Origin of the sequence: Actinomadura sp. J1-007 (assembly GCF_009793335.1) — a bacterium.
In the GTDB taxonomy this organism is placed as follows: Bacteria; Actinomycetota; Actinomycetes; order Streptosporangiales; family Streptosporangiaceae; genus Spirillospora; species Spirillospora yumaensis.
This window is the reverse complement of sequence record NZ_WING01000001.1, coordinates 2,963,777-3,190,859: the sequence shown is the minus strand read 5'-3', so window position 1 is coordinate 3,190,859 and position 227,083 is coordinate 2,963,777. Positions and strand designations below refer to the sequence as shown.

Annotated in this window: 206 protein-coding genes, 4 tRNA genes and 16 pseudogenes (2 of these 226 cut by a window edge); 129 read left to right on the top strand and 97 right to left on the bottom strand. The window is 72.4% G+C overall.

Going from position 1 to position 227,083, the window contains the following annotated elements; translation table 11 throughout:
- Positions 1-687 carry the 3' portion of an elongation factor Tu gene (gene tuf / locus GEV43_RS14440; RefSeq protein ID WP_160821132.1) on the top strand. It extends 498 nt beyond the left edge of the window, so 687 of the gene's 1,185 nt are visible here — the last part of the coding sequence; its start codon lies off the left edge, out of view; it ends in the stop codon at positions 685-687.
- 620 nt (positions 688-1,307) lie between these two features.
- The gene (locus GEV43_RS14435) at positions 1,308-2,252 is read left to right on the top strand and encodes an endonuclease/exonuclease/phosphatase family protein (RefSeq protein ID WP_160821131.1); all 945 of its coding nucleotides are present in this window, start codon (positions 1,308-1,310) and stop codon (positions 2,250-2,252) included.
- Between the two features lie 251 nt (positions 2,253-2,503).
- Here GEV43_RS14435 and GEV43_RS14430 read toward each other — a convergent pair whose 3' ends face one another.
- The 3 genes from GEV43_RS14430 to GEV43_RS46830 all read right to left on the bottom strand — a co-directional run bounded on the left by GEV43_RS14430 (position 2,504) and on the right by GEV43_RS46830 (position 5,547).
- Positions 2,504-4,066, bottom strand: coding sequence for a long-chain-fatty-acid--CoA ligase (locus GEV43_RS14430; protein ID WP_160821130.1), 1,563 nt, complete (start codon positions 4,064-4,066; stop codon positions 2,504-2,506).
- Between the two features lie 87 nt (positions 4,067-4,153).
- Complete coding sequence (locus GEV43_RS46835) at positions 4,154-4,360, bottom strand: hypothetical protein (RefSeq protein WP_164717135.1); 207 nt, start codon at positions 4,358-4,360, stop codon at positions 4,154-4,156.
- Positions 4,361-4,761: 401 nt separating this feature from the next.
- The gene (locus GEV43_RS46830) at positions 4,762-5,547 is read right to left on the bottom strand and encodes a hypothetical protein (protein WP_164717134.1); all 786 of its coding nucleotides are present in this window, start codon (positions 5,545-5,547) and stop codon (positions 4,762-4,764) included.
- Between the two features lie 101 nt (positions 5,548-5,648).
- Here GEV43_RS46830 and GEV43_RS50205 point away from each other — a divergent pair.
- From GEV43_RS50205 to GEV43_RS14410, 4 genes and pseudogenes are all read left to right on the top strand, one after another.
- Positions 5,649-6,338 (top strand): annotated as a pseudogene (locus GEV43_RS50205) (response regulator); the annotation flags it as partial.
- A gap of 722 nt (positions 6,339-7,060) precedes the next feature.
- Positions 7,061-8,185 carry a sensor histidine kinase KdpD gene (locus GEV43_RS14420; protein ID WP_160821129.1) on the top strand — a complete coding sequence of 375 codons (1,125 nt, stop codon included), beginning with the start codon at positions 7,061-7,063 and terminating at the stop codon, positions 8,183-8,185.
- A 314-nt stretch (positions 8,186-8,499) separates the two neighbouring features.
- Positions 8,500-10,014, top strand: coding sequence for an FG-GAP-like repeat-containing protein (locus GEV43_RS14415; protein ID WP_309239635.1), 1,515 nt, complete (start codon positions 8,500-8,502; stop codon positions 10,012-10,014).
- A 131-nt stretch (positions 10,015-10,145) separates the two neighbouring features.
- A complete protein-coding gene (locus GEV43_RS14410; protein ID WP_160821128.1) occupies positions 10,146-11,636 on the top strand; it encodes an FG-GAP-like repeat-containing protein in 1,491 nt (496 codons plus the stop codon).
- Positions 11,637-12,431: 795 nt separating this feature from the next.
- Here the strand turns inward: GEV43_RS14410 and GEV43_RS14405 are convergent.
- Positions 12,432-12,803 carry a hypothetical protein gene (locus GEV43_RS14405; RefSeq protein ID WP_160821127.1) on the bottom strand — a complete coding sequence of 124 codons (372 nt, stop codon included), beginning with the start codon at positions 12,801-12,803 and terminating at the stop codon, positions 12,432-12,434.
- Positions 12,804-14,166: 1,363 nt separating this feature from the next.
- Here GEV43_RS14405 and GEV43_RS14400 point away from each other — a divergent pair.
- The 3 genes from GEV43_RS14400 (at position 14,167) to mptB (ending at position 16,989) form a co-directional block, all read left to right on the top strand.
- Positions 14,167-14,502 carry an STAS domain-containing protein gene (locus GEV43_RS14400; protein ID WP_160821126.1) on the top strand — a complete coding sequence of 112 codons (336 nt, stop codon included), beginning with the start codon at positions 14,167-14,169 and terminating at the stop codon, positions 14,500-14,502.
- A 205-nt stretch (positions 14,503-14,707) separates the two neighbouring features.
- A complete protein-coding gene (locus tag GEV43_RS14395; RefSeq protein ID WP_160821125.1) occupies positions 14,708-15,442 on the top strand; it encodes a glycosyltransferase family 2 protein in 735 nt (244 codons plus the stop codon).
- Complete coding sequence (mptB, locus tag GEV43_RS14390; RefSeq protein ID WP_160821124.1) at positions 15,439-16,989, top strand: polyprenol phosphomannose-dependent alpha 1,6 mannosyltransferase MptB; 1,551 nt, start codon at positions 15,439-15,441, stop codon at positions 16,987-16,989. The genes GEV43_RS14395 and mptB overlap by 4 nt, the downstream gene beginning before the upstream one ends.
- On the opposite strand, the gene GEV43_RS14385 is transcribed toward mptB, so the two are convergent.
- Genes GEV43_RS14385 through GEV43_RS14380 form a run of 3 tightly spaced genes read right to left on the bottom strand, consistent with a single transcriptional unit; the run spans position 16,871 to position 19,136 of the window.
- The gene (locus GEV43_RS14385; protein ID WP_375539093.1) at positions 16,871-18,457 is read right to left on the bottom strand and encodes a hypothetical protein; all 1,587 of its coding nucleotides are present in this window, start codon (positions 18,455-18,457) and stop codon (positions 16,871-16,873) included. The two genes, mptB and GEV43_RS14385, sit on opposite strands and share 119 nt — an antisense overlap.
- A 20-nt stretch (positions 18,458-18,477) precedes the next feature.
- Positions 18,478-18,945 carry a hypothetical protein gene (locus GEV43_RS47260; RefSeq protein WP_175250054.1) on the bottom strand — a complete coding sequence of 156 codons (468 nt, stop codon included), beginning with the start codon at positions 18,943-18,945 and terminating at the stop codon, positions 18,478-18,480.
- Positions 18,933-19,136, bottom strand: a complete 204-nt coding sequence (locus tag GEV43_RS14380; protein WP_160821123.1) for a hypothetical protein — start codon at positions 19,134-19,136, stop codon at positions 18,933-18,935. Before GEV43_RS14380 ends, GEV43_RS47260 begins: the two co-directional genes overlap by 13 nt.
- Positions 19,137-19,341: 205 nt before the next feature.
- Between GEV43_RS14380 and GEV43_RS50200 the strand changes: the two genes are divergently transcribed.
- The 8 genes from GEV43_RS50200 to GEV43_RS14345 all read left to right on the top strand — a co-directional run bounded on the left by GEV43_RS50200 (position 19,342) and on the right by GEV43_RS14345 (position 27,211).
- Positions 19,342-19,875, top strand: coding sequence for a glycosyltransferase 87 family protein (locus tag GEV43_RS50200; RefSeq protein WP_241682905.1), 534 nt, complete (start codon positions 19,342-19,344; stop codon positions 19,873-19,875).
- Entirely contained in the window at positions 19,827-20,762 is a 936-nt protein-coding gene (locus GEV43_RS50195) for a glycosyltransferase 87 family protein (protein ID WP_309239634.1), read from the top strand. The genes GEV43_RS50200 and GEV43_RS50195 overlap by 49 nt, the downstream gene beginning before the upstream one ends.
- Complete coding sequence (locus GEV43_RS14370; RefSeq protein WP_160824525.1) at positions 20,762-21,217, top strand: DUF4446 family protein; 456 nt, start codon at positions 20,762-20,764, stop codon at positions 21,215-21,217. Before GEV43_RS50195 ends, GEV43_RS14370 begins: the two co-directional genes overlap by 1 nt.
- 108 nt (positions 21,218-21,325) lie before the next feature.
- Positions 21,326-22,258, top strand: a complete 933-nt coding sequence (pheA, locus tag GEV43_RS14365) for a prephenate dehydratase (RefSeq protein ID WP_160821122.1) — start codon at positions 21,326-21,328, stop codon at positions 22,256-22,258.
- Between the two features lie 264 nt (positions 22,259-22,522).
- On the top strand, positions 22,523-24,079 hold the full coding sequence (locus tag GEV43_RS14360) for a hypothetical protein (RefSeq protein ID WP_160821121.1): 1,557 nt from the start codon (positions 22,523-22,525) through the stop codon (positions 24,077-24,079).
- Positions 24,080-24,107: 28 nt separating this feature from the next.
- A complete protein-coding gene (locus GEV43_RS14355; RefSeq protein ID WP_206681170.1) occupies positions 24,108-24,914 on the top strand; it encodes a class I SAM-dependent methyltransferase in 807 nt (268 codons plus the stop codon).
- A 53-nt stretch (positions 24,915-24,967) separates the two neighbouring features.
- Positions 24,968-26,227 carry a serine--tRNA ligase gene (gene serS, locus GEV43_RS14350; RefSeq protein ID WP_160821120.1) on the top strand — a complete coding sequence of 420 codons (1,260 nt, stop codon included), beginning with the start codon at positions 24,968-24,970 and terminating at the stop codon, positions 26,225-26,227.
- A gap of 177 nt (positions 26,228-26,404) precedes the next feature.
- A complete protein-coding gene (locus GEV43_RS14345) occupies positions 26,405-27,211 on the top strand; it encodes an HAD family hydrolase (RefSeq protein WP_160821119.1) in 807 nt (268 codons plus the stop codon).
- 113 nt (positions 27,212-27,324) lie between these two features.
- On the opposite strand, the gene GEV43_RS14340 is transcribed toward GEV43_RS14345, so the two are convergent.
- Together GEV43_RS14340 and GEV43_RS14335 are read right to left on the bottom strand one after the other, a co-directional pair.
- Positions 27,325-27,870 (bottom strand): bacterial proteasome activator family protein, encoded by a 546-nt coding sequence (locus tag GEV43_RS14340; protein WP_160821118.1) that lies wholly within the window; start codon positions 27,868-27,870, stop codon positions 27,325-27,327.
- 12 nt (positions 27,871-27,882) lie between these two features.
- A pseudogene (locus GEV43_RS14335) lies at positions 27,883-28,838 on the bottom strand (NAD(P)H-quinone oxidoreductase).
- 168 nt (positions 28,839-29,006) lie between these two features.
- Between GEV43_RS14335 and GEV43_RS50190 the strand changes: the two are divergent.
- From GEV43_RS50190 to GEV43_RS46825, 5 genes are all read left to right on the top strand, one after another.
- Positions 29,007-31,310, top strand: a complete 2,304-nt coding sequence (locus tag GEV43_RS50190) for an AAA family ATPase (protein ID WP_309239633.1) — start codon at positions 29,007-29,009, stop codon at positions 31,308-31,310.
- 28 nt (positions 31,311-31,338) lie between these two features.
- A complete protein-coding gene (locus GEV43_RS14325; protein ID WP_160821117.1) occupies positions 31,339-31,698 on the top strand; it encodes a signal peptidase I in 360 nt (119 codons plus the stop codon).
- A 106-nt stretch (positions 31,699-31,804) separates the two neighbouring features.
- A tRNA-Ser gene (locus tag GEV43_RS14320) sits at positions 31,805-31,893 on the top strand.
- A 109-nt stretch (positions 31,894-32,002) separates the two neighbouring features.
- Positions 32,003-32,872, top strand: a complete 870-nt coding sequence (locus GEV43_RS14315) for a metal-dependent hydrolase (RefSeq protein WP_160821116.1) — start codon at positions 32,003-32,005, stop codon at positions 32,870-32,872.
- Positions 32,873-32,905: 33 nt separating this feature from the next.
- Positions 32,906-33,070: a hypothetical protein gene (locus GEV43_RS46825; RefSeq protein ID WP_164717190.1), complete on the top strand. Its 165-nt coding sequence runs from the start codon at positions 32,906-32,908 to the stop codon at positions 33,068-33,070.
- A gap of 227 nt (positions 33,071-33,297) precedes the next feature.
- Here GEV43_RS46825 and GEV43_RS14310 read toward each other — a convergent pair whose 3' ends face one another.
- Positions 33,298-34,005 (bottom strand): M15 family metallopeptidase, encoded by a 708-nt coding sequence (locus GEV43_RS14310; protein WP_241682904.1) that lies wholly within the window; start codon positions 34,003-34,005, stop codon positions 33,298-33,300.
- A gap of 200 nt (positions 34,006-34,205) precedes the next feature.
- Between GEV43_RS14310 and GEV43_RS14305 the strand changes: the two genes are divergently transcribed.
- Positions 34,206-34,565: a hypothetical protein gene (locus GEV43_RS14305; protein ID WP_241682903.1), complete on the top strand. Its 360-nt coding sequence runs from the start codon at positions 34,206-34,208 to the stop codon at positions 34,563-34,565.
- A 237-nt stretch (positions 34,566-34,802) separates the two neighbouring features.
- Here GEV43_RS14305 and GEV43_RS50185 read toward each other — a convergent pair whose 3' ends face one another.
- Positions 34,803-35,063, bottom strand: a complete 261-nt coding sequence (locus GEV43_RS50185; protein ID WP_241682902.1) for a MarR family winged helix-turn-helix transcriptional regulator — start codon at positions 35,061-35,063, stop codon at positions 34,803-34,805.
- Between the two features lie 342 nt (positions 35,064-35,405).
- On the opposite strand from GEV43_RS50185, the gene GEV43_RS14295 reads away from it, so the two are divergent.
- Positions 35,406-36,416, top strand: a complete 1,011-nt coding sequence (locus GEV43_RS14295; protein WP_160821114.1) for a pirin family protein — start codon at positions 35,406-35,408, stop codon at positions 36,414-36,416.
- Positions 36,417-36,805: 389 nt separating this feature from the next.
- Entirely contained in the window at positions 36,806-38,011 is a 1,206-nt protein-coding gene (locus tag GEV43_RS14290) for an ATP-binding protein (RefSeq protein ID WP_160821113.1), read from the top strand.
- A gap of 424 nt (positions 38,012-38,435) precedes the next feature.
- On the opposite strand, the gene GEV43_RS47255 is transcribed toward GEV43_RS14290, so the two are convergent.
- The 3 genes from GEV43_RS47255 to GEV43_RS50180 all read right to left on the bottom strand — a co-directional run bounded on the left by GEV43_RS47255 (position 38,436) and on the right by GEV43_RS50180 (position 39,864).
- Positions 38,436-38,681 carry a hypothetical protein gene (locus tag GEV43_RS47255; protein ID WP_175250053.1) on the bottom strand — a complete coding sequence of 82 codons (246 nt, stop codon included), beginning with the start codon at positions 38,679-38,681 and terminating at the stop codon, positions 38,436-38,438.
- Positions 38,682-38,743: 62 nt separating this feature from the next.
- Positions 38,744-39,331 (bottom strand): MauE/DoxX family redox-associated membrane protein, encoded by a 588-nt coding sequence (locus tag GEV43_RS14285; RefSeq protein WP_175250052.1) that lies wholly within the window; start codon positions 39,329-39,331, stop codon positions 38,744-38,746.
- On the bottom strand, positions 39,328-39,864 hold the full coding sequence (locus GEV43_RS50180) for a hypothetical protein (protein ID WP_241682901.1): 537 nt from the start codon (positions 39,862-39,864) through the stop codon (positions 39,328-39,330). Before GEV43_RS50180 ends, GEV43_RS14285 begins: the two co-directional genes overlap by 4 nt.
- A 682-nt stretch (positions 39,865-40,546) precedes the next feature.
- On the opposite strand from GEV43_RS50180, the gene GEV43_RS14275 reads away from it, so the two are divergent.
- From GEV43_RS14275 to GEV43_RS14260, 4 genes are all read left to right on the top strand, one after another.
- Positions 40,547-41,107 carry a SigE family RNA polymerase sigma factor gene (locus GEV43_RS14275; RefSeq protein ID WP_160821112.1) on the top strand — a complete coding sequence of 187 codons (561 nt, stop codon included), beginning with the start codon at positions 40,547-40,549 and terminating at the stop codon, positions 41,105-41,107.
- 59 nt (positions 41,108-41,166) lie between these two features.
- Positions 41,167-42,783, top strand: a complete 1,617-nt coding sequence (locus GEV43_RS14270) for a long-chain fatty acid--CoA ligase (protein WP_160821111.1) — start codon at positions 41,167-41,169, stop codon at positions 42,781-42,783.
- 144 nt (positions 42,784-42,927) lie between these two features.
- Positions 42,928-43,689 (top strand): hypothetical protein, encoded by a 762-nt coding sequence (locus tag GEV43_RS14265; protein ID WP_160821110.1) that lies wholly within the window; start codon positions 42,928-42,930, stop codon positions 43,687-43,689.
- Positions 43,690-43,944: 255 nt separating this feature from the next.
- A complete protein-coding gene (locus GEV43_RS14260) occupies positions 43,945-45,474 on the top strand; it encodes an RNA polymerase sigma factor (protein ID WP_160821109.1) in 1,530 nt (509 codons plus the stop codon).
- Between the two features lie 52 nt (positions 45,475-45,526).
- Here the strand turns inward: GEV43_RS14260 and GEV43_RS14255 are convergent, their stop codons facing one another.
- Entirely contained in the window at positions 45,527-46,297 is a 771-nt protein-coding gene (locus tag GEV43_RS14255) for a MerR family transcriptional regulator (RefSeq protein ID WP_160821108.1), read from the bottom strand.
- A gap of 136 nt (positions 46,298-46,433) precedes the next feature.
- Between GEV43_RS14255 and GEV43_RS54850 the strand changes: the two are divergent.
- Positions 46,434-47,303: pseudogene (locus GEV43_RS54850) on the top strand (adenylate/guanylate cyclase domain-containing protein); the annotation flags it as partial.
- Positions 47,304-47,455: 152 nt separating this feature from the next.
- On the opposite strand, the gene GEV43_RS14245 reads toward GEV43_RS54850, so the two are convergent.
- Positions 47,456-47,920, bottom strand: a complete 465-nt coding sequence (locus tag GEV43_RS14245) for a MarR family winged helix-turn-helix transcriptional regulator (protein ID WP_160821107.1) — start codon at positions 47,918-47,920, stop codon at positions 47,456-47,458.
- Positions 47,921-48,030: 110 nt separating this feature from the next.
- Here GEV43_RS14245 and GEV43_RS14240 point away from each other — a divergent pair, with 110 nt between their 5' ends.
- From GEV43_RS14240 to GEV43_RS14230, 3 genes are read left to right on the top strand one after another with little or no spacing between them, the layout of a single operon-like run.
- On the top strand, positions 48,031-49,524 hold the full coding sequence (locus tag GEV43_RS14240) for an MFS transporter (RefSeq protein WP_160821106.1): 1,494 nt from the start codon (positions 48,031-48,033) through the stop codon (positions 49,522-49,524).
- On the top strand, positions 49,517-51,415 hold the full coding sequence (locus tag GEV43_RS14235; RefSeq protein WP_160821105.1) for a DEAD/DEAH box helicase: 1,899 nt from the start codon (positions 49,517-49,519) through the stop codon (positions 51,413-51,415). Before GEV43_RS14240 ends, GEV43_RS14235 begins: the two co-directional genes overlap by 8 nt.
- The gene (locus GEV43_RS14230) at positions 51,412-52,002 is read left to right on the top strand and encodes a hypothetical protein (protein ID WP_175250051.1); all 591 of its coding nucleotides are present in this window, start codon (positions 51,412-51,414) and stop codon (positions 52,000-52,002) included. Before GEV43_RS14235 ends, GEV43_RS14230 begins: the two co-directional genes overlap by 4 nt.
- A 122-nt stretch (positions 52,003-52,124) precedes the next feature.
- On the opposite strand, the gene GEV43_RS14225 is transcribed toward GEV43_RS14230, so the two are convergent.
- Positions 52,125-52,574, bottom strand: coding sequence for a MarR family winged helix-turn-helix transcriptional regulator (locus GEV43_RS14225; RefSeq protein WP_160821104.1), 450 nt, complete (start codon positions 52,572-52,574; stop codon positions 52,125-52,127).
- 79 nt (positions 52,575-52,653) lie between these two features.
- Here GEV43_RS14225 and GEV43_RS14220 point away from each other — a divergent pair, with 79 nt between their 5' ends.
- Together GEV43_RS14220 and GEV43_RS14215 are read left to right on the top strand one after the other, a co-directional pair.
- Positions 52,654-54,039, top strand: coding sequence for an amino acid permease (locus GEV43_RS14220; protein WP_309239632.1), 1,386 nt, complete (start codon positions 52,654-52,656; stop codon positions 54,037-54,039).
- Between the two features lie 54 nt (positions 54,040-54,093).
- Positions 54,094-55,461, top strand: a complete 1,368-nt coding sequence (locus GEV43_RS14215; RefSeq protein WP_160821102.1) for a glutamate decarboxylase — start codon at positions 54,094-54,096, stop codon at positions 55,459-55,461.
- A 98-nt stretch (positions 55,462-55,559) separates the two neighbouring features.
- Here GEV43_RS14215 and GEV43_RS14210 read toward each other — a convergent pair whose 3' ends face one another.
- Positions 55,560-55,844, bottom strand: coding sequence for a hypothetical protein (locus GEV43_RS14210; RefSeq protein WP_241682899.1), 285 nt, complete (start codon positions 55,842-55,844; stop codon positions 55,560-55,562).
- Positions 55,845-56,376: 532 nt separating this feature from the next.
- A complete protein-coding gene (locus GEV43_RS48055; protein ID WP_160821101.1) occupies positions 56,377-56,601 on the bottom strand; it encodes a hypothetical protein in 225 nt (74 codons plus the stop codon).
- Between the two features lie 3 nt (positions 56,602-56,604).
- Between GEV43_RS48055 and GEV43_RS14200 the strand changes: the two genes are divergently transcribed.
- The 9 genes and pseudogenes from GEV43_RS14200 to GEV43_RS56100 all read left to right on the top strand — a co-directional run.
- The gene (locus GEV43_RS14200; RefSeq protein WP_206681169.1) at positions 56,605-57,789 is read left to right on the top strand and encodes an exopolysaccharide biosynthesis polyprenyl glycosylphosphotransferase; all 1,185 of its coding nucleotides are present in this window, start codon (positions 56,605-56,607) and stop codon (positions 57,787-57,789) included.
- Positions 57,786-59,210, top strand: a complete 1,425-nt coding sequence (locus GEV43_RS54845; protein WP_309239631.1) for an O-antigen ligase family protein — start codon at positions 57,786-57,788, stop codon at positions 59,208-59,210. The genes GEV43_RS14200 and GEV43_RS54845 overlap by 4 nt, the downstream gene beginning before the upstream one ends.
- Positions 59,207-60,796, top strand: a complete 1,590-nt coding sequence (locus GEV43_RS14190) for a lipid II flippase MurJ (RefSeq protein WP_309239630.1) — start codon at positions 59,207-59,209, stop codon at positions 60,794-60,796. Before GEV43_RS54845 ends, GEV43_RS14190 begins: the two co-directional genes overlap by 4 nt.
- On the top strand, positions 60,793-61,569 hold the full coding sequence (locus tag GEV43_RS14185) for a polysaccharide deacetylase family protein (RefSeq protein WP_241682898.1): 777 nt from the start codon (positions 60,793-60,795) through the stop codon (positions 61,567-61,569). The genes GEV43_RS14190 and GEV43_RS14185 overlap by 4 nt, the downstream gene beginning before the upstream one ends.
- Positions 61,566-62,735 carry a glycosyltransferase gene (locus tag GEV43_RS14180; RefSeq protein ID WP_160821100.1) on the top strand — a complete coding sequence of 390 codons (1,170 nt, stop codon included), beginning with the start codon at positions 61,566-61,568 and terminating at the stop codon, positions 62,733-62,735. The genes GEV43_RS14185 and GEV43_RS14180 overlap by 4 nt, the downstream gene beginning before the upstream one ends.
- Positions 62,695-63,345: a lipopolysaccharide biosynthesis protein gene (locus GEV43_RS14175; protein WP_160821099.1), complete on the top strand. Its 651-nt coding sequence runs from the start codon at positions 62,695-62,697 to the stop codon at positions 63,343-63,345. Before GEV43_RS14180 ends, GEV43_RS14175 begins: the two co-directional genes overlap by 41 nt.
- Before the next feature lie 29 nt (positions 63,346-63,374).
- Positions 63,375-64,457 (top strand): GNAT family N-acetyltransferase, encoded by a 1,083-nt coding sequence (locus GEV43_RS14170; protein ID WP_160821098.1) that lies wholly within the window; start codon positions 63,375-63,377, stop codon positions 64,455-64,457.
- A 61-nt stretch (positions 64,458-64,518) separates the two neighbouring features.
- Positions 64,519-64,989: pseudogene (locus GEV43_RS56105) on the top strand (glycosyltransferase); the annotation flags it as partial.
- Positions 64,875-65,522 (top strand): annotated as a pseudogene (locus GEV43_RS56100) (glycosyltransferase family 4 protein); the annotation flags it as partial. The pseudogenes GEV43_RS56105 and GEV43_RS56100, both read left to right, overlap by 115 nt.
- A gap of 70 nt (positions 65,523-65,592) precedes the next feature.
- On the opposite strand, the gene GEV43_RS56095 reads toward GEV43_RS56100, so the two are convergent.
- On the bottom strand, positions 65,593-66,495 hold the full coding sequence (locus GEV43_RS56095; RefSeq protein WP_375539092.1) for a hypothetical protein: 903 nt from the start codon (positions 66,493-66,495) through the stop codon (positions 65,593-65,595).
- 707 nt (positions 66,496-67,202) lie between these two features.
- Here GEV43_RS56095 and GEV43_RS14150 point away from each other — a divergent pair.
- Both GEV43_RS14150 and GEV43_RS14145 read left to right on the top strand, forming a co-directional pair.
- Positions 67,203-68,336 (top strand): ATP-grasp domain-containing protein, encoded by a 1,134-nt coding sequence (locus GEV43_RS14150; RefSeq protein ID WP_160821096.1) that lies wholly within the window; start codon positions 67,203-67,205, stop codon positions 68,334-68,336.
- A 135-nt stretch (positions 68,337-68,471) separates the two neighbouring features.
- On the top strand, positions 68,472-69,683 hold the full coding sequence (locus GEV43_RS14145) for an NAD(P)-binding domain-containing protein (protein WP_241682896.1): 1,212 nt from the start codon (positions 68,472-68,474) through the stop codon (positions 69,681-69,683).
- Positions 69,684-69,809: 126 nt separating this feature from the next.
- On the opposite strand, the gene GEV43_RS14140 is transcribed toward GEV43_RS14145, so the two are convergent.
- Positions 69,810-70,055, bottom strand: a complete 246-nt coding sequence (locus GEV43_RS14140) for a hypothetical protein (protein ID WP_241682895.1) — start codon at positions 70,053-70,055, stop codon at positions 69,810-69,812.
- A 526-nt stretch (positions 70,056-70,581) separates the two neighbouring features.
- Here GEV43_RS14140 and GEV43_RS14135 point away from each other — a divergent pair.
- From GEV43_RS14135 to GEV43_RS47245, 5 genes are all read left to right on the top strand, one after another.
- Positions 70,582-70,770 carry a hypothetical protein gene (locus tag GEV43_RS14135; RefSeq protein WP_160821093.1) on the top strand — a complete coding sequence of 63 codons (189 nt, stop codon included), beginning with the start codon at positions 70,582-70,584 and terminating at the stop codon, positions 70,768-70,770.
- Between the two features lie 53 nt (positions 70,771-70,823).
- A complete protein-coding gene (locus GEV43_RS14130) occupies positions 70,824-71,615 on the top strand; it encodes a hypothetical protein (protein ID WP_160821092.1) in 792 nt (263 codons plus the stop codon).
- Between the two features lie 287 nt (positions 71,616-71,902).
- On the top strand, positions 71,903-73,354 hold the full coding sequence (locus GEV43_RS14125) for a chaplin (protein ID WP_160821091.1): 1,452 nt from the start codon (positions 71,903-71,905) through the stop codon (positions 73,352-73,354).
- A 266-nt stretch (positions 73,355-73,620) separates the two neighbouring features.
- Complete coding sequence (locus GEV43_RS47250) at positions 73,621-73,935, top strand: hypothetical protein (RefSeq protein WP_175250050.1); 315 nt, start codon at positions 73,621-73,623, stop codon at positions 73,933-73,935.
- Complete coding sequence (locus tag GEV43_RS47245) at positions 73,932-74,213, top strand: class E sortase (RefSeq protein WP_241682894.1); 282 nt, start codon at positions 73,932-73,934, stop codon at positions 74,211-74,213. The genes GEV43_RS47250 and GEV43_RS47245 overlap by 4 nt, the downstream gene beginning before the upstream one ends.
- A gap of 107 nt (positions 74,214-74,320) precedes the next feature.
- Here GEV43_RS47245 and GEV43_RS14115 read toward each other — a convergent pair whose 3' ends face one another.
- Positions 74,321-74,776, bottom strand: coding sequence for a pyridoxamine 5'-phosphate oxidase family protein (locus GEV43_RS14115; protein WP_160821090.1), 456 nt, complete (start codon positions 74,774-74,776; stop codon positions 74,321-74,323).
- Between the two features lie 234 nt (positions 74,777-75,010).
- The gene (locus GEV43_RS14110) at positions 75,011-76,105 is read right to left on the bottom strand and encodes a hypothetical protein (protein ID WP_160821089.1); all 1,095 of its coding nucleotides are present in this window, start codon (positions 76,103-76,105) and stop codon (positions 75,011-75,013) included.
- Between the two features lie 225 nt (positions 76,106-76,330).
- On the opposite strand from GEV43_RS14110, the gene GEV43_RS54840 reads away from it, so the two are divergent.
- Positions 76,331-78,082: a GMC family oxidoreductase N-terminal domain-containing protein gene (locus GEV43_RS54840; RefSeq protein WP_160821088.1), complete on the top strand. Its 1,752-nt coding sequence runs from the start codon at positions 76,331-76,333 to the stop codon at positions 78,080-78,082.
- A gap of 862 nt (positions 78,083-78,944) precedes the next feature.
- Here the strand turns inward: GEV43_RS54840 and GEV43_RS50155 are convergent.
- Complete coding sequence (locus GEV43_RS50155; RefSeq protein WP_241684128.1) at positions 78,945-79,421, bottom strand: hypothetical protein; 477 nt, start codon at positions 79,419-79,421, stop codon at positions 78,945-78,947.
- On the opposite strand from GEV43_RS50155, the pseudogene GEV43_RS56090 reads away from it, so the two are divergent.
- From GEV43_RS56090 to GEV43_RS14070, 7 genes and pseudogenes are all read left to right on the top strand, one after another.
- Positions 79,303-79,638 (top strand): annotated as a pseudogene (locus GEV43_RS56090) (ATP-binding protein); the annotation flags it as partial. The gene GEV43_RS50155 and the pseudogene GEV43_RS56090 overlap by 119 nt on opposite strands.
- Positions 79,639-80,071: 433 nt before the next feature.
- On the top strand, positions 80,072-80,512 hold the full coding sequence (locus tag GEV43_RS14095) for a roadblock/LC7 domain-containing protein (RefSeq protein ID WP_309239629.1): 441 nt from the start codon (positions 80,072-80,074) through the stop codon (positions 80,510-80,512).
- 67 nt (positions 80,513-80,579) lie between these two features.
- Positions 80,580-80,921, top strand: a complete 342-nt coding sequence (locus GEV43_RS14090) for a DUF742 domain-containing protein (RefSeq protein WP_160821087.1) — start codon at positions 80,580-80,582, stop codon at positions 80,919-80,921.
- Positions 80,899-81,615, top strand: a complete 717-nt coding sequence (locus GEV43_RS14085; protein ID WP_160821086.1) for an ATP/GTP-binding protein — start codon at positions 80,899-80,901, stop codon at positions 81,613-81,615. Before GEV43_RS14090 ends, GEV43_RS14085 begins: the two co-directional genes overlap by 23 nt.
- A gap of 43 nt (positions 81,616-81,658) precedes the next feature.
- Complete coding sequence (locus GEV43_RS14080) at positions 81,659-82,891, top strand: styrene monooxygenase/indole monooxygenase family protein (protein ID WP_160821085.1); 1,233 nt, start codon at positions 81,659-81,661, stop codon at positions 82,889-82,891.
- A 66-nt stretch (positions 82,892-82,957) separates the two neighbouring features.
- Positions 82,958-83,818, top strand: a complete 861-nt coding sequence (locus GEV43_RS14075) for a xanthine dehydrogenase family protein subunit M (RefSeq protein WP_160821084.1) — start codon at positions 82,958-82,960, stop codon at positions 83,816-83,818.
- A 1,043-nt stretch (positions 83,819-84,861) separates the two neighbouring features.
- On the top strand, positions 84,862-85,572 hold the full coding sequence (locus GEV43_RS14070; protein ID WP_160821083.1) for a hypothetical protein: 711 nt from the start codon (positions 84,862-84,864) through the stop codon (positions 85,570-85,572).
- A gap of 149 nt (positions 85,573-85,721) precedes the next feature.
- Here the strand turns inward: GEV43_RS14070 and GEV43_RS14065 are convergent, their stop codons facing one another.
- Entirely contained in the window at positions 85,722-86,324 is a 603-nt protein-coding gene (locus GEV43_RS14065; RefSeq protein ID WP_241683530.1) for a TetR/AcrR family transcriptional regulator, read from the bottom strand.
- Positions 86,325-86,486: 162 nt separating this feature from the next.
- Between GEV43_RS14065 and GEV43_RS14060 the strand changes: the two genes are divergently transcribed.
- On the top strand, positions 86,487-87,341 hold the full coding sequence (locus GEV43_RS14060; RefSeq protein ID WP_160824515.1) for an NAD(P)H-binding protein: 855 nt from the start codon (positions 86,487-86,489) through the stop codon (positions 87,339-87,341).
- 138 nt (positions 87,342-87,479) lie between these two features.
- On the opposite strand, the gene GEV43_RS14055 is transcribed toward GEV43_RS14060, so the two are convergent.
- From GEV43_RS14055 to GEV43_RS14030, 6 genes are all read right to left on the bottom strand, one after another.
- Positions 87,480-87,665, bottom strand: coding sequence for a DUF397 domain-containing protein (locus GEV43_RS14055; protein WP_160821081.1), 186 nt, complete (start codon positions 87,663-87,665; stop codon positions 87,480-87,482).
- A gap of 130 nt (positions 87,666-87,795) precedes the next feature.
- Positions 87,796-87,984: a DUF397 domain-containing protein gene (locus GEV43_RS14050; protein WP_160821080.1), complete on the bottom strand. Its 189-nt coding sequence runs from the start codon at positions 87,982-87,984 to the stop codon at positions 87,796-87,798.
- Positions 87,985-88,116: 132 nt separating this feature from the next.
- On the bottom strand, positions 88,117-88,302 hold the full coding sequence (locus GEV43_RS14045) for a DUF397 domain-containing protein (protein WP_206681167.1): 186 nt from the start codon (positions 88,300-88,302) through the stop codon (positions 88,117-88,119).
- A 150-nt stretch (positions 88,303-88,452) separates the two neighbouring features.
- Entirely contained in the window at positions 88,453-88,635 is a 183-nt protein-coding gene (locus tag GEV43_RS14040; protein WP_160821078.1) for a DUF397 domain-containing protein, read from the bottom strand.
- A gap of 132 nt (positions 88,636-88,767) precedes the next feature.
- Positions 88,768-88,950: a DUF397 domain-containing protein gene (locus GEV43_RS14035; protein WP_160821077.1), complete on the bottom strand. Its 183-nt coding sequence runs from the start codon at positions 88,948-88,950 to the stop codon at positions 88,768-88,770.
- Positions 88,947-89,699, bottom strand: coding sequence for a helix-turn-helix transcriptional regulator (locus GEV43_RS14030; protein ID WP_309239628.1), 753 nt, complete (start codon positions 89,697-89,699; stop codon positions 88,947-88,949). The genes GEV43_RS14035 and GEV43_RS14030 overlap by 4 nt, the downstream gene beginning before the upstream one ends.
- 337 nt (positions 89,700-90,036) lie before the next feature.
- Here GEV43_RS14030 and GEV43_RS14025 point away from each other — a divergent pair, with 337 nt between their 5' ends.
- From GEV43_RS14025 to GEV43_RS14015, 3 genes are all read left to right on the top strand, one after another.
- The gene (locus tag GEV43_RS14025; protein ID WP_160821075.1) at positions 90,037-90,261 is read left to right on the top strand and encodes a hypothetical protein; all 225 of its coding nucleotides are present in this window, start codon (positions 90,037-90,039) and stop codon (positions 90,259-90,261) included.
- A 44-nt stretch (positions 90,262-90,305) separates the two neighbouring features.
- Entirely contained in the window at positions 90,306-90,689 is a 384-nt protein-coding gene (locus GEV43_RS14020; RefSeq protein WP_160821074.1) for a hypothetical protein, read from the top strand.
- Between the two features lie 184 nt (positions 90,690-90,873).
- Positions 90,874-91,656, top strand: coding sequence for an SAM-dependent methyltransferase (locus tag GEV43_RS14015; RefSeq protein ID WP_160824514.1), 783 nt, complete (start codon positions 90,874-90,876; stop codon positions 91,654-91,656).
- 4 nt (positions 91,657-91,660) lie between these two features.
- Here GEV43_RS14015 and GEV43_RS14010 read toward each other — a convergent pair whose 3' ends face one another.
- A complete protein-coding gene (locus tag GEV43_RS14010; RefSeq protein ID WP_160821073.1) occupies positions 91,661-91,843 on the bottom strand; it encodes a hypothetical protein in 183 nt (60 codons plus the stop codon).
- Positions 91,844-92,048: 205 nt separating this feature from the next.
- On the opposite strand from GEV43_RS14010, the gene GEV43_RS14005 reads away from it, so the two are divergent.
- Positions 92,049-93,164 (top strand): family 2 encapsulin nanocompartment cargo protein terpene cyclase, encoded by a 1,116-nt coding sequence (locus GEV43_RS14005; protein WP_206681166.1) that lies wholly within the window; start codon positions 92,049-92,051, stop codon positions 93,162-93,164.
- Between the two features lie 21 nt (positions 93,165-93,185).
- On the opposite strand, the gene GEV43_RS14000 is transcribed toward GEV43_RS14005, so the two are convergent.
- A complete protein-coding gene (locus GEV43_RS14000; RefSeq protein ID WP_160821072.1) occupies positions 93,186-93,671 on the bottom strand; it encodes an ATP-binding protein in 486 nt (161 codons plus the stop codon).
- 132 nt (positions 93,672-93,803) lie between these two features.
- Positions 93,804-95,051: a phosphoribosylamine--glycine ligase gene (gene purD, locus GEV43_RS13995; RefSeq protein WP_160821071.1), complete on the bottom strand. Its 1,248-nt coding sequence runs from the start codon at positions 95,049-95,051 to the stop codon at positions 93,804-93,806.
- Positions 95,052-95,443: 392 nt separating this feature from the next.
- Here purD and corA point away from each other — a divergent pair, with 392 nt between their 5' ends.
- On the top strand, positions 95,444-96,544 hold the full coding sequence (gene corA, locus GEV43_RS13990; protein WP_206681165.1) for a magnesium/cobalt transporter CorA: 1,101 nt from the start codon (positions 95,444-95,446) through the stop codon (positions 96,542-96,544).
- 90 nt (positions 96,545-96,634) lie between these two features.
- Here corA and GEV43_RS13985 read toward each other — a convergent pair whose 3' ends face one another.
- The 6 genes and pseudogenes from GEV43_RS13985 to fbaA form a co-directional block, all read right to left on the bottom strand.
- A complete protein-coding gene (locus GEV43_RS13985) occupies positions 96,635-97,570 on the bottom strand; it encodes a glycerophosphodiester phosphodiesterase family protein (RefSeq protein ID WP_160821070.1) in 936 nt (311 codons plus the stop codon).
- A gap of 112 nt (positions 97,571-97,682) precedes the next feature.
- Complete coding sequence (locus GEV43_RS13980) at positions 97,683-98,966, bottom strand: adenylosuccinate synthase (RefSeq protein WP_160821069.1); 1,284 nt, start codon at positions 98,964-98,966, stop codon at positions 97,683-97,685.
- A 142-nt stretch (positions 98,967-99,108) separates the two neighbouring features.
- Positions 99,109-99,531 carry a DUF3151 domain-containing protein gene (locus GEV43_RS13975; protein WP_160821068.1) on the bottom strand — a complete coding sequence of 141 codons (423 nt, stop codon included), beginning with the start codon at positions 99,529-99,531 and terminating at the stop codon, positions 99,109-99,111.
- Between the two features lie 25 nt (positions 99,532-99,556).
- Positions 99,557-100,129, bottom strand: coding sequence for a GNAT family N-acetyltransferase (locus GEV43_RS13970; RefSeq protein ID WP_309239627.1), 573 nt, complete (start codon positions 100,127-100,129; stop codon positions 99,557-99,559).
- Between the two features lie 136 nt (positions 100,130-100,265).
- Positions 100,266-100,715, bottom strand: a complete 450-nt coding sequence (locus GEV43_RS13965) for a helix-turn-helix domain-containing protein (RefSeq protein WP_160821066.1) — start codon at positions 100,713-100,715, stop codon at positions 100,266-100,268.
- Between the two features lie 152 nt (positions 100,716-100,867).
- A pseudogene (fbaA, locus tag GEV43_RS13960) lies at positions 100,868-101,889 on the bottom strand (class II fructose-bisphosphate aldolase).
- Between the two features lie 442 nt (positions 101,890-102,331).
- Between fbaA and GEV43_RS13955 the strand changes: the two are divergent.
- Both GEV43_RS13955 and GEV43_RS13950 read left to right on the top strand, forming a co-directional pair.
- Positions 102,332-103,102, top strand: coding sequence for a DedA family protein (locus GEV43_RS13955; protein ID WP_160821065.1), 771 nt, complete (start codon positions 102,332-102,334; stop codon positions 103,100-103,102).
- 105 nt (positions 103,103-103,207) lie between these two features.
- Positions 103,208-103,570 (top strand): RodZ domain-containing protein, encoded by a 363-nt coding sequence (locus GEV43_RS13950; RefSeq protein WP_241682892.1) that lies wholly within the window; start codon positions 103,208-103,210, stop codon positions 103,568-103,570.
- A gap of 16 nt (positions 103,571-103,586) precedes the next feature.
- On the opposite strand, the gene pyrE is transcribed toward GEV43_RS13950, so the two are convergent.
- Positions 103,587-104,123, bottom strand: coding sequence for an orotate phosphoribosyltransferase (gene pyrE, locus GEV43_RS13945; RefSeq protein WP_160821063.1), 537 nt, complete (start codon positions 104,121-104,123; stop codon positions 103,587-103,589).
- A gap of 84 nt (positions 104,124-104,207) precedes the next feature.
- Between pyrE and GEV43_RS13940 the strand changes: the two genes are divergently transcribed.
- Complete coding sequence (locus GEV43_RS13940; protein ID WP_160821062.1) at positions 104,208-104,774, top strand: hypothetical protein; 567 nt, start codon at positions 104,208-104,210, stop codon at positions 104,772-104,774.
- Between the two features lie 67 nt (positions 104,775-104,841).
- Here the strand turns inward: GEV43_RS13940 and GEV43_RS13935 are convergent, their stop codons facing one another.
- From GEV43_RS13935 to GEV43_RS53785, 3 genes are all read right to left on the bottom strand, one after another.
- Positions 104,842-105,492, bottom strand: coding sequence for a tetratricopeptide repeat protein (locus GEV43_RS13935; RefSeq protein ID WP_309239626.1), 651 nt, complete (start codon positions 105,490-105,492; stop codon positions 104,842-104,844).
- Positions 105,493-105,584: 92 nt separating this feature from the next.
- On the bottom strand, positions 105,585-107,171 hold the full coding sequence (locus GEV43_RS13930; protein ID WP_160821061.1) for an NYN domain-containing protein: 1,587 nt from the start codon (positions 107,169-107,171) through the stop codon (positions 105,585-105,587).
- 367 nt (positions 107,172-107,538) lie between these two features.
- Entirely contained in the window at positions 107,539-110,466 is a 2,928-nt protein-coding gene (locus GEV43_RS53785) for a sigma-70 family RNA polymerase sigma factor (protein WP_160821060.1), read from the bottom strand.
- 212 nt (positions 110,467-110,678) lie between these two features.
- On the opposite strand from GEV43_RS53785, the gene GEV43_RS13920 reads away from it, so the two are divergent.
- Positions 110,679-111,563: a hypothetical protein gene (locus GEV43_RS13920; RefSeq protein WP_160821059.1), complete on the top strand. Its 885-nt coding sequence runs from the start codon at positions 110,679-110,681 to the stop codon at positions 111,561-111,563.
- A 168-nt stretch (positions 111,564-111,731) separates the two neighbouring features.
- Here the strand turns inward: GEV43_RS13920 and GEV43_RS13915 are convergent, their stop codons facing one another.
- Positions 111,732-113,402, bottom strand: coding sequence for an alkaline phosphatase D family protein (locus tag GEV43_RS13915; protein ID WP_160821058.1), 1,671 nt, complete (start codon positions 113,400-113,402; stop codon positions 111,732-111,734).
- A gap of 164 nt (positions 113,403-113,566) precedes the next feature.
- Here GEV43_RS13915 and GEV43_RS13910 point away from each other — a divergent pair, with 164 nt between their 5' ends.
- From GEV43_RS13910 to GEV43_RS13885, 6 genes are all read left to right on the top strand, one after another.
- Complete coding sequence (locus GEV43_RS13910; protein ID WP_160821057.1) at positions 113,567-114,331, top strand: phosphotransferase; 765 nt, start codon at positions 113,567-113,569, stop codon at positions 114,329-114,331.
- A 109-nt stretch (positions 114,332-114,440) separates the two neighbouring features.
- Entirely contained in the window at positions 114,441-115,649 is a 1,209-nt protein-coding gene (locus GEV43_RS13905; RefSeq protein ID WP_160821056.1) for a low temperature requirement protein A, read from the top strand.
- Positions 115,646-116,956, top strand: a complete 1,311-nt coding sequence (gene purB, locus GEV43_RS13900; RefSeq protein WP_160821055.1) for an adenylosuccinate lyase — start codon at positions 115,646-115,648, stop codon at positions 116,954-116,956. The genes GEV43_RS13905 and purB overlap by 4 nt, the downstream gene beginning before the upstream one ends.
- A gap of 98 nt (positions 116,957-117,054) precedes the next feature.
- Positions 117,055-117,867, top strand: a complete 813-nt coding sequence (locus GEV43_RS13895; RefSeq protein WP_160821054.1) for an MOSC N-terminal beta barrel domain-containing protein — start codon at positions 117,055-117,057, stop codon at positions 117,865-117,867.
- Between the two features lie 734 nt (positions 117,868-118,601).
- On the top strand, positions 118,602-119,888 hold the full coding sequence (gene murA / locus GEV43_RS13890; protein WP_160824511.1) for a UDP-N-acetylglucosamine 1-carboxyvinyltransferase: 1,287 nt from the start codon (positions 118,602-118,604) through the stop codon (positions 119,886-119,888).
- Positions 119,889-120,418: 530 nt separating this feature from the next.
- On the top strand, positions 120,419-121,747 hold the full coding sequence (locus tag GEV43_RS13885; protein WP_241682891.1) for a transcriptional regulator: 1,329 nt from the start codon (positions 120,419-120,421) through the stop codon (positions 121,745-121,747).
- 128 nt (positions 121,748-121,875) lie between these two features.
- On the opposite strand, the gene hisC is transcribed toward GEV43_RS13885, so the two are convergent.
- From hisC to phoA, 8 genes are all read right to left on the bottom strand, one after another.
- Positions 121,876-122,955, bottom strand: coding sequence for a histidinol-phosphate transaminase (gene hisC / locus GEV43_RS13880; protein WP_160821053.1), 1,080 nt, complete (start codon positions 122,953-122,955; stop codon positions 121,876-121,878).
- 85 nt (positions 122,956-123,040) lie between these two features.
- On the bottom strand, positions 123,041-123,310 hold the full coding sequence (locus tag GEV43_RS13875; protein WP_160821052.1) for a DUF6401 family natural product biosynthesis protein: 270 nt from the start codon (positions 123,308-123,310) through the stop codon (positions 123,041-123,043).
- 23 nt (positions 123,311-123,333) lie between these two features.
- Positions 123,334-124,038: an NUDIX domain-containing protein gene (locus GEV43_RS13870; protein WP_160821051.1), complete on the bottom strand. Its 705-nt coding sequence runs from the start codon at positions 124,036-124,038 to the stop codon at positions 123,334-123,336.
- 273 nt (positions 124,039-124,311) lie between these two features.
- Positions 124,312-125,658, bottom strand: coding sequence for a flotillin family protein (locus GEV43_RS13865; RefSeq protein ID WP_160821050.1), 1,347 nt, complete (start codon positions 125,656-125,658; stop codon positions 124,312-124,314).
- Positions 125,659-125,840: 182 nt separating this feature from the next.
- Positions 125,841-126,047, bottom strand: coding sequence for a hypothetical protein (locus tag GEV43_RS13860; RefSeq protein ID WP_309239625.1), 207 nt, complete (start codon positions 126,045-126,047; stop codon positions 125,841-125,843).
- 119 nt (positions 126,048-126,166) lie between these two features.
- A complete protein-coding gene (locus GEV43_RS13855; RefSeq protein WP_160821049.1) occupies positions 126,167-126,916 on the bottom strand; it encodes a hypothetical protein in 750 nt (249 codons plus the stop codon).
- Between the two features lie 105 nt (positions 126,917-127,021).
- Positions 127,022-127,591 (bottom strand): lysophospholipid acyltransferase family protein, encoded by a 570-nt coding sequence (locus GEV43_RS13850; RefSeq protein ID WP_309239624.1) that lies wholly within the window; start codon positions 127,589-127,591, stop codon positions 127,022-127,024.
- 455 nt (positions 127,592-128,046) lie between these two features.
- Positions 128,047-129,408 carry an alkaline phosphatase gene (gene phoA, locus GEV43_RS13845; RefSeq protein ID WP_160821048.1) on the bottom strand — a complete coding sequence of 454 codons (1,362 nt, stop codon included), beginning with the start codon at positions 129,406-129,408 and terminating at the stop codon, positions 128,047-128,049.
- A 214-nt stretch (positions 129,409-129,622) separates the two neighbouring features.
- Between phoA and GEV43_RS13840 the strand changes: the two genes are divergently transcribed.
- Positions 129,623-129,976: an STAS domain-containing protein gene (locus tag GEV43_RS13840; RefSeq protein WP_160821047.1), complete on the top strand. Its 354-nt coding sequence runs from the start codon at positions 129,623-129,625 to the stop codon at positions 129,974-129,976.
- Positions 129,977-129,998: 22 nt separating this feature from the next.
- Here GEV43_RS13840 and GEV43_RS13835 read toward each other — a convergent pair whose 3' ends face one another.
- The 7 genes from GEV43_RS13835 to GEV43_RS13805 form a co-directional block, all read right to left on the bottom strand.
- Complete coding sequence (locus GEV43_RS13835) at positions 129,999-130,970, bottom strand: glutamate ABC transporter substrate-binding protein (RefSeq protein ID WP_160821046.1); 972 nt, start codon at positions 130,968-130,970, stop codon at positions 129,999-130,001.
- 17 nt (positions 130,971-130,987) lie between these two features.
- Positions 130,988-132,547, bottom strand: coding sequence for a hypothetical protein (locus GEV43_RS13830; RefSeq protein ID WP_241682890.1), 1,560 nt, complete (start codon positions 132,545-132,547; stop codon positions 130,988-130,990).
- A complete protein-coding gene (locus GEV43_RS54835; RefSeq protein WP_309239623.1) occupies positions 132,544-132,948 on the bottom strand; it encodes an FHA domain-containing protein in 405 nt (134 codons plus the stop codon). The genes GEV43_RS13830 and GEV43_RS54835 overlap by 4 nt, the downstream gene beginning before the upstream one ends.
- Positions 132,949-134,140: 1,192 nt before the next feature.
- Positions 134,141-135,520 (bottom strand): VWA domain-containing protein, encoded by a 1,380-nt coding sequence (locus GEV43_RS13820; RefSeq protein ID WP_160821045.1) that lies wholly within the window; start codon positions 135,518-135,520, stop codon positions 134,141-134,143.
- Positions 135,517-136,569 carry a protein phosphatase 2C domain-containing protein gene (locus tag GEV43_RS13815; RefSeq protein ID WP_309239622.1) on the bottom strand — a complete coding sequence of 351 codons (1,053 nt, stop codon included), beginning with the start codon at positions 136,567-136,569 and terminating at the stop codon, positions 135,517-135,519. Before GEV43_RS13815 ends, GEV43_RS13820 begins: the two co-directional genes overlap by 4 nt.
- A gap of 386 nt (positions 136,570-136,955) precedes the next feature.
- Complete coding sequence (locus tag GEV43_RS13810; RefSeq protein WP_206681468.1) at positions 136,956-139,487, bottom strand: serine/threonine-protein kinase; 2,532 nt, start codon at positions 139,485-139,487, stop codon at positions 136,956-136,958.
- Positions 139,484-140,728: a hypothetical protein gene (locus GEV43_RS13805; RefSeq protein ID WP_164717189.1), complete on the bottom strand. Its 1,245-nt coding sequence runs from the start codon at positions 140,726-140,728 to the stop codon at positions 139,484-139,486. The genes GEV43_RS13810 and GEV43_RS13805 overlap by 4 nt, the downstream gene beginning before the upstream one ends.
- A gap of 405 nt (positions 140,729-141,133) precedes the next feature.
- Here GEV43_RS13805 and GEV43_RS13800 point away from each other — a divergent pair, with 405 nt between their 5' ends.
- The 6 genes from GEV43_RS13800 to GEV43_RS13775 all read left to right on the top strand — a co-directional run bounded on the left by GEV43_RS13800 (position 141,134) and on the right by GEV43_RS13775 (position 148,496).
- Positions 141,134-142,702, top strand: a complete 1,569-nt coding sequence (locus GEV43_RS13800; protein ID WP_160821043.1) for a CNNM domain-containing protein — start codon at positions 141,134-141,136, stop codon at positions 142,700-142,702.
- Between the two features lie 110 nt (positions 142,703-142,812).
- Positions 142,813-142,974, top strand: coding sequence for a hypothetical protein (locus GEV43_RS13795; protein ID WP_160821042.1), 162 nt, complete (start codon positions 142,813-142,815; stop codon positions 142,972-142,974).
- Positions 142,971-143,978, top strand: a complete 1,008-nt coding sequence (locus GEV43_RS13790; RefSeq protein WP_160821041.1) for a hemolysin family protein — start codon at positions 142,971-142,973, stop codon at positions 143,976-143,978. Before GEV43_RS13795 ends, GEV43_RS13790 begins: the two co-directional genes overlap by 4 nt.
- Positions 143,979-144,515: 537 nt before the next feature.
- Positions 144,516-145,466: a cation diffusion facilitator family transporter gene (locus GEV43_RS13785; protein WP_309239620.1), complete on the top strand. Its 951-nt coding sequence runs from the start codon at positions 144,516-144,518 to the stop codon at positions 145,464-145,466.
- Between the two features lie 113 nt (positions 145,467-145,579).
- Positions 145,580-146,719: a hypothetical protein gene (locus tag GEV43_RS13780; RefSeq protein WP_160821039.1), complete on the top strand. Its 1,140-nt coding sequence runs from the start codon at positions 145,580-145,582 to the stop codon at positions 146,717-146,719.
- Positions 146,720-146,855: 136 nt separating this feature from the next.
- Positions 146,856-148,496: a hypothetical protein gene (locus tag GEV43_RS13775; protein WP_160821038.1), complete on the top strand. Its 1,641-nt coding sequence runs from the start codon at positions 146,856-146,858 to the stop codon at positions 148,494-148,496.
- Between the two features lie 66 nt (positions 148,497-148,562).
- Here the strand turns inward: GEV43_RS13775 and GEV43_RS13770 are convergent, their stop codons facing one another.
- A complete protein-coding gene (locus GEV43_RS13770; protein ID WP_160821037.1) occupies positions 148,563-148,940 on the bottom strand; it encodes a phage holin family protein in 378 nt (125 codons plus the stop codon).
- 122 nt (positions 148,941-149,062) lie between these two features.
- Positions 149,063-149,503, bottom strand: a complete 441-nt coding sequence (locus GEV43_RS13765) for a helix-turn-helix domain-containing protein (protein ID WP_309239619.1) — start codon at positions 149,501-149,503, stop codon at positions 149,063-149,065.
- Between the two features lie 54 nt (positions 149,504-149,557).
- Between GEV43_RS13765 and GEV43_RS13760 the strand changes: the two genes are divergently transcribed.
- Positions 149,558-149,971, top strand: coding sequence for a DUF4440 domain-containing protein (locus GEV43_RS13760; RefSeq protein ID WP_160821036.1), 414 nt, complete (start codon positions 149,558-149,560; stop codon positions 149,969-149,971).
- Here the strand turns inward: GEV43_RS13760 and GEV43_RS13755 are convergent.
- Entirely contained in the window at positions 149,945-150,430 is a 486-nt protein-coding gene (locus GEV43_RS13755) for a hypothetical protein (RefSeq protein WP_175250047.1), read from the bottom strand. The two genes, GEV43_RS13760 and GEV43_RS13755, sit on opposite strands and share 27 nt — an antisense overlap.
- Before the next feature lie 191 nt (positions 150,431-150,621).
- On the opposite strand from GEV43_RS13755, the gene GEV43_RS13750 reads away from it, so the two are divergent.
- Positions 150,622-151,290 (top strand): HAD family phosphatase, encoded by a 669-nt coding sequence (locus GEV43_RS13750; protein WP_160821035.1) that lies wholly within the window; start codon positions 150,622-150,624, stop codon positions 151,288-151,290.
- 65 nt (positions 151,291-151,355) lie between these two features.
- The gene (gene recQ, locus GEV43_RS13745; protein ID WP_160821034.1) at positions 151,356-153,233 is read left to right on the top strand and encodes a DNA helicase RecQ; all 1,878 of its coding nucleotides are present in this window, start codon (positions 151,356-151,358) and stop codon (positions 153,231-153,233) included.
- Between the two features lie 695 nt (positions 153,234-153,928).
- Here recQ and GEV43_RS50140 read toward each other — a convergent pair.
- Together GEV43_RS50140 and GEV43_RS56085 are read right to left on the bottom strand one after the other, a co-directional pair.
- Entirely contained in the window at positions 153,929-154,735 is an 807-nt protein-coding gene (locus GEV43_RS50140; protein WP_309239618.1) for a sigma-70 family RNA polymerase sigma factor, read from the bottom strand.
- Positions 154,736-154,741: 6 nt separating this feature from the next.
- Positions 154,742-155,581 (bottom strand): annotated as a pseudogene (locus GEV43_RS56085) (sigma-70 factor domain-containing protein); the annotation flags it as partial.
- 171 nt (positions 155,582-155,752) lie between these two features.
- Here GEV43_RS56085 and GEV43_RS13735 point away from each other — a divergent pair.
- Both GEV43_RS13735 and GEV43_RS13730 read left to right on the top strand, forming a co-directional pair.
- Entirely contained in the window at positions 155,753-156,661 is a 909-nt protein-coding gene (locus GEV43_RS13735) for an NADP-dependent oxidoreductase (RefSeq protein ID WP_160821033.1), read from the top strand.
- A gap of 151 nt (positions 156,662-156,812) precedes the next feature.
- Complete coding sequence (locus tag GEV43_RS13730) at positions 156,813-157,685, top strand: PP2C family protein-serine/threonine phosphatase (protein ID WP_160821032.1); 873 nt, start codon at positions 156,813-156,815, stop codon at positions 157,683-157,685.
- A gap of 64 nt (positions 157,686-157,749) precedes the next feature.
- Here GEV43_RS13730 and GEV43_RS13725 read toward each other — a convergent pair whose 3' ends face one another.
- From GEV43_RS13725 to GEV43_RS13715, 3 genes are all read right to left on the bottom strand, one after another.
- The gene (locus tag GEV43_RS13725) at positions 157,750-159,801 is read right to left on the bottom strand and encodes a WD40 repeat domain-containing serine/threonine protein kinase (RefSeq protein WP_160821031.1); all 2,052 of its coding nucleotides are present in this window, start codon (positions 159,799-159,801) and stop codon (positions 157,750-157,752) included.
- A gap of 10 nt (positions 159,802-159,811) precedes the next feature.
- Positions 159,812-161,194, bottom strand: coding sequence for a class F sortase (locus GEV43_RS13720; RefSeq protein ID WP_241682889.1), 1,383 nt, complete (start codon positions 161,192-161,194; stop codon positions 159,812-159,814).
- 841 nt (positions 161,195-162,035) lie between these two features.
- Positions 162,036-162,111: transfer RNA gene (locus GEV43_RS13715), tRNA-Arg, on the bottom strand.
- Between the two features lie 283 nt (positions 162,112-162,394).
- Here GEV43_RS13715 and GEV43_RS13710 point away from each other — a divergent pair.
- Positions 162,395-162,850 carry a hypothetical protein gene (locus tag GEV43_RS13710; protein WP_160821029.1) on the top strand — a complete coding sequence of 152 codons (456 nt, stop codon included), beginning with the start codon at positions 162,395-162,397 and terminating at the stop codon, positions 162,848-162,850.
- A 122-nt stretch (positions 162,851-162,972) separates the two neighbouring features.
- Positions 162,973-163,065: transfer RNA gene (locus GEV43_RS13705), tRNA-Ser, on the top strand.
- Here GEV43_RS13705 and GEV43_RS13700 read toward each other — a convergent pair.
- Entirely contained in the window at positions 163,044-163,694 is a 651-nt protein-coding gene (locus GEV43_RS13700; protein WP_309240012.1) for a tyrosine-type recombinase/integrase, read from the bottom strand. The genes GEV43_RS13705 and GEV43_RS13700 overlap by 22 nt on opposite strands.
- A 397-nt stretch (positions 163,695-164,091) precedes the next feature.
- Here GEV43_RS13700 and GEV43_RS13695 point away from each other — a divergent pair, with 397 nt between their 5' ends.
- From GEV43_RS13695 to GEV43_RS13675, 5 genes are all read left to right on the top strand, one after another.
- Positions 164,092-164,868 carry a helix-turn-helix domain-containing protein gene (locus GEV43_RS13695; RefSeq protein WP_206681162.1) on the top strand — a complete coding sequence of 259 codons (777 nt, stop codon included), beginning with the start codon at positions 164,092-164,094 and terminating at the stop codon, positions 164,866-164,868.
- Between the two features lie 177 nt (positions 164,869-165,045).
- Positions 165,046-166,554, top strand: a complete 1,509-nt coding sequence (locus GEV43_RS13690; RefSeq protein ID WP_309239617.1) for an AMP-binding protein — start codon at positions 165,046-165,048, stop codon at positions 166,552-166,554.
- 45 nt (positions 166,555-166,599) lie between these two features.
- On the top strand, positions 166,600-167,484 hold the full coding sequence (locus tag GEV43_RS13685) for an amidohydrolase family protein (RefSeq protein WP_160821027.1): 885 nt from the start codon (positions 166,600-166,602) through the stop codon (positions 167,482-167,484).
- Positions 167,484-168,284, top strand: a complete 801-nt coding sequence (locus tag GEV43_RS13680) for an SDR family oxidoreductase (RefSeq protein ID WP_160821026.1) — start codon at positions 167,484-167,486, stop codon at positions 168,282-168,284. The genes GEV43_RS13685 and GEV43_RS13680 overlap by 1 nt, the downstream gene beginning before the upstream one ends.
- Before the next feature lie 22 nt (positions 168,285-168,306).
- Entirely contained in the window at positions 168,307-169,338 is a 1,032-nt protein-coding gene (locus GEV43_RS13675) for an LLM class F420-dependent oxidoreductase (RefSeq protein WP_160821025.1), read from the top strand.
- 140 nt (positions 169,339-169,478) lie between these two features.
- Here GEV43_RS13675 and GEV43_RS13670 read toward each other — a convergent pair whose 3' ends face one another.
- From GEV43_RS13670 to GEV43_RS13625, 11 genes are all read right to left on the bottom strand, one after another.
- Positions 169,479-169,898 carry a hypothetical protein gene (locus GEV43_RS13670; protein ID WP_160821024.1) on the bottom strand — a complete coding sequence of 140 codons (420 nt, stop codon included), beginning with the start codon at positions 169,896-169,898 and terminating at the stop codon, positions 169,479-169,481.
- A 363-nt stretch (positions 169,899-170,261) separates the two neighbouring features.
- The gene (locus tag GEV43_RS13665; protein WP_160821023.1) at positions 170,262-170,510 is read right to left on the bottom strand and encodes a hypothetical protein; all 249 of its coding nucleotides are present in this window, start codon (positions 170,508-170,510) and stop codon (positions 170,262-170,264) included.
- A gap of 345 nt (positions 170,511-170,855) precedes the next feature.
- Positions 170,856-171,065, bottom strand: coding sequence for a DUF397 domain-containing protein (locus GEV43_RS13660; protein ID WP_160821022.1), 210 nt, complete (start codon positions 171,063-171,065; stop codon positions 170,856-170,858).
- Between the two features lie 123 nt (positions 171,066-171,188).
- Positions 171,189-171,401 (bottom strand): Scr1 family TA system antitoxin-like transcriptional regulator, encoded by a 213-nt coding sequence (locus GEV43_RS54830; protein ID WP_164717133.1) that lies wholly within the window; start codon positions 171,399-171,401, stop codon positions 171,189-171,191.
- Positions 171,299-171,598 carry a helix-turn-helix transcriptional regulator gene (locus GEV43_RS56080; protein ID WP_160821021.1) on the bottom strand — a complete coding sequence of 100 codons (300 nt, stop codon included), beginning with the start codon at positions 171,596-171,598 and terminating at the stop codon, positions 171,299-171,301. The genes GEV43_RS54830 and GEV43_RS56080 overlap by 103 nt, the downstream gene beginning before the upstream one ends.
- 279 nt (positions 171,599-171,877) lie before the next feature.
- Positions 171,878-172,516 (bottom strand): sulfotransferase family protein, encoded by a 639-nt coding sequence (locus GEV43_RS13650; protein ID WP_160821020.1) that lies wholly within the window; start codon positions 172,514-172,516, stop codon positions 171,878-171,880.
- A 28-nt stretch (positions 172,517-172,544) separates the two neighbouring features.
- On the bottom strand, positions 172,545-173,525 hold the full coding sequence (locus GEV43_RS13645; RefSeq protein WP_160821019.1) for an L-histidine N(alpha)-methyltransferase: 981 nt from the start codon (positions 173,523-173,525) through the stop codon (positions 172,545-172,547).
- Between the two features lie 14 nt (positions 173,526-173,539).
- A complete protein-coding gene (locus tag GEV43_RS13640; RefSeq protein ID WP_160821018.1) occupies positions 173,540-174,517 on the bottom strand; it encodes an ornithine carbamoyltransferase in 978 nt (325 codons plus the stop codon).
- A gap of 295 nt (positions 174,518-174,812) precedes the next feature.
- A complete protein-coding gene (locus tag GEV43_RS13635) occupies positions 174,813-175,823 on the bottom strand; it encodes an MFS transporter (RefSeq protein ID WP_160821017.1) in 1,011 nt (336 codons plus the stop codon).
- A complete protein-coding gene (locus GEV43_RS13630; protein WP_160821016.1) occupies positions 175,790-176,341 on the bottom strand; it encodes a hypothetical protein in 552 nt (183 codons plus the stop codon). The genes GEV43_RS13635 and GEV43_RS13630 overlap by 34 nt, the downstream gene beginning before the upstream one ends.
- 409 nt (positions 176,342-176,750) lie before the next feature.
- Complete coding sequence (locus GEV43_RS13625; protein ID WP_160821015.1) at positions 176,751-177,917, bottom strand: MFS transporter; 1,167 nt, start codon at positions 177,915-177,917, stop codon at positions 176,751-176,753.
- A gap of 517 nt (positions 177,918-178,434) precedes the next feature.
- Between GEV43_RS13625 and GEV43_RS13620 the strand changes: the two are divergent.
- From GEV43_RS13620 to GEV43_RS13555, 18 genes and pseudogenes are all read left to right on the top strand, one after another.
- Positions 178,435-179,777, top strand: a pseudogene (locus GEV43_RS13620) (lysine N(6)-hydroxylase/L-ornithine N(5)-oxygenase family protein).
- Between the two features lie 4 nt (positions 179,778-179,781).
- Positions 179,782-181,119, top strand: a complete 1,338-nt coding sequence (locus GEV43_RS13615; RefSeq protein ID WP_160821014.1) for an FAD-binding oxidoreductase — start codon at positions 179,782-179,784, stop codon at positions 181,117-181,119.
- An 18-nt stretch (positions 181,120-181,137) separates the two neighbouring features.
- The gene (locus GEV43_RS48040; protein ID WP_206681160.1) at positions 181,138-181,608 is read left to right on the top strand and encodes a cupin domain-containing protein; all 471 of its coding nucleotides are present in this window, start codon (positions 181,138-181,140) and stop codon (positions 181,606-181,608) included.
- Positions 181,542-183,143, top strand: a complete 1,602-nt coding sequence (locus tag GEV43_RS13610; protein WP_206681467.1) for a class I tRNA ligase family protein — start codon at positions 181,542-181,544, stop codon at positions 183,141-183,143. The genes GEV43_RS48040 and GEV43_RS13610 overlap by 67 nt, the downstream gene beginning before the upstream one ends.
- Positions 183,143-184,327, top strand: coding sequence for an AMP-binding protein (locus GEV43_RS13605; RefSeq protein WP_206681159.1), 1,185 nt, complete (start codon positions 183,143-183,145; stop codon positions 184,325-184,327). The genes GEV43_RS13610 and GEV43_RS13605 overlap by 1 nt, the downstream gene beginning before the upstream one ends.
- Positions 184,276-184,650: a hypothetical protein gene (locus GEV43_RS48035; protein ID WP_206681158.1), complete on the top strand. Its 375-nt coding sequence runs from the start codon at positions 184,276-184,278 to the stop codon at positions 184,648-184,650. The genes GEV43_RS13605 and GEV43_RS48035 overlap by 52 nt, the downstream gene beginning before the upstream one ends.
- A complete protein-coding gene (locus GEV43_RS13600) occupies positions 184,640-184,903 on the top strand; it encodes an acyl carrier protein (RefSeq protein ID WP_160821013.1) in 264 nt (87 codons plus the stop codon). Before GEV43_RS48035 ends, GEV43_RS13600 begins: the two co-directional genes overlap by 11 nt.
- Positions 184,903-185,304, top strand: a pseudogene (locus GEV43_RS50125) (GNAT family N-acetyltransferase); the annotation flags it as partial. The gene GEV43_RS13600 and the pseudogene GEV43_RS50125, both read left to right, overlap by 1 nt.
- Positions 185,305-185,515: 211 nt before the next feature.
- Entirely contained in the window at positions 185,516-186,586 is a 1,071-nt protein-coding gene (locus tag GEV43_RS13590) for a C45 family peptidase (RefSeq protein WP_160821012.1), read from the top strand.
- 7 nt (positions 186,587-186,593) lie between these two features.
- Positions 186,594-187,676: pseudogene (locus tag GEV43_RS13585) on the top strand (acyl-CoA dehydrogenase family protein); the annotation flags it as partial.
- A 103-nt stretch (positions 187,677-187,779) separates the two neighbouring features.
- Positions 187,780-188,835: a saccharopine dehydrogenase gene (locus GEV43_RS13580; protein WP_160821011.1), complete on the top strand. Its 1,056-nt coding sequence runs from the start codon at positions 187,780-187,782 to the stop codon at positions 188,833-188,835.
- Between the two features lie 162 nt (positions 188,836-188,997).
- Complete coding sequence (locus GEV43_RS13575; protein ID WP_206681157.1) at positions 188,998-189,975, top strand: saccharopine dehydrogenase C-terminal domain-containing protein; 978 nt, start codon at positions 188,998-189,000, stop codon at positions 189,973-189,975.
- A complete protein-coding gene (locus GEV43_RS13570; protein ID WP_160821010.1) occupies positions 189,972-190,592 on the top strand; it encodes a thioesterase II family protein in 621 nt (206 codons plus the stop codon). The genes GEV43_RS13575 and GEV43_RS13570 overlap by 4 nt, the downstream gene beginning before the upstream one ends.
- 190 nt (positions 190,593-190,782) lie before the next feature.
- Positions 190,783-192,161, top strand: a pseudogene (locus GEV43_RS13565) (polyketide synthase); the annotation flags it as partial.
- A 212-nt stretch (positions 192,162-192,373) separates the two neighbouring features.
- Positions 192,374-193,240, top strand: a pseudogene (locus tag GEV43_RS56075) (acyltransferase domain-containing protein); the annotation flags it as partial.
- 119 nt (positions 193,241-193,359) lie between these two features.
- Positions 193,360-193,791, top strand: a complete 432-nt coding sequence (locus GEV43_RS56070; RefSeq protein WP_375539091.1) for an acyl carrier protein — start codon at positions 193,360-193,362, stop codon at positions 193,789-193,791.
- Positions 193,792-193,801: 10 nt separating this feature from the next.
- A complete protein-coding gene (locus tag GEV43_RS56065) occupies positions 193,802-194,758 on the top strand; it encodes a diiron oxygenase (RefSeq protein ID WP_175250517.1) in 957 nt (318 codons plus the stop codon).
- A 1-nt stretch (position 194,759) separates the two neighbouring features.
- On the top strand, positions 194,760-195,239 hold the full coding sequence (locus GEV43_RS13555; protein WP_160821007.1) for an OsmC family protein: 480 nt from the start codon (positions 194,760-194,762) through the stop codon (positions 195,237-195,239).
- 33 nt (positions 195,240-195,272) lie between these two features.
- Here the strand turns inward: GEV43_RS13555 and GEV43_RS50115 are convergent, their stop codons facing one another.
- Both GEV43_RS50115 and GEV43_RS13550 read right to left on the bottom strand, forming a co-directional pair.
- Positions 195,273-195,500 carry a zinc-binding dehydrogenase gene (locus tag GEV43_RS50115; protein WP_241682887.1) on the bottom strand — a complete coding sequence of 76 codons (228 nt, stop codon included), beginning with the start codon at positions 195,498-195,500 and terminating at the stop codon, positions 195,273-195,275.
- A complete protein-coding gene (locus GEV43_RS13550; RefSeq protein WP_309239616.1) occupies positions 195,497-196,252 on the bottom strand; it encodes a zinc-binding dehydrogenase in 756 nt (251 codons plus the stop codon). Before GEV43_RS13550 ends, GEV43_RS50115 begins: the two co-directional genes overlap by 4 nt.
- A gap of 106 nt (positions 196,253-196,358) precedes the next feature.
- Between GEV43_RS13550 and GEV43_RS13545 the strand changes: the two genes are divergently transcribed.
- Positions 196,359-197,039 carry a TetR/AcrR family transcriptional regulator gene (locus GEV43_RS13545; RefSeq protein WP_160821006.1) on the top strand — a complete coding sequence of 227 codons (681 nt, stop codon included), beginning with the start codon at positions 196,359-196,361 and terminating at the stop codon, positions 197,037-197,039.
- A 79-nt stretch (positions 197,040-197,118) separates the two neighbouring features.
- On the opposite strand, the gene GEV43_RS13540 is transcribed toward GEV43_RS13545, so the two are convergent.
- Entirely contained in the window at positions 197,119-197,586 is a 468-nt protein-coding gene (locus GEV43_RS13540; RefSeq protein ID WP_160821005.1) for a hypothetical protein, read from the bottom strand.
- 247 nt (positions 197,587-197,833) lie between these two features.
- Here GEV43_RS13540 and GEV43_RS13535 point away from each other — a divergent pair, with 247 nt between their 5' ends.
- Positions 197,834-198,160 (top strand): DUF6506 family protein, encoded by a 327-nt coding sequence (locus GEV43_RS13535; RefSeq protein WP_160821004.1) that lies wholly within the window; start codon positions 197,834-197,836, stop codon positions 198,158-198,160.
- A 188-nt stretch (positions 198,161-198,348) separates the two neighbouring features.
- Here GEV43_RS13535 and GEV43_RS13530 read toward each other — a convergent pair whose 3' ends face one another.
- Positions 198,349-198,684, bottom strand: a complete 336-nt coding sequence (locus GEV43_RS13530; protein WP_160821003.1) for a helix-turn-helix transcriptional regulator — start codon at positions 198,682-198,684, stop codon at positions 198,349-198,351.
- An 82-nt stretch (positions 198,685-198,766) separates the two neighbouring features.
- Between GEV43_RS13530 and GEV43_RS13525 the strand changes: the two genes are divergently transcribed.
- Positions 198,767-200,197, top strand: coding sequence for an MFS transporter (locus tag GEV43_RS13525; protein WP_206681156.1), 1,431 nt, complete (start codon positions 198,767-198,769; stop codon positions 200,195-200,197).
- Between the two features lie 197 nt (positions 200,198-200,394).
- On the opposite strand, the gene GEV43_RS13520 is transcribed toward GEV43_RS13525, so the two are convergent.
- The 3 genes from GEV43_RS13520 to GEV43_RS13510 form a co-directional block, all read right to left on the bottom strand.
- Positions 200,395-200,853, bottom strand: a complete 459-nt coding sequence (locus tag GEV43_RS13520) for a profilin (RefSeq protein WP_160821001.1) — start codon at positions 200,851-200,853, stop codon at positions 200,395-200,397.
- A 238-nt stretch (positions 200,854-201,091) separates the two neighbouring features.
- A complete protein-coding gene (locus GEV43_RS13515; RefSeq protein ID WP_302930782.1) occupies positions 201,092-202,417 on the bottom strand; it encodes a serine/threonine-protein kinase in 1,326 nt (441 codons plus the stop codon).
- A gap of 1,200 nt (positions 202,418-203,617) precedes the next feature.
- Entirely contained in the window at positions 203,618-204,103 is a 486-nt protein-coding gene (locus GEV43_RS13510) for an ArsI/CadI family heavy metal resistance metalloenzyme (RefSeq protein WP_160820999.1), read from the bottom strand.
- Positions 204,104-204,181: 78 nt separating this feature from the next.
- On the opposite strand from GEV43_RS13510, the pseudogene GEV43_RS13505 reads away from it, so the two are divergent.
- The 4 genes and pseudogenes from GEV43_RS13505 to GEV43_RS13490 all read left to right on the top strand — a co-directional run bounded on the left by GEV43_RS13505 (position 204,182) and on the right by GEV43_RS13490 (position 207,280).
- Positions 204,182-204,576: pseudogene (locus GEV43_RS13505) on the top strand (ArsR/SmtB family transcription factor).
- The gene (gene arsB / locus GEV43_RS13500) at positions 204,573-205,655 is read left to right on the top strand and encodes an ACR3 family arsenite efflux transporter (protein WP_309239615.1); all 1,083 of its coding nucleotides are present in this window, start codon (positions 204,573-204,575) and stop codon (positions 205,653-205,655) included. The pseudogene GEV43_RS13505 and the gene arsB overlap by 4 nt, the downstream one beginning before the upstream one ends.
- A pseudogene (locus GEV43_RS13495) lies at positions 205,645-206,084 on the top strand (arsenate reductase ArsC). The gene arsB and the pseudogene GEV43_RS13495 overlap by 11 nt, the downstream one beginning before the upstream one ends.
- A gap of 635 nt (positions 206,085-206,719) precedes the next feature.
- Entirely contained in the window at positions 206,720-207,280 is a 561-nt protein-coding gene (locus tag GEV43_RS13490) for a DinB family protein (protein ID WP_160820997.1), read from the top strand.
- A gap of 1,163 nt (positions 207,281-208,443) precedes the next feature.
- Here GEV43_RS13490 and GEV43_RS13485 read toward each other — a convergent pair.
- The gene (locus tag GEV43_RS13485) at positions 208,444-209,496 is read right to left on the bottom strand and encodes a hypothetical protein (RefSeq protein WP_160820996.1); all 1,053 of its coding nucleotides are present in this window, start codon (positions 209,494-209,496) and stop codon (positions 208,444-208,446) included.
- Positions 209,497-210,148: 652 nt separating this feature from the next.
- On the bottom strand, positions 210,149-210,415 hold the full coding sequence (locus tag GEV43_RS13480) for a hypothetical protein (protein WP_160820995.1): 267 nt from the start codon (positions 210,413-210,415) through the stop codon (positions 210,149-210,151).
- Positions 210,416-211,093: 678 nt separating this feature from the next.
- Between GEV43_RS13480 and GEV43_RS13475 the strand changes: the two genes are divergently transcribed.
- The gene (locus tag GEV43_RS13475) at positions 211,094-211,450 is read left to right on the top strand and encodes a hypothetical protein (protein WP_160820994.1); all 357 of its coding nucleotides are present in this window, start codon (positions 211,094-211,096) and stop codon (positions 211,448-211,450) included.
- Positions 211,451-211,864: 414 nt separating this feature from the next.
- Here GEV43_RS13475 and GEV43_RS13470 read toward each other — a convergent pair whose 3' ends face one another.
- Positions 211,865-212,371 (bottom strand): DinB family protein, encoded by a 507-nt coding sequence (locus GEV43_RS13470; RefSeq protein WP_160820993.1) that lies wholly within the window; start codon positions 212,369-212,371, stop codon positions 211,865-211,867.
- A gap of 516 nt (positions 212,372-212,887) precedes the next feature.
- Between GEV43_RS13470 and GEV43_RS13465 the strand changes: the two genes are divergently transcribed.
- From GEV43_RS13465 to GEV43_RS13455, 3 genes are all read left to right on the top strand, one after another.
- Positions 212,888-213,538 (top strand): DUF998 domain-containing protein, encoded by a 651-nt coding sequence (locus GEV43_RS13465; protein ID WP_160820992.1) that lies wholly within the window; start codon positions 212,888-212,890, stop codon positions 213,536-213,538.
- Positions 213,539-213,741: 203 nt separating this feature from the next.
- Positions 213,742-214,506, top strand: coding sequence for an N-terminal phage integrase SAM-like domain-containing protein (locus tag GEV43_RS13460; protein ID WP_160824500.1), 765 nt, complete (start codon positions 213,742-213,744; stop codon positions 214,504-214,506).
- Positions 214,431-214,889, top strand: a complete 459-nt coding sequence (locus GEV43_RS13455; RefSeq protein WP_160820991.1) for a tyrosine-type recombinase/integrase — start codon at positions 214,431-214,433, stop codon at positions 214,887-214,889. Before GEV43_RS13460 ends, GEV43_RS13455 begins: the two co-directional genes overlap by 76 nt.
- Positions 214,890-214,979: 90 nt before the next feature.
- On the opposite strand, the gene GEV43_RS13450 is transcribed toward GEV43_RS13455, so the two are convergent.
- Positions 214,980-215,050 (bottom strand) — tRNA-Gly (locus tag GEV43_RS13450).
- Between the two features lie 110 nt (positions 215,051-215,160).
- Here GEV43_RS13450 and dcd point away from each other — a divergent pair.
- The 5 genes from dcd (at position 215,161) to GEV43_RS13425 (ending at position 220,288) form a co-directional block, all read left to right on the top strand.
- A complete protein-coding gene (dcd, locus tag GEV43_RS13445) occupies positions 215,161-215,736 on the top strand; it encodes a dCTP deaminase (protein WP_160820990.1) in 576 nt (191 codons plus the stop codon).
- A 200-nt stretch (positions 215,737-215,936) separates the two neighbouring features.
- A complete protein-coding gene (locus GEV43_RS13440) occupies positions 215,937-217,205 on the top strand; it encodes a glycine betaine/L-proline ABC transporter ATP-binding protein (RefSeq protein ID WP_160820989.1) in 1,269 nt (422 codons plus the stop codon).
- Positions 217,195-218,154: an ABC transporter permease subunit gene (locus GEV43_RS13435; RefSeq protein ID WP_160820988.1), complete on the top strand. Its 960-nt coding sequence runs from the start codon at positions 217,195-217,197 to the stop codon at positions 218,152-218,154. Before GEV43_RS13440 ends, GEV43_RS13435 begins: the two co-directional genes overlap by 11 nt.
- A 216-nt stretch (positions 218,155-218,370) precedes the next feature.
- Positions 218,371-219,255, top strand: coding sequence for a glycine betaine ABC transporter substrate-binding protein (locus tag GEV43_RS13430; protein ID WP_160820987.1), 885 nt, complete (start codon positions 218,371-218,373; stop codon positions 219,253-219,255).
- Between the two features lie 223 nt (positions 219,256-219,478).
- Positions 219,479-220,288 (top strand): SAM-dependent methyltransferase, encoded by an 810-nt coding sequence (locus GEV43_RS13425; RefSeq protein ID WP_160820986.1) that lies wholly within the window; start codon positions 219,479-219,481, stop codon positions 220,286-220,288.
- A gap of 45 nt (positions 220,289-220,333) precedes the next feature.
- Here GEV43_RS13425 and GEV43_RS56060 read toward each other — a convergent pair whose 3' ends face one another.
- The 6 genes and pseudogenes from GEV43_RS56060 to GEV43_RS13400 all read right to left on the bottom strand — a co-directional run bounded on the left by GEV43_RS56060 (position 220,334) and on the right by GEV43_RS13400 (position 226,047).
- On the bottom strand, positions 220,334-220,756 hold the full coding sequence (locus tag GEV43_RS56060) for a ZIP family metal transporter (protein ID WP_375539090.1): 423 nt from the start codon (positions 220,754-220,756) through the stop codon (positions 220,334-220,336).
- Positions 220,757-220,858: 102 nt separating this feature from the next.
- Positions 220,859-221,058: pseudogene (locus GEV43_RS56055) on the bottom strand (permease); the annotation flags it as partial.
- Positions 221,059-221,499: 441 nt separating this feature from the next.
- Positions 221,500-223,653, bottom strand: coding sequence for a (Fe-S)-binding protein (locus tag GEV43_RS13415; RefSeq protein ID WP_160820985.1), 2,154 nt, complete (start codon positions 223,651-223,653; stop codon positions 221,500-221,502).
- A gap of 249 nt (positions 223,654-223,902) precedes the next feature.
- Entirely contained in the window at positions 223,903-224,208 is a 306-nt protein-coding gene (locus GEV43_RS13410; protein ID WP_160820984.1) for a hypothetical protein, read from the bottom strand.
- Entirely contained in the window at positions 224,205-224,768 is a 564-nt protein-coding gene (locus tag GEV43_RS13405; RefSeq protein WP_160820983.1) for a hypothetical protein, read from the bottom strand. The genes GEV43_RS13410 and GEV43_RS13405 overlap by 4 nt, the downstream gene beginning before the upstream one ends.
- 64 nt (positions 224,769-224,832) lie before the next feature.
- The gene (locus tag GEV43_RS13400) at positions 224,833-226,047 is read right to left on the bottom strand and encodes an acetyl-CoA C-acetyltransferase (RefSeq protein WP_160820982.1); all 1,215 of its coding nucleotides are present in this window, start codon (positions 226,045-226,047) and stop codon (positions 224,833-224,835) included.
- Positions 226,048-226,149: 102 nt separating this feature from the next.
- Between GEV43_RS13400 and GEV43_RS13395 the strand changes: the two genes are divergently transcribed.
- Positions 226,150-227,083: the 5' portion of a 3-hydroxyacyl-CoA dehydrogenase gene (locus GEV43_RS13395; protein ID WP_241682883.1), read on the top strand. Its footprint extends 602 nt past the window's final position; the window shows 934 of its 1,536 coding nt (coding positions 1-934); the start codon lies at positions 226,150-226,152; the stop codon falls past the right edge of the window.

Below are 227,083 nucleotides of genomic sequence, written 5' to 3'. Positions count from 1 at the left end.
GAGATACCGGTGGTCCGGGTGTCGGGGCTGCGGGCGCTGGAGGGCGACCCGTACTGGACGGCCCGGATCGGCGACCTGCTCGACGCGGTCGACGCGTACGTGCCGGTGCCGGAGCGGGCGCTCGACCGGCCGTTCCTGATGCCTGTGGAGAACGTGCTGACGATCACCGGGCGCGGCACCGTCGTGACCGGCGTCGTCGCCCAGGGCTCGGTGCGGGTCGGCGACGCGGTCGAGGTCGTCGGGCTCGGCGACTCGTTCGGGTCCGTCGCGACGGGGCTGGAGACGTTCGGCCAGACGATGGACCGCGCCGAGGCGGGCGACAACACCGCCATGCTGCTGCGCGGGGTCAAGCGCGACCAGGTGCGGCGCGGGCAGGTCGTCAGCGCGCCGGACGCGGTCCGGCCGCACGCGCGGTTCCGGGCGCGGGTGCGCGTGCTGACCGCCGCGGAGGGCGGCCGGAGCGGGCCGTTCTTCCACGGCTACCGGCCGCAGTTCCACTTCCGCACCACCGACGTGGTCGGGGGCGTGGACCTCGGCGGCGACGGCGGCATGGCGCTGCCGGGCGACACGGTCGAGATGGCCGTCGAGCTCGGCAGGCCGGTCGCCATGACCGAGGGACTCGGCTTCGCGATCCGCGAGGGCGGCCGCACGGTCGGCGCAGGCACCGTCCAAGCCCTGCTCGACTAGCACCCGACGAGAAGGAGCGCGGGTCGGGCCCGCGGAGAGTGGGCGCGGGGCGGGCCCGGCGGGGAGCGGGTGCGCGACGGGCTCGGCGGGGAGCGGGTGCGTGGCGGGCCCGCGGTGAGTGGGCGCGCGGCGGGCCCGGCGGGGAGCGGGCGCGGGTCGGGCTCGGCGGAGAGCGGGTGCGCGGCGGGCCCCGCGGGAGAGCGGGTGCGCGACGGGCCCCGCGGAGAGCGGGTGCGCGACGGGCTCGGTGGGGAGCGGGCGCGGGTCGGGCTCGGCGGAGAGCGGGTGCGCGACGGGCTCGGTGGGGAGAATGCTCCGCCGGGCCCGTTCGCCGCGTTCTCGCTCGCTTACCCGACGGGCCGACGCCTTCTGATTGGCCCGGTCGCGGAAGTATTTTCCGGCGCTTTCAGATGTCCGTTGAAGGCCGCGGTGGCGGGGCTTTCGGCGGTTCTCGCATGTCGGACGGGTTTCGGCGGTGGCCCGTCCGCCGCGCGGCGGGAAGGCTCGACCGAAACAGGTCGCCCCAGCGTGATCGGACGGTCGCGAACGGCTGGCGGAAGCGATCTTGATGTGGTGAGATTTCGGGGATCATCCCCGCTGATCCCTGTCCTGGAGAACGTGTGCGAGCCCCCCGCGCCCTGATCCCCCTGTTCGCCGTCTGCGGAGCCGCGGCGGTGGTCGCCGTCGCCGGAGCCGGAGCGGCCATCGAGGGCCTGCCCGACGTCGGTTCCGCCCACGCCGACGGCGTCCGCGCCGTCCCGGGCGCGACGATCACCGCGACGACCTGGAACGTGTGCGCGGACGCCCTCGCCGGCTGCCCGCTCGGCGCCGCCCCCGCCGAGCTCGGCAAGCGCATCCCGCAGCGGATGCGCGGCATCGAGGTCGGCGGCCGGAAGGTCGACGCGACCGCCGTGTTCCTCCAGGAGGTCTGCTCCGGACACGTGAACGTCCTCAAGAACGTCCCGTCCATGCGCGGCTGGACCTGGGCGTTCGCGCCCTCCGGCGGATCGTGCACGGACGGCCAGGGCAGGCTGGGCGTCGCGCTCGGCACGAGGGCCCCGATGACCGGCGTACGGCACGTGCGGCTCCCCGCCCCGGCCCGCCACGAGCGCGTCGCCGTCTGCGGCGACGTCGCCCGCTGGCACGCCCGCGTGTGCGCCACGCAGCTCAGCGCCCCGCGCTGGGACGACGACCCGATCGGCGACTGGCGCGCCAAGCAGGTCAAGCGCCTCACCGGCGAGCTGGCCGGAGCCGAGCGCGCCATCCTGGGCGGTGACCTGGGCGAACGCCCCGAGAGCCCGTCGCTCGACCCGCTCTACCAGGCGTACGGCGAGTGCGACCAGGGCCCGGGCCCCGCCCGCACCGGCTCGGGAACCCTCCAGAACGCCCGCGGCCAGGCCGTCGAGAAGACCGACTACCTCTTCGCGTCCAAGTCCGCGGGCGTCTCCTGCGGCGTCCCGGAACGTGCCGACACCGCGTCCGACCACCGCCCCCTCACGGCCGTCATCCGCTTCCGCCGCCCCGCCGAGCCCATCACCGACCAGCCCGCCAACCCGTCCCGCTGACCCGTCCCGCCGGGCTCGCGCCGTCCTGTCCCGCGGGCCTCGCTCGGCGACCGCGTTCCGCGGGCTCAGCCCGTTGGGCCCGCTCGCGGCGGGTCGGATCCCTGCGGGCCTCGCTCGGCGACCATGTTCCGTCGGCTCAGCCCGCTGGGCTTGCTCGCGGCGGGTCGGATCCCCGCGGGCCTCGCTCGGCGACCGCGTTCCGCTGGCTCAGCCCGCTGGTCCCGCGCGCGGCGGGGGTCGGACGGCTCGGGTCAGTGGACGGCGCGGTCCTCGCCTTGCCAGTACGGGGCGCGGAGCTCGCGTTTGAGGATCTTGCCGGTCGGGTTGCGGGGGATCGCGTCGCGGCGTTCGACGGACGTGGGGCATTTGAAGTGGGCGAGGCGTTCGCGGCAGTAGCCGATCAGGTCGGCGTCGGACACGTCCCCGGCCAGTACGACGATCGCCTTCGGGGTCTCGCCCCAGCGGTCGTCCGGGACGCCGATCACGGCGCAGTCGGTGACCGCGGGATGGTCCATCAGGACGTTCTCGACCTCGGCGGGGTAGATGTTCTCCCCACCGGAGATGATCATGTCCTTGACCCGGTCGTGGATGTAGAGGTAGCCGTCCTCGTCGAGGTAGCCGGCGTCGCCCGTACGGAACCAGCCGCCCGGCAGCAGCGCCGACGCGGTCGCGTCCGGCATCCCCCAGTAGCCCTTCATGTTCTGCGGCGTACGGCAGAGGATCTCCCCGACCTCGCCCGCGGGCAGCTCGTCCAGCGTGGCCGGGTCGGCGATCCGCAGCGCGCAGGACGGGTTGGGCAGGCCCGCGCTCCGGATCCGGTGTGCGTTCGGCCCGTCGGGGTCGTGGTCCTCGACCGGCAGCATGGTGATCGCGCCCGTCGTCTCCGTCAGCCCGTACACCTGCATGAACCCGGTGCCCGGCAGCATCTCCATCGCGCCGCGCAGCACGTCCTCGCTGATCGGCGACGCGCCGTACAGCAGCAGCCGCAGGCTCGACATGTCGGCCTCGGCGACCTCGGGGACCAGCCGCATGAACTGGAGCAGCGCCGGAACGAGGAAGGTGTGCGTGACGCGGTGCCGTTCGATCTCCCGCGCGATCGCGACCGGGTCGGGCTCGCGCGTGATCACGCCGGTGATCCCGTCGAACACCACGCAGACCGTGAGCGCGTTCCCCGCGACGTGGTACATCGGCATCGCGACCATCAGCACCGACTCGGCGGTGAGGCCCCACCGGTCGTTCGTCAGCGGCAGTACCGACGCGAAGTTGTCGTGTGTCAGCATCACGCCCTTCGGCAGCCCCGTCGTCCCGGACGAGTAGAGCTGCACGAAGACGTCCGAGGTGTCGAACGCGTCGTCGTCGAGGCGCGGCGCGCCCTCGTGCGGCGCGAGCCACTCCGCGTAGTCGCGGTACGCATGGCCCTCGCCGCCGATCACGATCAGGTGGGCGGTGTGCTCCAGCTTCCCGGCGATCGCGTCGAGCACCGGCACGAACTCGGGGCCGACCAGGAAGACCCTCGCCTGCGCGTTGTTGACGATGTAGGCGACCTCGTCGGGCGCGAGGCGGTAGTTGACGGGGACCTGGACGGCCCCGATCCGTGCGGCCCCGAAGAGCTGCTCGGCGTACTCCAGGGAGTTCTTGTCGAGGATGGCGACCCGGTCGCCGTGGCCGACGCCCGCCGCCGCGAGCGCCGCCGCGGCCTGGTCGGCGCGCCGGTCGAAGTCGCGGTAGGTGATCGCGGTGTCGCCCGCGACGAACGCGACGCGGTCCGGATGCCGCTCCGCGCGGTCGCGCAGCACCCTGGTCAGGCCCGGCACGGTTGGCCCCTTTCGCCGATGACCGCCTGCTGTCTCGGCATCATGCGGTCACCGGCGGCCCCGGGCAAGAGGCGGGGCGGGTTGGTTCTACCCCTTTTTGGCAGACTTGGAGATCAGGCTCACGACCAGCATGACCACCACCGCGATCAGGCCGATGAAGAAGAACAGCTTCAGCATCGAGAAGATCGCGCCGATGACGGTCACGACCAGCCACAGTGCGAGTACGACGCCGACGATTGTCAGGATTGTCCGTCCCATGGCCCACACGCTATGCGTTCCGCCGACGATCGTCATCACCCTGCGGGAGGACCCCGCCCCTGCCCCAGCCTCCGCCTCCGGACGGACCGAACCCTGAGGCCACCCCTGACCCCACCCCCCTCCAAGCTGCCGTTCCACGGTCCGAGGGACCGTCGGGCCGCGAGCCGTTGAGCCGCGAGCCGTCGGGCCGCGAGCCGTCGGGCCGGACGCCGTCGGGTCGGGAGTCGTTCAACGGGACGGCGTTTGACTGGCAGTCGCCGGGCGGGGAGTGGTTGGGCCGGAGGCCGTTGGGTCGCGAGTCGTTCAACCGGACGGCGGTTGAACGACTCGAAGTCGCCGGGCCGGGGGCCGTTCGATCGGAAGTCGCTGCATCAGAGGCCGTTGAGTCGGACGCCGTTGGGCTGGGAGGTGCCGGGGCGGGTGGTGTTCGGTGCGGGTCAGGCGTTGCGCTGGCCGTACGGCTGGTCGGGCGCGCCGGGCTGGCCCGGGTAGGGCTGGGGCGCTCCCGGGTACGGCTGCCCGGCCGGAGGCTGCCCCTGGCCGTACGGCTGGCCGGGCGCGCCCATGGGCGGAGGCGCGGTCTGGCCGGGGTACGGCTGCCCCGGCTGGCCTGGCCCGTACGGCTGGCCCGGCTGCGGCGCACCGTACGGCTGCGGCTGCCCCGGCTGGCCGGGCTGGCCCGCTCCGTACGGCTGCGGTGCGCCGAACGGCTGGGGCGCGCCGAACGGCTGGGGCTGTCCCGGCTGCGGGCCGCCGAACGGGGCGGCGTTCCCGCGCGGCTGCGTCGAACCGCTCGCCATCAGGGTGCGCAGGCCGAGCAGCCCGCCCGCGGCGACGGGCGCGAGGAGCATCCACCAGTCGGGACGGGCCGTCAGCACGTCGCCGACGAACCCGTCCGGCATCGTGTGGTCCATGACCACCATGTAGAGCAGGACGCCGATGCGTACGCCGACCAGCATCGCCACGTACGCCGACACCGCCGCGGCGATCGCGCCGAGCGGCCCGCGCGGACGCGTGAAGATCGCCGGCGCCGCGGTGAGCAGCCCGGCGAGCAGGCATTCGAGCACGAACAGCGCCGTCGACTGCCGGAAGTCCAGCAGCAGATCCGATTCGTAGATGCGGAAGAACGTCACGACGATCGTGGCCCCGGTGGCGAGGGCGCCGCCGAGGAGGATCAGGACGATGACCGCGCCCGGCGAGGAGGCGGTGCGAGAACGGGACATCGGTCCATTAAAGCGACCGTTCCTCCCAGGGAGAAGCCGGATCTTACGGAGTCATGACGTGTGTGCCGCCAGGTCGTCGGCGCACATAACGTGATGCCGTGATGTCACAGCCGGCGGGCCGCGTCCTCGTGGTCGACGACGATCCGACCGTCGCCGAGGTCGTCGCCCGGTACCTCGCCCGCGACGGCCACCGCGTGGAGTGCGTCGCCGACGGACGCCAGGCGCTGCGCAAGGCCCTGGACGACCCGCCCGACCTGGTCGTCCTCGACCTGATGCTGCCCGGCATGGACGGCCTGGACGTGTGCCGCAGGCTCCGCGAGTCGTCGTCCGTCCCGATCGTCATGCTGACCGCGCTCGGCGCCGAGACCGACCGGCTGATCGGGCTGGAGACCGGCGCGGACGACTACGTCACCAAGCCGTTCAGCCCGCGCGAGCTGGCACTGCGGGTGCGCTCGGTGCTGCGCCGCTCGCGCGGCGTCCCGCCACCGGTCGGGGGCCCGTTCCGCGACGGCGACCTCACCGTGGACGTCGCCGCGCACGAGGCGACCCTGCGCGGCGGGCTGCTCGCCCTTACCTCCCGCGAGTTCGACCTGCTGGCGTTCCTGCTGCGCCACCCGAGGCAGGCGTTCACGCGCGACGAGCTGCTCGAACGCGTGTGGGGCTGGACGTTCGGCGACTCGTCCACCGTGACCGTCCACGTCCGCCGCCTCCGCGAGAAGATCGAGGCCGACCCCACCACCCCCCGCCGCATCGTCACCGTCTGGGGCATCGGCTACCGCTACGAGCCCGCAACCACCCGAGCGACCGAGCCTCCATCCGCCCCGCCGACCGAGCCACCGTCCGCTCCTCCGTCCGCCCCGCCGGCCGTCCCGCCCTCTGCCCCTCCGGCCGAGCCTCCGTCCGCCCCTGCGGACGTCGCGCCTGCCGCCCCTCCGGACGTCCCGCCCGCCGCCCCTCCGGGCGTCCCGCCCGCCGCCCCTCCGGGCGTCCCGCCTGCCGCCCCTGCAGACGTCCCGCCCCCTGCCCCTGCGGACGTCGCGCCCGCCGTTCCTCCAGGCGTCCCGCCCGCCGCACCTTCCGCCGCACCTTCCGCCGCACCTTCCGCCGCACCTTCCGCCGCACCTTCCGCCGGGCCGCCCGCCGGGCCTCCGACCGCGCATTCGGCCGCGCCTCCGTCTGGGCTTCCGTCCGCCCCTCCCGTTGCGCATCCGTCCGCCGGGTCGCCTTCGGCCGCGCCTTCCGCTGCCCCGCCCGCCGTTCCTCCGGCCGGGCTTTCCGCCGGGCCCCCTCCGACCGAGCATTCCGCTGCGCCCTCCGCCAGGCGTTCGTCCGCCCCTCCCGCCGAGCCTTCCTCCGGTTCGCCCGCCGGGCCTTCGTTCGCCCTTCCGTCTGCGCCGCCCGTCGCGCCTTCGTCCGGGCTTCCGTCCGTCCCTCCCGTTGCGCCTCCGTCCGCCGGGTCGCCTTCCGCCGGGCCTCCCCTCGGCACGTTTCGTCCGGTGAACGGGGCATTGGCGTGATTCCTTTTGAGGATCTGCTCTGGGTCGGGTTCTATGCGGCGCTCGCCGCGCTGATCGTGGCCGGGGTGGCGCTCGGGCTGCTGTACGTGCTGCGCGGACGGTCGGTCGCGACGCAGCTCGTCGTCGTCGGCGCGGCGACCGTACTGGCGACGATCTCCGGGATCCTGGTGATCTCGTTCATGATGCTGCTGAACGACCACGACCGGGCGGTGGTGCTGGCCGTCGTGACCGCCGCCGGGCTCGTCGCGATGGCGGTGTCGGTGCTGCTCGGGCGCCGGCTCGTCGCCGCCAACCGGGTGCTGGTCGAGGCCGTGCGCGCCGGGCGGTTCGAGCCGCCGGAGGTACGGCTCCCGGCCGAGCTCGCCGAGCTGTCGCGCGAGCTGGATGCCGCCTACCAGCGGCTCGCCGAGGCGCACCGGCGCGAGCAGGCCCTGGAGGCGTCGCGCCGCGAGCTGGTCGCGTGGGTGAGCCACGACCTGCGCACGCCGCTCGCCGGGCTCCGCGCGATGGCCGAGGCGCTGGAGGACGAGGTGGTGGCCGACCCCGAAACCGTCCACCGCTACCACTCCCGCATCCGCGTCGAGGTCGAACGGCTCACCGAGATGGTGGACGACCTGTTCGAGCTGTCGCGCATCCACGCGGGCGCGCTGCGGCTGTCGCGGCGGCGCGTCGGCCTCGCCGACCTGGTCGCCGAGGCGGTCGCGGGCGCCGAGGCGCTGGCGCGCGCCAAGGGCGTGCGGCTGCGCGGGGACGTACGCGAGGGGCTGCCCGTCCAGGTCGACACCGCCGAGCTGGGCCGCGCTCTGCGCAACCTCGTCGTGAACGCGATCCGGCACACCCCGGCGGACGGCACTGTCGAAATCATCGGGGACGTGCGGGACGGCCGGGCGCGCGTGACGGTCGCCGACGCGTGCGGCGGGATCCCCGAGGACGACCTGCCGCGGGTCTTCGACGTGGCGTTCCGGGGCGAGACGGCCCGTACGCCCGGGGGCGGGGCCGGGCTGGGGCTCGCGATCGCGCGCGGCATCGTCGAGGCGCACGCGGGGGAGATCGGCGTGGCCAACGCGGGTCCCGGCTGCCGGTTCGAGGTCCACCTGCCGCTGCTCGCCCTGACGGCGTGAGCCCGGAGCTTGTTTGTCGACAAATCGACGTGTCGCCACGTCGGTTTGCCGATGACTCGACGTGGCTGTGACCAGCGCCTCAGCCGTGATGTGGATCATCCTGGCAGGCCGGGCCGGACGCCCCGGGGCCCGCGCGCCCGGCCCTCGTTGATCCGTTGTCACCTCGTTGACCAGGCTTTACTTCGCCCGCGCGACCGGCGTGCCGTCCCGATTGTGGGACGCATCACGGTCGATAAGAAGACGCTTACCGAGGGTAACGTGCCGTCCCGACTTATTGGACGTGGCGTGCCATAGAGGCGCGTGGAGGTGGCACTGTGCGTTCTCGGGGGACCCGGGCCGTCGCGCTCGGCGCGGGGACGGCCATGGCGCTGGCCGGGCTCTGGACCGTTCCGGCTCGCGCTGGGGCCAGGGCCGTCGCCGGGCCGTACGACTTCAACGGCGACGGGCGGCGCGACCTGGCCATCGGCAGCCCGGACGGTACGGCCGCCGGGAAGCGCGCCGCCGGTTTCGTCAGCGTCGCGTACGGGACCGGGTCCGGCTTCGGAACCAGGCAGGTCGTCAGCCAGACGTCGAAGGCCGTGCCCGGCGCGGCCGAGCCCGGCGACCGCTTCGGCTCCAGCCTCGCGTCCGCCGACTTCAACCGGGACGGGTACGCCGACCTCGCGGTGGGCGCGCCCGGCGAGGACGCGGGCGGACGGGCCGACGCGGGCGGCGTCACGATCCTGTGGGGCTCGCGCTCCGGCCTGCGCTCCGCCACCGCGTACGGCGAGTCCCGCACGCCGGGCGCCCGCCACCGCTTCGGCGAGTCCCTCACGGCAGGCGACATCGAGGGCGACGGCACGCCGGAACTCATCGTCACCACCCCCGGAACGAGCACGTTCACCTGGCTCTCCTTCCACACCGGAACCAGCTCCGGAACGCGCTCCGAAACCCGCTCCGGAACGCGCTCCGAGCCCCGCCCCGGAACCCGCTTCGGAACGCGCGCCGAGACCGGCACCAAGCCCCCCGCCACCAGCGGTGCCGGGATCCGTTCTGCGCGGGACGTCAACGAGTCCTGGGTGGCGTCCGGCGACGTGAACGGGGACGGGCGCGGTGACGTCGTCTACGGCTGGTACGACTTCGACGATCCGGAGGTCGGACATCGGCGCGGCTTCACGCTGTTCACCGGGACGGCCGGAGGGCGGTTCGCCAAGGGCCCCACCGTCTACACGACCGTCCACGCGCTCGCCGTCGGCGACTTCAACGGTGACCGCCGCGCGGACGTGGCCGTCGGCGACTCCTACGACCGTCCTTCCACCGGAGGGCGCGTCACGGTCTACCCCGGCTCGTTCCTCGGGCTCGGACGCCCGTCCACGATCGACCGGTCAACGGCGGGCGTCCCCGGCCAGGGCGTCAACGAGGACGACTTCGGAGCCGCCCTCGCCGTCGGCGACGCCAACCGCGACGGCCGCGCCGATCTCGCCGTGGGCGTTCCCAAGGCCGACGTGGGCCGCGCGCCCGACGCCGGACGCGCGTACGTCCTCTTCGGCTCCCCGGCCGGCCTCACCGGACGGGGCGCGCAGGCGATTTCCCAGAGCAGCCCCGGAATCCCCGGCGGCGCGGAGCCGTACGACCTGTTCGGCGCACAGGTCGCGCTGCTCGACCACAACGGCGACGGATACGCCGACCTCGCCGTCGGCGCGCCCGGCGAGAACCGGGACGCGGGCTCCGTCACGGTCGTACGCGGCGGACGCGGCGGCCTGTCCACACGCGGCGCCACAGGGCTGTCCCCACGCACGTTCGGCGTCCAGTCCGCAAACCCCCGGCTCGGTACCCGCCTGCCCCACTGATCTGCAAGCAGCCTGCGGAGCGGGACAAAGCAAGGTGACTAAGGTCAAGAGACGGTAAACCGCCTTTGGGTGGTGTGCGTCACTTCTGTACCGCGTGTCACTCGGACACGCTGCTTCGGAGGTTCCCCCCTTTGCGCACACGTTTCCTCCCGGCCGCCGTGGCCGCCTCGACGGTGGCCGCCCTGGGCGGCCTGGGGATGGCCGTGCTCGCCCCCGCCGCGTCCGCCGCCGCCCCCGCCAAGCCGTTCGACTTCAACGGGGACGGCTACCGCGACCTGGCCATCGGCAGCCCGAACGGCAAGGTGAGCGGCAAGAAGGCCGCCGGGTTCGTCACCGTCACGTTCGGCTCCGCGAGCGGGCTCAACACCGCCAAGAGGCAGGTCCTCCACCAGGACACCGCGGGCGTCGGCGGGGCCGCCGAGGCGAACGACCACTTCGGCTACGCCGTGTCGTCCGCCGACCTCGACCGCGACGGGTATGCCGAACTGGTCGTCGGCGTCCCCGACGAGGACGCGGACGGTAAGACCGACGTGGGCGCGTTCACCGTCTTCTGGGGAACGAAGTCGGGACTGTCCACGCAGGCCGCGACCGTCGCGCCCCAGGACGGCGCGACCGGCTCGCGCGCCGGGCTGAGCCTCGCGGGCGGCGACTTCAACCGCGGCGGCTACGGCGACTTCGCCTACACCGGCGCCACCGGCTGGGGCTGGTACTCGTACGAGCCTCCCGCCGCCCGTACGGCCCGCGCGAACGGCGCGGCGTTCGTCCAGCACGCGATGCCGGCGCCCCGCAAGCGCGCGGGCGCCCGCGCCGCCGCCGCGCCGCGTCCGGTCACCGCCAGGGTCCAGGCCGCGTACGTGACGAACTCGACCTACCCCGGCGTGCTCCTCGGCTGGAACGACCCGGGCGCGCCGGAGCCCGGCGACCGCAACGTGGTCGCGCTGTTCGAGCGCGGCGAGACCCCCGACACGCTAACGCCGACGTCGGCGTACTCGATGGAGCCCGGTTCGCTCGCGTCGGGCGACTTCAACGGCGACGGGTTCGGGGACGTCGCGATCGGGCGGCCCGCCGTGTCCGACGCGCACCCGGGCGGCGAGGTGCAGATCATCCCGGGCACGGCGCAGGGCTTCGGAACCGACGTGTCCGTGATCGACGCCGACACCCCCGGCGTGCCCGGCGGCGTCGTGTCCGGCGCCCGGTTCGGGGCCGACCTCGCGGCGGGCGACGTCAACAAGGACGGCAAGGCCGACCTCGCGATCGGCGTTCCCGGCTACAAGTCGGGCTCGGCGGCGTCCGCCGGCGGGACGTACCTGCTGTTCGGCTCGGCGACCGGAGTGACCGGCACCGGCACGCAGTGGCTGTCGCAGAGTACGGCGGGCGTGCCGGGCGGCTCGGAGGCCAACGACCGCTTCGGCACGCAGGTGACGCTGCTCGACCACACCAAGGACGGCAACGCCGACCTGGTCGTAGGGGCGCCCGGCGAGAACGGCACCGAGGGCGCGATCACGTTCGTCAAGGGCCGCGCGAACGGCGTGGTCCCCGTGACGGGCGCCGTCTCGTACGGCCCCGGCACCTTCAAGGTCGGCGGACTCAGCGCCCAACTCGGCCTCTGGATCAGCGACTGACGACAACGCCCCAGAACACCCCCTGACCGGCGGGCCGCCTCTCCCCAGGCGGCCCGCCACCCCACCCCCGCCCCAGCACGGACGACCAGCACCCCCAGCCGACCCCGCACGCCCCCCGCCCAGCGAGCCGCGCCCCCGCAGCCCGGGCCAGCACCCCCGGCCGACAGCGCCCGACGCACGGCCCGCCCCACGGTCAGTGATCGGCAACCCATGGTCAGCGCCCCTTGAGCAGCGACGCGGTCAGCGCCCTTGCCGGTGGCCCACGGAGTACGAGCCCGGCGTACGGCCCCGGCCCACGGCGTACGGCCCCGGCCCACGGTCGGTGATCGAGGGCGCATGGTCAACGGCCCTGGGCGGCGGCACGATCAGCGCCCCTGGCCGCTGGTCCACGGCGCACGGTCGCTGATCGGCGGCGCATGGTCAACGGTCCCTGGACGCCTGGCGCACGGTCGGCGGCCCCGTTCGGCGGCGCCCGGCCCACGCCCCGGCGCACGGCCCACGTTCGGCGCCGCACAGCGCACCGCCGCCGGCCCGGCCCACACCCCAAGGCCGGCGATCGGCGCTCCACGGCCTCGGCACACGACCCACAGTCAGCAGCGCACGGCGCCCCCGCCCACGGCACACGGTCAGCAGCGCACGGCCCCCGGTCGACGGCCCACGGCCAGCAACGCACGGCCCCCGGTCGACGGCGCACGGTCAGCAGTGCAGGGCCCACGTACTGACGGCGCAGGGCCCACGGTCAGCGGGCCCCAGGCCCCAGGCCCTGGTCGGCGGCGCGCGGTCGGCAATCAGCGGTCAGCGGTCGAGGGCGTCGCCGACGGCGCGGAAAGTCGGGCAGGGCCAGCGGGCCATGCAGGCGCGGCAGCGCCTGAGCGGGGTTTCCGGGTCGCTGGTGATGCCGCCGGCCTCCTGCGGCCGGTGCAGGTCGATCAGCCGCATCCCGAGGTCGGCGAACGCGAGCACCTCGTCCCTGGCGCCCGCGAGGAAGACCAGGTCCTCCCGCGAGAGCCGCGTCCTGATCGGCACGAATCCGGACCGGTTGACCAGCCTCGACAGATGCTGGGTGGACGCCCGCCACGAGCTGGACTTCTCCGAACGCGTGCGGATGGTCTCCAGCCGCTCGCGCAGCCGAGTTTCGCGCGGATCCGCGCCTCGCCGGGTCTTCACGCGCGGCACCCCCCTTGCCTCTGCCGCCTTAGCACCCGCTCAGCCTTCCTCACCGGACGGCTCCGCGCGGCGTAATCCCGCAGATCCCCGGACCGGAGACGGCCACCCCACCACCAAGCCCCCAGAGCGCCTCCGCCACCACCACGACGCCCGAAAGAGATTTCGCTGCCCCGCGCCCCGCGCCCCGCGCCCCGCGCCCCGCGCCCGCGCCCCGCGCCCCGCGCCCCGCGCCCCGCGCCCCGCGCCCCGCGCCCCGCGCCCGCGCCCCGCCGAAGCGTCCCCGCCGAAGCGTCCCCGCCGAAGCGTCCCGCCGCCGCGTCCGCCCGCCGCGTCCGCCCGCCGCGTCCGCCCGGGAGCGCCCCCGCGGTCCAGCCGTGCTGCCGCCGCGCCCGCCACCACACCGGAGTGCCCCGCCGCCGCGTCCGCCCATCGCGTTGGCGCGCCCGCCGCGCCGTCGCCCTTGCTTCGGCCGCGGCCGCGCCTCGCCTTCGCGTCCGTTGCTTCCGCCGCGGCTTCGCTTGGCCGCGCCCGCCGCCACACCCGAAGCATTCCCCCGCCGCTGCGCCCGTTCGCCGCGTCTGCCCGGGAGCGCCCCCGCGGCCGCACCCCCGCTGCCGCCGCGTCCGTCCCCGAGTGTGCCCGCTGCCTCGTCCGCCCGCCGCGTTCGTGCGCCCGTGGCCGCACCACGACCCCCGCGCCCCGCCATCGCGTCCGTCGCGTCCGTTGCCGTGCCCGCGCTGCCGTCCCGCCGTCGCACCCATCACTGCTGCTGGGAGCGCGTTCGCCGTCGCACCCCCTGCCGCCGCCGCGCCCCGCACCACGCTCTCGGGCGGCCCCGCCGCTGCGCCCGCCACCGCTTCCGCGCTGCCGCCGCCGTGCTCGCGCCTTGCCACCGCGTCCGCCGCTGCCGTGCCCGTTCACCACGCCCGGGGGCGTGCCCATCACCACGCCCACGCCTCCGCTACCGCTTCTGCGCTGCCGCCGCGCCGCGCCCCGCCATCGCGCCCGGGAGCGCCCTCCGCCCGCCGCGTCCGTCCGCTGCCACGTTCGGGAGCGCCTCTGCTGGCGCGACCGCGCTGTCACCGCGCCCGCCACCACACCCGAGTGCACCCGCTGCCGCGTGCGCCCATCGCGTCCGCGCGCAATCATCCCCGCGCTCCGCTATCGCGTTCTTTCGCGCATGTGGCGTGGCGGGGATGGTTTGTTGGGCTCATGGGTGGGGGTGCAATTGGGGTGTAACGGAATGTAGTTGGTAAAGCGTACGGGGGGATGGCGGGGGCGGCGCGCCAGGGGATCGCCTTGGTTGCAAGGGACTTGGACAACCGCCTGGCCCGGGGGCCGTTCAGCGGATAGTGTGCGGCACGTGGAGCTAAATGTCTCGACCGCGTCTCAGGGAGGTCACGCCGTCGTCACAGCGATCGGCGAGCTGGACCTGTACACCGCGCCCCGGCTACAGGCCGCGCTGGCGGGATTGCTGCGCGATCCGCTCGACCGCGTCGTGGTCGACCTCAGCGGTGTCGAGTTCTGCGACTCGACCGGCATGAACGTGCTGCTGTCCGCCATGAAACGGCTCAAGGAGCAGGGCGGGTCACTCGAACTCGCCGCGCCGCGCCCGGCCGTCAAGCGGATCCTTCAGGTCACGGGGCTCGACTCGGTCTTCACCGTGTGCGACGCCGTGCCCGCCCTGGACGCCGGCTGATCCGTCCGAGCGCGGTGCCCCGAACGGGCCGCCCTCGGATCCGAACCGATCACCGTCCGTTCACCGTCCCGTCCATCACCACCGAACAGCGCCGACGGCCCGCGGGGGCCCGCCTCCCGCGGGCCGTCGCCGTGCCCGGCCCGTCCCCGGAGCGGGCGCCCGGCGATACCGGCGGCTCCGGCGCGGGCGCACTACGATCACCGTTATGCAGGACGTAGCCGTGATCATCCCGGCCAAGAACGAAGCCGACCGCATCGCGGCCACGGTCAAGGCCGCGCTCGAACTGCCCGGCGCCGACCTGGTCGTGGTCGTCGACGACGGCTCCGCCGACGGCACCGGACGGGTCGCGCAGCAGGCCGGGGCCCGGGTCGTCCGGCACGGCCGCAACCGCGGCAAGGGCGCCGCGATGGAGAGCGGCGCCGAGGCCGTCACGATCCTCGACGGCGACCGCGAGCAGCCGCGCCACCTGCTGTTCCTCGACGCCGACCTCGCCGAGACCGCGCGCGACGCCGCGCCGCTGGCCGAGCCCGTGCGGGCCGGTGAGGCCGACATGACGATCGCGGCGTTCGCGACGACGGTGAAGCTCGGCGGGCACGGGTTCGTCGTCCGCCTGTCCCGCGACGGGATCCGGCGCGCGTCGGGGTTCCAGGCGACGCAGCCGCTGAACGGCCAGCGCTGCCTGACCCGCGAGGCGTTCGAGGCGGCCCGGCCCCTCGCCGCCGGCTTCGGTGTGGAGACCGCGCTCACGATCGACCTGGTCCGGCAGGGCTTCCGCGTGCGCGAGGTCGAGGTGCCGCTCTCGCACCGCGCGACCGGCACCGACTGGCGCGCGCAGGTGCACCGGGCCCGGCAGTTCCGCGACGTCGCCCGCGCGCTCGCCGTGCGGGAGCCGGCCGTGGCCGAACGGCTCGCCCGGTTGCGCGGCCGTCCGCGCCCGTGAAGTCCCTCCCCGCCGGACGGAGCGTCGCGGCGGACGAGCCGCCCCCGGGTCCGGCGGGACGGGTGTGGCAGGGCTCCGCCGGGCTCGCGGGCATCGCGCTCGGCGCCGGATGCTTCCTGGTCACCGCGCTGCTCGGGCCGTCGGTGTTCGAGCCGGCGCTGCCGGGACGCGCCGGGGAGCCGCCCTACGCGCTGGCCGTCCAGCCGTCCCCCTACCTGGTGGTCGCGCTCGTCGCCTTCGGGGTGCTCGCCGGGACGGCCGGGCTCGGGCTGTGCCTGTTCGCGGTACGGCGCGGCTGGCGGGTCCGGCCGCTCCCGCTGCTCGTGGCGGGGCTCGCGGTCGTGGCGGCGTTCACGTTCCTGCCGCCGATCGGGTCCTCAGACCATCTCAACTACGCCTCGTACGGGCGGATGGCCGAGACCGGGCGCGACCCGTACGTCACGCACGCGGTGGACGTGCCCGGCGACCCCGTGATCGGCGCGCCGGAGGAGTGGCGGCGCACCCCGTCGACGTACGGGCCGATCACCACGGCGGGGCAGGCGTTCGCGTCGTGGGCGGGGAACGGCTCGCTGCGGCTCACGGTGTTCGTGATGTCGCTGCTCAACTCGCTGGCGTTCGCCGCGGTCGCGCTGATCCTCTACCTGGCGTCCCGCACGGATGAGCGGCGGCTCCGCACGGCGCTGCTGTGGACGTGCAACCCGCTCGTCCTGCTGCATCTCGTCGCGGGCGCGCACAACGACACCCTCGCGATCGCGCCGATGGTCGCGGCGCTGGCGCTGTTCACGGGGAACGGCGGGAGCAGGGGGTGGCGGTCGCTCGCGACGGGCGCGCTCGTCGGCGCGGGCACCGCGATCAAGCTGCCCGCCGCGCTCGTCGGCGGCGGCCCCGCGTGGGCCCTGCTGCTGCGCGCCCGTGCGGACCGGAGCGCGATCGTACGGCTGGCCGCGCTGTTCCTCGGCTCGGGAGCGGTCGCGGCGGTCGCGTTCTGGCTCGGCGGCCCGCACGTGCTCGACCGGGTGAACGACGCGAGCAACATGGTCTCGCTCGCGACGCCCTGGCACCTGCTCGACGACGCGCTCGGCCGCGGCGCGCACCGCACGGTCGTCAAGAGCGGGTCGATGGCGCTCGCCCTGGTCCTGGTCGTGCTGCTCGCGCGGGGCCTGCCGAGCGACGGCGGCGAGGCGGGGGACAGCCGCCGGATGGCGGCGGCGCTGATGGTGGCCTGGCTGTTCGCCGCGCCGTACGAGCTGCCCTGGTACGACGGGTTCGGGTGGGCGCTGCTCGCGCTGCTCCCCTGGTCGAGGATCGACTGGATCCTGCTCGCGCACACCGCCGCGCTGAGCGCGGCCTACCTGCCCGCCCGCGCGCCCGAGCGGATCGGGATGCCGGACGACCTGTCGTGGCTGTTCACGGTCGTGCGGCCGTGGGTCATCCCGCTGACGCTGATCGGGATTCTGGCCGCTCTGACCGCTGCCTGCCTTCGTCCTGGAGGTCCATCTCCCACGACCGGACGCCCGACGCGAGCATCAGCGGGGTCGCGAGGCTGAACGACACCGACAGGATCACCACGCCGGAGTCGTTCACCAGGGTGCCGATCACGCCGACCGCGAGCGCGCAGATCAGCGCGGGCCTCATCGTGCGGCTGCGCTGGTACGCCTTGTCGAGCAGCGACGCCCGGTAGCGCGTCGGCCGCGCCAGCACGAAGAACAGGAACCCGACCGCCCCCGCGAGCGCCAGCGTGAACGGCCAGTAGCCGAGGCTGCCGACCATCGCGCTGAACTTGCGCTCCACCACGTCCCAGGCGTCCCCGCCCATCAGGTCCTGCCAGAACCGGCCGAGGTGCGTCGGGTTGGCGCTCTGCGCGTTCAGGTACGAGATGAACAGCACGAGCGCGAGCCCCGCCACGCAGAACGCGCCGAGCTTCCACAGCGAGACCTTCTTGCCCGCGACCAGCATCCCGAGCATCGCGAACGCGGGCACCATCGCGAGCACGCCGCCGAAGTCGGCGCCCCACGCGGGCAGCCCGTCCACCGCGACCGCGAACACGCCCACCACCGCGACGACGCCGACGGCGACGAACCTGCGGCCCGCCTTCAGCGGGTACTCGGCGAGCCACGCCGCGGTCAGGATCGCCGCCACCGCGAACAGGGAGAACGCCTGGTTGCCGAAGCCGTAGAACCGTCCGGCGACGAGCGCGGTGTAGCCCATCAGCGAGTTGAGCTGGAGGCTCGACCCGGACATCACGTCCAGCGCGAGCACCAGCGCCGTCACCCCGGTGATCACCAGTCCGGGCGCGACCGGCGAGCGCCGCCACGGCCCGGCGAGCCCGGCCGCCGCGAGCAGCACGCTGAACCCGAGCACGGCGCCGATCAGCACGGGCGTCGGATGCCCGGCCTTCCACCACGGCACCACCCCGGCGAGGAACGACGCGCCCGGCGCCGCTCCCCCGATGAGCGCGATCACCCGCGTGCCGCCGAGGATCCGCGCCCGCGACTGCGGCCGGTCGTTCAGCCGCCGCAGCGCCACGGCCGCGATCCCGTACAGCAGGAGCTGCGTCGCGAACAGCACCCAGTAGAACGAGCCCTGGACGGAACGGATCGCCTGCGCGGCCACGTCCTCGTCGACGAGGGAGCCGACGCGGTCCTCGGTCGTGGAGTCGCTCTGGTCGAACCGCCACTGCGAGCCCACGGCCTGCTTCGGCTCGGGCAGGCCGAGCAGCTTCAGCGCGGTGGACGTCGTGTCGGTCAGCGTGACCATGCCCGGCTGCCGTACCGCGCTGGACGACAGGTGGCCCTTGCCGTACCCGGGGCCCTTCGCGATCGCGACTCGCAGGTGCGGCGTGACGCCCGTGTCGGCGAGCCCGGCCACCAGCACGGTCGTCCCGGCGGGCAGCCCGGCGAGCACCTGCGCGACGCGCTTGTCGGCGGCGGCCGCGGCGGCGGCGCGCTTCTCGTCCTCCAGCGGGACCTGGTCGCCGTGCGGGTCGACGCCCGCGTTGAGGTAGGCGTGGAACATCTCGTCCACGTCCACCGCGGTCAGGCCGCAGCGCGACCAGTCGGCGGCCGTCGCCTTGTCGGGGACTCGACGTAGCGGTCGACGCGGCCCGCGCCGTCGGCCAGGCCGAACACCGCTCCCGGCCCGACCGCCGTCGTGCAGCCGCCCGCCTTGTGCATCGCGTCGCCGAGCAGGCCCACCTGCGCGTGGTACGAGGTGTGCGCGTTGTCGGACTTGATCGCGGGCCAGCCGGGCGCGACGGCCCCGCCCTCCGGCGGCGGTCCCGCGGGGGAGGGCTGCCCGCTCACGATCGGCGCCGAGGGCAGCGCGCAGTCGCCGTGCGCGAGCCGCGACCGCTGCCCGGCCGACAGCGTCAGCCAGCCGTCGGTGGGGCAGGTGTTGGTCTTGGTCGTCCGCACGCTGAGCCCGGCCCCGGCGCCCTGCGCCATGAGCCCCCACAGCGCCGGGGTGGTGTCGCGGGTGACGTCGCTCCACATCAGACCGGGCACGCCCACCACGGCGACCCGGCCCGGCGCTCCGCCCGCCGTGCCGTTCGGGACGGGGACGCCTGCGCGGCGGCGCTCGCGGCGGCGCTCGCGGCGGCGCTCGCGGGGGAGGCCGCCTGGGAGAGCGAGAGGGCGCCGAAGAGCGCCACGACGGCGGCCATGAACATGCCGATCCACGCCCCCCACCGCCTCATGACGTTCAGGTTACACAGGGGCCAATGGGGCTGTTGGCGATCTACCAATGCCCGGAACCTGTGGAATGCCGGGTGGTGGCGGCGCATATCCTGCTTGCCGATCGTGACCGGCAGCCCCGGATGCGCGGGGCTGAAGCCCGGGTGGGCCGGGCTGGACGAGGACCGGCCGAAGGAAACAGCGGCCCGATTGCGCCAGGATGAGGGCATGCGTGCAGGCAGTGGAGCCCCCCGGGAGCCGGACGCCCGACCGGACGCCCGGCCGGACGGGCGACCGGACGGGCGGCGGTGGGGGTCGCCGGCGGACCTGGTGATCCTGCTCGCGGGGGCCGCCATCGCGGTGGCCGCGATCGCGCCGATCGTCACCCGGTGGCTCGGCAACCCGCCCGACCAGCGGCTCGTCGACCTGGAGGTCTACCTCGACGGCGGGCGCGCGGTGCTGCGCGGGGCCCCGCTGTACGACGTGCTGACCCAGCCGCCGCAGCTCCTGCCGTTCACCTACCCGCCGTTCGCCGCGGTGCTGGCCGCGCCGCTCACCCTGCTGTCCTGGCGGGCCGCCCAGTGGGCGTGGATGGCCGCGATGTACGCCGCGCTGCTGATCATCGTGGCGTACTCGTTCCGCGACCTGATCCGGCGGACGGGGCGGTACGCGCCGATCGCCGCCGGGGCGCTCGCGGCGGGGCGGCGTGGCTGGTGCCGGCGTACGACCAGGCGCGGTTCGGGCAGGTCGGGCTGTTCCTGATGGCCCTGTGCCTGGCCGACTGCTGCACCCGCTCGGCGCGCTGGCCGCGCGGGATGCTGGTGGGCCTCGCGATCGCGATCAAGCTCGTGCCGGGCGTCTTCCTCATCTACTTCCTGCTCACCGGCCGGCGCGAGGCCGCCGTCAACGCGATGCTGACGGCCGCCGCGGCCTGGCTGGGCGCGTTCGCGCTGCTGCCGCACGACTCGGCCGACTACTGGTTCGGGGCCCTGCTGGAAGGCGGCGACCGTACCGGCGCGGTCAACGGGACGACCAACCAGGCGATCAACGGGATCGTGGCGAGGCTCACAACCGAGGGGCCGCTGCGGTCCGGGATCTGGCTCGTCCTCGCGCTCGCCATGGCGTACTACGGGTTCCGGCTGGCCCGCCGCACGACGCTGGCCGCCGACCGGCTCGCGGGCGGCGACCGCTTCGTCGGCACGGGCCGGGTGGGCGGCACCGACCACCTCGCCGCCGCCGACCGGCTCGCCGGGCCGGACGCCTACAGCCTGCTGCTCGCGGGCGTCGCGATCACCGGGCTGCTGTCGGTGCTGCTGTCCCCGGTGGGCTGGATCCACCACCTTGTCTGGATGATCGCGGTGATCGGCGCTCTGGTCGGCGATGGCCGGGACACGCGGAGATGTCTGGTCGCGGCGGGCGTCTGGGCCTACTTCCTGTTCCCCCTGCCCTGGCTGGGGACGCGGCTGCTCGGCCCCGACCACTCCCTGATCGCCGTGTTCTTCGGCCGGGTGGTCCAGGACCTGTTCGGCGCCGCCGCCATCGCGATGGTCGCCGTCCTCGGCCGGTGGCTCGTCGGACGCCTGGCGGAACGGGCGGTTCGCGAGGATCCTTCGCGCCGTGCGGCCGGGGTCGGTACGCTCGCCCCGTGATGCTTGTCGCGGTGGCCGTCGCCGGTCTGGTGGCCGGGGTGGCCGGACTGTCCATCGCGGTGGTCGCCCACAACCGGGCCAACCAGGTGGTCGAGGAGTGCGCCGACGCGCTGCGGCGCCAGTTGCAGGTCGCGAGCGGCACCGTGGACGACCGGGCCATCCGCGACCTCGCCATCGTGCACTACGACGCGCTGAAGGAGATGTCGGGGCACCGGTCGTTCTCGCTGGCCCTGCTGAACGCCACCGGCGACGGCGTCGTGGTCAGCTCGATCAACGGCCGCACCGAGACCCGCACGTACGCCAAGGTCGTCCAGCAGGGGCACGCGGTCGAGATGCTGTCCCCCGAGGAGAACCAGGCGCTGCGCGCCGCCCGCCTCGGCAAGGGGCCGGTCGTGACCATGGACGACCCGCTCGCCGACTTCGGCGGTGACCACACATCGTCGGCCCGGCTCTGAGCGGCGTAAACTCGTCTCTCACACCACATCTGTCTCGTTTTCGCAATCCGTCCCGTAACATCCGCAATCTGCCTCGACCATCCGCACCGCTACGAGCCGGGGGACCTCGTGACCGGACGCACCAGGAGCTACGCCTACCTAGGGCCGAGCGGCACGTTCACCGAGGCCGCGCTCGCGTCCCTGCCCGACTCCGAGGGCGCCGAGCACCTCCCGTACGCCACGGTCCCCGCCGTCCTCGACGCGCTGCGCCGCGGCGACGTCGACGCCGCCATCGTCGCGCTGGAGAACTCCGTCGAGGGATCGGTGCCGACGACCCTCGACGAGCTGGCGACCGGAGAGCCCCTCCAGATCGTCGCCGAGGTCGCCCTGCCCGTGTCGTTCGCCCTGCTGGTGCGTCCGGGCACGTCCATGGCCGACGTCAAGACCGTCGCCTCGCACCCGCACGCCCAGCCGCAGTGCCGCCGGTGGCTGGCCGACAACATTCCCGACGCGGAGTGGCGCGCCGCGACGTCCAACGCCGAGGCCGCCCAGCACGTCGCCGACGGCCACTACGACGCGGCCCTGGCCGGTTCGTTCGCCGCCGCCCGCTACGGCCTGGACGTCCTCGCCGAGGACATCCACGACGTCGCCGACGCGGTCACCCGCTTCGTGGCGCTGCGCCGCCCCTGCGCCCCGCCCGAGCCGACCGGTTCCGACCGCACCTCGGCCGTCGCGTTCATCGGCGAGGACCACCCGGGCGCCCTGCTGGAGATCCTCACCGAGTTCTCCGTGCGCGGCATCAACCTGACGCTGATCCAGTCCCGCCCGACGGGCGCGGGCCTCGGCTCGTACCTGTTCTGGATGGACTTCGAGGGCCACGTCTCCGACGCCCGCGTCGGCGAGGCCCTCATGGGCCTGCGCCGCGTCTGCGCCGACGTCCGCTTCGTCGGCTCGTACCCCCGCGCCGACCACGTCCGCCCCGAGATCCGCCGCGGCACCCACGACGCCGACTTCACCGAGGCCGCCGCCTGGCTGGAGTCCGTCCGCACCGGCCACCCGTAGCCGCCCCACCGCTGCGCGGGCGGCGCAGACGCCCCGGTGATCCGATCGTGATCATGAAATCGGCCGGCGCGGCCAACCCGTGATCGTGGTGGTGCGTCCTCTCCGTGCGAACGGATCTTGGAGGCGTTACGTGCGACGACGACTGGCGGTGGCCGCCCTCACGGCCGCGATCCTGCCCACCATCTCGGCTCTACCGGCCGTTGCGGACGCTCCCCGCTCCGCCGGTTCCGGGTCCGCCGGTTCCGGGTCCGCGGCGTCCCCGCGGTGACGGGCGGCCCGGTCATCAGGAGCGCGGCCGTCCTGGGCGACGGGACGGGGAAGGTCGAGGTGACGCACGAGCCGCAGGTCCGGCGGATCGAGCTCAGGGTGCGGCGGGCCGGTACCGCCGAGGTCGTCGCGGTCCTCTCCGACTTCGCGTTGGACGGCGCGCTGACCCCCGTCCTCGACCGGTGGAGGTCGGCCGGACGGGTGACCCTGCCGCCTGTGGGCGACTTCGCCGTGGACGTGTCGGTCTGGAGTGCGGACGGCGAGCGCACCGACAAGACCGACGCCAGCAGGGTGACCCGGCGGCTCAGGTCCAAGCTGTCCGACGTCCGGATCTCTCCCGAGGTGTACGACGCCGAGAGCGGCCCGCTCGACCTCACCGGGCGCCTGACCTCGTTCGACCCGGACGGCACCGAGCGGCCGCTGGCGGGCGCCCGGGTGACCTCGGGCGACGGGGTGTTCGTGACGCGCGCCGACGGGACGTTCTCCGGGAAGGCGCCTGCGGCGCGGATGGTGACGGTGACCTACGCCGGGGACGGCACGCACGGCGCGACCTGGGCCGACAGCAACACGATCGCGTTCCGCGAGTTGGAGACCCGAATCTCCATCGCCTCCACGAAAGCCCCTCTGGCCGGTGACAAGGTGACCGTCTCCGGCCTGCTGGAGCGCAGGACGGCGGCCGGCGCGTGGGGGCCGCTCCCCCGCAAGCCTCTGGCGATCACGTTCTACAACCGCGACACCAAGGCCAGGGAGAGGAGCGCCGAGACGGTCTCCGGGGCGGACGGGCGCTACAGCGTGGCCGTGCCCGTCCCGGCGAGCGGCCAGTGGCAGGCGGCGTTCGACTTGGACGGGTCCGACCGGGGCTACGGCGACTCCGCCGCGGGCACCGGGACCGTGTACGTGCACCAGCCCACGGCGGTCACGGCGACGAGTGTCGGCCCGAGCCCCGTCGCGGCGGGCGGCGCGGTGACGGTGCGCGGCCAGGTCGTCCGCCCCCGGCTGACCGGCGCCCGCGCCGTGGCCACGGACGGCTTGGTCACCCTCCAGTTCTCCGCGGACGGCAAGGACTGGCGCAACCTGAAGAACGTCCGCACCGACGGGCAGGGCCGTTTCACGGCAGCGGCGGCGGCGTCGAAGGACGGGTACTGGCGGGCCTGGTACGACGGCGGCCCGTTCGGCAACGCGTCGAGCGACACCCAGGACCAGGAGTCGTTCGGCAAGGCCGGCTACGTGGACGTCCGGTACGGGACGCGGTTCACCTCCTTCAACGCCTCGCCGGAGCCGGTGCGGAAGGGGAGGACGCTCACGGTGGCGGGCAGGCTCCAGCGCAACTCCGGGGGCTGGAAGGCGGCCGGGGCCGGTGCGGTGGTCAACGTGTACTTCCGGGCCAAGGGGACCTCGAAGTGGACGCTCGCCGGGAACGTGAAGACCGACTCCAAGGGCGCGTTCCGCAAGGGCTTCAAGGCGTCCAAGGACGGGACGTGGATGGCGTCCTACAAGGGCAGCGGGACGTACCTGGGGTCGAGCGGGCCGGGCGACTACGTCGACGTCCGGTAGGCGAGGGGCGCGGGCGTACGCTGCCGGGGTGGCGACTGATTTCGATGTGTACGAGCGGGAGTTGTGGGCGGGGCGCGCGCCCGCGTACCAGCGGGGGTTCGCGCGGCTGACGGCCTACATGGCCGGGCCGCTGCTGGACGCGGCGGGCGTCGGCGCCGGGACGCGGGTGCTGGACGTCGGGACGGGACCGGGCGTCGTGTCGGCGGAGGCGGCGCGTCGCGGCGCGGAGGTGTCCGCGATGGACGCCGACCCGCTGATGGCCGAGACGGCGCGGCGGAACGTACCCGGGCTGGACGTGACGGTCGCGGTGCTGCCCGACGTGCCGTTCGCCGACGGGACGTTCGACGCGGTCGCGGGCAACTTCGTCATCAACCACGTCGGAGACCCCGGTGTGGTGGTCAAGGAGCTGCGGCGCGTGCTGCGGCCCGGCGGGCGGCTCGCCCTGACCTGCTGGCGGATGCCCGGTTCCGGGGCGCTCGCCCTGGTGCGGGACGCGATCGAGGCGGCGGGCGTCGAGTGGCCGGACGACCTCCCGCCGACGCCGTTCATGGAGCTCGGCGAGCGCGAGGCGTTCGAACGGCTCGTGCGCGACGCGGGCTTCGACGACGCCGCCGCCGAGGACGTCCACTGGGAGCACCTCGTGGACCCGGAGGAGTGGTGGGAGACGGGCGCGCTGGCGCGGATCGGCTCGAACGGCGTGGTCGTCGGGCGGCAGGACGCGGAGACCGTCGCGCGGATCAAGGTGGAGTACGACCGGCTCGTGGCGGAGCACCGGCGCGGGGACGGCCAGGTCGCGCTGCCCGCCCACGCCCTGATCGCGCACGGGACGCGGTGACCGGTCGATAACCCGCGCGCGCCGGGGCCGTCCGCACCGGTAGCCTCGGGTCTGTGATTGACCTGCGAGCTCTTCGAGAGGATCCCGAGCGGTTGCGCGCGTCCCAGCGCGCCCGCGGCGAGGATGTGGCCGTCGTCGACACGCTGCTCGACCTGGACGAGCGGCGCCGTTCCGCGCTGACGTCGTTCGAGCGGCTGCGCGCCGAGCAGAAGAGTTTCGGCAAGTCGGTGTCCCGGGCGCAGGGCGACGAGCGGCAGGAGCTGCTCGCGCGCGCCAAGGACCTGGCGCAGCAGGTCAAGGACGCCGAGGCGGAGGCCGACCGGCTCGGCGGCGAGCTCGACGGGCTGCTGAAGGCCGTGCCCAACGTCGTCGAGGACGACGTGCCGCCCGGCGGCGAGCAGGACTACGTCGTCCTGGAGCACGTCGGCGAGCCGCCGGTGTTCGACTTCGAGCCGAAGGACCACCTGGAGCTCGGCGAGTCGCTCGGCGCGATCGACATGGAGCGCGGCGCGAAGGTGTCGGGCGCGCGGTTCTACTACCTGACGGGCGTCGGCGCGCGGTTGCAGTACGCGCTGCTCAACCTGGCGATCGAGCAGGCGGTGCAGGCGGGCTTCGTGCCGATGTACCCGCCGGTGCTCGTCAAGCCGGAGGCGATGGAGGGCACCGGGTTCCTCGGCGCGCACGCGCCGGAGGTCTACCACCTGCCGGGCGACGACCTCTACCTGGTCGGCACGTCGGAGGTGCCGCTCGCGGCGTACCACATGAACGAGATCGTCGACGGGCTGCCGCGGCGGTACGCGGCGTGGTCGTCGTGCTTCCGGCGCGAGGCCGGGTCGTACGGCAAGGACACCCGCGGCATCATCCGCGTGCACCAGTTCGACAAGGTGGAGATGTTCTCCTACTGCGACCCGGCCGACGCGCGCGACGAGCACCGGCGCCTGCTGGAGTGGGAGAAGGAGATGCTCGCCAAGGTCGAGCTGCCCTACCGGGTGATCGACGTGGCGGCGGGCGACCTCGGCGCCAGCGCGGCGCGCAAGTTCGACTGCGAGGCGTGGGTGCCGACGCAGAACACCTACCGCGAGGTGACCTCGGCGTCCAACTGCACCGAGTTCCAGGCGCGCCGGCTGTCGGTCCGCTACCGCGACCCCGACGGCAAGAACCACCCGGTCGCGACGCTGAACGGGACGCTGGCCACCACGCGCTGGATGGTCGCGATCCTGGAGAACCACCAGCAGGCCGACGGTTCGGTCCGGGTGCCGAAGGCGCTCCAGAAGTGGCTGGGCCTTGAGGTGCTGGAGCCCGTCAAGCACTGAGCGCGAGACGACGAGGGGGCGGCCCGCCGGACGGGCCGTCCCCGCTCGCATGTGGCCAATGTGGGCAATGGTGGTGATCTGTCGCCTAAGGTGTGTCTGAGCTGCACGGCAGGTCCGCGCGCCCGTCCCGCGGGCGACGCGGAGGGAGACCGGGGTGCGGCGAGACTGGAAGGTGACATGTCCGAGCCCACTGCGCCGCGCCTGATCGCCACCGACCTCGACGGCACGATCGTGCGCTCCGACGGCACCGTGTCGGACCGTACCGTCGCGGCCCTCGCCCGCGTGGAACGTGCCGGGGCGACGCTGGTCATGGTGACCGGCCGGCCGCCCCGCTGGATGCACGAGATCGCCGGCGCCGTCGGCCACAACGGGATCGCGATCTGCGCGAACGGCGCCGTGGTCTACGACCTGCACACCGAGACCGTGCTGCGCGCCCACATGATCGAGCCGGAGACCATCGCCGTGGCGGTCGAACGGCTCCGCGCCGCCGTCCCCGAGTTCCGCTTCGCGGTGGAGTACCCGACCGGGTTCGTGTTCGAGGCCCGCTACAACCTCGGCCGCTGGGACGCCGAGGCGCTCGGCGGCCGTCCCGTGGACGGCGAGACGCTGGTCAGCCGGGGCGGCACCAAGCTGCTGGCCTTCCACCCGAACGCCGACTCCGGCACCCTCGCGGACAAGGCCGAGAAGGCGGTCGGCGACCTGGTCACGGTGACGTACTCGTCCGGGCGGGGCCTGCTGGAGATGAGCGCGCAGGGCGTCACCAAGGCCAGCGCGCTCGCGGAGTTCTGCGCCGAGCAGGGCGTCCCGCCGCGCGCGGTCGTCGCGTTCGGCGACATGCCGAACGACCTGCCGATGCTGACCTGGGCGGGGATCTCCTACGGCGTCGCCAACGCCCACCCGGACGTCAAGGCGGCCGTCACGCACACCACCGGCAGCAACGACGAGGACGGCGTGGCCTGCGTCTTGGAGCGCCTCTTCCCCTGACCGTCCGTTCGTGCCGGAAAGACCGCCGAGCGGGGCGGGCCGTCGACTCCCGGCGCGGAGCGGTGCTTCGGCGCGCGCGCCGGGAGTGAACGGGCTTCGTCAGTCGTGCGGGATCACAGGTACGGGCCGGAGCTCTGCCTCGGGCCCTGCGGCGACTGCTCCTCGGCCCCGGGCGGGAGCACTCCGGGCGGCAGGGCGCGGCGCATCTGCTCAAGCTGGGCCCGCGCCGCCATCTGCTGCGCGAACAGCGTCGTCTGGATGCCGTGGAACAGCCCTTCCAGCCAGCCGACGAGCTGGGCCTGGGCGATCCGCAGCTCGGACTCGCTCGGCACCGTTCCCTCGGTGAACGGCAGCGACAGCCGTTCCAACTCCTCGACCAGTTCGGGCGCGAGACCGTCCTCCAGCTCCTTGATGGAGGAGCTGTGGATCTCGCGCAGCCGGGCGCGGCTGGCCTCGTCCAGCGGCGCGGCCTTCACCTCGTCCAGGAGCTGGCGGATCATGCCGCCGATCCGCATCACCTTCGCGGGCTGCTCGACCATCTCGGCCACGGACTTCTCGTCCTTGCCGGTGTCTGCGCCGCCCTCGATCGCGATACCGTTCGGACCGACCACGAGGACCTGCGGCTCCTGTTCGGATTCGTTCTTCGAAGGGTCGTTCATATCGTCTTATCCTCACACGGTGAGCAGGATCTTGCCGACGTGACCGCTCTCCTCCAGGAGCCGGTGCGCACGCGGGGCGTCCGCCATGGGCACCGCCTGGTCGGTCACCGTACGTACGTCCCCCGATTCCAGGAGAGGCCACACGTGCTCGCGCACCGAAGCCACGATCTCCGCCTTCTCGTCCAGCGGACGGGACCGCAGCCCGGTGGCGTGCACGGACGCGCGCTTGCTCAGGAGTTTGCCGAGATCCAGCTCGCCCTTGGCGCCGCCCTGCATTCCGATCACGACCAGCCGGCCTCCGGCGCCGAGCGCGTCGATGTTGCGCGGCAGGTATTTGGCGCCCATGTTGTCGAGAATCACGTCGTACGGCCCGTGCTCGACGAAGTCGTCGGTCTTGTAGTTGACCGCCTCGTCCGCGCCGAGCGCGACGCAGCGCTCGGCCTTCTCCGGGCTGCCGACGGTGCACAGCACCCTGGCCCCGCGCGCGTGCGCGATCTGGATCGCCATGGTGCCGATGCCGCTCCCGCCGCCGTGCACGAGGAACGTCTCCCCGGCGTCCAGCCCGGCCAGCATGAAGACGTTGGACCAGACCGTGCACACCACCTCGGGCAGCCCGGCCGCCTCCACCAGGTCCACGCCGCGCGGAACGGGCAGCACCTGCCCTGCGGGGATGGCGACCTTCTCGGCGTAGCCGCCGCCCGCGAGCAGCGCGCACACCTCGTCGCCGACGTTCCAGCCGGTGACGCCCTCGCCGATCTCGGCGATGCGGCCCGAGACCTCCAGCCCTGGGTACTCGGACGCCCCGGAGGCGGCGGATAGAACCCCATCCGCTGCATCACGTCGGCCCGGTTGACGGCGCTCGCCGCCACGTCCACGACCACCTCGCCGGAGGCCGCGACGGGGTCGGGCACCTGCTTCCATTCGAGCGCGTCCGGGTCCCCCGGCTCGCGGATCACGATCGCACGCATACCGATCACGCTACCGGGCATCCTGGGACGCCATGAGTGCCATGGTTGGGAGGGTAATGCGGGCATTACTCCGAGACGCATGGTATTGGCACACAGGTACCCTGTCCTGGGGCCAATGCCTACCTGCTCCGTAAATGATCATTTCAGACTTGCCCGAGGGGAGAAACGGTGGCAAGGAACGAGCACGACGGGCGTTCCCTGGAGGAGCGGCTGGCCTCGCTGGACGCGATGAGCGGTGAGGCGGGGCCCTCCGGCGCCGTTCCGCCCGCGTCCGAGGCCGAACCGTCCGCGCCCGCCGAGCAGGTCCCCCCGAGCCAGGCCGAGCCTCCCGCGCCGTCCGGCGGTCCCGGCGGTCCGGGCCCCGGTTCGCCCGACGAGCAGGCGACCGGGCAGCAGGCGGCCCCCGCCCCGCCCGACAACCCGTGGCTCGCGGCCCCGCCGCCGTTCCAGGGACAGCAGGAGGGGTTCGGGCCGCCGCTCCCGGGCCCGCCGCCCGAGGACTTCGGCCCGCCGCCCGTTCCGCCGCCCCCGCAGGACGCCTTCGGCCAGGCCCCTCCGCCGCAGGCCCCGCCTCCGCTGCCGCCCCAGCCGCCGCAGGCCCAGGCCCCGCAGCCACCGCAGGCTCCTCAGGAGCAGGCCCCTCAGCAGGAGACGTACGGGCAGGCGCCGCAGCCGCCCGAGGGTTTCGGTGCACCGCCGCCGCCCGCCGCGCCCGAAGGTTTCGGCGCGCCGCCCCAGCCTGAGGGTGAGGGCCCGGTGCCCCCGCCGCCCGGCTTCCCGGCGTACGGCGACCCGAGCGGCGGCGCGGGAGGTCCCGGCGTTCCTCCCGGCTACGGCACCCCGCCGCCGTTCGAGGCCGCGCAGCCGCAGCAGCCCTACGACGGCGGGCCGATGCCCCAGCCGTTCGACGGTGGCATGCTCCCGCCGCCCTACCCGGGAGGCGGCTACCAGCCGTACGACCCGTCCCAGATGCCGCCGTTCGAGGCGGCGGGCGGGCAGCAGCAGCCCTACGAGGGCGCGCAGCAGCAGCCTCCGGTGTACGACCCGGTGCAGCCGTGGGAGACCGGCCCGGCGCCGCAGCAGCCGTACGACCCGGCCAACGGGCAGGGCGCGCCGCCGCTCGACCAGCTCCCGCCGTACCCGTCGCCCGACCAGTACGGGCAGCAGGGCCAGCAGGGGCAGCAGGGCCCGCCCGCCGGGGAGGGCGCGCCGATGGGCCAGTACGCCCCGATGCCCGGCTACGGTCCCGACGGCCAGCCGCTGCCCGAGGGCTACCCGCAGCCTCCCGCCGAGGGTTACGCGCAGCCTCCCGCCGAGTACCCGCAGCCCGAGGGCTATCCGCAGCCGCCCGCCGAGGGCTACGCCCCCCAGCCGGGCGCGTACCCGCAGATGCCGCCGGGCCAGCCGCAGCAGGTCGGCCCCTACCCGGGCCAGCCGGGCCAGCCGGGGCACCCGGGCCAGCCGGGCTATCCCGGGCCGGGGTATCCGCAGCAGGGCGGCCAGCCGCAGCAGCCCGCGCCGGAGAGCTCCGAGAGCCTCAGCTCCGAGAACCTCCTCGGCGAACGCCGCATCGCCCCCTCGTCCGGGTGGCGCCGCGCCGTCTACAAGGCGTCCGGCGGCAACATCCACCCCGGCGAGTCGCAGACCGAGCTGCGCCGCAAGGACCTGATCGCCCGCGCCCGCACGACCGTCGCCGGGGGTCACCACCGCGTCGCGGTCATGTCGCTGAAGGGCGGCGTGGGCAAGACGACCACCACCACCGGCCTCGGGTCGATGCTGTCGTCCATCCGCGGCGACCGGGTGATCGCGGTGGACGCCAACCCCGACCGCGGCACGCTGTCCGACAAGGTGAAGCTGGAGACGGCCGCGACGGTCCGCGACCTGCTGAACGGACGCGACAAGATCCACCGGTACGCCGACGTCCGCGGCTTCACCTCGCAGAACGGCGCGCGCCTGGAGGTACTGGCCTCCGACCGCGACCCGGCCGTCAGCGAGGCGTTCAGCGCCGAGGACTACTCCTCCGTCGCCGTCGTGCTGGAGCAGTACTACTCGGTCTGCATCACCGACTGCGGCACGGGCCTGCTGCACTCGGCGATGGCGGGCGTGCTCAGCCTCGCCGACCAGCTCGTCCTGGTCAGCTCCCCGTCGGTGGACGGCGCCCGTTCGGCGAGCGCGACCCTCGACTGGCTGGAGGCCCACGACCACGGGCACCTGGTCCGCAACGGCGTCGTCGTCCTGTCGATGGTCCGCAACCGCACCCGCAGCCAAGTGGACCTCGACAAGCTCCAGGCGCACTTCGAGAGCCGCTGCCGCGCCGTCGTCCGCATCCCGTACGACGACCACCTGGAGGAGGGCGCCGAGGTCGAGCTGGAGCAGCTCGCCCCGGCCACCCGCGAGGCGTACCTCAACCTCGCCGCCGTGGTCGGCGACGGCTTCGCCTTCCAGCGCCCGCAGTCCCCGGCCGCCGAGTGACCCGCGCCCTCGGCTAGGGTCGCCGTTCGTGGACGGGGTTTATGTGGGCTCGGCGGAGGCCGACGCCGCCGGGGACCGTGGTTGGCTGCTGGGGCACTTCAAGCCGGAGGGCGACCTGCGCCACAGCGACGACGTCGAGATCAAGTGGGGCGTCCACCCGCGCGGCGAACGGCGCGCGCGGTGGACCGACGGCGAGAAGCGCGACGCGCTGCTCGTGCTGATCAGCGGACGGTTCCGGCTGGAGTTCCCGGAGGGGAACGTGGTGCTGGCCGAGCGGGGCGACTACGTCGTGTGGCGGCGCGGCGTCGACCACTCCTGGGAGGCCGAGGACGACTCGGTCGTCATGACCGTGCGCTGGCCGTCCATCCCCGGCTACCGCGTCCCCTGACGCGACGTCCGCCGCCCGCTCCGGGGCCGTCCCCGGGTGATCGCCGGGAGGCGGATACGCGGTCGAAGTCAGCGGCGTACGACCGCTATCGTTGGGCGTGGTCACTGGAGAGTTCGCATAGTGGACTAGTGCAGGCGCCTTGAAAGCGCCCAGGGCTGGGGACAGTCCTCGTGGGTTCGAATCCCACACTCTCCGCACGGAGCGAGGGCGGCGGCCGGTCAGAGAGGGCCGCGTCGCTGCTGGTAGCGTCAGCGAACGTGAGGGAAATCGGGGATCAACTCACGTCACGTACCCGTCCGGCGAGGTGTCCGGGCGTTCGCCGGTGCTGCTGTCCGCGCCGCTCGACGGCGGCTACGGGATCGTCACGCACGCGACGCCGTTCCACCCGCTCGACCCCTCCTGGCCCGACCAGCCCGCCGACTCCGGCCTGATCCAGGCCGAGGGCATGGAGCTGAAGGTCGCCGACTGCCTCACCGGCGCCGTCCCGCTCGACCCGGGCCCCGGCTCCGGCGTCGCGGGCGACGCCGAACGCATCCTGCTCGGCGCCGACATCCCGGTGCGGCGCGGCGAGGGCGGCTGGGCCTGGCTGGTCGTGCACGTCGTCGAACGCCACGTCCCCGAGAGCGCCGAGGCCCTCCTGTTCGTGGACCCCGTCCGCCGCCGCGCCCTGTCGGCAGGGCACACCGCCTGCCACGTGACGGCGCTCGCGCTGAACGCCGCGCTCGCGCCCCGCTGGCGCGAACCCGCCCGTACCGACGGGCTCGGCCGCCCCGACTTCGACGCGCTCGCGATCGTCTCGTCCCGGATCGTGGAACGGGGCAGCCGCGATGTCTACCGCGTCGGCCGTTCGCTGCGCCGCGCCGGCTTCACCGCCGAGGGCCTCGCGGACGATCTCCCGGGCATCACCGCGACGATGAACGGCCTGCTCGCGTCGTGGGTCGCCGCCGACGCGCCCGTACGGATCGACGCGCCCTCGCCCGAGCTGGCCGCCCGCCGGACCTGGCGCTGCGACCTGCCCGAAGGAACGGTCGAGATGCCCTGCGGAGGCACGCACCTCGACCGGCTGGGCGAGCTGGCGTCCGTCACCGCGTCGCTCGAACTCTCGCCCGAGGGCGACGAGCTGGTGGTCGAGACGCGCGCCACCGGACCGGCCCTCTCGGGCGAATGGCGATGAACACGCCCGAATCCATCCGTTACCCTCGTCCGCATGTCTCAGAACGCGAATGATCCCGCAGGCACGACCCACCAGTTCCAGCGGTTCGCCCAGCAGTCGCAGCCCGAGAAGTCGGGCCCGCCCGTCGGCATGATCGTCGGCATCGTCGCCGTCCTCGCGGTCGTCGTCATCGCGGCGCTCGCCCTCACCATGCTCTGACCAGCCCGACCCGCGGCGGGCGCTCCCCGCCGCCGCACGGCCCGTCGGACCGGGGCTCCCGACCCCGTCCGGCCGCGCCCCACCCCGCCTGTCTCCGGGCCCCGCGCCCGTCCTCAGCTTCCGTGAACGAGCCCCGCGCGCGCGTCCGCGCCGTTCCACGAACCGCGCCGCCGTCCGCCCGCCGAGCCGCCCGAACCGGGTCCGGGTCCGGGTCCGGGCCGAAGGGGCTAGCGGCCGTTGCTGCTGAAGTGCTGGAAGTCCTTCGTGCCGTCCCACTCGCCGCCCCAGCCCCAGCCGATCGAGTCGAACGCGCGGACGACGGCGTCGTTCGCGTGGATGACGCCGGGGTCGCGGTTCTCGCGGTCGGCGTACTTCACGCAGTGCTTGTGGTCGACGTGGCCGTCCGCGGTGACGTACGGGTTCTCGCACGGGTTGACGTCGACCGCGAGGCCGTAGGCGTGCTGCGACCACGAGCCCGAGCCGGTCGCGTTGCGGCAGTTGAACGCCGAGGTGTTGTCGGCCTCGATCGAGTCGTAGTCGCTGCCCTTGTAGGCGTCCACGGGCTCCATGCGCTTGATCGGGTAGCGCAGGTCGTACAGCTTCCTGAACACCTTCACCAGGTCGTCGGCGGCCTTGGCGTTGACGACGAGCCGGCCGCCGTCGTGCGGCTCGCGGTCCATCCCCCAGTACGTCATCTCGATCATCCGCAGGCCGGAGAGCGGGACGGGGCAGCCCTTGCGCCACGAGTGGTCGAGGGTCGCCGCCGAGACCTTCGTGATCCGCGACTCGAACGCCTTCGGGCCGGTCGGCGACGCGGACGGCGAGGAGCCGCTCGCCGTGGGCGGCGAGGCGGGCGACGCGGAGCCCTTCGAGCCGTCGTCGGATCCGCCGCCGCACCCGCCCGTCAGGACCGTCACCGCCGCGAACGTGGTCATGAACGCTGCGCCACGAAGTGGCCGTCTGCCTGGCATCCCAGCAGGATGGCACGTCGCGCGGACTTCGCGTGGGACCCTGGATTCGCTACGGTGCGTTGGAGAGCGTGCTCGCCGTACGGGGCCGGGGGCGGGCGCGCGCCGCGTTGACGTCCGTCCACGCCGGGCCTGCCCCGGCGCTCCTCCCGGCCCAGGGAGCCGGCATGGCGGATCCTCAGAACAAGGACTTCCCGAGCCTCGAAGACGAGATCTTCTCCGTCGCGCACACCGTGGAGGTCGAGCCCGCCTCGCGGAGCGGGCCGCGCCTGCGGTGGCGCTCGGACCGCGTCCAGGCGCTGGGCGAACGGGCCCAGGCGCTCGGCGGGCGCGACATCGGCGCGCTCGCGGCCGGGTTCGGGACGTTCGTGTTCGTCGACGTGGTGATGATGTACGCGCCGCTGATGTCGAGCCGGCGGCCGAGCCTGCTGCCGCAGTTCGTGACGCTGCTGGTGCTGGCGTTCGGGCTGGGCGGGCTGCTGGTGTGGAAGGTGGGGGCCGCTGGCGGCCGTTCGGCGCCGGGATGATGGCGGGCTGGATCGCCCTCACCCTGATCTCGGTCGGCTTCCTCACCGGCGTGTCGGTGACTCTGTAGTACCGCCCCCGCCACCCGCGTCTGCCCGTTCCGGACCGCCGCGGACCGTTCGGCCGCCGGGGCGAACGGGGCGCGTCGCGGGGCGGGCGCCGGGCCGACGGGTCCGCCCGCCCGAACGGGGCGTGCCGCGAAGATGGGCCGCGGTCGGCGGGTCAGCCGTGGATGCGCTTCATGACGGCGGTGAAGGCGCGGCCGATGGCCGCGAGGTCCGCCGGGTCGATGACGTCGATGAAGTACGCGCGGACCGTCTCGACGTGGTCGCGGGCGGCCCGTTCGAGCGCCGCGTAGCCCTCGGGGTGAGGATCGCGAAGACGCCGCGCTTGTCGCCGGGGCAGGTGTCGCGCATGACCAGGCCCTTGGACTCCAGGCGCGAGCAGGTGTGGGACAGGCGGCTGCGCGACTGGCTGGCGTTGGCGGCGAGCTCGGCCATGCGCAGCCGGTGCTCGGGGCCTCGGAGAGGCGGACGAGGATCTCGTACTCCGACACCGACAGGCCGTGCTTGGACTTCAGGTCGCGATCCATGATCTCGGTGAGCCGGACGCTGCCGTCCACGTAGGCCCGCCAATCGCGCTGCTCGGTCGCATCGAGCCATCGTGGTTCGCTCATGCCCGGAGTATAGGCCACATGTTGAACATTCAACTAATCCTCGCTACAGTCGCGCAGGGGCATCGTACGAGGGATCCCCCGTCCCGGAATAGTTTATCTTTCAACTATGTTGCGGACAGCGCCACCGTCCACCGTGCCGGCGGCCCACCGATCGAGGGGAGACCCCATGCCTGCCGTGATGGCGGACCCGCTGACCCTGCCGCGCCTGGCGCCGCTGCCGGACGGCCGGACCGACTGGCGCCGCGTCGCCAAGGTCGTCACCGCCCAGCGCCACCTGGAGGGCGAGGGCTTCCAGGTGCGGCGGCCGTTCCCGGGCGTCGACCTGGCCCTGGCCGACCCGTTCCTGCTGCTCGACCACATGGGCGCGGTGGAGTACGCGCCGGGCGAGGCCAAGGGGACGCCGTGGCATCCGCACCGCGGGTTCGAGACGGTCACCTACATCATCGACGGGGCGTTCCAGCACCGCGACACCACCGGCGGAGGCGGGCTGATCTCCGACGGCGCGACCCAGTGGATGACGGCCGCGTCCGGCATCCAGCACATCGAGCAGCCGCCGCCCGAGCTGGTCGCCAAGGGCGGGCTGTTCCACGGCGTCCAGCTCTGGGTCAACCTGCCGCGCGCCGAGAAGTGGGCCGACCCCCGCTACCAGGACATCGAGGCGCGCGACGTCAAGCTGCTCGCCGCCGCGGACGGCTCGTCCCTGGTCCGCGTGATCGCGGGCTCGGTCGGCGGGCACGACGGGCCGGGCGTCACGTACACGCCGATCAACTACCTGCACGCGACCGTCGCGCCCGGCGCCCGCCTGGCGCTGCCCTGGCCGCGCGACTTCAACGCCATGGTGTACGTCCTGTCCGGGCGCGGCACCGCGGGCGTGGAGGAGGTCGCGCTGGACGAGGGACGGCTCGCGGTGTTCGGGGGCTCGCACCACAGGGGCGAGCAGGACGGGCTGGTCGTGCGCGCCGCCGACGTGCAGCCGCAGGCGAGCGCGAACGGCTGGGAGATCCTGGTCCTCGGCGGCCTCCCGATCCGCGAGCCGGTCGCGCGGTACGGCCCGTTCGTGATGAACACCCGCGAGGAGATCGTCCAGGCGTTCGAGGACTTCCAGGCGGGGCGGATGGGGACCGTTCCGGCGGAGAAGGTCCCGCACCTGTCCAACGCCGACGAGTCCCTGTCCTGAGGGACGCGCGGCTCGCCGTACCGAGGAACGTGCGGCTGAGCTGCGGATCTGTGGTGGAACGGCCACGTGCGCACGGGACAGTGTGCGCGCGTGGCCGTTCTGCTTCGGCGGGGCGCGGCGGGTTCTCGGGAGTTCTGGGGGATCGGGTGACGGGGTCGTACGCATGCGCTACTGTGTTCGAATGAGTCGAACACAGATTCGACCAGCATGTTCCAAGGCGCGCAGGCGCGGAGGCGTTCGCCCGGGGAGGCGGCATGGTGGCGACGGTGGCCGCGGGGGGACCTGACAGTGCGGCGCGCTGCCGGCGACGGCAGCCGTACGCGACACGCCGTACGAGTTTCTACGCAAATCTACGGCCTCAGCTATATCGCCTCATAGAGTCCGAGACCGTGGACCCCGTGCGCAATCCCTATGCCCCGGGCGCCGGGCAGCGCCCTCCCGAGCTGGCCGGCCGCGACCGCGAGCTCCAGCAGTTCGAGGTCGTGCTCGAACGCGTCGCCCGCGGGCGTCCCGAGCGCAGCATGATCATCACCGGGCTGCGCGGCGTGGGCAAGACCGTGCTGCTCAACGCGTTCCGCTCGATGGCGATCCAGCGGCTGTGGGGCACCGGCAAGATCGAGGCCCGTCCCGACCAGTCGATCCGCCGGCCCGTCGCCTCGGCGCTGCACATGGCGGTGCGGGAGCTGGCGCCCCGGCACCGCGCGCCCGACCGCATCGAGGGGTTCCTCGGCGTGCTCAAGGCGTTCGCGCAGGCGGGCGAGGAGCCGGCCGGGCGCACGGCCAAGGCCCGCGCGCACCGCTGGCAGCCCGGCATCGACGTGCCCGCCGCGCGCGGTCGCGCCGACTCCGGCGACCTGGAGATCGACCTCACCGAGCTGTTCGTGGACGCGGCGTCGGTCGCGACCGACGTCGGCGCGGGCATCGCCCTGTTCGTCGACGAGATGCAGGACATCCCGGCCGACGACGTGTCCGCGCTCTGCGCCGCCTGCCACGAGCTGTCGCAGAACGGCGGCCCGCTGATCGTCGTCGGGGCCGGGCTGCCGCACCTGCCGGCCGTCCTGTCGGCGAGCAAGTCCTACTCCGAGCGGCTGTTCCGCTACGCCCGGATCGACCGGCTCGACCGCGACTCCGCCGACGTCGCGCTGCTCGCGCCCGCCGAGCGCGAGGACGTCACGTTCACCAAGGACGCCCTCGACGCGCTCTACGGCGCCGCCGACGGCTACCCCTACTTCGTGCAGGCGTACGCCAAGGTCGTCTGGGACGTCGCGCCCGACACCCCGATCACCGCCGACGACATCAAGGTCGCCGCCCCCGAGGCCGAGAGCGAGCTGGCCGTCGGGTTCTTCGGCAGCCGCTACGAGCGCGCCACGCCCGCCGAGCGCGACTACATGCGGGCGATGGCGATGCTCGGCGACGAGGGCGACACGCCGGTGTCGACCGCGTCGGTCGCCGACGAGCTCGGCCGCAAGCCGTCCAGCCTGTCGCCCGCCCGCGACGGCCTGATCAAGAAGGGCCTCATCTTCAGCGCCGAGCGCGGCCTGGTCGCGTTCACCGTGCCGCACTTCGGCAAGTTCCTCCGCTCGCAGCCCGCCTGACCCGCACCGCCTGACCCGCACCGCCTGACCCGCACCGCTCGACCCGCACAGCCTGACCCGCACAGCCTGACCCGCACCGCCGGCCCGTCCGGCCCGACCGCGGCTCCCGCCGCTCGATGTCCTTCTACACCTCTCTCGCCGTACGCCTAGAGAGCCGTATAGAGCCGAATCGCCGCTTGACCTGCGGCGATGTGACGCTATGCGAATATAAGCCTCTCTAGGGATTCTGCTAGAACGACGTAGAAGAGGCACGAGTGGCGTCCCGTCAGGTCTCTATTCGGCGTTCTAGGAATTCCTCTAGAGAGCCGTATAGCGAGCGATGGACGTCCCCGGGTCCGAACGGGCCGGGCCGGGAGGTGGTTAGACGACCCCGGAGCCGATCGTTCGCGACTCTCCGGTGTCCTCGACCTCCGCCTCGGCGGCGTCAACGTCGGCCGCATCGGCCGAGGCGCGCCCGTCCGTGTGTTCTTCCTGCGTTCTGCCGTCGGCGGGGAGGTCGGGGGCTCGGGGCGCTCGGGGCGAGGAGGACGGCCTTCACCTCGCGGTCGCGGGCGGCGGTGGAGACGGCGAAGACGGCCTCCATGGGGCGGCCGTCCACCCGGGCCGGGTAGACCACGAAGCGCCAGCAGCCCTCGCGCCACACGTCCAGGGGAACGGCGCTGGCCAGCACGTTCTCGTACGCCAGCCAGGCCGGGCTGTCGTGCAGCGTCGCGTACGTCTCGGCGAGGGGGCTCAGGCGCCTCCCGCACGGGACGGGCGGACGGGTCCGCAGGCCGCGCCGGTCGAGCGGGGCCGACAGCTCGGGGAGATCGCGGCGAACACCGCCAGCTCCAGGACGAGCACCGGCCACACCTGCGCGGCGTCGTGCCGCAGCACGGCGAGGCCCGCGTGCGGCGCGGTCAGCGACACCACGCCCGCACCGGTGAACAGCGCGGCCCGCGCCACGCTGCGGCGTCCCACCCGTTTGGCGCTCAGCCCGCCGAAGCAGCCGCATCCGGCGTCAGGACGGTGCACCCGCAGCTCGCCGACCGCCCACGTCGCCGCGGCGAACGCCACGGTCGTCGCGATCCGTACCGACAGGTGCGGCGACAGCAGCAGGGCGAGGCCGAGCGCGCCCTCGCCGACGCCGAGGCCGACGTTCAGGCCGCGGCTCGACCGCAGCGCCGTCGCGCGCCGCAGCCGGGCCGGGACCGGGACGCCGTGCACGTGGTCGGGCACGTCCGCGACCGGCGCGCGGATCGTGAGCTTGGCCAGGCAGGCGGCGAGCAGGACGGCGGCGAGCAGCAGCACCTGCGCGTTCTGGAGATCGGAGATCGTCATGGGGTGGCCGCCCCCGGCGCGCCGTGGCGGACGACGGCGTTGAAGCAGCCGGCCTCCAGATCGCCGCCGAGCCCGGCGAACGCCGCGGGGGTCAGCTCGACGATCCGGCCGCGCGGCGAGGTGCCGCACTCGACGCAGCGGTCGCAGTACCGCGCGGCCGTGCAGCCGCACTCGACCACCGGGACCGTCCCGCCGCGCCCGGTGCACTCGTTGCGGACGGCGACCTCGCTGCCGAGCGACAGGTAGGGGAGCGCGACGCAGCCCGAGGGCGCGCCGGCGCAGCCGCCCGCGCCGCCCTCCGCGTCCACCGCCGGGTACGTCGCGCCGGGGGCGTCGTCCGGGGAGCCGAACCAGGTCGCGGTGCCGTGCAGGACGTCCGGCACGGGCGCGCCGGGGCCGGGCGGCGCGAGGTCGTCGGCGCGGTTGCCGGGCTGGGAGGTGCTCGGCCGTACGGCCATCGGCCCGTCCGGCGAGCGCACGCAGATCGCGTCGAACAGGTAGCCGGGCTCCAGCCGGGGATGCCGGACGAGCACGCGGCCGAGGGCGTGCGGGGGATCACCACATGGGCGCGCCCGCGATGGGGTCCCATGTCCACCTCCACGGTGTCCCGCCCGCACGCCAGGATCGTGCCCGCGACCCGTCCGATGTCGACCCAGACCCGATCGGCGCCGAGCCCGCCGGGCGCGGACCGCACGACCGCCGAGCGGCCCGGCCGCAGGGCGGCGAGGCCCCCGCGCCCGCCGTGCCAGACGGTGGTCGCCGGCGTCATCGCCAGCCGTTCCTCGCCGCCCTCCGTCCGCAGCACCAGCAGGTGCGGGCTCGCGTCCAGCACCGTCCCGCCGAGCGCCCGGAGCGACCGCTGGTGGGCGGGCGGGGAGGCGGGGCTCCGAGGACGGCGTCGCGGCGGCGGCGGCGCGCGTGTCCACGGCGGCGGGGAAGCGGCATGGGGGCACTCCGGCATCGGTCTTCACGGCGGGTGACGGCTGTTAGGACGGCGAGTCAAGGTTCACGCCGGTCCCCTCACCTGTCGACGGATTTGTCGCGATAAGTCGTCCGGCAGTAGTAGATCTTCTCACTCTGGTTGGTATTTCTCCTCCGGTTGACCCGATTATGCCATTTTTGTTGGCCCCGAATTACGATCTTCGTGCCATCGTCGTCAGTACTGGATCTTCCCCGAACGAGGTCCCGAACGAGGTTCCGGACGGGACCCCCGGAATGGCACGGCCCGACGGCGACCCCTGGCTCGGTGGTGACTTGAACGACACGCGGCACGAGGAGTTCCGCGAGTACGTCACGGCCCGCGGCGCGGCCCTGCTCCGCGCCGCCACCCAGCTGACCAGCGACAGGGCCGAGGCGGAGGACCTGCTCCAGGCCGCCCTCGCCAAGACCTACCTGGCCTGGGACCGGATCCAGGACCGCGCCGCCGTGGACGGCTACGTCCGCCGCGCGATGGTCAACACGCAGATCTCCTGGTGGCGCCGGAAGAAATTGGACGTCTATCCGACCGACCGGCTCCCGGACCGCCCGGTGGACGACCACACCGGGCGCAGCGAGTTGCACGACGCGCTCGGCCGCGCGCTCGACCGGCTGCCCGAACGGCAGCGCCTCGCGGTGGTCCTCCGCTATTACGAGGACATGCCGGAGAACGAGATCGCCGAAGTGCTCGGAATCAGCGTCGGCACGGTCAAGAGCACGGTGTCGCGCGCGGTCGCCAAGCTCCGCGACGACGCCGGGCTCGGCGCCGACTTCCCCGGCGTGCCCCCTCAGCAGGGCTGACAACCCCGGGCATCTCCGCCAGAATCCGGTTCTGGGATCCGCTGAGCAGGAGGCGCGCCGTGTGGAGCACGATGCAGGACCACCCGCTGACCATCTCGTCGATCATGCGGTACGGCACGGAGGTCTTCGGCTCGGCCGAGATCGCGACCTGGACGGGCGCCGGCGCCCGCCGCATCCCCTACGCCCGGCTGGGTGAACGGGCCGCCCGCCTCGCCGGCGCCCTGCGCGGCCTCGGTGTGGACGCCGACCAGCGCGTCGCCACGTTCATGTGGAACAACACCGAGCACATGGAGTGCTACCTCGCCGTCCCGTCCATGGGCGCGGTGCTCCACACGCTCAACATCCGGCTGTTCCCCGACCAGCTCGTCTACATCGCCGGCCACGCCGAGGACCGGGTCGTGATCGTGGACGCCTCGCTGGTGCCGCTGCTGGCGTCCGTGCTGCCGAGGTTCACGACCGTCCGGCACGTCATCGTCGTCGGCGAGGCCGACACCGCGCCGCTCGAACCGGCCGGCAAGGAGCTGCACTCGTACGAGGAGCTGCTCGCCGCCGCTCCGGCCTCGTTCGACTGGCCCGACATCGACGAGCGCTGGGCCGCGGCCATGTGCTACACCAGCGGCACCACGGGCGACCCGAAGGGCGTCGTCTACTCGCACCGTTCCGCCTACCTGCACTCGATGGCGGTCTGCACGGGCAACGCGATGGGCCTCGCCGCCGGCGACAGGGTGCTGCCGGTCGTCCCGATGTTCCACGCGAACGCCTGGGGGCTCCCCTACGCGGCGGTGATGGCGGGCGCGTCCCTCGTCATGCCGGACCGGTTCCTCCAGGCCGAGCCGCTGATCGAGCTGATCGCGGCGGAACGCCCGACGGTCGCGGGGGCCGTTCCGACGATCTGGGGCGACGTCCTGCGGTACGCGCGCGAGCACGGCTCCGACCTCAGCTCGCTGCGGCTGGTGCCGTGCGGCGGCTCGGCCGTGCCCGAGTCGCTGATGCGCGGCTTCGACGACCTCGGCGTGCGGATCGTCCAGGCGTGGGGGATGACCGAGACGTCGCCGGTCGCGACGATGGCGCACGCGCCCGCCGCAGCCGAGGACCCGTGGCCGCACCGCGTCACGCAGGGCCGCGTGCTCGCCGGGCTGGAGATCCGGATCGTCGGCGACGGCGACGTCGTGCTGCCGAACGACGGGGAGGCGGTCGGCGAGGTCGAGATCCGCGGCCCGTGGATCACCGCCGCGTACCACCGCGGCGAGGACCCGGCCCGGTTCCACGGCGGCTGGCTGCGCACCGGCGACGTCGGCACACTGTCACCGGACGGCTATCTCGTTCTCACCGACCGGGCGAAGGACGTCATCAAGTCGGGCGGCGAGTGGATCTCCTCGGTCGAGCTGGAGAACCAGCTGATGGCGCACCCGGACGTCATCGAGGCCGCGGTCGTCGGCGTGCCCGACGACCGCTGGCAGGAGCGGCCCCTCGCCTCGGTCGTCGTCCGGGAGGGCGCCGCCGTCACCGCCGCCCAGCTCAGGACGTACCTGGGCGGCCGCGTCCCGAAGTGGCAGCTCCCGGAGCGGTGGGCGTTCGTCGAGGAGATCCCGAAGACCTCGGTCGGGAAGTTCTCGAAGAAGACGCTGCGCGAGCGGTACGCCGAAGGGGCCCTGGCGGTCGAACGCCTCGACTGAGCTCCCGCGAGTTCCCGCCGCGCCGCGCATGGCCGGACCCGGACGGTGTCCGAGCCCGGACAACGCGAGAACACCGGCGCGGCGAAGGCCGTCTGAGCACGTACTCGGGGCGTCCCGGACCCCGGTACACAACGGAGGCGGCTGGTGACCACTCCACCGCAGGCACAACAGCAGCAGCGCGTCGGGCCGGTGATGCTCGCCGTCCTCGGCGCGGTCTGCTGCTCCATCATCGGCACTCTCGTGACCACCCACTACGGCGCCTCGCCCGAGATCCGGCTGGTCGGCGCGGCGGCCGGCGCGGCGATCGGCCCGCTGATCAGCACCGCGGGCCGCTTCCACTCGCTGCGGGTGGGCGTCGGCGTGTTCGTAACGCTCGCCGCGCTGGCGATCACGTACGGCGGGTTCACGATCGTGGACGCCGCGACCGGCGGGAGCCAGACGTTCCCGGTCCCGGACGGGGGAGGCGGCGGCAACGGCGGCGGAGGAGGGAGCGGCGGCGGCAGCGGCGGCGGCGGGCCGTCCGGGTCGGGGCCCGGCATCGCGGTGAGCCCGACATCCCTCGACCTCACCTGCGCCGGGCGCGGCTGCGTGTGCAACGTCGAGGTGTCCAGCACCGGCGGCGCTCCCCTACGGATCGGCGCGATCGAGCTCATCGGCCCGGCGGCGCCCGGGATCTCCCTCGTCGACTCGGGCTGCGAGGGCAGGACCCTCACCACGTCCGGCGAACCGTGCCGGATCGCGCTGTGGCTCGTCAACGGCCAGGGCTCCGCGCGCCTGGTCATCCACCAGAACCTTCCCGGCCCGCCCACCTACGTCCGCGTGAACGGCCCGAACCCGATCGCCCCGCCGCCCACGACCGACCCGCCCACCTCAGGCCCCACGACCGAGCCGCCCGCGATCCCGTGAGCCCGGAGGCGCTTTTTGGTTCATGACGCCGAACTCGCCCGAACGGCACGAGCGGACCACGCGCGCTGATTTCCGAAGGCTCGCGAATCCGTATGTGATTTCCGATGATCACTCAGGGATGGGGTGTTCTCACCCCGCGGTCACCCTTCACCCCCATTTCGTGGGATCAAGTGGTGCAGATGGGGCGGCGGGGTGTATGCAAGGTGAGCCGATTGTCAGGACGACCTCTTCCCATGCCTGTGCCGGGAGCCGTGTATGCCCAGGTGGTCCTCCGAGGAAGTCGCGGCCGACCGCCGGTTGGTCCAGGGCCTCAACGAGGGTGACGACGTCGCCCTGGGCGAACTGTACGAGGAATACGCTCCGCACCTTTATGATTACGTTTCGTCCGTCACGGGCGATGTCAAGGTCACGGCCGACATCGTGCACGACACGTTCATCGACGCTTATCGGCGCGCGCCGAGGATGCGCGACCACGTCCATTTGAGCTCGTGGCTGTTCGGCGCGGCGCGGCGGCGCTGCGTCCAGCGCGGGCGCACCGGCGAGCTCTGGTGGGACCGCGACGCCGAGTTCGCCGGGCACGACCTGCTGCGCGCGACGCTCGCCCGGATGGAGTTCGCCGACCAGGAGGCGGCGCTGCTGGCGTTCCGGCACCGGCTCCGGCCGTCCAGGCTCGGGGCCGCGCTCGGCGTGTCGTCCCGCCGCGCCGCGCTGCGGGTGCGCAGGGCGCGGACGAGCCTGGAGGAGGCCCACCGGGCCGAGCTCGAACAGGCCGCGCGCGAGTGCGCCGGCCTCCGGGCCGCCGAGCCCGAACCCGCCGCGAAGGCGCGCTCGTTCCGTTCGGCGGCGGTCGTGATGCTCGCCGCGCGCGCCCCCGAACGCCGCGCCCCGGAGCCCGCGGCGCCGCCGATCGAGGACGAGGACGTCCGGCGGCACGTCGGCGACTGCGCCGACTGCCGCGAGCGGGCCCGTCCCGGCGCCGTCGAGCTGCTCGCGTCCGCGCCCGCGCCGGTGCTGCCCGCGGCGCTGCGGCACCGCGTCATGCACACCGCGACCGACCCCGAGCTCGCCGGGCACCGCGCCGACATCGCCGCGCGCGGCGGCGCGCTCACCCCCGAGGGGCTGCCGAGCCAGCCGGACGTGCCGTCGCCGTTCACCAAGCGGTGGCTGTTCACCGGCGGCGGCATGGCGGGCGCGCTGGTCACCGCGCTGCTCGCCACCGTGGTGATGGGCACCGGCCTCGGGCCGTCCACGCTGCGCTGGCCGCCGTTCGGGACGCGCCCGCAGCCGTCGGTGACCGACCGCTCGTCGCCCGGCGGCCCCGACCACGGCACCCGCCCGCCGCAGGCGCAGGCGCCCGGCGGGCGGCCCGGCGCGGCGGGCGCTCCCCCGGCCGTACGGCCGCAGACCGACGGGCGCGAGCCGCGGGTCCCGTCGCCGGGACCGGGACCGACGACGCCCGCGCCGACCACCCCGCCCCCGGTGCCGCCCACGGTCCCGGGCGAGCTGCTGGTGTCGCCCGGCAAGATCACCATGTACGGCACCAAGGTCGCGCACATCCGCCTCGCCGCGCAGAAGGGCCCGGTGACCTGGACCGCGATGTCGTCCACCGGCCAGATCGTCCTCGACCGCATGCAGGGCGGCATGGCCAAGGGCGCCTCCGACGAGGTGACCGTGACCCTCCGCACCGCCCTGATCGGCCTGCCCGGCGAGGGCAAGGTGACGATCACCGACTCCGAGGGCGCGGCCCACCAGATCACCATCGCCTGGGGCGTCAGCCTCCTCTAACCCCCAGCCCCCACGCTCCCGCAGGCGCAACGGGCCCCGGAGGTAATGGGGGTCAGGGGTGGTCGGTGGGGAGGGCGGTCAGGTGGTCGCGGACGGTCTCCAGGTGGGAGCCGAGTGCGGCCTCGACGCGGGTCTCCATCGCGCGGGCGATGAACGGGTCGACGACCATCTTGACCAGGGGGCGCATCCGGCGGACGACCTCGGCCACGTCGGTGATCTCCTCGGTCGTGGGGTTGGGCAGGTCCTCCAGGCGCTGGAAGATGTGCTCCTGGACCAGGTTGACGAACCGTCCGGCGATCACGTCGCAGTCGTCGCGGATCTGCCGTGCGATGTCGAGCACGGACCCGAGCGGGATGCCCGCGGCGACGAGTTCGGCGCCGACGTGCAGCAGCCGCGGGCTCGGCACCCGGTACTGGTCGCCGTCCGGCTCGATCAGGCCGAGCTCGACGGTCCGTTCGAGCAGCGCGGCGGCCTGGTCCTCGGCGAGGCCGCCGCCGAAGATCTCGAACAGCTCGGGGTACGTGGCGGTCGTCGGGATCTCGTCCGACCAGGGGTCGGTGAGCACCTTCTCCAGGCCGAGGACCTCGCCGACGTCCTTGCCGGTCTCCCACGCGGACAGCAGGTCCTTGATGATCGCGAACGTGTAGCCGCGGCCGAGCAGCTTGCCGATCAGCCGGAGCCGGGCGAGGTGGGTGTCGTCGTAGATGCCGACCCGGCCCTCCAGCCGGGGCGGCGGCAGCAGCCCCCGGTCCTGGTAGGCGCGGATGTTGCGCACCGTGCTCCCGGCCGCGTGGGCCAGATCGTCGATTCGGTACTCGGCCATGCCCCGTCCGCCGCGCTGCTCGTCACCTGCCGGACCCGGCGCGGGGGTCGCCCGCGCGCTGGATCGCTTCTTGACCCCAGCGATCTTACTCCGCCACTATTGTGACATCAGCCGATGACACATAGAGGTGGCCCCCATGGTGGACCCCCAGGTGCCGCAGGACATCGAGGAGACACTGCTCGGCGGGCCCGTGCGCTACACGCGCAAGGAGGTCGAGGCCCTCGCGGACGTCACCGAGGACCACGCGCAGCGCATCTGGCAGGCCCTCGGTTTCCCCGCCCCCGCCGACGACGAGGTCGCGTTCACCGACGGCGATGTGGCGGCGCTGCGCGAGATCAACGAGCTGCTCGGCAACGAGCTGGTCAACGAGGAGATGGTGCTCCAGCTCGTCCGGGCGGTCGGGCAGACGATGGGGCGCCTCGCGAGCTGGCTCGGCGACGTGTGGCTGCGCCGCCTCGGCGAGGAGTTCCCGCCGGACGAGCCGGTGACGCCGGAGATCGTGCACGCGGCCCTCGCGCTCACCGAGGAGCTGCGGCCCGCGTTCGAACGGCTCCTGCTGCACGGCTGGCGCCGCCAGCTCGCCGCCGCCGGGATGCGCGCCGCCGCGTCCACCGCCGCCGCCCGCGCCGACCCCGCCGCGGGCGTCGCGCACCTCGCGGTCGGCTTCGCCGACATCGTGTCGTTCACCAAGCTGAGCCGCCGGATGGACGGCGACTCCCTCGCCGAGTTCGTCGAACGGTTCGAGCGGGAGGCGACCGAGGCCGTCGTCGAGGGCGGCGGCCGGGTGATCAAGACGCTCGGCGACGAGATCCTGTTCGCCGCGGCGGAGCCGCCCGCCGCCGCCGAGATCGGCCTGCGCATCGCCGAGCGCTTCGACGCCGCGCCCGACTTCCCGCGCGTCCGCGTGGGGATGGCGTACGGCGAGGTCATCCAGCGCCTCGGCGACGTCTTCGGCGACCCGGTCAACCTCGCCGCCCGCCTCACCTCGACCGCGTACCCGGGCGCCGTCCTCGTCGACACCGGGTTCGCCTCGGTGCTGAACGGCGACCCGTCGTACGACACCTCCGCGCTCCGCCCCCGCCCCTCCAGGGCCTCGGCCGCGTCCGCCCCGTCCTCCTCCGCCGGCCCGCACGCGGCGCTTAGGAGTCCCGGGCCGGGCTACGGGGCGCCGCGGAGGCGGGCTACCTCGGCCATAGTGCTTTTGCTGGACGAGCGGACGAAGGCCAGCAGCGCGTCGAGCTGGTGCTGGTCGAACGAGGCGAGGTCCTCGCGCGTGCGGGCGGTGAGCCCGGCGTAGTACTCGGTGATGCGCTCGATGCCCTTGCCGGTCGGCTCGATGAGGGTGCGGCGGCGGTCGCCGGGGTCGGGCCTGCGGGTGACGCAGCCCGCGGCCTCCAGCCGGTCGATCATGCGCGAGACCGAGCCGGGGGTGAGGCCGACGCGCTCGGCGAGCGCGGCGGCGGTGGCGGGGGCCTCGTGCAGCGCGTGCAGGCAGTGGAAGTCGCTCGGGGTGACCTGCATCCGCTCGGCGATCAGGCCGTTGAGCAGGATCGCGGCGTTGATCAGGTCGGGCAGCGCGTCGATGATCCCGCTGATCGCGGCGGTGCTGTCCCGTTCGCTCATGTGTCCTCGCTGGTTTGACAGGGCTCGGTCGCGTCGAATAGCTTGCGCGACGCAATCATTGCGTGACACAACTAGTGTGCCACGCAATGCTATCAGCCGAGGAGGCACGGTTGCCGGACGTACCCGTTCCCCGACCGATCGCCGGGAGGGCCCGCTCGCTCGCCCTCGCCGTCGTCCTGATCGCCGCGTTCATCGACCTGATCGGCGTCACCATCCTCCAGGTCGTGCTGCCCGCCATCCGGGAGGACCTCGACGCGAGCCCCGCGCAGCTCCAGTGGATGCTCGGCGGCTACACCCTCGCTCTCGCGCTCGGCATGGTCAGCGGGGCGCGGCTCGGCGACATGCTCGGGCACAAGCGGATGTTCGTCGCGGGCATCGCGGCGTTCGTCGTGACCTCGGCGCTGTGCGCCGCCGCGCCCGGCGCGGGCCTGCTCGTCGCCGCGCGGATCCTCCAGGGCCTGTCGGCCGCCGCGATGATCCCGCAGGTCCTGTCGCAGATCCAGGTGATGTACGCGCCGCGCGAACGGGGCGGCCCGATGGCGGCGTTCTCCGCGCTGACCGGCCTCGCCGCGACGCTCGGCCCGCTCCTCGGCCCGCTGATGCTGCGCTGGGACCTCGCGGGGCAGAGCTGGCGCATGGTCTTCTGGGTGAACGTCCCGCTGGGCGCGCTCGCCTTCGTCGCGTCCCTCCGGCTGCTGCCCGACAGCCGAACGGCCGGGGCACCGCGCGTGGACGTGCCCGGCGCGGTGCTGTCGAGCCTCGGGCTGCTGCTCGTCCTCTACCCGCTGATCAACGCCGCCGACCGCGCGAGCCTGCCCGGGTGGGCGTACGTCTCGATCGCCGCGGGCGCGGCCGTGCTCGCCGCGTTCGTCGCGTACGAGCGGCGGCTCGGGTCCCGGGGCGGGGCGCCGCTGCTGGAGACGTCGCTGTTCCGGTTCCGGTCGGTGAACGGGGGCCTGCTCGTCCAGCTCCTGTTCTTCGTGCCGACCATGGGCTTCTTCATGGTGTTCATGCTGTTCCTCCAGATCGGGCTGGGCATGTCGGCGACCCGCGCGGGCCTGATGATCCTGCCGTGGTGCATCGCCGTGCCCGTCTTCGCGACGCTGTCGGCCGCCGTGCTGCTGCCCCGCATCGGGCGCGTCACCGTGCAGATCGGGCTGGTCGTCATGGCGGCGGGCTGGGCGCTGCTCGCCGTCCAGGCGGACGGCGCGACGCACGGCACGGCGTGGACGGACCTGGTCTGGGGCGTCCTCGTCGGCGGCGCCGGGATGGGCATGCTCGTCGCGCCGCTCGCCCAGCTCACCCTGGACGACGTCCCCGTCACCGACGCCGGCTCGGGCTCCGCCCTCTACAACACCGTCACGCAGCTCGCCGCGGCCGTCGGCGTCGCCGTCGTCGGCACGTACTTCTTCACCGAGGTCAGGGACACCGGCCGTACCGCGGAGGCCATGGCGGACGGGTACGGCGAGGCGTTCTCGGGCTCGCTGTGGCTCGGCATCGGCCTGCTGGCGGTCGCGCTCGCCGCCACCCCGCTCCTGCCCCGCCACCCCGGCCGGACGGCCGCGGCCGAGGCGCCCCGCCCGGAGGAACCCGCCGATGCCTGACCTCCCCGCGCCCGCCGCGGCTCCGGACGTTCACCCGGCCGACCTTCCGGGACGGCTCCAGCTCACCTTCCTTCCGGCGGAGGGAACGCTCGCCTGGTGGGGCACGGCCGACGTCGCCGCCGCGCTCCGCGCCCACGGGCTGCCGGAGGGCCGGCCCTCCTCCGCCCGGCTGGCGATCCCGGTGGACGGCGAGCTGAGGAGCGTGCTGGTCCCCGTCCGGCTCGCCGACCCGGAACGGGACGTCGATGCCCTGCTCAAGCTGGACGTCCCGACCGGCCCGTTCGGCGACTCCGTCCGGACGTGGCGCGAGGCCGCCCGCCTCCCCGGTATCGCGGACGGCTCGGTGCGCGAGGAGGTCGCCGCGCGGATGCCGCCCGCCGCGCACGCCGTGCCGAACGACGACGGGACGGCGGTCATGTCCGCGGGGGCCGCGCTCGGCGCGTTCGCCCGCACGCTGCGGACCCGTGCCGAGCTGGCCGTCGCCGCGGTCGACGCCGAGTTCAGGCCGTACCAGCTCGCCGGGGTCGCCTGGCTCCGCTCGCTGGCCGAGGACGACGGCGCGAGCGGCGGCGGCGTGCTGGCCGACGAGATGGGGCTCGGCAAGACGCTCCAGGCCATCGGCCTGCTCGCGACCCGCCGCGCCGGGCCGCACCTGGTCGTCTGCCCGACCTCCCTGGTCGCCAACTGGCGGCGCGAGCTGGCGCGCTTCGCGCCGGGCACGCCGGTGATCGTCCACCACGGGCCGCGCCGCGACCTGCCCGCCGCGCCGCCGCCCGGCGCGGTCGTCGTCACCGGCTACGGCGTCCTGCGCGCCGACGACGCCCTCCCGGCGATCGACTGGGACGTGCTGATCCTGGACGAGGCGCAGCAGATCAAGAACCCCGACGCGCTCGCGTCCCGCGCGGCGGCCCGGCTGCCCGCCAGGCTCCGGATCGCGATGACCGGCACGCCCGTCGAGAACCGCCTCGGCGAGCTGTGGGCGATCCTCAACGTGACCAACCCCGGGCTGCTCGGCCCGCGCGCGAGGTTCCGGCAGCGGTTCGCGGTGCCGATCGAACGGCGCCGCTCCCCGGCCGCCGCCGCCCGGCTGAACGCGCTCGTCGCGCCGTACCTGCTGCGCCGCACGAAGGCCGAGGTGCTCGCCGACCTGCCGCCGAAGCAGCACTCCACGATCACCTGCACCCTCACCGCCGAGCAGGAACGGCTCTACCGCGAGGCCGTGGACCGCGCGTTCGCGGACGGGCTCGGCAGCGGCATCGAGCGCAGGGGACGCGTCCTCGCCCTGCTGACCGCGCTCAAGCAGATCTGCAACCACCCCGCCCAGTACCTCGGCGCCCATGACACGGGCGAGGACCTGGCGGGCCGTTCGGGCAAGTTCGACCGCGCGACCGAGATGCTCACGGAGATCGCGGACGACCGGGTGCTCGTCTTCACCCAGTACCGCGCGATGGGCGAGCTGCTGGCGCGGCACCTCTCCGGAACCCTCGGCACGCCGGTGCCGTTCCTGCACGGCGGGCTCGGACCCGAGCGCCGCGACCGGCTGGTCCAGGCGTTCCAGAACGACCCGGACGCGCCGCCCGTCCTGCTGCTGAGCCTGCGCGCGGCGGGCTTCGGCCTCAACCTGACGCGGGCCGGCCACGTCGTCCACTACGACCGCTGGTGGAACCCCGCCGTCGAGGACCAGGCGACCGACCGCGCCCACCGCATCGGCCAGCGCCGCGCGCTCAACGTGCACACCCTGGTCACCGCGGGAACGATCGAGGAGCACGTCGCGGCCATGCACGAGTCCAAGCGCGCCCTCGCCGGCGTCGTCGCGGGGAACGCCGAAGGCGCCCTCGCCGACCTGTCCGACGCCGATCTGCGCGCCGCGCTCGAAGGGCGGACCGCATGACCGCGGAGTTCGGCGCGACCGCCTGGGGCCGGGCATGGCTGCGCACCGCCGAGCCCGTCGCCGCGCCACCCGACCGGCTCCGCCCGAAGGCGCGCAGCCTCGCCCGCAACCACGCCGTCACGTCCCTCACGATCACCGCCGGCCAGGTCGAGGCCGAGGTCGCGGGCCACCGCACGTCCCTGCGCCTCCCCCTCTGGGACGACGCCGAACGCGTCGAACGCCTGGTGGCCAAGGCCCTCGACAACGCCGGACCGCTGGCGCCGGGCGACCTCCCCGACGACCTGGCCGCCGCGTTCCGCTCCGAGGGCATCGCGATCGCCGTACCCCCGGACGCCCTGACCCCCGACTGCGCCTGTGCGGCCCGCCGCCCCCTCTGCGTCCACGCCCTGGCAACCCTCTACGCCCTGATCCAGCGCATAGACGAAACCCCGGCCCTGGCCTTGGACCTCCGCAGACAGGCACACCAGCTCCCAGACCCGCCCTCCCCCGACTGGACCCCCATGAGCACCATCAACCCAGCCCACTTCTACAAGTCCCCTGGCGAAACCAACGGCCCAACAACCTCAGCCCGCACGCGAGTGCGTTAACTGTCCGGGGGAAGCGAAGCCGAAGGCGAGCCTCCCCGGGCAGATCGCGAAGCGATGCAGCACTCGCAAAGGCACGGTCAGGGAGCGAGCCGCCAGGCGAGCGGACTGGGCCGAGCCTTCATTCAATACGCGTCCAGGCGGTCGGTGATGCGGCGGAGGATGGCGCGGAGGGCGTGCAGGTCCTCGACGTCCAGGCCGGTGATGGCGCCGATGCGGCGGGGCACCTCGGCGGCGCGGTCGCGGAGCGCGGAGCCGGCCTCGGTGAGGTGGACGGTGACGGAGCGCTCGTCGCGCCGGCCGCGGCGCCGCTCCACCAGACCGGCCGCCTCCAGCCGCTTGAGCAGCGGTGACAGGGTGCCCGAGTCGAGGCGCAGGCGTTCGCCGAGGCGTTTGACGGTGGGGCCGTCGGTCTCCCACAGGGCGAGCATCGCGAGGTACTGCGGGTAGGTGAGGCCGAGGTCCCGGAGCTCGGCGCGGTAGACCGCGTCGAACGCGCGCGAGGTGGCGTGCAGGGCGAAGCACACCTGCGCGTCGAGCCTCATCAGCTCGCTGGGGGAGGGGTCCTCGGGCATGGCCTCATCGTACGTTCGGGCGGTGCGCGGCGTGCCCCGCCGACGGGACGGGCGCGACCGTGCGTCATTATGGGTGACTGTGAGTGATCGTCGGCGGCCGGAGAAGTCGCCTGAGGGTTACAGCTACGGTCTCGGCCACTTCCAGCTCGGGATGATCGCGATCGGCGGGGCCATCGGGGTCGGGCTGTTCCTCGGGACGGGCGGCAACCTGCACCGGGTCGGCCCGTCGCTGTGGCTCGCGTACGCGCTGTGCGGCACGGCGGCGTTCTTCGTGATGCGGGCGCTCGGGGAGCTGGTGCTGTACCGGCCGTCGTCGGGCTCGTTCGTGGAGTACGCCGGGCTGTTCATCGGCCGCTGGGCGCGCTTCGCCAGCGGCTGGATGTTCTGGCTGAACTGGGCGTTCACCGGGATCGCCGAGCTGACCGCGACGGGCACCTACGTGAGCCTGTGGGCGCCGGGCTGGCCGCGGTGGCTGACCGCGCTGATCGCCCTGGCGTTCGTGCTGACGATCAACCTGGTGTCGGTGAACCTGTTCGGCGACTTCGAGTCGTGGTTCTCGATGCTGAAGGTGCTGGCCATCGTCGGGTTCCTGTGCGTCGGGCTGTACGCGGTGCTGACGGCCGCCGACATGGGGCACGGGGCGAGCGCGGGCCTCGGGAACCTGGACGGGACGGGCGGGTTCTTCCCGAAGGGGTTCGGGGCGGCGCTGCTCGGCCTCCAGTCGGTGATCTTCGCGTACGCGGCGATCGAGATGGTCGGGATCGCGGCCGGGGAGACCAGGGACGCCGACCGGGTCGTGCCGAAGGCGATCAACAGCGTGATCGTCCGCATCGCGGTCTTCTACGTGGGGTCGGTGCTGCTGCTCGCGCTGTGCCTGCCGTGGACGGCCTACAGCGGGCAGGAGTCGCCGTTCGTGACGGTGTTCGGGCGGCTCGGGATCCCGGGCGCGGCCGACGTCATGAACTTCGTGGTGATCACCGCGGCGCTGTCGTCGTCCAACTCGGGCCTGTACTCGACGGGGCGGATCCTGCGGCAGATGGCCGACGCCGGGGAGGCGCCGAAGGGGATCGCGCGGATGACGGCCAACGGCGTGCCGTACCGGGCGGTCCTGATGACGGCGGCGGTCTACCTGTTCGGCGTCGTCCTGTACTACTACGTGCCGACGCGGGCGTTCGACATCGCGACGTCCGTGGCGTCGCTGGGCGTCATCACCACCTGGATCACCATCCTGGCGTGCCAGATCGTCTACCACCGGCGGACCGAACGGGGCGAGCTGCCGCGGTCCTCGTTCCGGATGCCCGGGTCGCCGTACAGCGGGTACGCCACGATCGCGTTCCTGCTGCTGTGCGTCGTCCTCATGGCGTTCGCCGACCTGGAGCAGCGCGTGGCGTTCTGGTCGATCCCGTTCCTCGTGGTGGCGCTGGCCGTCGGCTGGAGGCTCGTCAGATCCCGCGGAACGCGGTGAAGGAATCGTTCGCGGCTCCGTGCGTCGTGCGCGGCGCCGCGTGAGGGGGGCGTCATGGCGCTGCACAGGAAAAGGGACTCGGGGCTGGACGACGTGTTCGCGACGCCGCTCAGCGAGAAACCGCTGCCGAAGTACAGGATGCCGGACGGGGAGTCGCGGCCCGAGTCCGCCTACGAGCTCGTCCGCGCCGAGCTGCTGCTCGACGGGAACTCGGCGCAGAACCTCGCGACGTTCACCACGACCTGGTCGGGGGACGAGACGCGCAGGCTGATGGCCGACAGCCTCGACAAGAACCTGGTCGACAAGGACGAGTACCCGCAGACGGCCGAGATCGAGAACCGCTGCGTGCACATCCTCGCCGACCTGTGGAACGCGCCGGACCACCGCGGCGCGATGGGCTGCTCGACCACCGGGTCGAGCGAGGCGGCGATGCTCGGCGGGCTCGCGCTCAAGTGGCGGTGGCGGCAGCGCCGCGAGCGGGAGGGCAAGCCCGCCGACCGGCCCAACCTGGTGTGCGGGCCGGTGCAGGTCTGCTGGGAGAAGTTCGCGCGCTACTTCGACGTGGAGCTGCGGCAGGTGCCGCTGGAGCCCGGCGCGACGGGGCTGCGCCCGCACCAGCTCAGCCACTACGTGGACGAGAACACGATCGGCGTCGTCGCGATCCTCGGCGTCACGTTCACCTGCGACTACGAGCCGGTCGAGAAGATCGCCAAGGCGCTGGACGCGATCCAGGCCAACACCGGGCTCGACGTCCCGATCCACGTGGACGCGGCGAGCGGCGGCTTCGTCGCGCCGTTCGTCCAGCCCGACCTGGTCTGGGACTTCCGGCTGGAACGGGTCGCCTCGATCAACGCCTCCGGCCACAAGTACGGGCTGGCGCCGCTCGGCGTCGGCTGGGCGGTGTGGCGGCAGGCGGACCTACTGCCGGACGACCTGGTGTTCCGCGTCAGCTACCTCGGCGGCGAGATGCCGACGTTCGCGCTGAACTTCTCCCGGCCGGGCGGCGAGGTCATCGCGCAGTACTACGCGTTCGTCCGGCTCGGCCGCGAGGGGTACCGGAGGATCCAGCAGGCGTGCCTGGACGCGGCGGCCGGGCTCGCCGAGCGGGTGGCGCGGATGGGGCCGTTCGAGCTGCTGTACGACGGGCGGGGCGCGCTGCCCGCCGTGTCGTTCACGCTGCGGGACGCCTCGTCGCCGTTCAGCCTGTACGACCTGTCCGACCAGCTCAGGATGCGAGGCTGGCAGGTGCCCGCCTACCCGCTGCCGCCCGGCCGCGAGGACACGGTCATCATGCGGGTGCTCGTCCGGCACGGCGTCTCGGCGGACGAGACGGCGCTGCTCGCGGACGACATCCGCGCGTCGGTGGAGCGCCTGTCGAAGGGCGCCCCGCCGGACTCCGAACGCCAGGCGTTCCACCACTGACACGCGCCCGCCCCCGCCTCTTCCAGCGGAGGCGGGGGCGGGGCACGCGAGAGGGGAGGGGGCCCCTAGAAGGCCCCCTCCCCCGTTCGGCGACTGTGTCAGTCGTCGTTACCGCTGGCGTGCGAGCCGTTGACGGCAGTGGTCTTGTCCGAAGACCCGTTGGCGCACTTGCCCTGCTCCTTCTCGGTGCCGAGGATGTTGTGCACCACCACGGCGATGACACCCACCTCGACCGAGCGGCAGGTCTGAACGCCCAGCACCTGGGTGTTGCTGCTCTTCGGGTCCTCGTGACGGTCGTTGGCCATCGCCGGGGATGCGCTCAGCATCACACCGCCGACGGTCAGGCTCAGGAAGCCGGCTGCCGCCAGTCGCTTCATCATCATGCCCCTCCTGGTTCCTGTGCTACAGACAGTGCTGTGATCCCATGCGCGGACGATGCCCGCGAGATCTTCAGCCCAGGTAACACTGCGCCGACGGCGCGCGCATGGCCCGGCGGGCCGAAGTCGGCTTAATTTGCCGTCTTATTGCAGCCGGATTACTCGGCTCAAGAAATCAATTCCCCAATGCTTGCCGCTGCAATCTTTTCTGTCGCCCGGATGATCACGTTCAAGTTTCGCACGGTGTTCGTTAAAGGGCGCAGAGCCGTTCTGTGTGTTCTGCCATGCTGGGCGCGACGCGAAATATTCGCCGGGCCGGTGTGCGCATCCCTGAAAGGATCCGAGCGATGGGAGCCCAGAGGCTGAGTGAGCCGGCCGGCTCAGCGGACTCCGCTTCGGGGGCCGGCGCGAAGGTGCCCGCGCAGGCGGCGTCCGAACCGGCCCTGGCCGGCTCCGAACCCGCGGGAGCGCACGGCGGGGCCGGCCGCCGCGGCGGGCCGTTCCGCCGCACGCCGCTCGCCCGCCTGCTCGCCGCCGCCTACCCCGCCGGGCTGGCCGGGATCGACGCCGTCGCCGCCGTGGTGGTGGTGCTCGTCGCCGCGCCGGGCGAGCCGGGGCCCGCCGCCGCCGTCACCGCCGCCGTCGCGCTGGTCTGCGTCAACGCGCAGGGCGGGCTGCTCCGGGCGCCCCGCGAGCTCTCGCTGCTCCGCGACGCGCGGCCGCTGGCCGGGCGGACGGCGCTGCTCGCGGTGGTCGCGGGCACGCTGTGCGCCGCGCCGTCCGCGCCGTCCGCGCTGTCCACCGCGTCCGGCCCGCGGTTCCCGGCCGTGCCGCCCGGCGTGCCCGGCGGCGAGGCCGTCGCGGGGACCGTCATGGGCTGGGCCGCCGCGGCGATCGCGGGGACCGCCGTCGCCCTGGCGGGACGGGCCCTCGCCCACGCGGCCGTCCGGTCGTTCCGGACGAGGCGTACGGCGGCGCGCCCGGCGCTCATCGTCGGCGGCGGGCCGCTCTCGCTCCAGATCGCCGGCATTCTCCAACGGCACGGCGAATTCGGACTTATTCCCATTGGCCGCGTCGATACCGGCATTTCCACTGCCGAACGTCCGGGGAACTCCCGGCGGAACTCCCGGTTCTCGGGGATTGCGAGGACCTCTCCCGCATCCTGTGGGACCACGGAATCGGCACGGTCGTCGTCAATGCGGAGGAGGTCGAACGGGCATGGCTCGACGTGATCGTGCGGATCTGTTTCGCGCTGCGCTGCGAAACGCTTCTCATGCTCTCCCCCATCGACGCCCTTTCCGTTGACGGCGCGCGCGTCGAGCATCTCGCCGGAATGCCGTGCGTACGGCTCCCGCGGCCCCGGCACGAGGGCCTCGCGCGGCACGTCAAGCGGGCGTTCGACGCCGCCGCGGCCCTGGCCGCCCTGCTCCTGCTGCTGCCCGTGCTCGCCGCGTGCGCCCTCGCCGTACGGCTCGACACCGGGCCCGGCGTGATCTTCCGGCAGCGGCGGGTGGGGCTGGACGGCCGCGAGTTCGTCCTGCTGAAGTTCCGGACCCTGCTGCCCGCCGACGACCACGAGGCCGACACGCGCTGGTCGGTGGACGGCGACGAGCGGCTGAAGCCGGTCGGCCGGTTCCTGCGCGACACGTGCCTGGACGAGCTGCCGCAGCTCTGGAACGTCGTCCGCGGCGACATGAGCCTCGTCGGCCCGCGGCCCGAGCGCCCCCACTTCGTCCGGCACTTCGCGGGACGCTGCCCCGGCTACACGCTCCGGCACCGGATGCGCGGCGGCATGACCGGCTGGTCCCAGGTGCACGGCCTGCGCGGCGACACCTCGATCGACCTGCGGGCCCGCTACGACAACCACTACATCGACGGCTGGTCGCTCGGGAGCGACCTCAAGATCCTGCTCAAGACGGTCCGGGTCGTGCTGCTGGGGAACCGCCGGTGACGGTGCGGCCCCCGTCCTCCCCGCCCGCCGTGCCCGACCACGGCGTGCCGCCCCCGCGCGTCCCCGCGCCCCGGCCCGCCGGAACGGCGCCCGCCGCGCGCCGCGACCGGTACCGGCCGCGGCCGAGCTGGCTCGCCGCCGCCACCGCCCTGTCGGTGTGCGTTCCGCCCGGCAGGGCCGACCTCGACGGCGGCGTCAACGTCACGGCGGGCGACGTCGTCAGCGCCGCGCTCGTGTTCGTCACCGCGCTGGCCCTCGCCGCCCGCGCCCTGTCTCCGCACGCCCGCGTCCGCGCGCTGCCCACGGGCGTGCGGGCGATGGGGCTCCCGCGCGCGGGCGCGGCGGTGTTCGGGCCCGTGCTGGTCGCGGCCGGGGCGGCGACGGTGTGCTCGCAGGACGTCGCCGCCAGCCTCCCGGGGTACGTCCGGTTCGTCCAGCTCTTCGTGCTCGTTCCGGTGGCGGTCGCGGCCTGCGTCCGGGAACGGCGCGACGCGTACCTCGTCTGCGGGGCCGTCCTCGCGGCCGGGCTGTTCGAGGGCGGGTACGGGCTGTGGCAGACCGCGACCCGCACCGGCGCGTCGTACGCCGGGCAGAGCGTGCGCGCGGTCGGCACGTTCGGTGCCGTGGACGTGATGGCGCTGTCCACCGTCGTCGGGTACGGCGCGATCGTCGCGGTGGCGTTCGCCCTCGCCGCCGCCCGCCGCCGCACCCGTGCGGCCGCGCTCGCGGCGTTCGCCGTGCAGGCGGCGGCGCTCACGGCGGCGCTGAGCCGGGGGAGCTGGCTCGCGGTCGGCGCCGCCGTGCTGCTCATGCTGCTGCTGTACGACCGGCTCCTCACCGCGCGCGTCGCGGTGTGCGCCGCCGCGGCGGCCGTCGTCCTCGTCGGCGGGCTCGGCGTCGGCTCGGCGACCCTGGCGGAACGGACCCGTTCGATCGCGCAGTCGGCCAGCTCCCCCGACCGCTCCGTCGGCGACCGCTACGACCTGTGGCGGACCGCCGCCGCGATCTGGACCGACCATCCGCTGACCGGCGTCGGCGTGAAGAACTTCGCCGCGTTCCGCGACGCGCGCGCGCCGCTCGCGCTCTCGTCCGGCAGCGAGACCGACGACGGCGTCAACGGGTACGTCCGCCAGCCGCTGCTGTCGCCGCACAACCAGTACCTGCTGGTCCTGTCCGAGCAGGGCGTCGCCGGGCTCGCCGCGTTCGGCGCGATGCTCGCCGCGCTCGCCGCCGGGCTGTGGCGGCGGCGCGCGTTCCGCGACCCCCTCTGGCTCGTCTGCGCCGGGTTCCTGACCTGGCTCGCCGCGGACTTCCTGTACGCCGACATGGGCGGCGCGACCTGCGTGCTGGTCGCCGTCCTGCTCGGCCTCGCCCTCTCCCGCGCCTACCCGGACGGCGGCGGGGAACGGGAGGCGCGGTGACGGAGGTCGCGGGCCGTACCGCCGTCGCGGAACGGCCGCCGGACGGGGGCGCGCCCACCGGGACCGGCGGCGGGTCGGTCCGGCGGGCCGCGCTGCTGTCGGGCGTGCTCGTCGCGGGCGGCACGGGCCTCGGGTTCCTGCGGGACCTGACGATGGCGCACCTGTTCGGCGCGGGCCGCGAGACCGACGCGTTCCTGGTGGGCTGGACGATCCCCGAGACGGTGTCGCCGCTGCTCATCGAGGACGCGATGGCGCTGGTGATGGTGCCGCTGATCACCCGCACGCTGGCCGGCCGGGACGGGGTCCGGCCGCTGCTGGCGCGGGTCCTGCCCCGGCTCGCGGCGGGCCTGGCGTGCGCCGTCGCGGTCATCATGGCCACCGCGCCGTGGCTGGTCGGGCTGCTCGCGCCCGGTCTGCCCGACGCGGCCGCCGCGACCCGCTGCGTACGGCTGACGGCGCTGACCGTCCTGACGTTCGGCATCGCGGGCTTCATGTGCGCGACGCTGCGCGCCCACCACCGGTTCGGGCCCCCGGCCGCGATCTACCTGGCGTACAACGCCGGGATCCTGGCCTCGCTCGCGCTGTTCGCCGGGACGCTGCACGTCACGGCGGCGGCGCTCGGCGTCGCGATCGGCGGCGCCTGCATGATCGCCGTGCAGGCCCCGGCGTTCGCGTCCTGCGTCCGCTCCGCGCCCCGGACGCTCCGAAGCCCCCGGACGCCCCGGGCGGGGAGGCCCGCCGTCGAGCTCGCCCTGATCGCGCCGATCGCCGCCTGCACGCTGCTGCGCCAGGCGCAGGTGTTCGCCGAGCGGTTCCTCGGGTCGGGCCTCGCGTCCGGGTCGATCTCCCACCTCAACTACGCGCAGAAGGTCGCGCAGGTCCCGATGGTGCTGTCGCTGCTGGTCGTGACGGTGACGTTCCCCCGGCTGGTGCGCAGCTCGGCGAGCGGCGACACCGGCCTGGTCCGGCGGCGGGTGGAGGCCGACCTCGTCGTGGTCAGCGGCGTGGTGCTGGCCGCGACCGCGTTCCTGGTGGCGTTCGCGCCGCAGATCGTGGCCGTGCTGTTCGAGCACGGGCGGTTCACGCCCGCCGACACCGAACGGACCGCGCTGATCCTGCGCGTCTACACGCTCGGACTGTGGGGGCAGTCGGTGATCGGCGTCTCGGTCCGCGCGTTCTTCGCGGGCGACCGGCCGACGTGGCGGCCCGCGCGGGCGCTCGTCACCGGGCTCGCGGTCACCGTCGCGGTCGGCGCGGGCGGGGTCGGCCTCGCCGGGACGACCGCGCTCGCGGCGGCCAACGCGACCGGCATCACCGTCGCCGCGCTGCTCCTGCTCCGCGCCGTGCGGGCCCGCGTCGCGCCGATCTCGTTCCGCACGGTCGGCGCCGGCGCGGGCAGGCTCCTGCTCGCCGCGCTGGCCGCCTGCGCCGCCGGCCTCCTGCTCGCCGATCGGCTGGACGGCCTCGTCCCGCCGGTCGCCGTCCTCGCCGCCGGCGGCGCCGTCGTCGCGGCCGTGTTCGCCGCGGTCGCCCTCGCGTTCGCCCGCACGTTCGCCCACCACCAGCCCGGGGAGCACCGTTCATGACCCATCCCGCCCATCCCGCCCCGACCGACAGCCCCGTCAGCCCCGACCGGGCCCCGGGCGGCGGCGGCCCGATCCGGCCGATGCCGCTGGTGCTGATGTACCACTCGGTGGACGAGTACGACGAGGACCCGCACCAGATCACGGTCACGCCCGCCCGGTTCGCCCGGCAGCTCGCGTGGCTCCGGTCGGCCGGGCTGCGCGGCGTCGGGATGCGCGAGCTGCTGGACGCGCACGCCGACGGCCGGGCCCGGGGCCTCGTCGGCCTCACGTTCGACGACGGCTACGCCGACTTCGCGACGCGGGTCACGCCGACGCTGCTGCGGTTCGGGTTCAGCGCGACCGTCTTCGTCGTCACCGAACGGATCGGCGGGGACAACGCCTGGGACGACGGCCCGCGCAAGCCGCTGATGACGGTCGGGCAGATCGCGTCCGTCGCGCGTTCGGGCATGGAGGTCGCCTCGCACGGCCTGCGGCACGTCCCCCTCCCGGCCGCGTCGGACGACGCCCTGGCCGCCGAGCTGGCAGGCAGCCGCGCCGCGCTGGAACGGATCGTCGGGGAGCCCGTCACCGGCTTCGCCTACCCGTACGGCCACGCGGGCGCGCGCGAGGCCGCCGCCGCCGAGGCCGCGGGCTACGACTACGCGTGCGCGATCGACCCGTACGAGCCGTCCAGGCACGCGCTCGCCCGCACCTACATCGGCGAGCGCGACCGGCGGCTGCGGCTGCGCGCCAAGGTCGTCCGCCACGAACTGCGCTGGAGGAGCCGCGTATGACGGCGCGCGTGCTGCACGTCATCACGGGCCTCGACCACGGCGGCGCCGAACGCCAGCTCCTGCTGCTGCTGCGGCACCTGCCGGCGCGGTGCGAGGTCGCCACGCTGACGTCCGGCGGCGCCCTCGCGGGCGCGGTCCTCGCCGCGGGCGTCCCGCTGCACGAGATCGCGATGCGCGGCAACCGCGACCCGCGCGCGCTGCCGCGGCTCGTCCGGCTGATGCGGCGGGGCCGGTACGACGCCGTCCACACCCACCTGTACCGCTCGTGCGTCTACGGGCGGATCGCGGCCAGGCTCGCGGGCGTGCCGCGCGTGATCGCGACCGAGCACTCGCTCGGGGACGGCCACATCGAGGGCCGCCGCACGACCGCCGGCGTGCGGCTGCTGTACCGCGCGACCGAACGGCTCGGGTCCGCCACCGTCGCGGTGTCGCCCACGGTCGCGCGCAGGCTGGGGGACTGGGGCGTCCCGGCGTCCCGCGTCGTGGTCGTGCCGAACGGCATCGACGCGGCGGCGTTCGCGTACGACCCGGGCGCGCGCGAGCGGGTGCGCGAGCGGTACGGCATCGGCCCCGGCGAGTTCGTGGCGGGCGCGGTCGGGCGGCTCGTCCCGACCAAGCGCTTCGACCTGCTGATCGAGGCGTTCGCCGAGGTCCCGGACGGCCGCCTGCTCCTCGTCGGCGACGGCCCGGAGCGGACCGCGCTCGAAGCCCTCGCCCGCGAGCGGGGCGCGCGCGTCACGTTCACCGGCGGGACCGCCGACGTGGCGGGCGCGCTGTCGGCCATGGACCTGTACGCGGCGCCGTCCACCCAGGAGACGTTCGGGCTGAGCGTGCTGGAGGCGCTCGCGTCCGGCCTGCCCGCGCTCTACACCGCGTGCCCCGCCCTCGACGACCTGCCGCCGGACCTGGCCCCGTCCGCGCACCGCCTGCCGACGCTCCTCCCCGTCTGGATCACCGCGCTCCGGCACTGGGCCGGCCGCGGCGCCGCCCGCACCGGCGCGCGCCCCGGACCGCCCCCGGCCGTGGCCCACTACGCGATCACCGCCCACGCCGCCCGCCTCGCCGACCTCTACACGGCGCGGGACGGGGACGGCGCGGGCGCCGAGCCGACCGAAAGGGACAGGGATGAACGACGAACGGCTGTCACGCAAGCACCTCGCCCGTAGGTACGGGCCGCCCGCGCTGCTCGTCCTGCTGGGGCTCCTCGCGGGCCTCGGCTTCGGGCTGCTCAGGCCGCCCGGGTACGCGGCGGTGGCGCACGTCGCCGTGGTCGCGCAGCGCCCCGACGGCCCGCAGACGGCGCAGAGCTTCGCGCAGGCGTACGGCAGGCTGGCCGCGCTCCCGGAGACGCTCGAACTGTCGCCGTCGCTGCCGCGCCCCGCCGCGCGGGCCCGCAGGCACGTGGAGGTCTCCACCTCGCCCGACACGCCGCTGATCCGCATCACCGGGACCGGGAGCAGGCCCGAGCGCGCCGCCGCGTACGCCGACGCCGCCGCCGACGCGCTCGTCCGGTACGGCGCCGTGCACGCGGCCGACACCGGCGTCCGCGTCGCGCTGATGAGCTGGGCGGACCGGCCCCTCTCGCCCAGCACGCCCAACCTTCCGCTCGCCATCGCGGTGGGCGGGGCGTCCGGGCTGCTCCTCGCGGTGCTGCTCTATGCCGCGGCCGGGCGCACGCCACGTACGGGACGCGACGCCCGGCGTCCCGCGTGCCCTGACTGCGGAGCGCGGGCGGCGGCCGGACGCGAGGCGGAACCCGCGGGGGTGGGGAATTGACTCTCCCGATCACGACGGGGCGGGGCCCCGTGTCCGTTCCCGGCTGGTCGGCCGAGGTCCGCCGGGACGACGGCGCGCTGCGCGGCCTCGCCGCCGAGTGGCGCGACCTGTACGCGCGGTCTCCGGCCGCGACGCCGTTCCAGTCCCACGCCTGGCTGGAGTCGTGGTGGACGCAGTACGGCGCGCCGGGACGGCTCCGCCTGGTCCTGGTCCGTTCCGGCGGACGGCTCGTCGCGGCGGCCCCGCTCGTACTCGGCCGCCGCTGGGGCTGCCCCGTCCTGGCCCCTCTCGCGGCGCCGCTGAGCGACTTCACCGACGTGCTGTACGACCCGTCCGCCGATCCGCGCGCCCTCGACCACCTCGCCCGCGCGCTGCTGCGCGAGCCCGGCTGGACGGCCCTCGACTTCCCCGAGGCGCGGCCCGGTTCCGCCGCGCACGCGCTGCTGCGCCGCTGGCCGCGGCAGGCGTGGCGGATGCCCGCGTCCGTCTGCCTCGACCTCCCCGCCGGCGACCTCGACACGTTCCTGGACCGGCTGCCGGGCCGCAGCGCCGGGAAGATGCGCGCGCGGCTCCGCAAGGCCGACGCCCGGCAGGTGACCGCCGCCGCCGTTCCCGCCGAACGCGCCGTCGCGGCCGTCGGCGCCCTCCTCGACCTGCACGTCCGGCAGTGGCAGGACCGGCCGATCAACCCCGAGCACACCCGCGACCGCTTCCGCCGCCACCTCGCGGGCGCCCTCGTCCCGATGATCCGCGAGGGGCAGGCGGAGCTGTTCGAGTACCGGCACGAGGGCCGTCTCGTCGCCAGCGACCTGGTGGTCGTCGGGCACGGCTTCGTCGGCGCGTACCTCTACGGCGCCGACCCGGGACTGCGCCGGATCGCCGACGTGTCGCTGCTGCTGCTCCGCGAGATCCTCGACAGCAGCGCCCGGCGCGGCATGTCGCGCGTCAGCCTGCTGCGCGGGGAGGAGCCGTACAAGATGAAGTGGCGTCCCGTCCCCGTCCCCAACGAGCGCCTGGTCCTCGCCCGCTCCAGCGGAGCCCACGTCTACGCCGCCGCGGCCCGCTCCCGAGCCTTCCTGGCCTCCATCCGCCACAACCCCGACCACCCATGACCCCCACCCCCCACACCGTCCGCGTGCTGCATGTGGCGCAGCCGACGGGGGAGGCGTCGCCCGTTATGTCGAGGAGGCCGCTGTGCGCCAGCTTCGGCTGGGCTGGGAAGTGGCCGTCGCCTGCCCTACGTCCGGCGGGCTCGCGCGGCGGCTCGCGGAGGCCGGAATTCCGCACGTTCCGTGGGAGGCCGGACGGTCCCCGGGACCGCGTGTGCCCAGGGAGACGCTCCGGCTGCGCCGCGCCGTCCGCGCGTACGGTCCGGACGTCGTCCATCTCCACTCCGCCAAGGCGGGGCTCGCGGGGCGGCTGCTGTCCCCTCCGGCGCGCCGGGACCGTCCGCGCCCGAAGGTGGTCTTCCAGCCGCACGGGTGGTCGTGGCTCGCGGCGTCCGGGGTGCAGGCGGCTGCGAGCCGGATGTGGGAGCGGGCGGCGGCGCGCCGCGCCGACCTCGTCGTGTGCGTCGGGGCGGGCGAGCTCCAGCACGGGGTCCGGGCCGCCGTCCGGGCGCGCTACAAGGTCGTCCGCAACGGCGTGGACCGGCGGCGGTTCGCCCCGGCGGGCGAGGCCGAACGGCGCGCGGCCCGCGACGTCCTGGGCCTGCCTCGGGACGCGCCCCTCGCGGTCTGCCTCGGCCGCGTCACGCGGCAGAAGGGCAGGACGTCCTCCTCGCCGCCTGGCCGTCCGTACGGGCCCGCTGCCCCGACGCCCTGCTCGCCCTCGTCGGCGAGGACGCGACCGCGGCCCTGGCCGACCCGGCGGCGGCCGGACGAGGCGAGGCGGGTCAGGTCTCGGTGCAGGGCGGGTTGCGCCTCGTTCCGCCGGTCGAGGATCCGCGCCGGTGGCTCGCGGCGGCGGACGTGGTCGTCATGCCGTCGCGCTGGGAGGGGCTGCCGCTCACCGCCCTGGAGGCGCTCGCGACGGGCCGTCCGCTGGTCGGCAGCGCGGTGCCCGGCCTGGTCGAGGCGGCCGGGCCCGGCACCGGCGCGCTCGTCCCGCCCGAGGACGTGCCGGCGCTGGCCGCCGCGGTCGCCGCCAGGCTGCTCGATCCCGCGCTGGCCGCGGCGGAGGGACGGGCCGGGACCGCCTGGGTGGAGGACTTCGACGCGGACGGCACGTTCGCGCTGCTCGCCGGGGTCACCTGGGGCCTGGTCGGCGGCGACGGCGTGGCGGGCGTCGGCGCGTGGCCGGGGCCGGGGCCGGGCCCGGCGGCCGATGGCGCGGACCCGGTCGCGGTCCTGGACGGCGAAGGAGCGGGCCCGGTCTGAGCCGGTGCGGGATCGCTCGGCGGGGGAGCGGGCTTGGGCCCGCTCGGTGAGGCGGCGGGCTCCGTCGGAGCGGGCGCGGGCGCGGGTGCGGCAGGCGACGGAGCGGGGCCCTCCGGGACCGCCGGGGAGCCGGTGGGGGCGGGCGCGGGTGCGGCAGGTGACGGCGCGGGACCGGACGGCGACGGCGGCGAAGGGGCTCCCGACGCGGCGGGCGCCGGCGCTGGTGCGGTCGTCTGAGAGGTGGTCGGAGCGGGCGCGGAGCCGGGGGTGCCCGTCGTGGCCGGGACGCCTGGAGTGCCGGACGGGGCGCCGGACGGGACGCCGGTCGGCGCGGGAGGCGTCGCGGGGGCGGCTCGGGCACGTGGACGCCGCCGAACAGCTCGCGGTAGGCCGCCGACGACCGCTCGTTCTCGTCGCAGCTCCACACGCCGTGCGGGCAGTAGTCGCTGATGCTCTGGTAGAGCACGTTGTGCGAGTGGATCCATTCGTGCATGCCCTGGACGTACGACGGGTTGTCCTCGTTGCGGAACAGGCCCCATTCCGGAAAGGAGATGGGCTTGCCGTGCTCGGCCGCGAAATCGGCCTGAGCCTGGAGCCCGTACGGTTCCCGGACGAAATCTGAGAACGTCTTTCCATAGGGTTGGTCGTACGAATCCGAGCCGATCACGTCCACCACGTCGTCACCCGGATAGCACTGCGTCCAGGGCACCGCGTCCTGCCCGCGCGTCGAGGTGAAGTCGAAGCGGAACCGGGCCCCGGGAACGCTCCGCATGGCGGCCACGATGCGCCGCCAGTACTGCTTCCACGCCTCCGGATCGGGGGCGCACCGGCCGCTGTAGGTGGTGCCGTTCATCTCCCATCCGAGGACCAGGACCGCGTCCGGCGCCCCGTACGACACGAGGCGTTCGGAGAGGGTGCGGTAATGCCGGTCGTACTCGCCGTCCGCGCCTCTGTGCAGCAGCGACGCCACGTCCTCGTCCGACATCCCGACCTCGTTGGGGGCGGCCATCGGGACGTTCACCGCGAGCATCCGGCGCGGGTCGGCGTTCTTCCAGTCGATCCACGGGCCGAGGATCTGGCCGGCGCCCTCGACGGTCTGCCACGAGTCGCCCGGAAGGTACGTGCGGCCGACCGTGACCGTCGAGTTCAGCCATTTCTCGAATTCCTTGACGCGTTCGACGCCGTTCCAGTCCGAGCCGAGGAAGGCGCCTAACGGGACCGGTTTGGCCGCCGTTCCGGATGACCGAGATGTCAGCCATGTCGCAGAGGACGTCAATGTCGCGAAAAGTGCGAGGGCGATGCCGGCGGCGAGCCAGCCCGTGCTCTTCCACGGAGATCTACGCGACTCTGGTGTGAAAGGGCGAGGGCGGAAATGGATATCGTCGGCTCCCATGCGTATCGTATGCCCGAAGATAGAGGCGTGCGAACGAATCCACCGCGCCACCGGCCGTTTTCTTTACGATTCCATGGGAGCCCCGCATGTCCGTGACCGCAGCGGCGCGCACGGCGCCCCGCCTCGACACCCGGCTTCCCGTCCTGCTGCTGCGCACCGACCACAACCCGTTCCACCACGGGACGCTCGCGGCGATCCGCTCGCTCGGCCGGGCCGGGGTCCCCGTCCACGCCGTCCTCGAAGGCCCCGGCGTGCCCGCCGCCCACTCGCGCCACCTGCACCTGCTGCAACCGTGGGGCCCGGCGCCCACCCGCCCCGACCACCTGCTCGGGCACCTGCGCGCCATCGCGGCCGGCATCGGGACGCGCGCGCTGCTCGTCCCGCTGGACGACGCGGGGGCGATCTTCATGGCCGAGCACGGCACCGCCCTGTGCGACCACTTCGTCTTCCCGCGCCAGCGGCCCGACGCGCCCCGCCTCGTCGCCGACAAGTCCGCGCTGGCCGACGCCTGCCGCGCGCACGGGATCACCAGCCCCGACAGCCGTACGCCCGCCACCGCCGCCGAGCTCCACGACGCCGTCGCCGACCTCGGCCTCCCGCTGATCGCCAAGTGGGCCCGCCCCTGGGCGCTGCCGCCGGGGCACCGCAGCACGACCGTCGTCCGCGACGCCGCCGAGGCGCACCGCCTGCTGGCCGAGTCGCGGGGCGCGACCGGCGCGGCGGCCGGCGCGCTCATCCTCCAGCGCCGCGTCGGCGCCGACGGCGGCGACTGGTTCTTCCAGGGCTATTTCGACGAGCACGCCAACTGCCTCTACGGCGGAACGGGCCGCAAGCACCTCGCCTACCCGCGCGCGCGGGCCACACGGTCCTCGGCGAGTGGGCGTTCAACCCCGACCTCGAACACCTCGCGCACAAGGTCGTGCAGATCCTCGGTGTGCGGGGCGTGGTCGACCTCGACTTCCGGTTCGACGCCGACGCCGGGACGTACCACCTGCTCGACTTCAACCCCGGCTCGGCGCGCAGTTCCAGCTCTTCCGCGACCGCCGCGGCCTCGACCTGGTCCGCGCCATGCACCTGCACCAGAGCGGGCGCGCCGTGCCCGCCCGCGCCCCCGGCACGGGCGGGCCCTGCTGGTGGAGAACCACTACCTCCAGCGCGCGCTGACCGCGCCCGCGGCCGAGTTGTTCCGCCCCGGCGGCTGCGCGGCGTCCGCGAGCTGACCTGGTTCGCGGCCGACGACCTCGCCCCTTCCGCGCGATGGCCCGCCGGGCCGCCGCCAGGATCCTCAACCGCGAGGGCACCGACCGCTGGTGAACGGACGCCGGCGGATGGAACGAATGGGAACGGAGAAGGTCATGGTTGATTCGGTCGTCGACGTCCTCGTCGTCGGGGCGGGGCCGTACGGGCTGTCGGTCGCCGCCCATCTCAAGGGCCGGGGCGTCCAGACGCGGATCATCGGCGTGCCGATGCGGTTCTGGCAGGAGAACATGCCCGAGGGCATGTTCCTGAAGTCCGAGCCGTTCGCGTCGAGTCTCGGCTCCCCGCGCCCCGGCGGCGGCTTCGACGACTACACCTCCGGTTGGCGCGCCGGGCGGCCGATCCCGCTCGGCACGTTCCTCGCCTACGGCCGCTGGTTCGCCGACCGCCTCGTTCCGGAGACCGAGCCCGACCGGGTCACCGCCGTGGAACGCTCCGGCACCGGCTACACCGTCACCCTGTCCACCGGCGAGACCGTCGCCGCGCGGGCCGTCGTCATGGCCGTCGGCGTCGGCGGTTTCGCGCACGTCCCGGACGAGTTCGCCGGGCTGCCCGCCGAGCTGGCCAGCCACCCCGTCGCCCACCGCGACCTCGGGCGGTTCGCGGGCCAGGACGTCGCCGTGGTCGGCGCGGGCCAGTCCGCCCTGGAAACGGCCGCGCTGCTGGCGGAGTCCGGCGCGTACCCGTGCGTCCTCGCCCGCACCACCCGGCTCGCCTGGAACGCCGTCCCCGACGCCTCGCTCTCGCTCGTCCGCGGCCCGCGCTCCGGCCTCGGCCGCGGCTGGCGCACCTGGCTGTGGTCCGAACGCCCCAGCACCGTGCGGTTCCTGCCCGAGCGGACGCGCCGCCGCATCGTCCGCACGACCATGCCCCCGGCGGGCGCGTGGTGGCTGCGCGAGCGCCTGGCCGACGTGCCCGTACGGCTCGGCCAGCACGTCACCGAGGTCGCCGCGCACGCCGGACGGGTCGTGATCCAGACCCGAGACCACGAGGGGCAGGTCTCCCGCGTCGAGGCCGACCACGCCATCACGGCCACCGGCTACGTCTGCGACCTCGACCGGGTCGGGGTCCTGTCGCCGGAGATCCGCCGCACGGTCCACACCCGGCACGGCTACCCGGTCCTCGACGCCGGTTTCCAGAGCTCGCTGCCGGGCCTGTACTTCGCCGGCCTCACCGCGGCCCTGTCGTTCGGCCCGGTCATGCGGTTCGTCCACGGCTCCGACTTCGCCGCGGCCCGCATCGCCACCCACATCGCCCGCACCAACCCGTCCCGCCCCATGCCCCGGGTCCCGGCCCAGGCCCGCCCCTGACGGGCGCTGAGGTGCGCTGACGTGCGCTGAGGTGCGCGGACGGCTCGCGCGGGCAGCGGGCCGGGGACGCGAGAGGGCCGTGGCGGTCGGTGGACCGCCACGGCCCTTTCCGGGTCCTCCGGGACGTCAGGGGCGCTTGTGGCCGACGTGCGAGTTGTTCACCGCGGTTCCGTTGACGGTGGAACCGTTGATGCAGTCGCCCTCCTCGTGGCTGATCCCCAGAATGTTGTGGATGGCGGCGCCGACGCCGGCGACGTCCACGCTCCGGCAGGTCTGGAGGCTGATGATCTGCATGGTGGTGGGATCGTTGCTCGCCATGGCGGGGGTGGAGGCGAAGGCGAGGAACCCAGCCGCACCGATGAGCCCGGTCATAACCGCTCGTTTGAGCATGGAATCTCCATTCGTGGTGCGCGTCCGTCGTACCGAACCCGCGGGGACGAAGGTCGTCGCCGCGGGTATCAGGCAATCGCACCCGACTGTTCAGGCCGTGACAACGTCCTGCGGTGCGTTTTCCCGAGATCTTGATCGATGCTGACCCGCTGTTGTCCGTGTCGCGGAACGCCGAGCCGGGCGAAATAGACGAACGATCCAAGTCGCTGCGGACGTGTCCGTATAAAGCCCCACCAGAACGCGGAACGGGACGTCGGCGAAGCCGGTGACCGCAAAGAACCTGCTGGTCAGCGCGTGTTTCGCGAGCCCGGGTCCACGGCGGGCAAAAAAGGCTCCACAGCGCGGCCAAGAGGCCGTGGCGTCGCTCGCGCGTCGGCTTGGATGTGACGCACCGGCGCATTTCCCGCCCGGGACACGCCGAATCGAAAACAATGACCGCGGACGTTCGATGGTGCGGTGCTAGCGTCCGGGATCTGTCGTACGAACGAGCCGCCGAGGAGTCCGGAAAATGCGGGGAACGCCGATTCGACGGGGCCCGTCCGGCCTCACCGGTCGGTCCTGTCCCGTTCCGCTCGGCGCGGTCGCGCGCGTCGCCGCCGTCGCCGGCCTGGCGCTCGCCGGATGGCTGGTCACCCTGGCGCTAGGCCACGCGGCCTCCGCCGAGGTCGGCGGGGGCACCGCGCGGAGCGGGCCCTAGCGGACGGCCTCGCGGCGAGCGCCGCCGCGGACGACCTCGACGGCCTCGACGGCATGGCCGATCTGGCTGAGCGTCCGTCGCGCCGTCCCGAGGCGCACCTGCTGGGCCTGTCCCGGAACGGGGCGAGCCGCGCCCCGGCCGACCGCCCTGAGTCGGGAGGGGCCATCTCGGCGAGCCGTGCGGCCTCGCACCTGGTGCGGGTCGCGCAGCGCCCCGTTCGCGAGATCGAACGCCGCGTCCGGGCGCCGCGGAAGGTCGCGTCCGGCCTCACCGCGTCCGTGGTGCGCGAGGTGGCGGGAGCCGGACGGGCCCCGAGCGCGCCGAAGCTGCCCGGCATCCCCGCCCTCGCCGATGGCCTGGGCAGGGGCCTGGCCGGTGTCGCCGGGCTGGGCGACCCCGTGACGGCCCCGGTCCGGCAGGCGATCCTGCCTCCGGCCGGCCTGTCCGAGGCGTCGCCGGGGCAGTACTCGCTCGTCCGGCTGCCGGAGGGGAACGTTCCGCCCGGCGCTCTGTCCGCCCGCGACCACGCCGTGGCGTCGCTGGCCCGTCCGTCCGCGCACGGTCCGCTGCCGAGCCTGGGGAACGGGTCGGCCGCGCATCCGGGCGACCGTTCGCCGGGCGCTTCGGCGCGGCACGGCCGGCACGTCCCGGAGCCGTTCCAGCCCGCGCGCCCGGACGGCGCCGACTCGGCCGTCCTCGCCGGCGCGCACCACGCCGACCCGGCCCTCGGAACGCTCTTCACGGCCGGCGCCGCGGGCGCCTCCGCGTCCCGCGTCACGCCGGGCCGCCGCGACGTTCCGCGCGAGAGGGCCGCCGCCTCGCGGCCGTCCGTCGTCCCCGACTGAGCGCCCCTTCCGGGCCGTCCGCCCCGCCGACCGGCGCGCCGGACCCGCGCCGCGCGTCCCGCCCCGGCGGCCTCGCCGAGTACCGCGACGAGCCGCCGCCCGCGCGGTCCCGGCCTCCCGGACCGGCCCCGACCGCGCCCCGCACCGGCGACCCGACCGCCCGTGCCGCGCGCACCCGATGACCTTCCTCCACAGGCGACGGCCTCCGCCGTCGCACTGGCCGGTCAACGCCGAACGAGCGGACCGGCCGTCCGATCAACCGACGCACGGAACGACAGGAGAAGCGAATGCGAATGTGGGCGAAGAAAACCGGGCGCGCGGCCCTCGTGGCCGCGGGCGTGGTCGCCGCGGGAGGGGGCGGCCTCATGGCCGTCCCGGCGGGCGCGGACGTCAGCAGCGGATCGGGCAGCGTGCTCGGCGGCAACCAGTTCAGCCTGCCGATCTCGGCTCCGATCAACGTGAGCGGCAACTCGGCTGCGGCCATCGGCACGGCCGAGGCGAAATCTCCCGGCGGAGCGCACGTTCACAACGTGAGCGGCCACGAGGACGGCCACCCGGGCATGCGGACGTCGGGGGACGGCTCCGTGCTCGGCGGGAACCAGGTCCGCGCGCCGATCAGCGTGCCGATCAACATCTGCGGCAACTCCGCCGCCGTCCTCGGCGTCGCGAAAGCATGGTGCAAGGGCGGAGCGCACGTCGAGAACCACACCGGCGGCGGCGGGGGCGGAGGGATGCACACCTCCGGGGACGGGAGCGTCGGAGGAGGCAACCAGTTCCACGTCCCGGTCAGCGTCCCGGTCAACGTCTGCGGCAACTCCGCCGCCATCCTCGGCGTCGCCAAGGCGTGGTGCAAGGGCGGAGCGCATGTCCTCAACCAGACGACCGGCACCAAGATGAAGACGTCCGGCGACCACAGCGTGCTGGGCGGCAACCAGTTCGACGTCCCGATCGGCGTGCCCGTGAACGTCTGCGCCAACAACCTCTCGCTGCTCGGGACCGTCGAGGACTTCTGCCGCGGCGCCGCCACCGTCACCAACTCCGCCATCGCCGAACTCCCGTCCACTCTGCGGGAGCCGGAGGCGGCTCCGGCGCCCGCGAAACACCACGCCGCCAAGCCGACCAAGGCCAAGCCGGCCAAGGTCAGGAAGCACAAGGCCAAGGTCCACAAGACCGTGCACAAGTCCAAGGTGCCGTTCGGCAAGGCCCTGCTCGGGAAGAGCCACAAGCTCCCGAACACCGAGCGCCTGTCCTCCGCCCGGATGCGTTCCGAGGCGCCCAACCCCGTGCTGGACGCGGTCAGCGGCCTCCTCGGCGCCATCGTTCCGAAGAACCTGAGCGAAGGGCTCAACCCGCTCCAGCCGAAGCAGAAGCCCACCAGCCCGCACCTCCAGGAGGGGCCCGGCCAGGGACGTCCCGTGACCGGCGGCCACGGCCAGGAGAGCCAGGGCCAAGGCCAGGGCTCGGCTCAGGGCCAGGAGGGTTCGGCGGCGCAGGGCCGTCCGGCTGAAAGTTCTCCGACGCGCACCAACTCCGCCCACAAGGGCCGTCCGACGCGCAACAGCTCCGCCAAGGGCCGTCCGGCGCGCAACGCCGACGAGAACCCCTCGTGGCAGAAGGTGGCCGAGTTGCTCGGGGCTCCGAAGGCCGAGCCCGGCGCCGACCCGTCCACCGCCCGTCCGGGCCTGCCGCTGGTCACGGGGGTGCCGCTGGGCATCGCCGGTTCCCAGCTCCTGCGGTGACGGGCGACGGCGGCGCGGACGGACGCCCAGCGCGCCGGCCCGCGCCGCCGTCGGCGCCGTGAACCGTCCACCACCCGCACGTCCGTCGCGGGCCAGGCCCTGAGAAGGGCCTCCGGAATCCGAGAACGGGGCGCCGTATCCATCCGATGCGGCGCCCCTTCCCTTCACCTCTTCCACGGAGGAAGCGACCGTTGCAGGAGGCAACAGTGATGTATTCGAGAACGCGCAGGTTGTCGCACGCCGCAGCCGCGGGCATGGCATTGGGCATGGCCTTCGACACCCACGCCGCCGGAGCCGCCACCGCCGCCCCGGCGAACGCACACATCCGCATCGGCTCGATGGCGCCGACCGCCGCAGCCCGTCCGGCCGAGCCGTTCCTCGACGCCGCCGCCCGCGTCGCGTCCGCTCGGCGCGCACCCCGACGCCTGGGCGTGCTCACCATGCGGACGGAGCCGAGGCGCCTGCCGATCCGCGAGGGCGTGTCACCGGACGTCCTCGCGCGCGGGGTCGGCCACTATCCCGGAACGGCTTTCCCGGGGAGGAGGGAAACGCCGTCTTCTTCGGCCACCGAACCACCATGACCAAGCCGTTCCGCCGGATCGACCGGCTCCGCGCAGGCGACCGCGTCCGCTTCCGCGTGGGCTCCCGGACGTACGTGTACCGGGTGTACGGCCGCCGCGTCATCGCGCCGACGAACCGCACCGTCCTCGCGCCGGTGCCGTTCAAGCCGTTCGCCAGGCCGGCGGGCAAGCGCGCCACGCTGATCACCTGCCATCCGAAGGGCTCGGACGCGCAACGCCTCGTGGTGCTCGCGAAACTGGACACCGGCGCACCCGAACCGCGCCCTGCCTACCACTGACCGCCCCGCGGGGCGCTCGCGGCCCGAACCGAGCTGCGCGGACCTGCTCGACTCACCCGCGAGCCCCCGCCCCGCCCCGCCCCGCCCGGCGCCAGGGCCGTGCAAGCTCAGTCGACCGGATCCGACAGCCACTCACCTTTGAGCATCACTGTCCGGTGAGGGAATTCGTGGAATCCGTTCCATACCTGGATGCGTCGAGGAAGTAGTCGGATGTAGACGTAACCCGGCATCTGCCGCGGGTCATGAGAGACGGCTGCGAAGCGGTCGGCGACGTCCGAGGCGACCTCCGGAACCGGCACAAGACCATCGAGGGCGGTATCGACCATCACCACGTCGGATGTGGTGCCCACTGCTACGCGTGCCCGCCCGGCCTCCAGGAGGTTCCGAACGGTTCTGCTGTTCTCGCCGGTTGCGGTGACGATGGCGTCGTTGTCGCCGACGAACGCCACCGGAATCAGGTGTGGCCCGGTGCTCCCACCTGTCGATAGCCACATCTGGAATTCCTGTTGAAGACGTAGACGGGCGGCGGCTACCCGTTCGCCATGAGTACGAGGCGTCGGCATTTCGGGATTCCCTTCTGCTCCGCCCGGCCACGCGCGGGCCGCGGCGGTACGAACGCCGCGCTCATGCGGTGGTCGATCCGGCGGGCGCTGTGATGCTGTGCCGAACGATGCTGGGCCGAACGGGCATGAGACCGCCCAATCGGTAAGCTGGCGCCTACCGTAAGCCGGGACGAACGGTAAGTCAAAACTAACCAACCAGGGGTCCGGACACCGCGGCATCAGGCCGAGGCGGTGTCAGGCGTTCGGGTCGCCGTAGAGCTTCATCAGCCCCTTGTAGTCGCCCAGCCCCAGCGTCGCCGCGCCGTCATCGCAGGTACGGGTGAACGGGCTCATGGTCAGCCGGGCGTGCTCGGCGCCGCCGATGTGGGCGAGTCCGAGCGCGTGCAGCGATTCGTGGGTCACCACCGCCGCGGGCTCGTACCGCCCTGTCGGGCACCCGGCCATGCGGTCGGCCGCTTCCTCGCCGTCGTCGTCCTCACCGGACGCGGCGGCCGTCCACCACTGCTTCCGGTACGTCTGGAGGAGGATGTCGCTTTCCTGGGTGACGCCGTTGTAGTGCCAGACGCACGTCGCCGCGAGGATCGACGGGCTGAGGTCGGGCAGCGCGGCCCAGCCGAGCGAGCTGACGCCGTCCTTCTCCTCGCAGCTCCCGTTGTCGTTGATCCCGGGCGGCGCCGACGTGGGCCCTTCGTACCGCTGCCCGATGTCGGGCTTCGGCCTGAACCGGCGGCCCTTGACGCAGTTGGTCGAAGCGTCGGTCGCGTGCGCGATTCCCGTGGCGACGGCCCCGAACGCCCTCTTGTCCGCGAGACCGGTCTTTTCCGCGGTGCCTTTGTAGTACCGCCATCCGATGGTCGTTCCCTTGGGCCAATGGCTCGTGCTCAAGGCATAGGCGCTGTCGCCGCACGGGTCCCTGCCCGCGCCCTCCCCGATGGGCGTCGAGTCGGGGAACGTTCGTTCCGAGACCTTCACTGTTCCGGCGGCGAGATCGACGTCCAGGCTCAGCTCGTTCGCCCCGTTCACGCGAAGGCTGTGGGCCGTGACGGAAACGCCGCCGTAGGGGACGCGGGCCGCGAGCCCGTTCGTCCCCCGGACGACGCGTCCGCGCAGATCGCACTCGGCGAACTCGACACTGCGCGGCAACGACGCCGTGGTCAGCGGCGCACTGGGCCTGCACCACGCGGGCGGCGACCACCGGCGGGAGTCCGCGGCCGCGGTGACGCCCAGCGCCGCCGCCACCACGGCCACGCCGAGCGTCCCCCCGACGAACCGGCCAAAAGAAGAATCGACCGCCACGGCTTCGCCCCCGTCCACCGGTGCCGCAATCACCCACGACATTCTGTCAGCACCGCATATCGGCCAAACCGTCAGAACGCCAAGGGCCAGGCAAATGGAAGGCCATCTATGATCCGCGTCAGGAACAGTGGGAACGGGCCGCGTCCCTCAATTTCGCCATAAACCAGAATCCGATCGACCGCCCCGGAAACCGCGAACATCCACCAGCCGGTGTCGTACGCACCGCAATGGCGCGCTCACTCGAAGTAGCCTCGTGGTGTGGTGGACGACGCCTTTGAAGGCAAGCGGAACGAGAACGGCAGGCCCCCCGTCGCGCACGCCGTCAGCCGAAGGTGTTTCGCCGGTCTCGGCGGCCTCGCGGGGGTGGCGATGGCCGCGCCCGCCCTGGTCGGCCGGGCGTGGGCGGACGGGGTGAACGGTTCGGAGCGCGAGGAGCGCCACCGGGTCGTGATCATCGGGGCCGGTGTGGGCGGCTGCGTCGCCGCGTTCCGGCTCGCCCAGGCGGGCATCGGGAACGTCGTTCTGGAACGGGGCCGCCGCTGGCCGATCACGCCGTCCGGCGGCACGTTCCCCCGCATGCTCGCCCCGGACGCGCGGACGTTCTGGCTCGACGGCCGTCCCTCCCTGCCGCTGGCGTCCGACGTGCCGGTGGTGTCGCAGGCCCTCGACGCGTTCAACTCGCTGGCGTTGCCGCGCTTCACCGGGCTCCTGGACTTCACGGTGGACGAGAACGTCATCGCGGTGTGCGGCGCCGGCGTCGGCGGCGGGACCCTCGTGTACGGCGGGGTGCTGCCGCAGCCCGCGCCCGGCCCGTTCCACCACGTCTTTCCGTCCGTGCTCGACTACGGCGAGCTGGACCGCACGTACTACCCGCGTGCCCGCCGCCGCATGGCCGCCGCGACGTTCCCGGACGACGTGCTGCGGCATCAGCGCTACCTGTCCACCCGGCTGTGGCGTTCGGCCGTGGAGAGGACCGGCCTTCCTGCGGAACGGGTCCCGGGCGGCTTCGACTACGACGTCGTCCGCGCCGAGCTGGCGGGACGGGCCCGCGCCTCCGCCTCGGTCGGGGAATGGGTCGCCACGGGCTGCGACAGCGGCGCGAAGCTGAGCGTCGATCGCACCTACCTCGCGCGGGCCGAGGCGACCGGGAACACGCAGGTCCGCCCGCTGCACCGCGTCACGAGCCTCACCCAGGACCGCGACGGCGCCTACCGCGTCGTCGCCGAACAGCTCACCGAGACCGGCGGGGTCGTACGGCGCGCCGTCCTGGTCTGCGACAAGGTCGTGGTGGCGGCCGGAGGCGTCCACACCCCGCGGCTGCTGGTCACCGCCCGCGACACCGGCGCCCTGCCCCGCCTGAACGAGTCCGTCGGGACCGGCTGGGGCACCAACGGCGACCGGCTCGTCCTGCTCAAGACGCTCCTCGCCCCGACCGGCGCTCCGCAGGGCGGCCCGGTGGCCTTCATGGTCAACGACCGCGGCGACGCCGACCGCGCCACGCTCATGCACGGCGGGCTGCCGTTCCCGGTCGAGACCGGTCTGCTCGGCTGTTTCGGCATGGGCATCCCGTCCCGTACCGGCGCCTGGGTGTACGACCACGCCACGGGCCACCCGCGCCTGGACTGGCCCCGCGACGCCGACACCGGCCCGCAGCGCGCGGTCATGGCACTGGCCCACCAGGTCGCACGGCGGCTGCCCCTGGGCGCGGTCGCGATCGACGCGTCGGCGCCGTACCCCTTGACCGTCCATCCGCTGGGCGGCGCGGTCATCGGGAAGGCGACCGACGCGTACGGGCGGCTCCACGGCTACCACGGCCTGTACTGCCTGGACGCCTCGCTCATGCCGGGGTCCACGGCGGCGGTCAACCCCGCGCTGACCATCGCCGCCGTCGTCGAACGCTGCCTGGACGACATCCTCAAGAACGACTTCGCCCGCCCTCCCCGCTCGCGTCCCAACTCTTCCGGCCGCGGTCTCATTCCGTGGGACGGCGGCCGTTCGGCCAGGCAATAGCGACAAAAGCCAAATACCGCCGTTCTGTGACGATGATGTCCATGTCGGTCCATCGGCATTGATCACCGCCCGCCACCTGTGCCACTCTTTCCGGTACTCCCTCCCGGCAGACGGCTGCCGCCCCCGCGCCCGAAAACGCGTCTCACGGCACCCCTGCCGCGTTGTCCGCTGCTGAGGATGAAGAAGGCCGTTGTGACTAGACGCCGGGTTGCTCGCGACGCGAACGGGCCCGCGACGGCCGCCGGGGCGCGCCGGTGAAGTGGTGGAAGCGCACCCCGCGCCCCCACCACACCCCAGGCCCCCCGCCCCACCCGTTCCCCCACCCCCACCCCGACTTCCCCCAGCACCCCCCGTCCCCCACCCCCTTCAACACCTCCACCCCACCCCAACCCCCCACGCCATTCGACGCGTCCGCCGTACCCGAGGCGTCCGCGCCACCTCAGGCGTCCGTGCCACCTCAGGTGTCCGTCGCACCCCAAGAGTTCAGGGAACCCCACGGGTCCGCCGCACCCCACGCGTCCGCGCTACCTCAGGGGACCGCACCATCCCAAGCGGCCGCCCCATCCCACGCGTCTGCTCCACCCCAGGCGTCCGCGCCACCCCACGGGTCCGCGCCACCCCCGGCGCCCGCAGGGCCTCACGCGCTCGCAGGGCCTCAAGCGCCCGCGCCGTTCCATGCGCCCGCATTGCCCCACGAGGCCGCGGTGCCTTACGTGCCCGCGTCACCGCAGGCGTCCAGCCCATCGCAGGCGTCCGCGCCAGCTCCAGCTTCCGCTCCACCCCAAGCGTCCGCTCCATCCCAAGCCTCCGCTCCGCCCCAACCCTCCGCTCCGCCGCAGGCGTTCGCACCACCTCATCCAGGTCAGGCTGAGGCCGACGGTTTGGCGGACGTCGCCGAGAGGGTGCACGTTCCTGAAGCTCCGGCGGCGGGGCTGCCCGTTCTCGCCTCGGCGGCGGCGGTGCGGGGTGCGGGGCCGGATCTGTGGCCTGAGGTGTGCGAACGGTTCTGCCTCCAGTTGCTCGTGCTCGCGGAGAAGATGCGCCCGGCGATGGACCTCCTCGAACGCGAGGAGGAGGACCCGGACCGGCTGGAGGCGCTGTACGAGATCGACCACGGCGTGACGAGGATGCGGCGGGCCGCCCGCGACCTGCGGATCCTCGCGGGACGCGACGATGAGGAGATCTCCGGCCCGGACACGTCCCTGCTGGACGTCGTGCGGATGGCCGAGTCGTCCATCGAGCAGTACCGGCAGGTCCAGATCCTGCGCGTGGTGGAGCTCGCGGTGCCCGCGTACGCGGCGGAGGACCTGGCGTCGCTCGTCGCCGCGCTGCTGGACAACGCGACCCGCTACTCGCCCGCGGCGGTGACCGTCAGCGCCCACCTACTCGACAACGGCGGCGTCATGCTCCGCATCGAGGACTCGGGCATCGGCATGTCGGCGACGCAGGTGGAGACGCTGAACGCGACGCTGTCCGGGCCCGTTCCGGCGATGAGCGCCGAGACGGCGCGGCAGACCGGGTTCCCGGTGGTGCACAGGCTGGCCAGGAGGCACGGCGTCGGCGTACGGCTCGCGGCGAAGACCGGCGGGACGGTCGCCATGGTGACCATTCCCGCCTCGCTGCTGTGCGAGATCCAGGCGGAGGAGGCCCGTCCCGCCGGCGCGCCTCCGGAGATGGCGCACCTGACCATGGCGCACCGGGCGGAACGGCCCGCGCCGGTGGCACCGCCCGTCCGGATCGCGCCGGACGGCGCGGAGGGCGACGCCGATCTCGGCGGCCTGCCCCGCAGGGAGCGGACGAGCCTGCGCCCCGTCGGCACGCCCCGCGCGGCGGACGGCGGGACGGCGGCCCCGCCGTCCCCGCGGATCCGTCCACAGGGAACGAGTCGTTCGCCGCCGACCTGGAGGCGTTCAAGGCCGGAACGCGCCGCCTCGACGACGAGCACGCCGACGAGGACGGGCGCGAGGACGAGCGGGAGGAAGGACGGCCGTGACCATCGCCTCCACCGGGCCCAAGGGGCCCCAGGACTTCGGGTGGCTGCTCAGGCAGTTCGCCGACTCCACCCCCGGCGTACGGTTCGCGCTGATCGTGTCGTCCGACGGGCTCGCGCTCGTGGAGTCGGGGACGATGCCGTCGGAGTTCGTGGACCCGATGGCCGCGCTCACCAGCGGGATGATCAGCGTGGGCAACAGCATCGCGCGGCACGTCGGGGAGGGCGGCTGCGACCAGATCATGCTGCGGTTCGCCGCCGGGCACCTGCTGTTCATGGGCATCGGGAGCCTCGCCGGGCTGGTCGTCCTGGTCGCCGAGGGCGCCAACCTCGGCGCCGTCGCCCACGAGATGTCCCAGTTCGTACGCGGCGCCGGGCATGTGCTGACCCCGCAGATGCGCGACGACCTGCGCCGGATGACCGAGCAGGCGATGCCATGACCACCACCAGCCCCCCACCCGAACGCGCGGTCGCGGTCGCCGTCCCGCCGGCGCCGGGAGGGGGATCATGACGGCCAATCCCTGGGTGCGGCCCTACGTGCTGACCGGCGGGCGGACCCGGGGCCGCACGCACCTGCTGGTGCACACGGTGATCTCCGGTCGCCGGTACGACGCGGCGTTCGCCGAGCGACTGCTCCCCGAGGCGAGGGCGCTGTACGAGCGGGCGCACGCCACCAGCGAGTCGGTCGCCGAACTGTCCGCCCACTGCGGCGTGTCGCTCGGGGTCACCCGCGTCCTGCTCGCCGACCTGGCCGCGGGCGACCGGATCGCGATCGCCGCGGAGGGCACCTCGCCGTACGACCGGAACGTCCTGGAGAGAGTGATCGATGGTCTACGCGAGCTCGCCTGACCCGTCCGGCCGCGGGCCGTCCCCCGGCGTCCCGGAGCGCCGTCCGGGCCGCGCCGGACCGCCCGGACCGCCCCGCGCACCCGGGCCGCGGACCTCGGTCAAGATCGTCGTCGCGGGCGGGTTCGGCGTCGGCAAGACGACGCTGGTGGAGGCGATCTCCGAGATCCCGCCGGTGAACACCGAGGCGTGGATGACGCAGGCGGCCAGGACCGTCGACCCGCTCGGCGACGCGGAGGGCAAGACCACCACGACCGTCGCGATGGACTTCGGCCGCGTCACCCTGGCGTCCGACCTGGTGCTGTACCTGTTCGGGACGCCGGGGCAGCCGCGGTTCTGGCCCATGTGGGACGACCTGTGCCGCGGGGCCAGCGGCGCGGTGATCCTGGTGGACACGCGGCGGCTGGACGTGTCGTTCGCGGCGGTCAACTACTTCGAGAACGACTCCGACGTGCCGTTCATCGTGGCGGTGAACCTGTTCGACGGGCGGCAGACGCACCGGCTCCCGCAGATCCGCGAGGCGCTCCGGCTGGACGCCGACGTGCCGCTCACCACCTGCGACGCCCGCGACCGCGGCTCGGTCGTCCAGGTCCTCACCGAGACGCTCGCCCACACCCTCGACCGCACCGCGGGCCGCGGGACCGGCCCCCTCACCGGCACCGCGGGCCGCAGGACCGACCCCCTCGCCGCCCGATGACCCGTCCAGAACCGTCCGCCGGCGCCCGGCCGAGGAGGAACCAGTGCGAAGGATCCTGATCGTCGGAGCGGGCCAGGCGGGCCTGCAACTCGCCCTGAGCCTGCGGTCCGAGGGCTACGACGTGACCGTCATGTCGGCGCGCACGCCCGACGAGATCCGGTACGGCCGGATCATGTCCACGCAGTGCATGTTCTGGCCGCAGCTCCAGATCGAACGCGACCGCGGCCTGAACCTCTGGGAGGACGTCGCGCCGGAGATCGTCGCGCAGCGCGTCACCGTCGCGGGCCCGCCGGGCACCCGCGCGTTCCAGACGCTCGGCCGCTGGGACCACTACGCGCAGTCGGTGGACCAGCGGGTCAAGATGGCCGGCTGGCTCGAACTGTTCGAGGAACGCGGCGGGAACGTCGTCTACCACAGCGTGATGACGTCCGACCTGGAGGGCCTCGCCGCGCTCTACGACCTGACGATCATCGCCGCGGGCAAGGGCGAGCTGGTCGAGCTGTTCGACCGCGACGCGAGCCGTTCGCCCTACGACCGTCCGCAGCGCCACCTGTCGTGCGTCTACCTGCACGGGATGACGCCCTGGCCCGGCCACCCCGAGCCGCATGTGCGGATCACGGCCACGCCGGGGATCGGCGAGCTGTTCTTCATGCCCGGCTACACCAACACCGGCCCCTGCGACATCCTGCTGTGGGAGGCGGTCCCGGGCGGGCCGTTCGACTGCTGGGACGACCGTCCGGACCCCGCGGGCCACCTCGCCCGCACGCTCGACCTCATGCGCGAGTACGCCCCGTGGGAGTACGAACGCACCGTCAACGCGGAGCCCACCGACGCCCGCTGTACCCTGTACGGCGGTTACGCGCCCGTCGTCCGCCACCCCGTCGGCAGGCTGTCCGCGGACGCCCTCGTCCTCGGCATGGCCGACGTGGTCGTCGCGAACGACCCGGTGACCGGCCAGGGCTCCAACAACGCCGCACGCTGCGCCGACATCTACTTCAAAGAGATCCTGCGGCACGGCGACGGCCCGTTCGACGCCGACTGGATGCGCCGGACGTTCGAGAAGTACTGGGAGTACGCCCGGTACCCCACCGCCTACACCAACATGATGCTCGGGCCCCTGCCGGAACACGTCCAGAAAGTCCTCGCGACCGCTTCCCACAATGACGCGGTCGCTTACCGCTTCGCCCACGGCTACGCCAATCCGGCCGACTTCGACGACTGGCTCCTGGACCCCGCCAAGACCGAGCGCTACCTGGCCGAGGTGGCCACTCCCTAGCGTTCTGGGCGAACCCCTGAGAAACAGGTTGCAGGCTGTTTGCCCACGCCGGGAAATGGTCGGGGAGTGGAGTTCGTACGGGCCGCCGACTGGCAGGACGCATTGGCGGCCAAGGCCGCCGGAGCCGCCGTGACGCCCATGGCCGGTGCGACCGACGTCATGGTGGAGGTCAACGCGGGCCGTTCCCGCCCGCCCGTCCTGCTCGACCTGGGCCCGGTGGCGGAACTGGCCGAGTGGGAACGCTCGGAATCGTCCATCCGCATAGGCGCGGGCGTGACGTTCGCCCGCCTCATCGATGAACTGGCCGGACACTTACCCGGACTGGCACAGGCCGCCCGAACGGTCGGCTCCCGCCAGATCCGCAACCGCGCGACGATCGGCGGCAACCTCGGCACCGCCGCCGCGAAGGGAATCAGCCATCCCCTCCTCCTGGCCTGCAACGCCCGAATCGAGGTCGCCTCAGCCGCCAGAGGAACGCGCCAAATCCCAGCCGACGACTTCTACCGACCCGGCGGAAACACGCTGAGCGCCGACGAACTGATCCACAGCGTCCACGTAAGAATCGCCTCCGGCCCGCAGTACTTCGCGAAAGTCGGCCACCGCAACGCGATGGTGACCGCCCTCTGCTCGTTCGCCATCGCCCTGCACCCGTGCCGCCACCAGGTCGGAACCGGAATAGGCGCAGCCGCCTCAACTCCCCGCCGCGCCCGAGCCGCCGAAGATTTCCTCTCCGCCGAACTGGACTGGCAAGGCCGAGAACCGGTACCCCCAGCCACCGTCGAACGATTCGCACAACTCGTCCGCGAAGCCGCCGACCCCGTAGACGACATCCGCGCCACCGCCGCCTACCGCCGCCACGCCCTGGCCATAATCGCCCGCCGAACCCTCCTCTGGTCCTGGACCCACTACACAAAAACCCCTCCCTGAAAGGGACTTCGTCCCTCCTCCGGAAGCCCGCCGACTGCTCCACCAGCGCTCTTCCAAACGAGCGGAACCTAGTGGACTAGCATGGCCCGCCATGCGGCGAAATTCCTCCATAATGGGCTGTTTGTGTGCAGCGATCCTGGTGACCTCCTGCACCGCCGACCCCACCCCGGCGACCGAACGGCGAACCAGCCCCGCCGCCCGCCCGTCCCCGCACCGTGCCTGGAACGACCCGCCGTCGAACGTCCTCCACCCGCCCGACTACGAGGGCCTAGGCCCGCCAATAAAGGATGGCGATTTCAAAGCGATAGAAGGCCAATGGGGCGTGGCAGATGATTCCTTCTCCTTCAAAGCCGACGGGAAGTTCTCGCTGTACCGGACAGGCGTCGGCTGCGAGGGCGGAACGACTCGGCACCGGAGGGGCTACCTCGTCAGCATGGGATGCGAGGACGGGACCTGGCGTTGGTGGGTCATGCCCCCTCCGCGCCCCGGCAAGGGCGGCAAAACGGCCCTCCGCGTGGCCCGATATGGACTCATTTCGACACCGCCTGAATCCTCAACAGCTGTGCCACAGGTGCAATTCAAGAACGGCGAGGACGTGTACGGCCTGACGTACCGCTATAAGCCAAAGCCTTGAGCGACGTACGCGAACGCCACAGGCCCACCGCGCTTCTAGCAACAGCCCCGACCCCACCAACGCCAAAGAAGCGCCGCGACCCCTCACCCAACCGGCTCGTCCGACGAGACGAGCCAGATGCGTTGCCCCGCAGGGATCGACCACCCCGCGGCTTCACCCACCCCATCGTTTTCCGTCGCTGCCTCCGATGCCACCAGCGCAACATCGTCAAGGACGATCACTTCTTCTGCGCCGTCTGCGAAGCCCCGGTGCCCAGCGCCTGGAACATGGACGAGCCAGGCGAGTGCTCCCGCCCGCGCGAAGCCCAATGACGGCCCGGGGCCGCCGCTGCCCCGCAAACGGGTCCTGCCCACCGTGACAGATCATGCGCTCGTTGCCGCCGTCCGCGGAATCCTGGGATCATCCCGGCGTGCTGATCACGGGCTACGAGGACGATCCGCTGAGCGACGGCTCCGATCTCCTCAACGACCCGAGCTTCTGGGCGGTGCACGCCCTGACGGTCGGGGCCACCGGACTCGATGACCTCCAGGGCGGTTTCGGTGTGGACATCGAGGACGCCGAAGTACTCAGCGAGCAATTGTTCGACCCTGATCGTTGGCCCGTCTTCAGCGTTCGGCTCCGCAGCCGAGCCACCGTCCACGTCATCTACCGCAACTTGACCGACGACATGGGCGTGGACTTCCTACTCTCACATCCGGCCTGGCCACACGCTTTCCAACTGGCCGCCATCGATGGTTGCCTCGTCGGGCCGGGACTGTCCTGGCGGGAGCTGGACGCCATCGCCCACCAGCCGCCCTCCTCGGCCCCGACCAGCATCGGCGACCCTGCCCGGCGGCTCCTCCTGCTGCTGCCCGCGCTCGGAGACGCCGACCTACCCGACGACGCGGTTTCCGTCCTCACCACAGCGTTGGGCCGCATCACCGCAAGCCCCGTTCCTCAGCACGTCGCCGAAGCCCTGCTTTTCAAGAATGCCGCCTACTGGGAACCCGCCCACTGGAGGCGACTCCCCAACAGCGCGCTGATCTGCGACGAACCCCACAGCCGCCGCTGTCCAGCACACCCCGACGCCTTCCCTCCCGATCAAGCACTCGCCATCACCCAGGCACTGACCGGAAACTGACCGAAACCGAGTTCCCCGCCCGACGCCTCCACAGACAAAGGGTCGGATCCCAAAAAGGGTGTTCTCCCGGGCGGGTAGGCGGCCCCCAGGTACCGCAACGGCACTTGAACGGTCCGGTGGCCGTTCGCCGCTTCAGGGCAGGGGCGCTGTCATCGTCCGCCAGGAGCGGGCCGGTGGCCGCGGATCCCGTCCAAAAGGTAAGTGGTGCGGCGGTCGTAGTCGTCCCGGGGAGGCCGCGTGCCGTGTTTGAGGGCGAGGGCGTTGTCGTGGACAAGTGCTTGCAGGTCGCTCGCCGTGAACTCCGGCCGCAGCGCACCGGAGTCCCGCGCCGCGGCGACGAGTTCGTCGTTGAACTCGCTTCCGACTCGGCAGATCTCCATGAGCTGCCGCGAGTGCGGATACGCCTGCAACAGGACGTCGTTGACCGCGGGCTGGCGGTACTGGAGGTCGCGGAGCGCCGTGAGGTAGTACGTGATCCGCTCGCCGACGTCATCGATCGTCCGCGTGTGATCGATGACGGCGAACAGCTCCGTGGCGACGACCTCTTCGATGACGGCCTCGATGAGGCCGACCCGGCCGCCGAACCGGTTGAAGATCGTCGCCTTGCTCACGCCGGCGGCCTTGGCGACCTCCTCCAGCGGCACCGCCAGGCCCCGTCCCTGGAACGCGCCGATCGCGGCGGACCGGATCTGCTCGGAGTTGCGCCTGGCATCGGCGCGCAGCCGTGGTCGCGATGGCGCCGTACCGGTCAAGGTCCTCACCGACTCTCCTGCCGCCCGGCATCGAAATTTGACTCCCGGGGTCAGTTTACCTACTGTCATCAACGGGCCGTAAACTGACCTACGAGGTCAACTTAGAACCTCGCCCTCTACCAGGGCGGATACGGCGTGGACGGACAGGAAGAGGCCACCAGCATGATCGTTGTCACCGGTGCCACCGGCGGGCTCGGCAGCGCCGTCGTCGCGAACCTTCTTGAGCGCGTACCCGCGGACCGGATCGGCGTCAGCGTCCGTGACGTCGCCGGGGCGCGGCATCTGGCCGATCGCGGCGTCCGTGTGCGGCAGGGCTCCTACGAGGATCCGGCCGCGCTGCGCGACTCGTTCGCCGGGGCCGAGCAGGTGCTCCTGGTGTCGGGCAACGACCCGGCGGCCGACCTGGTCGTCCTGCACCGCAACGCCATCGAGGCCGCCGTCGCCGCCGGCGCCCAGCGGATCCTCTACACGAGCCAGCAGGGCGCCGTCCGCGGCAATCCGTACGGGCCGTCGGAGGTCCACATGGCCACCGAGGCCGCCCTCGCCGAGTCCGGAGTGGCCTGGACCGCGCTGCGCAACGGCGCCTACGGCACGCTGGACCAGGTGCTCGGCCCGTGGCAGCGGACTGGGGAGATCGTCCGACCGGAAGACGGTCCCGCCCCGTACACCGACCGTGCGGACGTGGCGGAGGCCATCGCGGTCATCCTCGCCGGTGACCGCTCCTTCGACGGCCCGATCGACCTCACCGCGCCGACCGCCCTCACCTTCGACGAGATCGCCAAGATCGCCTCCGACCTGACAGGCCGCACCATCGAGCGCACCGTCCTGAACGACGAACAGTGGGTCGCCGACCAGATCAGGCTCGGAGTCCCCGAGCAGACGGCGCGGTTCCTGCTCACCTGGTACGAGGCCGCCCGCGCCGGCTACTTCGCAGAAGCCGACCCCCTGCTGGCGCGACTCCTCGGCCGCGAGCCCAACAGCGTGCCCGCCCGCCTCGCAGCCCACCTCGCCACCTGAACCCCTCGTCGTCGTTCACCCGTCCGTCGACCTGGGCGTACAAGCCGGGACACACCAGCGGATCGCCCCAAGGCCCAGCACGAAACCCCCCAGACAGCTCCACGGGAAGCATCCGGAGGCCCACAGTCGGCGGGCCCGTCAGGCTGTGGCGTCGCGCTTGAGCCGTTCAACGAGCACCCGCCAAGTGTCTGTGGGGAGCGCGAGGCGGGGGCCGTCCGGGTCTTTCGAGTCGCGAACGCCGATGTTGCGCGCGAGCGCTGCAACTTCTACGCAACTGGTGTTGTCTGACGTAGCGCTACGGCTCGACTTGCGCCACTCCGTCATTGCCGCGCCTCCCGAGTTCGTGTTCTCCGCCCCTGCCCCCGTCGCGTCCATCGTCGCCCGTCGTCCAGCGCGAAGAAACCCCCGGATGGACCCAGTAGGGAGTGTCCGGGGGTTCCGGGGGCAGGGCTTGTCAGGCTGTGTCGTCGTGCTTGAGCCGTTCAACGAGAGTTCGCCAGGCGTCCGGGGAGAGCGCGAGGCGGGGGCCGTCCGGGTCCTTCGAGTCACGAACGCCGATGTTGCGTGCCAGCGCCGCAACTTCGACGCAGTCGCTTTGGTTCCCGCTCGTCCCGCTGCGATTGGACTTGCGCCACTTCGTCATTGCCGCGCCTCCCGAGTTCGTGTTCTCCGCCTACTAACCCGGTCGCGTCCATCGTCGCCCGTCGTCCAGCGCGAAGAAACCCCCGGATGGACCCAGTAGCGAGTGGCCGGGGGTTCCAGGGGGCAGGGCCTGTCAGGCTGTGGCGTCGTACTTGAGCTGTTCAACGAGCGCCCGCCAGGCGTCCGGGGAGAGAGTGAGGCGGGGACCTTCCGGGTCCTTCGAGTCACGAACGCCGATGGTGCTCGCCATGCGTGCAACCTCTACACAGTCGCTGTTCGATGACGTAGCGCTACGGCTCGACTTGCGCCACTTCGTCATTGCCGCACCTCCATAGCTCGTGACCTCCATAGCTCGTGTTCTCCACCCCCCTGCCCCGGTCGCGTCCATCGTCGTTCGTCGTCCAGTACGAAGAAACCCCCGTACGGCCTCCAGCCGGGAGCGTTCGGGGGTTTCGGGGGTACGGGCTCGTCAGGCCGGGGCGTCGTGCTTGAGTCGTTCAACGAGAGTTCGCCAGGCGTCCGGGGAGAGCGCGAGGCGGGGGCCTTCCGGGTCCTTCGAGTCACGAACGCCGATGTTGCGTGCCAGCGCCGCAACTTCGACGCAGTCACCGCCGGAGGTCCCGCTACGGCTGGACCTGCGCCACTTCGTCATTGCCGCGCCTCCCGAGGTCGTGTTCTCCGCCTACTAACCCCGTCGCGTCCCATCGTCGCCCGTCGTCCAGTACGAAGAACCTCCCGGATAGACCCAGCAGGGAGTGTCCGGGGGTTCTGGGGGCAGGGCCTGTCAGGTTGTGTCGTCGCGCTTGAGTCGTTCAACGAGAGTCCGCCAGGCGTCCGGGGAGAGCGCGAGGCGGGGGCCTTCCGGGTCCTTCGAGTCGCGAACACCCACGTTGCCGACGAACGAAGCAACTTCCACGCACTGTCCGCCGCTCGTGTTGCTCCGGCTGGATTTGCGCCACTGGGTCATTTGTAGCTCTCCATGGCTTTTTCAAGTAGTCGCCGCGACGGTCCGACGGGGGCCGCGACGTTGGATATCCGGTCATACCGTACCCCGAAGCGTTGCACGTCCGGCGGGTCCAGCATGAGCCGTCCGCGCTCCGGGGCATCAGCGAACGCGATATCTCGATCATCGACTGTAAGCAGAGCGAAGGAGCCGTCGAGGCCGACATTCGCGCCTGCCTCCCGTTCCAACACGCGCACGCTGACGTTGGGAAGCTCTCCGATTTCGATCAAGTGTGCGAGTTGCTCCACCATGATCGCGGGAGGCCCGATCGGTTGCGCGAGCACCGCCCAGTTGATGAGCACGGAGACATGCGGGATCTTGGGCTTCCCGAACACGGCTGCTTGACGAGCCATGCGGGTCTTCAGTGCACGTTCCACGTCGTCCACGAGACCGGCATTGAGCGCGGCTCGCGCGTACCCCTCCGTCTGAAGGAGTCCGGGCACAAGTAGCGCCTCCCACATCCGGTGATGTGTCGCCACTGCCTCATGTTCCGTAAGACCCGTGAACCAATCGCCCTCGTCTGTGGCGTTCGCGAACCTAACGAGCCTGCTGAATAGACGTCCGAGATTCCACATTTCGTCCAGCTTCGCCGCGTAGTCCGCCGAGAGTCGCCGGAGCCCGTTCTCGACTCTGGAAACAGTGGACCGGTCGCACTCCAAACGGATCGCCAACTGGTTGGCGGACAAGCCGTGCTCCATGCGCTGCCTCCGCACCTCAACGGCTATGAGGTGCCACAACGAACGATCTGGATCTAGAGAGTGGCCCACTGTGATCGTCCTTTCGGCATGTTGCCACTGGTGCGGGAACGTAGCGAAGGTACCTCGGCAGGGCGCATTCTGGCAGTCCCCAGAACGATGGATCTCCCGGTAGCGCGAGGACGTGAGACATATGGGAGCACACCGAGCCGAACGCCACAGCCGATTCCGACTCTCGGCCGGTACGCGAGACAACAGCCGGTCCACATCGCCGGACGGAGTGCCCGCGCCCCCAAGCGACGCAGCTTCGGACCCGCTCCGTTCAATTCCGCACCGATGCCTTGGACGGCTCGCGGTGTCGTTGAATCGGATTCCCGGGCTGTTCTGCACGGTCGTGGAGAACGGATCGGTGCCCGCATTGCGGGTCGTTCGCCGCGAATACGACCGCCGTCCCGCCTACTTCGGGTGCTTCTATTACGGCACCGAATGGTGGATCACCTGGGCTGACGGGAAGCTGCTCGCCACCGCCGAAGCCACCGACGAGGCCGCGGCCGTGATCCGCAAAGCGATGGGGCTATGACGCGGCAGCCGCACGGGTCCGCCCTCGTACGTCCGGCCGCGCTGGTGGACCTGGCGCTCGTCGGTCTGGAGGAGGCCATGCACTCGCGCGGACACCCCAAGACGTTGATCGACCAGATCGCCGCGCAGGCACGCGACCATGCCAACGCACGGCTCGCCGACGAGCCCGCGCAAGCCGCCGAGAAGAGCATCCAGCGCGCTTACCAGGTCGTCGCCCCGTTCTTCACCTCGCTCATGCGCCGGCACGGCCTGTCGAACGAAACGCTGATCGAGGTCAATGAGGACGGTCGCAAACACGTCGCCCGCGTACGCAGGTACCGGGAGATCGAGGCCGAGCCAGCCGACCGTCACACCGAGGCGGAGCCAGCCGACCTCCCCACCAAGGCCGAGACCGATGGCTGCGACGGGACGAGGACGACGGAACGTTGACCGGCAGGGCTGCCGGAGCGCAGCGAGCCGGGGCGACCGCTAAGCGGGGCTATGCTCGCCCCGTCCCGCACAGTGCCTATGTACGGCGTGTACGGAAGGCCACCTCGTGACCGACAAATCGACGCCCCGCGAGCCGCCCCGCGAGACGCCCCGTGAGACGCCCCTCGAAACGCGGCAGGGCCCGGTGGGGGACTCCCTCGTCCCCCATACGGCCCGCGTCTGGAACTACTGGCTTGGCGGAAAGGACAACTACAGCGTCGATCGCGGACTCGGCGACCAGATCCAGGCCGTTATCCCCGATATCGTCGCCTCCGCCCGCGCCGACAGGGGATTCCTGGGGCGCGCGGTCACCTATCTGGTCCGGGAGGCCGGGATCAGGCAGTTCCTGGATCTGGGAACGGGGCTGCCGACCTCCGACAACACCCACGAGGTCGCGCAGGCCATCGCGCCCGAATGCCGCATCGTCTACGTCGACAACGATCCGTTGGTGCTCCGCCACGCCCAAGCCCTGCTGACCTCCACCCGCGAGGGCGCCACCGACTACATCGACGCCGACGTGCGCGCCCCTGAAGCGATCCTGGACCAGGCCGCGACGACGCTGGACTTCGCGCGGCCCGTCGGGATCATGATGCTCGGCATACTCAACTTCGTCACCGACGACGCTGAGGCGCAACGGATCGTGGACCGCCTCCTCGCCGCCGTCCCGTCCGGCAGCCACCTGGCGATCGCCCACCCCACGGGAGAGGTGAACGGCGAGGCCGCCCAGCAGGCCGTCGACATGAGCAACGACGCCGGAGTGGCCCCCATGTGCCTGCGCAGCCGCGCCCAGCTGGAACGCCTCTTCAACGGCCTGGAACTGCTGGAACCCGGTGTGGTCTCCTGCTCCCGCTGGCGCCCGCCCGCCACCGACATCGGCGGGCTCCCGCCGGCGGTCTACCAGTTCTGCGGCCTGGCCCGAAAGCCCTGAACGATCATGGGGCGGTGGACGTCACGCCCGAGTCGGCGGCGTGCCCGAACAGGCCATGAGGCGGCGGCAGCGTCGAGGACGTGGCCGTCACGACCGCGAGCACCCCGACGACCACGAGACGGCGGCGCAACTTGGAACGGCCCGTCCGCGGCCCCGTCGTGCGGTTCAGGTCCTGCTGCACGGCCATCGTCGTCCTCCCCGTCCGGTGGCGCGGTGGTCGCGCCGTCACTGTCGAATCTAGGCAGCGCGCGCCCGGAGCACATGGGCGCTGACACCCCAGCGGGGGTGGGGCTAGCCCCCCGGGGTCCGGGGCGGCATCCCGACCTCGCCAACCGGCCAGCCTTCCCTGCGTCCGCTTCCCCCCGGCGGTCACGGCCGTCCATCGTGGAAGCATGCCTTCCTACCGACTGCCGGAGATCCACCGCTCATACACTCCGCGTCCCGCCACCCCGGCCCCACCGGCACCGTCCGCGGCGCCGCGGCCGCCGACCGGGCCGTCCGGGGTGGGGACCTCGGCCGCAAGGCTCGCCGAACGGCTCGCGGACGACTCGCCGCGCGAATCGGCCGTGCGGGTTCCGCCGCTGTACTGCCCCGATGCCGTACGCGACGATCCGGCGCTGGGCGACGAGGTCAACCGGCGGCTCGTGGAGTGGGCCGAGGAGATCGGGATCTACGAGGGCAGGCTGGACAAGCTGGAGTCGTGCCAGTTCGGGCACCTGATGATGCTGACCCACCCCGACACCGACGACCCCGACCGGCTCCTCGCCGCGGCCCGGTGCGCGCTGTCGGAGTGGTCGGTCGACGACCACTGGGTGGACGAGGGCGAGGACGCGGCCCCCGAGCTCATCGGCCCCCGCCTCGCGCTGGCGCACGCGGTGGTCGACCCCGTCCGCCTGCCGGTCCGCTACGCGCCCGAGTTCGAACGCGTCGTCCAGAAGGAGCCGGTGCTGCGCGCGTTCCGTTCGGCGCTCGGCCACCTCTCCTTGATCGCCAGCCCGACGCAGGTGGCGCGGCTGCGGCACGAGCTGGCCGTGATGTTCGTCGGGTACGGCCAGGAGGCGGAGTGGCGCACGTCGAGCCGGGTCCCGGCGGTCTGGGAGTACCTCATGCACCGCTACGAGAACGCGTTCTTCCCCTGCATGGTCCTGCTCGACCCCATCGGCGGCTACGAACTGCCCCCGCAGGAGTTCGCCGACGCGCGGGTGCGCGGCACGTACCTCTACGCCGGTACGGCCGCCGTCCTGCTCAACGACCTGTACTCGATGGGCAAGGAGGACCCCACCGACACCAACCTGCCCAACCTGATCGCCCGCGAGGAAGGCTGCTCGCTCCAGGACGCCGTGGACCGTACGGCCGACATCCACGACGAGCTCATGCACACCGTCGAGGCCGAGGCCGCCGCCCTCGCCGCCGCCGGGTCCCCGGAGCTCGGACGGTTCATGGCCGGTCTGTGGAACTGGATGGGCGGGTCCAAGCACTGGCACGCCACCAGCCCCCGCTACAACTGACCGCGCCCGTACGGAACGCGCTCAACGCGCGGGAACCCACGCCCTGAGCGTGAACCAGACGGTCTTCCCGGCGTCCTCGGACAGGTCCACCCCGTGGTCGTCGGCGATCGTCGACACCATGAACAGGCCCCAGCCCGACTCGCCGAGCTCGTCCGGCATCGCGTTCTCGTAGGAGAACTCGCCGCTCGGGTCGCGGACCTCGACCACCGCCCGGTCGCCCTCGCGGATCAGCGCCAGGTCGAGCTCGGTGCCGGGGGACGCGCCGCCGACGTGCACCACGCCGTTGGTGACCAGCTCGGACGTGAGCAGCTCCACGTTGTCGATCGCGGACGGGTCGGCCCGGTGCAGCGCGAGCAGCTCGCGGACCTGGTGGCGCGCCGTCTCAACGGCCTCGGGCCGGGCGGGCAGGCGCACGCCCAGTAGAGGCATGCCCGCCCGCCGCGTACCGCCGTTCACCTCGTGCACCGGTCTCCCCCACGACCCGATCACCTCGTGTACGTAGGTCATTACCCGCACTGGCGCTTTTGAAGATCGCAGAACGGAACCCGCCCGCGCCGAACGCCCCGCCCATGCCGTTCGGCTGGACGGGGCGTCGGTTCGGGGCGTCGGTTCCGGGACTCGTCCGGAGCCCGGCCGGGGTCAGGCGAGCGCGGCCTTTTCGGCGATGTCGGTGCGGTGGTGGGAGCCGCGCAGGCCGATCTTCGCGACCGCCTCGTACGCCGCGGAGCGGGCCGACGCCAGGTCGGGGCCGCTGCCCACCACGTTCAGGACGCGGCCGCCGTTCGCGACCGGGCGGCCCTCGTCGTCCAGGCGGGTGCCCGCGTGCAGCACGTACGCGCCCGGCACCTGCGCGGCGTCGGCGAGGCCGGTGATCGGGTCGCCCTTGACCGGGGACGCGGGGTAGCCCTCGGCGGCCACGACGACCGTGACGGCGGCGCCGGGCTCCCACGCGGGACGGAACGCCGGGTCCAGCCCGCCGATCGCGCACGCCTGGAGCAGCGACGCGAGCGGGGTGGCCAGCCGGTCCAGGACGACCTGGGTCTCGGGGTCGCCGAAGCGGGCGTTGAACTCGACCACCCGTACGCCCCGGGACGTGAGCGCGAGCCCGGCGTACAGGACGCCGACGTACGGCGTCTCGCGGCGGCGCAGCTCGTCCACGGCGGGCTGGACGACCGTGGCCATCACCTCGTCCACCAGTTCGGACGGGGCCCACGGCAGCGGGGTGTAGGCGCCCATGCCGCCGGTGTTGGGGCCCTCGTCGCCGTCGCGGGCGCGCTTGAAGTCCTGGGCGGGGAGCAGCGGGACGGCGTGCACGCCGTCGCACAGGGCGAAGAGGGAGACCTCCGGGCCGTCCAGGTACTCCTCGATCACGACCCGGCCGCAGGCGGCGGCGTGGGCGACCGCGGCGGCGCGGTCCTCGGTGACGACGACGCCCTTGCCGGCCGCGAGGCCGTCGTCCTTCACCACGTACGGCGGGCCGAACGCGTCGAGGGCCGCCTCGGCCTCCGACTCGGACTCGCAGACGCGGGCGGCGGCCGTCGGCACTCCGGCGGCGGCCATGACCTCCTTGGCGAACGCCTTGGAACCCTCGATCCTGGCGGCCTCGCGGTCGGGGCCGAAGCAGGGGATCCCGGCGGCGCGCAGCGCGTCGCCGACCCCCGCCATGAGCACCGCCTCGGGGCCGACCACGACGAGCTCGACGCGCAGCCGGGCGGCCAGCTCCGTCACCGCCGTCGGATCCTCCGGGTCGAGCTGGTGGTTGTCCGCGATCTCCGCCGTGCCGGGGTTGCCGGGGGCGCAGTGGAGGGCGGTGACGGACGGGTCGCGGTGCAGGGCGCGGGCGAGCGCATGCTCGCGGCCACCCGATCCAAGGACGAGTACTCGCACGTGGAGCGAGCTTACCGACCCCGCCCGGCGCGCGGGCTCGGCGGGCATGAACGCCTGGTTCCAGGGCGTTGTGGTGGGGTGCGGCGGCCCGGCCGGACGCGGGGTGAGGGCGATCACAGCGGCCGTGGGTGAACCCCGGCGTTGACCGGAGCGTCTCAAATGTCGGCTGGTAAGCTGCACAGCCGTGGCCTGATGTCCGGACGCGAAAGGAGGTGGTCGGGATGATTCCTGGTGATACTTGCAGTTCGCCGGAGAACCCTCACAGTCCGAGCGGGACTGTACTTCCGTCCGCCTCTGCACGGCGTCCGGCCATAGTTCTCGCGCGCTCCCTTCGCTGAAGCCTGGGTCGAGCGCGCGATGCGCGCGTGTGGCCGGCGGGTTAGGAGCACCTCATGGCCATGACACGAGTCCGCCCGGGTCGCGCGACGATGTCGCTGTTCAAGACCCGCGGACGTCCGCACAGCCCCGCGGCGCAGGGCCGCCGCCGCGACTCCGCCGTCATCGACTGGGCCGCCTACATCGACGGCAACCGCGTCTGCACCGAGACCGTCGACGACGCGGTCCGCCTCATCCGCGACGGCCGCCTCACCCCGAACGGCGACAGCGCCGGGTTCGTCTGGGTCGGCCTGCACGAGCCGTCCGCCACCGAGCTGTCGGAGCTCGCCGAGGTCTTCGGCCTGCACCCGCTCGCGGTCGAGGACGCCATCCACGCCCACCAGCGGCCCAAGCTGGAGCGCTACGACGACGTCAACTTCTTCGTGCTGAAGACCGTCGGGTACGTCGCCCGCGACCCCGACGGCGCCGAGGTCGTCGAGACCGGCGAGATCATGATCTTCTGCGGGGCCGACTTCGTGGTGACCGTACGGCACGGGGCGCAGGGCGAGCTCGGCTCCGTACGCGAGCGCCTGGAGGGCGACGCCGCACGGCTCGCGCTCGGTCCCGCCGCGGTCCTGCACGCCGTCGCCGACCGCGTGGTGGACGGCTACGTGTCGGTCGCCGAGGCGGTCATGGAGGACATCGACGAGGTCGAGGAGGCGGTGTTCTCGCCCGAGCGCACCGACGAGTCGCGCCGCATCTACCGCCTCAAGCGCGAGGTGATCCAGCTCAAGCGGGCGGTCGGGCCGCTCGCCGGGCCGCTGCGCAGCCTCACCGGCCGCCGGTTCGTCCCGGCGGAGATCAAGGAGTACCTGCGCGACGTGGAGGACCACCTCACCCGGGTCCGCGAGCAGGTCGAGTCGTACGACGAGCTGCTCAACCCGATCCTCCAGGCGCACATGACCCAGGTGACCGTCGCCGACAACAAGGACATGCGGAAGATCTCCGCCTGGGGTGCGATCTTCATGGTGCCGACCGCGATCGCCGGGATCTACGGCATGAACTTCGACCACATGCCCGAGACCAAGTGGACCTACGGCTACCCGATGATCCTCACCGTGATCGCGGCCGCCTGTTGGGCGCTGCACCGCGGTTTCCGCCGGAACGGCTGGCTGTGAGCCCCGCGCACCCGCCGCGCGCCGTGCGCCGCCGACGGCCGTGAACGTGCGCCGGTTTCGAGGTGGGCCACACCCCCCGGGGCGGGTGGCTCAGCTCAAGACCGGCGCCGGTTCCGGAACGGGGAGCGGCAGGCCGAGGCCCGCGAGGACCCGGCGCAGCCGGTCGGGCCGGTCGGTCACGATCGCGTCCACGCCGTAGCCGGCGAACCGCGCCATCTCGGCGGGGTCGTTGACCGTCCAGACCGCGACGGGCAGCGCCAGCCGGTCCGCCTCCCCGACCAGCTCGGGCGTCGTCAGGAGATGCTCGGGCGACAGCGCCGTCGCGCCGATCTCCAGCGCCGACCCGACCGGGTCCGCCGGGTCCAGGCCCGCGAGCCAGCCCGCGCCCGGGACGAGCGTCTTGCGTTCGACGAGCGCGACGCGGCCGAGCCGCGGGTCGTACCGCCGGGCCTCCGCGAGCACCCGCCAGTCGAACGCGAGCAGCCGCCCGCGCGCCGTCAGGCCGTGCGCGGCCAGCACGTCGGCCACGGCCGCCGTGAACGCTGCGACCTCCGCGCGCGGCCACGACGGGTCGGTCTTCAGCTCCACGTGCAGCCGTACGGCCGGCGCCGTCCCGATCAGCGCGCACGCCTCGTCCAGCGTGGGCAGCGGCGTGCCGGGCAGCCGGGCCTGAGTCCGGGCGAACGGGTCGTCCGCCGGGCGCTCCGGGCGCCGCACGCCCGCGTCCACGGTCCGGATCTGCGCGAGCGTCAGGTCGCGGATCGGCGTGCCGACGTACGGGAAGGCCGGGTCGCCGGGCGTCGCCGGACGGGTGTCGGCCACGTTCAGCGGCGAGAGCGCCTGGTCGTGGTTGAGCACCGGCACGCCGTCGGCGGTACGGCCGACGTCCAGCTCGACGGCGTCCACGCCCAGCTCCAGCGCGTACGCGAAGCCGGGCAGCGTGTTCTCCGGGCGCAGGCCGCGGGCGCCCCGATGGCCGTGCACCTCGACGCCCGCCCCGGCGGCGCGCCCCCCGTTGAAATCCACCGGGAAACCGTACCGGCGGCGGCCGAACGGCGCGTGGCCGCAGCGCCATCGCCCGTGGAACCGCGGGCGATGGCGCCCCGAACACCGCCGGCCGCAACGGCGGGGCCCGGACTCAGACGAGCGGGTGCAGCGAGAGGGTCTGGTCGCGGCCGGGGCCGACGCCGATCGCCGAGATGCGCGAGCCCGCCATCTCCTCCAGCGCCCGGACGTACGCCTGGGCGTTCTTCGGCAGGTCGTCGAACGTCTTGGCGCCCGTGATGTCCTCCTGCCAGCCGTCCAGGTACTCCAGGATCGGCTTGGCGTGGTGGAACTCGGTCTGCGTGGTCGGCAGCTCGTCGACCCGCCGCCCGTCCACGTCGTAGGCGACGCAGACCGGGACGCGCTCCAGGCCGGACAGGACGTCCAGCTTGGTGAGGAAGTAGTCGGTGACGCCGTTGACGCGCGTGGCGTAGCGGGCGATCACCGCGTCGAACCAGCCGCAGCGGCGGTCGCGTCCGGTGGTCACGCCGTACTCGCCGCCGGTCTTGCGCAGGTACTCGCCCCACTCGTCCAGCAGCTCGGTCGGGAACGGCCCGGACCCGACGCGCGTCGTGTACGCCTTCAGGATCCCGATCACCCGGTCGATCCGGGTGGGGCCGATGCCCGAGCCCGCGCACGCCCCGCCCGCCGTGGGGCTGGAGGAGGTGACGAACGGGTAGGTGCCGTGGTCGATGTCGAGCAGCGTGCCCTGCGCGCCCTCCAGCAGCACGACCTTGTCGTCCTCCAGGGCCTTGTTGAGGACGAGCGTCGTGTCGGCCACGTACGGCTTGAGGCGCTCGCCGTAGGCGAGGTACTCCTGCACGATCGGGCCGGTCTCGATCCGGCGGCGGTTGTAGACCTTGGTCAGGACCTGGTTCTTCTCGCGCAGCGACAGGTCGAGCTTCTGCGTGAGGATGTTGGGGTCGAACAGGTCCTGCACCCGGATGCCCATCCGGTTGATCTTGTCGGCGTAGGCCGGGCCGATGCCGCGCCCGGTGGTGCCGATCCGCGCCTTGCCGAGGTAGCGCTCGGTGACCTTGTCGAGGGCCACGTGCTGGGGCATGATCAGGTGCGCGTCCGCCGAGATCAGCAGCCGCTCGCAGGTGATCCCGCGCTCCTTCAGGCCGTCGATCTCGTGCAGCAGGACGGCCGGGTCGATGACCACCCCGTTGCCGATCACCGGCACCACGTCCGGGGACAGCACCCCGGACGGCAGCAGGTGCAGGGCGTAGCTCTTGTCCCCGATCACCACCGTGTGCCCGGCGTTGTTGCCACCCTGGTAGCGGACGACGTAGTCGACGTCCCCGCCGAGCAGGTCGGTGGCCTTGCCCTTGCCCTCATCTCCCCATTGGGCTCCGACAAGAACGATGGCCGGCATGCCACTTTCCCTTCCCACGACGAAGGCCCCTGATCGCAAGCGCGAAGGGGCCTCTTGCGATCAAATCGTACCCGCAGCCGCGAGCCGAAGAAACCGCGCGCCGTTCCCGGGGTGCCGCGAGGGACCCGGGGGGACGATGTGGTCAGGCGGTGGCGAGCGCGTCGGCCGCCGCGGCGCTGCTGTCGCGCAGGAACGCCCGGCAGCGCTCGGCCTCCCCGTCCTCCCCGATCGCCGCCGCGGCCCGTCCCAGGGCGTGCAGGGCCCGCAGGAAGCCCCTGTTGGCCTCGTGCTCCCACGGCACCGGGCCGTGGCCCTTCCAGCCCGCGCGGCGGAGCTGGTCGAGCCCGCGGTGGTAGCCGGTGCGCGCGTAGGCGTACGACTCGATGACCGAGCCGGCGGCGAACGCCCGGTCGGCCAGCGCGGCCCACGCGGCGGGGTGCTCCGGGTGGCGCGCGGCCACCTCGACGGGATCGACACCGCTCTCCAGCGCCTCGCGGGCGGGGGCGTTGTCCGGGAGTTCGGTCGGGGGCGGTCCGCCGAGCAGGTTCTGCGTCATGCCGGTCATGGTAAGTCGGGCCGGGCGGTGCCCATCAACCTGGGACCCGCTCAGCGCCCGCCCGCGCGGGGATCGGCGCCTGCACGGGGACCGGCGTCCACGCGGGGATCGGCAGCGGCAGCCGGAACCGCGCCGAGCCGCCCGAGCCGTCCGAACGGGACGCGGGCCACCCGCTGCGGATCGCGAGCACCGCCTCCCGGTTGGTCGGGATCACGTCGGCGTCGAACTCGGTGATGCCGCGCCGTTCGGCGAGCCGGGCCAGGTAGCCGACCATGCGGCTGCCGAGGCCGCGCCGCTGCCACGGGTCGCTGATCAGCACGGCGATCTCGGCCCGGTGCGGGCGGACCGCGTCCCGGCAGTACTCGGCGACGCCGACCGCCTCGCCGTCCAGCAGCGCGACCATCGCCTCCCGGTCCCAGTGGTCGAGCCGCCGCATCGCGGCCAGGTACGGCTCGGGCAGGCGCGGCGTCCCGGAGAAGAACCGCGAGTAGAGGCTGTTCCTGGAGAGCCGCTCGGACATCCGCCGCAGCCGGTCGTCGTCGCCGACGCCGTACGGACGGATCCGCACGTCGTCCAGCGCCGGCGCGCAGGAGCCAATGTGAGCCACGCCGCGCACATTGAGTTGTTTCATGAAACTCATTGCACCGCAGTGCGTTGCGTGAAGCAACCCTTTGGCCGCAAACCGCCACCGATCGGACGGACGGACGGAGAGGCCGGACGGCGGGCCCTGGGTGGGGCGCGGGTCAGGCGCCGGGGCCGGGGACGGGCTCGACCTCGTTCGGTTCGAGCCGGGCGCCGCAGGAGTCGCAGGCCAGCCGGTCGGTCATCGTGCCGCCGCAGCCCCGGTGCTTGATCACCATCGGCGGGCCGTCGGGGGCGTAGTGCCGGTCGCCCCACGCGAGCAGCGTCATCATCGCGGGCCAGAGCTCGACGCCCTTGCGGGTCAGCCGGTACTCGTACCGCTCGGGCCGCTCCTGGTAGGGGACGCGCCGCAGCACGCCCTCCTCGCACAACCGCGCCAGCCGGTCGGTCAGCACGTTGCGCGCGACGCCGAGCGCGTCCTGGAAGTCGTCGAAGCGGCGGACGCCCTCGAAGGCGGACCGGATCACCAGCATCGTCCACCGGTCGCCCACGACCTCCAGGGAACGGGCGATCGAGCAGTTCTGCGAGTCGTAGGTGCGGGGTAGCGCCACAGCACGAGACTACCCGAGTTGTGTCATACAACGCAGGACGGACGAAGACGGAGAAAGGGCCCGGGAACGTCCGTACGGAACGTCCCCGGGCCCCTGCCCGAACGAGCCTCGGCCGCGGCCCCGAGCCCGCGGGCGCGGCTACGCCGAGGCGGCTACTTCAGCTTCCGGCCGGCGGACTGGAGGTTCTCGCTGGCCTGGACGATGCGCGCGGCCATCGCGGCCTCCGCCGCCTTGCCCACGCGCGCGGGTCGTACTGCTTCTTGTTGCCGACCTCGCCGTCGACCTTCAGCACGCCCTCGTAGTTGCGGAGCATGTGGTCGGCGACCGGCCGGGTGAACGCGTACTGCGTGTCGGTGTCGATGTTCATCTTCACCACGCCGTACGACACCGCCTCGCGGATCTCCTCCAGCGTGGAGCCCGAACCGCCGTGGAAGACCAGGTCGAACGGCTTGTCCTTGCCGTACTCGGCGCCGACCGCGTCCTGGATGTCCTTGAGCACCTCGGGGCGCAGCTTCACCGAGCCCGGCTTGTAGACGCCGTGCACGTTGCCGAACGTCGCCGCCAGGATGTAGCGGCCCTTCTCCCCGACCCCGACGGCCTGGGCGGTGGCCAGGGCGTCGCCCGGGGTCGTGTAGAGCTTCTCGTTGATCTCGTTGGCGACGCCGTCCTCCTCGCCGCCGACGACGCCGATCTCCATCTCCATGATGATCCGGGCCTTGGCGCACTCGTCCAGCAGCCCGGCGGCGATCTCCAGGTTCTCATCCAGCGGCACGGCCGAGCCGTCCCACATGTGCGACTGGAACAGCGGCTCCTCGCCGCGCGCCACCCGCTCCTGCGAGATCTTGATGAGCGGCCGCATGAAGCCGTCCAGCTTGTCCTTCGGGCAGTGGTCGGTGTGCAGCGCGATGTTGACCGGGTACTTGGCGGCCACCACCCGGGCGTACTCCGCGAGGGCGGAGGCGCCGACGACCATGTCCTTGACCGTGGAGCCCGACAGGTACTCGGCCCCGCCGGTGGACACCTGCACGATGCCGTCGCTCTCCGCCTCCGCGAAGCCGCGCAGCGCCGCGTTCAGCGTCTGGCTGGACGTCACGTTGATCGCGGGGTAGGCGAAGCCCTCCCGCTTGGCACGGTCGAGCATCTCCGCGTAGACCTCGGGGGTCGCGATGGGCATTGTCAACGTCCTTTCGTACGCAGTGGTGCCGCCGGGCGTCCGGCCGGGCGGGTGTCCCGCACCGTCGCGTCCCAGGTCAGGCCATGGGCACGAGGCAAGGGCAGGGCATGCCGTCCACGGTCAGTATCTCGTGTGAGGGCGAACCCCCACACCCCCGGGGCTCCGCCCGAGGAACGGGTTCGCTCTCGTCTCGATGCTCGCTACCCCGCAAGGAAGCGCCACATCGCAAGTATCTCGAATTTTCGACTCCGGGCCAGCCGCGAACGCCCCGGGCGCGGCGGCTTTCGGGTCCTCCGGGACGGCCGCCTGCGGGACCTGGGAGGGGCGGGTAGGGAGGGGCGGGCGCGAAGCGCGGAAAAGCCGGTGGCCACGGTGCCGGAGGGGGCCCGCGTAGGAAGCTCATTGCTCGGTAACGAACCGTCCGGACAGGTACGCTCGCGGTGTGGATCTCACGCTCATTCCCCTTGACATCACCGAGTGGCTGCACCCCACCGCTTGGTTGCAGCTGTTCGGCACGTTCGCGACGATCGGCGTGCTCGCCATCATCTTCGCGGAGACCGGACTGCTGATCGGCTGCATCCTGCCCGGCGACTCGCTGCTGTTCACGGCGGGAATCCTGACGGCGGTCTCGACCGTCAACGGGCAGGAGTTCCAGTCCCTGTCACTGCCCTGGCTGCTGATCGGCGGGCCCGTCGCGGCGATCGCCGGCGCCCAGCTCGGGCACTGGCTCGGCGCCCGCTACGGCCGCAAGCTCTTCGAACGCCCGGATTCGAAGATCTTCCGGCAGGAGTGGGTCGACAAGGCCGAGTACTACTTCAACCGGTTCGGCCCGGCCCGCGCGGTCGTGCTGGCGCGGTTCATCCCGATCGTGCGGACGTTCCTCAACCCGCTCGCCGGGATGCTCGGCATGGACAGCCGCAAGTTCTTCGTCTGGAACGTCGTCGGCGGCGTGATCTGGACCGACGCCCTGTTCCTGCTGGGCCACTTCCTCGGCTCCGAGGTCCCCGACATCGAGAAGTACATCCTGCCGGGCGTCGCGGTGATCTTGATCCTGTCGGTCATCCCGATCATCCGGGAGGTCATGAAGGGCCGCAAGGAGCCGGGCGGCAAGCACGGCCGGGGCCGCCACAGCGCGCGCGGCCAGCACAACGGTCCGAAGAAGAATGGCTCTGAAGAGTCACGTCCGTCGCTCAGCGGTGACAGTTATCGCTAACCTCCCCATGTGGGACGTCATCGGTCGGACCCTCGTGGTCTCGCGCGCATACTGATCGCGGCCTTGGCCGTGATACTCGCCTTAGCGCTCCTCGTCGTGGGCGGGATGGCGCTCGTGAACGCGCTGACCGGTGACCACGACAAGGAACCCGGGCCGGCCGGCGCGGCGCCGTCGGACAGCACGGACACCGCCAGCGTGTCTCCGCGCCGTTCGACCCAGGCGGCGTCGGCGGCCATCCCCCTGCTCGTCCGCGTGGTCGGGCCCCCCACCAACGTCGTCGTCAAGGTGTCCGACACCGGCGAGATCGCCGCCCAGGGCGTCCTCCAGACCGGCGATACGCGGACGTTCCGCGAAGCACCGCTCAACCTCGTCGTCAACAACGGGTCCTCGGTGCAGGTCACCATCTACGGCAAGCTCCAGCGAGCCCGCGGCCCGGGGCGGGCCACGTGGTTCGTCGACCAGCGGTAGCCCCGGGCGGGAGCGGTCAGTCGACGCCGAGGTCGGAGACGTCGTACGGGTGCCGGTACTCCAGGCCCTCGGCGGCGATCCGGTCGGCGGCGCCCCGTTCGATGATCGTGGCCACCGCGACGACCTCCGCCCCGGCGGCGCGCAGCGCCTCGACGGCGGTGAGCACCGAACCCCCCGTGGTCGAGGTGTCCTCGACGGCGAGCACCCGGCGCCCGGCCACGTCCGGCCCCTCGATCCGGCGCTGGAGGCCGTGCGTCTTGTCGGACTTGCGCACCACGAACGCGTCCAGAGCCCGTCCCCGCGCGGCCGAGGCGTGCAGCATCGCCGCGGCGACCGGGTCGGCGCCGAGCGTGAGACCGCCCACCGCGTCGTACTCCAGGTCGGCCGTCGCGTCGAGCATCACCCGCCCGACCAGCGGCGCGACCGCGCCGTCCAGGGTCACCCGGCGCAGGTCCACGTACCAGGACGCGCGCCTGCCGGACGACAGCACGAAGTCGCCGTGCACCACGGCCTTTTCCTTGATCTCACGCAGCAGGTCATCACGATCGCTCACGGGGAGAACCCTATTCACCCCCGTCCGGTGCTCGCGTACCCCGTGTACGGTGGCCGCAGAGGAACGGGGCCTGGAGGTGGACGATTGACGCCCGGATCCCTCGTCCTGCTGCACGCCCCCCGCGCGTCCGCCGCGTCCTGGGGCGACCTCCCCGAGATGCTCCGCTCGTACGGGCTCGACGTGATCGCCCCGGACGTCCCCGACGGCGACGGCGCCCGCTACGTCGCCCGCGCCTCCCTGATCATCGCCGCGACCGCGCCCGCCACCCCGCTGGTCCTGGTCGCGCACGGCGAGGCGGGTCCGCTGCTGCCCGCCGTCGCGCTCGCGCAGCGCGCGGCGCACCGCAAGGTCGGCGGCTACGTCTTCGTGGACGCCGTGCTGCCCCGCGTCCGCCGCGAGCACGAGCACGACCATGACCACGAGCACGACGGCGCCGGCCCCGCCCCGGCACCCGTACCGCCCGACTGGCCCGAGGCTCCCTGCGGCTACCTGCGCACGCACGCGGACCGTACGGCCGCCGACCAAGGACCGAGCGCCGCGGGCCGCGAACAGGCCGTACGGCAGGCACGCCTCCGCGGCTGGCCGGTCATCGAACACGAGCCCCCCGCGGCGGCCGCCCAACTCCTCAGCGAACTGATCACCCTGCTCTGAGTCCGGGCGTCAGGGGACGGCGTCCGGCCTTCCGGGCCGAACGCGGGGCAGGGCGGGACGGGCAGGGTCAGGCGTTCTTGAGGAGGTCGTCGAGGAGGGCGTCGTAGTCGTCCTCGTCGCGGCCGAGATCGACTCGGGCGCGGTAGCGCAGGCGCAGGAGGGCCTCCAGGCTGTCCTCGGCGAGCGCCACGTCGTCCGGGCCGGGTGTCAGCGACTCCTCGTCCTCGGTGGCGGGCGCCTCGTCGGGGCCGCCGCCGATGCCGGTGCCGACCGCGCGGTCGCGCAGCGCGAGGACGACGTCGGCGCCCGAGGTGGCCCAGTCGTGCGCCCCGGCCGGGTCGCCCTGCGCGTAGAGCACCTCGGCGACGGTGCGGTACACCTCCGGGTCGCGGGGCTGGTCGGCGCGGATCTGCTCGACGAGCGCGCGGGCCTCGTCGGCGCGGCTCAGCTCGAACAGCGCGTCGGCGAGGTAGGCGCGCGGGTCCCCGTAGGTCTCGCCGCCGTCCTCCAGCGCTCGGCGGTACAGCTCGGCGGCCTTGGCGTGGTCGCCGGCGTGCTGCCACTGCTCACCCGCGCGCAACAGCACGTTGGCGCGCGACACCCCGCCGGACACGGACTCGGCCAGCTCCGAGAGCCGCAGTGCCGCCGAGATGTGATCGCCGGTGCGCAGGGTGTCGAACTCCAGGTCGTCGAGATCGTCTTCCGTCACATGCGTCACGCTTCAACGCTACCCGCCGCTCGACGGCCGAAGCGGGCGAATCGAGGATGATCGTGAATTACCTACGCGTTTACCCCCGGCGGGTACAGGTATCACCTGCGGGAACGTTCGAGCGCGTCCCAGAATCCGCGGCGCAGCGCGTGCCGCACCTCGTCGTGGAGCAGGAAGTCGATCGGGAGCGAGGAGCCCTGGAGGAGCCTGGCCTCCAGGTCGGACGGCATCCGCGGCTTGCGGGCGAGCACGGCCTCCAGCCAGAGGGCGGGGGCGTCGCGGGCGACGGACTCGCCGAAGTCCTGGCCCTCCTGGTGCGCGGCCTTCACGGCGTCCGCGAGGGTCGGCGCGTTCTGCTGGACGGGCAGCGGCGCGATCTGCTGCGGCCCGGTGTAGGGGCCGTGCGACTGGGGCGGCACGGACGGCGCGGGCGGGACCGGGCTCGGCGACGGCGCCGCGATCGGCGGGATGTACTGCGGGCCCGTGCTCTGCGGCGCGGGCGCGGTGGTCTGCGGCGAGGGCGGCGGAACGGACGTCGGAGCGGAGTGAATCGGCGCCGAACTCGACGGCAGACCCGACCCCATCGCCGATCCGGACCCCATCCCGGAGCCGGACCCCATGCCCGAGCCCATCCCAGACCCCATCCCGGACCCCGAGCCCATGCCCGAGCCGGAGTTCATGCCTGAGCTTGAGCCCATGCCCGAGCTTGAATTCATGCCCGAGCTTGAGCCCATGCCGGAGTTGGAGCCCATGCCTGAGCCTGAGCCCATGCCTGAGCTTGAGCCGGAGGTCGTGCTCGTTCCGGAGCCCGATCCGAGGCCGCCGGTTCCCGAGCCCGTGCCCGTGCCCAGGCCCAGGGCGGACGGGGAGATGGGGCCCGTGTTCGTTCCGGAGCCGTAGCTGGTGCCCGAGCCGAGGCCCGACGCCGAGCCGTAGCCGCCGGTGCCGCCGCCCGAGCCGATGCCGCCGGAACCCGCGCCGATCCCGGAGGACGGCGACGTGGCGGACGGCGGCTGGGAGGTGATCGGCGACGCGGGCGGCGGGCTGTTGTGCGAGGTGGCCTGCAACGATCCGATGGACGGGCCGGTGCCGTTGCCGTGCCCGTTCGACAGCGGGCCGGGGAGGGCGGACGGCCCGGTCGCGCTCTCCATTCCGGCGAGCAGGTTGACGTAGGGGCGCAGGTGGCCGGAGCCGATCTCGATGAGGTCGTCGCACTCCTGCCGGAGCACCCGCGAGATCGTCCAGTTGCCGTCGACGGCGACGTGCACGACGGTGACGCGGACGCCGAGGTCCTGGGCGTCGGCGACGACCTGCGCGAGGTCCTCGTCGCCGCTGACCACGACGGCGTCGGCGAGCGCGCCGTTGCGGGCGAGCGTCATCAGGTCGCGGTGGATCTCGGTGTCGACGCCCTCGCGGCGGCCCGGACGGATCCGGCCGAGCCGCAGCTTCAGGCCGGGCAGGTCGGCGAGCGCCTCGTGCTCGGGGGCGCGGCGGCCCTCGATGGTCGCCTCGTACCAGTAGCAGCGCAGCAGCGGCATCCCGGTGCGCTCGCGGGAGAGGTTGCCGAGCAGTTGCAGCAGGCCGCCGAAGTCCCACGAGACGGTGTCGCGATGGCGGGTGCCGTGCACCGCCATGGCCCCGTCGGCCAGCAGATAGCCGGCGTCTACGAACAGCGCGCAGCGATCCATGCGACACCGCCTTTCCTCAACACGGGACCTCACCACGTGCCCACCCCACGGTCAGGCTGTCGAAGGTGACCATCTTCGTGGCCTGCCCTTCCTGCTCTCGGGACGCGGGCCGGCGAATGACCCCGGGCCTCTATAGCGTAGTGAAGCCCGTTAGTCCCGTAGGCCAATACGGCGATTCGCCACTCTTTCATGACGATCGCGCATCCGCGACTCCCCGGCTCCGTCCCCGCGCCGATCGTCCCGGCGCGCGTTGACGGAACGCGTCCGTCCGGATCCTCATGCCTTCACTCTTTGAGGGATCAACGCGGCGGACGCTACCAGCCGTTCCGGTCCACCCCTAATGCTTCCTCATGATCTTTGCCGTACTTCACCCGCGCATGGGAGCGGTGACCGTGACGACGCCCGCGAGAAGCGCGTCCTGGCCCGTGACGAGGGAAAGTGTCCTCCCGCTGTCGAGCACGGTCATGAAGTGATCGACGTCCACCCCGAACGGCTGCCTGCGGCCGATCGCGCCGCTGGCCGAGCCGTCGGACACGTTGTCCGGCGACCGCCCGCCCGTCGCGGGCGCGAGCGCCCGGCCGTCGAGCAGCACCCGGTCGCCGGGCAGTCCGGCGTCGCCCTCCCAGGTCACCACGCCGATGCGGGCCGGACGCGCGGACGCGACGAGGCCGTTCACCGGCACGTCCAGGCGCGCGGCCGACGGAGCGCCGAGCGCCCGCACGCCGTCGAGCACCATCGCCTGCTGGTGCGGCGCGGCGGGGTCCCGGACGACCGTGACGAGGCTCCATCCCGCGTAGCGCGCGACGCCCTCGCGGGTGGGGACGTCGGCGGCCCACCACGTGCCCGCGCCGTGCCGCGCGACGAGGCCGGTCACGTCGGCGAACGCCTGGTACGCCGGGTCCCCGGGCAGCCGGTCGCGCCCGACGCGGGACGCGGTCAGCGTCCGGTACGTCCCGCCCGGCCCGCGCAGCCTGGCGGTGACGGGGCCGTCCGCGGGCGACACGCCGGACCAGTACAGCCCGGCCCACAGCACCTTCGCCCTCGCGGGCAACGCCAGGCGCGCCGCGCTCGAACTCCGCGTCGTCCTGTCGTGGTCGTCGTCGACCAGGCACATCCGCCAGAAGTCGTTGTCGCGGCGTCCGTCCTTGCGGCCGGGCGCGCCGCGGCACTCGGGCGAACGCTCGTCGCAGGACAGCAGCGCGTTGCCGGTCTCCACCGTGCGCACGTTCCCGTCCGCGGCGAACCGCGCGGGCAGTCCGGCGGATGCCACGCCCTCCGGGGCCTTGGCCGTCACGGCCGCGCCGCCGGCACGCAGCGTCACCTGCGGGGGCGTGTCGTACGGCGCTGTCGGCCCCACGTTGACGTGGAGGTACGCGGTCGTGGAGGCGGACGGTTTCATCGGCGCGTGCGTGCACCGCACGCGGTTGGCCCGTGTCGTTCCTTTACCCAGGTCAGCGGGGTCCGCGCCGTTCGGGTGACTCTTCGGGTCGGTGCCGCTTGCGGGGTTATCGGGGTTCGCGGTGTTACCGCCGTTCGCGGGGTTATCGGTGTTAGCGGAAGTTCCCGGCTTTGCGGATGTGGCGGGGTTTACAGGAGGTGCGTGCGTGCTGTTGCCTTGAGGATTTCCGTGGCTTTTCACGTTCTCGGGGTTGTCGGGCGACGCGTGGTCCTTTGGAATGGCGCGGTTCGCAGGATTGTCGCCGTTTCCATGGGTGTCGGGGGAGCCGTGGCGGGGATCGCCGTCGTAGGGGCGTTTGGGATGGCGCGGGGATTTGCCATGCGTTCCCGGGCCGGGCTTTTTCGCAGGTGAAGCGCCCGACGCGTCGTACGGGTCGTTGCCGTGGGGAGGGGGCGCGGGCGCGCGGACGGCGGTCGGACGGCACGTCCAGCCGTCGCCGGGGGCGTGGTCGGGAGTGAACAGCGCCGCGTTGCGTCCGGTCGGCGCGCCCGCGTAGGTGACGTCGGGCGGGAGGTCGATATCGGCCACGACGTCGTCGGACCGTCCGGCGCCGCCGTTACGGACGGCCATCGCGACGATGCCGGGCTGGTTGCGCAGCAACGTCCCGACGGGACCGATGCGGGCCGTCATGCGCGCGGGCGTGGCGGGCGGCGGGGGAACGGGTGCCGGAGGCTTGGCTTTGGGCTCGTTCGGCGTGGGTTTCTGGGGTTGGGACTTCGGCACGGGCTTCGGTGCGGGCTTCGGCGCGGGTGCCGGTGGCGGTGCCGCAGGCGGCGCGGGAGCCGCCGGGGGATTCGGTGCCGGCCTCGCGGGCTCAGCCGGCGCGCGTGCGATCGGTGACCTGCCGACCGGTTTGATCGGTTCCTCGCCGGAGACCAGGACGAGCCCGAGCACCGCGAGGGCCGCAGCGGCCACGGTCGCGCCCGCGAGCCCCTGCTGCTGCCGCTTCGGGAGGCGCCGGAACCAGCCGAGGATGCCTCCGGCTCCAGTGCCGCCCTGGCCCGCGGCGACCGCGGCCAGGTAGGCGGTGGCGGCGGAGCCGAGGACCGCGGGGCCGAGGACCTCGCGGAGCGTGGAGTTGACGTCGGCGAGCTCGGTGTAGATGCCCTTGCAGCGCGAGCAGCCGTCCAGATGCGCCTCGACCGCGCGCGCGTCGCGCTTGGCGAGACCTCCGCGCACGTACGAGCCGAGCTTGTCGAGGGCCGGACGGCAGCGTTCGTCGACGGCGGCGACGGTCGCGCCCGCGGCGGTTCCGGTGCCGGGAGGTTCTGACAGGTGCATCTGGAGGTACGCCTGGCGCAGCCCTTCGCGGGCCCGGTAGGCGAGGGCCGCGGTGCCGTTGGCGGTGAGGCCGAGCAGCGGCGCGACGTCGGCGGGCTTGGCCCCCTCGATCTCGGTGTGCCACAGCACGGCCTGCCAGCGTTCGGGCAGCGACCGGAACGCGCGGACGATCATCGACCGCTCCAGCCCCTCCACCGCCGGGTCCTCGAACGGCGCGCCCGCGTCGTACAGCTCGATCTGGTCGGTGCTCCGCACCCGCTTCTCCGCGCGGTAACGGTCGTAGACCGTCCGGCGGACGGAGGTGAGCAGGTACGGGCGGAACCCCGAGTCGGGCCCGCCGCCCCGCCGCAGCACGTCGAGGATCTTGGCGAAGGTCTCCTGCACGGCGTCCTCGGCGGCGTCGCCCTCGACCAGGTGCCGGGCGAGGCCGCGCGCCGCGCCGAGGTGCCGCTCGTAGAGCGCGCCGTACGCGGACACGTCGCCGTCGCGGATCCGCGAGATGAGCACCGCGTCGCTGGTCTCGGGCGGAGCCAGGTGGGACGCGGTCTCGTTCACGGGGCCTCCTCGCCTCGGGCTTGCCGGTGTCATGCCGAACGCCGCTCGACATTGCCAACTCATTGTGACGCCTTGACCACCGAATGTCGCGGCAGATGGTTCGGCGAATCGCGTCATGACCGGACCGCTCGTCCGTTGGAGGGCCGCAGAACGCACTCCGGGCCGGTCCCGCGGGTGCCCGAACCGACGGATGAGCAGGGGGCGGAGGCGCGATGGCGTACCTCTGGAGCGGCGGACGCGCGGGAAGCGGTTCCCGTCGGAGCACGGAGGAGTTGCGGGAACGGTGGCGCTCTCGCAGCGTCACGTCCTGCTGGAACCTGCCGGGCGACTGGTGGGCCCCGGCGGTGGAGGCCGTGGTCGAGGCGGTGTGCGACGGCCGCGGGATGGCCCGCGCCTGCGCGCGGCTCGGGCAGGCGCGCGGGCGCGCGGGAGTGGGCATCGGCGAGGCGCTGGACGACCTCGGCGCGCTGTTCTCCGTGCTGGACTGGCCGGACCCGCCGTTGCCGCTCGTCCGGTGCACGGCGCAGGGGTGGGTCGACGCGGGCATGATGGCGCTCGCCGCCGAGAACTGCGAAGACCCGCTCACGGGCCTGACGACCGTCGCGTACCTGCGAGGCCGCCTGGCGGAGCTCTACCGCGCCATCCGGATATCGCCGCCACCCGCGCCGCTTCCGCCGGACGCGCCGCTTCGGCCGCGCCCGCCAACGGACGCGGATGCCGTGCTCAGCGGGCACTGCCTGGTGATGGTGGATCTGTCGGACGGGTCGGAGCCGTGGCGGCGGCTCGCGAGGTCGGTCGTGGTGGCACAGGACCTGCGGGCGGTCTTTCCGGACGGGGAGACGCTCACGATGGTTGGGACCGGCAGGGCCGCGGCGCTCGTTCCCCTGGAACCGGACCTGGAGCAGCGGGTCGAGCGCCTGCGCAACCTACTCGCGTTGACGCTCGCGTCCGAACGGTCGTTCCTCGACAGCGTCCATCCGCCGGGACGGTCGCCGGACGACGGCAGGCCGGGAGGCGAGTCGTTCCTCGTCTGGATCGAACGGCTTCCCGCGTCCCTGCCCCGGGCCCTGGACCTGCTGGAGGCGCTGGCGCGTTAAGCGCGTTAGACGCGTTAGACGCGATGGGCACAGCGTCGATGGCCTGCCCGGGGCGCGTCGGGGGTGCGCCCGCTCCGGCGAGGGGCGGAGCGGGCGCACCACCGCGCCGGTTCGCGGCGCGCCGCCGTTCCCTGGCCGTCGGGGGCCGGGGCGGCGGCGCGCCGGGAGTCAGCAGACGGTGGCGCGGCCCATCTCGGTGAGGGACGTCGGCGTGCCGGGCGTCTGCCAGCGGACGCGGCAGTCGCGGTCCCACAGCTCGACGGTGGCGATGGCGTTGTCGAACCACGGGCCCTCGGTCATGCGCCAGCGCAGCGGCGGCGGGGCGACCTTGGACAGCTTGGCCAGCAGGCGGAACGGCGCGCCGGTCGCCCTCGCGGTGGCGACCCTGTTGGCCAGGCGGAACCTCCCGACGAGCGGGTTGCGCAGCGGCGAGCACACGACCTGCGAGACGGTCGAGGTGGTGCTCGGCTCGGTGACCCTGGCCAGGTACGAGTAGTGGATGTCACCCGACAGAAACGTGACGCTGGCGGGGGCGGGACCCCGTTCTCCCCGCGCGACCGCGACGACGTCGGCGGCCACCTCGCGGAACGAGGCGTCGAACGCCGCCCAGTGTTCGAGGTCGGCGGCCTGGCGGATGCTCTCCCCGAGCCGCGCGCTCCGCTTGCCCCACGCGCCCTCGGCCATCGCCTCGTTCCACGACTCGGCGTGGTGGATCGCCCTCGGCAGCAGGTATGGCAGGGAGCTGGCGATGAGCAGGTGGTCCATGCCGCCCTGGCACTGCCCGTCCAGCCACTGGAACTCCTCGTCGTCCAGCATCCCGCGCCGGTCGGCCGTCAGCAGCCGGGAGCAGCGGCTGTCGACCACGATGAGCCGGGTGCCGCCCCAGTCGTGCGCGTAGCTCCAGCGGGTGCTGGCGGGCTCCTTGTCGGCCCGTTCGGCGAACTCGTCCAGGACCTTGGCGCCGTCGCCGCTCTCCTCGGACGCCTCGCGCACCGCCGCGTACACCGGGTCGGCCGCGCGGTCGGCCGGGGACATGTTGCCGAGGTGCTGGTAGATCCAGTACGAGCCGATGCCGCCGGTGATGCGGGCCCGCCACCAGGGCTGCGACCACATCTGCCGCCGCCAGGTGTAGGAGGTGTTCCAGTCGTCGCGGATGTCGTGGTCGTCGAAGATGGTGAACGTGGGGACGGTCGACAGCAGCCACCGCACCGCGGGGTCCTCGCGCCAGGCCAGCTCGTAGAGGCGGGTGTACTCCTCGTAGTCGGCGACCTCGTCCGCCGGCGGCTCGTCCGGGTCGCGGCGGCCCCGGATGAACGCCCGCATCTCCTCGCTCAGCTCGTCGGCGTACACCTGGTCGCCGACCATGAGCAGGACGTCCGGCCACTCGAAGGCGTCCTCGGGCGGGTCGCCCCGGTCAGCGGGCGCGCCGCCCGGCGCGCGGTCGCCGGTCCCGGCGAGGCTGTGCGCGAACGCGGCGAGGGCGTCGTGGCCGTGCCGGTTCGCCTTGTCCGGCGAGCGCCGGCACGATCCGAACGACACGCGCAGCGGCCCGTCGCCGCCGAGCGTCCGGATCCGGCTCGGCGGGAACCGCGTGCCGTCCTCGGGCCAGGCCCGTTCCCCGTCGAGCGCGACCTCGTAGGGGACGCGCGCGCCCGCCTCCAGGCCGTCGATCTCGACGATCGCGTAGTGGTGGCCGTGCACGGTGAACGTCCGGGAGGCGGCGTCGCCGATGCCGTCACCGGTGACGCGGACCTCGCAGGGGCGGTCGGTCTCCACCCAGATCGTCGCGGTGTGCGCGCTCACGTGCCGGAGATGGGGCCCGAGTACCAAAGCGGTCATACCACGCTTCTCTAGCGGACGCGGGGTGGCCGCGTCCATCGCTTCGGCGGTTCGGGCCCCGTACGGGCACGTCGCCGGCACGTGCTTGTGGCGGCCTCGCGCCTTGCCGCGGGGCGGCGAATAACCCGGTGCGGCGGCGCGCGCGGCGGCGTACAACTGGGCGCATGGACGAGCAGAGGCTTCCCGGCGGCAGGCACGTGGGCGCCGTGCGCGTCGGCGACACCGTGCACCGCGGAGCGAACCACTGGACGCCCGCCGTCCACGGCGTGCTGCGCCATCTGGAGTCGATCGGGTTCGAGGGCGCGCCGAGGGTGCTGGGCTTCGACGAGCAGGGCCGCGAGGTCCTCACCTGGCTGGACGGCGAGACGATCGGCGAACGTCTGCCATGGCCCGCCTGGGCGCACTCCGATCTCGCGCTGGAACAGGTGGGCGCGTGGCTGCGCCGGCTGCACGACGCGACCGCGGACTACGTCCCGGAGGAGGGCGCGACGTGGTTCACCGGGCGCCCGTGGCAGCCGGGCCTGGTCATCGGCCACCACGACGCGTCCCCCAACAACGCCGTGTGGGGCGCGGACGGCCTCGTCGGGTTCGTCGACTGGGACACCGCGTCGCCGTCGTCGCGGGAGATGGACCTGGCGTACTCGGCGCTGACCTGGGTGCCGCTGCACGCCCGCCGGGTGGTCGAGGCGCAGGGGTTCACGGCGTTCGACGACCGTGCGCGGAGGCTGCGGCTGCTGCTCGACGCGTACGGCTACGAGGGTGACCGCTCGGCGTTCGGCGGGACCGTGGTGGAACGGGCCCGGATCAACGCCCGCGCGATCCACGGCATGAAGGGCACGCCGTACTACGAGACGCTGCTGCCGTTCGCCGCCGACCTCGAACAGGCCGCCGCCGAGATCGAAGCCCTCCCGCCATCCTTCTGGGCCTGACCGGCGTCCGGGCCCGCCGCCTGACCGGCGTCCGGACCCGCCGCCGTTCCGGGAAATTACACGATTACAATGCAAACCCCCCATTCCCGGAACGCCCTGCGAGGTCGGCATGCCGCCCAACCCTCCGTCCCCCGAACCCGGACCTCCCCCGGCACCCCCGGCCGACGCGCCGGGTGAGGCGGGTTACCGCGTCACGACGCTGGAGCTCTTCTTCGACCTGGTGTTCGTGTTCGCGGTCACCCAGCTCACCGGGGTCCTGGTCCACGAGCTGAACCCGCTCGGCCTCTTCCAGGTCGTGCTGATGTTCGGCGTGCTGTGGTGGATGTACGCCGGGTACGCCTGGCTGACCAACATGACCGCGCCGACGACGGCGCTGCGGCGGCTGCTCGTGCTGGCGGGCATGGGCGGGTTCTTCATGGTCGCGCTCGCGACGCCGACCGCGTTCAAGGACGGCGGGGTGGTGTGGGGCCTCGGCTACCTGGTGCTCGTCCTCGCGCACGTCACGCTGTACGCGCAGGGCAACCGGATGATCCTGCGGGTGCTGCCCGCCAACCTGCTGGCCGCCGCGCTGATCGTCGTCGCGGGCCTGCTGGACGGCCCGGCGGTCTACGTCCTGTGGACGCTCGCGCTGATCGTCCCGATCGCGCAGCCGTTCATCGTCCCGCCGGGCGGGCGGTTCGCGATCCAGCCCGCGCACATCGTCGAACGGCACGGGCTGCTCGTCATCATCACGCTCGGCGAGTCGGTCATCGCGATCGGCGTCGGCGTCGAGGGCCTGGCCCTGGACGCCGGGCTGATCGTCGCGGTCCTGCTCGGCCTCGCGCTCGCCGCCGCGATCTGGTGGACGTACTTCGTCGGTGACGACGAGCGCGCCGAAAAGGCCCTGACCGAGGCGGACGACGCGCGGCGCGCCCAGATGACGATGTTCGGCTACTTCTACGCGCACATCCCGATCGTCGTCGGCGTGATCGTCGCCGCGGCCGGGATGAAGAAGGCGCTCGGCCACGCCTGGGAGCACCTGGACGCCGCGCCCGCGCTCGCGCTCGCCGGCGGCGTCGCGATCTACCTCGCCGGCGACGCCGCGTTCCGGCGGGTCCTCGGCACCGGGCCGTCCCGGATCCGGCTGGCCGCCGCCGCGGTCGCGGTCGCCGCGTTCCCGGTCGGCCTGTGGGGCTCCGCCGCCGAGCTCGCCGCGCTCGTCGCCGTCGTCGCGGCGGCCCTCGCCGCCGAGCACCGCGCCGGACGGGCCGTCCCGCGCGGGCTCGGGGGGCTCCGGGGCGCGGGCCGCGAGCGCGACCTGGGACAATCGTCGGCGTGATTGAGCGCTACACCCTTCCCGAGATGGGACGCGTCTGGAGCGACGCGCACAAGTACGAGCTGTGGTGCCAGGTGGAGACCCTCGTGGTCGAGGCCCACGCCGAGGCCGGCACGATCCCGCCGGAGGTGGTGGAGCCGATCCGCAAGGCCCCGCCGCCCACCCCCGAGGCGGTGCACGAGATCGAGGCGGTCACCCAGCACGACGTGATCGCGTTCCTCTCGGCGTGGGCCGACAACACCGAGCCGCGCGAGGCCGCCCGCTACGTGCACTTCGGGATGACCTCGTCCGACCTGCTCGACACCGCGCTCGCGCTCCAGCTCGTCGAGGCCACCGACATCCTGCTCGCCAAGGCCGACACGCTGGTCGCGACGCTCCGCGACCACGCGCTGGAGCACCGCGCGACGCTGCGCGTCGGCCGCACCCACGGCATCCACGGCGAGCCCGACGTGTGGGGGCACCGCGTCGCCGACTTCGCGTTCGCCATGGCCCGCTCCCGCGACCGGCTCCGCCGCGCGCGCGAGGGCGTCGGCGTGATGGCGATCTCCGGCGCGGTCGGGACGTACTCCAACATCGACCCGGAGATCGAACGGCACGTCGCGCGCGAGCTGGACCTCAAGGGCGCCGACGTCTCCACGCAGGTCGTGATCCGCGACGGCATCAGCGAGTGGGTCTCCGCGCTCGCGATCGCGGCGACGGTCTGCGAGGCGATCGCGCTGGAGGTGCGGCACGGGCAGCGCACCGAGGTGCGCGAGCTGTGGGAGCCGTTCGGCAAGGGCCAGAAGGGCTCGTCCGCGATGCCCCACAAGAAGAACCCGATCATCTCCGAACGGCTCGCCGGGATGGCGCGGATCGTCCGCGCGCAGATCGTCCCGGTGATGGAGGGCATCCCGCTCTGGCACGAGCGCGACATCTCGCACTCCTCCACCGAACGGATCGCGCTGCCCGACGCGGCGATCGCGCTCGACTACATGCTGAACCTCACCAACCGCCTGATGTCGGGCCTGGTGGTGGACGCCGAGCGGATGCGCGCCAACCTCGACTCGACCGGCGGCCTGATCTACACCTCCACCGTGCTGCTGGAACTGGTCGAGGCCGGGATGTCCCGCGACGACGAGGCGTACCCGCTGGTCCAGAAGGCCGCGATGGAGACGTGGGAGACCGGCGTCCCGTTCCGCGAGACGCTGCGCGTGCGGGCCGTCGAGGCCGGGCTCGCGCTGGACGAGGCGCGGCTCGACGAGGTCTGCCGTCCCGAACGGTTCGTCCAGCGGCTGGACGGCATGTTCGACCGCCTGTCCGCGCTCACCTGACCGGAGCGCCACGCCCGGCCCGCCCGGCGCGGCGCCCGACCCGCTCGCACCTGAGACTCGTTCCCCCAGACGACCCCACGAACGGCAGGAGGGCCCCGGTGGCGACGCTGACCGAGCTGAACGTCTACCCGCTCAAGAGCGGCGGCGGCATCCCGCTGCGCACCGCCGAGCTGACCCCGCGGGGCCTGCGGTACGACCGGGAGTTCATGCTGTGCACGCCCGAGGGCCGGTTCCTCTCGCAGCGCGACCACGCGCCGATGGCCCGGCTGCGGGTCGCCTACGACGGCGAGGTCCTCACCGTCGGCTACCCGGGCGCCGACACGCTCGTCCACAAGGCTGTGGACGACGGCCCGGTGCGGGAGGTGACCGTCCACAGGTCCGAGTGCCAGGGGACGGACCAGGGCGACGAGGCGGCGCGCTGGTTCTCGGAGCGGTTCGACGTCGAGTGCCGCCTCGTCCGCTTCACCGGCCGCCGGCCGACGTCGCGGGGCGGCGGTGAGGTCGCGTTCGCCGACGGCTACCCGCTGCTGGTGATCTCCGCCGAGTCCCTCGCCGACCTGAACGGGCGGCTGGACGAGCCGCTGCCGATGGACCGGTTCCGCCCGAGCCTCGTCGTCGAGGGGCTCGGCGCGTACGGCGAGGACGAGGTCCGGCTGCTGCGCGTCGGCGGCACGGTGGTCGAGCTGGTCAAGTCCTGCGCCCGCTGCGTGATCACCACGACCGACCAGGCGACGGGCGAGCGCGGCCGGGAGCCGCTGCGGACCCTCGCCCGCTACCGCACCATCGACCGGGGCATCCGCTTCGGCCGCAACGGCGTCCCGCGCGAGCCCGGCATCCTCACCGTCGGCGACCCCGTCGAGGTCCTGGAGACCGTCCCCACCCGCCCGACCGAAGACCCGCCACCCCACTAGACCGCCCCCGCCCCGCAGTCGGGCCGCCGTCGCCGGGCTGCCGTCGCCGGGCCGCCGCCGGGCCGGTGACCGGTGCGTCGCCGGGTCGCCGTCGTCGGGCCATCGCCGCCTCGCCGCCGGGCCGCCGTCGCCGTCTCGCCGCCGGGCCGCGGTCGCCGAGCCGCCGGGCCGTCGCCGGGTCGCCGTCGCCGCCGTCTCGCCGCCGGGCCGCCACGGCCGGGTCGCCGTCGCCGTCTCGCCGTCGCTAGGCCGCCGCCGGGCCGCCGCCGCCGGGCCGCCGCAGACCCGTCGCCGGGTCGCCGCCGTCTCGCCGCCGGACGGCCGCCGCCGGGCCGGTGTCCGGGGCGTCGCCGTTCCGTCGAGCCGTTCGCGAGGGTCCACCTTAGACCTCTGCGGGGTCCGACATGACCGTTATGCCGATCCTCACCGCGGCGCGCATGGACGGACCCGCGGGCGGGGCCCACACTGCGAAAAGCGGGTGGAGGAGCGAACCGATGGGCGCCCCGCGGTGTCTAAACGATCAGACTGACGCCACGACGAGCGAGCCGGACGCCTCATGCTCGCCCCGGTGGTTTACTGGGGCACGCCGACGCACCGGGAACACCGTTCGGCGCGCCGGGCCCCTGCGATTCCCCGTTCCGGACGAACGGGCGGGCGGGCAGGCGGCCCCGATCGCAGTCCCACCCGATCAGGTGGGCACCGTATCCGCAGTTAAGGAGTTAGGCGGCATGAGCATGGGCCACGAGGTTCGTTACCGCGTGCGCGGAGGCCGGCGGCTCGCCGGCACCGTCTTCGTGCAGGGCGCCAAGAACGCCGTCCTGCCGATGATCGGCGCGTCGCTGATGGCCTCGAAGGGCCGGACGGTCCTGCGCAACGTACCGATCATCGAGGACGTGCGCCGGGCGGTGGAGCTGGCCCGCGCGATCGGCGCCCGCGCCGAGCTGCACGAGAACGAGCGGACGCTGGTGATCGACGCGTCCACGCTGAGCAGCCCGGTGCTCCCGGCCGAGATCGCCTCCCGGTTCCGCGGCTCGTTCCTGTTCGTCCCCGCGCTGCTGCACCGCCTCGGCGAGGCCGTCATCGAGGGGGTCGGCGGCTGCAACCTCGGCAGCCGCAACCTGGACTTCCACTACAACGGGTTCAAGCGGATGGGCGCCACGGTCACCGAGCAGGTGGCCGACAACGGCGACGGCATCATCCACATCAAGGCCGGCGAGCTGCGCGGCGGCACGCTGTACTGCGACACCCCCTCGCACACCGGCACCGAGAACCTGATCATGGCGGCGGCGATGGCCCGCGGCACCACGCTGATCAAGAACGCGGCGCTGGAGCCGGAGGTGCTCGACAACATCGCGATCCTCCAGGCGATGGGCGCCAGGATCAGCGGCGGCGGCACCGGGTTCATCACGGTCGAGGGCGTGGACGAGCTCACCGCCGTCGAGCACACCGTGATGCCCGACCGGATCGACGCGGGCGTGTTCGTGATGGCGGCGGCGATCACCGGCGGCGAGCTGAACCTCGTCGGCGCGACGCTGGAGCACCTCGGCGTCGCCGCCGACAAGCTCGAACAGATGGGCGTGGAGTTCCACCAGCAGGGCGCGGTGCTCCAGGTACGGCGCGACCGCGCTTTGCGCCCGATCAACGTCATCACCGACGAGTACCCGGGTTTCGCGACCGACCTCCAGTCGCCGATCATGGCGGTGTCCTGTCTGGCCGACGGACCGTCCTATATCTACGAGCGGATCTTCGACGGCCGGTTCAAGCTCGCCGAGGAACTGGTCAAGATGGGCGCCGACATCGAGGTCAACGGCAACCGCGCCAAGGTGAACGGCCCGAACGGGCTGCGCGGCGCCGAGGTCGAGGCCCACGACCTGCGCTGCGGCAGCGCGCTCGTGCTCGCGGGCCTCGCCGCCGAGGGCGAGACCACGATCACCTCGGCCTACTACCTCGACCGCGGCCACGCGCACACCGCCGAGCGGCTCTCGCAGCTCGGCGCCGACATTGTCCGTGAAGTCGGATAGTGGTCAGATGACTATTGAGTGACCGCCGGGTCGCCCTTCTGACAGGCCAAAAGATCGCTCGGTCATGGCCAGTCAAGGCCAGGCGGGCGGATCACTCGTCTTTCCGGGCGGTCCTGAACGAGGACGTTCGGCTTTCGGCCCGTTCGTAAACCAAACGGACGCCGCAGGGGCCTCTCCAGTGCGCATCAGCGCCGGGAGAGGCCCCTCTCGTTGTTTTCGGGTCTTGTTTTTCAACTACGGACGACCCAAGATGCAGGATCAAGGCTGGCCGATTGGTGACAAATTACTGACCAGGGGGTCGCGTAGGTTACTTTTTCGCCGCACTCTTGATTCGATTTCGCGTCTGGGCGTCACACATCGTCGCCTCGACCCGATCTGCCCACTGAGGAACGAATCGCACGGGAACTGCGGTGCTGGGTCAGAAGGCAGGGGCGACAAGCCATGAGTCAACCGTTGGGCGGAGCGTGCGCGAACGCATGGCCGGGGCAGGACCCCCGCCAAGAATCTGGGCCGGAAGCGAGCGGTCGCCGATGATGGCCGCACGGGCGGGGTCGGTCACACCCGACCTCACGATCGGTGTCGTCGGCCCGCATGACCTGGTCGAACGGGTCATGCTGATGGGCCACGGCCCCACGCCGGTGCCGAGCCGGCTGGTGGCCGCCGCATATCGAGACGAACAGGAGGCGGCCGACAAGGTCGTACGGCTGGGATCGGGGGTGGACGTGTGCCTGTTCGCCAGCCCGGTGCCGTACGACTTCGCGCGGAAGGCGGGCGTGCTCACCATGCCGGCCACCTACGTCCCGCTGAACGGCGCGGCCCTCCAGGGCGCGCTGCTGCGGGCGTCCCTCGACGAGCGCTTCGACCCGTCCAGGGTGAGCATCGACGTGCTCGGCCGGGCCGAGGTGGAGGAGGCGTACGCCGAGATCAGCCTCGGCACCGACCAGGTGCACCTGCGCGAGGAGGCGGCCGGGCCGGGCACGCTCGCCGCGTTCCACGAGCGGCTGTGGCGGCGCGGCGCGACGACGGTCGCGATGACCTGCGTGCACGCCACCGCGGAGCGCATGGAGATGGCCGGGGTCCCGACGATCCGGGTCCGTCCGACGGGGGCGGCGATCCGCAGTTCCCTCCAGACCGCGGCGCTGCTCGGGGCGCACCACCGCCTTGAGGAGTCGCAGCTCGTCGTCGTGCTCGTGGACGTCCCCACCCTGCGCGAGACGCCGCGCCGCGTCACGCCGCGCTACTGGCGGGACGAGCTGAAGCTGGCGCTGCACCGGGTGCTGCTCCAGGAGGCGCACCGGATGAACGCGTCGGTGTGGCCGCTGGACGACCACAGCTATCTGGTCATCGCGACCAGGGGTTCGGTCACCGCGTCCACCGAGGGTTTCCGGACGCCCCCGTTCGTGGAAAGGGTCCGGGAAGAACTCGGGCTGGCCATCGAGGTCGGGATCGGCATGGGCCGTACCGCCCACGAGGCGGAGAACCACGCCCGCGCCGCGCTCGCGAGGTCGCAGAGCTCGCAGCGCGCCCAGGGCTTCGCGCTGGACCGCGACGGCCGGGCCCTCGTGCCCGCGCCGCGCACCCCGCCCCGCGCGCAGCCCCAGGCCAAGCCGAAGGGCCTGGAGATCCTCGCGCGCCTCGCGGACAAGCTCGGTGACCAGGAGCAACCGCTGATCGTGGACGCGGAGAACGCGGGCAAGATGCTCGGCGTGACGCCCCGTACCGCCCGGCGCCTCCTGCGGACCCTGGTGGAGGAGGGCCTCGCGTGGCCCCTGCCTCCCAACCGGACGCCGCAGCCCGGCCGCCCCCGGCAGCTCTACCGCCTGATCGTCGAGAAGCTGGGCCCGAAGGCGGGCACCTGACGCGGCCAGGCACCTGACGCGTCCACCCGGCGCCCGCCCCGCTAGAAGACGCCGCCCCCGCACCGCGCCGCGGGGGCGGGGCGGGGGCGCGACGGTGTTCCGGCGTGCCGCGGTGGGGCGTCCGCGCGTCAGTTGCGGTGGGGGTAGGCGCGCGCCACGGCGAGGAACGCGTCGTTCTCCTCAGGGGAGCCGATGGAGATGCGGGCGCCTTCCCCGGGGAACGGGCGGACGCTGATGCCCTGGGCGTCGCACGCCTCGGAGAAGTCCATGGTGCGGTCGCCGAGGCGCAGCCACACGAAGTTGGCCTCGCTCGGCGGGACGGTCCAGCCGTCGGCGAGCAGGGCGTCGCGGACGCGCTCGCGCTCCTTGACGGTGCCCTCGACGCGGGCGAGCAGCTCGCCGGTGGCGGCGAGCGACGCGATGCCCGCGGCCTGGGCGACCGAGTTGACCGAGAACGGCAGGTACGTCTTGCGGACGGCTCCCGCGACCTCGGGGTGCGCGACGAGGAAGCCGACGCGGAGCCCGGCGAGGCCGTACGCCTTGGAGAAGGTGCGCAGGACGGCCAGGTTGGGGCGGTCGCGGTACAGGTCGAGCCCGTCGGGGACGGCCGGGTCCTGCACGTACTCGCGGTACGCCTCGTCGAGCACCACGAGGCAGTCGGCCGGGACCCGGTCGAGGAACGCCTCCAGCTCGGGGCGGCGGACGACCGTCCCGGTCGGGTTGTTGGGGTTGCAGACCAGCACCAGCCGCGTCCGGTCGGTGATCGCGTCGGCGATGGCGTCGAGGTCGTGGGTCTCCTCGCGCAGCGGCACCTGGACGGGCGTCCCGCCGGACAGGGCGACCAGCAGCGGGTACGCCTCGAACGAGCGCCAGGCGTAGACGATCTCGGCGCCGGGCTCGGCCGTGGCGGCCAGCAGCATCTGGGTCAGGCCGACCGAGCCGCAGCCGAGCGCGACGTGCGACTCGGGCACCCCGTACCTGGCGCCGATCGCCTCGATGAGCGCGGTCGCGTTGTTGTCGGGGTAGCGGTTGGCGTTGCCCGCCGCCTCGATGATCGCGCTCGTCACGGACGGGAGGGGCCCGTGCGGCGACTCGTTGGACGACAGCTTGAACGAGCGGCCCTCGGGCGACACCACGACCTTGCCGGGCTTGTAGGCCGCGAACCGGTCGAGGACGGAGCGGAAGCGCGGAGTGGTTGCCTCGGACACCGTTGTCCTCCTGGTGCAGGGGTGGGTGGTGCCAGTTTAGAGGCCCGCCCCAAAAGCGGACGACCCCGGCGTTCCCGGCGCGGCCTCACTCGGCCTGGCGCAGCATCCAGCAGACGGCGACGATCCGGAGGAACTCCCAGTCGCTCGTGCTCGCGGGCCACCAGCCGCGGTTGAACGCGTTCTCGGCGAACGCGTGCAGGTAGCCCATCAGCTCGTCCGGCCCGGCGGCGCCCACCTCGCTCCGCACGGCCGCGACGTGCTGGTCGACGGCGGCGGCCAGCCCGGGGGACCCGGCCATCTCCGCGACCCCGGCGTCCCCGATGTCGCGGACGAGCAGCCCCAACTCTTCGGACAAATCGCCATCCATGGGACAAAAACCTAGCAACGCTCCGCGCGTGCCCCGGCCATCCGGCCCGGCGGCCGGAGCATCGGCGGGCGGAGCTGCTCGGCGTCCCCGCGCGTGTAGAGCCGGGCGGGACGGCCTCCGTCGCGGGTCGTGGTGCGGCCCGTCGGGATCAGGAAGCGGTCGGCGCCGGTGACCTTGCGGTGGAAGTTCCTCGGGTCGAGCGCGGTGCCCCACACGATCTCGTACACGCGGCGCAGCTCGGCCACCGTGAACTCGGGCGGGCAGAACGCGGCGGCGAGCGGGGTGTACTCCAGCTTCGCGCGGGCGCGCTCCATGCCGTCCCCGAGGATGCGGCGGTGGTCGAACGCCGCGCGGTCGCGGTGCTTCAGGTCGTCCACCGCGCGCCAGATCACCTGCGCGCGGGTGGAGGCCGGCAGGTCGGGCGCGAGGCCGAGGTAGGCGACGCTGACGACGCGCTGGCGGGGGTCGCGGTCGGGGTAGCCGTACGTGGCGAGCTGTTCGAGGTGGATGCGCACGTCGGCGAGCCCGGCGCGCTCGGCCATCAGGCGGGACGCGGCGGCGGGCAGGTCCTCGTCGAGCTGGATGAACCCGCCCGGCAGCGACCAGGCCCCGTCGTACGGCGGGCGGTCGCGGCGCCACACCAGGGCGGAGAGCCGCTGCTCGCGAACGGTGAGAACGACAAGGTCGACGGTGACGGCGAGCCGCGGCACGGACATGCCTCGAATTTAGTGGTCGCGACGCTCTCCTAGCGCCAGGAACGCCCCGGGACGGATCCCGGGGCGTTCGCGGTCTCGTTCCGGCCCCGGCCGGTCCGCGGTGCCGTTCCGGCTCCGGCCGGCTCGCGGTCCGGTTCCGGCTCCGGCCGGTTCGGCGGTGCCGTTCCGGCTTCGGCCGGTTCGCGGTCTGGTTCCGGCTCCGGCCGGCTCGCGGTGCCGCTTCGGCTTCGGCGCCCGGTTCGGCGGTGCCGTTCCGGATTCGGCCGGACCGGCTCAGGTTTCCTTCGGGGTCTCCAGGGTCGGGACGGAGCCGCCGGGGGCGGGACCGGTGCCGTTCTGGGCGGCCTGCCCGCTGCCCGCGCCCATGCCGTTCAGCAGGTTGCGCGCCAGGCCGAGGCCCGTGCCGCCGAGGGTGAGGGCCTTGGCGAGCATGTCCTCCACGCCGTCGGCGCCGTTCAGCACCACCATGTTGTCGACGTTGCCGAACACCTTGGCGCCGGCCTCGACGATCTCCGGCCACTTCTCGGCGAGCTGCTGGGCGATGACCGCGTCCTGGTTGTGCGCGAGCGCCTCCGCGCGGGCCTTGATCGCCTCGGCCTCCGCCAGGCCCTTCTTGCGGGTCGCGTCGGCCTGCGCCTCACCGATCAGCCGGGTCGCCTCGGCCTCCCGCTGCGCCCGCAGCTGCACCTCGGTCGCGGCGGCCTGCGCGTGCGCGATGCGCTCCTCGCGCTCGGCCTCGGCCAGCTTGACCTGCTCGTACGCGCGCGCGTCGGCCGGCTTGCGGACCTCGCTCTCCAGCCGCTTCTCGGTGCGCTCGGCCTCCAGCTCGGCGTTGCGGGTCTCCTTGAGGATGACCTCCTGCCGGGCCTGCTGCGCGGCCTGGCTGACCTGGCCCTCGTACTCGGCCTTCTTGATCTCGGTGTCGCGGATGACGGCCGCGTTCTCCCGCATGGCCTCCTGCTCGCGCTGGGTGGCCTCCTGGTCCCGCTCGGCCTCGGCGATGCGGGCCGCGGCGGCGACCCGGGCGGCGTGCGGACGGCCCAGGTTGATCACGTAGCCGGTCTCGTCGTCGATCTCCTGGATCTGGAGCGAGTCGACGACCAGCCCGAGCTTGCTCATCTCGTCGGCCGCGGAGCTGCGGGTCTCGCTGGTCAGCCGCTCGCGGTTGAGGATCAGGTCCTCGACGGTGAGGTTGCCGATGATCGAGCGCAGGTGGCCGGTGAACAGCTCGTGGATCGCGCCGTCCATCGAGCCCTGCTGCTCCAGGAACCGCCGGGCGGCGTTGGCGATCGACACGAAGTCGTCGCCGACCTTGTAGATGACCACGCCGCGCACCTTGACCGGGATGCCCTGCTGCGTCACGCAGTTGACCTCGAGGTTGGCCGCCCGCGAGTCCAGCCGCAGCCGGCGGGAGACCTGGAACCCCGGCAGCACCGAGGTCCCCTTGCCGGTGACGATCTTGAAGCCGAGGCTGTCCACCCCGTCGATCGGCTTGGATTTGGCGCCCAGACCGGAGATGATCAGGGCCTCGTTCGGCTCGGCGACGCGCCAGACCATCTTGAACAGCACGATCAGGATGATGATGGCGACGACGACGGCGATCGCCACGACTGTGGGCATGCGGTCTCCCTTCGCGGTCCATGGGGGGAACGGGTCCGCAACGGCGGATATCGGACAACGCTCCCACATAGACGCGGCCGAAGCCCCCACGGTTCGCCCAGATCAGAACGTTCTCCGTGTCCGGATCCGGCACCCGCGGACCGGCGCCCGACCGGCCGCCGAGCGCCGTTCACACGGTCGGGTCAGCCGAGGGCGTTGGCGACGTAGACCGTGCGCGGCGGGTGGTACTCGACGACCACGATGATCGTCCCGACCGGGATCTCGTCGCGCGGGTCGACGGGGTGGGCGTAGAACGCCTCGACGCCGCCGCGGATCGGGATCATGACCTCCCCGACCAGGCCGGGGCCGATCTTGCCGGTGACCCGGCCCTCCCTGCCGATCAAGGGCACCCCCGTCTCGTTCGGGCGGCCGGGCGCGTCGTCCGCGCACCGGCGCGCGGGCGTCGCTGCGCACCGCGTAGGGGAACGGTATCCGTTCGGCGAGACGCACCGCGAGTGCGTTCGGTGGCTCAGGGCAGGATGCGTTCGGCCTGGGCGTAGGCGAGGCGCGCGAGGCTCTCCGCCTCGGTACGGGTCGCGGTGGGGCCGAAGACGCTGATCGTGGCGAGGTAGCGGCGGCCCTGGAGCACGACGTACCAGGTCTTGGTGTGCGAGCCGCCGCTGACCGTCGTCACGCCGACCGTGCGGGAGCCCTGCCCGATCCGGCCGGGCGGCGACTCGACCACGCGGTGCTCGGACCACTGCGCGCCGACCCGCGTGCGGAACATCAGGCAGCCGGTCGGGACGCGCGCCTTCACCTGCTGCGCGGCGGCCTCGGCGGTCAGCGACATCAGCGTCTCGGTGACGGTCTGCCCGTTGCCCTTGGCGAACGTGGTGAGCGCGGACGGGGCGGCGCGGTCGATCACCGAGTCCGAGCCGCCGGAGCCGGAGCCGGCCGCGGAGCCGGGGCCGTTGCCGCCGTTCGCGCAGCGCGGCTTGTCGAGCTTGACCTGCCGCTGGAGCTGGTTGAAGTTCTGGATGGCCTTGAGCGAGCCGTACTCCCCGGAGTCGGGCTCGCCCGCGCGGCGGTAGCCGGGCGCCTCGGTGAGCAGCGCCTGTTCGAGCTGGTCGGAGGTGAAGCCGGTGCCGACGGGCGCGGCGCGTCCGGCCGTGCGGAGCCGTTCGGCGCGGTCGTCGCCGCCGTCGCCGCCGCCGCACGCGGCCAGCGACGCGGTGAGCGCCGTCGCGATGAGTGCGGCCGGGAGGAGCCTGTGCGCCATGTCGGCGACCCTACGGCGCGCCCGGTCCCCCCGCGCGAACGACACGCCTTCCACACCACGCCACGCCGCGAGAGTTCGTGCGGGCCGGTGTGGACGGGGTGTGCGTCAGGCCGGGCCGTTGGCGCGGTCGTTGTAGGTGCCCGCGAACTCCTGGCCGGAGAGCTTGTGGATGGTGTCGACGATCTCGTCGGTGATGGCGCGGCGGGCCTTGGCGGGCGGCAGGTCGCCGTAGTGCGACAGGTCCATGGGCGGGCCGATCCGCACGGTCGGGCGCGGGCCGAAGACGCGCGGCCTGGACGAGCCGATCGGCTGGATCTTCTCGGTGCCCTCAAGTCCGACCGGCAGGACGCGTGCGCCGGAGGCCAGCACCAGCCAGCCGACGCCGGTGCGGCCCCGGTAGAGGCGGCCGTCCGGGGAGCGGGTGCCCTCGGGGTAGATGGCGAACGCGCCGCTGTTGTCGAGGATCTCGACGGCCTGCTCCAGCGCCCCCATCGCCGCGCGCTGGGCGCCGCGCTTGACCGGGACGTGCCCGAGGTTGGTGAGGAACCAGCGGACGAAGCCCTTCTTCAGCCCGCCGCCCTCGAAGTAGTCGGCCTTGGCGATGTAGGTGACCGGGCGCGGGATGGCGAGCGGGATGATGAAGCTGTCGATGAACGACAGGTGGTTGCTCGCCACGATGAGCGGTCCGTAGCTGGGGACGTTCTCCCCCCGATGACGCGGGGGCGGAAAAGCAGCCACAGGATGGGACGCACCACGCGCGTCATGAACGTGTAGAACACCCAGCCTCCAGGAATTTCGGCACCGCCACTGTAACGTCTTGGCCGATCCGGGCCCGGGTCACCGCCTGCTTTTCGCCTCGCCGGGCCGGTCAGGAATGGACCAGGGGCAGGTCAACGGGGGTCCTGGTGAGATTACACACGGCAAGATCGGCTCCGGGCCGCACTCCGCCATTGGACGGCTCATCCGGCGCCGCCGACCATTCTTACTGAATAGTAAGTTTCTCTTCGGTAGGTTATTGGCCGCGTTTCCCCGCCCGTCCCGCCGAAAGCACGGAGCCCCGTGCCCCCAGGGGGAGCACGGGACTCCGGACGTCCGCCGGCGCCCGCCCGGAGCGGGCGCCGGCGCGTGGCTCAGCGGCGCACGCCGAGCGCGCGGGACATGGTGGCGAACAGGTCGGTCTGGTCGGTGACGCCGACGACGTTCGCGGCCTGCGGGCCGCTCGCGGCGATCCGCACCTCGGTGCCGGTGTGCTCCTGCGACTCCCCGGCGGGATTGGTGGCGTAGTTGAGCTTCATCTGGGCGCCGTCCGCCGTGACGAGCGTGGCGGTCTGCCCGGGGCTCTTGGCGTCCAGCGGGATGATCTGGCTGGTGTGGGCGTGGTCGGCGGTGGTCACGACGAGCGTGTCCGGGTGCTTGCGCGCGTACTCCTGCGCGAGCCTGACCGCGTTGTCGAACTCGACGGTCTCGCCGATCTGGCCGCACGGGTCGGCCGCGTGGTCCTGCTTGTCGATCGAGGCGCCCTCGATCTGGAGGAAGAAGCCGCGCTTGCCGCGCTTGGACTGCGCGTCCAGGGTCTGGATCGCCTTGCCCGCCATCTGCGACAGGTGCGGCCCGGCGAACTTGCCGTTCGGCGCGCACTTGGACGGCGCGGTGCCGCCGACCTTGGCGGCCGGGCCGGTCAGCTCCGTGGTCATGTTGCCGTCGGCGAACAGGCCGAGCGTCCTGGCGTCCGGCCTGGCGCGGGCGAGCCCGGCGGCGTCGGTGACCACGGTGTAGCCGGACGCGCGGGCCTGGTCGATGACCGTCCTGCCCTTGAACCGCCCGGCCTTGATCGTCTGCGCGAACCGGGCCCGGCCGCCGCCGAGGTACAGGTCGGCGCCCGTCTGGATCTGCTGCTCGGCGATCGAGCCCGCGCCGCCGTTCTCCTTGGCGTTGCCCGGGCACGCCTTCATGTCGGCCGGGCCCTGGCAGGAACGGTCCACGACGTGCGCGGCGAGCACGCCCGGCGTCGCGTCGGTCAGCTCCGCGGTGGTGACGTCGCCCGTCCGGAAGCCGGCGCGCTTGGCGAGCTCCAGGATCGTGGCCTTCGGTCGCCCGTCGGGGGTGACGGAGATCGCGCCGTTGTAGGTCTTGTGGCCGGTCGCCCAGCCCGAGCCGCTCGCCGCCGAGTCGGTGACGTAGTCGGGCAGCCTCGGGTTGCCCTTCTGGACGGCGTACGTGGTGTACGCGCCCGTCAGCGGCAGCCGGTCCATGCTGAGGTGCCCGGCGGCGCCCTTGGCGTAGTTGCGGGCCGCGGTGATCTCCGAGTCGCCCATGCCGTCGCCGATCAGCAGGATGACGTTGCGCGCCTTGCCCCCCTTGACCGCGGCGCGCACGTCGTGCGTCCGGTCGCCGTTCGACGCCCCGGCGATCCCGGTCCCCGCGGCGCCCGCGGCGACCCCCGCCGCGAGCGCGATCGCGGCCACGCGCCGCTTGTTCCCAGCCGAAGACACCGGCTGACCTCCCCATATATCGGTTCGTTCAGAGCAGGGACAGACGACCAGCCCAAGGTGATCGCGCACCCTGCGGAAGATGGCCGAACGATGAACGTCCAGCGACACCGGCCAGGACCTTTTACGTGGAAGTGCTTGGAGTTGGGGGTGGCGGTGGGCGATCCTGGGGAGTCACCGTCGGGGGGATCGCCGGACCGGGGGCGCGAGGTTGATCATGGACTTCGACGTACATCTGCTGCACCACGACCGCTGCACGATCGTCCGCGTGCAGGGCGACATCGACGTCGTCTCGCGGGGACGCTTCGAGAAGGCGATGTTCGACGTCCTGGACGCGGGCGGGCCGCTCATCGTGGACCTGCGCGAGGTCACCTTCTGCGACTCGACCGGCCTGAACGCGATCGTCTCGGCCAACCGGCGCGCCGCCGAGCGCGGCACCGTCCTCGCGCTCATCGCGATCCCGCCGCGCGTGGAGCGGGTCTTCCGGATCACGGCCCTCGACAAGTACCTGTCGATCCACGACACGCTCCGCGACGCGCTCGCCGCGATGCCGCCCACCCCGCTCCGCTGACGCCCCGTTCGCCCGGGGCGGGTCAGGAGCAGCCCTCGAACTGGGGGACGCTCGTCGTCAGCTTCAGCCCGGACCGCTGGAACCACCGCTCCAGGAACCGCTGGGCCTGCCCGTCCTGGTACATCTCGGTGATCGCGCGGTTGACCGCCTCGCAGCCCTTGAGGTCGCCCTTCTTGATCCCGACGCCGTACTTCTCGTCCGTGAACGGCGCGTTGACGATCCGGAACCGCTCGCGGCCCGCGGCGAACCCGGCGAGGATCACGTCGTCGGTGGAGACCGCGTCGAGCTGGTTCGCGGCGAGCTTGTCCATGCACTGCCCGTACGTCGCGGCCTGGACGGGCGTCGCGGCGACCTTGCGCTCCTCGATCACGCGCCGCCACGAGTTCGACCCGGTGACCGCGCAGATCCGCCGCCCCTTGAGGTCGCGCACGTTCTTGATGGAGCCCTCGTCCGCGCGGACGAGGGTGTCCTGGTGCGGCACGTAGTACGGCCCGCCGAACGTGACCTGCTGCTTGCGCGTCGCCGTGATCGAGTAGGTCGCGAAGATCAGGTCGACGTCGCCGCGCGCGAGGGCCCGTTCCCGCTCCGACGACGGCGTGGTCCTGAACCTGATCCGGTCGCGCGGGACCCCGAGCCTGCCCGCGACGTACGTCGCCACCTGCACGTCGAACCCGTCGTAGGCCCCGTTCGGGCCCTTCAGCCCGAGGCCAGGCTGGTCGGCCTTGACGCCGATCACCAGCGACCGCTTGTCGGCCACCGACGACCCGTCGCCGCCGCCGATGCCGCAGCCGGCGGACGCGGCGAGAACGGCGGCGAGGACGGGCAGCGCCCCGGCGGCCCCGGCGGCGCGGCCGCACGCGCTGCGGGACGCGCGACCGGCGGGGATGCCGCGGGTCGCGGAGATCGCGCGGGTGTCGCGGGACGCGGGGGTCGTGAGTGTGGCGCGGGGTGCGGAGATCGCGCGGGGTGCGGGGGTGGCGGGGGTGGTGCGCATGGGTCGGCTCCTCCCGGTCAGCGGAACTCGGCCAGGCGGGGGCGGACGCCCGCGATGGTCAGCGCGGCGATGACGACGGCGGCGGCGGGCGGCAGGACCGTCCAGCCGTCCAGCCCGTCGTCCGCCGCCTTGATCGCGCCGTCGAACGCGGCCTGGTGCGTCGCGGTGAGCGAGCGCAGCGCCGCGTCGTAGGCGTCGAAGTCGTGGATCGCCTTCCCGCGGTCCATCCGCAGCGCGATCGCCCCGGCGCGGTCGCCGCCCGCCGCGAGCCGCCGGACGCTCTGGTCGTTGTCGATCACGGCCCCGTACGCCCGGAGGGTGCGCTTCAGCGACGCCTCCTCGCTGCCGGGCCGGGCCGTGCGCCGTTCGTCCCCGAAGAAGCCGAGGAACGAGGTCCCGGACCGTCCCGACAGGTACGCCCCGACCGTCCGGTCGAACGCCGTGTAGTAGTTGTCGAGGTTCACCGGCTTGCCGTCCAGGGACGTGTAGAGCACCGACAGCAGCTTGTCGAAGTAGGTCTGCTCGTAGGTGTCGGCCTTGTCGGGGTCGAGCAGGTAGCGGCTCTCGTCGGCGAACGCGCTGTGGCTGATCGCGCGCGCCCGCGACAGTGTGAGGACGGAGTCGAAGCCGTTCAGCTTGGCCTTCCTGATGTGGTCGGCCTGCGCGGACAGCTCCCCGAGACCCGCCACGACCAGCGCGGCCGTCGCGACGGTCGCGAGCGCCAGCCCCGGGTTGACCAGCCGCCGGAAGCCGCGCGCGAGGTAGAGCTGCGCCGCGAGCAGGACGGCGAGCAGGAGCACGCCGGTCACCGCGACCCACGTCCGGCCGTCGAGCACGGCCGACCGCTTCGTCTCGTACGTCTGCCGGACGGACGCGCCGCTGTCGAGCGTGAGGTTGTACGCCTGCGGCAGGAGTTCGAGCTTCATCAGGTCGGTCGCCTGCCGGTAGGTCTCGACGACCTGCCGGGGCGGCTCCCCCGCCGCGTGGTCCGCCTGCCGGTCCAGCAGCATCGCCTCGCCGGCGAGCTGCTCGTACCGGCCGAGCCCGGTCAGGACGGCCTGGACCCGCTGGCGCAGGTGCGGGTCGCGGCCCGCGAGCTGCGCCGCCTGCACGGCCGCCGCGCCCGCCTCGTCCCGCCGCTGCCGGTAGACGCGCTGCGACTCGTCGTACCCGATGCCGAGGCCGTGCTCGCGGCCGATCAGCAGGATGTTCGCGACCTGCGCGTCCATGTCGCTGAGCGCGAAGTACAGCGATCCGGTCGCGACGACCTGCGGTCCCGCGTCGCGCCCGATCGTGCGGACCGAGTCGCGCGCGTCGCCGATCGCGATGCCGAGCACCGCGGCCAGCGCGCCGGCGGCGACGAGAGCGAGCGCCACGTACGTCCTGATCCGACCGGGGATCGTGCCCAGCCACCGCCCCCGGACGAACGTCACCAGACCGGACCTGCGCCGCTCGGGCGGCGCGGCCCGGGACGGCCCGGAGGCGCGTCCGGACGGCGCGGCGGTACGAGCGGCGCCGCCCCCGGACGTTCCGGAGGTTGTGGAGGTTTTGGCCGGGCGCGCGGGCGTCGTCGTCATGAGCGGGCCTCTCCCTGCGCGGACAGCGTGATCGTGGTCCAGGCTCCGACGTGGATCCGGTCGCCGTCGCCCACCGGGAACGGAACGTTGACCCGGAGGGGCTCGGTGCCGCCGTTCACCGTCGTGCCGTTGGTCGAGCCGGGGTCGATCACGACCCACGTCCCGTCCGGCTGCGCGAGCAGGACGGCGTGCAGGTGCGATACGCCCGGGTCCTCCGGCGGAACGGCGAGATCGATCTCGGGCAGGATCGCCCGCGAGACGCTGCGCCGCCCGATCCGTACCTGGTGGCCGAACAGCACCACCCGCCGCTCCGGGCAGTACGGCGGGAACGCGAGCCCCGCCGCGTCCGGCCCGCCGAGCGCGACCACCGAGTCGTAGTACCCCCGGTCAGCCGTGATCACCGCCGTCCACCCACTCCCCGCGATCTCTCGCGTACCCGGCCCGGCAGAGGTGACCAGACGTACGGGAGTGACGGGCGTGACCGGTACCTCCGAGCCCCCGGCCGCGGACGCAGACGCGGACGCAGACGCGGACGCGGAGGCCGACTCGGACGCGGAGGCCGGCGCGGACGGCTCGCGGGATGGCGTGCCTGGCGTGACTGGTGTGGCCGGCGTGACCGGCGCAACCGGTGGCTCCGAGCCCGCGGAGGCGGGGGTGGGCGCGGACGGCTCGCGTGGCGGCGTGGCTGGCGTGCCCGGCGTGCCGGCCGTGGCTGGCATGGCCGGTGTGTGTGTTGCGTCCGACCCTGTGGACGTGGACCCGGATGCGGGGACGGGCGCGGACGTCTCAGGGGGTGGCGTGCCCGGGCTACCCGGGGTGGCCGAACTTGCGGACGCGGACGCGGGGGTGGGCGGCTCGCGTGGCGGCGTGCCCTGCGTGCCTGGCGTGCCTGGCGTGCCCGGTGCGGCCGGCGTGCCTGGCGTGGCTGGCGCTGACGATGCGGAAGGTGTGTCCGGCGGGACTGGCGCTGACGGTGTGGACGGTGCGGAGGGTGTGGCTGGTGGGGGTGGTGTGACCGGTGTGGCCGGGCCTGCGGGGGCTGGGGTGGACGGTCCGCGTGGTGGCGGGGCCGGGGTTGGGGGCGGTGGGGTGTAGTGGCTGGTGGGGAGCTGGACGGTGTGGGGTGTTCCGGTCTCGAAGTCGTACCCGTCGACTTCGCAGAATCGTCCGGAACGAGGCGTTCCGCAGGATGGGCAGGGTGTCGCGCTTCCCGACGAGCCACCGGCGCCCGAGCCGCCGGAACGCCCGGAACCGCCTGCGTCGCCGCCGCTTCCGCCGGAGCCCTTGCCCGCCTTGCGCGCGCGCTTTCCGGCTTTGCCGCGGCCCGCGCCGCTCCGCCTACGCGGCCCGGCCCCGGCCGCCCCGGCCCCGGCACCGGCCCCGGCACCGGCCCCGGCATCAGCCCCGGTCTCCGTCCCAGCTCTACCCCCGATCCCAGCTCCAGCCCTAGCCCCGGTCCCAGCTCCAGTTCCGGCTCCGGCCGGTTCGTCGGGGGTGAATTCGGCGCGCGGGGCGCCTTCCATCAGGTCGCCGCACACGTCGCAGTAGTCGTCGGTGGTGGAGGCGTGGCCGCTTGGGCAGACGGGCATGGCCTCAGCTCCCCGCCCCGCGGTCGGGACCGGCCTCGTCGGCGGGACCGGCTTCGGGGGCGGGAGTGGCCCCGCCCTTGTGGGTACGGACGGTTCGTACCGAACGGGTGTCGAGTGACATCTCGTCGGCCTTGGACACCCCCTGCTTCAGGCGGACGGTGCCGGACTCGGCGTCCACGACGTCCACGACGCGGTCGAGCAGCCCGGAGATCTGCTCGTTCCCGACCCGCCGGGCCAGGACGACGGCCCGGCCCAGGCGGGCGGTCGCGGTGTCCTCGTCGCCCTCGCGGCGCGCCTCCAGGCCCTCCTGGATGGCGTCGGCGAGTTCGGACTGCCCGGTGTGGTGCGCGACGCGGGCGTTGATCCGGGTGGACTTGGCCTCGTCGTCGGTCCACTCGGCGATCACGTTGCCGGACGCGAGGACCCGTTCGCCCGCGCCGTCCGGATCGGGCACGACGAGCTTCAGCCACGCGGCGCGCATCTGGCGGCCGACGTCGCCGGGCGGGACGTCCACGCACACGTGGTACTCGCGGTCCTCGCGCCCCCACGCGCCGATCGGGTAGTCGCCGGTCTGCCTGCCCGACTCGACGCGCCGCGGGGTCAGGTCCTCGACGGTCGGGAGCATCTGCTTGACGAACCGCAGCTCGGCGTTCTGCGGGGTCCAGACGCGCAGCAGCACGTCCGCGACCTCCTTGCCCATCGCCGCCTCGGCCATCGCGCGGAAGTCGGCCTCCAGGTCCTTCGGGTCGGGTACGTCCAGGAAGCCGCCGAGCAGCGCCGAGGAGATCTTGCGCAGCTCCGCCACCTCCCAGTCGGTGCCGACGCCGCGGGCGTCGAGCACGAAGCCGCCCGCGCAGGCGTTGAGCGCCGCGTCCAGCTCGTCGGCGGACTCGTGCTGGTTCTTGCCGTCGGTCAGCAGGATCGCGTGCCGGATCGCCCGCGGATGCGCGCCGAACAGCGAGTGCGCGAGCCGCAGCCACGTCCCGATCGCGGTCCCGCCCGCCGCGTCCAGCCGCGCGATCGCGCTCGCCGCGCCGGAACGGGTGCGCTCGGACGCCTGGACGAGCCGTTCGGTGTGGGGGTACACCATGCGGGGCGCGTTGGCGCCCGCGATGACGGCGAAGTACGCGCCGTCGCGCACCACGTTGACGGCGGCCTTCGCGGCGCGCTTGGCCGCGGCCATCTTCCCGGAGTACGACATCGAGCCGGACGTGTCGACGATGATGATCTCCGCCGCGTCGGCCCCCGCGGACTTCGGCGAGGCGTTCGCGGGCCGCGCCTCGCCCTCCGCCTCGACGGTCACCACGGCGTGCATCTCCCGGCCGCCCGCGGGCAGGAACGGGTTGTGGTCGATCTTGATCGCGAACGCGGGAACGTCGCTCATGGACGGGGCTCCCCCTTCGGTGCGGACTCGTCCACCCGCGCGGGCGCGGGGGCCTCGGTCGGGGCGCCGTCGTGCGGGGCGGCGGGCCGGGCAGCGCTGCTCCGGCCGCCGGTTCGGACGCCGGGTGCGGCGGTGGGTCGTGCGGCGTGTTCGACGGCGCCTTCGGCGGGGGGCGGCGGGTACGGGATGAGCGCCGCCGTGACGTTGTCGTGCCCTCCCGCGCCGAGCGCGGCGCGCAGCAGCCGTCCGGCGGCGGCCAGTGGATCGGCGAGCGGGTCGGGGCCGTCCAGCGCGACGGCGGCGAGGTCGGACGGGTCGGGCAGGTCGTTCCAGAGCCCGTCGCTGCACACCAGCACCAGGCCGGGGCAGGACGGCTCGAACGTCGTCACGTGCGGGTCGATCGTTCCCGCGTCGGCGCCGAGCCAGGCTGTCAGCAGGTGCGCGCGCGGGTCGGCCCACGCCGCCTCCGCGCTCATCGCGCCGCGCGCCACCATCCGTACGGCCCAGGAGTCGTCGCGGGTGAGCAGCGCGGGCGCGGGCGCGGCGTTCGGCAGCCAGTAGGCGCGGCTGTCGCCGATCCAGCCGACGGTGACCGCGCCGTTCCCGACGACGGCCGACACGTACGTGCAGGCGGGCGAGGTGTGCGGGGCCTCGGAGAGGCGCGCGACGTCCTCGCCGGCCCGCGCGGCGGCGGCCCGTGTCGCGGTCGGCGGGTCCGCGCCGGCGGCGAGCCGCCGGGCCAGCACGGCGGCGCCGGTCTCCGCCGCGATCCTCGACGCCTCCTCCGAACCCGGCGCGGACGCGACCCCGTCGCACACCACCGCGCACACCTGGTCGGAGAGCGTCGCGACGGCGAACGCGTCCTCGTTGCGGCTGCGGCGCAGCCCCCGGTCGGTCACCCCCGCCGCGCGGATCGGCGCCGGAACGGCCCCGCCCGGCGCGGCCAGCTCGATCTCAACGTGCTCGCGGCCGTTCGGCTGTCGCAGCCCGCACTGGTCGCAGTACCCGTCCGCGCTGATCGCGTGGCCGCCGCAGTCAGCGCACGTCACCGCCCCGCCCGCCCCGTCCCCGTCCCCGTCCCCGGTCGCGACGAGTGCGGCGGGCGCGGCCGGCGCCTGGCCACTCCGCGGCGCCCCGCACGCCTCACAGAACCGGTCGCGCCCGCCGACCCGTTCCCCACACGCCTTACACACCCCGCCGCCGCGCGCAGACGCGTCCCCTCCGGCTGTGGACGCCCCACCGCCAGGCGTGGACGTGGCGTCGCCAGGCGCGGAAGTGTCACTGCCAGGTGCGGCCGTGTCGCCGCCAGGCGTGGACGTGTCACCGCCAGGCGTGGACGTGTCGGGTTCGGGTGGGGTGTTGTCGGGTGGGGCGGGGGTGGGGTGCCAGCTGCCCGAGGGGTCGCGGCCGGGGGGCGTGGAGGTGTCGTCCATGGTCAGAACAGCGTTCTCGGGCGGGCGGCGTTGGCGCGCCGGACCATCGCGTGCCGGTGTCCCGCGCCGTCGGCGTGCTTGGCGAGCAGCCGGTACGTACTTTCCAGGCGTCTGCGCAGGAGCGGTTCGCGCATCGGGGTGCCGAACAGCTTTCCGTCGCGGTCGGCCGACGCGGGACGCGTCCGCAGCCAGGCGAGCGCGGCCTCCAGCACCTCGGCGGCGAACGCGGCGAAACGTTCGCTGTCGAGGGGCAGCGACTCCAGGCGGCGGCCCGCGCCGACGAGCGCGTCGGCGTCCAGTTCGCCGGGGCCGCGTCCCCGGACGGTGGCGGCGACGGCCGCGAGCTGCGCGGCGAGGTAATGGCTGGAGATGCGCGGCACCTCGTCCAGGACCCGTTCGGCCGCCGCCCGGTCGCCGGCCGCGAGGTGCGCGCGGGCCAGGCCGAACGCGGCGCTCACATGGGTCGGATCGGTGCGCCAGACCGTCTCGTAGAAGCGGACGGCCTCGGCGGGCGCGCCCCGGCGCTCGTGGCAGAACGCGAGCGCGAGCTTCGGGGCCGTCTCGCCCGGCATCAGGTCGTAAAGCCCGTCGAAGATCCTGGCGGCGTCGGCGGCCCGGCGCTCGGCGAGGGTGCGCAGGCCCCGGTACCAGTCGACGCGCCAGTCGTCCGGCCGGTCGGCGCCGATCTCGTCGAGGAGCCACCCCGCCTCCTCCAGCTCGCCGAGCTCGATCCGGACCCGGACGAGCGCGAGCCGCACCTCCGGCGAGGCCATCGGCGCGCCGCTCAGCGCGGCGGCGAGGTCGCGGGGGTCGCGGGCGTTCAGGCCGCCGAGGAACGCGGCGGCCGGATCGGACCCGTACACCAGCGGTACGGGCAGCGCGGCGGCCGCGGCGACGGCGTCCAGCGGCGCGAGGACGGGCACGGCCGCGCCGTTCGCCCGCGCCCCCGCGGACCCCGTCTCGCCGACGTCGATGATCTCGGTGCCCGCCGCGTTCCGCTCCGGCCCGAACAGCGCGGACGGCGCGGGGCGGGGCACCTCGTCGTCCGCCGACAGCACCTCCCGCAGGACGCCGGTGAGCTGCTCGGCCATCTCGGCGGCGCTCTGGAACCGCTGCGCCGGATCGGGGTGCGTGGCGCGGCGCAGCAGCCGGTGGTACGACTCGTGCCGCGCGAGCAGCGGCACCTCGCTCTTCGGCGGCAGGCTCCGCAGGTGCCGCCTGGTGTAGCCGCGGAACGGGAAGCTCAGCACGGCGAGCGCGCGGCCCACCGTGTAGAGGTCGGAGGTGATCGACGGCCCCTGCTCGGCGATCTCCGGCGCCTGGTAGCCGTGCGTCCCGAAGATCGGGGAGTCGACGTCGAACGCCCGCCGGACCCCGCCGAGGTCGATCAGCTTGAGCTGCTCCTCGGACTGGATCGCGTTGTCGGGCTTGAAGTCGCAGTACAGCAGGCCCTGCGCGTGCAGGTAGCCGAACGCCCGCAGCACCTCCAGCCCGTACGCGATCACCTGGCCGAGGGGCAGCGCGGCGTTCTCGCCCTCCTGCTTGCGGTGGTCCAGCAGGATGTCCTTCAGCGACCGGCCGCCGACGTACTCCATCACGATGTAGCCGGAGCCGCCGTGCCGCACGAAGTTGAAGATCTTGACGATGTTGGGGTGCTCGACCTCGGCGAGGAACGCCCGCTCGGCCGTCGCGGCGGCGAGCGAGTCGGCGTCGCCGGTGTCGAGCAGGCCCTTCAGCACCACCCACCGGTGCGACAGGTTGTGGTCGCGGGCCAGGTAGATCCAGCCGAGGCCGCCGTGCGCGAGGCACCCGAGCACCTCGTACTGCCCGCCGACCAGCTCGCCCTGGCGCAGCTTCGGGGTGAACGAGAACGGCTGCCCGCAGGACCGGCAGAACCCCTCCGTCCGCCCCGGCGCGCCGTCCCGCCCGCGCCCGACCGGCTCCCCGCACCGGCTACAGAACCGCCGGCGCTCCGGTACCTCGGGCCGTTCCATGACCGCCGACGCCGGATCGCGGTACGGGACGGGCGGCACCTCCACGAGCCCGGCCCCGAGCATCCCGCGCCGCACCGACCCGCTGGACCCCGTCCCCCATCGCCCCCGCGAGGTCGAACGCCCGAAGACAGCGCCCGATCCCCTGCTCCCCGACCCCTTGCTTCCGGAACTCCCGCCGGTGCTCCGGCCACCGCCCGCGTTCGCCGGAGAATCGGGAATCGCCGACGGCGTCGTATGCGCGAACCCGACCCCACCAGCGGCCCCCACCCCCGTCGAACCCTCCGAAGGCCGCGGAACAGAAGAGGCACCCGACTGCGGTCCACTCGCGTCGCCGGGGGCGGGACCTGGGCCGGGACCTGGGCTGACGGGCGGTCTGGACGGAGGGGCGGATGGTGCGCCGGGCCGGGCGGACGCGGCGGCGGGGGAGGAGGCGACGGGCTGTGGGGACGGCGGCTCGGGGGGCGGGGCCATGCCGCAGACGTCGCAGAAACCGTCGGGCTCCACGGTGCCGCCGCAGCCCGTCTGCGCGCATCGCCTCATCGCCGGGTCCTCGTCTCGCTCTCGCACGCCTTGATCGCGCGCTGGTACTCCGCCACGGCCGCGGTCGAGCGGCGCAGGTCGCACGGGGCCGTCCACAGCAGCTCGCGCGCCCGCTCGTACAGGCCGGTGAGGGCGTCGTCCTCGGCGAGTCCGAGGCGGGCGGCCTTCGCCCGGTACGCCTCCAGGCGCCCGCGCAGCTCGCCGCGCCGGTCGAGCAGCCCGGCGCCGAGCAGCAGGTCGCGGTTCGCGCGCTCCAGCGCGGCGGCCGCGGCGTCGTCGAGGTCGGCGACGCGTTCGGCCAGTTCCTCCCAGCGGCCGTCCGCGCGCAGGGCCTCGAGCGCCGCGAGGCGTTCGCGCAGGACGGGGGCGTTCGGCGGCGTCTCGGGCAGCCCCGGCGACTCGATCTTGAGGAGCGCGGCGTCGCGGACGTCCCGCGCGCGCCGCTCGGCCTCCTCGACCTCCGCGAGGCGGGCGGCGATCCGCTCGGCGCGTTCGGTGTAGCCGTCGCGCAGGTCGACCATCGCGGCGAGGTCGTCGCGGAGCCGGTCCAGGGCGGCGCGGAGCCGGCCCAGCCGGGCGGTGTCGGCGCGCCCGTCGCGGACGAGCGACAGCGGGTCGGTGCGGACGACCTGCCCGAGCGCCGTCAGCTCCCGGCCGAGCCGGTCGAGCTCGGGATGGCGCGTGCCGTCGAGGGACTGCGCGAGCCGGGCGGTGTCGCGCCAGCTCTCCTCGGCCTCCTCCAGCGGGACGAGCAGCGCGTTCCACGCCGCGTCGGCCGCCGCGATCTCCCCCGCGACGAACTCGTACGCCGCCGACATCGTCGCGACGGCCTCGTCCAGCGTGACCCGCTTCTCCTGCGGGCCGAGCAGCGTGCGCCGTTCGAGCGGGATCTCCCCGCCGGGCACCTCGACGGCCGGGCCGGTCAGCATCCGGGTCAGCTCCGCGAGCGTCGCCGCGTCGGGACGGGAGCGCCGGTCGCGCAGCTCGCCCGCCTCGTCCAGAACGCGCTGGTAGGCGTCGAACAGCCGCCACAGCGTCGCCAGCCGCGCCTGCGCCCTGTCCCAGCGCCGCCACGTCTCGCCGGTCAGCCGCGCGCCTTGCAGGAGCCGGTTGCCGTGGTGGCCGTCGAGGTCGAGCAGGGACGCGGCGATCCGCTCCTTGTCCTCGCGCAGGCCGCGCAGGGCGTGGTCGACGCCCTCCCGGCTCATGGGCGCGGCGGCCCCGGCCCCGCTCTCAGTCACGTCAGCCCCGCGATCGCCGTTCCGAACATCCCCGATACACGATGGGGGTTGCGCTGCTCCCTCAGTGTGATCGGTGACACTTGTGGAGACAAGCGGACCGACCGGGCACCGCCTCCCCGCGGCGCCCGCCGTGCCCGCTCGGTGACCGGGCCCGCGGCGCGCCGTCCGCGCCCCCGGCCCGATACCGGATCACTACCCCGGACGGCCGCCCCGCCGGGGGTTCGTGACCGCCATCGGCCAGCGCGTTCCGGGCCGCGCGCCGCGGAGGGTGAGGCGATCATCACGCGGGTCGGGCTTGTGCTCCGGGAACCTCCTGGTGTGAGGTGACGTTGCGCAGGTGAGACGTCGAGACGAGAGGAGTTGTGAGTCCGCGGTGTCGGACCCCAGTCATAGACCCGGTGCCACATGCTGAACGCGGCGCTGGGCGTTCTCGCGGTGGTCCTGCTGACCGCCGCGACGGGCTACTTCGTCGCCCAGGAATTCGCATTCGTCGCCGCCGACCGTTCGGGCCTCCAGCAGGCGGCCGACCGCGGCGACGCCTCCGCCCGGCGGGCGCTCAAGGTCATCGGCCGGCTGTCGTTCATGCTGTCGGGCGCGCAGCTCGGGATCACCATGACCACCCTGGTGGTCGGCTTCATCGCCAAGCCCGCCCTCGCCGAGCTGATCGAACCGCTGCTCGACGTGACCGGCGTCCCCGAGGGCGCCACCGGCGCGATCGCGCTCGCCGCCGGGTTCGTGCTCGCCACGCTGATCCAGATGCTGCTCGGCGAGCTGTTCCCGAAGAACCTCGCGCTCGCCCGCGCGGAGCAGCTCGCCCGCGCCCTCGCCGCGTCCACCCTCGCCTACCTCACGGTCGCCGGGCCGCTGATCAGGCTGTTCGACCGGGCCGCGACGCGGCTGCTGCGGGCGGTCGGCGTCGAACCCGTCGAGGAGCTGCACGGCGGCGCGACCCTGGAGGACCTCGGCGACATCATCGGCAAGTCGCACAGCGCGGGCCACCTGCCCGCCGACCTGTCCGGCCTGCTCGAACGCGCCCTGTCGTTCGGCGACCGCACCGCCGACGAGGTCATGGTGCCGCGCCCGCAGGTGCGCACGCTGCCCGGCGCCGCCCCGGTGTCGGAGCTGGTCGGCGCGATCCGCGAGACCGGCCACACCGCGTACCCGGTGTACGGGCAGGAGGTGGACGACGTGATCGGCGTCGCGGGCGTCCGCGAGGTCGTGGACGACTCCCTCGACCCGTCCACCCCGATCCGCCGCGTCGCCCGGCCCGCGCTGCTCGTGCCGGGCAGCCAGCCGCTGTACGGGGTGATCGAGCAGATGCGCGACACCGGCGAGGAGTTCGCCTGCGTCGTGGACGAGTACGGCGGCCTCGCGGGCATCCTGACGTTCGAGGACATCGCCGAGGAGCTCGTCGGCGAGATCGCCGACGAGACCGACGCCGACGAGACCGCCCCCACCACCGGCCCCGATGGGTCGTGGCTGGTGGACGCCGGGATGCGGATCGACGAGATCGGCCGGCTGACCGGCCTCGCGCTGCCCGCCGGCGAGGCGTACGACACGCTCGGCGGCCTCGCCATGGCCGAGCTGCGCCGCCTGCCGTGCCCCGGCGACGTCATCACCGTCGCCCTCGACCCCGACTCCGGACAGGATGGCCTGGTCGAACTGCACGTCGTCACCGTCGCCCGCCGCGTCGCGGACAAGATCCGCCTCCGCGCCCTCCCGTCCTCCGAATCCCCGCACTCCCCGACCCGAACCCCCGTCTCGGACCCGCCCTGCGCCATCCCAGGGCCCACCGAGGCCCCCGCCGCGGATATGCCAAGCCCAGCCCAGGACGACCCGACCGGCAGTACGCGAAGCGACGACCCAACCGTCCCGAGCACGGAACAAGCCCCCATCGACGCGAACGGCCAATCGCCGCGCACACAAGACGGCCCCCGCACGCGGCTGATGCCGCGCAGCGCCCACAGGGCGTGAACGGTGTCGCGCCCGGGACGAACCCGGGCTCGCCGAGCACGGGCGGGAATGTGCGGAGCGGGGGCCGGGAGTCAGCGGACCGGGAGCCAGCGGACCGAGAGTCAGCGGACGTGGAGCCGGACGCCGTGGAGAACGGCCGGGCGGCGGCCGTGCCCGACGAGCAGGCCGTTGAGCAGGCCGTGAGGGCCAAAAGCTCCGAGAGGGCCGAGGACGTCGCTGAGAAGGTCGTTGAGAAGGCCGATGAGAAGGAGGCGGCGTCGTGGATCCGATGACCTCGCTTCTCATCACCGTTCTCCTGCTCGTCGGTAACGGGTTCTTCGTGGCGGCGGAGTTCGCGCTGGTCGCGTCGAGCCGTTCGCAGCTCGAACGTGCCGCCGCGCGCGGTAGCCGGCCCGCCGTCGCCGCCGTCGCGGGGGTGCGCGAGCTGTCGCTGATGCTCGCGGGCGCGCAGTTCGGGATCACGATGTGCTCGCTCGGCCTCGCGATCGTCACCGAGCCCGCGTTCGAGCACGTCCTCGAACCTCCGCTGCACGCGCTCGGCGTGCCCGAGGCGGGCTCGAAGGCCGTCGCGCTCGCGGTGGCGCTCGCCGTCGTGACGTTCTTGCACATGGTCGTCGGGGAGATGGCGCCGAAGTCGTGGGCCATCGCGCACCCCGAACGGTCGGCGCTGATCCTCGCGCTGCCGTTCCGGGCGTTCGCGAAGGTCTCCCGGCCGGTCCTCGCGGCGCTGAACGCGATGACCAACGGGCTGCTGCGGCTGATCCGCGTCACGCCACGCGACGAGCTGGAGAGCCACACCGACGTGCGGCGGCTCAGCCATCTCGTCGGCGAGTCGCGGCGGCTCGGCCTGATCGAGCGCCAGGACCACGAGCTGCTGCGCCGCGCCATCGCCGCCCGCGAGGTCACGGTCGGGCACCTCGTCGTCCCGGCGTCCTCGGTGTCGACGATCGGCGCGGACGAGACCGCCGCGCGCATCCGCCGGACCGCGACCGCGAGCGGCCACAGCCGCCTGCTGGTCCGCGACCACGACGGGACGATGACCGGCATCGTGCACGTCCGCGCCGCGATCATCGAGCCGGACGGCGAGCGGCGCGCCGCCGACCTCGCCCATCCCGCGCCGGTCCTGACCGCCGCGACGACCGTCCTGGACGCGGTCACGCGCCTCCGCCGCGCCCGCGCCCAGCTCGCCGTGGTGAACGACGCGGACGGCGAGTTCTCCGGCATCGTCACCCTCGACGACCTGCTGGCTGAACTCCTGGCGACCAACCCCCACTGACCCGGCACTCCTCCGCGCCCTGCCGGAGCGCGGTCCCGCCCGGGTCGGGAGCCTCTGCGCACCCGCCCCTTGCGCGCCCCGCTGGAACGTCGTCGCGCTCGGGTCGGGGGCCTCCGCGTCCCTCGCCCCTTCCGCGCCCTGCTGGAACGTCGTCACGCTCGGGCCGGGGGGCTCCGCGTTCCCCGCCCCTTGCGCGCCCCGCTGGAACGTCGTCGCGCTCGGGTCGGGCGCCTCCGAGTCCCCCGCTCCCTTCGCGCTCCGCTGGAACGCGGTCGCGCCCGGGTCGGGGGCCTCCGCGTCCTCCGTCCCCTCCGCGCCTGGCGGGGCGGGGTGGGGCGGGCTGCGGGGGATGGGCTTTAGCGAAGGGTTGGCGGGTGCGGGTGACTCGCTGTTATCGAGATGCTGCAATGCGTTTTCTGGGGCATCGTGTCTGGTATGCACGGAATCGGGCACCGCCTCTCGCGCGCGTTCGGTCTTGGACACCGGCATGGTGGCCGGGCCCGGGTGGGGCACCGCTTGGGACATCGCTTGGGGCACGTGCTCCGTCCGCACTCGCACGAAGCGGCCGACAAAGTCGACCACGCCTTGGAGGGCAGTGGCGAGGGCATTCGCGCCCTGTGGATATCTCTCGCCGGGCTGGGCGCGACCACGATCATCCAGGCGGTCGTGTACGCGCTGTCGGGCTCGGTGGCGCTGCTCGGCGACACCCTCCACAACGCGGCCGACGCGCTGACCGCCGTTCCGCTCGGCGTGGCGTTCGTCCTGGGTCGGCGACCGCCCACCCGCCGCTACACCTACGGGTACGGCAGGGCCGAGGACCTCGCGGGCGTCGTGATCGTCCTCGCCATCGCCGTCTCGTCGGTCGCCGCCGCGTACGCCGCGTTGCACCGGCTGGCCGATCCCGAACCCGTCGCGCACCTGCCCGCCGTCGCCGCCGCGGCGTTCGTCGGGTTCCTCGGCAACGAGCTCGTGGCCCGCTACCGCGTGCGCGTGGGGCGGCGCATCGGGTCGGCGGCGCTCGTCGCCGACGGCCTCCACGCCCGTACGGACGGTTTCGCGTCCCTCGCCGTGCTGCTGGGCGCCGCAGGGGTCGCCGCGGGCCTCCCCTGGGCCGATCCGGTCGTCGGGCTTCTGATCACCGTCGCGATCCTCCTCGTTCTGCGGCAGACGGCACGCGAGGTCTGGCGCCGCCTCATGGACGCCGTGGACCCCGCCCTCGTCGATCGCGCGGAGAGCACTCTCGCGGACACGCCGGGCGTGCTCTCCGTCGGGCAGGTGCGGCTGCGCTGGATCGGCCACCGCCTCCGCGCCGAATGCGACATCGTGGTCGATCCGGCCACCACCGTCGTGGCCGCGCACCGGATCGCCGTGGACGCCGAGCACAATCTCCTGCACGCCCTGCCCCGCCTGGCGGGGGCGCTCGTCCACCCCGACCCCCAGCCCGCGCCGGGCGTCGACCACCACGCCGTTCTTATCGCGCACCGCTGACAGAATCGAACTGCCGTCCACAACGCCGACAAGATCGTCCGCGCATGAGATCGATGTGAGACGTTAGTCCCGGGCAGAAGGGGAGAGAACGCCCCGGAGCGAACGCGAACGGGATGGCGTCGGTGGACCACTCAGCAGAGACCAGCAAGCCTGGCGAGAGCGGCGAGGCCCTGCGTGACGCGGCTTCGGCGGCCTACGAGCCCCTCATCGCAGCGTACGAGGCGTTCGAGGAACGCCTGCGCGGAACGCCCGAGGACATCCCGCCCGTCGGGTGGGAGCCCCAGTTGGCCGCTCTGCGGGCCTTCCTCTCCGGCGACGTGCCCGGCGAATGGGAGGATTTGGCCCGCCTCCTGGTGGACCCTGAATCCCTCGTGGGCGAGAAAGGCACTCGCGTACGCTTGATCGAGGTCCCGGAGGACGCGGCCGAGGCCGCAGCCGTCCGCCGCGTGGTCGAACGCCTCCTGAGCGCTGGCGAACGTGCCCTCCTCCTCGCCCCCACCCGAGAACGCGCCGAAGAGATCGTCCGCGACGTGGCCGCCCCTGACTCGTTCACGTTGGTGGTGGAATCCCTCCCCTACGCCGCAACGTCCCCTGAAGAGTCTGAAGAACCTGTCGCCGCGCCCGTCCACGGTGCCTTTCCCGTCGAAGCGGGGCAGGACGACACACTCGTGGACCCTGTCGAGGACGCCTCCGCAGGTGTTACGGAGTCTGGCGGGCGTGCTCCCGGCCCGCCCTCCGAGGATGCAGCGGAATCGTCGGCCGAATCCCCTGAGGGGCCGCGAGAGACGTTCGGGGCCAACGGCACGGTCGAGTTCAAGCCCGTACGCCCAGCGCAGGCCGAACCCACGCCGCCTCCCGTGACACCGGTCTCCGGCACTCCTCTCCCTGACTCGGGAATCACCCGCGCCGAGCCGATTCCGCCGTCGGACGTAGAGGCCACGAGAGCGGAGCCCATCCCTCAACTCCCCCTGCCCGAGCCCGCATCGGCGACCCGCGCGCAACCGATCGTTTCTATGGAGGACGTCCCGCCGACCGCCGCCGAAGAGGCCGAGGGACTCACACGCGCGGAGGGAACGCCCGTTCAGCCGGAGCCTGTAACGCCTTCGGACGAAGCGCCCGCTGCGGTGACTCGCGCTGTGCCTGTTCTCCCAGACTCTGCGGACGGCGTGGAGGGGGCATCGCCGCCGACGGCTCAGCGCCCGTTGAGGAGACGCCCGTTCTCGGGGTTCCGGTGGAGGATGCCGGAGAGGTAGGGGAGCCGGGGCTGGAGAACGCGGGCGCGGGGCTTGGGGGATCACCCGTGCCGAGGTCGAGGAGCTGGAGCAGTCGGCGGCGTCGATGACCGTGCCGGAGTCGTTGCCTGAGCCCCTTCGGCCGCCGGAGACGTGGGTGCGGGGAGCGACCGTACGGCCGGTCGGCGAGTCGTGGCGGGAGGCGTGGCAGAACGAGGCGCGGATGCTGCGGCGCGGGCTGCTGTGGCTGGAGCAGTGGCCCAGGGACGCGTCGGCGCTGGAGGCGTACCGCGAGGAGCAAGCCCGGCGGCGCGAGGAGCTGGACGCCGAACTGGAAGGGATGGCGGCGGCGGCCGAGGAACTGCGGGGTTCGGTCGAGGAGGCCGAGCGGACGGCGGCGGAGGCCGAGGCGGAGAGCGAACGCCTGGCGGGCGAGTTGGAGAAGGCCGACGCGGAAGTGGCCGGTCCGCGTGCGGAGGCCGAACGGCTCCAGGCGATCGCGGACGAGATGGCGGCCGAGGCGGGGGAGCTGACCCGTACGGCCGACGCGGCCTACGCGCGGTGCGCCGAGTTGGACGAGCGGGCGGCGCGTTCGCAGGCCGAGTTGAACGCCGCGCGGCAGCAGGAGGAGTCGCTGACCGCCGACCTCGCGCGCGCACGCGAGGACCTGCCGATGGCGCAGCAGGAGGCGGAACGGCTGCTGGCCGCGGACGCCGACGCCGCCGCTGAGGGCCACGCGAGCTACTACCGGCTGGTCACCGCCGAATCGGCGCTCGCTGCGCGCCGGCGGAAGATGTCGCTAGGGCAACGCTTGCACGTCGCCGCGCCGCCGACGGACCTGAAAAGCCTGCGCGCCGAGGTCAAAGCCCGTACGCGGGACGCGGACCAGGCGGCTTCGCGCGCGCAGGAGGCCAAGAACGCCGCTGAGCAGGCGGAGAGCCGCCGACAGGAGATCGCCGCGTTCATCGACCGCGGCGGCCCGTTGATGGACGCCGCCCGCGAAGCGCAGCAGCGACTGGGTGAGGAACTCGTCCGGCTCGCGTCGGAACGGGAGGACGCGGGAGCCGTGCACCGCGAGCAGGCCCGGCTGGCGGCGGAGGCCGTGGACCGCGCGACAGGAGCGAGCATGGAGGCGCGCAGGGCGCGGCAGGCCGCGCAGGAGGTGGAGCAACGGTTCGAGGCGGCGCGTGCGGCGCGGGCCGAGGCGCTCACCTTGGCCGAGCAGGCGCGCGCCGCCGCCGAGGACGTCGTCGCCCGGATCGCGGAGGCCGAGGCCGCACACGAACGCCTCCAGAACGACGCGGAGCAAGAGATCGCGGCGCGTACGGCGGAATTGGGCACGCTGGAGGAGGCGGAGGCGCGTTCACGAGAGAACGTCCGGGAGATCTGCGGTTCGGACCCGATAAACGAGCCCGACCTGCTTTCCACCCATCAGGAACGGGCGATGGCCCGCATCGAGCAGCTTTCAGGGTTCCTGGACGCGGAGGCGGGATTCGAGGCGACGAGCGAGACGGGGGAGATCCTGCTCCGTTCGGCGGATCTCGTCGCCGGGACGCCGGTCGGCATCGGCGCGTCCTCGCCCGCCCCGGAGTTCGATGTGCTGATCGTCGCGGGCGCGGGGGAGATCCCCGACGCGGACCTGCTCGTGGGGGCCGTACGGGCGCGCGGCTGGGTGCTGCTGGGCACGCCGGGCACCCGCCCGCACACGTACGAGGGCTACGACACGCCTACGGGCCCTTCTCCCTTCGAACGCTGCGCCGAAAAAGCCCCCGACCTACTGCGTCGTTCCGAAAACTAAGGCCGGCCAAGCGAACGGGCCCGAGGTCGTAGAGAACCTCGGGCCCGCGTCGCTGTGACGCCGGGATCAGTCGTCGTCGCCCGGGATGAAGATGTGGAGGAGCCAGCTCACCACGCCGACGACGATCGCGCCCCAGAAGGCGGGCCAGAAGCCGGCGACGTGGAACGGCAAATCGAGCTTGTCGGCGATCTCGCTGGTGAGCAGGAGCAGCAGGGCGTTCACGACGAGCCCGATGAGGCCCAGGGTGAGGATGTAGAACGCGCAGCCGAGCGTCTTCACGATCGGCTTGATGACGGCGTTCACGACACCGAAGATGATCGCGACGCCGACGAGGGTCAGCGCGCGCCGCCCGGCGGTGTCGCCGGAGACGGTGATGTCGTGGACCAGCAGGGTGGCCACCCACAGGGCGACCGCCGTGACGCCTATCTTGAGAAGAATCCGCACACCACGATCATGCTTGTCCGGTCCGTCCCACCCCATCCCCCCACGCGGCGATATTCACGGTCCCGGATCTCATCTTCGGGTACGACTCGCGACGCGATCCCCGATCCGTCGGCTCCGGCCCGTCATTGTGCTTCCCGCGGGTTTTCGGCACCCCAGTCCCAGAGGGCTTGGAGGACGGGCCCTAGGCGGCGGCCGTGTTCGGTGAGGCTGTAACGCGTGCGCGCGGGCCACCCGGGCAGGCGGACCCGTTCGAGCACTCCGGCCTCGACGAGTTGGGCCAGCCGGTCCGTGAGCACCTTGTCCGACAGCGCGGGAAGAACGGCGCGCAGCTCGCTGTAGCTGATTTCGCCATCGCGCCGCAGCAACTCGCGCAGCAGCAGGGTCGTCCAGCGGCCACGCAGCGCCGCGAGTGTGATTTCGACCGGGCAGGACGGTGTGGGCTCGGCGACTCGTGCGCGCGCGTCGTCCGGCAGACCCGGAACGGCCGCCGCCGCGACGTCCCGCACCGCCGCGACGTCCTGCACCGCCGGGGCGGACGGGTTACGCACCGTTTGGTGAGCCACGGGGGCGCCTCCTAGCGTGGCCGTGCCTGAGCCTCCACTTGTGGAAAGGACGATATGCGAGAACTCGCGGAACGCCCCGAGGATGTGCCCGCCGTGTTCGCCGAACGGTTCAACAGCGGCGACCTGGACGCGATTTCGGAGGGGTACGAGGACGGGGCCGTGTTCGTACCGGAGCCGGGGACGGCACTCACCGGAGCGGAGGCCCGCGCGGCGAACGCTCGGTTCGTCGGGCTGGGGCTGCCGATCACCGTCCACCCCCGACACGTGTACGCGGCGGGGGACGTCGCGTTGCTGATCGTGGACTGGGTCATCGACGGGACGGACGGCGACGGCCGCCGCGTTCACATCGAGGGGACCGCGACCGATGTCGCCCGGCGCGGAAAGGACGGCCGCTGGCGCTACGCCGTGGACAACCCGTTCGGCGTTGCCCCGCCGGAACCGTCAGTCGGCGCGGTCGAAGAAGGATGAGGTGGAGGCGGGAATGTGCGGGCGGCGCCGAGCGCCTCCGGGGCCGGGCACAGGCGCGGTGACCGTAGCGCCCGCGCCGCCGGGCGCACCGGGGGACGCGGGGACGGGGGTCGGGGCGGCGGGCCGCGCGGCGGCGTCGCGGCGGACGCGCGCGAGCTCCTGCTGGAGCCGGCGCTTCTCCATTTCGAGGGTGGTCAGCGACTCCTCGTGCTCCTCGCGGAGGTAGCGCAGGTCGCGGCGCGTGCGCATGACGCGGCCGAAGCCCATGAACGTGGCCGTCATGCCCACCATGAAGACCACCGCTACGGCGGCGCCCGCGAAGAACACCTGCCACACGTCGTGGACGCCTGGAACGTCCTGCCCGAAGACGACCAGTTCGGCGGGGCCCGCGTTGTCGAGGGCGACGCCTGCGCCGACGGCGATGGACGCCGCGACCAGGATGAGACCGATGAACACCATGGGCGTTCCTCCTCCGGAGACGGGGTCGGAGGGGCACCACCATGCCAGACGAACGCCGGAGGGTGCCTGAATCGCCAGATTTCTCCCGGTCACCGACTGTGCGGGGGGTTCCGCGGCGGACGCGCTGGGTAATGATCACGACCGTGGCTCCCCGGGCGCGCCGGGGGCCGACGCAGCCGAAGGAGGCGCCCATGCCCGCGCGGGCCGTGGTGTTCGACCTGGACGGGGTCCTGATCGACTCCGAGCCGGTGTGGGAGGAGGTCCGGCGCGCGTACGTCGCCGACCACGGCGGCGAGTGGCGGCCCGACACGCAGCGGCGGCTGATGGGCATGAGCACCGTCGAGTGGGCGGACTACCTCGGTACCGACCTGATCGGCGGGATGACCGCCGACGAGGTCGCCTACGGCGTCATCGACCTGATGACCCAGCGGTACGCGCAGAAGGTGCCGCTGCTGCCGGGGGCCGTCGAAGCCGTCCGGCGCATGGCGGAGTACGCGCCGCTCGGCCTGGCGAGTTCCTCCCCGCGCGCGCTCATCGACCTCGTCCTCGGCCGGTTGGGCGTCGAGTCGCTGTTCCGCGCGACGGTGTCGACCGAGGAGGTGGACGCCGGGAAGCCCGCCCCGGACGGCTACCTGATGGTCGCCGCCCAGATGGACGTGCCCGCGCCGCTGTGCGTGGCCGTGGAGGACTCCTCGAACGGCCTGCGTTCCGCGCACGCCGCCGGGATGCGGGTCATCGCCGTCCCGCGCCCGAACTACCCTCCGGCGGCGGACGCGCTCGCGCTCGCCTCGTACGTGGCCGGGGACCTCGCCGAGATCACCCCCGAGACGGTCGACGCCCTCCCCGAGCAGCGGCCTTGATCGCGAGTTGTCCACAGGTCGGAGTTCGGCGGGAGACGGGGCGCGGCGGCTCATAGTATGGGGCGATGGCTTTCCCCGAGAGCGGCACCGAGGCCCCCCAGTCCGGCTTCGACACGGGCCCGGAGACGAGCGGGGCCCTCGACGCGTTGCGGCGGGTCTTCGGCTACGACGCGTTCCGGGAGGGCCAGGCCGGGATCATCGACCACGTCGTCGCGGGCGGCGACGCGCTGGTGCTGATGCCGACCGGCGGCGGCAAGTCGCTGTGCTACCAGATCCCCTCGCTGGTGCGCAAAGGCGTCGGCGTCGTGATCTCCCCGCTGATCGCCCTGATGCAGGACCAGGTCGACGCGCTGCGCGCCCTCGGCGTCCGCGCGGGCTTCCTCAACTCCACCCAGGACCTCGACGAGCGCCGCGTGGTCGAGGCCGAGTTCGTCGCGGGCGAGATCGACCTGCTCTACCTCGCGCCCGAACGGCTCCGCGTCCCCGCCACGATCGACCTGCTCGACCGGGGGTCGATCGCCCTGTTCGCGATCGACGAGGCGCACTGCGTGTCGCAGTGGGGGCACGACTTCCGTCCCGACTACCTGATGCTCTCGGGCCTGCACGAGCGCTGGCCCGACGTGCCCCGCATCGCGCTCACCGCGACGGCCACCGAGGCCACCCGCGCCGAGATCGCGTCCCGGCTCAACCTGGAGTCCGCCCGGCACTTCGTCGCGAGCTTCGACCGGCCCAACATCCAGTACCGCATCGAGCCCAAGTCCGACCCCAAGCGCCAGCTCCTGCACCTGCTGCGCACCGAGCACGCGGGCGACGCGGGCATCGTCTACTGCCTGTCGCGCAACTCCGTCGAGAAGCACGCCGCGTTCCTCAGCGACAACGGCATCGAGGCGCTGCCCTACCACGCGGGCCTCGACGCGAGCGTCCGCGCCGCCAACCAGTCGCGCTTCCTGCGCGAGGACGGCCTGGTCATCGTCGCGACGATCGCGTTCGGCATGGGCATCGACAAACCCGACGTCCGCTTCGTCGCGCACCTCGACCTGCCCAAGTCGGTCGAGGGCTACTACCAGGAGACCGGCCGCGCGGGCCGCGACGGCCTGCCGTCCACCGCCTGGCTGGCGTACGGCCTCCAGGACGTCGTCAACCTCCGCAAGATGATCGAGAGCGGCGAGGGCGACCTCGCCCACCGGCGCCGCATGAGCCTGCACCTCGACGCGATGCTGGCCCTCTGCGAGACCGTCGAGTGCCGCCGCGTCCAGCTCCTCAACTACTTCGGCCAGACCGCCGAGCCCTGCGGCAACTGCGACACCTGCCTGGCGCCGCCCGAGACCTGGGACGCGACCGTGCCGGCGCAGAAGGTCCTGTCCACGATCGTCCGCCTCGACCGCGAACGCAACCAGAAGTTCGGCGCCGGACAGGTCGTCGACATCCTGCTCGGCAAGAAGAACGCCAAGGTCATCCAGCACGACCACGACTCGCTCAGCGTCTTCGGCATCGGCACCGACCTCCGCGACGTCGAGTGGCGCGGCGTCATCCGGCAGATGCTCGCGCAGGGCCTCATGGCCGTCACCGGCGAGTACGGCGTCCTCGTCCAGACGGAGGCGAGCGCCGACGTGCTGCGCGGCCAGCGCAAGGTGATGATGCGCCGCGAGCCCGAACGCGCCATCGCCAAGGCGGCCAAGGCCGCCAAGGACCGCAAGGCCCCCGTCGACCTCCCGCCCGAGGCCCAGCCCCTCTTCGAACGCCTCCGCGCCTGGCGCGCCGCCACCGCGAAGGAGCAGGGCGTCCCGGCGTACGTCATCTTCCACGACGCGACCCTGCGCGAGATCGCCACCGCGCTCCCCACGTCCCTGCAAGCCCTGGGCCGTATCAGCGGCGTGGGCGAGAACAAGCTCGCCAAGTACGGCGAGTCCGTCCTCGAAGTCCTCAACGACTCCCCCGAATGACCTGACCCACCCCCCGGCCCGCCGGGGCGCGCCGCGCACCGTCCGGCCGGGGCGCGCGATCCGCCTGTGGGCGCGCCGGGCGCACCGTCCGCCGGGGACGTGCCGTCCGCCCGGAGCGCGCTGTCCGCCCCGGGGCGTGCCGCGCACCGTCCGGTAGCCGAGTGCACCATCCGGTCGGGGCGCGCCGTCCGTCCGGGGCGTGCCGGGCGCGCCGTCCGCGCGCAGCACACCGTTCGCCCGAGGCGCGCCGGGCGCACCGTCCGCCGGGGCACGCCGCGCACCGTCCGGTCGCCGAGTAGACCATCCGGTCGGGGCGCGCCGTCCGTCCGAGGCGCGCCGGGCGCGCCGTCCACCGGGGGCGCGCCGAGCACACCGTCCGGCCGGGGCGCGCGATCCGTCCGGGGCGTGCCGGGCGCGCCGTCCGCGCGCAGCACACCGTGCGCTTCCGCTCGGGGTGCGCTGTCCGCGCGCAGTACACCGTCTGCCTTCGCCCGGAGCGTGCCGGGCGCACCGTCCGCTCGGGGCGCGCTGTCCGCCGGGGTGCGCTGTCCGCTTGGGGCGTGCCGGGCGCACCGTCCGCGCAGTACACCGTCCGCCTGAGGCGTGCCGGGCGCACCGTCCGCTCCGGGTGCGCTTCCGCCCGGGTGCGCTGTCCGCCCGGGGCGTGTCGGGCGCGTCCTCCGCTTGGCGTCGGGTCAGGGCACCCAGGCGAGGAGCGGCGTACGGCCTTCGGGCGCGCGGAGCTTGGCGAGAGCGTTGCGCTGGAGGCGCCGCACCCGGTCGCGGGTGACACCGACCCGTTCGGCTATGTCCTGCTGGGTGTGCTGACGGCCGTCGCTCAACCCGAACCGCAAGGCGACGACCATGGCCTCGCGCGGCGGCAGCTCGTCCACCCGTGCGCGCAGCTCGGCGGCGAGCGCCCGCCGTTCCAGCGACTCGGCGGGACGGCGCGCGGCGGCGTCCGCGACGAGGTCGCCGAGGCGGGTCTCGCCCTCCTCGCCCACGAGGGTGTCGAGGCTGAGCGTCTCGCGGGCGGCGGCTCGCAGCGACAGAACGCGTTCCACCGGCTCACCCGCGGCCGCCGCGACATCCTCGGCGCCGACGTCCAGCCCCGCGCGCTCCAATCCGCGCTCGACCCGCGCGAGGCGCGAGATCTGGTCGACCACGTGCACGGGCAGCCGTACGGTCCGGGCCTTCTCGGCGAGCCCGCGCCCGATCGCCTGCCGTATCCACCACGTCGCGTACGTCGAGAACTTGTAACCCTTCGTGTAGTCGAACTTCTCCACCGCCCTGATCAGCCCGAGGTTGCCCTCCTGGATCACGTCCAGCAGCGGGAGCCCGCGGTGGGGGAGCTTCTTGGCGGTCGAGACGACGAGGCGGAGGTTCGCGCGGATCATGTGGTCCCGGGCACGTTCGCCGTCGCGCGCGACCGCCTCCAGATCGTCGCGCGTGGCGGGCACTCGCGGCCGCGTCCCCGCGTCCAGATGGTGCCGGGCGTGCACCCCCGCCTCGATGCGCTTGCTCAGCTCGACCTCCTCATCGGCAGTGAGCAGCGGCGTACGTCCGATCTCGGAGAGATACCGGCCGAGCAGATCAGGCTCGTCCGCCCGATACGGAGACGCCCCGCCGACCGGCCCCGCCCCAAGCCCCTCCCCGCCATCGGTTTCTCGGTCGGCTCCGCGGTCGGCTTCGCGCCGATCCTTGTCAGCCCCGTGGACATCCCCACCGGCGCTCCTAGGCGGACTCCCGGTACGGACGTCGGCCCGCCCGAAACTCTCGGCGTGCGTGGCGGCCGAAGCGGTCGGGCGGCCGGTTGCGGGCCGATCGGCGGTTTGGTGGGTGCGAGCAGGCTCGGAATCCTCGGCGGCTGCGGGGGCGTCCGCTTGTCTCGGGGCGTTGGAGCCGTCGGGAGGCTCGTCCGGGACGGAGTGATTCGCGTGCGGCGACGGAACGGACGGTGTGGAACGCCGGGGAGCCGGCGGCCGACCAGGCGCGAACGGTTCGGGGACAGTTCTCCGAGGAGCCGGCGTCGGGACGGAGGCGGACGGTTCGGGGACGGACGCTTCGAGCGCGGACGTCCCGGGGGCGGACGGTCCGGAAACAGACCGTTCAGAGGCGGCCGGTTCGGGCGCGGCCCGTTCGGAGACGGACCGTGCGGGCGCACCCGGTTCGGAGGCAAACCGTTCGGGCGCGGGCGGTTCGGGCGCAAACCGTTCAGAGGCGGACCGTTCGGGGGCGGGCGGTACGGAGGCGGGCGGTTCGGGGGCGCGGGTCGCTTCCTTGGCCGCCCTCGGCGTGTCGCCGGGCGTGGGCGGGGGTGGAGCGGAGCGGCGACCATCGGGAGACACGGCTCACTCCTTGCATCCTGCGTACGTTCAGGCAGAGCCGCCCCATACCCGGATGATCCAGCCCCAATCCACGGGTCCGCGCAGGGTGATTCGCCCGGTCGTTCATGCGGACGGAGGGGACGGGAGTGGTTCGAGAAGGCCCGGCGTTGGAGTGAACGAAGGGAGATCATCATGAAGGCGGTAAGGATCCACGAACGCGGCGGTGAGCTCGTTCTGGAAGAGGCGCCGTACCCGCACGCGGCCGAGAACGACGTGATCGTCAAGGTTCGGGCGGCGGGGTTCACGCCCGGCGAACTGACCTGGCCGGGCACCTGGGTGGACCGTGCCGGGCGGGACCGCGCGCCCACGGTTCCCGGGCACGAGGTGTCGGGCGAGGTCGCCGAGCTGGGCCTCGGCACGACGGGGCTCAGCGTGGGGCAGCGGGTGTTCGGGCTGACCGACTGGGGCCGCGACGGGACGCTCGCCGAGTACGTCGCGGTGGAGGCGCGCAACCTGGCGCCGCTGCCGGCGACGATCGGGCACGCCGAAGGGGCGGCACTGCCGTTGGCGGGCCTCACCGCATGGCAGGCGCTGTTCGTGCACGGGCGCGTGGAGGCGGGGCGGACGGTGCTCGTCCACGGGGCGGCGGGCGGCGTCGGGTCGCTCGCGGTGCAGCTCGCGCGCGACGCGGGCGCCCGGGTGATCGGCACCGGACGCGCACGGGACCGTTCGACGGCACTGGAACTGGGCGCGGACGCCTTCGTCGACCTCGCCGCCGAACGGTTCGAGGACGCCGGGCAGGTGGACGTGGTGCTCGACGTGATCGGCGGCGAGGTCCTGGCCCGTTCCGCAGCGGTGGTCCGGCCCGGCGGAACGCTGGTGACGGTCGCCGAACCCCTGACCGTCCTGCCCGAGAACGGCCGAGGCGTGTTCTTCGTCGTCGAGCCCGACCGCGCACAGCTCGCTGAACTGGCGCGCCGTGTCCACGAAGGCCGGCTGCGCCCGCTGATCGGTGGCGTGCGCCCTCTGGCAGAGGCGGCCGACGCGTTCAGAACCAAGCAGGGAACCCCTGGCAAGGTCGTCCTAGAGGTCGCCCCCTAGCCACCCCCGCCCCCCCGTTGCGTCGTGTCTTGGCAGCGGCGACAAGTTGGGTACGACCGACTTACTCCAATCCGGACACTTTCCGTGATGATGCAACTACACTCGGACGCTCTTCGTCCCTTGTCCGTCCACAGCGGTGGGGGTTCCTCTCATGCCAGCCAAGACCGACCGCGCCTACACCTCCACCTCCCCGTCCACCTCCCGCGAACTCGTCGCCGGGCCGCTGCGCGTCACCGCCCGGCGCCTGGCGCCCGGCCCGTCCTCCAGCGGCGACATCTACGGCGCCGTCTCCAGTCCCACCGGCACGCGCATCATCGTCGGCGACGTCATGGGGCAGGGTGCCTCGACGCGTGACACCGCCGCCACCGTCCTGCGCGCGTGGCGGGCGATGGCCGCCGACGAGCCGACGCTGAGCGCGCTCGCCCTCAGGCTCCACGCGCTGATCGCCCGGTCACCGCATCCGGAGCAGTTCGTGACCGCCGTGCTGGGCACGGTGCCGTCCGGGCCCGGAATGACCTGCCCCGCGCCGCCGCCGGTCGCCACCACGGCATCGCTCGCGGCGACGTCGCCCTCCACCGGCACCGCTTCGGTCGCCGGAACGGCGGCACCGAGCGGACACAACGTTCCCGCGGCAACGCCCGCCACCGCCGCCACCGCGCCCACCGAACTCCTCTGCTGCGGGCATCCGCCGCCCCTGCTCCTCCACGGCGGAACGGTCTCGTTCCCCAGCGGACTCGCCCCGTGCCCGCCCCTGGGCCTGCTCGACCTGGCCGACGGCCTGTGCCTGCCCAGCACCTTCCCGTTCGACCACGACGACAGGCTGCTTCTCTACACCGACGGTGTTTCCGAGGCGCGTTCCGCAGCGGGCGACGACTTTCCCTTGGCCGAACGGGTCGCCACGCATCTCTCCCTACGAGGCGACACGTTCTTGAAGCAAATCGAGGCCGAAGTCATGGCACACGTGGCGAAGCCCCTCATGGACGACGCGCTCCTGCTTCTCGTCGAACACCGCCACGCCACCTGAACGCACCCGCTTTTCCGCGCCGTCCGCTAGGAACCTGAACGCACCCGATTTTCCGCGCCGTCCACTAGGAAAGGGACCACAGCCGCACCGTTCCGTCGTCCCCGCCCGTGGCGAGCAGCCGTCCGTCCGGGCTGAACGCGATCGCGTTGACGACGTCGCCGCCATGCCTGATCGTCGTGATCGCCTTGCCCGTCCGCGCGTTCCACAGCCTCACCACGTCGCCGCCCGCGGTCGCGAGAACGGAACCGCCGCTCCGGGGCCTGAACGCCACGGCCGTGATGCTCCTGTCGTGCCCGTTCAGCGTGGCCGTCCGGCGCCGCGCCGCGACGTCCCAGACGCCCACCGTCCCGTCGTACCCGCCAGCCGCCAGCGTCCGCCCGCCGTCGCCGTCGCTGTCGAACGCCAGGCTCGACACCACCGACGACACCCGCGACACCGTCACGCCGTTGGTGCCCACCGGACCGTCCGGCCGGGCGGGCATCCGCCACAGCTTGAGCGTCGCGCTGCCCGCGACGGCCAGCCGCCCCTGCTTGCCGAACGCGGCGGTGTACGTGCTCTCCCCAGGGCCTCGAATGGTCTTCAGCCAGGCGTGCCCCCGAACGCCCCAGAGTCGCACGGCGTCAGCCCCGGCGCAGGCCAGATACCTGCCGTCCGGGCTGAACGCGACCGTTCCGACGCTGGTTCCTGCGGTCTCGATCGTCCTCTGCCGGCGGCGCGCGACCGCGTCCCACAGGATCACCTTGCCGTCGTACCCGCCGGTGGCGAGCAGCCGCCCGTCCGGGCTGAACGCGGCGCTGAACACCGTGTAGCCGTGTCCGCGCAGTTCCGCGACCGTTCTGCGCCGCGCGACATCCCACAGCCGTACGGCGCGGCCTTCACCGCCGACGGCGAGGTTGCGCCCGTCCTGGCCGAACGCGAGCGCGAAGACCCGTTCCCCCGCGAACGACCCGACGAGCTGCGGAACACCGCTCGGCCCTCTGTTGGGCGACGCCCGCGATTGCCGTTCCGCCGACGTGCCGTTCCACAGCAGGAGTGCGATCAGAACGAACGCGACCACAGGAACCGTGCCCACAGCCACGATCCGCCTGACCGCCACGCCTCTCCACACGCGCGAACGAGACCCGCCCCTCTCCGGCCCGGTGGGAGGCGCGTCCGTCCCAGGATTTCTGACGGGCAACCTGGAATCGTCTCGTTCCGCAGTCCCGTCCAGGCCGACCGTTGGACCAGTCGGTGGCGTCCCGGGCGTCTCCTCTGGATCGCTGTGCAAAGAAGCCAGTCCGCCAGGGCCGTCCCGCAAAAGCTCCTCAAGCAGGCCGACGCTTTCGCTCGCCGTCAGCCGTTCAGCCGGATCGCGTCGTAGCAGGCCCTCCAGAACGGGCGAGAGCGGACCCGCGAGACGAGGTTCCGCAGGATCCTCGGTCAAAATCGCGTACAGCACCGCGTTGGCGTTGGCCCCAGGGAACGGCCGATGCCCTTCCACAGCGAAGTACAACGTCGCGCCCAGCGACCACAGATCCGACGCCGGAACAGCCGGTTCACCCCGCGCGCGCTCCGGCGCGGTGTAGGCGGGCGCGCCCATCACCGTTCCAGAACGCGTCACGTGCGGATCGCCCTCAACGACCGCGATCCCGAAATCCGTCAGCACCACCCTCTGGTCGCCGAGCAGCACGTTCGACGGATTGACGTCCCGGTGCACGACGCCCGCCTCGTGCGCCGCCGCCAGCGCGCGAACGACCTGCAACCCGATGTCCGCCGCGCGGCCAGGCGGAACGGGCCCGCCGCTCCGCACGACCGCGTTCAGCGAACGCCCCTGGACCAGCTCCATGATCAGCCACGGCGCGCCGTCGTGCTCGACCACGTCGAAGACCTTGACCGCGCCCGGATGGTCGATCCGCGCCGCCGAACGCGCCTCCTGCAACGTCCGCCGCCGCCGTTCCCTCGTCTGCTCGACCGCCACCGACGGCGACGGCGCCAGGAACAGCCGCTTCGCCGCGACGTCCCGCCGCAGCCACTCGTCCCAGGCGTGCCACACCACGCCGAACCCGCCCCGCCCGATCTCCCGGACGAGACGGTAATGCCCGGCGATCAGGTGCCCGGGTCCCTCGCTCTCGACCATGGCCCTTCGATCAGTCGGCCCTGCCGGCGTAGACGACGACGTTCTCCACATAATGGCGCGCCGCCCGGTCGAACCCGCCCCCGCACGTGATCAGCCGGAGCTGCGGGTCGGGCGTCGCGCCGTACACCTCCTCCGTGGGGAACCTGGCCTTCGCGTACGAGCGCACCGCGTCCACCTCGAACGTCGAGGCCACACCCTTGTCACCCACCACAACGACCTTCGCACCCGCACGCAGGGACCCCAGCCGCGCGAAGACCGCCGGGCCGTTCCGCGAGTCCACATGCCCCACGATCACGGCGGGCCCCGGCTCCCCGGGCCGTACCCCGTCCGCGAACCATCCCGCCCGCCCCGGCTCCACCGGCGACCGCAACTCCCCGCCGGCGCCCATGCCGAGACGTTCGAGAGGACTCCGCACACCGATCGACGGGATGACCAACCGCACCGGCGCCCCCGCGGCCCTCACCGCACCCGTCGGCACCTCGGCGACCTGCCCGGGAACGGCCGACCACCCCGGAACCGGCCGCGCGGAACCGCACCCCGCCAGCCCCACCACGACCAGCGCGGCCAGCACCCCCTCACGCACGGCGGCGCGCCCCGACTCGCCACACCGCGACCACCGCCCCCAGCGCGATCGCCAACCCGAGAACCCCCGGCCCCACGCGCCGTCCTTCGCCATCCCGCCGAGCCCCGCGTCCACACCACCCCGCGGCGTCCGCGCGCTCCGTACCGAATCCCGCAGCGAAAGCAGCCGCAACCCCGTCTTCCCGTCCAGAACGACCACCGTGTGCGCCGAACCGGCGACCATCGACACCTTCGTGACCGCCTGCCCGTTCCGCCCCCGCACCCGGACCCGCGCCTCCCCGGCCGCCATCACCTCGTACGGCGTGGTGGTCGCGAACCGCACCCCCGACGCGAGACGCCGCCCGCCGACCCCCGCGTCCACGCTCGGCTCCTTCAGCGAAGCCGCGATGACCCGCAACGCCGCCCGCCCCTCGGGCAACTCGACCGAGTCGCCCATCACCCGCAGCCTGATGCTCTTGTACGGCCCCATCCCCGCGACCGTGTACGCCTTGCCGCCCCGCACCCGCACGTTCGTCGTCAGCACCGGCGGACTCGCCGCCGCCGCATTGGCGGGCCGCATCGCCACCGTGTACGTCCCGCCGCCGAGCCGCTGGTAAGGCGACAGCGCCCCGTATCCGACGTGCTTCAGCACCAGCCGCTGCCGCCTGCGATCCGTGGACCGTCCCGCGTACAGATAGACGTCCACGGCCGGGGTGTCCGGCGAAAGATGAGCGAGCCGCACGTACCCGTCAGACGGCGCGGCCCGCGCGACCGGCCCCGTCCACCCGACCACGAGCAGAACCGCACACCCGATCCGTACGACTATGGACATAACCGCTCCCAACGCGCCGACCTTCTCGAACGCGCACCCTCAGCGCACCCATCCCAGCGCAGAACGGCAATCCCCGAAAGCCCCGCAACGCAGGCCACAATGGGCCAGCTCCACACCCGCAGAGAATTCCAAAGATCAACAAGCCCCCAACGAAATTCTCACCCACCCATAAATGCCATCCCCGAAGACCGGCACCAGCCCACCGCCGCCCTTCCCAGCACGCCCCGTGGCACAGTCGCTGCCGAACGACGCCGACGCCCCCAAAGCGCGGAAACAACGGAACGCCCCGCCCTCCGCCGAAGCGGAGCACGGGGCGCCCATGTCGGCCGGGCTTCCCCACCCGCCGACGATGATCAGGCTACAGCCGGGACGTCCGACGCGGGAGACCCTCAGAAGCCCCAACTCCCCGAACATCCCGCCGCCGCTCCAACAAACCAACATCCCCCAGCTCAACGCCTCCCGCCCCAAAACATCCCCTCCCAACGCCAAGCCCGCCTCCTCCAGGGCGACCGCTCCTAAGAAACGCACCCCCAAGACCCCAGCCAGCACAACCAGAAACAAACCCATGAATCTCCACACCAACCCCACGCCGAACGGCCATGGGCTACAGCACTCCGTACCCGACTCATGCTGGCGCAGCGGACGCCCCCACACGCGGCCTCAAAGACTCGGCCACACCAGCATCGCCACAACCAAGGACGCCTAGAGACAACTACCCGGACCCGAAAGCAAACAACGGCGGAAGCCACGAACGGTGGCCCTATCCGATAGCTACGACTCGCAATGGCCCCATGACAATCAAAAAGGCCCCTTGCGTTGATCGCGAGGGGCCTGTGACGTGTGGCGCAGCCGGAGGGATTCGAACCCCCAACCTTCTGATCCGTAGTCAGATGCTCTATCCATTGAGCTACGGCTGCTGGGCTCCTGGCTCTCACCAGGGCTTTCACTTGCGGGGCCAGAGTCTAGCAGCTCCCACTCAGATGGTTAGAGCCTCTGATTCCGGCGCCCGGACGAGTCCAGTGTAGGGCACTTCGGCGGTGCCCCTGACACGGGGGGCCGTCCACCCCACCCCGCCACACGTGTGACCTGAGTCACGGAACCGGTTGTGACCGAATAGCGCCAAAGGGGTAATCGAGACGGATGTGACCTCAGCGGTCTACCCTCGTCCAACGTTCCAAACCCCCTTGAAGGAGTACCCCCATGCGCATGTCAGCCACCAAGCTGGTCGGCGTCCTCGCCATCGGTGGCGCGCTGTTCGCCTCCAGCGCCTGCGGCCCTGTCGACGCCGTCACCGGAGGCGGCAAAAAGAAGACCGCTTGCAAGAACATCGAGACCGAGCTCCGCAACGTCGCCTCCGGCGCGTCCGCCACGAAGCCCGACCTGAACAACCCGGGCGCCGGCGCCTCGGCGAGCGCGCAGCGGTTCTCCGACGCCGCCGCCAAGATCCGCAGCGAGGGCCAGAACGCCGGCGGCGACGTCGAGACGGCCGCCGGCAAGTTCGCCTCCGACCTGGAGAACACCGCCACCACGCTGAAGAGCCTGAGCTCCGGCAACCTCTCCGGCGGTACGCCGAACTTCAGCCAGATGAACCAGAACGGCATCGAGCTCGGCAAGGCCTGCGGCTTCGAGGGCAGCGGCTTCCGCCTCGGAAGCTGACCCCCTGCGCTTCGCTCCCGCGGCCCCGGGAGCGAAGCGCCCGCGTCTCGGTCTATGCTGGACTCCTGGCTTTGCCGGTGGACGTACGGAACCGGTAACCTGTCCTGAGCCTGAAGGCTCCTGGAGGATTCGCCTAGTCCGGTCTATGGCGCCGCACTGCTAATGCGGTTTGGGTTTACCGCCCATCCGGGGTTCAAATCCCCGATCCTCCGCCACTATCAGCGCCTCCGCCGAGTGAGATGATCTCGGCGGGGGCGTTTTTGGTGCCTGGTGTGGCCATGGGGTGGCCATCGCATCGCAACGGCACCACCGCGGCCACCGCCTCGGCCGCTGCCTTGGCCACCTCGGGCAGTACGGAGGCGTAGATGTCGGCGGTGAGTGATGACCGAAGGTGACCGAGTGTCACGCTGACCACCTTCATGTCGACCTTGCCGAGCAGGCTCAGCGTCGCCGCGCCATGGCGCAGGTCGTGGAACCTGATCGGCGGGAGCGGGCCGCCCTCGATGGCGACGTGGACCGTCCGCCGACTGACGCGATGGCGTCGCGCTATCCGCTCGACGGGCCGGCCCTTGTCGAGATGACGCCGCCGGATCGTGTTGTAGCGATCGATCAGGACGTCGAAGCGCCGTGAGATCCACTCGGGCCGCAGAGCGGAACCGTCTTCCTGAGTGAACACCCTTCCTGAGTCCACCCAGACATCCGGGTCTGCCGAGAGCCATTCTTCCTTCTGGTGAGTACGCCATGTGCGGAGGACGGCGAGGGTGGTCCGGGCGAGGCTGACGGTTCGCTCGCCCGCTTCTGGCTTGGTGTCGTCGTACTCGTCATCCGCACGGGTTTCGCAGATGGTAAGGGACTCGCTCCCGTCCAGGTCGGTGTCCGTTCATGGCAGGCGGCGACCTCGGCACGGCGAGGCCCTCGGAAAGCGACCAGGTGGAAGAGCGCGTCGAGCCGATCTTCAGCCGAGGCTCGCGGTCGGCAGGGCGGCCACCCCCACAAGCTCCCTACGGTCTCCGCCGTCGTGCAGTGGGGGCCTTGCAGCGAGAGGCAGCTCGTCCACTTCTGGGTGTGTGACTGCCTCGTCCCGTCGGTTCGGGAATGCGGCCGACTGGTCGGCGCGCCGGCCCCGTACACCTCGGACATGAGCGATGCGGAGTGGGTCCCTCGTGCCCCTCGTGGGCGCGTTGCTGGATTCGTACTCACTTATTCTGGTTGCCCGCCAATGCGAGCTAAGCTGTCTGCTGATGAGCGAGGTTGTGCAGCAGGCGGTGTTCTGGACCGATGACTCGCCGGTCTGCGAGCCTATGGCGCACGGTGAGGACATCGCCGCGCACTTCCATGACTACGGCCAGTTGAGGTACGCCGCCTCCGGAGCGCTCGTCACGACGACCAAGGCCGGAACCTGGGTGGCGCCGGCGAACCGCATCACGTGGGTGCCGCCCTTCTATGTCCACAGCAGTCACTCCTACGGCGAGACCGATGTTCGCGTGCTTCCGGTTCCCGCAGCGTTGTCTGAGGAACTGCCGCACGAGCCGTCGGTCTTCGTGGCCAGTGCGCTGCTGCGCGAGGCATATCTGGCGATGAGCAGCGAGCATGAGCCCGCCGGCAGCGAGCGTGGCCGTCTGCTGCTCGCGGTGATCGGTGCGGAGTTGGTCCGCGCCCCGCAGGAGCCACTGCGGCTGCCTGAGCCGAGCGATCCTCGCCTCAAGGCCGTCACCGACTTGCTGCACGCCGACCCGGCCATTTCGGCGACGCTGGCGGAGTTGGGGCACCGAACCGGCTCAAGTGAAAGGACTCTCAGTCGGCTGTTCGGCAGCGAATTGTCGATGAGCTTCCATCAGTGGCGCACGCTGCTGCGGATTCAGCGAGCGCTGCTCGAACTCTGTGAAGGTACCTCGGTCACCGAGACGGCGATGCGGCTCGGCTGGGCGAACCCCGGCAGCTTCATCGACGCCTTCACCGCTCTCGTCGGGCAAACGCCCGGTCGTTACCGCTCCACAGCGGGTGCGGCTCACAGTTGAGCATTGCCTTCGTCGGCCTGGCGGGTTATCCGAAATTCCGGGCGGAACATCGGTGGCACGCCCGCCCGCTCGGCGGCCACGCTTTGAGGCATGTCTCACCACCTTCCAGGCCACGGTGCTGCGGCTTCGGCAGCCGCGGCGGCGGCCTCCTCCGGAGTCACGCTAGGTGACCTGATCGTGCAGGCGCTCAGCCGGCACAGCTCGTCCGAGGCCTTCGTGGCTGGTGATCGGCGACTTACCTATGCGCACGTCAGGGGCCTTCTCTCGCAGTATGTGGCCGCGTTGGCCCATCGGGGAGTGGGTCTCGGCGTGGGGGTCACGATGCTCAGTCCGAACATGCCCGAATCGTGGATCGTCCAGGCCGCGACGTATCTGTTGGGCGGCCGCTTCACCGGGCTGCAGACCCTGGCCTCGGTCACGGAACACATCACCGTCTGCGAGGACGCAGAGGCCACGGTGCTGGTGGTGACCGCGCCCCTGGAGGAGCATGGACGCCAGGTCCTCGCCGAGGTCGACTCCCTGCGACACCTGATGGTGGTCCCCGCCGCCGGTGGTCTGTCCGAGGGCGAGCACACGGCGGTTCGATCGCTGCACCGTGGTCCGGCGACGGAGATGGATGTCGCCTGGCTGCAGTACACCGGGGGAACGACCGGCAGACCCAAGGGCGTGATGCAGCCTCATCGGTCGATGGTGCAGACGGTCTATGCGCACATGGCCGACTTCGAGCAGCCACACCTCCCGCGGTACCTGGCAGCGGCGCCGCTCACCCACGCGGCCGGGCTGGCCGTCATCCCGGCACTGCTGCGCGGCGGCACGGTGGTGATCGAGCAGGGCTTCGAACCCAGCCGGTTCCTCGACGTCATCGAGGCCGAGCGCATCAATTGTGTGAGCGGCCTTCCGACGATGATCTACACCTTGTTGGATCAGGAGCGTCCGGAGACCAGAGACCTCTCCAGCCTTGAGGTGATCTGGTACGCCACCGGGCCGATGTCGCCGGTGCGCCTGGCGGAGGCTCGCGAGCGGATCGGTCCGGTCTTCTGCCAGATCTACGGGCAGACGGAGTCGGCCGGCATCGGGACGGTCCTGACCAAGGCCGCACACGAGACCGCGAGCCTTGATCAACTCGCCTCCAGCGGCCGTCCCGTGGTCGGCAACCGCATCAGGCTCATCGACGACGACGGCCACGACGTCCCTTTGGGCGAGGTGGGCGAGATCGCCATGCAGAGCCGCGGGGTGATGCAGGGCTACAAGAACCTCCCCGATGAGACGGAAGCGGCACTCAAGGGGGGATGGCTCCACACCGGAGACCTCGCCCGCCAGGACGCCGAGGGCCTGATCTACATCGTGGACCGCAAGAAGGACATGATCATCTCGGGTGGTTTCAACATCTACGCAAGCGAAGTCGAGGCCGTTCTGACAGCGCACCCCTCGGTGGGCGCGGCCGCCGTGATCGGCGTGCCGGACAGCCGCTGGGGCGAGCTCGTCACCGCGTTCGTGGTCCCGCGATCGGGGCGACAGGTCGACATTCCCGCGCTCCAGTCCTACGTGAAGCAGGTCAAGGGCTCGATGTACGCGCCCAAGAAGGTCGTGGTCGTGGACTCACTTCCCGCCACGCCGGTGGGAAAGGTCGACAAGAAGCGCCTGCGCGCGCCGTTCTGGGCTGACTCGATCCGCAATGTCCACTAATCATCCGGAGGCCCTTCCCGTGGCCATTCACGAAAGGCACCCAGTGTGAACCTACCGCCGGCCCGACTGATCGACTTCCATTCCCACTGGGGCACAGAGCGAGGATGGAAGGGAAGCCCGTACGAGACCGCCGAGGACCGCGAGGCCCTGCAAAGCTACTTCAAGTGGGGCATGAGCTTCGTCAGCGACGAGGAGCAGGCCGTCCAGTTCCGCCGCGCCAATGTCAGGGTGATGCTCGACTTCGCGTTCACCTACACCATGGACGCCGGTGCACTACGCGACCAGCATGACTACGCCTTCGACTATGCGCGCAGGCACCCCGACGTCGTACTCGGCAACTGGATCGGCATCGACCCCACGCAACCAGCTCATGTCAAGGAACTCGAGCGTTGCCTGAGCGAGGGGACGGGACTCGTCGGACTGACGGTCCACTCGTTCACACCGGCCGGGACACCCGACCAACCGGAATGGGAGACCTGTCTGAACATGTGCATCGAGGCCAACCGTCCCGTCCTGGTCCATGTCGGCATGTCGGCCACCGGGGCCGGTACCCGCGGAGGCATGGGCATCACCCTGGAGGGCTGCCACCCCCGGTACGTCGACCGCATCGCGGCCAAGCATCCCGATCTGAACGTGATCGCGGCCCGGGTGGCGTGGCCCTGGCAGTCGGAGATGATCGCCGTCGCACTGCACAAGGCGAACGTGTGGATGGAGCTCCACGGCTGGTCACCGCGCTACTTCCCCGACGAGCTCAAGCGCGAGATCGGCAAACGGCTGCGCAAGAAGGTCTTCTTCGGAGCCGACTACCCGATGCTCGCCCACGACAGGCTGGTCGATGAGTGGCGCGCGGAGGGCTTCTCCTCCGACGTCCTCGACGACGTGTTCTCCGGCAACGCCGAGACCTTCCTCACCTCGATCGGAGTTCAGTGATGGACGTCGGACTGACCGGCAAGGTCGCCATCGTCGGCGGCGGCAGCGACGGCTTGGGATACGCCATCGCCGATCGGCTTCTGAAGGAAGGCGCCAATGTCACGATCTTCGCGCGACGCGCGGAGAAGGTCGCAGCCGCCGCGCAACGGCTCGCCAGCGCATACGGCGAGAAGAAAGTCCTCGGGCTGGCCGCCGACTGCTCGGCCGACACCGACATCGAGCGCGTCACCGCCTCGACCCTTGAGCGGTTCGGTCCAGCCGTTCACGTTCTGGTCACCAACGACGGCGGACCGCCGATCCGGCGCATCTCCGAGCTCACCGACGAGGTGTGGCTGAAGGCCTTCGAGCGCCATTTCCTCTACGTCGTCAGATCCGTGCGAGCCACCTTGCCGTACATGACCGCCGAAGGCGGCAGCATCCTCAACGTGGTCTCCGGCGTCGTCGAGCGCCCGGCCGTCGGCATGGCGGCGTCCGTCGGCGTGTGGTCGGCGGTGATCGGCTACGCCAAGACCCTCGCCCTGGAGGTCGCCAGGCAGGACATCAACGTCAACACTCTGTTGTCCGGATTCTTCGACACCGCCCTGCTGGGCGGACTGCTGGAACGGCAGCCAGAGCTGTCCAAAGCCGGCCTCGGGAACGGGGTACCGATGGGACGCATCGGGGAGCCCCGTGAGTTCGCCGACTTGGTCGGTGCGCTCGTGTCCCCCAACTTGCGTTTCGTCACCGGCGCGGTGATCCCGGTCGACGGTGGCGCCGGCATCGGCATGGGCGCGAGCTTCGACTCGCCGACGTCGAAGTGAGGCACTGCTCATGAAGCGGACCATGAAGATCTCGACGATGCTCACCTACGGCGCCGACCCGCGCGAGGCCGCTGAGCACATCACTCGGCTTGAGGCCGCCGGGCTCGACACCGTCTGGGTCGCCGAGGGGTACGGCTACGACTCGCCGACCCTGATGGGCTACCTGGCGGCCCGCACCTCAAGCGTGGAGATCGGCGCGGCCATCCTCAACGTCTACTCCCGCACCCCGACCATGCTCGCATCGACCGCGGCCGGCCTCGACAGCGTGTCCGGCGGTCGCGCCATCATCGGCCTCGGCGCCTCCAACCCGAAGATCATCGAGGGGTGGCACGGCATGCCCTTCGTACAGCCGACCGGCCGCACCAAGGAGACCGTCGAGATCGTCCGCGCGGCCCTGCGGCGCGAGGCGGTCGACTACAGCGGCCGCTCCTTTGAGATCCCTCTCCCGGCCGGTCGGGGCACCGGCCTCAGTGAGCCGCTGAAGATCATGACCAAGCCGCTACGCCCATCGATTCCGCTCTACATCGCCGCGCTCGGACCGAAATCAGTCGAAGGCGCGGCGGAGTACGCCGACGGCTGGCTGCCTTTCCTGTACCTCCCCGAGGGCGCCGCCGGGGTATGGGGCGACGCGCTTGCCGCAGGAACCGCGAAGCGCTCCGAAAACCTCGCGCCCCTGGAGGTCGTTGCCGGTGGGATCGTCGCTATCGGCGAGGACGTGAAGGAGATACTCGACCTCGCGCGGCCGATACTTGCGCTCTACATCGGAGGCATGGGCGCCCGCGGCAAGAACTTTTTCAACGACCTCGTCCGACGCTACGGTTACGAAGCCGAGGCCAAGGAGATCCAGGACCTCTACCTCGACGGCAAGAAGAAGGAAGCCGAGGCCAAGGTCCCGTTCCAACTCCTCGAACAGATCAACCTCGTCGGCCCGGCCTCTTACGTTCGGGAGCGGATCGAAGCATTCCGCGAGTCCGGGGTCACCAATCTCCAGGTGACCCCGGCCGGCGACGACCCCGCCGGACTCGTGCGCCAACTCAAAGAGTGGGTGGCCTGACTTCCGCTTCTGCGCCCCGCCGCGGCGGGACCCCATTGAGCTTCCCCCGCCCCTTGATGTTCCTCCGGCTTCGCGGTCACGCGTGTGAGGGGGACGATGGCCTGGAATTGGTGGTGTCGTCCGGACTTTTGGGGTGACTTCTACCCGAGTGCGGAGCGGCGCCGAGCGCGGTTGGGTGACCCTTCGATGTACTCGAAGGTCGCGTTGGCGAGTTCGAGACGAGGGTTCCAGCGCCGTCGGTTGGGCAGTTCCGTCTGCATCCTGTCCCAGAACACCTCGGCGACGACGTTGTGGTAGGGGTCGCCAACGGTTCCCAGAGAAGGGAGCAGCCCGGCCTTGCGGGAGCGTCCGGTGAAGGCCCATGAGGTGAACTGGGTGCTGTGGTGACCGTGGATCACGGCAACAGGGAGCCGGCCGTTCTCGCCGCGGGAGTCGTTGGGCATGCCCAGAGCGCTGGTGGCCAGGTCGGCCCGCTGCCACGAATCGAGATGGCCCAGCCGACTCGCATAGGCGCAGTCCGAAAGTCCGACAGCGGAACGACCTACACGGAGGGTGATCACCCATCTGAGTCCTCCGAGGCACGGCCGAGGCTGTCAGGCAGGCTCTCTGGTGTGGCCATAGTGTGGCCGAACTGCGTGACAGGGCTTTGGAACTTGGGGTATGGGGTGGCCGCATGTCCGTTTTTGAGTGAACTTTGTGGCACGCGGCCCCCCCGTGGCCGGGTCACGGGGCTCTGCTAATGCGGTTTGGGTTTACCGCTCGTTCCCAGGGTTTGAATCCCCGATCCTTCGCCACCTGACCATGGACCTCGTCCAAGATCTCGATCTCGGACGAGGTCCCTGTCGCATTCCGACGCCTACTCTGTTGGCCCTAGGTGACACGTGGTGAGCACGAGATGCCTTGGAGGCGTAACCGAGCCCAGGTCAGAGCCCCGAAATGGACCACCGGAACGACCACCCTGCGTGCCCGGCCTGCCTCCCGCGCCGGTCCGCCGGCGAAACCACCTTCGTCGGAACGGGCGGAACCGGCGCCTCGCCCGTCACGTCGTCGGCCGCCATGCGCGGAACGACGGCCGCGGCGGCCGCTTTTGACACCTCCGGTGGAACCGAGATGTACGTGTCAGCGGTGAACGAGTGACCCGAGTGCCCGAGCGTCTCGCTGATCACTTTCATGTCGACCTTTGTCGAACAGCTCCAGAGTGACCGTCCCGTGCCGCAGGTCTGGAAGCCGATCGGCGGCAGCGGAACACCGCTTAGCGCACCCTGTACGACCCCTTTCGCTGACGCGCGGCCGCCGCGCGATCCGGTGCGGCGCCCAGCCTTCCTGGACATGCCTCCAACGGACTCGCCCATGGCTTCCCCATGAGGACGTCGAACCGCGTGGAGATCCACTGAGTGCGAAGCGGCCTGCCGTCCGCCTGGGTGAACACACGGCCCGAGCCGCCCCAGACCTCCGCGCTGGCGGCGAGGCGCTCCTCTTCTGGACGTCCGTCGACCACTGGTCCTCGGCTGGACCACCTACGGCAGGCGGTGCCTCCCCATCCGGACGGCATCCAGAAACGCGGCCCATGCTGTCTCTGCGAACTCCAGCCCCGGGCCAGCACCTCCGGAAGCGCTGTCTCGAACGCCGACTCGACGTTCGCCGACTCGTCCGGCCTCGACGCAGTTGTTGCCCGTTCCGCTGTACGAGGACTTGCGCCACCCGGCATAACGTTCACGGCTGGTCATAATGATCTTCCTGGCGCGACGAGAGGGATCCTGTGACGTCCGCAGGCATCTCGCGTGGCAGAATCACCTCATACGAGGGCCCGGCCGTACGATGCAGCATCGGCCGCCGTCCGACCCGGCCCTTCAGCACGTCGGCGACCGCGGCAAGGGCAGCTCGGTGTTGGCCAAGCGGATGGCGACGAACTCCTCCGTCTGCAGCAGCCCTGGGGTGAGGTTCTGTTGGTACTCGCGGATCACGTTCGCGCCAGCCTCAAGATTGGCGAACCTGGCCTGACGCTCACCGATCCCCGACGACTCCCACCAGCCGTGCGATGCCGACTCCGCAGTGATCCGCACAAACTGTGTCCACTTGTCCCCTCGACACCAAGCACGTCCAGGAGTCGCCGAACATGCTCCTGACTCGGCGCCACGCGCGCGTTGCCCAGCTTGCTGATCACCCGCCGGTGCACGTGCGACCGCTGGCCGGTCCTGCGCCGAGACCCCGCCCGCTCCCGCAACTCGCGCAACTCCGCCGCAAGCCGCAGCCGACGCACTTACGGAGGAGGTGTCGCGAACTCATGCAAGGGCGATGAGGATGGCATTGTCTCCCAGCCTCGATGTCGACCTCCTGCTGGTTGCGAACCCTCGTAGGGGCGATGGGGACCCATCGCCCCTACGAGGGTTCGCAACGCGTGCTTGGTCAGCGCTTGCGCGCCGTGCGTGCTGGCGGCGGCCGTCTGGCTGTTCGTCGCTGGGTTTTGCCGTTGTATCCGGTAGCGGTCCTCGCCCCCGCCGAGGAGCGCGTTCAAGTACGGGCTGGGGAGCGGGAGGTGTCAGACGGGGAGGCCGAGGAGTTCGCGGTAGGAGCGGCGGTCGTTGACGTGGGGGAACGGGCGGGCGGGGCGGGGGCGGTCTAGGAAGGCGCAGAGGGGGGCCCAGCCGTCGGTGAGGCGCCATTCGAGGAGGCGGCCGGGCGGGATCGCGGCGCGTACGGCGGCGTTGTGGCGGTGGTAGGCGGCGATCATGGCGTCGCGTGAGGCCAGGTCGTCGGTGAAGTTGTGGGCGATGACCTTCGCGCCGAGAGTGGGGAGGCGCTGGAAGACCGGGACGACGGGGAGTGAGGACGCGGAGGCGGGGAGGGGGCTGGTCAGGGCCGCGTACACGGTTTCGCGGAAGCTGGCGTACCAGTCCTCGGGGTCGCGTGTGGAGAGTACGACGCGGACGTCCGGGAAGGCCGCGACGATTTCGCGCCAGAATGAGCACACGGGCCAGTCCAGGCCGGATTCGTACGAGGCGAAAAGCGCGTGCCAGTCGATGGGCTTTCCGGCGCAGGTGGCGGACCAGAGTTCCTGGTGGCCTGGCTCGTTCCACATCATCTCCGCGCTGTAGCACGGGGCGAGGCCGAGAATGTCGAAGGCCGCTTTCAGGGAGTGGGTGCCGGTTCTTCCCAGGCCCGCGTTGATGACTTTCATCGCACTTCCCTCTTGGAGTTTGTGGGTGTCATTCCTTCCGGGTCAGGAAGACGCCGTACTGCTTGATGCCGTTGATCCATTCGCCGACCGGGTGGAAGCCGTGCCGCGCGAGTTCGGCGGCGAACTCCGGGCGGCGGAACTTGACCGAGTAGTCGACGACGATCGGTTCGCCGCGGTCGAAGTGGAGTTCCAGGTCCAGGCGTCGCAGGTGCACTGTCTGCGGTTCGCTGGCGTAGAGGCTGGACTCGATCATGCTCGCCGCGTGGTCGTAACGGGAGTGGTCGTAGAATCGAGTCGGGTTGAAGTCGCCGGTGAAGAGTTCGTTGAGGCGGCGCAGGCGGTTGACGCGGAACTCTCCCCATAGTTCGCTTCCCGGCGGGTCGTTGTAGGCGGTCTCCAGGATCTCCGCCGGTTTTTCAAAGTCGGCCGTTGTGAGGAAGTAGTCGCCCGGCTTGCAGGAATGGGAGATGTCGTGGAGTAGGGCGTCGCGTTCGGTGGGGAGCATGTTTCCGAGTCCGCTGCCGATGAACGCGAGCATGCACGGTTCCGTACGGTTCTCGCGGACCCATTTCAGGCCCGATTCCCATCGGGCGATCAGTCCGGCGACCGACAGGGTGGGCATGAGACCGAGCAGGCGCCGCGACGTTCCTTCGAGCATCTCGCGGCTGACGTCGATCGGCACGAACGTCGCGGGGCCTCGTTGGGTCATCGCCTCCAGCAGGTGGCGGGTCTTGCGGGCGCTGCCGCTGCCGAGTTCGACCAGGGTCGGGCATCCGGCCAGGCGAACGATCTCGTGCCCATGGTCGCGGAGCAGACGTTCCTCGACCCAGGTGAGGAAGTATTCCGGCAGGCGGGTAATGGCGTCGAAGAGTTCTGAGCCTCGTTCGTCGTAACCGTAGTAGGACGGAATGCGGCGGGGTCGCCCTTGCAATGAGCGCCGGAGGTCTTCGCCGTCGAGCCACAACTCGTCGGGCTTGTCCAACTCCAGGACGTCGAGACGTGAATCCATGGCGAGACCGCACCTCAGATCGTGGCGTAACCGAACGCCCACAGCAGGGCGGCGCCGGCGGCGGTGAGTTTGTGGCGTGCCTGGTGGCGCACCAGCGAGTACGGCGCGTCGAGCACCGGGCCGGCGACTTCGCCATCGCGTACGGCGGGAAGGTCGTGCATGAACACGGTGCGGCCCGTTTCGGCGAAGCGCGCGAAGAGTTCCTCCGACACGCGGAACGGGGCGAACGCCGACCGCCATCCCGTCGTACCGCGGGACTTGCCCATCGATTCCCAACGGGTCGTGTAGACGGCGTCAACGGGGTCGGGTATCGCGGGGATGGAGTCGAAGAGGCGGAGGTGTGCGCCGGGGGCGTGGTGGTCGTTGACGAAGGCGATGACTTCCTCCGGCAATCCGAATCCCGAAGGGCAGTAGAAGTCGAGCCGGACGCCGTCGATGCGGGACATGAGAAGCGCCAGTGCCGCAGCGGTGTTGTTGCCTTCGCCGAAATACGCGATGCGGAGACCTTCGGCCGCTCCGAACCGTTCGACCAGCGCGCAGTAGTCGGCGATCGCCTGGGTGGGGTGCTCCTCCACGCTCAGCGCGTTGATCGTCGCGGGTACGTGCCGCGAAAGGGCGCGCATGTCGTCCAACGGCCCGTCGGTCCTGACGACGAGGCCGTCGAGGTATTCGGAGAGGACCTGCCCGGTGTCGGACCAGGACTCTCCCGTGGTGACCTGGAGTTCACCCGGACCGAAGCTGATGGCGTCGGCTCCGAGGTCGGTGGCCGCCCTCCAGAACGAGGTCCGCGTACGAGTCGAGGGCACGCTGAAGAGCAGCCCTATTCGGCTTCCGGCGAGGATTCCGCGGTGGGCGTCAGGTGATCGGACCAGCTCCTGAGCGAGGCCGAGTATTTCCTCGTGCAGTTCCGCGGGAAGGTCTCGGTGGGAGAGAAGCGGTCGGGGCTCTGTGCGGGTCAGTGCGTTCCCTGCGGCAATGCCACGGTGCGCCACTTGTGCTCGCCTTCCTCGGCCGGCCGGGCGAATTCACGTTCCGGGCAGGTGGCCGACCGGCCTGACTCCAACGCACACTTGGATTTACAGGAACCATCAGCCTCATCCGGATGTTACTCCCCACGGAGGCGGATCCGTCAAGGCCGATCGGGTGGACGGCCGCTAATCGGCCTGCTCTCTGGCTTTCGTCGGATCGCACGACGGGAGTTGATGCGCCGTTCCCTGACGTTCGCGTTAGTAATGGCTTGCCGTGAAGCTCAGGATTCAAACCCCTCCGGTTCCCGTTCCACGCGGGTTACGACAATTCAAGGCTGAGCAGGAAAGCGGCGGCCGAGAGCACGAGGGCGGTTCCGAGGGCGGCCGTACTGCCCGCCTTCTCGACCACGGCGCCCGCGGCGGCGTTGCCCACCGCCGCGCCCGCCAGCGACGCGGACAGCAGCCACGTGAAGGCTTCGGTCAGCACGCTGTCCTGCGCGAGCTCGCCGACCAGCCGGAATTGGACGATGCTCGCGGGCGCGACGGCGAAGCCGCCGACGACCAGGAACGCGGCCAGCCAGCCCGGACCCGAGCACAGCGGCAACGGGGCGAAACCGGCGATGGTGACGGCCAGCCAGAGGCGGTACTGGGCGCCGAGGGCGCGGCGGCTGCTCCGGCTCCCGTACCAGAGCCCGCCCGCGATGCTGCCCAGCCCGAACGCGGCCAGGTACAGGCCCGCGAGCCCGGCCATCGCGTGCTCGGCGGCGAATCCGGTCACCGCCACCTCCAGCGCGCCGATCGCCGCCGAGCTGACCAGCACCGTCACGAGGACGCCGGCGATCCCGGGGGCGGCGAGCGCTCCCCACGGCGGCGGCCGTTCCCGCGCGGCGGGCCGTACGCGGCAGGCGGGCGCCGAGGCCACGAGCACGGTCCCGACCGCGGTCAGCCCGGCGATCACGAACATCGCCAGTTCCGGCGAGTGCAGCACGGTCAGGGCGGTGACCAGCGGCGGGCCGACCCCGTAGTAGATCACCTGGAGGAGTACCGCATCGAGGGCGAACGCGGCCTCGCAGAGACCGGCGCTCGGCAGGCGCTGCCACAGCACGCGCACCACGGGCCCCACCGGCGGCAGCGTCGCCCCCGCCGCAGCAGCCGCGACGACCACCCCCGCGTCGTCGCGCAGCCAGGTGGAGAACAGCACGACCGACAGCAGCGCGAACGGCTGGAGCACCCCGGTCGCCATCAGGACCGGCATCGGCCCGAACCGGTCCACCAGCCGTCCCCGGATCGGGCTGGTCAGGCCGCTGGCAAGGGCGAACGACGCCGCCACGCCCCCGCCAGCGCGAACGACCCGCTGTCGCGCTGCACCAGCAGCAGCAACGCCAGTGCCGTCATGCCGAGCGGCAGCCGCGCCACCGCGGACGGAATCCCAATCCGGCGCGTCACCGGCTCGCCGACCAGCGCGATATACCGCCCCAGCCCCACCGCAGCCTCGCTGCGCACCGCGGGCCTGCCGTCCACTGAGGGTTCGCTGTCTACCGCGGGTTCGCTGCGTACTGTGGGCCCGTCGTCCACTGCGGGCCTGCCGTCCACTGCGGATTCGCTGTCTACCGCAGGCTCGCCGCGCACTGCGGGTTCGCCGTCCACTGCGGGTTCGCTGGGAGTTGCGGGCTTGTTGGGAGTTGTGGACTCACCGCGCACAGCGGGCTCGCCGTCCGCCACGGGCTGGCTGCGCGCTGCGGGTTCAACGTCCATCGCGGGCTGGCTGCGCGCTGCGGGCTCGTTCACCGCGGGCTCGCCGGGTGCTGTGGGTTTGCTGCACTCGGCGGATTCGCGCTCCGGGATCATCGGCCGCGATCTCCACGGTCGTCGTTCCGGTCGGACTGGTCGGTCCGGTCGTTCTGTTCGGGCTGGTCGGCCTGCTCGGGTCCGTCGTTTCTGGCGGGCTGGACGGGTCGTTTGGACTGGTCGGTCTGGTAGGGCCGGTCGGTCTGGGCGTTCCTGGCGGGTCGGTTTGGTCGGTGGGTCGGGTCGGCCTGGGGTGGTCGGTTGTTCCTGTCGGGCCGGTCGTTCTGTTTGGCCTGGGCATTTCCGTCGGGCTGGGGGTTCCTGTCGTTCTCGTCTGACCGGGCGGATTGGTTGGTGTGGGTGGGACGGGCGTTTTCGTTGGGACGGGTGGTCGGGTCGGGACGCATGAGGTCGTTACTTCCCCGCGGCGCGTGGTGTCACCGTGCGTGAGTGTGATGGGCGGGGAAAGTCATCCCGGAAGGGTGCCTCTGGTGTCGGTGATGTAGGTGTCCTGGCCTGCGGGGACGGCGGCGGCGATTTGGATTGCGGCTAGGAGCGTTAGGACGGTCAGGGCGATCGTCCAGCCGTGTGTGACGTCGTGCAGGGCGCCTGCGGCCAGGGGGCCTAGGGCGGAGAGCAGGTAGCCGATGGTCTGGCTGAACGCGCTCAGCTCGGCGGTCGTCTGGGCGTCGCGGGAGCGCAGCAGCGGGATCGCGTAGCCGAGGCCGGTGCCGGTGCCGAGACCGGCGCCGCACAGGAGCATCCAGGCGGCCGTGAGCGTCGTGGGCGCGGCCAGCAGGCCGGCGAGGCCGAGCGCGAGCAGCGCGCCGCCGATGGCGAGGCACCAGACCTGGCGGCGGGTGCGGCTGGCGAGGATCGGCATGGCCAGGGCGAACGGGATGGCGGACAGGTTGGCCACCGAGAGCATCGCGCCGGCGCGGGAGTCGCTCATCCCGGCGTCGCCGAGGATCGTCGGGAGCCAGGCGGAGAGCGTGTAGAACAGCACCGTCGGCATCGCGAAGGACAGCGCGACCGCCCAGGCCAGCGGGACGCGCCACAGTCCGCGGGGCGCTCGGGGGCGCGGCGCGGCGAGGTCGGTGGTCCTCGCGCGCAGTTGGGGGAGCCAACCCAGCATCCCCACCAGCAGCGGAACGGCCCAGAGGCCGAGGGTGGCGCGCCAGCCGAGGTGCGTGCCGTGCTGGAGGGGGAGCGTGAAACCCGCCGCCGCGGCGGCGCCCACGTAGAGCGACATCGTGTAGAGGCCGGTGAGCAGGCCCACGCGGGACGGATGGTCGCGCTTGATCGCGGCCGGCAGCAGGACGTTGCCGAACGTGACGCCGAGGCCGATGACGGCGGTCCCGAGGAACAGGAACGCGGTGGCCGGGATCAGGCGTACGCCGAACCCCAGCAGGACGACCAGCAGCGACAGCGAGATGGCGTGCTCGATGCCCAGCCGGCGGCCGATCGCCGGGGCGCTCGTGGACAGCAGGACGAAGCAGATGAGCGGGAGGGTGACCAGCAGGCTGGCCGCGGTGCTGGAGAAGCCCTCCTGGTCCTGGATCCGGTCCAGGAGCGGTGAGACGGCGGTGATGGGCGGGCGGAGGTTGAACGCGACCAGCGCGACGCCGATCGCCACCGCTCCGAGGGTCTTGCGGCCGGGGGCGGGGGGTCGGGTGGCGGGCATCAGGTCCCGGGCGATTTTTATCCGTCCTTAACTGGGTTTCGGTCGGCACGCCGGCGGCGCGCGCTCGGATCGGTGTCCGCCTCATACGGTGGCATAACTGTCCGCGCGTGGCCATATGACGGAAGATAAGCTATTACGTAAATCTTATGTAATAACTCCTGCTCGTCGACCGGATAAGGACGACCTGTAATCGGCCGAACACGGAGGGTTGGTTGACCTGCCGGGAGAGATGACCTTGACTTTCGAGCATTGCAGTCGTGCTTTGCCGGCCTTCGGCGGAGCGGTTCGCCGTGCAATAGGGGTCGATGATGCCTGGGCGTCAAAGTCCCGAGGCGACCGCCAATCCGGGCCGACGGAGTTTCCCGCCAACGGCTGTGGTGTACGCGATGACCTGGGCGTTCGCCCGGATCATCGGGTCTCCTAATTGATCCGTCCTGCCGTCCGTTCGTGCGCAAGGTGAGGAAGGGGAGTGCTCCCAGTGGTGGGCGACAGCGTTCCGGAAGGAGGGAGCGAGCACTTCACCTGCGTCGGAATCGGTATCGGCCCGGCCAATCTGAGTCTCGCCTCCCTCCTTTATGATCACCCGGAAGTGCCGAATGTATTCTTCGATCGCAAGGAGTCGTTCGGCTGGCACGACGGCCAACTCGCGCCCGGTGTGACGCTCCAGGTGTCGATGGTGAAGGACCTCGTCACCCTCGCCGATCCGGGCAACCGCTTCTCCTTTCTGGCCTACCTCTACGCCGAAGGCAAGATCTACCACTATCTGAACGCGCAGTTCGACGCGGTGCCTCGCTCGGAGTTCCGCAACTACCTGGAGTGGGCGAGCCGCCGGAACGCGAACCTGGTCTTCGGCGAGAACGTGCTGTCGGTCGATTTCGACGGCGTCTTCACCGTCCGCACCGGCACCCGCACGGTCACGGCCGACAACGTCGTGCTCGGCGTCGGCCGCGAGCCGAAGCTCCCGGACGTGCCCGGAGCCGAACGGGGGACGGCCAGTTCCACGTCTGCGACCTGGTCGACCGCGCCCGCGGGCTCGGCGGCAAGAGGGTCTGGGTGGTCGGCGGCGGGCAGTCCGGCGCCGAGGCGTTCCTCGACCTCATCTCGCGCCCGGCCACCGAACTCCCGCGCCGGGTCGGCTGGATCACCCGGCGGCGCAACTACTTCCCGCTGGACGACTCGCCGTTCAGCAACGACTACTACATGCCCTGCTACTCGGAGTACTTCTCCGGGCTGCCGGGCGCGACCCGCGACCTGCTCAACAACCGGCACCTGCTGACCAGCGACGGCATCTCCGAGGCGACGCTGCGCGCGATCTACCAGCGGATGTACGAGCGCCGCTTCGTCGACGGGGCGGCCGACCTGATGGCGCTGCTCCCGAACCGGGAGGTCGTCCGGGTCGCCGGGGACCCGGCGGGCGGCTGGGACCTGTCGCTGGTGCACAACGACCATCCGGGCACGGTCGAGACGGTCGAGGCCGACGTGATCGTCTGGGCCACCGGCTTCGCCCCGCCCCGGATGGACTTCCTCGCGCCGATCGCCGGGCGGCTGGAGCGCGACGGGACCGGCGCGGACGGCGAGTTCAAGATCGACCGCGACTTCGCGCTGCGCTGGGACGGCCCGCCGAACCGCAACATCTTCGTGCAGAACGGCGCGCGCCGCCAGCGCGGCCTCGCCGACTCCAACCTGAGCCTGCTCGCCTGGCGCAGCCAGCGCATCGTGGACCGCCTCCGCGGCGTCCGGACCGACCCGCAGATCGAGTCGTTCCTGGAGTGGTCGCCCAAGCTCCCGGCGCAGCGCGTCCAGGAGGTGTGAACCGGTGAAGGCGCCCTCCATCGCCGTAGTCGGCGCCGGCGTCGTCGGATGCGCGGTCGCCCGCGAGCTGCGCGCCCGCGTCCCCGAGGCGGCGGTGTCGCTGATCGACCAGGACGTCCTGGCGACCGGCGCGAGCCGCCGTTCCGCCGGGCTGCACTTCCCCCGGGGCGCGACGCCGCGGGTCCGTTCGATGACGCGGCACAGCCAGGACTTCTACGACGCGCTGCGTACGGCCCGTCCGTCCCTCCCGATCCGGCCGCTCGGCTTGGAGGTCGTGGCGAGCGAGACGTCCGAGAGCGAACTTCGCGAGATCTACCTGGACCGGGCCGGGCTGACCCGCGCCGACCGGGTGAGCGAGCCGTCCGTCCGCCTGCCGAAGAAGGCGCGCGTCTGGCGCGGCGAGGGATGCCTCCACGCGGACGTGTCGTCGCTGGCCCAAGCTCTCGTCCACGGCCTGCGCCCGTCCGTGACCGTACGCGAGGGGCAACGCGTCACCGCCGTCGAGCCGCTCCGCGAGGGGGTCACCCTGCGCTTGGGCAGCGGCGAGACCCTGACCGCCGACCGGGTCGTCCTCGCGCCGGGCCCCTGGCTGTCGGCGCCCGCCTGGGCCGACCTGGTCGCGCCGCTCGGCGCGCGCGTGAAGAAGGTCGTCGCGCTCCACATCATGCGCCCGCCGGACGACGCCGGCCGGGCCGTCGTGTTCCACGACGAGGACGCCTTCCTGCTGCCGCTGCCCGACCGGGGCCAGTGGCTGTTCAGCTTCACCAGGAACGACTGGGACGTGAACCCCGACACCGTCTCCGACGGTCTCGGCGCCGACGACGTGCGCGAGGGGCTGGAGGTCCTGCGCCGCTACGCGCCCGGACTCGCCGAGGAGCCCATCGCGGGCCGCGTGTTCTGCGACGCCTACAGCCCGTCCCGAGAGCCCCTGGTGGCCGCGCTGGCGGACCCCCGGATCGTCTTCGCCGGAGCCGCGAACGGCTCCGGCTTCCGCCTCGCCCCGGCCATAGCAACGGAAACCGCCGACCTCCTCGGCCTCCCCACCCCACCCCAGCCCCCACCCCGCCCCGAACGCGCAGGGACCCCGGGACGACCGGGACGACCGGGGCGGCTGCGTCCGCCGCGTCCGTCGGGACGGCTGCGAGTGCCGGAACTGCCGAGGCCGCCCCGCCCGCCGGGTCCGGGGCGTCCGCCGGGTCCGGGGCGTCGGCCGGGCCTGTCGCGAATGCCGGGCCTGTCGCGTCCGCCGGGTCCGCCGGGGCCTTCGGGGTTGGTGCGCCTGCCGGGTCCGGCGTGGGTGCTGCGCCTGTTGTGTCCGCTGGGGTTGTGGGGGTCGAGTTGATCGTTTGAGGAGTTCGCAGTGATCATCAGTGCTTACGAGGCGGCCGATCTGGATGGGGCGCTCGGCATCGAGATGGGCTCCATCGACCGCACCGCCACGCCCGCCGCCTGGGCGCGGGTGGCGCCCGGCGGCAGGTCCGACCCGGACCGGCATGACGAGTGCGAGATCTGGGTGATCGTCCAGGGCGTCGGGGACGTCGTCGTGGACGCCGGCCGCCACCGGGTGACCGCCGGGACCGTCGTCGCGTACGAGCCGTTCGAGACGCACGTCGTCGAGAACACCGGTGACACCGATCTGGTCTTCGTCACGTTCTACTGGCGCGACGCCGGGCGCGCGCAGGCGGCGGCGGGGCGGCGCGGGGGCGGCGCTTCGGCGAACGGCCGCTCTTCGTCTTCTCGACCCCGCCGACCCCGAACGGGGACCTGCACCTCGGCCACCTGTCAGGCCCGTACCTGGGAGCCGACGCGTACGTCCGGTACCAGCGGATGAACGGCGCACGCGCCTGGCACCTCACCGGCAGCGACGACTTCCAGAGCTACGTGCTCGGCGCGGCGCGGCGCGATGGGCGCGGACCGGCGGAGACCGCCGCGCACTACAGTGCCGAGATAGCCGAGACGTTGCGGCTGATGGACATCGTCCCGGACCAGTACACGGTCACCAACGGCGACGACGGCTACCGGTCGGGGCTGAGGGCGTTCTTCAGCCGGGTGGCGGCGTCCGGGCAGGTGGCGCCGTCCGAGGCGCCCGCGCTGTTCGACCCCGATTCGGGGGAGTACGTCTACGAGGGCGAGGTACGCGGCGGCTGCCCGGGTTGCGGGGACACCACCGGCGGCAACATCTGCGAGGAGTGCGGCGAGCCCAACGTGTGCACGGACCTGGCCGATCCGCGCCTGTCCAGGTCGGGGAAGGCCCCGGAGGCGCGGCCCGTACGGCGCTTCACGCTGCCGCTGCACAAGTTCGCCGACGATGTCGCTGAGCACCACCGGCTGGGCCGCGTCCCGGCGCGGCTGCGGGAGCTCGCCGACCGCGTCTTCCAGCGGGACGGCCTGGACGTGCCGATCACGCATCCGTCGCGGTGGGGCGTGGCTCCGCAGGAGAACGACGTCAGCGGGCAGGTCATCTGGGTGTGGCCGGAGATGGCGTACGGGTTCCTGCACGGGATCGAGGCGCTGGGCCGTCGCGCGAGCGAGGACTGGCGCGCCGACGCCCCGGACCCCGACTGGAAGATCGTGCACTTCTTCGGGTACGACAACAGCTTCTACCACGCCGTTCTCTACCCGGCCCTCTACCGGCTCGCTCACCCGGACTGGCACCCGGACATCGATTACAACGTCAACGAGTTCTACCTGCTGGACGGCGAGAAGTTCTCCACGAGCCGGCGGCACGCGGTCTGGGGCAAGGAGATCCTCTCCCCGGAGAGCGTGGACGCGGTGCGCTTCTTCCTCGCCCGCACGCGTCCGGAAGGGCGGCGCACCAACTTCACCCGTGACGCGTACGCGGCCGTACTGCGGGACACGCTGATCGGCACCTGGCAGACCTGGCTGAACGACCTCGGCGCCCGGATCGCCGACCACCACGACGGCCGCGCACCGGACGCGGGCGTGTGGACGCCCGAGCACACCGCGTTCCTGGACCGGCTCGCCGTGAGGCGTACGGCGCTGGCGGGCGCGCTCGGGCAGGACGGCTTCTCCCTCAACCGCGCGGCCGACGAGCTGAACGGCATCGTCGAGGACGCGGTGGCGTTCTCGCGGCTGGAGGCGCCGGCCGCCCGGATCGACCGCTGGTCCTCGCAGGCCCGTTCGGCGATCGCGCTCGAACTCGCGGCGGCGCGCCTGCTGTCGCGGTGCGCCCTGCCGGTGATGCCGCGTTTCGCCGCCCGGCTCGCCGCGGCGCTCGGGGACCCCGTCCCGGCGAAGTGGCCGGACGGCGTCGAACTCGTCCCGCCGGACACGGCGATCGACCTGGCCAAGCAGGTCTTCTTCGCCAGCGAAACGGTCGGCGCGGGGCGGGGTGACGTGTCCTGATGGACTCGCTGATCAATCGCGTCGTCGCGGGTCCGGCGCCCGAGGGGCACCGGGTCACGTTCGCCCGCCTCGGCGCGTCGGAGTCGGTGGAGCTGCCCGAGCTGCGGGCGATGGCCGGGAACGTGGCGCAGGGTCTGCGGAGGCTGGGCGTACGGCCCGGCGACAGGATCGGCATCCTGTCGGCCAACCGCCTGGAATGGGTGCTGCTCGATCTGGCCGCGCTGCGGCTCAAGGTGGTGACCGCCGGACTGGAGCCCGGGAAGTTCGATCCCCGTCCGGAACTGCTCGAACGGTACGGACTCAGCGCGCTCTTCACCGACCAGCCGATTTCCAGGGAAGACGGCGAGACGCACAAGGGCATCCTGCCTATCGAGGATGTGCGGGCCCTGGCGCAGCCGTCGCCGGGGGACGCACCCCTGCCGGACGTCTCGTACGACCCGGGCGAGGCGACGACGCTCAAGTTCACCTCCGGCAGCACGGGGCGGCCCAAGGGGCTGGCCGCCACGGCGGGCAGCATCGACAGCTCTCTGCGCGCGGTGCAGGGGATGTTCGCGCACGGTCCCGGGGACGACATCTTCGTGTTCCTGCCGCTGTCGCTTCTCCAGCAGCGCTACTGGATCTACTCGGCGCTGTGCTTCGGGCACGACGTCACGGTCAGCACCTACGAGGCCGCGTTCGCGGTGATGCCGAGCGTCCGGCCGACCGTGGTGATGGGCGTCCCAGGCTTCTTCGAGACCGCGATGCGCCACGTGCGGGAAACGGGAGGCGAACCCCGCGAGCTGTTCGGCGACCGCGTCCGCTACCTGTGGACGGGCTCGGCCCCGGCGCGCGCCGAGATGCTGCGCTTCTTCAACGAGGCGGGCGTGCCGATCTACGAGGGCTACGGGCTGAACGAGACCTGCATCGTCACCAAGAACCATCCCGGGGCGAGCCGCGAGGGCAGCGTCGGACGGGTCGTTCCCGGCAAGCACGTCGTCCTGGACGAGGACGGCGTCATCCACGTCCGCTCCGACCATCCCGTGGCGCGCCGCTACGAGTACTGCGCCCCGGCGAGTCGGAGGCGATCTTCCTGCCGGACGGAACGGTCCGCACCGGCGACGTCGGCCACCTCGACGAGGACGGGTTCCTGTTCGTGCACGGCCGCGCGGACGACGCGATCGTGCTGGACAACGGCAGGAACGTGATCGTCCGGCCGATCGAGGAGCGGATGCGGGCCGAGCCGGCGATCGCCGAGTGCGTGGTGTTCTGCCCGGACCAGACCCGGCTCGTCGCGGTGGTCTCCCCCGCCGGGACGGGCGCGGACGAGGCGGCGATCAGCGCGCGGCTCGCCGCCGTCAACGCGGGCCTCGAACCGGACGAGCGGATCAGCCGGGTGATCGTCGCCGACCCGCCGTTCAGCATCGGCAACGGCCTGCTGACCTCGCAGTACAAGCCGCGGCGCCAACGCATCCTCGACGCCTACCGGCACGAGCTGAGCACCAGGGAAAGGGGAATCCATGCCCGCTGACGTGGAACGGGCCGCACGCGAGCACTTCCTGAGGGTGATCGCGTCCGACGACGAGCCGGAGGACCTGGACCTCGAACTCGACATGAACCGGGAGTACGGGCTGACCTCGCTCAACAAGGTGCTGTTCCTGACCTCGGTGTGCGAGACGACGGGCGTCCCCCTGTCGGCGTTCACCGAGCAGGACCTTGCGGGCATGCGGACGCTGCGCGACGTGACCGACGCGCTCGCCCGCAACGTGGGGAGCACGGCCTGATGGGCTGGGCCGAGGCGGCGGCGAGCACGCTGGAGAACGACCATGTCCGACTGCGGCCGATCACGCCGGACGACCGGGAGTCGCTGCACGCCATCGCGATGGACCCCCGGATCTGGCGGTACTTCGTGTCGCTGGTCGAGACCGACGAGGACTACCACGCGTTCTTCGACGCCGCGCTGGACGACCAGGCCGCCGGCCGCAGGGTGGTGTTCCACATCACCGACAAGGGGACGGGCCGGGCGGCGGGCAGCATGAGCTACGGCAACCTCGCCGAGCGCGACGGGCGGCTGGAGATCGGCTGGTCCTGGCTGGGCGTGGAGTTCCAGGGCAAGGGCGTCAACCGCTGGGCCAAGTACCTGCTGCTGGAGCACGCGTTCGAACGGCTCGGCGCCGAACGCGTCGAGTTCAAGACCGACGAGCTGAACGTCCAGGCGCGCAAGGGCCTGCGGAACATCGGCGCCGTCGAGGAGGGCACCCTGCGCAGCTTCAACCCGATGCCGGGGGACGCCGCCGCGACGCGGTCTACTACAGCGTGCTGCGGGCGGAGTGGCCGGACGCCAAGCGGCGGCTGGCGAGCAGCCCCGAGATCCGGCATCCGGAAGGCGCCGGGGCATGACCGCCGTCCCGTTCGTCAGCGCCGCGGGCTCCCCGCGCGACCTCGGCCGCCGGCACGGGGCGGCGCTGGCCACCGGGCTGCGCGCGTTCCTCGGCGACGACCTCGCCCGGCTCGACCGCATCCTGGAGGCGCCGGTCCCGCCCGGGGAGCTGCGGCGCGCCGTCCAGGCCCACACGGCGGTCGTGGAGGAGGCGGTCCCCGAGCTGGCCGAGGAGGTCCGCGGCCTGGCGGACGGCGCGGGCATCGAGCCGGAGCAGGCGATGCTGCTCCAGCTCCGCCGCGAGCTGATGGGCTACCGGCGCGTTCCCGCGACCGGCGACTGCACGACGTACGCGCGCGCGGCGTCCCGCGCCGGGTCTCGCGGCGAGCCGGTCGTGGCGCAGACCGTCGATCTGAACGGCGACCTGGACGACCAGATCGCCGTGCTGCGCCTCGCCCGGGACGGCGCGCCCCGCCGCGTCCTGGTGCTCAGCTTCGCCGGGCTGCTCGGGTACGTCGGGCTCAACAGCGACGGCCTCGCGGTCGGCCTGAACCTCGTCTTCGGCGGCACGTGGCGTCCCGGCGTGCCGCCCTACCTGGCCGTACGGCATGTGCTGGACGAGGCGGAGTCGGTGGACGAGGCGGTCGCGATCCTCAAGGGCCTGCCGCTGGCGAGCTCGCGGTGCTTCACGCTGTGCGACGCGTCCAAGGCCGCGTACGCGGAGGCCGTCGACGACGAGCTGCGCGTGGTCGAGGCGGACGAGACCGTCCACACCAACCACTACCTGCATCCCGACCTGGAGCCGCGGGACGAGATCAACGTCTTCGCCCGCAACTCGTCCGCGCGCAGGCTGGACGCCTGCCGGACGGCCCTGGCCGGTCTGCCGCGCGACGCCGATCCCGAACGGCACTTCGCCCTGCTGTGCGAGCCGCCGATCCGCGTGCCCGGCAACGGGGACGTCCGTACGGACCGGACCGTCGCCGCCGTCGTGATGCTCCCGGCGCGCGGCGAGCTGCACGTGCGGCCCGGCGATCCGGCCCGTTCCGCCACCGAGATCTTCACCCTGGAGGGCCCGAGTGAGCGTTGACCGCGGGATGCTCGCCCTCCCCTTCTACGACGAGCGGCACCGGGAGCTGGCCGAGCGGATCGTCCAGTGGTGCGACAAGAACGCCGACCTGTGGACGGACACCACCGACCCGACCGGCACGGCCGATACGGCGGCCCCGGCCGATCCGGAACGGGTCGTCCGCTCGACGCTGCGGGCGCTGGGGGAGGACGGCTGGTTCGACTGGGACGGCGACCACCGGTCGCTGTGCCTGGCGCGGGAGGCGCTGGCCTACGCGGACGACCTGGCCGACTTCGCGTACTCCATCCAGTCGCTCGCCGCGACGCCGCTGGCGCGGCACGGCGATGAGGAGCAGCGCCGGCGCTTCCTCCCGCACCTGGCCAGCGGGGCGCTCATCGGCGCGTTCGCACTGTCCGAGGAGGGCGCGGGCTCGGACGTCGCCGCGATCGGCCTGGCCGCGGAGCCCGACGAAGGCGGCTACCTGCTGAACGGGCGGAAGGCGTGGATCGCCAACGGCACCATCGCCGACCTCTACTGCGTCATCGCCCGTACGGGCGACGGTCCGGGCCCGCTCGGGCTGACGGCCTTCCTGGTGCCCGCGTCCACGCCGGGCATCAGCGTCGAACCGGTCCGGCTGATCGCGCCGCGCCCGTTCGCCAACCTGGAGTTCACCGACTGCCGCGTCCCGGCGGAGAACGTCCTCGGCGGGCGCGGCAAGGGCTTCGCCATCGCCATGGACCTGCTCGACCGGGTGCGAATGACGGTCGGCGCGGCGGCCCTGGGGTTCGCCCGGCGGGCGGTGGACGCCGCGTACCTTCGGGCCAGGGAACGGGCCATCTACGGCGGCACGCTGCTCGACGTGCCCGGCGTCCGCGCCGCGTTCGCCGACGCCGAGGTCAAGCTGAACGCCGCAGCGCTGCTGGTGGCGCGGGCGGCGTGGGAGACCGACCGCGGCACGAGGCGCGCCCCCAAGGACTCCGCGATCGCCAAGCTGTATGCCACCGAGCGGGCCCAGGAGATCGTGGACGCCTGCGTCCAGCTCCACGGCGCGGCCGGGCTCGTCGGCGGCAGCCTGCCCGAACGGCTGTACCGGCAGATCAGGTCGCTGCGCGTGTACGAGGGCCCGTCGGAGGTGCAGGCGGCGATCGTCGCGGACGCGCTGGACGTCCGGGCGCGCGTGCGCGGGCGGGGCGCGTGCGCGGGGCGGGCCGGTGATGACCGCGAACCCGCCGCTGTGGATGCGCCACGAGATCCGTCCCACCGAACGGCGCGCGCCGCTCGTCCCGCTGGACGCGGCCCGGCTCGTCCGCGGCGGGGCCTCGATCACCGTGGAGGAGTCGCCGCAGCGCGCCTTCCCGATCGGCGACTACGCCGCGGCGGGCTGCGCCGTCGCGGGCGCGTGCACGTGGCCGGACGCCTCGCCGGACACGGTGGTCCTCGGGCTGAAGGAGCTCCCCGACCTGCCGCGGACGCTCAGGCACCGGCACATCTACTTCGGCCACGCCTACAAGGGGCAGCCGCACGCGGCGCACCTCCTGCGCCGCTTCCGCGCGGGCGGCGGGGCGCTGCTGGACCTGGAGCACCTCACCGGCGACGACGGGCGCCGCCTCGTGGCGTTCGGCCACTGGGCCGGATACGTCGGCGCCGCGCTGGCCGTCCTGCACCATCGCGGACGGCTCACCGCGCCCCTGGTCCCGACGACGGTACGGGCCATCGAGGACGCCCTGCGCGAGCGCGTGGACGACGACGTGAGGGCGCTGGTCGTCGGGGCCCTCGGCCGGTGCGGCCGGGGCGCCCGCGAGGCCCTCGCGCTGGCGGGCGTTCCCACGACGGCCTGGGACGTGGAGGAGACGGACCCGCTCGACAGGGACGCCGTCCTCGACCACGACATCCTCGTCAACGCCGTCTTCGCGAGCGGACCGGCCGAGCCGCTGCTGACGCGGGCCGAGCTGGCGCGGCGGACGGGCCGCCTGCGGATCGTCGCGGACGTCACGTGCGACTCCGGTTCGCCCGCCGACATGCTGCCCGTCTACGACCGGCCGACCACGTGGGAGCAGCCGGTCGGCCCGCTGCGCGACGCGGCCTCGCCGATCGACCTCATCGCCATCGACAACCTGCCGTCGCTGGTCCCGGAGGAGTCCAGCGTCGCGTTCTCCGCCCAGCTCGCCCCGCACCTCGCGACGGTGGGCGAGATGGCGCCGCCGTGGCGCCGCTGCCTGGCCGCCTACGAACGAGCCGATCGCTCCGTACAGGAGAAGGACGATGTCTGAACTGGTCACCCCCAGCGGGACCGTGCACTGGGTCGGGGCGGGCCTGTCGTCCGGCGGCGGCCTCGTGCCCGTCCACGAACGCGCCGACCGGCTCCTGCTCTGGAACCGCCGCCCGGAACGCGCCGAGGCGCTGCTGGAACGGCTCGGCCTGCCGGGGCCGCCGTGCGCGGGTACGACCGCGACGCGCTCGCCGCGGAGATCTCCCCCGGCGACGTCGTGGTCTCGATGGTCCCGGCCGACCTGCACACCGAACTGCTGGACGCCTGCCTCGAACGCCGCGCGCACTTCGTGTGCTCCAGCTACGTCTCCGAGGCGATGGCGGCCCGGGGCCCGGCCGCCGAACGCTCCGGCCTCGTCGTGCAGACCGAGGCCGGGCTCGATCCCGGCATCGACCACCTCCTCGCCCACGTCCTCGTGGGGGACGCGCGGGAAGCGCTCGGCGACGGCCCCGCCTCGGTCGCGTTCACCTCGTACTGCGGCGGCGTCCCGGCCGAGCCGAACGACTTCCGCTACCGCTTCAGCTGGGCGCCGCGCGGCGTCCTCACCGCCCTGCTCACCCCGGCCCGCCACATCGAGGAGGGCGAGGAGCGGACGGCCGAACGCCCCTGGGAGGCCACCGTCCCGTACGAGCTGGACGGCGAGACGTTCGAGGCCCTGCCGAACCGCGACAGCGTCCCGTTCGTCGCCCAGTACGGCTTCCCGTCCGCCTGGCGGATCGACACGTTCATCCGCGGGACGCTCCGCCTGGACGGATGGCTCGACGCCTGGTCGCAGGTCTTCGCCGTCCTGCGGGAAGGCGACGGCACGCGGATCGACGCGCTGGCGAAGGACCTCGCCGCCCGCTATCCCGCGACGGACGCCGACCTCGACCGCGTCGTCCTCGCCGTGTCGCTCGACGCGCGCGGCCCCACGGGGCGCTGGCACGGCCGCTGCGTCCTCGACGTCGTCGGCGACCGGCACGAGAGCGCGATGGCGCGCTGCGTGTCCCTGCCGCTGGCCTGCGCGATCACCCGCCTGCTGGACGGCGCGACGCCTCCGGGCCTGCGCCGCGCCGCCGAGAGCGCGCGAGAGTCCCGGGAGTGGCTGGACCTCCTCGGCCGGTACGGGCTCCACCACCGCACGGAGGTGAGCGCGCCATGACCTGGCTGACGCACCGTCCCCGGCGGTCGGCGCGGGTGCGGCTCTTCTGCCTGCCGCACTCGGGCGGCGGAACGTCGGCGTTCCGCGACTGGCCGGACGACCTGCCCGGCTGGATCGACGTGGTGCCGGTCGCGCTGCCCGGCCGCGAGGAACGGCTCGACGAGCCCTCGCTCCAGTCGATGACCGAACTCGCCGCGGCGGTCGGCGACGCGCTGCGCCCCCACCTCGACCGCCCGTTCGCGCTGTTCGGGCACAGCATGGGGGCCCTGCTGGCGTACGAGATCGCACTCCGCCAGCTCCGCGCGGACGGCCCCGCGCCGGTCGCGCTGCTCGTCGCGGGCATCGCGCCGCCGCACCGACTCCCGCCGAGCGACCTGCACACCCTGCCCGACGACGCGTTCCTCGACGCCCTCGCCTCTCTCGGCGGCATCCCCGACCGGCTGCGCCAGGAGGACGACCTGCTCCGCGGCGCGCTCCCGGCGATGCGCGCCGACACCACCGTCGTCGGCACCTACCGGCACCGCGCGGGCCCGCTGCTCGACTGCCCCCTCGTGGCGTTCTGCGGCGCCGACGACCCCCTCGGCCCCCGGCCGACATGCCCGCCTGGGCCGACCTGACCACCGGCCCGGCCACGGTCCGCGAACTCCCCGGAGACCACTTCTTCGTCTCCACCCACCGCCCGGACCTGACCCGCCTGATCAAAGCCACCCTCCGCCACCACCTGCCAGCCCCCTCGACCACACCACCCGCCACGCTCCCCACGAGCGTCCGACCCGCCTCGGGGCGCTCGGGGAGGGACGGGAGCCGGTGGCCGTGGTAGGGATCGGCTGCCGGTTTCCCGGGGCGGACGGGCCGGAGGAGTTCTGGCGGCGGCTCGTGGACGGTGTGGACGGGGTGACCGAGGTTCCGGACGCCCGCACCCGGCATCCCGAGGTCTACGGCCACCTCCCGGCAGCGGGGCCCGAGCCCCGCACTCGGCACGGCGGGTTTCTCGGGACGTGTCGGGGTTCGACGCGGCGTTCTTCGGGATCTCGCCCCGCGAGGCCGAGCACCTCGACCCGCAGCAGCGCCTGCTGCTGGAGGTCGCCTGGGAGGCCCTTGAGGACGCGCGCGTGCCGCCCACCTCCCTGGCGGGCAGCCGGACCGGCGTGTTCATGGGCCAGATGGGCCGGGACTACTGGGAGCTCCAGAGCAGGCACGGCGACCTCGACCTGCACGCCCTCACCGGCGGCGGGCTCGCGTCGTTCACCTCGGGCCGCGTCAACTTCGCGCTGGACCTGCGCGGGCCGAGCCTCACCCTCGACTCCGCCTGCTCGTCGTCGCTCGCCGCCGTGCATCTGGCGTGCCAGAGCCTCTGGTACGGCGACTCCGACGCGGCCCTCGCCGGAGGCGTGAACCTGGTGCTGCTGCCGGAGCTCGCCGGGGTGTACGAGCAGGTCGGGCTGATGTCCTCGGTCGGACGTTGCAGGTTCGGGGACGCCTCGGCGGACGGGTTCGTCCGGTCGGAGGGCGTCGGAGTCGTGCTGCTCAAGCCGTTGAGCGCGGCCCGCGCGGACGGCGACCGGGTGTACGCGGTGGTGCTCGGCGGGGCGGGCAACAACGACGGCGCCGCGAGCGGCTCCCTCGTCGCCCCGGCGCAGGAGGCGCAGGAGGCGCTGCTGCGCGACGCGCTGTCCACCGCGCGGGTCTCCCCGGCCGACGTCGGCTACGTCGAGGCCCACGGAACGGGCACGACGACGGGTGACGCCGTCGAGCTCAACGCCCTCGCCCGCGTCTTCGGGGACGACCGTCCGGGCGAACGGCCCTGCCTGATCGGGTCGGTCAAGACGAACATCGGCCATCCCGAGGGCGCCGCGGGCATCGCGGGGTTCATCAAGACGGCGCTCGTGCTGCACCACCGGCTCGTGCCGGGCAACCCGCTGCTGGACGAGCCCAACCCGATCCTGACGAAGCCGGACATCCCTCTGCGGCTGCCCACCGAGCCCCTCCCCTGGCCGGAGGGAACGCCGCCCGTGGCCGGGGTCACCTCGTTCGGCCTCTCCGGAACGAACGTCCATCTCGTACTGACCGGGGTCGAGGAGCAGGAGCCGCCCGTCCCGCGGGAACCGGGCCTGTGGCCTCTGCTGCTGCCGCTCTCCGGACGTTCGCCCGGCGCCGTGACCGCGCTCGCGCACGCCTACGCCGACCGCCTGGACGGCGCGCACCCGGCCGACGCGGAACGCGTCTGCGCCGCCGCCGCCCGGGGCGCTCCCACCACCGGCGGCGCCTGGCCTGCGTCGCCCGCACCGGCGACCGGCTCGCCGCCGTCCTGCGGGACCGGGCCGGCGACCCGCCCGGACGCGGCGGCAAGCGGCGGATCGTGTTCGTCTTCCCCGGCCACGGCAGCCAGTGGGCGGGCATGGGGCGCGGGCTTCTCGACGCCTCGCCCGCGTTCCGCCGGACGATCGAACGGTGCGACGCCGCCATCCGGACGCACGCCGGCTGGTCGCTGCTGGACGTCCTCACCGCCGACGCGCCGGACGCACCGGACGCGCCGGACGTGCCGGACGCCCTGGAACGCACCCCGGTGATCCAGCCCGCCCTGTGGGCCGTCGAGGTCGCGCTCGCCGCCCACTGGCGATCGTGGGGAATCCGGCCCGACGCCGTCCTCGGCCACAGCTTCGGAGAGGTCGCCGCCGCCCAGACCGCCGGGGCGCTGAGCCTGGACGCCGCCGCCCGCCTCATCTGCGCGCGCGGCGAGATCACCGCCCGCGCGGACGGCCGCGGCGCGATGGCGGCGGTGGCGCTGCCCGAGGCGGAGGCGGCGGGACGGCACGGCCTCACCACCGCCGCGGTGAACGGTCCCCGTTCCACGGTGCTCTCGGGGGACGCCGGAGCCGTGGCCGCGCTGCTGGACGACCTCCAGCGCGAGGGCGTACGGGCGGGCCGCGTACGGATCAACTACGCCTCCCACAGCCCCCACATGGAACCGCTGCGGGAGCCGTTGCGCGCCGCCCTCGCGGACCTGCGGCCCACGGCGGCTGACGTCCCGTTCCGCTCCACCGTCACGGGCGACCTCACCCGCGGCGAACGGCTGGGCGCCGACTACTGGGCGGACCACCTGCGCAGCCCCGTCCGTTTCGCGGACGCGGTCGCGGCGGAGGCCGCCGCGGGCACCACCCTGTTCCTCGAAGTGAGCCCGCACCCCGTGCTGCTCCCCGCGATCAGGCAGGTCGTCGCGGAGGACGAGGCGCGCCACGCCGTGACGGCGTCCCTCCACCGCGACCAGCCCGAAACGACCTCCCTGGCCGAAGCGCTCGCCGAGCTCTACACCCACGGCGTGGACGTCGACTGGTCCGTGTACCACCCGGCGCCCGGCCCTGTGGACGAGCTGCCCACCTACCCGTGGCAGCGCCGTCCGGCCTGGTTCGCCCAGGCCGAGGCCCCCGCGCGGGCGCCGTCCATCCACATCGACATACGGCCCGCGGGGGAGGGCTGGGCGATCGACGTCGACACCTCCGGAGACGCCACCGCCCCGCGCAACCCCCCGCTCCCGCCGTACGCCCCGCCGCGCAGCCCGCCGCGGAGGTCGCCGCACAGCCCTCCGGCAACGCGCTGGACGCTCTCGTCGCCGAACTCGGCGAGGCGCTGGGCCTGCCCGCGGACCAGATCCCGCGCCGCCGCCCGTTGCGCGCCGTGGGCTGCGACTCCCTCACGGCCACCGACGTCCGCGAGCGGGTCCTCCGCGCCTGGGGCGTCGCGATCCCGGCCGCCACCCTGCTCGGCGCCACCGCCGAAGAGATCGCTGAACAGATCGCCGAACGACTCGCGGAATAGGAGAGACACCATGGACCTGTCGGCGGTCGATCCGGAGAACCCGGTCGAGAACGCTGTGATCCGCAGGCTCGCCGACAACTGGCACCGGCGCGCCACCGTGAAACGGTCCGAGCCGGATCTGGACGACCTGTTCGAGCCGGACCGTCCCGACTATCCCGAAGGGCTGTTGCCTTTCAGGGACCATTCCACTTATCAGGCTCTGGACGACGAGACGCGCGCCAAACTGCTGGCGTGGGCGTGGATCGCGTTCAACAAGCACATCTCCGACACCGAGCGGTACGTGGTGAACCCGACGTTCACGCTGCTGACCACCGGCACCTACGACACCGGCCTGGGCGAGTCGATGGAGACCGCCATCACGCAGGCGATGGTGGACGAGCAGTACCACATCCTCATCCACCTGAACGCGATCACGGTGACCCGCCGCCAGCGCGGCTGGCCGATGCCGGAACGCGATTTGCCCATGGGCGTCAAGGCCCGCCGCCACCTCGCCCGCGTCGCCGCGGGCACCACCGACTGGGAGCGCGACCTCGGCAAACTCGCGTTCACCACCGTCGCCGAGATCTCCATCAACTCCTACCTGGACCTGATCGCCGACGACAAGGAGATCCAGCCCATCAACAGCGTCACCGCCGACCTCCACAACCGCGACGAGTACTGCCACTCCTCCATCGCCGACCAGGTCGCCAAGGCCGTCTACACCAAACTCGACGACGAACGGAAACGCTATTTCCGCCAATGCCTGGCCGACGGGCTGGAGGCTTTCTCCGCCACCGACTTCCTCACCTGGCACCGGATCGTGGAGCTTCTGGGAATCGAGGGCGGCGCCGAGATGGTCCGCGAAACCGAGCACGACCGCTCCGCCAAGCGGCTGCTCCAGAACTACAGCGGCCTCCACGGCTTCTGCGCCGATCTTGATATCGTCGACGACGTGCCTTTCGACTGGTCCACCGTCTCGGTGAGGTGAGATGCCCAGAACGCACCACTACGAAGTGCAGGTGACCTGGACCGGCAACACCGGCCCGGGGACCACCGGCTACCGCGACTACGCGCGCGACCACGACGTCACCGCCGTCGACACGCCCGCCAAGCCGCCGCTCCCCGGCACGGCCGACCCCGCGTTCCGCGGCGTCGCCGAACGCTGGAACCCCGAGGAGCTCCTCGTCGCCAGCCTCTCCCAGTGCCACATGCTCTGGTATCTGGCCCTGTGCTCCCAGGCCGGCGTGGTCGTCACCGCCTACACCGACCGCCCGTCCGGCACGATGGTCGAGACGCCCGAGGGCAGCGGCCGGTTCACCGAGGTGACCCTGCGTCCCGAGGTGACCATCGCCGACCCCGACCTCATCGACAAGGCGACCGGGTTCCACGACAAGGCCCACGAGATGTGCTTCATCGCCAACTCGGTCAACTTCCCCGTCCACGCGACCCCCACGATCAAGCCCGCCTGACCGCACGTCCCGCACGTCACCGCCCCGCGAGGGCTACGGCGTCAGCACGATCCTCCCGAACACCTCGCCGTCGTCCATCTTCCGGTGCGCCAGCGCGGCCTGCTCCAGCGGCAGCACCTCCTGCACCACCGGCCGGAGCTCCCCGCGACCCGCGGCGGCGAACTGCTCGTCCCGTACGGCACGCACCTCGGTTTCGGGCACGGTGTCGAGGCTGAGCGTGGCGAACGACAACGACCTCTGGAACCCCTCCATCAGCTTCATGCCGAAGTCCGCCGGAGGCAGGCCCCGACCACGCCGACGGCCACGACGCGGCCGTTCGGGTTGAGCCTGTCGAAGAACGACGGCAGGTCCGCCCCGGCGACGATGTCGATGATCACGTCGTAACCCGCGGGAGCGCCGACGCCGTCCCCGTCGTCCCCGCCTCCCTCGCCCGAACGGTCCAGCACGTGGGTCGCGCCGAGCTCGCGCAGCCGTTCCCCGCGTTCGGCCGACGACGTCGTGACCGCCACCGCGCCCGCCCCGACACGGGCCGCGAGCTGCACAGCCATGATGCCGATGCTGCCCGCCGCGCCGCGTACCAGCACCGACTCGCCGGGCGCGAAACGGGCCCGGTCGAGGGCGAAGTGGGCCACCGGGCCGGAGTTCCCGAGTGCCATCGCATCGACGGCGGAGAGGCCCGCGGGCAGGGGAGAGATCTTCTCGACCGGAGCGATCGCCTGTTCGACGTAGCCGCCGTGCGCGCCGGTGAACGCCCACACGCGCCGTCCGACCCATGAGGGATCGACGCCTGCGCCGACCGCGGTCACGGTGCCCGCCACCTCGTTGCCGGGGATGTGGCCCTCCTTGAAGCCGTACGCGGCGAAAGCGCCCCTCCGGATCAGGACATCGACGCCGCCGACACCGACGGCCTCGACGCCGACCAGCACCTGCCCGGCGTCGGGAGCCGGGACGGACAGGTCGATGACCGCCAGCCCTTCGGGGTCTCCGAACGTCTCGATGGCGACTGCCTTCACTGCCTTCTCCTTGCCCTGGGGGAACGGTCCGAACGGCTCCGCCGAGGCGGAACGACCCATCGGACGCTAGCCGGACGCCCCCGTCCGTTTAGGTAAAGTGAGAGCGATGACCGGCCGTTTGCCTCACACCCTGCGCTCCGACGCCCGCGACAACCGCGAGCTCATCCTCGACGCGGCCCGCGCGGTGTTCGCCGCCGAGGGGTTGAACGCGCCCATGCGCGAGGTCGCCCGCCGCGCCGGGGTCGGCCCCGCCACCCTGTACCGCCACTTCCCGACCAAGGAGGCGCTGGCCGCCGAAGCCTTCAGGGAGCAGATGGGCGCGTGCCTGACCATCGCCGAGGAGGGGCTCGCCGACCCGGACCCGTGGCGCGGCTTCCGCCTCGTGATCGAGAGGATCTGCGAGCTGCACGCGCACGACCGGGGCTTCACCACGGCCTTCATGACGGCCTTTCCCAACGCGATGGACTTCGCCGCCGTCCGCGAGGAGACCCTGAGGACGATCGCCGAACTCGCCCGCCGTGCCAAGGACGCCGGCGCCCTGCGTCCCGACTTCGTCCTGGACGACCTGATCCTCCTCATCATGGCCAACTGCGGCATCCAGGCCGCGTCCCCGGCCGCCCGCGTCGCGGCGTCCCGCCGCTTCGCCGCCCTCGCGATCCAGGCACTCCAGGCGTCCCCCCGACACGCACCGCTGCCCCCGGCGGCACGGCTGGCCCCCGTACCCCCGCACACCACCGTCCGCCCCACACGCCACCACCCCGGCACCCTCGCCGGAAAGACCTCATGACCACCTGACCCCAGGGCGCCGCCCGGCGGCCGACAATGCAGGCTGCTGCCCATGCGCGGTAATGCGGGCCGTACCTTCCTCAACGAGGCGTCAGGACCGCCCCGAGGCCCGTGACCACGAGCAACGCGAGCGCGGCTCCAGCGCCGAGAAGAAGGCCGCGCCCGTCGTCCGAGGCCCACCTGCTCGTGGCGAGAGTCGTGATGGCCGACCCCTCGGGGTCGTACCGCACGCGAACGCGCCGTCCCACCGCGTGCGCGATCTCCCGGTTCCGCACCAGCGAGGACGGGCGCCCGCCGTCGCAGGCCAGACGGTACGTGTAGTAATCAGCGGCCTCGCCGTGCCTGACGTTGACGGACCGTATCGAGCACGTGGTCTCCCGCCCGCGCTCGTGCAGCAGCCACCGGTCGATTCCGGCCATGGCGCAGATGACCAGGGCCAAGGCCGCCACCGCCGAAACGGCCGGGCCGACGGTCTCGGTCCCGGCGTCCACCATCAGCAGCCACCACCGGCTCCCGACCGCGATACCGACCCCGACGAACACCAGCACGAGCAGCCATTTCCACAGACCCCCGGCCCTCGTAAACCGTCCAGGCCAGCCCGACGACCGCCCCCGCGAACAGCAAGGGCCACCCGACCACGGCGAGCAGCCGCACACCGAGCCCCACCGCTCTCCTCCTGCCGCCCGAACCCCCGGACCGATGTTCCCAGCCGTCACCCGGGAGGGGTCCCCAACCACCCACCTCCTACTGTGGGTGACGGGACAAACACCGAAATCATCCGAAGGGGACGCAGCGATGGCATTGCACAAATGGGCCTACCTGTACCTGTCGCCCGGCTTCACTCCCGACAACAGCACCAGCACCGTCAAGGTCGCGGACTGCGAGTTCACCGCCATCGGCATGGACTTCGACGCCAAGGACCGTTCGATCGCCCTGGCCCGCGACCTGGTCGCGGACGGAGTCCAGATGATCGAGCTGTGCGGCGGCTTCGGCCCGCTGTGGATCGCGAAGATCAGCGAGGCGATCGACCACGCCGTCCCCGTCGGCAGCGTCGCCTACGGCCCCGAAGCCCGCCGCCCCATGCTCGACCTCCTCAAACCCGACCACCCCACCCCGGCCTGACCCCCTGGCGCTCCTCGCGGAGGCAGGCCGAGGCGCGGGTCTGGACGCACGACGGGACCATGCCGGCCTCACCTCCGAGGCCGCCGCCACAGCCCCCGCCCGCCGCGCCGTTCGCCGTCCCGACGAACATCCGGCGATGCCCGGCAGGACGCCCAGGACAAGGCGGTCGCCGCACTCATCGCCCACACCTACAGCAGGCCGCTGTCGGGCGCCTCGGCGGCGCCGAGGCGCAGGATCGGATCGAGCAGGCCCGGGAAGCGATCGTCCAGATCGTCGGCGCGCGGCCGGACCCGCCGGTGCCGGCCGTCGACGGACATGCTGATCAGCCCGGCCTCGCGCAGGATCCGCCAGTGGTTGGTCAGCGTCGACATCGGCACCTTCAGGCCGTCGGCGAGCGCGGAACAGGTCGATTCGGGCTCGCCCCAGGCCCGCCGTACCAGCTCCAGACGCACCGGATCGCCGAGCGCGTGCAGCACCGGCGCGAGGGTCAGCGACTCGCGCGCGGGCTCGGGTAGCGGTCGCATGCTTCGACGATACCATCGTTCGACACTTCGGTATTATCGAAGTATCGTCCTCACGGCATCCGCATCAGGAGAGGGGACGGTGTTGACCGCACACCAGGACGTGACGCAGGCTCGGACGCCCGCGGGCGCGGGCTTTCGATCGAGCCGGGCGGCGCTGCTCGCGGTGGCCTGCCTGGGACAGTTCATGGTGCTGCTCGACAGCACCATCGTCGGCGCGGCGCTGCCCGACATGCAGTCGCGGTTGGACACCGGGCTGAACGGTCTGCAATGGATCGTCGACGCCTACGTGCTGCTGGTCGCCATGCTGCTGCTGTCCGGCGGCGTCTTCGCCGACCGTTTCGGCCGCAAGCGGGTGTTCCTGGCCGGCGTCGTCGTGTTCACCGCCGCGTCCGTACTGTGCTCGGTCGCGCCCTCGGTCGGCTGGCTGGTCACCGGACGGGTCGTGCAGGGCGTCGGCGCCGCGGCCCTGAGCCCCGCCTCGCTGGCCCTGCTCGCCGCCGCGTACCCCGTCCCCCAGGAACGGGTCAAGGCGATCGGGCTGTGGGCCGGATTCAGCGGGATCGGCCTGGCCGCCGGACCGGTGGCCGGCGGCATCCTGGTGGACGCCTTCGGCTGGCCCGCCATCTTCCTGGTGAACGTGCCCATCGGCGCGATCCTCCTGCTGGCCGGTCTGCGCGTCCTGGGCGAGTCGCGCAACCCGAACGCACCGGCGATCGACATCCCCGGGACCGTCCTGTCCATCCTCGGAGTGGGGACGTTGACCTACGGGCTGATCGAGGGCGGCTCCCGGGGCTGGACCTCACCGCTGATCCTGGGCAGCTTCGCCGCCGCGCTGGTGGCCCTCGCCGCCTTCGCCACCGTCGAAGGACGCGGCTCGAAGCCGATGCTCCCGCTGCGGCTGTTCCGGCAGCGGCTGTTCACGGTGTCCAACACGGCCATGGTCGTGGTGGGTTTCGCGCTCATGGGCTCGGCCTTCTTCTTCTCCCAGTTCTTCGTGTACGTCCAGCACAGCTCGATCCTGCGCGCCGGCCTCCAGACCCTCCCCACCACCCTCGCCATGGTGGTCGTCAGCCCGTTCGCGGGCCGGTTCGCCGCGCGGTACGGCTTCCGAACCGTGGTCACCACTGGCCTGGCGCTGGCCGGCCTCGGCCTGCTCGCGCTGGGCCTGGTCCACGAGCACACCGGCTACGGGAACGTGTGGTGGCGGCTGGCGATCGTCGGCATCGGTTTCGGCCTGACCATGTCCCCGCTGACCGGTGCCGCCATCGCATCGGTCAGCCCGCAGGAGGGCGGCCTCGCGTCCGGCGTCAGCAGCACCACCCGGCAGATCGGCGCGGTGCTCGGCGTAGCGGTGCTCGGAGCCGTCGTCCGCACCCGCCAATCCGGCGGCGCGTCGTTCGAGGCGGGCCTGGGCACCGCCTTCCTGACGGCCGGCGCCATCACCTTGGCCTGCGCCGCCTTCACCGCCCTATGGCTGACAACCCCCAACCCCCCGAAACACCCTCGTCCCTGACCCACCTCACCCAAGCGAAAGCCGCCCAACAAACGCCACGAGATACCCGCGATCGCCACCCCGCCCCCCGCCCCCGCCCCCAACACCCCGCGGTCAATGACGCTGCGACATTGGCGGCTGCCCGTTGGCCGCAACACCGCGCAGCGACCCGTCATCCACAGGAGCTGAGGCGCGAACGGCTGTCGTGTACGGACGACTCAGTCGCCGGCGTTGACGAGTTCGTCGGCGAGGCTTTCGACCACGGGCATGGCCTCTTGCGCCATGGTGGGCGCCTGGTAGACCGCGACGAGGACGGTCTGCCTGGTCTTGACGAGGATGGCTCCGTCAGCTTGTTTCCTGACGATGATGATGCCGGGATCTGCGCTCCAGGCGAAGTATTTGATGCCCGCCAGGCGCAGACCGGTCGCCAGTACCGCGGCCGGATCGCGGAACGCCTCGATGATGGCCTGCTGCTCTTGGGCGGAGAGAGCGAATCCCTCGCTGGTGGCCAGGACACCTCCTTGCTGCCCGAGGATCGCTGCGCGGCTGACCTTGCCACTGCCCAGCAACTTGCCGTCCACCAGTGATTGCCAGACGTTCTCTGCCATGTCGCTGCCCTTTCTGACGTACGCGCGCGAACGCTCTGGGATTCCGGCGGCCTCATCGGGGTCGGTCATGGCCGGTTACCCGGCGGACTGGGCGCCGGGCCATCAAGGGGCCGTCTGGAACGACGCGCCCCACCAAGCCACACACCCCTAGATCCAAACGCGGGCGACAAAGCACGCCAAGAGCGTTCAAGGACCCCATAGAAGGGCTCTCTGGCCACACAATCAGCATCTGGACAAAAAGTTGAGTCGCGTGTCAGGAGCCCAAGGCGCACGGGGCGCCACTACCCCGTCGGAGATCGATGGCTTGTCACTCGTTCCGGTTGCCGCTTTCCAACGAGTCCATGAGCGCTTCGATGCGGGTTCGCGGGAATCCGGCGCCTTCGGCCGCCACGCAGAACAGGCGCTGGGCCGCCTCAACGCCGGTGTCGGGCTCCATGCGGGCCAGGGCGTCGACCACCCCGTCCCGGCCGTCCCGGATCCAGTCGGCGATCACATGGTGCATCTCCCGCTGGCGGTCCTCCAGGGCGGTCTTGGACAGGCCGCCCAGGTAGTCCTCGGCTCTGTCGGCGCCGGTCCCGAGCCTTCCGGCGATGGCGATGTACTCGACGAGCACGAACACGACCCGGCTCCACGCCGCCGGCCCGTAGCGCTCCACGCGGTCGAACAGGTCGCGGACATGGTCGGGTATCTCGTGTTCGATGAGGAACTCGATGGCGCTGTTGCTCGCGGTGTTCACCTCGATGATGAAGCGGACCCGTTCGTCGTCATAGTGAACGGGCCCGGGGCGCCCGGCGTCCAGGCGGGCGGCCAGGTCGCGGAGCGCGGCGGGGACGGCGGCGGCGGGCGGTCTGTCGAGCGGATCCTTGGCCAGGAGACTGAGCACGTAGTCGTCGAGCGCCTGGGAGATGCCGGGCCGCAGGCTGCTGGGCGGCGGAGGTGCCTTGTGCAAGATTTGGCCCATCACGGCGCGCAGATCCTCGGCAGGGAACAGCACCCGGCCGGTGAGCAGGTGGAACAGCGTGGCGCCGAGCGCGTAGACGTCCGCGGCGCCGGTGACGGGCTCGCCGAGCAGTTGCTCGGGCGGCATGTAGGCCACGGTGCCGAAGCCGGCGCCGGTCGCCGTCAGGCCGGCGGTGGCGCCCGCCAGCCGTGCGATCCCGAAATCGCAGACCTTCAACACACCGTCGCCGTCGAGGATCAGATTGGACGGCTTGACGTCGCGGTGGATCACTCCCGCGTCATGCGCGGCCGCCAACCCCTCGGCGGCCTTCGCGGCGTGATCCAGCGCCATCCCGATCGGCAGCCCGCCCGGATGATCGTCCAGCAGTGTGGCCAGGTCAGGGCCCGCGAGCAGTTCCAGCACCAGGAACGGCCGTCCATCGTGGGTGCCGGTGTCGTGGACGGTCGCGATCTGAGGATGCTTGAGACGCGCGGCGGACCTGCCCTCGCGACGGAACCGGGCCAGCGCCTGATCCATCTGTTCACCGGTCCAGGCCCAGTCGCCCAGCAGCGCCTTCAGCGCGACCCGGCGATCCAGCCGCAGATCCAGCGCCTGCCACACCTCGCCCATCCCACCGCGCCCCAACGGCTGCTCAAGCCGATACCGGCCCGCCAACTCCTGCCCTGTCCTCATCTGCCCCCTCGCTCACTGCCCGCCGCTGCGTCCGTTGCTTCCGCGCCCAACGTCCCCAGCCACCGCCTCGCACACCACAGCGTCACGTTCGGCGACACGGCCGCCCCGGACCTCCAGCCCGCCCAAAGCCAGCTCAGCCACACCCGTCCAACTCCACACCAAAGTGAGCAACGAGCACCCCGTCAAGATCGGCGCGACCGTCTCGGGCGCACTCGATGGCGTCCCGAGGAACGACCCAGGCGTGCCCGACGTCACCCCGCGACACGGTGCGCAACCGGCCGACCAGCCGCGATCGGCACGGAGAACGGCCCGCCGCGCCGACGCCCAGACCGCCGACGAACCCCGGGCACGGCTCGACGTCGCCAGCGAACGCGGCATCGAGGTCATTCGAGGCGTCCGGAGCGTGAGGGCATCAGGGACGTCGCCCATGGCATCAACCCGAAACCGGACGGCGTTGGCCTTAGCCGGTTCGGCCAGCACGTCCGGCCTGCGGGCCAACCGGGTGACGGCCGCCCTGTCCACGGCACCGCCGTCCGGGCCGCCCCAGGCCGGTCCGCGGTCCACGCGCCCGCACTCTCGTGGCCGTCCGCCCGCAGCCCGACCTGGCTGCACCACTGCCGTTCAGAAAGCGCGTCCCCGCAGCGCAAGCCGCGAACGGCCACAACGCGGGCGTCGATGGGGCAGGGACGGTGCGGAGGATTGGTGCCGCTATCGGTACGAGTGACGGGAGGCTCGTCCACGGCCACGACCGTAGCGTTCGCTACAGACCAACGCCATGCGTCGCAGCGAACGCTACAAACTGCCTGCCCAGTCATGCCGTCCGGCGGACGGGCGGACGGGCGGACGCGTCGCGGCGGCCGCCAAGAGTTGGACGTGACGCATCAGCGGTACGCGCCGCGCAAGAGCGAGCGAGCTATCCGTCCAATCGGCGTAGGACGCTCCGCCGAGCGTGGTCGAGTGCCAAGCAGATCAACGCCTAACGTGGCCAACTACTTGTGCAGGCCATTTCTCAGGGAGCGGCTGGACGGAGACGTCGCCATCGACACGTTCCAGCACGACGACGGGGATCTGCGTGCCGGTCGGCCGGACGACGGCGAAGCATCGACGCCCCCGAGCGCCGGGCGCGAGGCAGGTCGCGCACCCGTTCACCGGGCCCGTTCACCGAACCCGTTCACCGGACCCGTTCCGCCTAGGCGACGGTCAGTTCGGACCGCACACGCATCCGGTCTCGGCCCCGGCATCACCGGACTTGGCCGCGGCGGCCGGGTCGGTGATGCGGCAGGCGTCGCGGGCGTCGTCGGCGCTCTTGCCAAGGGTGTCGGCGTCGTCCTTGACCGTGTAGACCTCCCACGGTTCGGCGCCGGGCGCGGTGACCCACACCTTGTCCTGCAAGGCGTAGCAGCAGGACGTGTCGTTCTCCTCGAACGTGGCCAGGCCCGCCTCGGCCAGGCGGAGAGTGGCGGCGGCGACCTCTTCGGTGGTGGCCACCTCGACGCCGAGGTGGTCCAGGCGGGTCGGCTCGCCCTCGGAGCCTTCGATCAGGACGAGCTTGAGCGCGGGCTCGGCGATCGCGTAGTTGGCGTAGCCGGGCCTGACCTTGGCGGGCTCGACGCCGAACAGCTTGGAGTAGAACGCGATCGACCCCTCAAGATCGGCGACGCGGAGCGCGAGCTGGACACGGGACATGGAAGTCTCCCACCGGGTTGTATTGATGTTTCTCTATCCAGAGTTGCATGCTGAATCGAGGAACGTCAATATAGAAGCATGTCGAAACAAGAGCTCCGGGTCCTCGGCCAGGATGGCGTGGACGGGTGCTGCCCCGGCCTGCTGACCACCCCGCTGGCCTCCGACCAGGCCGCCGAACTGGCGCGGGTGTTCAAGGCGCTGGGCGACCCGGTACGGCTCCAACTGCTGTCGATGATCGCCTCCCGCGCGGGCGGCGAGGTGTGCGTGTGCGACCTGACGCCGGAGTTCGAACTGTCGCAGCCGACGATCTCCCACCACCTGAAGCTGCTGCGCGAGGCCGGGCTGATCGAGGGCAGCGCCGCGGCACCTGGGTGTACTACCGCCTAGTCCCCGAGACCACCGACCGGCTGGCCGACATCCTGGCCCGTCCCGCGGGGCAGCCCCTCGCGCGGACACCGGGAGCGTGTTCGTGACCGCCGCCCCGGCCGCCCGGCTCTCGTTCACCGACCGGTACCTGGCGGTGTGGATCCTGGTGGCGATGGCGGCCGGGCTCGGCCTCGGCCGCCTGGTCCCCGGCCTGGGGCAGGCCCTCGCGGCGGTGCAGGCCGGCGGGATCTCGCTGCCGATCGCGGCGGGACTGCTGGTGATGATGTACCCGGTGCTGGCCAAGGTCCGCTACGACCGCCTCGACGCCGTCACCGGCGACCGGCGTCTCATGGCCGCCTCCCTGGCGGCCAACTGGATCGTCGGCCCGGCGGTGATGTTCGCCCTGGCCTGGCTGCTGCTGCCCGACCAGCCCGAGTACCGCACCGGCCTGATCATCGTCGGCCTGGCCCGCTGCATCGCCATGGTCATCATCTGGAACGATCTGGCGTGCGGCGACCGGGAGGCCGCCGCCGTCCTGGTCGCGCTCAACTCGCTGTTCCAGGTCCTGGCGTTCGCGCTGCTCGGCTGGCTGTACCTGGACCTGCTGCCCGGATGGCTCGGCCTGGACGACGGCGGAACCCTCGACATCTCCCCTTGGACGATCGCCGTCAACGTCCTGGTCTTCCTCGGCGTCCCGCTCGCCGCCGGCTACCTCACCCGCCGCATCGGCGAACGACGGCTCGGCCGCCGGCGCTACGAGGAACGACTCCTGCCCAGGATCGGGCCGTGGGCGCTGTACGGCCTGCTGTTCACCATCGTCATCCTGTTCGCCCTCCAAGGGGACACGATCACGTCCCGGCCGTTGGACGTCGCCCGCATCGCCCTGCCGCTGCTGGCCTACTTCGCCATCATGTGGTTCGCCTCGTTCGCGCTCGGCAAGGCCATCGGCCTGCCCTACGAACGCACCGCGACCCTCGCCTTCACCGCGGCCGGCAACAACTTCGAACTCGCCATCGCCGTGGCCATCGCCACGTTCGGCGCCACCTCCGGCCAGGCGCTCGCCGGAGTCGTCGGACCGCTCATCGAGGTCCCCGTCCTGGTCAGCCTGGTCTACGTCTCGCTGTCCTGGCGGCGCCGCTTCACGCGCTCCACCACCCCCGAACGGAGCCCCGCCCATGCCGGATAGACCCAGCGTCCTGTTCGTCTGCGTGCACAACGCGGGCCGATCCCAGATGGCGGCCGCCTTCCTCACCCACCTGTCCGGCGGCGCCGTCGACGTACGCTCCGCCGGATCATCCCCGCCGACCAGGTGAACCCGGCCGTGGTGGAAGCGATGGCCGAGTCCGGCATCGACATCTCCACCGAGACCCCGAAGATCCTGACCACCGAAGCCGTCCAGACCTCGGACGTGGTCATCACCATGGGCTGCGGCGACACTTGCCCCGTCTTCCCAGGCAAGCGCTACCTCGACTGGTCACTCCCCGACCCCGCCGGAAAGAACCTCGCAGCCATCCGCCCAATCCGCAACGAAATAGAAAACCAAATCCGCGCCCTACTAACCGACCTGGAAATCCCACCAATCGCCCCAGCCCAAACACCCTCACCACCGAGCTGATAGCCCCTCTGCCCCTGAAGCCACCCGTGCATGCGGAACGGCTGTCGAAAGTCGCCAACGAGAACGCGAGCGCGGTACGCCCCTGCGGTCACCGCGGCAGCCTCAGACGCCCTGGCGTTCGCGCCTCGTCCAAACCGCCGTCAGCACCCGCGTTAGCAAGCCAGAGCACTCACGCCGACCGGTCCGGGGCGTCCGTTCGCGCGGAACGTGTGTACAGCGACCAGGCCGATCAGTGCGGCGGCGACGCCATGCACGTCAGCCGCTGCCATCCAGGTCAGACTCCCTCGCGATATGCCCCGCAGCCGCCCCGGCATCGGCTGGACGATCCCGGCGAGGACCCGCAGGGACGGTCCGGCGATGCCGTCCACCAGGCACCGCGGGCCGCCTGCATACCGAGCGCCGGTCACGGCCTGGCGACGGCCGGGCGGTGCTCGCGGCGCGCTGATAGCCGCCAGCGACGCCGGACCTAGACCGGATATCCCAGCTCGTGGAGCCGACCGGTGTCGCGGCGCAGGGCGCGGCTGCCGGAGTTGGCTGTGGCACCAAGTCCTTCGCAATCTAGGTCAAAAAGTGGCCGCTATCTCCCGTAGCGTGGCTCTTGCCCAGGGGAAAGACGAGACCAGGAGGTACGGACCATGAACGAGCACGTGAGCGCCAGCGGAACCGGCGAGGACGCCCCGCAGGTGACGACCGGGGAGCGCGCCGACCTGCTGGCGCTGCTGGCCAAGGCCCGGCACTTCCTGCGGTTCCCGGCGCGGGACCTCACCGACGAGCAGGCCGGGCTCCGGACGACCGCGAGCGAGCTGTGCCTGGGCGGGCTGATCAAGCACGTCGCCTCGGTGGAGCGGAGCTGGACGGAGTTCATCGTGAAGGGTCCGTCCGCCATGCCCGACTTCGCCGCCATGACCGAGGCGGACTTCCAGCGCCGCGCCGACGACTTCCGGATGCTGCCGGGCGAGACCCTGGCCGGCGTCCTCGCCGACTACGAGGAGGTAGCGCGCCGAACCGACGAACTGGTCGTCGAGCTGCCGGACCTCGGTGCCGAGCAGCCACTGCCGAAGGCACCGTGGTTCGAGGCGGACGCGAAGTGGTCGGCCCGCCTGGTGCTGATGCACATCGCCGCCGAGACGTTCCAGCACGCCGGGCACGCCGACATCATCCGCGAGGCCCTGGACGGCGCCAAGAGCATGGGCTGAGCGCCGGCCCGTCCCGGGCCCGGCGCCGCCCGTCAACCGGCGGGCTCAGGCTCCAGGGCGGCGGACGGTAGGCGCAGCGGCGAACGGTAGGCGCAGCGGCGAGCGCCGCCGCCCCGGCCGCTGCCCTGACGATCACCCGCGCGCCTCACCGACCGGCGGACCGGTATGGGCGCGGGGTCCGCCCAAGACCCGGCGGTACGAAGGGAGACCTCATTGCCATTTGCGGCGGCCAGGCCAGCCATCCCCCGCCTGCGCTGCGTCGAGGTCTCCGACGCGCCCAACTCATATCGACCCAGGATGATCGCGGAGGACTCGCGACACCGTCGCCGCCCCCATGAGATCGACCGGCCGGACCACCCCGACGCCCGGTCGTGAGGGCGGCAGACGATGACAGCCGGTCGCGCCGCGCCGTTTCGTTCCATGCCGGACGGTGCCTTCTCACACCGGCACACAGCGCCCTGGTGCGCGAGATCCGGTCACCGCGCACCGGCAGGCCACCGCGAACCGATTGCTCACCACCCCGATGATCAACCGTGTCCTGCCGCGCGTGGCGCGGAGGTGATCGCCACCGCTCGTTCCGGCACCGAGGCCGACTCCGTCACCGGCCTGACCGGCACCGAGATCCACGTCTTCGACCCACACGCGCGGCCTGGCCGCGCAGGTCCTCGTGATCGCCCCCGGCGGTGCGGACGCGGTGCTGCATCTGGCGGGGGTGAACGGCCCCGGCCTCGCGGCTCGTACAGCCCATCTGCCCGGACGGACTGTTTCGACTACGCGGGCGCGATGCTACGGAACGCCCACGACGGAGAAGCACTCCTGAGCGACGGGGTCGGCCGTTTGGTCGACCGATTCCGCCTCCTCGGCCGACCCGACACGATCAAGGCTCAGATTCGGAGATCAGGACCCTGCCCTGGACCTTCTCCGGGGACGATTTCGGAGGGCAGGCTGGCCCGGAGCGCAGGGCCGGCTGCGGCCCTGCGCTCCGAAGCGGCGCGGCAGCGATCGCCGACAACCATCGACAGACATCAATTATCTACGGTGATCGTCCCGAATCTCCGGCGTCGCACTACAGACATCAATTATCTACGGTGATCGTCCCGAATCTCCGGCGTCGCACTCGCGGGGCGATCGAACTGGCAACCAATTCCTTACCGCACGCCGGATTACCGAGCGCGCACCACCGGGCTGATGGCCGAGTAGAGGAAGTTGTTTCCGCCGAAGCGTGCTCGGAAGTACCCGGCGCGCGCCGGGAACGGGTCGCTCTCCGACTCCGGAAGGCCCCGGTCACGGGTGCCGAATATCCCGTTGTCCATGGAGATCAGGTGCCCGAGATGCCGCCAGTGGGTTCTGCCGTTGCGCGACCACTCGATGGTGATGGGCAGATTCTCCATGTCGTAGAACAGTACTTCGCCGTTCGGTCCCAGCGGGCTCTCGATGGCCCCGAAGACGCCCGCTCGGTGGGGTTCGTTGAACGCGACGCTGAAGTTCGCGAACCGCGGCGTCCCGGGCGCGACGACCACCGGCACCTTGCCCTCCGCATTGCCGCAGTTGACCGGGTAGAAGTAGAGGTCGTCCGACGGAATATCGGGTGCCACGTGAAGGGGGTGGAAGCCCGGCTCCGCCGTGATCGGCACCGTGGCATTAAACGCTCCGGCGGCGTTCAGCGGCGCCGTTCCCAGGATCTGGAAGTTCTTGTCATCCCGTACCACGATGTTCCGGCCGGTCAGAGGCACGGGACCGGCGCCGGTGTCGTAGGTGACGGTGCCGGTGACCGTGATGGGCGTCGTCTTGGTGACCCGAGCCGGGGTGACCTCGCAGGACGAAGCCCGAGCCGCGGTCTGCCGGACTTCGAGCCACAGTTGCGGCGCGCTCGCGGCCGCCACGCGATCGGTCTCCTGGATCGCCGCCTCCACGATCGTGGAACGGTCGTCCGGGGTGACGGCCAGGCTGAAGCGCCCGTCGCCGTCCGTGGTCAGCGTCCGTGGCTGGCCGGCTCCGACATCGGGGTTGACCTCGACCTGCTGGTCGGTGAGCGGCCCGGTGCTCCCGTCGGGCATGGTCGCGGTCACCGTGCCGGTCACGACGGCTGTCCGGTGGTCGACGTCGAGTGGATTCCTGTCTGCCGTCAGCGTGATGGTCGGCTGGATCTTGCCAGTGGCGTCGGCGGCGCGGACCGTGGCGAGGTTCACGATCAATGCGATCGCGAGTACGAGCACGCCAGGGCCAAACAGAGGGATTCGTCGCAAGTCAGCACCTGCCCGGAGTCGATGAAGAACCGTCGCGTGTTCGATCACGCAGAGGGAGGACGTCCCAGGCGACGCCGGATTTGTCCGGATGGCCGGATGTGGCCCGTTCCACAAGCGGGCTGAACTGGTCGACAGTACGGCGACATAAAGCCGCTGTCGGCAAGCCAGGAATCAACGATCCCTTTCCAGAAACGAAAAAGGCCCCGGACGTGCATTCGCCCGCAGGAACCCAACCGACGACCCGCTAATCACAAGTCCAAAGAACAATCTCGACAGGTGTTCAGCTCGCCCCCTAACCGCCCCCGAGAGCTCCTCAGGGGAGTCCCCACGATTCCCCTGATGACCAGCCCCCTCCGTAGCCACCGTTAACACCGGCATCAGCGTGTCCGTGCCCCCTGACCACACCCCCGCCAAGCGAAGATCACGGCGAGGCGGACCTCGCGGCTCGACCACCGTTGCGCCAAGGCAATCAACCCGGGCAGCCTGTAAGCCAACCCCGCCTGGTCACGGAGGGGAATCCGGAATGCTCCGGATTCCCCTCCGACTTGCCCCCAAACCAGTGGCAGGACAAGGCTGCGTCAGAAGCGAACCAGATTCCTGCGCGAGGACGGCGTGCTCGTGCTTACGGGGTGACCCACCAGAACCAGTACGAGCCCTTGCTCCCGTCGAAGAAGCAGTCGGTGGTGTAACCGATTCCCTGGTGATCGGCGAGCGCCCTGGCGTAAGCGCAGGTCTCCCGCGTGGTGTACGGGCCGTTGGCGTTCCAGGTCTCGCGGGCCGCGTGTCCGGCAGAGCGCGTAGTGGAGGCATCGGCAGAGCCGGCGACGCCTAGGACACCGAGCGTCAGGACGGCGCCGCCGACGGCAACGCTTCGCGTGATCTTCTGCATGGAGATCCCCTGGTGTGCATTGATCTGCCTCTTGAAAGGGGCCAGATCTGTGGATGCCGCCCACCGAACACAGGCTACTGACAGCTCCGCGAATTTGCTACGAGCAACGACAAAACTTTGGTCGCGTCAACCATGAACCTTCGGCTCTATCGGCCCTAGATGGAATCCCTGTATAGCAAATCGAAGGAAAGACCAGGCGTTCGCATGAGGGGCTTGGCGTACTCCAGGAAAAAGGGCCGGCCAGACTCATCCCTCGAACACGGCGGCCGAAATAACCAACGCGTACGGTTCTCGCTGACCACGCAGCAAAGCCTCCAACGACGCGACCGCACGCGCCGCCGACCTGCCGCGCTGTGTCGATCCGGCCGTCCCACCTGCATCTCGGTCGTGCGAGCACCACCTCGATGCGTACCCTCGCCCCCCCGCGCTTCACCACCGCCCACCGCAGCTATACGCGCGCCGACGTGAGCCCGCGTAAGCGGCCGTGAACCTCTGTTGTGGTACGGCAACCGCTCGTCCAGGACTCGCGCCATCGGCTTCAACGAGGGGCCGGGCCTCGGCTGCTACATACAGTTCGAGTAAAGGCGCCGTCGGCCACGCGCCTCGGCCGCCAGTCGCCACTACGATCTCGCCCTACCGTCCTGACAGCTCCTCCGAATCACGCACGGCAGATTGCTTATGCCACAGGTAACGATATTCAACCTGAAAGAAGCCGATTCGCTGCCCGACATCGCGGAGGCCGTCAGACGCGCTCTGACCAGCATGCCGGAACTCCAGATCAACGATCACGAAATCGACCTTGTCCCTGTCCTGGCTCCGGACTCCTTCGACGCCGTAACAGCCAGGATCAACGTCGATCTATGGGAGCACGAAGCACGAACCAAGAAAGCGTTGCAAGAGCTGGCGACTCGGGTTGCTAGGGCCTTCCAAACCGCAACCGGGACAGATCGAAAGGTGAAGGCGGTCATCCGCCCGTACGACGTGGGACGCAGCGGATGGGTGTCATTGGGAGCTGATCAGCGCGCCCGCGAGTGAGCGAGGAGACCCCCATCCTGATGACTGTTCTTAAGTACACCAGGATGTGCCTGCTTCGATCTTGTAGCCCGCCAGCGAGGAGATCGACCCGAAGAGGCTGCACACCGCCCGCGGACAACTCGAACCGCAGGGCCGTGTCGTCGGCGTCGCCGGAGGCGTGGGCGGCGCGGCGTTCCAGCTCGGTGACGGGAACGTCGCGCGCGGGCGATGAACGGCGGGCAGTGCGACCGCTCCCGCACCGAACGACACGGGCGCGTTGACGGGCGGCTCGGACAGCCCATCCGCGCCGACTGCTTCGACTACGCGGGCGCGGTGTTACGGAACGCCCACGACGAACGGGCCAGCGCCTTCCGCCGTGTGTCCAGTAAGCACACCTGCCCGCCACCGCCCGCGTGCGCGGGCTCTGCGCCGGATCTAGCTGCCGGTCGTGCCGTCGAGCATCTCGCGCAGGATGTCCAGATGGCCGTTGTGGCGGGCCGTCTCCTCGGTGAGGTGCAGGAGGATCCAGCGCAAGTCGACGTGTAGGCCGTCGCGGAGGGGGCGCTGTGCCCGCTCGTCCAGGCTTCTTCCGGCGACCAGTTCGCGGTAGCGGGCGCTCTGCTCGGCGTACTCGTCGAGCAACTGCGTGAGCGGGAAGTCGACGGCGATGCGCATCTCGCGGTCAGGGTCCTCCTCGGTCCAGGGACCCTGGTCTTCTTCACCAAGGAAGACCACCTGGAACCAGTGGTACTCGACCCAGCGGAGATGGTTGATCACTCCGCTCACGGTCATCAGCGGTGAGCTCGGCAGGAGCGCCTTGCGCGCGTTGTCCGCGGAGACGCCTTCGCATTTGACGCGGGCAGTGTCCCGTGCGTAGTCGAGGAACGTGGTGAGCTGGGTGCGCTCGTCCCACGCGGACGGCTTGTCATCGATTCTGGTCATCACGTGAAGCGTCCCCGACCACCGCACCCCGTGTCGATCCTTTTACGACGCCCGCCCTGGAGTCGTCAGGGGCGAGGCCAAACCGGTCCAGCACGCCCGCAGGCATCTTCGCGAGCTGCGGCCTCCCGGCTGCACGCAGAGGGCCCGACGGTCCGCCGAAGGCGCTCGGCGGTGTGTCCGCGTACGGGACTGGTTCACAGCGATCGCCCCAACCCCCCAGGCCTGTCCCGACCTCTCGTTAGCACCCGCGTTAGCAACGCCTGAGCACTCCGCGCCGTCCGGTCCGGGGTGCTCGTTCGCGCGAACGGCGCGCAAGGTGTGACAGACCGTCTCGCGCGAACGAGTGCCCCGGCTCCAGAAGGGGGCTGGGGAACCACGGGGTTCCCCAGGCACGCACGCTCGACCGTCCGTCGCAGCGACGCGCAGATGCCCGGCCCCCATTGGCGAACACCGACGGCGCAGCGAGAAAGTCAACCTAGGTTGACGCTCGCTACGTTGTCAACCTACGTTGACATCATGGAGATCCGAACACGGGTGTCATTGCTCTGCGGAGCAATCGCGGGCCCCCTCTTCACCCTCGCCTACCTCACCGAAGGCGCTACTCGCGCGGGTTACGACCCGCTGCGCCATCCCGTCAGCTCACTTGCTCTCGGTAGGTACGGCTGGATGCAGACCCTCAACTTCTTTGTCGCTGCCGCGCTCACAATCGTGTTCGCTGCGGGCGTGCACCACGTGTCCACGCGCTCGACCTGGAAACCGCTTTTGATCGGCCTTTGGGGAACCGCACTGCTCGGCGCGGGCATCTTCGTGACTGATCCGGTCGGGGGCTACCCGGCCGGGACCCCCGACCGGATTCCAAGCGCCACCACGCATGGCGCCCTGCACGACTACGTCTCACTGACCGGATTCGCCATGCTCACCGCGGCATGCTTCGCATTCGCCCGCCAGGGTTCAGCCCGATGGCGGCTCTACTGCGTCCTCAGCGGCGTTGGCTTCGCCGTCACCATGCTCGTCTCCAGCGCTGCCTTCGGTCAGACAGGAGAATTGGGCGACGTGGCCGGATTGTTCCAACGGATTGCCCTAACGACGGCATGGTCCTGGCAGACCATACTGGCGCTGGGCCTACTCTCTCGCGCACGACGCGGCGAAGCAGGACGAGCCGGATGACGCCGCACCCGCGGCCGTGTTGGTTGCTTTCGCCTCCGAGTGCTCCGGCTGTTGCGCGGGGCAGGCGCGCACGGCGGCGCGAGACGGGACCGGACGGGACAGGCCGCATGCCCGGCTCGCAGAGCCGGGCGCGGCCGCCCGGCACTCCACGTCAGCGGGGCGCCTTGAAGACGTAGAGAGAGTTCTCATCCGGGTCATGGACCATCCCTGAGCGGGCCAAGGTCAAGCTCGGGGCCTACGCCGAACTGTGGATCGAGCAGCGGCAGACGCTCCGGCCGCGCACACGCGAGCTGTACGCGTGGCTGCTTCGCAAGCACATCGCTCCGCACCTTGGGGGCGTGGATCTGGGCAAGCTCAGCACGCCAATGATCCGGGAGTGGCTGACCAGGTTGGCGAATGCCGGAGTCGGGGCGACATCGCGAGCCAAGGCGTACCGGCTGCTGCGAGCCGTCCTCATGACGGCGGTCGTGGAAGACAAGCTTCTCTCCCGCAACCCATGCCAGGTGCGCGGGGCCGGCACCGAGCACGCAGAGGAGCGACCTACGCTCACGGTCGCCCAGGTCTTCGAGCTGGCCGAACGGGGCGGCGTGCGGCCGGTCGGCAACTTCCTCAAGCTGGATTCCGGTGATTACCGGCTCCGCTACCGCGTCATGCGGCGCGCCCCGCGGACTGTCGCCACTCGCGCGGAAGCCGAACGGGTGCTGTGGAAGATGGCAGAGGACGGGCACGCCGACGTCATTCGGGACGAACGGCTTCGAGCGTTCATCCTGCTGGCTACCTTCGCAAGCCTTCGCTGGGGCGAGATCACGGCGCTGCGTCGCTGCGACATCGCGATCTCACCGCGCGTACTGTCCGGGTCCGTCACGCCTACGTCGAACGGGCCAACGGTCAGATGTTGCTTGGGCCGCCCAAGTCTCAGGCGGGGGTTCGTACCGTCACCATCCCGGCGGCGATCGTCCCGCACCTGACGGCGCACCTGAACAAGTACACGAAGAAGGAAGCGAACGCCCTGGTCTTCACCGGACTCAAGGGCGGGCCGCTTCGCCGTAGCGGGTTCAACAAGGTCACCACCTGGACGCACGTCGTGAGAGCGCTCGGGGTCCTGAACCTGCATCTCCATGACCTTCGGCACACCGGCAACCAGCTCGCGGCCGACATGGGCGTCTCGACCAAGAACCTGATGGCGCGCATGGGCCATGACAACGAGCGGGCGGCGCTGCGCTACCAACACAGGTCGGCCAAGGGTGATCGCGTCATCGCCGATGGCCTTGATGCGCTCGTCCGGGCGGAACGCGACCAAGACGACGACGAGGACGGCGGCGCGGCCGGGGCGCTGGTGCCGGTGGCCTAATGGCCCGCTAATGGCCCGTCGATGACGACGGTGAAAACGATCAAGGCCCAGGATCGGGGATCATGTCCCTGGCCTGGGCCTTTGGTGCGGAGCGGGTGACGGGAATCGAACCCGCGCTGTCAGCTTGGGAAGCTGAAGTTCTACCATTGAACTACACCCGCGTGGGCGGTGGGTGGCCGCCGCTGCTCGGATATCGTACCGGAAAGCGGGGGGCGGTGAGACGGGGGTCGCTGGGCGCGTGGTGGGGGGTGGGGGCGGTAGCTTTTCTGACGTGCTGCTCTCCGATCGCGACATCAAGACCGAGCTCGACTCCGGGCGGGTGAGGATCGACCCGTACGAGCCGGCGATGGTCCAGCCGTCCAGTGTGGACGTGAGGCTGGACCGGTACTTCCGGGTCTTCGAGAACCACAAGTACCCGCACATCGACCCGGCGGTCGAGCAGAGGGATCTGACGCGGGTGGTGGAGGTGGACGCCGAGGAGGCGTTCGTGCTGCATCCGGGTGAGTTCGTGCTGGCCTCGACGTACGAGGTGTTCGGGCTGCCGGACGATCTGGCGGCGCGGCTGGAGGGGAAGAGCTCGCTCGGGCGGCTCGGGCTGCTGACGCACTCGACGGCCGGGTGGATCGATCCGGGGTTCAACGGTCACGTGACGCTGGAGCTGTCGAACGTGGCGACGCTGCCGATCAAGCTGTGGCCCGGCATGAAGATCGGGCAGATGTGCCTGTTTCGGACGAGCTCCCCGGCGGAGTACCCGTACGGGTCCGAACGGTACGGGTCGCGGTACCAGGACCAGCGGGGGCCCACGCCGTCGCGGTCCTATCTCAACTTCCACCGTACGAAAGTGTGACGCAGATCACCAAAAGATGAAACATCTTCTCAGGACGGGTAGTTTCGGTCGACGCATAGCGTTGGCGTCCGGTTGACAGATTGTTCGCCTGAGATCGGACGCCGTGCACGGATAAGCGCGCTCAGAAGTTTCCGCGCGCCCCCGGGACCCGCCGGGGGTGGCATCCGCTGGGGGTGCCCGTGGAAACACGAAAGGAGATCGTGTCCATACTCCGCGCGGAAAGCGTCACCAAGCTGTTCGGCCGTAAGACGGCCGAAGCGCAACGAAAACTCAAGGCCGGTGCCGATCTGGAGGAGATCCGCGCCCTCGGCGTCACCCCCGCCGTGGTGGACGCGAGCTTCGAGGTCGAGCAGGGTGAGATCTTCGTGGTCATGGGGCTTTCGGGCTCCGGGAAGTCCACTTTGATCCGTACGTTGAACGGCCTGCTGGAGGTGACGTCGGGCACCGTCGAGATCGACGGGCAGGACGTCGCCAAGCTGCCGCCGAAGGCGCTGCGCGCCTTGCGGCAGAACAAGGTCAGCATGGTCTTCCAGCACTTCGCCCTCTTTCCCCATCGCACCGTGCTGGCCAACGCCGCATACGGCCTGGAGGTCCGCGGTGTCGCCAAGGAGGAACGAGAGAACAAGGCCCGTGAGTTCCTGAGTCTGGTCGGCCTCGAAGGCTGGGAGGACAAGGTACCGGGGCAGTTGTCGGGCGGTATGCAGCAGCGCGTCGGGCTCGCGAGGGCGCTCGCCGCGGGCACCGACATCATTTTGATGGACGAGGCGTTCAGCGCCCTCGACCCGCTGATCAGGCGCGAGGTCCAGGACCTGCTGCTGGAGCTCCAGCGGCGGCTGAACCGCACGATCGTGTTCATCACCCACGACCTGAACGAGGCCATGCGCATCGGCGACCGCATCGCCGTCATGCGGGACGGGCGGATCGTGCAGATCGGCACCGCCGAGGAGATCCTCACGGACCCGGCGAACGACTACGTCGCGCAGTTCGTGGCGGACGTGGACCGTACCAGAGTGCTGACGGCGGCGTCGGTGATGGAGAAGCCGCTGGTCACGGTGCCGGCGGGCACCGGACCCCGGACGGCCCTGCGCACGATGCGCGAGCACCAGACCAGCGCGGCGTTCGTGGTGGACCGGGATCGCAGGCTGCTCGGCAAGGTGACCGCCGCGGTGGTCGCCGACGCCGTGAACGACGGCGTGCAGTCGCTGGACGGGCTGATCGACCCCGAGGGACCGGAGCCGGTGACGCCGGACACCCCCGTGGCCGATCTGTTCGCCCGGAGCGCCGAGAGCGATCTGCCGGTCCCGGTCGCCGAGGAGGACGGGCCGCTGCTCGGCGTGATCCCCCGGGTCACGCTGCTGGCCGCGCTCGGCGCGATCAACGCCCATGTGGGCGAGCTGCTGGAAGACCCGTCGGCGGTCGACGCCCCGCCGCTCGAACTGACGAAGGAGGGCAGCGCCGTTGACGACTGAGGTGGTGGCCGCGGGCCGGATCCCGATCGGCGACTGGTTCTCCGACCTGGTCGACTGGGCGACCGAGAACCTGGGCCCGCTCTTCGACGCGATCACCTCCGCGGTCCAGTCGACCGTGGACTGGCTGGCGGACGTGCTGAACGCGCCCCACCCGTTCGTGATGATCGCGATCTTCGTGGTGATCGCGCTGCTGCTGAGCGGCTGGAAGCTCGCGGTGTTCGCGCTGCTCGGCTTCGGGCTGATCGACAACATCGAGCTGTGGGAACCGACCATGGAGACCCTCGCGATGGTCCTGGTCGCGGGCGTGGTGGCGGTGGTGCTGTCGATCCCGATCGGGATCGCGGCGGCGCGCAGCGAGGTGGTCAGCCGGATCGTGCGCCCCGTCCTCGACCTGATGCAGACGATGCCCGCGTTCGTGTACCTGATCCCGGCGGTGTTCTTCTTCGGGGTCGGCGTGGTGCCGGGCGTGGTGGCGACGATCATCTTCTCGCTCCCCCCGGGCGTCCGGCTCACCGAGCTCGGCATCCGCGGCGTGGACAAGGAGATGGTGGAGGCCGGCGAGGCGTTCGGCACCCCGCCCGGCCGGATCCTGACCCGGATCCAGATCCCGCTCGCCATGCCGACGATCATGGCGGGGGTCAACCAGCTCATCATGCTGTCGCTGTCGATGGTGGTGATCGCGAGCATGGCCGGCGCGGAGGCGCTCGGCGGCGAGGTGCTGGAGGGCATCCAGCGGGTGGACGTGCCGAAGGGCTTCGAGGGCGGCGTCGCCGTCGTCATCCTGGCGATCTTCCTGGACCGGCTGACGGGCTCGTTCGGCAACGGCAGCCCGTCGGGATTCCAGCAGGTGAAGAGCCTGTTCTCCGGGTCCGGCGCGACGCGGACGGCGGGCAGGCCCGCCGTCGACGCGCAGCCCGCCGACAAGACTCCCGTCAAGACCGGGGGCTGACGGCCCGCCCGGCCCAGCGCGAACGCGCCGATCCGCCACGAGGGAATCGGCGCCGTGCCGTTCCGGAGGCGGCGTTCCGAACGAACGGCGCCATCCGAACGGTTTAGAGAAATCGGTGCGCTCGGCCTCTCCCGGGTCGTTCCCCGCGGCGCGCCGGGCCCATTCGTGGCCCGGCCCGCCGAATTCACGCAAGACAAGGAAGGAACGTACGCGAGCATGCGCATGTCTGTGAAAACGGTGGCCGTCGCCGCCGTGACCCTGTCGCTCGGCCTTTCCGCAGCGGCCTGCGGCAGCGGCGACGACGACAAGAAGGGCAGCAAGAAGCTCACCATCGGCGTGGTCTCCGGCTGGGCCGAGGGCGAGGCCGCCACCGCCCTGTGGAAGAAGCTGCTGACCGACAAGGGCTACACGGTCGACGTGAAGACCCTCGACACCGGCCCGCTCTACACCGGCATGGCCCGGGGCGACGTGGACCTGTTCCTGGACTCGTGGCTGCCCGGCACCCACGAGGACTACTGGAAGCAGTACGGCAAGAAGCTGGAGAAGATCGGCGTCTGGTACGACAAGGCGCCGCTGACCATCGCGGTCCCTAACTACTCGCCGCTGAAGACGCTGGACGACCTCAAGGGCAAGGGCTCCCAGTACGGCGGCAAGATCATCGGCATCGAGAAGAGCTCCGGCCTCTACCGGGTCTCCAGCGAGAAGATGATCCCCGCGTACGGCCTGAAGGGCGAGTTCGAGGTCACCACGTCCTCGACGCCGGCGATGCTCACCGAGCTGAAGAAGGCGACCGACGCCAAGAAGGACATCATCGTCACCCTGTGGCGCCCGCACTGGGCCTACAGCAAGTTCCCGATCCGGGACCTCCAGGACCCGAAGGGCGCGATGGGCCAGCCGGACGGCGTCAACACCGTCGCGCGCAAGGGCTTCAGCGACGACCAGCCGGACGTCGCGGGCTGGCTGAAGAAGTTCAAGATGGACGACCAGCACCTCGGGTCGCTGGAGGACCTGATGGAGAACAAGTACAAGGGCAAGCCCGAGCAGGCCGTCGACGAGTGGCTGAAGGCCAACGGGGACTGGGCCAAGCAGCTCACCGGCTGATCCCGCGTCCCCCCGCTCCCGGTCGGCAGGCCGGGACCGTTCCCGCCACGTCCCTGGAAGCCTGCGGGCCTCCCGGGCCGTTCCGGAGAACGCGCAGGCGCCAGAGGGCCGTCCGCCCGCCGGACGGCCCTCTGCCCTTGTCCGGCCCCCGAACGGGCGGCCGCGCTGCGCCGATGCCCGCCCGGGCGCGGGACGGCGGAGGCCGGGGCGGCATCATGGGGGGATGAGCAGGGATGCGAGGACGCCCGACGGGGTCCCGACCGACGTGGCCCACAACGCGCGGGTGTGGAACCACTGGCTGGGCGGCAAGGACAACTATCCGTCCGACCGCGAGGTGGGCGACCGCGTCTTCTCGATGTATCCGAGCATCGTGCACGTCGCGCGGGCCGACCGCGCGTTCCTCGGACGGGCCGTGCGGTTCCTCGCCGGTGAGGCCGGGATGCGGCAGTTCCTCGACATCGGGACGGGGCTGCCGACGGCCGACAACACGCACGAGGTCGCGCAGCGCCGCGCGCCGGACGCCCGGATCGTGTACGTCGACAACGATCCGCTGGTGCTCGTCCAGGCGCGCCGGCTGCTGACCAGCACGCCGCAGGGCGCGACCGACTACGTCGAGGCGGACGCGCACGACCCGCACGCGATCATCGACGCCGCGGCCCGGACGCTGGACTTCGACCGGCCCGTAGCGGTCATGCTGCTCGGCATCCTGAACTTCATCATGGACACCGGCGAGGCGCGGTCCATCGTCGACCGCCTCGTGGCCGCGGTGCCGTCCGGCAGCTACCTGGCGCTCACCCATCCGACGCTGGAGCTCGGCGGGGAGGGCAACCTGGAGGCGATGGAGTTCTGGAACGCCAACGCCAAGCCGCCGATCCGGGCCCGTACGGGTGAGGAGATCGCCGGGTTCCTGACGGGCGTCGAGCTCGTCGAGCCCGGCCTGGTGTCGTGCTCGCGCTGGCGTCCTGAGACGTCGCGGTCCGGCGAGGCGCCCCCGATCGTGGCGCAGTACGGCGCCGTCGGCCGCAAGCCCTGAGCCGCGCCCGCGCCGCCCATGCCCGGGGCGCGGCGCCGGGGCGGGTCAGTCGGCGAAGCCGATGCCGAACAGGACGACCAGGAGGCCGAGGCCGGTCGCGCAGAGGGTGAGGACCCGGGGGTGGCGGCTGTGGGCCTCGGGGAGGATCTCGGCGGCGGCCAGGTAGAGCAGCACGCCGCCGAACAGCCCGAGGTACGGCCCGAGGACCGACTTCGGGACGGTGACCAGCAGCGTCACGGCGGCGCCGGCGATCGGCGCGAGGGCGTCGGCGACCAGCAGGACCAGCGCGGGACGCCGGTCGTCGCGGTGCAGCGAGGCGGCGGTGAAGGTGTTGAAGCCGTCCGCGAAGTCGTGCGTGACGACGGCGAGGGCGACGAACGCGCCGACGCTCGTGCCGCTCTGGAAGCCGAGGCCGATGCTGAGCCCGTCGATGAAGCTGTGCCCGACGAGGGCGCACGCGGCGAGGATGCCGACCTGGCCGCCGCCGTGCGAGTGCGCCTCGCGGGTCTCGCGGTTCCGTCCGACGGGCGGGCCGTACGCGTGCGCGTGGGGGCGTACTCGTGCTCGTGCGCCCGGTGGATCGCGACGGCCTGCTCCACCACGTGCAGCAGCACGAACCCGCAGGCGAACGCGATCATCGGTGCGGGCACGCCGAGCAGGTCCGCGTGCGACATCTCCAGCGACTCGGGGATCAGGTCGAACGCGACGACGCCGAGCATCAGCCCGCCCGCGAGGCCGAGGACCAGATGCCGGTGGTCGCGGATCCGCATCGCCGCGAGCCCGCCGAGCAACGTCATGAGGAACGCCAGGAGCGACACGAGCACGGCCATATCCCGGTCCTACCAGGCGAATACGACGCCTTCCCCCACCGGCGCGCCACGAACGGCTACAGAACCCTTGACGGAACGGCGCCGCTGGGCGGTACGGGGTTGAGGCGCGGGCGTCCCGTTCCGGACACCACCCCAGGGTCGGAACGGAACGCCCGCGGGCAGATGCGGCACTCCCGCGCGAGGGCGGGAACGCCGAGATGTGGATCACAGTAGGGCCGCCGGATGGGGCGCGGGCCCGCTTCCGCAACGGTCGGGTAACGATCCCCTTACCGCGCGCGGCCCCCGGCGCGACGGGCGTCGCACCGGGGGCCTCGAAGCGGAACGGACGGCCGCCGATCGCGTCGGCGGACGGCTCCGGGCGGACGGCTCCGGGCGGCCGGGTTACTCGGCGGCCACCGGCTCCTTCTCCGCCGGGGCGGCGCCGTCGCCCTTGATGGAGCGGATGAGGAGCTGGGAGACGTCGACGACCTCCAGGCTCTCCTTGGCGTCGCCGGAGTTCTTCTTCTCGTTGATGGCGTCGCCGAGCATCACCAGGCAGAACGGGCAGGCGGTGGAGACGGTGTCGGGGTTGGTCTCCAGAGCCTCGTCAACGCGCTCGGTGTTGATGCGCTTGCCGATGCGCTCTTCCATCCACATCCGCGCGCCGCCGGCGCCGCAGCAGAACCCGCGGTCCTTGTGGCGGTGCATCTCCTGGGTCTTGACGCCCGGGACGGTGGCCATGATGTCGCGGGGCTGCTTGTAGACCTTGTTGTGGCGGCCCAGGAAGCAGGGGTCGTGGTAGGTGATGTTCTCCTCGATCGGGGTGACCGGGGTGAGCCTGCCCTCCTCGACCAGGTGGGCCAGGAGCTGGGTGTGGTGGACGACCTCGTAGTTCCCGCCGAGCTGGGGGTACTCGTTGGCCAGGGTGTTGAAGCAGTGCGGGCAGGTCGCGACGATCTTCTTGACGCCCGCCTCGTTGAGGGTCTCGACGTTCTGCTGGCCGAGCATCTGGAAGACGAACTCCATGCCGAGGCGGCGGGCCGGGTCGCCGGTGCACGCCTCCATCGGGCCCATCACCGCGAACTTCACCCCGGCGATGTGCAGCAGTTCGGCGACGGCCTTGGTGGTCTTCTTGGCCCGGTCCTCCAGGGCGCCGGCGCAGCCGACCCAGAACAGGTACTCGGTGTCCTCGGAGACCTTCTCGTCGACGACCTCGACCTCGAAGTCGAGCTCCTCGATCCACTCCAGGCGCTTCATCTCGGACATCCCCCAGGGGTTGCCCTTGTTCTCCAGGTTCTTCAGCATGACGCCGGCCTCGGAGGGGAACGAGGACTCGATCATGACCTGGAAGCGGCGCATGTCCAGGATGTGGTCGATGTGCTCGATGTCGACCGGGCACTGCTCGACGCACGCGCCGCAGTTGGTGCACGACCACAGCACGTCGGGGTGGATCACCCCGTCCTCGCCGACGAGGTCCTTGTCGACCTGCATCGCGGTCTTCTGCTCGTCGGTGAACTTCTCGCGCTCCTCCTCGGAGGCGAGCATGTAGGGGGCCTTGGCGAACGCGTGGTCGCGCAGCTCCAGGATCACCATCTTGGGCGACAGCGGCTTGCCGGTGTTCCAGGCCGGGCACTGGGACTGGCAGCGACCGCACTCGGTGCAGGTCGCCATGTCCAGGAAGCCCTTCCAGGTGAAGTCCTCGATCTTGCCGCGGCCGAAGGTGTCCTCGTCCGGGTCGGCCTCCTCGAAGTCCAGCGGCTTGCCGTTCGACATCATCGGCTGCGCGGCGCCGAGGCCGTCGGGGCGGCGCTTGAACATCACGTTGAGCGGGGCGATGAAGATGTGCAGGTGCTTGGAGTTGACCACGATGACCAGGAACACCAGCGCCACGCCGATGTGCAGCAGCAGGCCGATCGACTCCAGCACTTCGAGGGTGTCGTGGTCGATGCCCTTGAACAGCTGCCCGACGAGGTAGGAGAAGTAGGCGCCCTTGCCGTAGTCGAGGTTGCCGCTGGCCCACTCGACGCCGCGGAAGAAGAACATCGTCCAGATCACGTTGAAGATCATGATCAGGATGACCCAGGCGCCGCCGGTGTGCGAGCCCTTGAACCGCGAGGCGCGGTCGAGCCGCGCCGGGGAGTTCTTCCACCGGATGGTCGCGAAGACCAGCAGCCCGAGCGCGCACGCCAGGGCGATCGTGTCCTGGACGAACCCGATCGGCCCCCAGGTCTGCAACCCCGGGATGTGCTTGTCGAGGCCGAACAGCAGCGCGACCGCCGCCTCCAGGTACACGGTGATCAGCAGGATGAACGCCCACATCACCGCGAAGTGCGCCATCCCCGCGACGGTCCACTTCAGCAGCTTGCGCTGCCCCATGACCTCGACGACCTGGCCCTCGATGTCGGCCTTCGGGTCACGCTTGACCTGTAGCACCCGCTCGGGGTCGGGCTGCCCGGCCTGCGACAGCTTCCACAGGAACAGCACGCGCCGGCCGGCCAGGGCCAACGCGACGGCCGTCCCCACGACCCCGATGATCAACGTGGTGAGCCAGAGCACTGTTCCGTCCTCCTGAGGTACGGGCGATGGCAGTCAGCGTAGGGCTCGCGACAGACTGCGCTTCATCCGGGTCCCGAATACTACTCGGTAGTAGCTTAGCGGCCCAATCGCACGCGCGACTTCGCCTTATATACGCGCCGGACTCCTCCCCGGCAACCCCCGAGACCTGCGCGTCCTTCTCCGCCGAGCCGTCCGGGAACCGCGCGGGACGTCCGTCCGGGGGCGTCCCGGGCCTCAGCGCCGCGGGCCTCAGCGTCGCGGGTCGCGGAAGACCTCCTCCAGGAGTTCGGGCGCGGGAGGCGGGTAGGTGAGGAGTTGCTCGTCGGCGGTGATGTAGCCGCGCGCCCGGTGGGCCGTACGGCTCGCGGGCGTGTCGGGGACCACGTCGATGCCGAGCCGCCCGTCGATCAGCGCGTCGGGACGGTCCAGCGCGGCGCACTCGCCCCGGGCGACGCCCGCGTCCTCCAGGGTGCGGCGGACGATGTCGGCGTGGAAGTACGCGGCGCGCAGCCACGGATGCCGGCGGGCCGCCTCGGTTCTCAGCGCGGCGATCACAGGCAGTTCCAGACCAGCAGCATCCGCCCGTCCCGGACGGCGTCCGGCAGCATCCGGCGCAGCCCGGCGAGCCACGCCGCGACGGCCTCCACCGGCACCCCGTCGATCTCGGCCTGCGCCGTCCAGTCCTTGGCGAGCCCCTCCAGGCGGTCGTCGGGCACGGCGGGGAGCAGGCGGACGACCCGTTCGCTGAGGACGGCGACGACCGGCCCGGCGTACAGGTCGGGGCCGCCGTCCGGACCCGGCGCGGGAGCGGGCGCCGGACGGGCCGCGTCGTCGAGGGCGCGGTCCGCCGGGACGCCCGACAGCAGCATGTCCAGGACGGCGAGCGCGGCCGGGTCCAGGTCGCGGCCCTTGAGGGTGGGGTAGCCGTAGCCGCCCGGCGCGGGGAAGCCGGCCCTGCGGTAGGCGGCGAGGCCCCGGGCTCGGCGGCGAACACGTCGGTGATCATTAAGGGTCTCCTCGTCCGGGCGGCCCCCCGGGCTCCGCGATCCCGTCTCGCTGCGACCGCCCCCCGGCGACCCGGAGTCCGCCCCTGGAAGCGCGAACCTCGCCGACACCCTAGATCGTCCCCCGCGCCCCGGGCGACCCCTGAGTCAGGGGACGCGAGTCAGGACGCGCGGGTCACGACACGCGTTCGAAGACGGCGGCGAGGCCCTGGCCGCCCCCGATGCACATCGTCTCCAGGCCGTACCGGACCTCGCGGCGGTCCATCTCGCGGGCGAGCGTGGCGAGGATGCGGGCGCCGGTGGCCCCGACCGGGTGGCCGAGGGAGATGCCCGAGCCGTTCACGTTGAGGCGGTCGGAGTCGCCGGCGTCCTTGAGGCCCCATTCGGCGGTGACGGCGAGGACCTGCGCGGCGAACGCCTCGTTCAGCTCGATGAGGCCGATGTCGTCCAGGGACAGGCCCGCCGCGGCCAGGGCCTTCGCGGTCGCCGGGACGGGGCCGATCCCCATCGTGCGCGGCGGGACGCCCGCGTGCGCCCAGGAGACGAGGCGGACGAGGGGGCGCAGGCCGAGTTCGGCCGCGCGTTCGGGGCTGGTGACGACGCACGCGGCGGCGGCGTCGTTCTGGCCGCTGGCGTTGCCCGCCGTGACGGTCGCCCGGTCGTCGCTCGTCGCGAGGACGGGACGGAGCTTCGCGAGCGTTTCGAGAGACGTGTCAGGGCGCGGGTGCTCATCGGTGTCGACCACCGTCTCGCCCTTACGCGAACGGACCGTGACGGGCACGATCTCGTCGGCGAAACGGCCTTCGCGCTGGGCCGCCACCGCGCGCGCGTGGGAACGGACCGCCAGCTCGTCCTGCGCCGTACGGGAGATGCCGTACTCCCGGCGCAGATTCTCGGCGGTCTCCAGCATTCCGCCCGGCACGGGGTAGTGGGCCCCTCCGGCGGTGACGCGGCCGCGGGCGAGCGCGTCGTGGAGTTCGAGGTTGGGGCCGCGGACCCCCCAGCGGGCCTCGGTCGTGTAGAACGGCGCGTTGCTCATGCTCTCCGTGCCGCCCGCGATCACCACCTCGCTGACGCCCGTCGCGACCTGCATCGCGGCGTTCAGGACGGCCTGGAGGCCCGAACCGCAGCGGCGGTCCACCTGGGCGCCGCCGACCTGGACGGGCAGGCCCGCGTCCAGCGCGGCGACGCGGCCGATGGCGGGGGCGTCGGAGCTCGGGTTGCACTGGCCGAGGACCACCTCGTCCACCGCGTCGCCGGGCAGGCCGGTGCGCGCGACCAGCTCCCTGATCACGGTGGCCGCCAGCGCGGCCGGGGACACGGTCTTCAGCGCCCCGCCGAACCGGCCGATCGGGGTCCGCAGCGGCTCGCAGATCACCGCTTCGCGCATGGTGGGCTCCTCGTCGAGACGGGTGACTCCCTCGCAGCGTACGCAGTGGCGTGCGAGCCCCTGCGCGGGCCCTTCCGTCCGGCGGGCGGTTAGATGTGGGGCATGCAGCGACGGGTGAGGGTGATCGGCGCAGGGGTGATGGGGCGCGGCATCGCGCAGCTCATGGCGGCGGGCGGCTGGACGGTCGAGCTCGCCGACGTGCGGCCGGAGGCGGTGGCGGACGCGGTGGTACGGGTCGGCGCGATGTTCGACCGGCTCGCGGCCAAGGGGCGGATGACCGCGGCGGACGCGGCGGCGGCCAAGGAACGGCTCGTCCCGGTCGGCGAGCCGCTGACGCCCGTCCAGGACGCGGAGCTGGTGGTCGAGGCCGTACGGGAGGACCTCGGCGTCAAGCGGGAGCTGTTCGCGGCGCTGGAACGGGCCGTCCCGGAGCACACGGTCCTGGCGACCAACACCAGCTCCCTGTCGGTGACCGCGATCGGGGCCGCGCTGGACGATCCGGGCCGCCTGGTGGGGCTGCACTTCTTCAACCCCGTTCCGCTGATGAAGCTGGTCGAGGTCGTCCCGGGCGCCCGTACGCCCGAGTCCGTCACCCGCGCGATGGTCGAGCTGGTGCGGGACCTCGGGCACCATCCGGTGATCGCCGCCGACGCGCCGGGGTTCCTGGTCAACCACGCCGGGCGCGGGCTGGTGACCGAGGCGCTGAGGATCCTTGAGGACCGCGTCGCCGAGCCGGTGGACGTGGACCGGATCGCGCGCGACGTGCTCGGGCTGAAGATGGGTCCGTTCGAGCTGCTCGACCTGACGGGGCTGGACGTCTCGCATCACGTTCTGGAGACCATCTGGGAGGGGTTCCACAGCGAGCCCCGGCTACGGCCGTCGCACCTCACACGCGCGCGCGTGGACGCGGGGCTTTTCGGCCGGAAAACGGGCGTCGGCTTCTATCCGTACGTGGACGGGGTAAAGCAGGAGCCCGCCGAGCTGTCGCCGCCGGCGGACGCCGCGCCGCGCCCGTTCTGGATCAGCGACACCGAGG

Bases quoted from the DNA above. Each gene is read 5' to 3' on its own strand.
- GEV43_RS46835 (WP_164717135.1), bottom strand. From the start codon at position 4,360: ATGACGATCGTCGGCGGAACGCATAGCGTGTGGGCCATGGGACGGACA.
- GEV43_RS46830 (WP_164717134.1), bottom strand. From the start codon at position 5,547: ATGTCCCGTTCTCGCACCGCCTCCTCGCCGGGCGCGGTCATCGTCCTG.
- GEV43_RS14395 (WP_160821125.1), top strand. From the start codon at position 14,708: ATGCAGGACGTAGCCGTGATCATCCCGGCCAAGAACGAAGCCGACCGC.
- GEV43_RS14385 (WP_375539093.1), bottom strand. From the start codon at position 18,457: ATGTTCCACGCCTACCTCAACGCGGGCGTCGACCCGCACGGCGACCAG.
- GEV43_RS14380 (WP_160821123.1), bottom strand. From the start codon at position 19,136: ATGAGGCGGTGGGGGGCGTGGATCGGCATGTTCATGGCCGCCGTCGTG.
- GEV43_RS50200 (WP_241682905.1), top strand. From the start codon at position 19,342: ATGCGTGCAGGCAGTGGAGCCCCCCGGGAGCCGGACGCCCGACCGGAC.
- GEV43_RS14370 (WP_160824525.1), top strand. From the start codon at position 20,762: ATGCTTGTCGCGGTGGCCGTCGCCGGTCTGGTGGCCGGGGTGGCCGGA.
- GEV43_RS14345 (WP_160821119.1), top strand. From the start codon at position 26,405: ATGTCCGAGCCCACTGCGCCGCGCCTGATCGCCACCGACCTCGACGGC.
- GEV43_RS14340 (WP_160821118.1), bottom strand. From the start codon at position 27,870: ATGAACGACCCTTCGAAGAACGAATCCGAACAGGAGCCGCAGGTCCTC.
- GEV43_RS46825 (WP_164717190.1), top strand. From the start codon at position 32,906: ATGTCTCAGAACGCGAATGATCCCGCAGGCACGACCCACCAGTTCCAG.
- GEV43_RS14310 (WP_241682904.1), bottom strand. From the start codon at position 34,005: ATGACCACGTTCGCGGCGGTGACGGTCCTGACGGGCGGGTGCGGCGGC.
- GEV43_RS14305 (WP_241682903.1), top strand. From the start codon at position 34,206: ATGGCGGATCCTCAGAACAAGGACTTCCCGAGCCTCGAAGACGAGATC.
- GEV43_RS50185 (WP_241682902.1), bottom strand. From the start codon at position 35,063: ATGGCCGAGCTCGCCGCCAACGCCAGCCAGTCGCGCAGCCGCCTGTCC.
- GEV43_RS14295 (WP_160821114.1), top strand. From the start codon at position 35,406: ATGCCTGCCGTGATGGCGGACCCGCTGACCCTGCCGCGCCTGGCGCCG.
- GEV43_RS14285 (WP_175250052.1), bottom strand. From the start codon at position 39,331: ATGACGATCTCCGATCTCCAGAACGCGCAGGTGCTGCTGCTCGCCGCC.
- GEV43_RS14275 (WP_160821112.1), top strand. From the start codon at position 40,547: ATGGCACGGCCCGACGGCGACCCCTGGCTCGGTGGTGACTTGAACGAC.
- GEV43_RS14260 (WP_160821109.1), top strand. From the start codon at position 43,945: ATGCCCAGGTGGTCCTCCGAGGAAGTCGCGGCCGACCGCCGGTTGGTC.
- GEV43_RS14255 (WP_160821108.1), bottom strand. From the start codon at position 46,297: ATGGCCGAGTACCGAATCGACGATCTGGCCCACGCGGCCGGGAGCACG.
- GEV43_RS14245 (WP_160821107.1), bottom strand. From the start codon at position 47,920: ATGAGCGAACGGGACAGCACCGCCGCGATCAGCGGGATCATCGACGCG.
- GEV43_RS14235 (WP_160821105.1), top strand. From the start codon at position 49,517: ATGCCTGACCTCCCCGCGCCCGCCGCGGCTCCGGACGTTCACCCGGCC.
- GEV43_RS14230 (WP_175250051.1), top strand. From the start codon at position 51,412: ATGACCGCGGAGTTCGGCGCGACCGCCTGGGGCCGGGCATGGCTGCGC.
- GEV43_RS14225 (WP_160821104.1), bottom strand. From the start codon at position 52,574: ATGCCCGAGGACCCCTCCCCCAGCGAGCTGATGAGGCTCGACGCGCAG.
- GEV43_RS14215 (WP_160821102.1), top strand. From the start codon at position 54,094: ATGGCGCTGCACAGGAAAAGGGACTCGGGGCTGGACGACGTGTTCGCG.
- GEV43_RS14210 (WP_241682899.1), bottom strand. From the start codon at position 55,844: ATGATGATGAAGCGACTGGCGGCAGCCGGCTTCCTGAGCCTGACCGTC.
- GEV43_RS14185 (WP_241682898.1), top strand. From the start codon at position 60,793: ATGACCCATCCCGCCCATCCCGCCCCGACCGACAGCCCCGTCAGCCCC.
- GEV43_RS14180 (WP_160821100.1), top strand. From the start codon at position 61,566: ATGACGGCGCGCGTGCTGCACGTCATCACGGGCCTCGACCACGGCGGC.
- GEV43_RS14175 (WP_160821099.1), top strand. From the start codon at position 62,695: ATGAACGACGAACGGCTGTCACGCAAGCACCTCGCCCGTAGGTACGGG.
- GEV43_RS56095 (WP_375539092.1), bottom strand. From the start codon at position 66,495: ATGCGGAGCGTTCCCGGGGCCCGGTTCCGCTTCGACTTCACCTCGACG.
- GEV43_RS14150 (WP_160821096.1), top strand. From the start codon at position 67,203: ATGTCCGTGACCGCAGCGGCGCGCACGGCGCCCCGCCTCGACACCCGG.
- GEV43_RS14145 (WP_241682896.1), top strand. From the start codon at position 68,472: ATGGTTGATTCGGTCGTCGACGTCCTCGTCGTCGGGGCGGGGCCGTAC.
- GEV43_RS14140 (WP_241682895.1), bottom strand. From the start codon at position 70,055: ATGACCGGGCTCATCGGTGCGGCTGGGTTCCTCGCCTTCGCCTCCACC.
- GEV43_RS14135 (WP_160821093.1), top strand. From the start codon at position 70,582: ATGCGGGGAACGCCGATTCGACGGGGCCCGTCCGGCCTCACCGGTCGG.
- GEV43_RS14130 (WP_160821092.1), top strand. From the start codon at position 70,824: ATGGCCGATCTGGCTGAGCGTCCGTCGCGCCGTCCCGAGGCGCACCTG.
- GEV43_RS14125 (WP_160821091.1), top strand. From the start codon at position 71,903: ATGCGAATGTGGGCGAAGAAAACCGGGCGCGCGGCCCTCGTGGCCGCG.
- GEV43_RS47250 (WP_175250050.1), top strand. From the start codon at position 73,621: ATGGCCTTCGACACCCACGCCGCCGGAGCCGCCACCGCCGCCCCGGCG.
- GEV43_RS47245 (WP_241682894.1), top strand. From the start codon at position 73,932: ATGACCAAGCCGTTCCGCCGGATCGACCGGCTCCGCGCAGGCGACCGC.
- GEV43_RS14115 (WP_160821090.1), bottom strand. From the start codon at position 74,776: ATGCCGACGCCTCGTACTCATGGCGAACGGGTAGCCGCCGCCCGTCTA.
- GEV43_RS14090 (WP_160821087.1), top strand. From the start codon at position 80,580: ATGACGGCCAATCCCTGGGTGCGGCCCTACGTGCTGACCGGCGGGCGG.
- GEV43_RS14085 (WP_160821086.1), top strand. From the start codon at position 80,899: ATGGTCTACGCGAGCTCGCCTGACCCGTCCGGCCGCGGGCCGTCCCCC.
- GEV43_RS14060 (WP_160824515.1), top strand. From the start codon at position 86,487: ATGATCGTTGTCACCGGTGCCACCGGCGGGCTCGGCAGCGCCGTCGTC.
- GEV43_RS14055 (WP_160821081.1), bottom strand. From the start codon at position 87,665: ATGACGGAGTGGCGCAAGTCGAGCCGTAGCGCTACGTCAGACAACACC.
- GEV43_RS14050 (WP_160821080.1), bottom strand. From the start codon at position 87,984: ATGACGAAGTGGCGCAAGTCCAATCGCAGCGGGACGAGCGGGAACCAA.
- GEV43_RS14045 (WP_206681167.1), bottom strand. From the start codon at position 88,302: ATGACGAAGTGGCGCAAGTCGAGCCGTAGCGCTACGTCATCGAACAGC.
- GEV43_RS14040 (WP_160821078.1), bottom strand. From the start codon at position 88,635: ATGACGAAGTGGCGCAGGTCCAGCCGTAGCGGGACCTCCGGCGGTGAC.
- GEV43_RS14035 (WP_160821077.1), bottom strand. From the start codon at position 88,950: ATGACCCAGTGGCGCAAATCCAGCCGGAGCAACACGAGCGGCGGACAG.
- GEV43_RS14010 (WP_160821073.1), bottom strand. From the start codon at position 91,843: ATGGCCGTGCAGCAGGACCTGAACCGCACGACGGGGCCGCGGACGGGC.
- GEV43_RS14005 (WP_206681166.1), top strand. From the start codon at position 92,049: ATGCCTTCCTACCGACTGCCGGAGATCCACCGCTCATACACTCCGCGT.
- GEV43_RS14000 (WP_160821072.1), bottom strand. From the start codon at position 93,671: ATGACCTACGTACACGAGGTGATCGGGTCGTGGGGGAGACCGGTGCAC.
- corA (WP_206681165.1), top strand. From the start codon at position 95,444: ATGGCCATGACACGAGTCCGCCCGGGTCGCGCGACGATGTCGCTGTTC.
- GEV43_RS13980 (WP_160821069.1), bottom strand. From the start codon at position 98,966: ATGCCGGCCATCGTTCTTGTCGGAGCCCAATGGGGAGATGAGGGCAAG.
- GEV43_RS13975 (WP_160821068.1), bottom strand. From the start codon at position 99,531: ATGACCGGCATGACGCAGAACCTGCTCGGCGGACCGCCCCCGACCGAA.
- GEV43_RS13950 (WP_241682892.1), top strand. From the start codon at position 103,208: ATGGCGCTCGTGAACGCGCTGACCGGTGACCACGACAAGGAACCCGGG.
- GEV43_RS13930 (WP_160821061.1), bottom strand. From the start codon at position 107,171: ATGGATCGCTGCGCGCTGTTCGTAGACGCCGGCTATCTGCTGGCCGAC.
- GEV43_RS13920 (WP_160821059.1), top strand. From the start codon at position 110,679: ATGGCGTACCTCTGGAGCGGCGGACGCGCGGGAAGCGGTTCCCGTCGG.
- GEV43_RS13915 (WP_160821058.1), bottom strand. From the start codon at position 113,402: ATGACCGCTTTGGTACTCGGGCCCCATCTCCGGCACGTGAGCGCGCAC.
- GEV43_RS13910 (WP_160821057.1), top strand. From the start codon at position 113,567: ATGGACGAGCAGAGGCTTCCCGGCGGCAGGCACGTGGGCGCCGTGCGC.
- GEV43_RS13905 (WP_160821056.1), top strand. From the start codon at position 114,441: ATGCCGCCCAACCCTCCGTCCCCCGAACCCGGACCTCCCCCGGCACCC.
- murA (WP_160824511.1), top strand. From the start codon at position 118,602: ATGGGCCACGAGGTTCGTTACCGCGTGCGCGGAGGCCGGCGGCTCGCC.
- GEV43_RS13885 (WP_241682891.1), top strand. From the start codon at position 120,419: ATGATGGCCGCACGGGCGGGGTCGGTCACACCCGACCTCACGATCGGT.
- GEV43_RS13870 (WP_160821051.1), bottom strand. From the start codon at position 124,038: ATGTCCGTGCCGCGGCTCGCCGTCACCGTCGACCTTGTCGTTCTCACC.
- GEV43_RS13865 (WP_160821050.1), bottom strand. From the start codon at position 125,658: ATGCCCACAGTCGTGGCGATCGCCGTCGTCGTCGCCATCATCATCCTG.
- GEV43_RS13855 (WP_160821049.1), bottom strand. From the start codon at position 126,916: ATGGCGCACAGGCTCCTCCCGGCCGCACTCATCGCGACGGCGCTCACC.
- GEV43_RS13840 (WP_160821047.1), top strand. From the start codon at position 129,623: ATGGACTTCGACGTACATCTGCTGCACCACGACCGCTGCACGATCGTC.
- GEV43_RS13835 (WP_160821046.1), bottom strand. From the start codon at position 130,970: ATGCGCACCACCCCCGCCACCCCCGCACCCCGCGCGATCTCCGCACCC.
- GEV43_RS13830 (WP_241682890.1), bottom strand. From the start codon at position 132,547: ATGACGACGACGCCCGCGCGCCCGGCCAAAACCTCCACAACCTCCGGA.
- GEV43_RS13820 (WP_160821045.1), bottom strand. From the start codon at position 135,520: ATGAGCGACGTTCCCGCGTTCGCGATCAAGATCGACCACAACCCGTTC.
- GEV43_RS13810 (WP_206681468.1), bottom strand. From the start codon at position 139,487: ATGAGGCGATGCGCGCAGACGGGCTGCGGCGGCACCGTGGAGCCCGAC.
- GEV43_RS13800 (WP_160821043.1), top strand. From the start codon at position 141,134: ATGCTGAACGCGGCGCTGGGCGTTCTCGCGGTGGTCCTGCTGACCGCC.
- GEV43_RS13790 (WP_160821041.1), top strand. From the start codon at position 142,971: ATGACCTCGCTTCTCATCACCGTTCTCCTGCTCGTCGGTAACGGGTTC.
- GEV43_RS13780 (WP_160821039.1), top strand. From the start codon at position 145,580: ATGGCGTCGGTGGACCACTCAGCAGAGACCAGCAAGCCTGGCGAGAGC.
- GEV43_RS13760 (WP_160821036.1), top strand. From the start codon at position 149,558: ATGCGAGAACTCGCGGAACGCCCCGAGGATGTGCCCGCCGTGTTCGCC.
- GEV43_RS13755 (WP_175250047.1), bottom strand. From the start codon at position 150,430: ATGGTGTTCATCGGTCTCATCCTGGTCGCGGCGTCCATCGCCGTCGGC.
- GEV43_RS13750 (WP_160821035.1), top strand. From the start codon at position 150,622: ATGCCCGCGCGGGCCGTGGTGTTCGACCTGGACGGGGTCCTGATCGAC.
- recQ (WP_160821034.1), top strand. From the start codon at position 151,356: ATGGCTTTCCCCGAGAGCGGCACCGAGGCCCCCCAGTCCGGCTTCGAC.
- GEV43_RS13735 (WP_160821033.1), top strand. From the start codon at position 155,753: ATGAAGGCGGTAAGGATCCACGAACGCGGCGGTGAGCTCGTTCTGGAA.
- GEV43_RS13730 (WP_160821032.1), top strand. From the start codon at position 156,813: ATGCCAGCCAAGACCGACCGCGCCTACACCTCCACCTCCCCGTCCACC.
- GEV43_RS13725 (WP_160821031.1), bottom strand. From the start codon at position 159,801: ATGGTCGAGAGCGAGGGACCCGGGCACCTGATCGCCGGGCATTACCGT.
- GEV43_RS13720 (WP_241682889.1), bottom strand. From the start codon at position 161,194: ATGTCCATAGTCGTACGGATCGGGTGTGCGGTTCTGCTCGTGGTCGGG.
- GEV43_RS13710 (WP_160821029.1), top strand. From the start codon at position 162,395: ATGCGCATGTCAGCCACCAAGCTGGTCGGCGTCCTCGCCATCGGTGGC.
- GEV43_RS13695 (WP_206681162.1), top strand. From the start codon at position 164,092: ATGAGCGAGGTTGTGCAGCAGGCGGTGTTCTGGACCGATGACTCGCCG.
- GEV43_RS13680 (WP_160821026.1), top strand. From the start codon at position 167,484: ATGGACGTCGGACTGACCGGCAAGGTCGCCATCGTCGGCGGCGGCAGC.
- GEV43_RS13675 (WP_160821025.1), top strand. From the start codon at position 168,307: ATGAAGATCTCGACGATGCTCACCTACGGCGCCGACCCGCGCGAGGCC.
- GEV43_RS13665 (WP_160821023.1), bottom strand. From the start codon at position 170,510: ATGAAAGTGATCAGCGAGACGCTCGGGCACTCGGGTCACTCGTTCACC.
- GEV43_RS13660 (WP_160821022.1), bottom strand. From the start codon at position 171,065: ATGACCAGCCGTGAACGTTATGCCGGGTGGCGCAAGTCCTCGTACAGC.
- GEV43_RS13650 (WP_160821020.1), bottom strand. From the start codon at position 172,516: ATGAAAGTCATCAACGCGGGCCTGGGAAGAACCGGCACCCACTCCCTG.
- GEV43_RS13645 (WP_160821019.1), bottom strand. From the start codon at position 173,525: ATGGATTCACGTCTCGACGTCCTGGAGTTGGACAAGCCCGACGAGTTG.
- GEV43_RS13630 (WP_160821016.1), bottom strand. From the start codon at position 176,341: ATGATCCCGGAGCGCGAATCCGCCGAGTGCAGCAAACCCACAGCACCC.
- GEV43_RS13605 (WP_206681159.1), top strand. From the start codon at position 183,143: ATGGACTCGCTGATCAATCGCGTCGTCGCGGGTCCGGCGCCCGAGGGG.
- GEV43_RS13600 (WP_160821013.1), top strand. From the start codon at position 184,640: ATGCCCGCTGACGTGGAACGGGCCGCACGCGAGCACTTCCTGAGGGTG.
- GEV43_RS13590 (WP_160821012.1), top strand. From the start codon at position 185,516: ATGACCGCCGTCCCGTTCGTCAGCGCCGCGGGCTCCCCGCGCGACCTC.
- GEV43_RS13580 (WP_160821011.1), top strand. From the start codon at position 187,780: ATGACCGCGAACCCGCCGCTGTGGATGCGCCACGAGATCCGTCCCACC.
- GEV43_RS13570 (WP_160821010.1), top strand. From the start codon at position 189,972: ATGACCTGGCTGACGCACCGTCCCCGGCGGTCGGCGCGGGTGCGGCTC.
- GEV43_RS56065 (WP_175250517.1), top strand. From the start codon at position 193,802: ATGGACCTGTCGGCGGTCGATCCGGAGAACCCGGTCGAGAACGCTGTG.
- GEV43_RS13555 (WP_160821007.1), top strand. From the start codon at position 194,760: ATGCCCAGAACGCACCACTACGAAGTGCAGGTGACCTGGACCGGCAAC.
- GEV43_RS50115 (WP_241682887.1), bottom strand. From the start codon at position 195,500: ATGAAGCTGATGGAGGGGTTCCAGAGGTCGTTGTCGTTCGCCACGCTC.
- GEV43_RS13545 (WP_160821006.1), top strand. From the start codon at position 196,359: ATGACCGGCCGTTTGCCTCACACCCTGCGCTCCGACGCCCGCGACAAC.
- GEV43_RS13535 (WP_160821004.1), top strand. From the start codon at position 197,834: ATGGCATTGCACAAATGGGCCTACCTGTACCTGTCGCCCGGCTTCACT.
- GEV43_RS13530 (WP_160821003.1), bottom strand. From the start codon at position 198,684: ATGCGACCGCTACCCGAGCCCGCGCGCGAGTCGCTGACCCTCGCGCCG.
- GEV43_RS13520 (WP_160821001.1), bottom strand. From the start codon at position 200,853: ATGACCGACCCCGATGAGGCCGCCGGAATCCCAGAGCGTTCGCGCGCG.
- GEV43_RS13515 (WP_302930782.1), bottom strand. From the start codon at position 202,417: ATGAGGACAGGGCAGGAGTTGGCGGGCCGGTATCGGCTTGAGCAGCCG.
- GEV43_RS13510 (WP_160820999.1), bottom strand. From the start codon at position 204,103: ATGTCCCGTGTCCAGCTCGCGCTCCGCGTCGCCGATCTTGAGGGGTCG.
- GEV43_RS13490 (WP_160820997.1), top strand. From the start codon at position 206,720: ATGAACGAGCACGTGAGCGCCAGCGGAACCGGCGAGGACGCCCCGCAG.
- GEV43_RS13480 (WP_160820995.1), bottom strand. From the start codon at position 210,415: ATGCAGAAGATCACGCGAAGCGTTGCCGTCGGCGGCGCCGTCCTGACG.
- GEV43_RS13475 (WP_160820994.1), top strand. From the start codon at position 211,094: ATGCCACAGGTAACGATATTCAACCTGAAAGAAGCCGATTCGCTGCCC.
- GEV43_RS13470 (WP_160820993.1), bottom strand. From the start codon at position 212,371: ATGACCAGAATCGATGACAAGCCGTCCGCGTGGGACGAGCGCACCCAG.
- GEV43_RS13465 (WP_160820992.1), top strand. From the start codon at position 212,888: ATGGAGATCCGAACACGGGTGTCATTGCTCTGCGGAGCAATCGCGGGC.
- GEV43_RS13455 (WP_160820991.1), top strand. From the start codon at position 214,431: ATGTTGCTTGGGCCGCCCAAGTCTCAGGCGGGGGTTCGTACCGTCACC.
- GEV43_RS13430 (WP_160820987.1), top strand. From the start codon at position 218,371: ATGCGCATGTCTGTGAAAACGGTGGCCGTCGCCGCCGTGACCCTGTCG.
- GEV43_RS13425 (WP_160820986.1), top strand. From the start codon at position 219,479: ATGAGCAGGGATGCGAGGACGCCCGACGGGGTCCCGACCGACGTGGCC.
- GEV43_RS13400 (WP_160820982.1), bottom strand. From the start codon at position 226,047: ATGCGCGAAGCGGTGATCTGCGAGCCGCTGCGGACCCCGATCGGCCGG.